The following is a 190,342-nucleotide window of genomic DNA, read 5'->3' as shown; positions in this document are numbered from 1 at the left end:
CCCCCCCCCCCCCCCCACTTCCGGAGCGCAGGAGCGCCGGGGTCAGGCGAGCTTCTCCTCGAGGACGTAACCCTCCTCGCCGTGCTCGGCGAGGTCGACACCCGCGATCTCGTCCTCGCTCGTAACGCGGAAGCCCAGCGTCTTCTCGATGGCGAAGCCGATCACGAGGGTGAGGACGAGCGAGTAGGCCAGCACCGAGAAGGCCGCGATCGCCTGAACGATCAGCTGCGTGCCGTCTCCACCCATGAAGAGGCCGGTTCCGTTGGCGAAGAAGCCGAGATAGAGGGTGCCGATGAGTCCGCCGACGAGGTGGATGCCCACGACGTCGAGGGAATCGTCGAAGCCCAGCTTGAACTTGAGCTCGATCGCCAGAGCGCAGAGGGATCCGGCGACGGCTCCGAGAACGATCGCCCAGATCGGATCCAGGGCGGCACAGGCAGGAGTGATCGCAACCAGGCCTGCGACGGCTCCGGACGCTGCGCCGACCGAGGTCGGCTTGCCGTCCTTCAGCTTCTCCACGACGAGCCAGGCGAGCAGAGCGGCGGCAGTGGCAGCGATCGTGTTGACGTAGACGAGAGCGGCCGTACCGTCTGCGGCAAGCTCCGACCCTCCGTTGAACCCGAACCAGCCGAACCACAGCAGGCCTGCACCAAGGAGCACGAACGGCGGGTTGTGCGGGACGTGCGCGCCCTTGCGGAATCCGACGCGGCGTCCGACGACGAGGGCGAGCGCGAGGGCTGCGGCGCCCGCGTTGATGTGCACGGCAGTTCCGCCGGCGAAGTCGATCACGCCGACCCCGAAGGTCTCCTGCAGGCCGTAGGTGATCCATCCGCCGTATGCGTACGAGCCGTCGTCGGCCAGCCCGAAGTTGAATACCCAGCTCGCGACCGGGAAGTACACGATCGTCGCCCAGACGCCGGCGAACAGCATCCAGGACCCGAACTTCGCCCGGTCGGCGATGGCGCCCGAGATGAGGGCAACGGTGATGATCGCGAACGTCGCCTGGAAGGCGACGAAGGCGAGTGGTGGATATGCCGCGCCTTCCGGCACTTCGAGGAGGCTCTCGAGCCCGATCGCCGACCAGTCGATCGCCCACGGCGCGAGGAGGCCGTCAGAGCCGGGGAACGCTATGGCATAGCCGTACAGCACCCAGAGCACGCCGATGAGTCCGGCCGCGCCGAAGGTCATCATCATCATGCTGATGACGCTCTTCGCCTTGACGAGGCCTCCGTAGAAGAAGGCCAGACCGGGCGCCATCAGCAGCACCAGTGCAGCCGAGATGAGAATGAAAGTGGTGTTTCCCTGATCCATGAGGTGAGCCCTTCTGCAGGCACACCTGACGACCGCCGGGTTGCGATGCACTTCAGGGTTCGCCTGCCGGCAGATCACTGCCGTGCAACTCATCTTCCTGACGCGCAACTTCCTCCGCGTTTCACCGACGTGAATGTTGGATTTCCCGCCGGCCGTGCGGTTTTACCTTTCGGAAACATCCGCGATATCTGTCCGACGTGTTTCGGTTGGTACTGTCAATCAACTCGCTCCACTGTCAGTCAACCCTCAGGAGATCCGCAATGACCCTACCCGCATTCACCGGCGGCGACGTGGTGACGCTCCCCACCGCTGTGCAGTCACTGCGCGATCGTGCGCTGGCCGACGGTGTCCGCTTCATCCTCGCCGTGTTCGTCGACCTGAACGGGAAGCCGTGCGCCAAGCTCGTGCCGGTCTCTGCCGCCGACGATCTGGAGGACGGCAAGCTCGGATTCGCGGGATTCGCCGCAGGGCTGATCGGTCAACAGCCGCATGACCCCGACCTCATAGCGATCCCCGATCTCGACTCGTACGCGCCGATCCCCTTCGTGCGCGAAGGTCTGGCCATCGTCCACTGCGACCCCTACGTCAACGGCGAAGCCTGGCCGTTCGCGCCTCGAGTCATCCTCAAGAGGGCCCTCGCCCGGCTGGCAGCACGCGGTCTGACCGCGAAGGTCGGCGCGGAGGTGGAGTACTTCCTGGTCGATCGCGATGCCGACGGCCGGCTGTCTGCCTCGGACGCGAAGGACGAAGGTCTGCGGTCCTGTTACGACGCTCGCGGGGTGACGCGCATGTATGACCACCTGGCAGCCGTCAGCGAGGCCATGAACGCCCTGGGATGGGGCAACTATGCGAACGACCACGAGGATGCCCCGGGTCAGTTCGAGCAGAACTTCGCCTACGACGAGGCACTCGTGACGGCGGATCGCGTGATGACGCTGCGCTACCTCATCGGGATGCTCGCCGAACAGCGCGGGATGATCGCGACGTTCATGCCCAAGCCGTTCAGCGACCGCGCAGGCAACGGGCTGCACTTTCACCTGTCGCTGTGGGACGGCCGTGCGCCGGTCTTCCCGGACCCTGCAGACCGACGCGGCCTCGGCCTCTCCGAAACCGCATACTCCTTCCTCGCGGGGATGCTCGAGCATGCGCCGGGACTGCAGCTCTTCCTGGCGCCGAGCGTCAATTCGTACAAGCGCCGAGGGGCGACGACGAGCGCATCCGGCGCCACCTGGTCACCCAAGCACGCCACCTACGGCGGCAATGACCGCACGCACTTCATCCGGGTGCCCGACTCGGACCGCCTCGAGCTGCGCGCCGCCGATGGTTCCGCGAACCCGTACCTCGCACTCGCCGCCGTCGTCCATGCCGGCCTCGACGGCATCGAGCGCCGGGCCGATCCCGGCGATCCCTGCGGCCCCGGCGAGTTCCGGGAGACTTCGGCAGTCCTCCCCCGCACACTGCTGCACGCCGTGCAGTCGCTGCGCGAGGATCCCGTGCTGCGGGAAGCGCTGGATGCCGGCCACGGCGTCGCGGACTACTTCGCCGACGCCAAGGAGGACGAGTTCCTCGGCTGGCACAACACCGTCACCGAGTGGGAGCTCGACCGGTACCTCACGGCGTACTGACCATCCGGCATCCCGAATCGACGAAAGGAACCACAGATGTGCGGAATCGCTGCACTGCAGATTCGCAACCCCGCCCTGCGCGGAAGTCTCGGCGAGCTCATGCATGGCATGCTCTGCGAGATCGTGGAGCGCGGACCGGACTCGGCCGGCCTCGCCGTCTACGGCTCCGAGCGGCTCACGCCGGAGGGGTCATCGACGATCACGGTGATCTCGGATGCCGACACCGCCGCTCTCGCCGACGATCTTCGGGCGGCGCTCCCTGAGGGAAGCGAACCACAGGTGGTGGCCTATGCGGAATCGGTTCTCGTCTCGGCGAGCGTCAGCACAGGGATCCTGGAGGCCGCGGTGCGCACGGCGCTTCCCGGCGCCAGCATCATCGGCCGCGGGTCGAACGTCGCCGTGCTGAAGGGCGTCGGCCACCCCGTCGACCTCGCCGAGATCTATGGTCTTGCCGAGATCCGGGGCAGCCAGGCGCTCTCGCACACCCGCATGGCGACGGAATCGGCAGTGACCGCCGTGGGTGCCCACCCGTTCACCGTCGCAGAGGACCTCTGCCTCGTGCACAACGGCTCGTTCAGCAACCATGCCTCGATCCGCCGCCGCCTGCGCGCAGAGGGCGTCGAGTTCGACAGCGAGAACGACTCCGAGGTCGCCGCGCGCTTCATCGCGTGGCGAATGGCGCACGGTGACGACCTGACGACAGCGCTCGAAGCCCTGCAGGGCGTCTTCGACGGCTTCTACACGCTCGTGGTGACCACGGCCGACAGCATGGCGGTCGTCCGTGACCCCATCGCCTGCAAGCCGGCGATCATCGCCGAGACCCGCGACTGGATCGCAATGGCCTCGGAGTACCGCGCCCTGGCAGGGCTCCCCGGCATCGAGCACGCCCGGATCTTCGAGCCGTCGCCCGGCGTCGTCTACACCTGGGCTCTTGACGCCCCCGTTCTGGAAGGAGCAACCCGATGACCCTCACCGCTACCCCCGCGCCCGCGTCCGCGGCCACGTCCGTCGACCTCGCCCACTCGAGTGTGCGCGACCTCAACCAGTTGCTGCACGACGCGGTCGACGGAACGGTCTGGACCGTGGAGTCGCCCGTGGGAAGCCACAACATCGCGGTGGGCATCACCGCCGACATCGAGGTCGTCGTCGAGGGTGATGTCGGCTACTACTTCGCCGGGATGCACCAGCGCGGCACCGCTGTCGTGCACGGCAGTGCGGGGGTCGGCCTTGCCGAGAACATCATGTCGGGCGTGGTGCATGTCACCGGAGATGCCTCTCAGTCCACAGGGGCGACGGGGCACGGTGGGCTCGTGGTCGTCGAGGGCAACACCGGCGCGCGGTGCGGGATCTCAATGAAGGGCGTGGACATCGTGGTCGGAGGAAGCATCGGCCACGCGTCCGCCTTCATGGCCCAGGCCGGCCGGCTGGTCGTCTGCGGCGACGCGGGCGAGGCGCTCGGCGATTCGATCTACGAGGCGCGCATCTACGTGCGCGGCACGGTGGCGTCCCTCGGCGCCGACTGCGTCGAGAAGGAGATGCGCCGCGAGCACATCGAGGAACTCGCAGAGCTGCTCGGCCGCGCCGGACGCACCGAGCGACCCGAGGACTTCCGCCGCTTCGGATCAGCGCGCAATCTTTACCACTTCACCGTCGACAACGCCGCCTCATACTGACCCGCGGCACCAGGGAAGCGAAAATGACCAAAGACATCGCAGCGCTCGGACTCCGCGAATCCGCGACCTTCGACCGCGCCACCATCCACGACATCCAGCGAGCCGCCGCGACCGGCATCTACGACATCCGCGGCTGGGGCGCCAAGCGAGCACTCCCCCACTTCGACGACCTGCTCTTCCTCGGTGCGAGCATGTCGCGGTATCCGCTGGAGGGCTACCGCGAGCGATGCGCGACAGACGTCACCCTGGGCGCTCGCAACGCCCTCGAGCCGATCCATCTCGACATCCCGGTGACGATCGCAGGGATGAGCTTCGGGGCTCTTTCCGCCAACGCCAAGGAGGCTCTGGGACGCGGGGCGACCGAGGCCGGAACCTCGACCACGACCGGCGATGGCGGCATGACCCCCGAGGAGCGCGGCCAGTCCAAGACGCTGGTCTACCAGTACCTGCCTTCGCGGTATGGGATGAACCCCGACGACCTGCGAAAGGCTGACGCGATAGAGATCGTTCTCGGTCAGGGTGCGAAGCCCGGCGGCGGCGGCATGCTGCTCGGCCAGAAGATCACCGAGCGTGTGGCGGGGATGAGGACGCTGCCGGTGGGCATCGATCAGCGCTCGGCGAGCCGGCATCCGGATTGGACCGGTCCGGATGACCTGACCATCAAGATCGCCGAGATCCGCGAGATCACGGACTGGCGAAAGCCGATCTACGTCAAGATCGGGGCGTCCCGGCCCTACTACGACACGGCGCTCGCCGTGAAGGCCGGCGCTGATGTCGTGGTGCTCGACGGCATGCAGGGCGGCACGGCCGCCACGCAGCAGGTCTTCATCGAGCACGTCGGCATCCCCACGCTCGCGGCCATCGGTCCCGCGGTCGCCGCCCTTCAAGAGCTCGGCGTCCATCGCACGGGCGTTCAGCTGATCGTGTCGGGCGGCATCCGGACCGGCGCGGATGTGGCCAAGGCGCTCGCCTTGGGCGCGGATGCTGTCGCGATCGGCACCGCAGCGCTCATCGCCCTCGGCGACAATGACCCGCGCTACAGCGACGAATACGAGAAGATCGGATCCGCCGCCGGCTTCTACGACGATTTCCAGGACGGGCGCGATCCCGCCGGCATCTCGACGCAGGACCCGGAGCTCTCTGCACGTCTCGACCCGGTCGCCGCCGGTCGCCGGCTCGCGAACTACCTCCGCGTCCTCACTCTCGAGGCGCAGACGATCGCGCGCGCGTGCGGCAAGTCGCATGTGCGCAACCTCGAGCCGGAGGACCTCGTCGCGCTGACTGTCGAGTCCGCCGCGATGGCGGGGGTGCCTCTGGCCGGCACGACGTGGATCCCGGGACGCAGCTGACTCATGACGGTCGACCTCGGCGCCCCGGTGGGCCTGGATGTCGTCACGCCGAGAGACGCCCGGTCGGAATCGTGGGCGAATGGCCTCGGCGTGACGCGGGTGCTCGTGAAGACCCTCGCGTGGCGACTGAGCGTCGCCGAGCTGCGGGGACGGATGCCGTTCTCCGTGCTGCCCGGAACTGAGCGCATCCTCATCCCGCTCAGTCGTGAGGACGTGACCCTCACGATCGACGGGGTCGAGCATCGGGTCTCGCGCGAGGAAGGGATCCGGTTCGCGGGTGAGTCGCGGGTCGTCGCGTCGGTGGATCGCAACGGGGTCTCCGTGGTGAACCTGATGGTCAAACGGAGTCTCGCGGTTGCCACCTGCCGCATTCGCACCTATCACGAACGCGCGCCGGTGAGCCCCAACGCAACGCTCACCGTGCTCCTCGCGGGTGCCGCCACGATCGACGGCCTCCCGCTCCCACCGGGCAGCGCGCTGCTTCCGGCGGATCGCCCGCGCAGCATCATCTGCGCGACCTCATCGGTTGCCCGCTTCGACATCGCACCCGTCTCCCACTAGTCACGAGCCTTGAAAGGCCACCATGTCCGACCATCCGATCGCCATCATCGGGGCCGGCCTCGCGGGCGCAGCCGCAGCCCGGAGTCTCGCCCGCCGAGGCCGGGACGTCGTCCTGCTCGAGCGCACGACGCCGGCGAATGCGCTCGGCAGCTCCCACGGCTCCGCGCGCATCTTCCGGTACACGTATCCCGACCCGTTCTACACGAGCCTCGTCGGTGAGGCGCGTCGCGGGTGGGACGAGCTCGAGAGCGCCATCGGGCGGCAGCTCATCAGCGACGCGGGCGCGCTGGACTACGGCGCGCGGCGCGACCCCGCCATCCTGGCGGCGATCCTCACCGATCAGGGCATCGCCCACGAGCTTCTTCCGGAACACGCGGCGTCGCAGAGGTGGCCGGGCTTCGTGTTCGACGGACCGGTCCTGTGGCATGAGGCTGCGGGAGTGATCGATGCAGAAGAGTCCGTATCCGCACTGGTCACCCTCGCCGTTCAGGACGGCGCGAAGCTGCGCACCGACTGGGTCGCTGCAGGAGTGGTGCGCGACGGGGCCTCGTACGTCGTCGAATCGGAGTCGGGCGACACGATCTCGGCGTCCCAGGTCGTGGTCGCCGCGGGTGGATGGCTTCCGAGCCTGCTGGACCGACTGGCCCTTCCCGGAGACGCGGTGGATCGCTTTCCCGCTCTGCAGGTACGCCAGGAGCAGGCCCTCCATTTCGCCTACCGAGACCCGCACGCCGACTGGCCGACGTTCATCAACAAGCGCGAGGACATCCAGGTCTACGGGCTCCCCGGCGGACGGGATGCCCACTTCCGCGGCCAGAAGGTGGCCGAATACAACGGCGGACCGGTGATCGGCTCGGCGCTGGAGCACGAGCGCGTCATCGACGCTGCGCGTCGTGAGAGGGTCGTCGAGTATGTCGCTCGTTCCCTGCCGGGCCTCGTCCCCGAGCCGTACGCCGAGACGACATGCCTGTTCACCAACGCGCCGGACGACGAGTTCATCATCGACCGCATCGAGGGTGTCACGATCCTCTCGCCCTGTTCGGGACACGGCGCGAAGTTCGCCCCGCTGCTGGGTGAGCTCGCTGCGCGGCTGGTGATGGATGAGGACTCAGGCGTCCCACGATTCCGTCCGCTCGCGGCCTTGACCGGCGCATGACGGGCGTCGCGAAGATGATCGAGGAGATCTCCTCGATCGGACGGGACACCACCAGAGGCGGATACAGCCGCGCAGGCTTCTCGGCCGCGGACCGGGAGTTGCGTGAATGGTTCACCGCGCATGCCGAGCAGCGGGGTCTGGACGTCGAGCGCGACCGCAACGGCATCCTGTGGGCCTGGTGGAATCCGCCGGGCAGCACCGGCGGAGCCATCGTGACGGGCAGCCATCTCGACTCCGTACCGGGGGGCGGCGGGTATGACGGTCCGCTCGGCGTCGCGTCCGCCCTCGCGGCGATCGACATTCTCCGCTCTGCCGGCCTCAGGCCGCTGCGTCCCATCGCGATCGCGGTCTTCCCCGAAGAAGAGGGTTCCAGATTCGGCGTCGCCTGCCTCGGATCCCGGCTCATGACCGGCGCGATCAGCCCGCAGCGCGCGCTCGCACTCACAGATCGAGACGGTGACACCTTCGCCGACGTCGCTCGCCGAGACGGAATCGATCCGTCCCGCACCGGGACGGATCCCGAGGCGCTGGCGCGCATCGCCGCCTTCGTGGAACTGCACGTCGAGCAGGGCCGCGGGCTGATCGACTCCGGCGAGCCCATCGCGATCGCGTCATCGATTCTCGGGCACGGGCGCTGGAGGGTGACCGTCGACGGACAGGGCAACCATGCCGGCACCACGCTGATGTCCGACCGCAGCGATCCGCTCGTCGCGGCGGCACGGATGGTGCTCGAGATCCGCGATCTGGCCAGGCGCACACCCGATGCCCGGGCCACGGTGGGGCGGCTGGAGCCGATTCCCGGCGGCACGAATGTGATCGCCTCCCGGGTGCGCTTCTGGATCGACATCCGTCATCCGGAGGACCGCGTGACAGCCTGGCTCGTGTCTGAAGTCCGCGACATCGTCTCCGGCGCCGCGCAGTCGGAGGGATGCGCCGGGGAGGTCCGGGAGGAGTCGTTGAGCACGACAGTGGACTTCGACCTCGCTCTCCGCGAAGACCTCCGGCGTGCACTTCCGACGGCGCCGGAACTGGGGACCGGCGCCGGCCACGACGCCGGAATCCTCGCCTCGTCGGTCCCGACAGCCATGCTGTTCGTGCGGAACCCGACCGGCATCTCGCACTCGCCGGACGAGCTCGTGGAAGACTCAGACGCCGAGATGGGCGCATCTGGGCTCGCTGCTGTGCTGGGGCAGCTGGCGTCGGCCGAATCAATCGGAGGCCCCGACCTATGATGGCGAAGTGACGTCTGGTCGGCCCGTGGCAGAGAACGATCCTCCTGGTGGCGTGCTCGAGCCGATCATCGCTCAGCAGGTGCGCAGGTATCGCAGCGAGCAGGGCATCTCCGCCGCAGACCTGGCCGCCCGCACGGGGCTCTCCAAGGCGATGATCTCGAAGATCGAGTCGGCGACCACGTCATGCTCGCTCACGACTCTCCAGCGACTTGCGGCCGGATTCGGCATCCCGGTCACCGCACTCTTCCGCGGGTCGGCGAGTGACCGCGAGGCCTCGTTCACGAAGTCGGGCGCCGGGAGCGTGAGCGTCCGCAGCGGCACACAGCACGGACACATCTACCAGATGCTCGGTGTTCTCAAGGACACGCCCGACGCTCTCGAGCCCACACTGGTGACGCTCACCGACGCGTCCAATGTGTTCCCGCTGTTCCAGCATCCCGGAACGGAGTTCCTCTACATGCTCGAAGGGCGCATGACCTACGGTCATGGCGGCTACGAGTACGAGATGAGCCCCGGCGACGCGCTTCTCCTCGACGGCGAGGCCTCGCACGGTCCGCTCGAACTGCACGAGGTGCCGATCCGGTTCTTGGCCGTGCGCTCGCGCTAGCGGGCCTTCGTACCGAGCCGGCTCGCGGCAGGCTGTGCAGCCGAGCGAGCGGGCTGCTCTCGGGTCGTCCCAGAACCACGGCCATGTCGCTGGTGCGTGCGACCATCTGCAGAACAGACGAATGCAGGGAGCGCGGATGCGAGGCGAGGCGACCGTCCTGCACGCCGATCTCGACGCCTTCTATGCATCGGTCGAGCAGCGCGACGCGCCCGCTCTGCGAGGCCGGCCTGTGATCGTCGGCGGCGGAGTGGTGCTGGCGGCGAGTTACGAAGCGAAGGCCCGCGGAGTGCGCACGGCGATGGGCGGCCGTCAGGCCCGCGACCTGTGCCCGGAAGCCGTCATCGTCCCTCCCCGCATGGATGCCTACTCGGCGGCCAGCCGAGACGTGTTCGCGATCTTCCGCGACACCACACCACTGGTGGAGGGGCTCTCGATCGACGAGGCGTTCCTCGAGGTCGGCGGTCTGCGACGGCTTGTGGGCACCCCCGAGCAGGTCGCGGTCGGATTGCGCGCGCGGGTCCGTTCCGAGGTGGGCCTCGCGATCTCGGTCGGAGTGGCTCGAACCAAGTTCCTCGCCAAGGTCGCCAGTGCCGTGAGCAAGCCGGACGGTCTGCTCGTCGTCGAGCCCGACCGGGAGCAGGCGTTCCTTCTCCCACTTCCCGTGGAACGGCTGTGGGGCGTCGGCGCGGTGACAGCGGAGAAGCTGCACCGCCTGGGCATCACCACCGTCGGGCAGCTGGCCGAGCTCGAGGAGGCGACCGCTGAGCGACTGCTGGGCAAGGCGACCGGAGCCCACCTGCACGCGCTGGCGCGGCTGCGGGATCCGCGTCCGGTCGACACCACTCGACGACGGGGATCCATCGGATCTCAGCGAGCCCTGGGCAGCCGTCCGCGCTCGCCGGAAGAACTCGATCTGATCCTGACCCAGATCGTCGATCGGCTCGCCCGCCGGCTGCGCGAGCACGACCGGGTGTGCCGGACGGTCGTGCTGCGCCTGCGCTTCGCGGATTATGCGAAGGCGACCCGATCACACACCGTCCGCTCCCCCACCGAACGCACGGGCGTGATCCTCATGGTCGCGCGCGCGCTGCTCGTTGCCGCGCACCCCGAGATCGAGGAGCGTGGCATCACCCTCATCGGCGTCTCGCTCACGCAGCTCGGTCGCGCCGACAGCGTCCAGCCGGAGCTGCCCATCGACTGGGACGACGGAGACCGTCTCGACATCGTGCTGGACGCGGTCCGAGGTCGCTTCGGCGCGGCATCCGTCGCCCGCGCGGCACAGCTGGGTCGTGACCCCGGCTGGTCCACGCCCGTGCTGCCCGAGCACGAGTGAAGCCCGATCAGGTGGGGTCGTTGTTCATCTCCCATTGCTTCGGGGAGCGCCAGAGCGCGCTGGTGGTGAGGGATCGGATCATCTCCATCTCCTTCGGCAGTCGGTTGTAGAGCTTCATGAAGAGCTCTTCGACATCCAGCAGCTCCGAGGTCCAGTCTCGGCGGTTGATCGCCATGCAGGCGAAGAAGTCCTCCTCGGAGAAGTCGAGGCCGCCCCAGGTGAGGTCTTCGTAGCGCGGCATCCAGCCCAGTGGGCTTTCGATCGCGAGCGCCCTCCCCCGTGAGCGGGCGACGATCCACTCGAGGACCCGCATGTTCTCACCGAACCCAGGCCAGAGGAAGTTTCCGTCCTGGTCGCGGCGGAACCAGTTGACCTGGAAGATGCGCGGGGCGTTGCGGACCTTGCGGCCCAGTGCGAGCCAATGGTTGATGTAGTCGCCCATGTGATAGCCGGCGAACGGCAGCATGGCGAAGGGATCGCGGCGCACCACACCCTGCTCGCCGAAGGCTGCCGCGGTGGTCTCGGAGCCCATGGTCGCCGCCATGTAGACGCCGAACGCCCAGTTGAAGCTCTGGGTCACGAGCGGGATGGTGCCGGCTCGCCGGCCCCCGACGATGAACGCCCGGATCGGAACACCCTGCGGGTCATCCCACGCCTCGTCCAGCGCCGGATTCAGTGTGGCGGGGGCGGTGAAGCGTGAGTTCGGGTGCGCCGCCTTCGTGCCGGACTCGGGAGTCCAGTCGTTTCCCTGCCAGTCGATCGCGTGCGCGGGCTTCTCACCGTCCATCCCCTCCCACCAGACATCGCCGTCATCGGTCAGCGCGACGTTCGTGAAGATCGTGTCGGAGCGGATCGACTCCATCGCGTTCGGGTTGGTCGTGTACGACGTGCCGGGCGCCACACCGAAGTAGCCGGCTTCGGGGTTGATCGCGAACAGCGTGCCGTCCTCGCCGGGCTTGATCCACGCGATGTCGTCACCGACCGTGGTCACCCGCCACCCCTGGTCGGTGAAGTTCGGCGGCGGCACGAGCATCGCGAAGTTCGTCTTGCCGCACGCGCTCGGGAACGCCGCAGCGACGTACGTCTTCTCCCCCTCGGGGTCGGTGACGCCCAGGATCAGCATGTGCTCCGCGAGCCAGCCGTCATCGCGGGCCATGGTCGAGGCGATCCGAAGAGCGAGGCACTTCTTGCCGAGCAGCGCATTGCCTCCATAGCCCGAGCCGTACGACCAGATCTCGCGGGTCTCGGGGAAATGCACGATGTACTTCTCGGTGGGGTTGCAGGGCCACGCGACATCCGCGTCGCCCTCGTTCAACGGTGCGCCGATGCTGTGCATGCACGGCACGAAGTATCCTTTCGCTCCGAGCACCTCCGCCGCCGCGCGGCCCATCCGCGTCATGATCTTCATGCTGACCACCGCGTACGGCGAGTCCGTGATCTGCACCCCCAACTGGGCGATCGGCGAGCCGAGCGGACCCATGCTGAACGGCACGACATACATGGTTCGCCCCGTCATCGACCCCGCGAACAGGCCGCGGAGGATCGGCATCATCTCCCTCGGGTCCATCCAGTTGTTGGTCGGTCCGGCATCCTCCTCGCTGCGCGCGCAGATGAAGGTGCGCTCCTCCACGCGGGCCACGTCGCTGGCATCACTGCGGGCGAGATAGCTGCGGGGTCTCTTCTCCGGATTCAGCCGGATGAAGGTGCCCGCGTCGACGAGCTGCTCGCACAAGGCGTCGTACTCGGCATCCGAGCCGTCGCACCAATGGACGTCCGTCGGCGTGCAGAGTTCGGCCATCTCTTCCACCCAGGCGACGAGCCCGCGGTGCTGGATCCAGTCCGGTGAGTTCATGCTCCGAGCATGTCCCGCGGGCGCCCTCCGCACCAGATGGGTGCCGGCTTACGCGGGGGCGCTAACGCTGCGCTCGAGGACGATCCCTCACCATCCGTCGATGTGCAGCACGTCGTCGAGCGGTGCGCGGTGCGCGGGTCGGAAGTCCGTTCCCACGGTGTACGCGACGGGCAGGAGCACGCCTTGGTGCACGGTGGGCGGGATGCCGAGAAGCTCTGCGATGTCGCGCTCGTAGGCGAGATGCAGAGTCGTCCACGCGCTGCCGAGTCCGCGCGCCCGCAGCGCGAGCTGCAGACTCCAGGCCGCAGGGAGAAGCGACCCCCAGGGTGCATCCAAATGGGCCCATGGGCGGGAATGCATTAGCAGGAGATCACGCAATCACCGTGCTCCACACAAGGTCGGATCGTCGGAGGGGATCGTGGGCAAGAACTACGTCGACATCGAGAACGACAGCGGTGAGCTGCTGCGCTACCGCAAGCACTCGAACGGGCGCGGGCTCGTCGCCCATGGCGCGAAGGTCCACCCGACCGCAATCGTGGAAGCTGGTGCCTATGTCGAGCCCGGAGTCCAGATCGCCGCCGGCGCGCACGTCGGACGCGGAGCGTGGGTCGAGGCGAATGCCGTCATCGGCCCTGAGGCCGACATTGCGCCGCAAGCCCACATCGGCTCCGGCGCCGCGATCGGCGCCGGCGCGAAGATCGGCGTGCGCACGCACGTCGGCACGGGTGCTCGGGTAGCGGTCGGATCACTCATCGGCGACGATGAGACGATCGGTGACAGCGAGCGCGTCGCGACCGACCGGCGCGGGCTGCGTCTCGCCGCCTGACCGCGCCCACGAGCTGCCGGTGCTATGAGGGCGGGCGGTGGTGGTCGGGGACGAATGCGCACCGGCGCGCGGGCGCACCCTGCTCAGGTGCGGGTAGCCTCGATCACGGGCCAGTGCGACCGAGGGAGCAACCATGACCAGCATTCCGACCAACCTCCTCGAGGACCTCGAGCCTGTCGTGGCACAGAACCTCGACCGGCACCTCTCGATGGCGCAGGAGTGGCATCCCCACGACTACATCCCGTGGAGCCAGGGCCGCGACTTCGCGTTCCTCGGCGGCGAGGACTGGGCGCCGGAGCAGTCACAGCTCTCCGAGACGGCCAAGGCCGCAATGTTCACCAATCTGCTCACCGAGGACAACCTGCCGTCCTACCACCGCGAGATCGCGACCCGCTTCGGCCGCGACGGCGCGTGGGGCACCTGGGTGGGCCGGTGGACCGCGGAGGAGAACCGGCACGGCATCGCGATGCGCGACTATCTCGTCGTCACCCGCGGCGTCGACCCGGTCGAGCTCGAGCGGGCCCGGATGGACTACATGACCTCGGGCTACGACTCCGGCGAAAAGTCCGTGCTCGAGGCGGTGACCTATGTGTCCTTCCAGGAGCTCGCGACCCGGGTCTCGCACCGCAACACCGGCAAGGTCACCGGAGACCCCATCGCGGACCGGATGCTCGCCCGGATCTCGAAGGACGAGAACCTCCACATGATCTTCTACCGCAACATCGTCTCTGCGGCGCTGGAGATCGCGCCCGACGCGACGATGCAGGCGATCGCCAAGGAGGTCATCGGGTTCGAGATGCCGGGAGCCACGATGGCGGGCTTCCGGCGCAGCTCGATGATGATCGCGAAGGCGGGGATCTACGACCTGCGCCTCCACTACGACGACGTGATCATGCCCGTACTCCGGCACTGGAACGTCCTGGACCGCACGGATCTCGGACCGGAGGGCGAGCAGGCTCGGGAGCAGCTGGCGGCATTCCTGGAGGGGCTCGACGAACGGGCGACGAAGTTCGTCGACCGCCGCGAGGAGAGCCGGGCCCGGGAGGCCGCGCGCGACGACTGGGTGCAGCAGGACATCGTCACGTGAGCCGGGCGAGCGCGACCTCACTTCTCCGAGTGGCGCGCCGCCGCGGGGAAGCTCGGGCTAATACCAGTAGGGCGATTGGGGAACGTACGGTGCTTCCAGCGCCGCCACCTCCTCGTCGCTGAGCACGACGTCAAGCGCCGCAACGGCGTCAGCGAGGTGCTTCTGCTTGGTCGCGCCGACAATCGGTGCCGCCACGACCGGGTTGCGCAGCACCCACGCCAACGCGATCTGCGCCATCGGCAACCCACGATGCTGCGCTATCCGCTCGACAACATCGACGATCGGCTCATCTGCCGGGGAATCGAATGTCCTCGCGACGGCATCGCGCGCCGCCCGCTGCGTCTGCTCGCCCCACGGTCTGGTCAATCGACCCTTGCCCAGTGGCGAGTAGGGAGTCAGTCCGACGCCCATGTCGAGACACATGGGGATCATCTCCCGCTCCTCTTCGCGCTTGAGGAGGTTGTACTGGTCCTCCATCGCGACGAACGGCGTCCATCCGCCGACCGCGGCGGCGGTCTGCAGCTTCGCGAACTGCCAGGCGAACATCGACGACGCGCCCAGATAGCGGACCTTGCCGGCCTGGACGATATCGTGCAGCGCCTCCATGGTCTCCTCCACGGGGACTTGCGGATCGAATCGGTGGATGTAGTACACGTCGATGTAGTCGGTCCCGAGCCGGTCGAGCGACGCGTCGACCTGCTCGAGGATCGCGCCGCGCGACAAACCGTGGCCGGTGGGCCCGTCGTGCATCCGTCCGAACACTTTGGTGGCGAGGACGATGTCCTCGCGCCGGGAGTACTTGCGAATGGCGCGGCCGACGAACTCCTCGCTGGTGCCCGCCTGGTACGCGTTCGCGGTGTCCCAGAAGGTGACGCCGAGTTCCACCGCCTGCCGGAAGAACGGCTGGGATGCCTCCTCGTCGAGGGTCCAATCGTGCAGGCCGGTGACCGGATTGCCGTAGCTCATGCAGCCCAGCCCGACGCGGCTGACCTGCAGATCCGTACGCCCGAGACGCGCGGTGACAGTCATGGGCTGCTCCATCCCTGGTGTTGATCATGAAGGGTCACTCCGGTCAACACGGCGCCGGCGCACAACCCGGAGGTCACGCTGTCGATGTCGGACGCGATGCTGAACGCGTCGGGGGCCGACCTTCAGAGTGCGCCGCCGCTGTGGTGCCGGATGCCTGCGTCCCCGGTCCACGGCGGCGCAGCCTCGATTGTTTCACGACCGGTTCGTCGCGCGGCCAGGACTACGGAGAAGCCGATGACGGCAGCGGCAGTCACACCCACGATGACGCCCAGCATCGGATCGTGAGCGAGAAGTCCGGCACCTGCGCCGACCGCAGCGCCGATGAGGAGGGCGACAGTCCACGCCGTGGCGACGTAGCCGCGGGTGGGGTGCGGGATCCGGTGCTCCTCCATACGCCGCACATTACAGGCCGGCCGGTGGGAAGCACCATGCGCGGGTGGAGCAGGAGGGCATACAACGTGGAGCAGGAACAGAAAAACCCCCGCTGAGCGGGGGTTTTCTAAAGCTGGGGTACCTGGACTCGAACCAAGAACAAAGGTACCAGAAACCTCCGTGTTGCCAATTACACCATACCCCAAGGCGTTCGACCGAAGTCGTGCCGAAGATCGAGTTTACCCGATCCGGCGGCCTCCGCCAAACCGAGACGTCAGCCGCGGGCCTCCACGAGACCCGCCAGACGGCGAAGCGTCTCGGTCTTGCCGAGCAGTTCCATCGACTCGAACAGGGGCGGCGAGATGCGGCGCCCACTGACGGCGACGCGCAGCGGGCCATACGCGACCCGGGGCTTGAGCCCCAGTCCCTCGATCAGCGCCGACGACAGGGCCTCCTGCAGGGCGGCGGTCCGGAATTCGGACTCCGGAACAAGCTCCAGCGCGGCCACCGAGGCGATGAGCACCTCATTGGCGTTGGCCGGGAGCGTCGCGAGAGCATCCGCCTCATGCACGACCTGGTCGACGAACAGGAACCCGAGGAGTCCGGGCGCCTCGCCGAGGAGCTGCATGCGCTCCTGCACCAAGGGAGCCGCGGCGGTGATGATCGCCTGATCCTTCTCGCTCGGCGGCTCGGTCACGAATCCCTGGGCAGCGAGATACGGGACGAGTCGGGCCGCGAAGTCGGCGGGCTCCAGCATCCGGATGTGGTCTCCGTTGATGGATTCCGCCTTCTTCTGATCGAAGCGTGCGGGGTTGGGATTCACGTCGGCGATGTCGAACGCGGCGGTGAACTCAGCGAGCGAGAAGACATCGCGGTCGGGTCCTATCGACCACCCGAGAAGCGCCAGGTAGTTCAGCAGACCCTCATGGATGAACCCGCGGTCGCGGTGCAGGAAGAGATCGGCCTGCGGGTCGCGCTTGGAGAGCTTCTTGGTTCCCGTCTCGCCGAGCACGAGGGGCATGTGCCCGAAGCGAGGCACGAACGACGTCACTCCGGCATCGATGAGCGCGGTGTAGAGCGAGAGCTGTCGGGCGGTCGACGGCATGAGGTCCTCGCCCCGGATGACGTGAGTGATGCCCATCAGCGCGTCGTCCACCGGATTCGTGAACGTGTAGAGAGGCTGTCCGCCTGCCCGCACGACGACGAAGTCGGGGAACGAGCCGGCGGGAAAGGTGACCTCGCCCCGGATGAGGTCGACGAATGTCACATCGGCGTCCGCCACACGAAGACGCCACGCGGGCTCCCGGCCTTCGGCGCGGAACGCCGCCTTCTGCTCGTCGGTGAGCTGGCGATCGAAGTTGTCGTAGCCGAGCTGCTTCGCGCGGCCGTTGGCTTCGTTGCGCGCATCGATCTCTTCCGCCGTCGAGTAGCTCTCGTACACCGCACCGGAGTCGATCAGCTTCTGCAGCACATCGGCATAGATGTCCAGACGCTCGGACTGCCGGTAGGGCGCGTGCGGACCGCCGGTCTCGACACCCTCGTCCCAGTCGATCTTGAGCCAGGTCAGCGCGTCGACGAGCTGGCGGTAGCTCTCCTCGCTGTCGCGGGCGGCATCCGTGTCCTCGACGCGGAAGATCATCTTGCCACCCGTGTGGCGCGCGTAGGCCCAGTTGTACAGGGCGGTGCGGATCATTCCGACGTGCGGAAGACCGGTCGGCGAAGGGCAGAAGCGGACGCGCACATCGGCGCCGGACGCGCTCGTGGTGCGGGGATCGGGTGCGGCAGACATCCTGCCCATTCTAGGTGCGCGATGCCGCGGGCCCCGGTGGAGGAAGCACCCGGGCGATCGCCGCCAGCGTCGCACGCACGGGCGGGACGCGCTCGGCCCGGTGCGCCGTCACCACGTGCAGCGTACGCCGCTCCCCCGCCGGCAGGGGACGGACGACGACCCCGGGGAGCTGCGGGAACGACTCGACCGCCAGCCGGGGCAGCGTCGCCACGCCGATCCCCTGGGCCACGAGACCCTCCACAGCCACGAAGTTGTCGGTTTCGAACGCGATGCGCGGCTCGAACCCCGCGCGGCCGCAGAGCTCCAGCAGATGACCGCGGCAGCGGGGACAGCCGGCGATCCAGTTCTCGTCGGCCAGCCGGGCGACATCCAGCTGGTCCTCTCCCGCAGCCGCGTGCCCCACCGGAAGAACCGCGAGCAGGTCGTCAGTGCCCACCGCGTGCACCGAGAGGCCCCGCGCGCTCGAGCCGTGCGGGTCCTCGCGGTCGCCAGGATAGCTGAACGTCAACGCAATGTCGGCGCGGTCTTCCCGCACCGCCTGCACCGCCTCGGGAGGCTCTCCCTCGACGTACGTCACCGTGATTCCGGGATGCCTCTCCGCCACGTCGGCGAGCAGTCTCGGCACGATCGTGGGAGACGCCGAGGGGAAGGCCACGAGCCGCACGCGCCCCGACCGCAGGCCCTGGAGCTCCGCCAGCTCGCCGGCCGCGGCATCCAGGGCGGAAGTGACCGAGGGAGCATGTCGCGCAAGCACGCGGCCGGCTTCGGTGAGCCGCACCCCGCGGCCGACCCGCTCGATCAGCGCGAGCCCGAGCCGCACCTCGGCGCGCTTGAGCTGCTGGCTGACCGCAGGCTGGCTGTACCCCAAGGCGTCGGCCGCCGCCGTGATCGAGCCTTCGTCGGCGATCGCCTTGACGAGCCGCAGCAGCTGCGGGTCAAGGTCGGGATCATCATCGCGTTCTGCAGAGGCCACACGTCAAGCATAAGCGCGACGCATAGATGGCATGCAATACCTGCCGTAGACGAATGGATGACCGGGGACGGATGCTGGATGCATGAGCACCGCCCTCGATCACTCGTCCCTCGCCGTCGCGCATGACTCGTTCGACGGCGGACGCGGTTATCTGGCGGCCTGCACCACCGGCCTCCCCTCACGGGCGACCCGGGCCGCGGTCATCGCCGACGTCGAGGCAGCCTCACGGGGAATGGTCGATATCTCCGCGTACAGCAGGACGGTGGAACGATCGCGCGGCCTCTTCGCGGAACTGGTCCACACGACGGCTGACCGGGTCGCCATCGGGTCGCAGATCTCGGTGTTCGCGGCGCTCCTCGCGACCGCCGTGCCGGACGGCGGCGAGGTGGTGGTGCCCGCGTGCGACTTCTCCTCGATGATCATGCCGTTCGTGCAGGCCGGGCGCGGCATCCGGGTCCGGTCGGTCCCCCTGCACGTCCTCGCCGACGCGATCGGCGGGGAGACGTCGCTCGTGGCGTTCTCGCTGGTGCAGTCAGCGACGGGTGAGCGGGCGGATGCCGACAGCATCGTCGAGGCCGCGCGTCGTCACGGCGCGCGCACCTTCTGCGACGCGACTCAGGCGGTCGGGTGGCTGCCGGTGGACGCATCCCGGTTCGACGCCCTCGTGTGCCACGCCTACAAGTGGCTGTGCGCACCGCGCGGGGTCGCGTTCCTCGCGCTCGGCGAAGAGCTGCAGCGGTCGGTGGCGCCTCTCTTCGCCGGCTGGTATGCGGGAGCCGATCCCTGGTCGTCCTGCTACGGCGGGGATTTCGGGCTGGCGGCTGACGCGCGCCGCTTCGACGTGTCGCCCGCCTGGCAGGCCTTCGTCGGCGCGGAGCCGGCGCTCGAGCACTTCACCACGCTCGACGCCGAGGCCGTCGCCGCTTACACGACGGGGCTCGCGACGCGGTTCCGGCAGGCGATGGACCTCGAGCTGCCCGACCGCCCGAGTGCGATCGTCACCTGGGCCGATCCGGACGGGTCCGACCTCGCGCGGCTCCGCGCCGCCGGAATCACCGCGTCGGGTCGCTTCGGACGCGCGCGCGTGGCCTTCCACGTCTTCAACGACGCTGAGGACGTCGACCTCGCCCTTCGGGCGCTGGGGCGCTGACACGGCGCGCGCCTCCACTCCCCCGGTCTGATTCAGGAGGACGCCGGCGGCGCGGCCGCAGTACGCGACATCCTCAACGCCATCGGCGAAAGCGCACACACCACCACCACCGCGACGCCCACGCTCAGCGCGAGACCGCCGTACCCGATCCAGCCCAGCACGACACCCGAGAGGATTGCGCCGGAGGCGGCGACGATGCTCATCACGAAGTCGCTGAAACCCTGACGCCTCGTGCGCATCTTCTCCGACGATGCTTCGGTGAGCAGCGCAGACCCTGCCACGGTGGAGGCGCTCCAGCCGAGGCCGAGCAGAATCAGGGCGACGGTGACGGCGGTCGTCGACTCCTGTCCGAAGGAGGCCGTGAGCAGAGCAGCGACGAGAAGCCCCTGCCCGATCATGATGGTCGGGATCCTCCCGAACTTGTCGGAGAGGATGCCGAAGACAGGCGCGAGCGCGTACATGCCGGCGATATGCAGGCTCAGGGTGAACCCGATGACGCTCAGCTCGGCGCCATGGTGGAGAAGGTGCACGGGCGTCATCGCCATCACGGAGACCATCACCCCATGTGAGGCGGCGACGGTCAGGATGGCGTACTTGGCGGCCCGTGGGCGGTCGGGCTTGAGGATCGCGTCGATGCCCTGCGCGCGCTCCCTGCTCAATGCCGCACGCTGCGCGACGAGCAGCGGGTCGGGCCTCAGCGCGGACAGATAGAGGGCGATGGCGAGCAGCTGCGCGATCACGGTGAAGAGATACGGGCCCGTGAGCGGCGGCATCCCCACAGCGCGACCGATCGCTTCGCCCGGCCCGGCGAGATTGGGGCCGAGCACGGCACCGATGGTGGTCGCCCACACGACGATCGACAGAGCGCGTCCGCGCGAAGCATCCGTGGCGAGATCGGTGGCGGCGAAGCGCGACTGGAGGTTGGCCGTCTGCCCTGCGCCGATGAGGAGGAACGCGACGAGCAGGAGCGGGAACACGCGCGTGGCCCCGGCCGCCACGACGAGCGTGACTCCCCCGAGCGCGATCGCCATGCCGGTCGTCAGAGACCACCTGCGGCCTGCCCGGCGAGCGAGTGCCGCGAGCGGCACCGCGAAGAGGGCCGTGCCGAACGTCACGGACGCCGCCGCGAGTCCCGAGAGCGAATCGTCGCCTGAGATGTCGGCCGCCAGGACGGCGCCCAGAGACAGCGTCGCCCCGAACGCGACTCCGCCCAGAACCTGCCCGGCCGAAAGGACCCGGACGGTTCGCCGCTGTACCGCGGCGACCATGGCGAGGGTCGGGACTTCGCCGTCTCCGCCCCGCACCGCGCTTCCTATGCTTTTCGCGCGGTGTTGCGAAGGATGCCGAGTCCGGTCACCTCGACCTCGACCGTGTCACCGGCCACGAAGGGTCCAACGCCTGCGGGCGTGCCGGTCAGGATGACGTCGCCCGGCAGGAGCGTGAACGCGGCCGACGCGTACGCGATGACGTCCGCGAGGGAGAAGATCATGTCGCTGATCGGGCCCTGCTGGCGGACTTCGCCGTTCACGCGCGTGGTCACCACCGCGTCGCCTGTCGGATCGAAGTCGGTCTCGATCGCGGGTCCGAGCGGGCAGAAGGTGTCGAACCCCTTCGCGCGCGCCCATTGGCCGTCCGTCTTCTGCAAGTCGCGCGCGGTCACGTCGTTGCCGATCGTGTAGCCGAAGACGTAATCCAGCGCGCTCTCTGCCGGCACGTTCTTCGCGACGCGACCGATGACCGCTGCAAGCTCCCCTTCGAAGTCGATCCGCTCCGACTGCGGGGGCAGCACGATGGCGTCACCCGGTCCGATGACGGAAGTGTTCGGCTTGAAGAAGAGCATCGGCGCCGTCGGCACATCGTTGCCGAGTTCCGCCGCGTGGTCCCGGTAGTTGCGCCCGACGCAGACGACCTTCGAGCGCGGGATGACGGGCGCCAGCAGTGCGATGTCGCGAACGGACACCCGCTCGCCGGTCGTGTCGAACCCGGCGAACAGCGGATCCCCCGCGAGGACAACGAGTTCGTCCTCATCGATGATGCCGAACTTGATCGCGTCCTGATGGCTGAAGCGCACGATTCTCACCCGGTCAGCCTACCGAGCCCACCGTCTCACCGTCCGGCGGCGCGGGGCGGGAGAGGTCGGAGCGAGCAGGTGAAGAGACCGCACCCGCACATCACTCGAAGCGGCTCCGGGATCAGGCGGCAGCCACGGGCGGCGCCGGACTCAGCGACGCCGCGAGAAGACCCGCCGCCTCGGTCGCCTGCGCGATGCTGGCGGCCCGCACAGCCGGGCCGCTGTCGACCCCGTGTGCGCGGACGAACGTCATGTCGTAGATCCCGACGAAGCCGAAGATCGTGCGCAGGTACGGCTCGAAGAAGTCGTATGGCTGCGCGGGGCTCCCGTCGGTGTAGTCGCTCCCCGACGACGATATGACGATCATCTTCTTGCCCTCGAGCAGGGGATGCACGACCCCCAGCTCGTCGAACTTGAACAGGTATCCCGGCTGCACGATGCAGTCGATGTAGTACTTCAGTGCGTACGGGACGCCGAAGTTCCACATCGGGGAGGAGAGGACGTAGACGTCGGCCGCCCGGAACCGCTCGATCTCGTTCTCGATGGTGTGCCACGACTCCACATGCTCGCGGCCGATGGGCATCCCCGAGAGCAGGGTGTACTTCGCCTCGATGTTGTCGCCGGCGATGGAAGGAAGGTCGGCTTGGAAGAGGTCGAGCGTATCGATCGACAGGTCTGGGTGACTCTCGCTGAGGAGGCGGAGGAAATGCTCGGAGATGCCGAGCGTCGTTGAGCCCGCGAGTCGAGGACTCGCGATGATGTGCAGCAGTTTCATGATGCTTCCCCAGGAGACAGAGCGAATGGTGACGATTCGAGCTGGCCGACGCGGTCGCGTCCGGAGTGCTGGGGAAACCGCGATGTTCCGACCGATGGTGCTCATCGCGTTCGATGAGGCATCTGCTGTGCACGTTAGTGGAATCGGCGATGTTGCGCGACGGGACATCGACGGCCGGCATGGCGAAGAAAGGCCACGCCCGGAATGCAGAACCGCCTCCTGCCGGCGGGCAGGAGGCGGTTCAGACTCGATGTCGTCGAGGAAGGGTCAGGCGTCGAGACGCACGAGCCAGTTGTGCTTGTCTTCGGCGCGCCCGTACTGGATGTCGGTCAGCTCCTGACGAAGCGACAGCGCCAGCGACCCGGTGGGCTGCTCGTCGAGGAAGTCCTTGCCCTTGAGCACGCCGATGGGTGTCACGACCGCGGCGGTACCGCACGCGAACACCTCGACGATGTCACCGGACGCCACGCCCTGACGCCACTCATCCAGCGAGATGTTTCGACCCTCCACCTTGTGGCCCCGGTCGATGGCGAGCTGCAGGATCGAGTCGCGCGTGATGCCCTCGAGGATCGAGTCCGACTGAGGGGTGACGATCGTGCCGTCTTTGAAGACGAACACGACGTTCATGCCGCCGAGTTCTTCGACGTTGCGGTCCTGGTCGAGGAAGACCACCTGGTCGCATTCGTTCTCGTACGCCTGGGACTGCGGCAGCAGGCTCGCGGCGTAGTTGCCGCCGGTCTTGGCCGCACCCGTTCCGCCCTTGCCTGCGCGCGAGTACTCCTCGCTCAGCCAGATCGAGACCGGCCGGGCGCCGCCCTTGAAGTAGGCGCCCGCGGGGCTCGCGATCAGGTAGTACGCGACCTTCTGTGCGGGACGCACTCCGAGGAACGCCTCTTTGGCGAACATGAACGGGCGGAGGTACAGGCTCTGGTCCTCGCCCGAAGGCACCCAGTCGCCGTCGACGGCGATCAGCTCGCGCAGCGACTGCAGGAAATACGAGACCGGCAGCTCGGGCAGAGCGAGGCGACGGGCGGAGCGCTGCAGCCGGCGGCCGTTCTGGTCGGGCCGGAAGGTGTGGATCGAGCCGTCTGCGTGCCGGTAGGCCTTGATGCCCTCGAAGATCTCCTGGCCGTAGTGCAGCACCGCGGCGGCGGGGTCGAGGGTGATCGGGCCATAGGGCTGGACGCGTGGGCGGTGCCAGCCGCCGCGGACCGACCAGCAGACATCGACCATGTGGTCGGTGAAGCTCGTGCCGAAGCCGGGATCGACGAGGATCGCCTCGCGCTGGGCGGGGCTCTTCGCGGCGAGATTTCGTGTGACGGCGAACTCGAGGGGGGCGAGTCCGGTGTCGGGGTCGGAATCGATGAGGGTCATGTCGTGTCCTGACTGTGTCGTCTGCGGCGACGTGGGCGCGCTACCAGGTTACGCCTGGAGGGCCGCGGCGATGGCGTCGCCGATCTGCGCTGTGGTCCGTGCGGAGGCTCCGCGTTGGGCGATGTCATCCTCGACCGTGCGGGTGACACGGTGTGCTTCGTCCCGCAGCCCGAGGTGGTCGAGCAGCAGGGCGATGGACAGGATCGCGGCGGTGGGATCAGCCTTCTGCTGTCCTGCGATGTCAGGCGCCGAACCGTGGACGGGCTCGAACATCGAGGGGAACGTGCCGTCGGGATTGATGTTGCCCGAAGCGGCGAGGCCGATGCCACCGGTGACGGCGCCTGCCAGATCCGTGAGGATGTCCCCGAAGAGGTTGTCGGTGACGATCACATCGAAGCGACCGGGGTTCGTGACCAGGTAGATGGTGGCCGCGTCGACGTGCACGTAGTCTACGGTCACCTCGGGGTGCTCCTCGGCGATCTGATCGACCAGCCGCTTCCAGATGCCCCCCGCGTGCACCAGGACGTTGGTCTTGTGCACGAGGGTGAGCCTCTTGCCACGGCGCTCAGCGAGGTCGAACGCGTAGCGGACGACGCGCTCCACGCCGAACGCCGTGTTGACGGATGTCTCGTTGGCCACCTCGTGGGGAGTCCCTCGCCGGATCGACCCGCCGTTGCCGACGTAGGGACCTTCGGTGCCCTCGCGCACCACGACGAAGTCGATCTCGCCCGGATCCGCGAGCGGGCCCGGGGCTCCCGGGTACAGCTTCGACGGGCGCAGGTTGACGTAGTGGTCGAGCTCGAACCGCAGCGTGAGCAGCAGCCCTCGCTCGATGTTCGCGTTCTTCAGTCGCGGATCGCCGGGCACTCCCCCGACGGCTCCGAGCAGGATCGCATCGTGCCCCTTGATGGACTCGAGATCGCCATCGGTCAGCGTGTCGCCGGTCTCGAGGAATCGCGCCGCACCGAGTGAGAAATGCGTCTTCTCGAAACGGATGCCGCTCCCCGCCGTGGCGGCGTCGAGCACCTTCTCGGCCTCGGTGATGACCTCGGGGCCGATGCCGTCACCCGGGATGACAGCGAGCTTCACGACACGCGACATTGCTCTCCTTGCTGGGGGATGCGCCGCGGGTCAGTGATCGGCCGGCGCGGTGCGGGACCTTCCCAGCGTAACCGCCGCAATGACGGCAGCGAGAGCGACCAGGACCGCGCCGATGAGCGCCGTGACCGTGACACCCGCGTCGAAGGCGTGGGCCGCGGCATCCCGAACCGCCTCTCCGAGTGCGCCGCCCAGGGAGTCGGCCGTGTGCATCGCGCCCGCGAGCGTTTCGCGTGCCGCATCGGCAGCGTCTGCCGTCAGGCCGTCGGGAAGCACAAGTCCCTCTCGATAGCGCGAGGTGAGGAGGCCGCCGAGCACGGCAGTTCCGAGGACCGCGCCCAGCTCGTAGGCCGTCTCAGACACGGCGCTCGCCGCGCCGGCCTTCTCGGGCGGCGCGCTCGAGAGGATGAGTTCATTGGAGACGGTCTCGGCCATGCCGATCCCGATGCCCAGCGCGACGAACGCGGCCGTGATCGCCGCGGTCGTGCCTTCGCCGGCGGTCACGGCGACGATGACGTACCCGACGACAGACAGAGTGAGGGCGGCCGGCACGATGATCCGGGGCGACCAGCGCTTCGAGATCGGCACCACGATGAGGCCGGCCACGATCATGGCCGCGAGTCCTGGCACGAGCGCCAAGCCCGCCTCGAGCGGGGTGAGGCCCATGATCAGCTGCAGGTGCTGCGCGACGAAGAAGAGGAACCCCACGAGCGCGACGACGCTCAGGAGGTTGACGAGGAGCGCGCCGGTGAACGACCCGCGGCCGAAGAGGCGCATGTCGAGCATCGGCGTGTCCGCGCGCAGCTGGCGACGGACGAACAGGATGCCGAACCCGACGCCGACGGCGAAGAGGACCGCGATCGTCACGGTGAACCCGTGCACAGCCAGCTCCTTGATCGCGTAGACGATGGGAACCATCGTGCCGAGCGACATCAGGATGCTGAGGGGATCGATGCGGCCGGGGTGGGGATCCCGGCTCTCGGGTACGAGGAGCGGTGCGAGCACGAGGAGCGGCACGAGCACGGGCACGGCCATCAGGAACACGGATCCCCACGCGAAGTGCGCCAGGAGGAACCCGCCGACGATCGGGCCGAGTGCCGACCCTGCCGAGAACATGGAGGCCCAGATCGCGATGGCGAGGCGACGCTGGTCGCGGTCCGTGAAGATGCTCCGCAGAAGCGAGAGGGTCGAGGGCATGAGCATCGCGCCGAACACGCCCATGAGCGCGCGCGCCGCGATGAGCACGGCCGCGGTCGGCGCGAAAGCGGCGAGAGCGGAGACAGTGGCGAAGCCGGTGGCGCCGATGAGCAGCATCCGTCGCCGTCCGAACCGGTCGCCGAGCGTGCCCATCGTCACCAGCAGGCTGGCGAGGACCAGCGGATAGGCGTCGATGATCCAGAGCTGCTGCACGCCCGTGGGCTCGAGATCGAGGGCGATCTGCGGCAGTGCGAAGCTCAGGACCGTGTTGTCGACCGACACGAGCAGCACCGGGAGCATGAGCACGACGAGCGCCGCCCAGCCGCGCCACCCGACTTTGGTGGCGTTGGCGTCGGCGATGCGAAGTTCTTGAGTGAGAGTCATCATTAGTAAACCGTCCAGCCGGTATAGTAACACCTCAGGTGTGCAAGGCGCCAGCGCGCACCCTCGCTACGATCGAGCCATGAGCCGCCCTCCCCGCGCCCGCGAAAGCGTGCTGGACGCCTTCGAGGCGACCCTCATCGAGAACGGCGAGCGGGGCGCGACGATCGAGGCCACCGCCCGCGAGGCCGGCGTGTCGAAGGGCGGTCTGCTCTACCACTTCGCCTCGAAGGACGCGCTCGAGGCCGGACTCATCGCGCGTCTCGGCGGCCTCGTCACCGACGACATCGACCAGATGGCGGCCGCCTCCGAGGGCCCGGTCGCCTACTTCCTGCGCACGTCGGTCATGGACGACGACCCGCTCGACCGCGCGATCATCGCGGTGTCACGGCTCGCGCAGGGCGGCAGCAGCGCCGCAAGTGCGGCTCTGCACGAGATGCGTCACCGGTGGCAGGACGCGCTTCGCCCGTTCACGAAGGATGCCGCGGCTCTTGACCTCGTGATGCTCGTGAGCGACGGGCTGTACTTCAACAATGCGCTCGGCGGTGAGTCGGTCGCCGGCGTCGTGCCGAAGGGTGCCGCGCTCGATCGGCTCGTGGCACTCGTCGAGGCCGCCGCGCGGCCCTGATCAGCGCCCGTGGCCGCTCAGGCCTCGGAGATCTCGATCTGGCGGAACAGGTCGGCCCCGACCGCCTTGCGCATCTCGTCGAGGATCTCGTCAGGCACCGGCGAGTCCACCGTGAGGACCGAGAGGGCGCGCCCGCTCGCATCGGGGTGGGCGACCTGGAGTCCGGCGATGTTGATCTCGGCGTCGCCCAGCTCCTTGCCGTAGATCGCGACGATCCCGGGGCGATCCTGGTAGCGCATGACCACGTGGTACCGCTCGAAGGGCACCTCGATCTCATACCCGTTGATGCCGACGACCTTGGGAACCATGCGGGTGCCGGCGAGGGTGCCCTCGACCGTGAGGACGGTGCCGTCCGACAGGGTTCCGCGAAGGATCGTGATGTTGCGGTAGAGCGGGCTCTCGGCCTCGACGATGAGTCGGGTCTCGATGCCGCGCTGCTCGGCGAACAGCGGCGCGTTCACGTACGAGACGTTCTCGCTGACGATGTTGGTGAAGATGCCCTTGAGCGCCGCGAGGCGGTAGACGCTGACGTCGTACGCCGCAAGCTCGCCGCGCACTTCGATGTCGAGGCTCGTGAGCGCACCCGAGGCGAGACCGGTGAAGAACTGGCCGAGCTTCTCGACGAGCGCGATCCCCGGGCGCACGAACGGGTCGATGACACCGCCCGCGACGTTGACGGCATCCGGAACCAGGTCGCCCTCGAGGGCGAGCTTGACGGAGCGGGCGACCGAGACACCCGCCTTCTCCTGCGCCTCTTCGGTGCTGGCGCCGAGGTGCGGAGTGACGACGACGTTGGGCAGGTCGAGCAGCCGTGCGGCGCTCGAGTCGGCCTTGGGCGGTTCGCTCGTGAAGACGTCGAGGCCGGCGCCCGCGATCTCGCCGGTCGTGAGCGCCGTGTGGAGCGCCTCTTCGTCGATGAGGCCGCCGCGCGCGACGTTCACGACGTACGCCGTGGGCTTCATGATGGCGAACTGCGCCTCGCCGATCATCCCGGTGGTCTCGGGCGTCTTGGGCATGTGCACCGTGACGAAGTCGCTCTGGGCGAGCACCTCGTCGAACGACAGCAGCTCGACCTGAAGCTGCTGTGCGCGGGTGGGCGTCACATAGGGGTCGTAGCCTACGACCCGCACCCCGAAGGCGCGGAGACGCTCGGCGACCAGGGCTCCGATGCGGCCGAGACCGAAGATGCCAACCGTCTTCTCGAACAGCTCGGTACCGGTGAACGAGCTGCGCTTCCACTGGCCGGCGGCGAGCGAGGCGTGGGCGGCCGGCACGTGGCGGGCAAGGCTGAGGATGTGCCCCACGGTGAGTTCGGCCGCCGAGATGACGTTGGAGGTGGGCGCGTTCACGACCATCACGCCGGCGCTCGTGGCCGCTTTGATGTCGACGTTGTCGAGCCCCACGCCCGCACGGGCGACGACCTTCAGCGACGGGGCGGCCGCCAGTGCCTCGGCATCGATGCGGGTCGCCGAGCGGATGAGCACCGCGTCGGCGTCGGCAAGCGATGCGAGCAGTGCGGGGCGGTCGGTGCCATCGACGTTGCGCACGTCGAAGTCGGGCCCGAGGGCATCGATCGTGGCGGGTGAGAGTTCTTCGGCGATCAGGACAACAGGCTTGGACACAGCGGAAGACTTTCGGAGCGGTGCACGACGGCAGAGGCGGTGGGATGCCGTGCCGCACAGCGCCGGGGCCGGCCGTGTCAGCCTACCGTGGGCGCGGCCCGCGCCCGAACCGTGTGACGACGTTCAGGTGCCGAGAACGGTCAGGCGCTCAGCCGTCGAGCGGGCTGAACCGCTCAGCCGTAGAGAGCCGTCGACGCCGCCGCGTAGGCGAAGACGTTGAGCCAGAACGCCGCCACGACGGCGAGTCCGGTCAGAAGGACGAGCGAGAACTGCCCCGCGCCCCGGCGCCAGCCGATGGCGAACGCCAGCCCGAAGACGACCAGAGGCACGACGACGGGCAGGATCAGGACGAACCAGCCGTAGCCGCTGAGCCCCTCGACACCGCTCGCCTGCTGGACCAGGAAGCCGAGTGCGGTCCAGACGACATACGCGTAGAGCAGGGCGAAGACTCCGGCGATGGCGACGATCAGCCACACCGGAAGGCGGGGAGTGCGCCTCGAGAGATCAGCGGCGGTCACAGCGCAGCTCCTGCGAGGACGAACGGCCAGGGAATCAGGAGGACGCCTCCTGCCGCGAGCAAGGAGAATCGCAGCCACGTCGCACTGGTCCGGGTGAACCACAGAACCGTGACGAACCACAGCGGGAGCGCGGCCACAGCGAGCCAGAAGGCGAACTGGAAGGCCACGGCGTCGAGGAAGAGCCCGGCGACCAGCTGCAGCCGGGCGACACCCAGCAGCCATCCGATGGTGAGCAGCAGGTAGACACCGCCGAAGATGCCGAGGCCGATGAGCGCCGCATTGCTCAAGGGTGCGCGGCTCTCCCCCGCAGCTTCGCCGTCACCGTCGGTGGTCGGAGCCGTCCGGAGGCCCTCGCTGCCCTTTCCGACAGCGGTGAACCCGTCCGGAAGTGGATTCGCGGCGCCTGGGCCTGAGTCGGGGTCAGCATCCGTCGAAGCGGTGAAATCGTCGGCCGGCACGGTCGCTCGCGAACCTGCATCCAGGGTGGGATCGTCGTCGCCGTCCCATGTCAGGGCATCCTCGTCACGTCCGGCTGGCACCTCAACAGCGTAGCGGGGCCCGTCGGGGGTATGACGAAGAGGCCCTCACGACTAGCGTCGCCTTGGACGGCGCCGCCGCTGACGCCGCCAGACGGAGGTGTCGCATGTGCCGTTGGCTCGCTTACGCGGGAGAGCCGCTCCAGCCGTCCACACTGATCCTCGAGACGAGGCACTCCCTCGTCGCGCAGTCGCTCAACTCGCCGCTCGGGTTCGAGACCGTGAACGGCGACGGGTTCGGAATCGGCTGGTACGGCAAGGATGCCCCCGCCGGCACCCCGCCCGCGCTGTTCCACAGCATCGAGCCCGCCTGGCACGACGAGAATCTGCGTGAGCTCACGCGCTCGATAGAGAGTCCGCTCTTCCTCGCCCATGTGCGGGCGGCGGCGGGGCCACCCATCCAGCAGACGAACTGCCATCCGTTCCGGTACGGGCGCTGGCTCTTCATGCACAACGGGGGCCTGGCGCACTTCTCGCGGCTCCGCCGTGACCTCCTGCTGGCGGTGGATCCCGAGCTCTTCCCGCTCGTCCGCGGCACGACGGATTCCGAGGTGATCTTCCATCTGGCGCTGACCTTCGGCCTGCAGGAGGACCCCGTCGCCGGACTCGGCCGGGCGATCCGCCTGGTCGAGCGCACGGCCGAGGAGCACGGCATCCGCGATTCTGTCCAGGGCACGTTCGCGGTGAGCGACGGCCGCACGCTGTGGGCATTCCGCTATTCGACGGCCGGACGCTCCCGCACGCTGTTCCACTCCGTCGACATGACGACTCTTCAGGAGACCTACCCCGACAACGAGCGGCTGCGGGCGTTCGGCGCAAAAGCGCGCGTCGTGGTGTCGGAGCCGCTCAGCGACCTGCCCGGCGCCTTCGTCGAGGTCGCGGAGTCCACCGTCACGATCCTCGACGCCGAGGACTTCCGCACGGAACCTTTCCTCGCGACCGCCTGATTCCGATCAGTCGAAAAGCCGCACCACGAGAGCGTGCCAGGTCTTGGGCCCGACGATTCCATCGTCCGGTGGGAGGAACACCTTCTGGAAATCGCGCACGGCGGCATCGGTCTGCGCACCGAACACCCCGTCGACCGCGAGGTCGCCGGGCAGGAGGGTCTGCAGCGCCTGCACAGCCTCACCGTGAGCGCCGGCCTTCACGGTCACGATGAGCGACGGCCAGTCGAGCTGCCCGATCGTCGAGGAGATCTCGACGGCGCGCAGCGTCTGCTGGAAGGCGTTCACTGCCGCGCCGCTCGCGGGACCGAACACCCCGTCCGCGACGATCGAGGCGCCGTGCGCTCGCAGCAGGTGCTGTGCCGCCAGGACGCGCCAGTTGGTCGCCTGGGTGGCACCGGGCTTGACGAGCGGCCAGGGACGCGCGCCGGGGACCTGCGTGCTGAGGAACGACCACGTCTCGCGTCCCGCAACCCCGTCCAGGGCAAGACCCCACGATTCCTGGAAGAACTCGATCCGCTCCTTGGTCTGGGGGCCGAAGTGGCCGTCGATACTCAGGAGGGTGTCACCCGGCGATCGCAGCAGCCCGAACTGCTGCACGGCGCGCACTTCGTCGCCGATGGCTCCCATGCCCGACGCCACGACCACATACGGCCAGGTCGCTGGACCCACGACGCCATCGGCCGGCAGGCCCTTCGCCGTCTGCAAGGCGCTCACCGCCGCCTTCGTGATCGGTCCGTATGCCCCATCCGCCGCCAGCGGGTGCCCTTGCGCCCTCAGCAGATACTGAATGCCCTTCACGACGGCGCCTGAGGCGCCTTGTGCGACGGTGCTCCACGGTTCGACGTTCATAGATGCTCCTCGTCCGTCTCCCCCGGATCGGAGCGATCCTCCTGATCCGAGGCTATCGGCGCCGTGACCTGCTCCGCCAGACGATGTGCCGGCGAGGGGAGTCGACGAAGAAGGGCCGCCCCTTCGTAGGGGGCGGCCCTGACGCACCGCGAGATGATGCGCGCGGTGCGCGGAAATCGGGAGCCGGACACGATTCGGTCAGAAGTCGCCGCCGGTCCCCGAAGATGGGGATGTCAGCGCGCCGCGCTGCCCTCCACGTAATCCTCGTCCTGCTGCTTCCACGCGAAGAGGCCGCGCAGCTCCTTGCCGACCTCTTCGATCGGGTGCTGGGCGCCCTTCTCGCGGAGTGCGAGGAACTCGGGGGCACCGGCATCCTGGTCTGCGATGAAGCGCTCGGCGAAGGCGCCCGACTGGATGTCACCGAGAACGGCCTGCATGTTCTCCTTGACGTGCGGGTCGATGACGCGGGGGCCCGAGACGTAGTCGCCGTACTCGGCGGTGTCCGAGACCGACCAGCGCTGCTTGGCGATGCCGCCCTCCCACATCAGGTCGACGATGAGCTTGAGCTCGTGGAGCACCTCGAAGTACGCGATCTGCGGCTGGTAGCCCGCCTCGGTCAGCGTCTCGAAGCCGTACTGGACCAGCTGCGACACACCGCCGCAGAGGACAGCCTGCTCACCGAACAGGTCGGTCTCGGTCTCTTCGGTGAAGGTCGTCTTGATGACACCGGCGCGCGTGCCGCCGATGGCCTTGGCGTACGACTTCGCGAGCTCCCAGGCCTGACCCGAGGCATCCTGCTCCACAGCGATGATGTCCGGGATGCCCCGCCCAGCCACGTACTCGCGACGCACCGTGTGGCCGGGAGCCTTCGGCGCGACGAGGATCACATCGACGCCCTCCGGCGCCTGGATGTAGCCGAAGCGGATGTTGAAGCCGTGCGCGAACGCGAGGGTCTTGCCGGGGGTCAGCTTGTCCTTGATGCTCTCGGTGAAGATCGAGCGCTGGTGCTGGTCCGGCGCGAGGATCATGATGACGTCCGCCCACTCGGCGGCGTCGGCGACCGACTTGACCTCGAAGCCCTCATCCTGGGCCTTCTCGGTCGAGCGCGAGCCGTCCTTCAGCGCGATGACGACCTCGACGCCGGAGTCGCGCAGGTTCTGCGCGTGGGCGTGGCCCTGCGAGCCGTACCCGACGATCGCGACCTTCTTGCTCTGGATGAGCGACAGGTCGGCGTCCTTGTCGTAGAAGAGTTCAGCCATGGTGTTTCTCCTTGCTTGACATCGGTCCTCGAGCTTGTCGAGGCGTCGTGTTCCCGGCCCTTGGACGTGCTCAGGACCGGAGAGGTGGGTGAATGGTTCTAGCCGCGCAGCACGCGCTCGGTGATGCTCTTGCCGCCTCGGCCGATGGCGACGAGGCCCGACTGGGCCAGCTCTTTGACCCCGAAGGGCTCGACGGCCCGCAGGAAGGCTTCGACCTTGCCCTTGTCGCCGGTGATCTCGGCCACGAGCGCGTCCGGCGCGTAGTCGATGACCTGCGCGCGGAAGAGGCTGATGACTTCGAGCACGTTGGAGCGCGTCTGGTTGTCGGCGCGCACCTTCACGAGCATGTGCTCTCGCTGAACGGATGCTGCGGCATCCAGTTCGACGATCTTGATGACGTTGACCAGCTTGTTCAGCTGCTTAGTCACCTGCTCCAGAGGAAGCTCGTCGACGTCGACGACGACGGTGATGCGCGAGAGTCCGGGCACCTCGGTGACACCCACCGCGAGTGACTCGATGTTGAATCCGCGCCGGGCGAAGAGCCCTGCGACACGGGTCAGCAGACCCGGCTTGTCCTCCACGAGGAGGCTCAGCACGTGGCTCGACATGGCTCAGTCCTCCTGATCGAACGCCGGAGCGTGGTCGCGGGCGTACTGGACGAAGCTGTTGCTGACACCCTGCGGCACCATCGGCCACACCATCGCGTCGGCGCTCACCACGAAGTCGATCACGACAGGACGATCGTTCGTCTCGAGCGCCGTCTGGATGGCGGCATCGACGTCCTCTTCCTTCTCGACGCGGATCGCGAGGCAGCCGTAGGCCTCGGCCAGCTTCACGAAGTCGGGGATCCGCACGGTGCCGTGGCCGGTGTTGAGGTTGGTGTGCGAATAGCGGCCGTCATAGAAGAGCGTCTGCCACTGCCGCACCATGCCGAGCGACGAGTTGTTGATGATCGCGACCTTGATCGGAATGTTGTTGATCGCGCAGGTGGCGAGCTCCTGATTGGTCATCTGGAAGCATCCGTCGCCGTCGATCGCCCACACCACACGGTCGGGCTCCGCGACCTTCGCTCCCATCGCGGCGGGGACGGAGTAGCCCATCGTCCCGGCTCCGCCGGAGTTCAGCCACGAGTTCGGCCGCTCGTACTTGATGAACTGCGCCGACCACATCTGGTGCTGTCCGACGCCGGCGGCGTAGACGCCCTCAGGCCCGGTCAGCTCGCCGATCCGCTGGATGACGTACTGGGGCGACATCAGCCCGTCCGACGGCTGCGTGTAGCCCAGGGGGAACTCGTTGCGGAGCCCGTCGAGGAAGGCCCACCACTCGTCCGTGTCGGGAGCAGCTGCGGCTGCCGCGGTGCGGAACGCGCTCTCGAGGTCGACGAGCACGTCCTTCAGGTCGCCCACGATCGGGACGTCGGCGGTGCGGATCTTGGAGATCTCGGCGGGGTCGATGTCGACGTGCACGACCTGGGCATGGGGCGCGAACAGCGCCGCCTTGCCCGTGACGCGGTCGTCGAAGCGGGCTCCGAGCGACACGAGGAGGTCTGCCTCCTGCAGCGCCAGCACCGCCGGCACCGTGCCGTGCATGCCCGGCATGCCGAGGTGCTGCTGGTGCGAGTCGGGGAACGCGCCACGCGCCATGAGGGTGGTGACGACCGGCGCGCCCGTCGTCTCGGCCAGCTTCAGCAGCTCTTCGGAAGCCTGCGCGCGGATCACGCCGCCGCCGACGTACAGAACGGGCTTCTTGGCCGAGGCGAGCAGCTGAGCCGCCGCCTGGATCTGCTTGCCGTGCGCCTTGGTGACCGGCCGGTACCCGGGCAGGTCGATCTTCGGCGGCCAGATGAAGGGAGCCTCCGCCTGCTGCGCGTCCTTCGTGATGTCGACGAGCACCGGGCCCGGGCGACCGGTTCCCGCGATCTCGAACGCCGCGGCGATCGCGCCCGGGATCTCGGCGGGATCCTTGACCAGGAAGGAGTGCTTGGTGATCGGCATCGTGATGCCGACGATGTCGGCCTCCTGGAAGGCATCCGTCCCCATGAGGTTCGAGAAGACCTGGCCCGTGATGCAGACGATCGGAACAGAGTCCATGTACGCATCGGCGATGGCGGTCACGAGGTTCGTCGCACCCGGACCCGACGTGGCGATCGCGACGCCGATCTTGTTTGATGCGGCGGCATAGCCCTCGGCGGCGTGACCGGCGCCCTGCTCGTGACGCACGAGGATGTGCCGCAGCTCGGTCGAGTCCATGAGCGGGTCGTAGACGGGCAGGATGGCCCCGCCCGGCAGTCCGAAGACGTCGGTGACGCCCAGCAGCTCCAGCGATCGGACGACCGCCTGGGCCCCCGTGAGCACGGGTGCGGGGGCGGTCGCTGTGGCAGCGCGAGCGGGTGGCCGTGGAATGGCCGCAGTGGTTTCGGCGGGCATGGTGAGAATCCTCGATCAGTCGGAGTTTCGATACGCGGCTGCGCCGCTACTCAACCACCGGTCAACGGTGGATCAGCCGGTCGTCGCGCCCTCTGCAGCGGAGCGCACGAGTCGGGAGTACTTGGCCAGGACGCCACGGGTATAGCGCGGGGGAAGCGGCTCCCAGCCTTCGCGGCGGGAGCTCAGCTCGGTCTCATCGACGAGTAGGTCGAGAGTGCGAGCCGCGATATCGACCCGTATCAGATCACCATCGCGCACGAAGGCGATAGGACCAGCGTCCACCGCTTCGGGTGCTATGTGGCCGATGCACAGTCCGGTTGTGCCGCCTGAGAATCGACCGTCCGTCAAGAGTAGTACATCTTTTCCGAGGCCGGCGCCCTTGATGGCGGCCGTGATGGCGAGCATCTCGCGCATTCCCGGACCGCCCTTCGGGCCCTCGTAGCGGATGACCACGACGTCGCCGGCGCTGATGTCGCCGGCCTCGAGCGCGTCCATCGCGCTGCGCTCCCGCTCGAAGACCCGGGCGGGGCCCTCGAACACGTCGGCGTCGAAGCCGGCGGACTTGACGACCGCGCCCTCCGGGGCGATGGATCCGTGGAGGATCGTGATGCCGCCCTTGGCGTGGATCGGGTCGTCGAACGTGTGGATGACGGTGCCGTCGACCGGGTCGGGGTTCAGGTCGGCGAGGTTCTCCGCAAGGGTCCTGCCCGTGACCGTCAGCGCGTCACCGTGGAGCAGACCCTCGTCGAGCATCGCCTTCATGATGACGGGGATGCCGCCGTGGCGGTCGACGTCGTTCATCACGTACTTGCCGAAGGGCTTCATGTCGGCCACGTGCGGCACCTTGTCGCCGATGCGGTTGAAGTCGTGCAGGCTGAGCTCGACATCCGCCTCGCGGGCGATGGCGAGGAGGTGGAGCACGACGTTGGTCGAGCCGCCCAGTGCCATCGCCAGCGCGATGGCGTTCTCGAACGCCTCCTTCGTCAGGATGTCGCGCGTGGTGATCCCGAGGCGCAGCAGGTTGACGACGGCCTCACCCGAACGGTGCGCGAAGTAGTCGCGGCGGCGGTCCGCCGACGGCGGAGCGGCCGATCCCGGCAGCGAGAGTCCGAGCGCCTCGGCGACCGACGCCATCGTGTTGGCCGTGTACATCCCGCCGCACGCACCCTCGCCGGGTGCGATGGCGCACTCGATGCGCTTGAGGTCGGCTTCGCTCATCTTGCCCGCCAGGCACGCGCCGACCGCCTCGAACGAGTCGATGATGGTGACGTCCTTCTCGGTGCCGTCGCTGAGCTTCACCCAGCCCGGTGCGATCGAGCCGGCGTAGAGGAAGACGCTCGACAGGTCGAGCCGCGCCGAGGCCATCAGCATCCCGGGGATGGACTTGTCACACCCGGCGAGCAGGACGGAGCCGTCAAGGCGCTCGGCCATCATCACCGTCTCGACGGAGTCGGCGATGACCTCGCGTGAGACCAGCGAGAAGTGCATGCCCTCGTGGCCCATCGAGATGCCGTCCGACACCGAGATCGTCCCGAACTGCAGCGGGTATCCCCCGCCCGCGTGCACGCCTTCCTTGGCTCCTTGAGCGAGCCGGTCGAGGCTCAGGTTGCACGGAGTGATCTCGTTCCAGCTCGACGCGATGCCGATCTGGGGCTTGTCCCAGTCCGCGTCGCCCATGCCGACCGCGCGCAGCATTCCTCGAGAGGTCGTCGCCTCGATTCCGTCAGTGACGACGCGGCTGCGGGGCTTGATATCGATGCGGCTTTCGGGCGAAGACATGATTGACATCCTATTCCGCGCCGCGGGCCCTCCCCCGTGCGACGGCTACTCCCGGCGCTCGGCTCGCATCCGCGCCAGCAGGTTCAGAGCGGCCGCCAGTTCCTGGATGCCGCGCACCCGCACCGACGCGACCGTCGCACCCTCTCCGACCCGGATGCCGAGGTCGTCCGGGCCGAGACTCGCCATGGCATCCTCGTCGGTCACGTCGTCGCCCGCGAACAGCACCGCGGTCGCGCCCGTCCGCTCGCGGAGAGCTGCCAGCGCGGAGTCCTTCCCCTCGTGGCGGAAGGAGTACTCCACGATGTGGTGTCCCGTGCGGCGGCGCCAGTGCGGAGCCCGCTCCTGCACCAGCCGATCGGCGGCATTGCGGGCCGTCTGGGCGTCCTCGGGACTCGCCACGCGGGTGTGGATGCCGAAGCCGTAGGTCTTCGGCTCGACCCACACGCCCTCGAGTCCGCCGACCTCCGCGTCCATCTGATCACGCAGCTCGTCTCGCAGCGCCGGCGCCTCCGCTTCGTCATCAGTCTCGAGCAGGCCCTGACCTGGCACCCAGAACTCGGCGCCGTGAGACCCTGCGAGGAAGATCTGCGCGTCGTCGGCGTGCTCGGCGATCTCGCGCAGGTCGTGCATGCTCCGGCCCGAGACGAATGCCACCGGCGTGTCGGGGAGCGCAGCCAGCGCCGCGACCGCCGCGGAGGCGGAAGGAAGCGCGCGCGCCTTCATCGGCTCGTCCTCCAGCGGCGCGAGCGTGCCGTCGAAGTCGAGGGCGACCAGCAGGCGATCGGATGCCGCGACCCGCGCCAGCGCCGACTTCAGGGCCTCGTCGTCGATCTGGATGTGATGGGTGGTGTCGGTCACGCTTCTCCTCTGGTGGAATCGCGCGAGCGCCTCCAGGAACTCGCGAGACCAGTCTTCGACCGTGTGCTCGAGTACCCGCCTGCGCGCCGTGCGCATGCGCCGGCCCTGCTCTCCGGGCGTCATGGCGACCGCGCGCATCATTGCTTCCTTCAGGCCCTCGATGTCGTGAGGGTTGACCCGCACGGCGGTGCCCAGTTCGTCCGCCGCGCCGGCGAATTCGCTCAGGAGCAGCACGCCGCGGTTGTCGACCCGCGAGGCCACGTACTCCTTCGCGACCAGATTCATGCCGTCGCGCAGGGCGGTGACGAGCATGACGTCGGCGGCGAGGAACAGGGCGACCATCTCCTCGCGGGGATACGCCTGATGCAGGTAGCGGATGGCGGTGTGGCCCATCGTGTCGAAGTCGCCGTTGATGCGTCCGACGGTGAGTTCTATCTCGTCCCGCAGCTGCACGTACGCTTCCACGCGCTCTCTGCTCGGACTCGCCACCTGAACCAGCGTGACGTCGTCCACGCTCAGCTTGTTCTCGTTGAGCAGCTCCCCGTACGCCTCCAGCCGGTGCCGGATGCCCTTGGTGTAGTCCAGGCGGTCGACGCCGAGGAAGATGCGCTTCGGGTTTCCGAGGCTCTCGCGGATCTGACGGGCGCGCTCCTGCACGTCCGGGCGCTGGGCCAGCTCGATGTACGAGGACGCGTCGATGGAGATCGGAAAGGCGCGCGCGAGCGCAAGCCGCGTCGTGCCATCGGCCTCGGGCACCCGGATGCCGGATGCTTTGGTCTCGTAGCGGAGCTGCCGCCTTACGGCGCGCGCGAAGTTGCCGGCGTCCGCGACGCGCTGGAACCCGATGACGTCGGCTCCGAGCAGTCCCTCGAGCACCTGCCGTCGCCAGGGCAGCTGGGAATACAGTCCGTATGCCGGGAAGGGTATGTGGTGGAAATAGCCGATCACGAGGTCGGGGCGGAGGTCCCGCAGCATGCGCGGCACGAGCTGCAGCTGATAGTCCTGAACCCACACCGTCGCCTCGTCTGCGGCCGCGGCGGCCGCCGCCTCAGCGAAACGGCGATTGACCCTGACGTACGCGTCCCACCAGTGCCGGCTGTACCGCGGCTGGGCGATGACGTCGTGGTACAGCGGCCAGATGGTGTCGTTCGAGAAGCCCTCGTAGTAGTTCGCGACCTCATCGGCGGTGAGTGTGACGGGAATGAGGTGGGTGCCCTCGAAATCGAACGGCTCGACGTCCACGTCGGCCTGCCCGGGCCAGCCGACCCATGCACCCTCCGCCTGCCGCATGACCGGTTCGAGAGCCGTGACGAGCCCTCCGGGGGATCGTCGCCAGGTTTCGGGACCGTCGTCATCCGCGCTGGGCACGCGGTCCACGGGCAGTCGATTCGCGACGACGACGAGTTCAGCCAGTGACACAGGGCGCTCCGGTTCCGTATGGGTTCGTCCAGGCTAACAGCGGGCCTCTCGAGCCGACGGGGCGTGCGGTGTGCGGCGGCGCATGGTACGCGTCAGACGGCCATCGGTGAAGTCCGCGCCACCCCTTCGCAGCGGATGCGCGCGGGCGCTAGCGTAAAGCGCATGCGAAAGTACCTCTTCGGCACGGGCCTCCTCGGGGCGATCACGGGTGGTGTGACGCTCCTGCGCGGTCTCCGCAACGACGCTCCGTTCACATGGCGGGAAGCGCTCGCATGGCTGAGCTGGGCCATCTCGCTCGTCCTCGCGATCGGCGCCATCGTCGACCTCCGCAATGCGAAGCAGGGCAAGCTCGCACCGAAGGACTCCCCCGTGTCAGGACACGAAGGCAAGATCCTGGCGAACCAGCTGAAGAGCTGACCCGCCGCGATAGTCAGCGAGTGAGGATGAGCGCGTCGCCCTGACCGCCGCCGCCGCACAGCGCCACGGCGGCCGTTCCGCCTCCACGCCGGACGAGCTCGTGCACCGCGTGCACGACCAGCCGGTTGCCGGACGCGCCGATGGGATGGCCGATGGCGATCCCGCCGCCCTGACGGTTCACGATCTCGTCCGAGAGGCCGAGCTCCGCCTGCGAGCGCGCGACGACAGCCCCGAACGCCTCGTTGATCTCGACGAGATCGAGGTCCTGCGCAGTGATGCCCTGACGGGCGCATGCCTGCTCGATGGCACGAGCAGGCTGCGCGTGCAAAGAGTTGTCGGGCCCGGCCACCTGGCCTGCGGCGCCCACGACCGCGAGGACAGGCCAGCCGTTCTCATCGGCATGCGAGCGGGTCGTGAGGACGACCGCCGAGGCGCCATCCGAGATCTGCGACGAATTGCCCGCCGTGATCGAGCCGCCCTCGGCGAAGGCAGGCCTCAGCGCGGCCAGCGTGTCCACCGTCGTGTCGGGCCGGATTCCCTCGTCCTTCGTCACCACGACGGGTGAGCCCTTCCGCTGCGGGATCTCGACCGGCACGATCTCCGCGTCGAACGCTCCGTCGGCCTGCGCCGCAGCTGCCCGCTGATGCGAGCGGGCCGCGACAGCATCCTGCGCCTCTCGGGTGATCTCGAATCGGTCGTTGTGGCGCTCGGTGGAGGCGCCCATGCTCTCGCGGTCGTAGGCGTCGGTCAGTCCGTCGTAGGCCATGTGGTCGAGCACCTCGATCGAGCCGTACGCCCAGCCGTCGCGGGAGCCCGCGAGGAGGTGCGGGGACCGGGTCATCGATTCCATGCCGGCGGCCACGACAACCGTCGCGTCGCCGAGGCGCAGCATCCGGGATCCGTCGATGATCGCGGTGAGACCCGACAGGCAGACCTTGTTGACGGAGCTCGCGTGGACGTCCCACCCGATCCCCGCCCCGATGGCGGCCTGACGGGCAGGGTTCTGGCCGGCCCCCGCCGGGAGGACCTGACCCACGAGCACCGCGTCCACGGCGCCGGCGGGAATGCCTCCCTGCTCGAGGGCGCCCTTGATGGCGATCGAGCCGAGCTGGACCGACGTCAGCGGTGCGAGCTGACCCTTGAGCCGTCCCTGCGGTGTGCGCGCCGCGGCGACGATCACGACGTCGTCGTTGTTCATGCCTTCTCCTTCAGTGCCTCGGCCACGATGAGTTCGGGCTCGGTCGCGGCGATGACCTCATCCACGGTGACGCCGGGCGCGAGCTCGACCAGCACAAGACCATTCTCGGTGACGTCGATGACGGCGAGGTCGGTGATGATCCGGTCGACGACGCCCTTGCCGGTGAGCGGCAGCGAGCATTCGTCGACGATCTTCGCGGTGCCGTCCTTGGCGACGTGCTCCATCAGCACGATGACCCGCGATGCGCCGTGGACGAGGTCCATGGCACCGCCGGGGCCCTTCACCATCTTTCCGGGGATCATCCAGTTCGCGAGGTCGCCGGACTGGGAGACCTGCATCGCTCCCAGGATGGCGGCGTCGATCTTGCCGCCCCGGATCATGCCGAAACTGGTCGCCGAATCGAAGAAGGCCGCGCCCGCCAGAGTCGTCACGGTCTCTTTGCCCGCGTTGATCAGGTCGGGGTCGACGTTCTCCTCCGTCGGATACGGGCCGACGCCGAGGATGCCGTTCTCGGACTGCAGCACTACCGTGATGCCGGCGGGAACGTAGTTCGGAACGAGGGTCGGCAGGCCGATCCCGAGGTTGACGTACGATCCGTCGCCCAGCTCGCGTGCGGCGCGGGCCGCCATCTCTGTGCGGGTGAGGGTCATGCTCCTGCTCCTTCGCTGACGGTGCGGCGCTCGATGCGCTTCTCGATGCTCGTGCCGACCTCGACGATGCGGTGGACATAGATGCCCGGGAGGTGGACAGCGTCCGGATCGAGCTCCCCGGGCTCGACGAGCTCCTCGACCTGAGCGATGCACACGCGTCCGGCCATCGCCGCCAGCGGGTTGAAGTTGCGGGCAGCCTTGTTGAAGACGAGGTTGCCGTGCCGGTCGCCCTTGGCGGCGTGCACGAGCGCGAAGTCGGTGACGATCGCCTCTTCGAGGACGAACTCGCGGGACTCGCCGGCGACCTCGAACGTGCGGACGTCCTTCTTCGGAGAGGCGACGGCAACGCCGCCCTGCCCGTCGTACCTGCGCGGCAGTCCGCCCTCGGATACCTGCGTGCCCACACCGGTCTGGGTGAAGAACGCCGCGATCCCCGAACCGCCGGCGCGGAGCTTCTCGGCGAGCGTGCCCTGGGGCGTCAGCTCGAGCTCGAGCTCGCCCGAGAGGAACTGCCGCTCGAACTCCTTGTTCTCGCCGACGTACGAAGAGGTCATCTTGCGGATGCGCTTGGCGTTCAGCAGCACGCCGAGTCCCCAGTCATCCACTCCGCAGTTGTTGCTCACGATGCTGAGGTCGCTGGTCCCCTGCGCCAGCAGAGCTTCGATGAGCGCGATGGGATTGCCGGAGAGTCCGAACCCGCCGACCGCGAGGCTGGCTCCACTCGGGACGTCGGCGATGGCCTCGGCCGCCGATGCGTACGTTTTGTCGATCACGTGATTCCCACTCCTTCGTCGGGCCGGCTGACCACAATCCGGTGCGCGTGCGAACCGGACCCCCTGCCGCTTCCACTCTGCGCCTGATGGGTCAGGGTCCTCAAGCCGCGGCTTGCCATGTGGATCCGAGGCGACATAGTGTCCACATTATGGAACGACGGACGAGCGTGCCCGGAGCACAGGCGATCGCCCGCGCGGCGAGGCTCCTGCGGCTCGTGACAGCGGCCGGCGATGCGGGCGCAGGTGTGCAGGAGCTCGCGCGTCAGGCCGGCCTGTCGAGGTCGACCGCTCATCGGCTGCTGTCGGCTCTGCGCGCCGAAGGGCTGGTCGACCAGGACGAGGACACCTCGAAGTGGATGCCGGGACCCGAACTGTTCCTGATGGGCACCGTGGCGGCGGCGCGATACGACGTCACGGGTCTCGGCAGGGACATCGTGCGCTCCCTGGCCGTGAAGACGGAGGAGAGCGCTTTTCTCTCCGTGCGCCGCGCGGACGAGACGGTGTGCCTCCTTCGCGAGGAGGGCAGCTTCCCGATCCGGTCCTTCGTGCTCAGCGAAGGGGTCCGCTTCCCTCTCGGCGTGGCCTCGGCGGGTCTCGCGATCCTCGCCTTCCTCCCCGAACCGGAGGTCGAGGCCTATCTCGAGCGGCATCCGGAACTGCCTGAGCGCTTCGGGCGAGCGCATGCTCCTCAGCCGATGCGCGCGCGCATCGCCGACACGCGAGACCGCGGATACGCCGTGAACCCGGGGCTGATCGTGAACGGCAGCTGGGGGCTCGGGGCCGCCGTGTTCAACCGGTCGGGCCAGCCCGAGTGGGCCTTGAGCCTGACCGGCGTGGAGTTCCGGTTCGGTGCCGACCGGCTCCCCGCCCTCGGCCGCACGCTGCTCGCGCACGCGCACCAGCTCACGACCCGCATCTCCGCGGCCGGCCGCTGAGCCGCCGTCGCCTCAGTGCAGGCGGGCAGGGCGGCGAACGGCCCGGACCGTCACCCCGAGACGAGCGCGAGTTCCGCCGTGATGCGCTCGGCCACGGCTCGCCCCCCGGCCTCCGACATGACGATCGTGTAGTGGTTGAACCCCTGGAGCCGCTCATGCGTCACCGCAGGATAGGTCGGGAGCAGGCGAGCGAGATACTCCTCTGCGTACAGTCCAGGCGGCTCGTCCTGCAGTCCCCGCGGGGCGGTGACGAACCGCGTCGGGTGCCCCAGGCCCGCCAGGGCCTCGGGCAGTGTCGAGCCCGTGTTCATGTCGATCGTGTCGTCCACGGTGACGGCGTAGCTGGTGGCGGGACGCAGCGCGCCGGCAGCGTCGTCCACGAGGTCGTACTCCAGGTACTGCTCCAACTCGGGCGACCAGTCGCGCTGGAAGGCGGGATGCTCGCGCCAGAACTGGCGGTACTCCTCCAGGTCTGCGAACCGTCGTGACAGGCGGGCAGCGGTCGGCCCGAGGATCAGGGAGACGAGCGTGTCGGGATCGAGCCCGGCCGGCACATCCAGCGGCAGCCCGCCGTCGACGAGCACGAGCCGCGACACCCGCTCCGGGTGCAGGTGGGCGAACACGACCGACACGAACGCGCCCATCGAGTGCCCCACGACGAGGGTCTGCTCGACGCCCAGCGCGTCGAGCGTCGCGGCGAGGTCCGCCGCGTGCGCTCGGAGCCCCGCGGGCCCCTCGATCGCGTTGCTCGCGCCGCGCCCGCGCAGATCCGGTGCGACGAGCCGCACACCGGGCAGCGCCTCGACGACGAACGGCCAGGCCAGGTGCGACGACGTGACGCCGTGCACGAGCAGGGCGGTCGGCGCGGCATCCGGATCCTCAGCGTCCGACGGGTCCCAGACGCCGACACGGAGATTCCCGCCTTCGACCGGGACGTCGATGGTCCGGTACGTGTGTCCGATCATCGGGAGGTCCACCCGCCGTCCATCGTGTACGAGGCGCCGGTGACCATGCCCGCGCTGTCGGAGACGAGCCATCCGGCCAGCGACGCCACCTCGGATGCCTCGACCAGACGCTTGATCGCGCTCTCGGTCAACATCACCTTCTCCACGACCTCGCTCTCCGGGATGCCGTGGAGCCGCGCCTGATCGGCGATCTGCTTCTCGACGAGCGGCGTGCGGACGTAGCCGGGATTGATGCAGTTGCTCGTGACCGCGTGAGGTCCGCCCTCGAGCGCCGTGACCTTCGAGAGGCCCTCCAGCCCGTGCTTGGCCGCGACGTAGGCCGACTTGAAGGGGCTGGCCCGCAGGCCGTGCACGCTCGAGATGTTCACGATGCGGCCCCACCCCCGGTCGTACATTCCGGGCAGAGCCGCGCGAATGAGCAGGAAGGGCGACTCGACCATGAGTCGCTGGATGAGACGGAATGCCTCGGGATCGAAGTCCTCGATCGGGCTCACGCGCTGGATGCCCGCATTGTTGACCAGGATGTCGGTGTCGAGCGTGAGGTCGTCGAGTGCCTTCGTGTCAGCGAGGTCCACCGCCCACGCCTCGCCGCCGAGTTCGGATGCCGCCGCTTCGGCCGCTGAGCCGTCCAGGTCGGCGATCACGACGTGCGCACCCCGCCCGGCGAACTCCCGTGCGCACGCGAGACCGATCCCGCTCGCCCCGCCCGTGATCAGGGCGCGCTTGCCGCTGAGGTCGTGGTCCGTCATGCTTCTCCTCCCCCGCGAGGTGCCAGTGCGTTGTCGATGAACCGCATCATGTCGTCGAAGATCGCGGGCGGAAGCTCCGCGGGCGGCCTGCCCTGGGCATCCCGCTCCCACAGCAGGAACCGCATCCCGATGAGCTCGCCCATGCCCATCAGCGCCCAGGCCGTGACGCCGGGATCCAGGGCAGGGTCGACGTCGCCGACGTCCTGAGCCGCCCGCAGGCCGGACTCGTAGCCCTCCACGATCCGCGTGTAGTGCAGGCGGAGGGTCTCGGGTGACACGAACTCGGCCTCGCGCACCACCCGGTAGAGCGCGGGATGCTCGGCCGTGAAGCGGAAGAAGCCGGCGAACCCGGCGCGCTCCGCCTCGAGCCGGGAGGACGCTCCCTCCATCGCCTCAGCCATCGAGCGTCGCACCCGGCGGTTGAGGTCGATGACGAGCGCCTCGAAGATCACCTGCTTGCCGTCGAAGTACAGGTAGAACGTGCCGAGCCCGACGCCCGCGCGCTCGGTGATCTTGACGATCGACGCCTCGTGGTACCCGGATTCGGCGAACACGTGCTCGGCCGCCTCCAGCAGCCGGCGCCGGGTGGCTTCACCGCGCTTGGTGAGCGGGCGACCGGTGGCCTGCGAGATGCCGGCGGCCTCGTCGTCGAGTGTCAGCGGGTCAGGAACGCTCACGGCGCACCTCTTCCTGGGCGAGGGTCTCCGCGAGGTCGCGGAGGCGGGATCGGGCGAGCTTGTCGATCGTGGAGCGGGGAAGTGCGTCGACGAAGGCCACACGGACGGGGACCTTGAACGCGGCGAGCACCGACCGGGCGTGCGTCAGCACCTCCGCCTCCTGGAGGGGCTGCGTGGCCACCACGAAGGCGACGCCGCGCTCACCCCAGACGCGGTCGGGCACCCCCACCACCGCTGCGGCCTGGATCGCGGGATGCAGTGTCAGCGCATGCTCGACTTCGGCCGGTGCCACGTTCTCGCCGCCCGAGATGAAGATGTCCTTGAGCCGGTCGACGATCCGGTACACGCCGTCCGCATCACGGGATGCGAGATCGCCGGTGCGCAGCCACTCCCCCGTGCGTGCACCGGCCGTCGCCTCAGGATCGCCCAGATAGCCGGCGAAGACACTGGGGCCGCGCACCCACAGCTCACCCTCGGCGACACCCTCCCGGATGAGGCCGCTCGCCGGATCGGCGAGGCAGACGTCGACGTGCGGGTAGGGGCGACCGACGGCGCCCGGATGACGCGCAGCGTCGCCCGGTGTGAGGCACAGCACGTTCGGAGCCGCCTCGGTCAGGCCGTAGCCCTGGGTCAGCGTCACGCCGCGATCGAACCAGGTCTGGAACAGCGTCGAGGGCATCGTCGCACCCCCGACCAATGCGGTGCCCAGGTGCGAGAGATCGGATGCCGAGAACCGCGGGTCGTCGGCCAGCAGCTGGTACTGCGTGGGCACGCCCATCATCGTGGTGACCCGGCGCTCTTGCAGCAGCTGGAGCACGCGGGACGGCTGGAAGGAGCGTTCGAGCACGACGGTGGCGCCCACCCACCAGGCGAGGAGTGGCTGGCAGTTCCAGGCGGCCACATGGAACTGCGGCAGCACGGCGAGCACGACGTCGTCGGCGGTCAGCTGGATGGCGCCGGCGAGCGCGAGGTTGTTCCAGAAGCAGTTGGCGTGGGTCAGCACCACGCCCTTCGGCGTCGCCTCGCTTCCCGACGTGAAGATGACGAGCAGAGGGTCCTCGTCGAGCACCGGGCGGGTTTCTCGCGGAATGCCGAAGCGAGCGTCGCGCGTCGGCACCCCCGCTTCCACCCCGGTGGTGCCGAGCGTCGCGATCGGCGGCGCCTCGGCATCCGGACTTGTGCGCAGGTGGCGCAGAGCGTCAGCCGCCACCGCCTGATACTCGTCGTCGACCAGCACGAGCTGGGCCGCCGTGCGCTCGAGCACCTCCGCGAGCTCACGAGCGGTGAGCCGCCACGACAGCGGCACGAAGGCGACGCCCGCCTTGGCGCACGCGAAGAAGGCCACGACGTGGTCGATCGAGTTGCCCGACACGGTGGCGATCCGATCGCCGGGACCGTAGCCCGCATGGCGAAGGGACACGGACAGCGTGTGGGCGCGCAGCTCCAGGTCGCGGTAGTCGATCGTCACTCCACGGTCGTCGATCGCGATGCGCTCGGGCGACGCGGTGGCCCGATCGGTGAGCCAGCGGCCGATGGTGTGCGGACCGTCGGAGGATGCCCGCTCCGCGAACTGCCAGTCCCAGGTCATGCGCGCACCTCCTCCGGCGCCTGCTCGACCGCATCCGCATCTTCGAGACGACCGGCGGACGACCGCGTGCGCTCGCCTCTGCGGCGCCGCATCCACGCGTCGGCCGTGCCGGCGATGCCGCCGGGCAGGAACATCACCACGAGGATGAACAGCACCCCGAGGATGAAGAGCGGCTCCGACAGCGGCACCCGCAGCACGTCAGGGAGCGAGGCGATCGCATCGGATCCGGCCAGCACCGTGAGCCGCTGATCGAGCAGCGTGTAGAGCACGCCCCCCACAATGGCACCCCATCGGAACCCGACCCCACCGAGCACGACCATCACAAGCACCGTGATGGTCAGATCCGCCGACACCGAGCGCGGCACCGTCCCCGACTGCAGCAGCATGTAGGCCATACCCGCCAGGCTGGCGAGCAGCGCGGCGATCACGAAGACGATGAGCTTGACCGTGTAGGGCCGGAGGCCCAGCACCCGCACGCGCAGCTCGTTCTCTCGGGTGGCCTCGGCGAGGCGCCCGAGCTGAGATGTGTCGACCCACAGCACGACGAGGTAGACGATGACGAGCACGACCAGAGTGAACCAGTACAGATTGCGGGTGTCTGCGACGCCGACGAGCCAGTCGGGGACGTTGTCGGTGTTGAGCCCGAGTCCCTCCTCGCCCCCCGTGACCTGCGGGTTGCGCCGCACGAGCACCGAACCGGCCTGCGCGAAGGCGAGGGTGACCATCGCGAACGGGATGCCCGCCACCCGCATGCTGACGGCGCCGGTCACGAGCGCGATGACAAGCCCGCCGACGAGCGCGATCAGGATGCCGGGGAACAGCGGGATCCCCGTGTTCTCGAGCACGATCCCCAGGCCGTACGCTCCCGCGCCGAAGTAGAGCGCGTGGCCGAAGGACAGCATCCCCGCCGTCCCGAGCAGCAGGTTGTACGACAGCGCGAGCGCGGCGAACACCATGCAGAGCGAGAGGAGCGCCAGGCTTCCCGGCATGTAGGTCGGAGTCGGCAGGATGCCGGGAATGGAGATGTTCAGCAGAGGAAGGATCGCCATCAGGACGACCAGCGCGATCCCTATGAGCGCCGGCATGAGGCTGGTCCACCGTCGCACGCCACTCGGTCGACCGGCAGAGGTGTCGGCGCGAACCGCGGATGGAGGCGTCGACGGGCCGGTGTGCAGGGTCATGCCTTCCTCCCCAGGATCCCGGACGGCCGCGCGAGCAGCACGACGGCGAGCAGGATGACCACGATGAAGTCGCCCGTCCCGCCGAGGTACGTGTTCGCGAACTGCTGCAGCACGGCGACGAGCACCGAGGCGATCGCCGCCCCGGTCAGGGACCCGAGTCCCCCGATCACCGTGACGATGAAGGCGAAGATGAGCAGCGTCGCGCCGAGGTGCGCCGAGACGAACGTCGTGTAGTGCATCGCCAGCACCCCGCCGATGCCGGCCGCCGCGCCGCCGATGGCGAAGACGAGGGTGAAGGAGCGACGCACGTCGATGCCGAGAGCGGTGACCATCGATCTGTTCTCGACGCCCGCCCGGATGATCATGCCGTACCGCGTCTTCTGCAGGAACAGCACGAGCCCCCCGAGCACGAGCGCCGCGGCGATCATCAGCACCCAGTAGGTGTTGGGGATGCGTGCGCCGAGCACCTCGGTGGTCTGCTTGAGCCACGGGGGCCCTGCGATGTTGATGGCATCGGTGCCCCAGATTCCCTCGAACAGGGCGACCGAGGCGAACGACAGGCCCACTGTCACGAGCACCTGCTCGATGTGACGCTCGTAAAGGGGACGGATGAGCACGAGCTCCGTGAGGGTCGCGAACACCGCACCGACGGCTGCCCCCACGACGATGGAAGCGAGGAACGAGCCCCACGACTGCGTGCCGAGCGCTTGGGCGACCTGCCATCCGATGAATGCGCTCAGCGTGAGGAACGCGCCGTGGGCGAAGTTGAGGACGTGCATGAGCCCGTAGATGAGGCTCAGCCCCGATGCGACCAGGAAGTAGAGCGCGCCGAGACCGACGCCGGTGATGAGGATGAGGACGAGCGTGCTCACGGGGCGCCCTCCCCATCCGGCGCGGCGACGACCTCGGCGTGCACGCCGAGCAGCCGCGTCGTGAGCTCCTCGTCATCGAGGATCTCCATCGCCTTGCCGGTATGCACGACGCGTCCGCCGGCGATCACGACGGCGCCGTCGGCGAGCCGCCGGACGACCTCGAGATTCTGCTCGACGAGCAGGATCGGCACGACCTTCGACGCCTCCAGCAAGGCGTCGGCGACCTGCGTGACGATCTTGGGGGCGAGGCCCTTCGTCGGCTCGTCGACCAGGAGCAGCTTGTTGTCGTTGAGGAGCGCCCGGGCGACCGAGACCATCTGCTGCTGGCCGCCTGAGAGCGTCCCGGCCAGCTGATCCCGCCGTTGCACGAGGTCGGGAAAGAGGTCGGCGACGAAGTCGCGCCGGGGATGGCGCTGCCGCTCCGCGAGCGCGAGGTTCTCCGCGACCGTCAGCTTGGCGAAAACCTCGCGATCCTCGGGAACGTAGCCGACTCCGCGCTGCACGATCCTGTGGGTGGGCAGACCATCGATCCGCTCGCCCGCCAGCATCACCTCGCCCTTGCGCTGGATGAGACCCAGGATGCCGCGAAGCGTCGAGGTCTTGCCGACGCCGTTGCGTCCGAGCACCGCCGTGATGCCGGTGGCGGGGACCTCGAACGTGACGTCCTCCACCACCTGCTGGCCGGCGATCGAGGCCCGCATCCCGCGCACGCTCAGGATCGGGTCGTTCATGCGGCCGTCCCGAGGTAGGCGCTCTGCACGAGCGGATTCGCCATGACGTTCTGCGGAGTGTCGAACGCGATGATCGTGCCGAAGTACATGACCGCGACCTTGTCGACGAGCCCCATCAGCACGTCGATGTGATGCTCGACCATCAGGACGGTGCATTCCTTCTCGGCCTGCATGCGGCGGATGTTCTCGACGAGCCCCGGCACGTCGCCCGAGGCCACGCCCGCCATGGGCTCGTCGAGCAGCACGATGGCAGCATCCGTTGCCAGCAGCACGGCGATCTCGACCTTGCGCTTGTCGCCGTGCGAGATGTCGCCCGCCGGGGTCTCGAGCTTGTGTCCGAGGCCGACCTCTTCGAGCTTGGCCCTCGCGAGCTCGGTCGCCGGGTCGGATCTCCGCGGAAACCGCAGCAGCGAGTAGCTGCCCCCCTGCGCCACCTGCGCCGCGAGCCGCACGTTCTCGAGCACGCTCAGCCTCGGAAAGAGGCTGGATGTCTGGAATGTGCGCCCCAGTCCCGCCCGCGCCCTCTTCGGCACCGACATGCCGGTGATGTCGGCGCCGTCCATCAGGATCCGACCGGCTGTGGCCTTCATGACGCCGGAGATCACGTTGAACAGCGTGGTCTTTCCGGCGCCGTTGGGCCCGATGACGCCGACCAGCGAACCCGCCGGGACGTCGAGGTCGACATCCTTCAGGATGGTCGCGCCGCCGATCTGCAGGCCGAGGCCCTCGATCTTCAGCGCGGACGGGACAGGGGTGCTCATGGTGCCTTTCAGGGATGCGTTCCGCAGGGAGCGCTCGATGCCGGGATGCTACTTCGCCTCGGGCGGTGCCACCTCGTCGGCCGCAGCGGTGTCGACCAGCTCGGGTACGAAGGTGCCACCCTCGGCGACGAGCTTGGCCTGGTACATCTCCTGAATGAGGGCGTGGTCGCTCTCGCGCACCGTCATGTCGCCCTTCGGCCCCTCGAACTCGAAGCCCTCGAGTGCGTCGATCATGGCATCCACGTCGCCGTTTCCCTCTTTGATGGCCTGCACGATCATGAGTGCCGCGTTGAAGCCGTCCGGGCTGAAGAGGTCGGGGGTTCCGCCGTTCTTCTCGATCGCCTCGATCATCGCGGTGTTCACGTCGTTGTCGTTGGCGCCCGGGAAGTAGTGATTGAGGAAGCTGATCTTCTCGGACGCTTCACCGTAGGCGCCGAACGTCGGCGAGTCCCCGAGCCCCGTGACCACGGGGATCGCGTCGAGCACGCCCTGCTGGCTCATCGCCTGCCACATGGCACCCGAGGTGGCGCCTGCCCACGCCACGAAGACGAGGTCGGGGTTGGCCGCCAGCACCTGCTGGGCGAACGGCGTGAACTCCGTGACGTCCTCGGCGACGAGCACCGAGTTCACCGTCGCACCCTTGGCTCCGAGGATCGCCTTGACGGCCGCCTCGTTGCCCTGGCCGAACGCGCTGTTCTGGGCGAACACCGTGATCGTCTTGCCCTCGAGGTCGTCGAGGAACGTGCCGGCGGTCGCGACATCCTGTGCGCTCTGGCGACCCGAGCGGAAGGTGTACTCGTTGATGCCGGTGATGGCATCCGCCGCAGCGGGGCCCGACACGAAGAGCACCTCGTTCTGCGCGGCCTGCTCGGCCACAGCGAGCGCCACACCGGAGGAGGCGCTGCCCGCGATGATGTTCACGCCGGCTCCGATGAGCTCTTTGACGGCTGTGACCGCCTTGTCGGGGTCGCCCGCGTCGTCGGCGTTCTCGATGACGATCTTCGTGCCGTCGACCTCACCGGTCCCGTCCGTGGCGTAGTCGAGGCCCGCCGTGAAGCCGTCGAGGTACTGCTTGCCATAGCCGGCGAGGGGGCCGGTCTCGCTCGTGACGATGCCGACCGTCACTTCTTCAGGAGCCGCCGAGGCTTCGGCGCCATCGTCGGTCCCCGTCGCCTGCGGCGCGCACGCCGCCAGGACGAGAGCGGCCGTGGCGACCACGGAGCCCAAGAGCAACTTCTTCGTAACGCGCATGTGCGTGCCTTTCACCATTGGAAGGTTCGTGCCTCAGGGTCCGCAGACCTGAGATGTGATTCAGGTATGGGCAAGCGTACGAATCGGGCCGTCTGACGTCAAGCCGAACGGTGTCGTGCGCATCCTTCGTTATCAATTCGCGACTCGTGCCGGGAATCGCCACGTTGATACCTGTGATATATACCGGTGGTATACTTATGGCGTGACGCATGACCGCACCATCGAGACCCTGATCGTCGCCGCACACGCCCTCACGCGGGTCGCGGCCTTGGAAACCCGCAGCGAGACCCCTGCAGCGCAGTGGCGAACGCTCACGCTGCTGCGCGACCGGGGCCCTCTTCGCGTCGGCGAACTGGCTCACCTGAGCCGCGTGACACAGCCCGGCATGACACGGCTCGTCCGGCAGATGGCCGATCAGGGCCTGATCGCGCGAACAGCGGATGCCGCAGACTCACGGGTCACGATCGTCTCGGCGACCTCGCTCGGCCTCGAGGCGCTCGACGTGTGGCTCCTGCAACTGATCTCCGCGGTCGCACCCCACTTCGATGACCTGACCGACGAAGAGTGGAGCGCACTGCGCACGACGGCGGACGTGCTCTCGCGCAAGACAGCGGCCGTGGAGGTCGCCCCGTGAGCGCCGAGGCAGGGGTTTCCGTCTGGCGCCAGCCCGGGCAGGTGTGGGCCGTCGCGTTCGCGTGCGTCGTGGCCTTCATGGGGATCGGCCTCGTCGACCCGATCCTTCCGGCGATCGCCGACTCGCTGTCGGCGAGCCCCGTGCAGACCGAGCTCCTCTTCACGAGCTATCTGCTGGTGACGGGGCTCGCGATGCTCGTGACCAGCTGGATCTCGAGCCGCATCGGAGCAAAGGCGACGCTGCTCATCGGCCTCGGCCTGATCGTGATCTTCGCCCTCCTCTGCGCCCTCAGCGGCAGCGTGGACTCGATCATCGCGTTCCGCGCGGGGTGGGGCCTCGGGAACGCCCTGTTCATCTCCACCGCCCTCGCGACGATCGTGGGAGCCGCAGCCGGAGGCACCGGCGCGGCGATCATCCTCTACGAGGCGGCGCTCGGTCTCGGCATCGCGATCGGACCGCTGCTGGGCGGCATCCTCGGCGAAGTCAGCTGGCGCGGGCCCTTCTTCGGTGTGGTGGTGCTCATGGCCATCGCCTTCGTCGCGGTGCTGACACTGCTTCGCGGACCCTTCGAGAAGCGACAGCCGGTGCCGCTGTCCGCACCCTTCCGCGCGCTCGGTCGTCCGGCTCTCGCGATCCTCGCGGTCGCGGCGCTCTTCTACAACATCGGGTTCTTCGTGCTGCTGGCCTTCTCGCCGTTCCCGCTGGGCTTCGGCGCCCTCGGCATCGGCCTGACGTTCTTCGGCTGGGGTGTGGGCCTCGCGATCACGAGCGTGTGGGTGGCGCCGCTGCTCCTGCGCCGGTTCGCCCGGACGACCGTCATGCTCGGGATGCTGCCGCTCCTCGCCCTCGATCTCATCGCCGCCGGCGTCTTCGTCGCCAGTCCCGCAGCTCTCGTCGTCTGCATCGTGATCGGCGGGATGCTGCTCGGTGTCATCAACACGGTGCTGACGGAATCCGTCATGGAGGCGACCGACCTCCCGCGCTCCGTCGCCTCGTCCGCGTATTCGGCGGTCCGCTTCCTCGGAGGTGCAGCCGCTCCCCCGATCGCAGCTCTCCTCTGGCACGCCTACGGCGCGAGCGTGCCGTACCTGTTCGCCGCGGCATCGGTGCTCATCGCCGCTCTGACGGTTGCGATCGGCCGCCCTGCCCTGCGGGCCGTCGACGTGCGAGAAGCGGATGCCGCCGAGGAGGCGGTTGCGGTCCTCGTCGGCGACTCTGCCTGATCCGACTGACACCTCGAGACGACGAAAGGGCTCCGCGTCCGCGGAGCCCTTTCGTGTGCTGTGCACCCCCTGGGACTTGAACCCAGAACCCACTGATTAAGAGTCAGTTGCTCTGCCGATTGAGCTAGAGGTGCGTGGTGGCCGACGAGGCAACCGAGGGTCAACGTTACCATCACAATCGCGTCACCTGAAATCGAGGCATCCTTCGCACACCTATCCTGGAAGGGTGACCCCTCCCCTCGAATCCGCTGGTTTCAGCGTGCGATTCGACGGCGACCTCGGTGGCGATCTCGCGCTGGCCCTTCGACTCGCGGATGCCGCGGACGCGGCCTCCATGGCGCGGTTCGATGCTCCCGACCTCGACGTGCGCACCAAGGCGGATGCCTCCCCGGTGACCGAGGCCGATCTCGCCACCGAGCAGGCCATCCGCGCGATGCTCGACGCCGAGCGGCCCGCCGACGGGGTCTTCGGCGAGGAGTTCGGAGTGTCCGGCGACTCGTCTCGCCAGTGGATCATCGATCCCATCGACGGCACCGCGAACTACCTCAAGGGCATCCCGATGTGGTCGACGCTGATCGCGCTGAGCATCGACGGAGTGCCGCGCGTCGGCGTCGTCAGCCAGCCGGCCATCGGGCGGCGCTGGTGGGCGGCATCCGGTCTGGGTGCGTGGACCAACACTGTCGACGGCGCGGCGCGGCGCATCTCGGTGTCGGCGGTCGACGACGTCGCCGAGGCCAGCGTCAGTTTCCAGAGCATCGGGCAGTGGCGGGATGCGGGAGAGCTGGACGCGCTCGAGCGCCTCACCAGCGCGGTCTGGCGCGACCGCGGATATGGCGACGCGTGGCCCTACATGCTGCTCGCCGAGGGCCGGCTCGAGCTCGTCGCCGAGTTCGATGTCAAGGAGTATGACCTCGCAGCCCACGTGCCGATCATCACGGAGGCCGGCGGCCGGTTCACGTCGTATGCCGGGACGGACTCCCTCGCGGAGCGCTCGTCACTGGCGACGAACGGCATCCTTCATCAGTCCTTTCTCGACCTCCTGCACTCCCCCGCCGCCCCCACGGAGCCACCTCGATGACCCCACCCCTCACGCGCCTCGCCGCGATGCTCGCCATCGCCTCGACCGCGATGCTCGCGAGCGCCTGCACGTCGACCGCGCCCGAGCCGACTCCGCGTCCGAGCGAGACCGCCGGCGCCGCAGCACCCGGTTCGCCGGCACCCGAGCCTGAAGCGAGTCCGTCATCGGACGCCGTCTCGAGCGACGAGCCCAGTTGCGACACCATCATCTCGCCGGCCACCGCCGCCGACTTCGACTCCCTGGGCTGGACGGCTCTGGCTGACAGCTTCGTCGTCGGGAGCGTCGCTCTCCCGGAGGGCATCCAATGCGTCTGGGGCGACTTCAGCACGGCCACCGATCACGTGCAGATCTTCGGCTGGGCGCCGATCACCGAGACCCAGGCCGAGACAGCCGAGTCCGACCTGATGGCCGAAGGCTGGACCCGGGAAGAGTCCGATCATGGCGTCTACCTCACCGAGAACCCCGACACCGCGATCGCCCTCGACGAGGACGGATACGGCCTCACGTATCTTTTCGGCGACGGCTGGGTGAAGTACGCCGACACCAAGCAGGGCATCCTCCTGGTGGAATGGCCGCCGAGCTGACCGCGCAGGACGCGTAGGCTCGAGCGTCATGGCCATCGGCGCGACGATCTACACCTTCACCGTGAACCTCGCCGACGTCGACCGGGGTGTGTACGAGGAGCTCTCGGTGCGCGTGGCACGGCATCAGTCCGAGACCGACGCCTTCATGCTGACTCGCGTCATCGCGTACAGCCTCGAGTTCGAAGAGGGCATCGCGTTCAGCGAGGGGATCTCGGCCACTGACGAGCCTGCGATCCTCGTGCGCGATCTGACGGGCGCGCTGACCGCCTGGATCGAGGTGGGAGCTCCGGATGCCGCGCGCTTGCACTCCGGGAGCATGCAGGCGGCCCGCACCGCGGTGTACACCCATCGCGATCCGGCCAAGGTGGCGGCGCCGTGGGCTGGCAAGCGAATCCACCGCGGCGACGAGATCCCGCTCTACAGCTTCGATCCGGGCTTCATCGACGCGGCCGTCCGCGTGGTCGAGCGCCGCAACACCATGACGCTCTCGATCACCGAGCGCCGGATGTATCTCGATCTGAACGGCCTGTCGCTGGAGTCCGAGGTGCACGAGCAGCGGGTCGCGTAGCGTCCGATGAGCCAAGAGCCGCCCGTGGGCACCCTTCGGCCATTCGCCGGCCCCGGGTCGCGCGCACGATGAGTCTCCCGCCCCCGGGTCGGCGCGTCGTGGTGCGCTACCTGCTGCCGTCGGGACAGGCCACTGATGCTCTCGGCGAGCTGTTGAGCGCGGATGCCGAGATCCTCGTCGTCGACGGCAAGCGCGGGATCGAGCGCATCCCGCGGGGGGCGGTCATCGCCGCGAAGGAGGTGCCTCCGCCGCCCGCCCCTCGGGCACCCCGCCGTCCGCTGCCGCCGGAAGGGTAGGGAAGGACCACCGGCGCGCCCGAGCCAGGGACCGCCGATCCCCGGATGAGAACGCCCTGAATCTCGTGCTGCGACGCAGCCAGCATGGAAGCAGCACACCGAGACGAGGAGCACCATCATGCCGAAGACCGACGACATCCCCGTTCCCGACCTCACTGGGAAGCTCGCCCTCGTGACCGGTGCGAGCGACGGGATCGGGCATGAGATCGCCGCTCGTCTCGCGCGCGCCGGCGCCGAGGTCATCATGCCGGTGCGCAACGAGCAGAAGGGCCGGGCTGCGGCCACGAGGATCCACGAGCGGATACCGGATGCCGGCATCCGCGTCCTCCCGCTGGATCTGTCTTCGCTCGAGTCGGTGTCGGCTCTCACCGATCAGCTGCTCGCCGATGGTCGCCCCATCGACCTCCTCATCGGGAACGCCGGCGTGATGAGCCCGCCGACCAGGCAGCTCAGCCCGGACGGGTTCGAGCTTCAGTTCGCGACGAACCACCTCGGGCATTTCGCGCTCATCGTGCGACTGCTGCCGCTCCTCCGCGAGGCACGTGCGCATGTGACCAGCCAGGTGAGCATCTCCGCGAATCAGGGTGCGGTGAACTGGGGCGACCTGAGCTGGGAAAGCGGCTACGAACCGATGCGCGCCTACAGCTCGTCGAAGATCGCCCTCGGCCTGTTCGCGATGGAGCTGCAGCGGCGGTCGGATGCGGGCGGCTGGAGCATCCGAAGCAACCTCTCGCACCCCGGCATCACGCCGACGAACCTCCTCGCAGCGCAGCCCGGAATGGGCCGGCCCGACGACACAGCTGCCGTGCGGCTCATCCGCGCCCTGTCGCGCCGCGGCATCCTGGTCGGCACTCCGCACTCGGCGGCACTGTCGGCCGTCTACGCCGCGACCAGTCCAGCGGCGCGGGGCGGCCGTCTGTATGGACCGTCCGGCCTCGGCCATCTGAAGGGACTGCCTGCAGAGCAGGCTCTGTACTCACGACTGCGGAGCGAGACCGACGGGCGTCGCATCTGGGAGGTCTCCGAGAACCTCACCGGTCTGCCGGTGGGAGCGTGAGCGCAGACCTCATGGAGGGATCTGCACTCCCTGGCTGAGCATCGACGGATGCCGCACACTCGGATGATGGACAGAGCCCAACTGGCAGACTTCCTGCGTCGCCGCCGTGAGGCGCTGCAGCCCGAGGATGTCGGCCTGCGTCGCGGATCTCGACGTCGCACCGCCGGTCTTCGCCGTGAGGAGGTCGCCGCGCTGTGCGATATGTCGGCCGACTACTACAGCCGACTCGAGCAGGCGAGGGGTCCACAGCCATCCGAGCACATGCTGGCCGCGATCGCCCGCGGCCTGCGGCTCACGCTCGACGAGCGAGACCACTTGTTCCGGCTCGCCGGCCACACCGCCCCCACGCGGGCGCTGCGCGGCGAGCACGTCTCCCCCGGCCTCATGCGGGTGCTGGATCGGCTCGCCGACACACCGGCGCAGGTGATGACCGAGATGGGCGACACACTCGCGCAGACTCCGACCGCGCGGGCGCTGTTCGGCGATGAGACGCGCTTCGAGGGACACATGCGCAGCATCGGCTATCGCTGGTTCATGGACCCCGCCGCTCGAGACGTGTACCCGAGCGAGGACCACGGAATGCTGTCGCGGGCCTTCACCGCCGACGTCCGGGCGGCCTATGCGAAGTTCGGCGCACGAACGCGCGCCGGAGAGATCGTGAAAGCCCTCCTCGCCGAGAGCCCCGAGTTCGCCCAGCTCTGGGAGGCCCACGAGGTGCGCTCGTCCCATCCCATGGAGAAGCGCCTTCAGCACCCCGAGGTGGGCGCGATGGACGTGCAGTGTCAGTTCCTCATCGACCCCGACCAGGGTCAGACGCTCCTGGTGCTCACCGCGGCACCGGGCACCGAGAGCTATCAGCGGCTTCAACTGCTGTCGGTGATCGGCACGCAAGCGATCGCTTCCAGCCGCTGATCAGTGGGCCCGCGGCATCCCGGCCCATCCCCTGGTGCGAATCGGCGCGCGGGGCTGTCACCCCGCGGGTTGCACGACCAGTCCGGTTCCGCCGCCGCGCCGCACCGGCTCGGCGGCAGCAGTGAGCAGCCCGCCGTCGCCCACTTCGATCGCCGCCACGGCGCCGATCTCCGCCGTAGAGGTGAAGGTATGGCCGAACGGAGTGAGCACTCCCTGGTAGGCCGCCAGGAACGCCGGCTCCGCAGCGACGGCGGCAGTGTTCCGCTGCGACGCTCGTGGTGCGGCGACCGCCTCGGGCAGCGTCATCCCGAGATCGATCCGGTTGATCAGCACCTGGGTCACCGTCGTGATGATCATCGAGCCACCGGGCGAACCCACGACGAAGCGCACCGCGCCATCGTCGAGCACGATCGTCGGAGACATCGACGACCGCGGGCGCTTGCCCGGCTCGATGGTGTTGGGGTCGATGTCGGAATCCGGATCGGCGTCCTTGGGGGTGAAGCTGAAGTCGGTCAGTTCGTTGTTGAGCAGGAAGCCGCGGCCGGGCACGGTCATGCCCGAGCCGCCGGTCTGCTCGATCGTGAGCGTGTACGCGACCGCGTTGCCCCACTTGTCGACGACGGAGAGATGGGTCGTCGAGAGATTCTCGGTGTCGCCCACCGTCGCGGGCACGAGCGCATCGCACCTCGCGGCAGTCAGAGGGGCAGCCGCTACCGGCTTCGCGGATGCGACACTCGGATCGATCTCGCACGCGCGCGCATCGGCGAACTCCTGGCTGAGGAGGGTCTCGGTCGGAACGTCGACGAAAGCAGGGTCCCCGACATACGCGTTGCGGTCGGCGAACGCGTGCGCGGTCGCCTCGAGATACAGGTGCAGACTCTGCGGGGTGTTCGCGTTCGAGAGGGCGAAGTTCTCGAGGATGTTCAGCGACTCGCCGACAGTCGTGCCGCCTGAGGAAGAGGGTGCCATGCCGTAGATGTCGAGGCCGCGGTAGGCGATATGCGTCGGGGCCTGCTCGACCACTCGGTAGCCCGCGATGTCGGCCGCCGTCATAGTCCCCGGGTAGGCGGGCAGTTTGTGCGGCTCGCTCGTCTCCGGCGCGCGCACGAGGGCTGCGATCTCGTCGGCGATTGCGCCCCGGTAGAAGACGTCGGTGCCGCGCAGCGAGATCTCTCGCAGAGTCCTGGCGAGGTCGGGATTCTTGAACGTCGCCCCGACCACCGGCAGCGCGCCGTGCGGCAGGAACACCTCGGCCGTGTCAGGGAACTGCCTGAAGCGCTCCTCGTTCCCGGCGGTCTGCTCGCGGAAGGTCTCGTCGACGCGGAAGCCGCGGGTGGCGAGCAGGATCGCCGGTTTGAGCGCGTCCCTCAGGGATGTGGTGCCGAACCTGTCGAGTGCCGCCTGCCACGTGGCAAGTGTGCCGGGAACGCCGACCGACAGCCCCGAGGAGACGACATCCGAGAACGGATACGCCGTTCCCGTCGCGGGATCGATGAAGGACGTCTCCGTCATGGCGGCAGGGGCGGTCTCGCGCCCGTCGATCGTGGTGACCTCGCCGCTCGCGGCGTCGAAGTACACGAAGTATCCCCCGCCGCCGATGCCCGCGCTGTACGGCTCGGTCACTCCGAGCGCGGCGGCTGTCGCGACGGCGGCATCGGCGGCGTTGCCGCCCTTGCGGAGAACCTCGAGCCCCGCAGCGCTCGCCTCGGCGTCGACGGAGGCGACCGCACCGCCGTAGCCCATCGACGTCGACGGGCTCGGGGGCGCCGGTCGCCCTGCCTCAACCACTGTCTGCGCAGCGGCTGCCGGCGACGCTGCGACTGCGGCCGCCATCGCCAGCACACCGGCGAGCGAGAACGCGATGCTCGTGCGTGCAGATCGGTGCGTGAAGGTGACCATGACAAACCCCCCGTATATGGGTGGCGAGGGTCGACTCCCTCACGGTAACGCGAGTCGCGATCGGCGGCAACGACCGTCCGGGAACGCTGCCGGTGCCGAGACGAAAAGAGGGCCCGGCCCCGCGATCGTGCGCGGGTCCGGGCCCTCTTTCCGTGACAACGGCGTGGTGGAGATGGGGGGAATCGAACCCCCGTCCATCGCTGAGATACTGCGTCTTCTCCGGGCGCAGTCTGTGCAGACGTTCTACTCGGCTCCGACCTTTGTCACAGACACCTAAGTCGACGAGCCCAGCCTGGGAAGAGTCCCGCGTGACGTCCAGACGCCGTCACACAGCAAGATCCCTAGATGACGCCAGGAACCGTGTCGGGATCACCCACGGTCTGACGGACTATCGAGCTCGCTTACGCAGCGAGGGCGAAGTCATTGCGATTTGCATCGGCAATTATGTTTTTGCAGAGATCGTTTTCGAGATAACCCTGCATCCTCGGCCCGCTTCTCGCAGATTCGCAGGCGATGTCGAAACCGATCATCCCCGTGCCCTCGATATCGAGGTGTCCTCCTTGCGAAGGGCCGTTGTCACGCTGTTGAGTTTTCCGCAACGGATGCCGTGACATCCGAGCACATCAGAATACAACGGATCCTCGACATCCTGAATTCCCGTCCGACTGGCTCGCTCCCGATACCGTGTGAGGGTGAGTAGGAGAGGCTGGGCGATCATCGGCGCCGTCATCGGCGTAGGCGTCGTCGTCGGGCTTCTCGTCTGGCTCTTCGCCAGCACACAGGGCGATCCGGCGGCAAGCCCGGCGCCCTCCGCCCCGCCCGCATCGAGCGTCCCGGCCGACACCTCCCCTGCTCCGACGCCTCCGACCGCGTCCCCGAGCCCGACACCCTCGATGGTGACGGCGACCTGCGAGACGACGTCCACGGCAGAGTTCCGCGCGCTGGCGGCGCAGAACGGGTGGGTCTCGTGGGAGACGCAGGACCAGACCATCGGTGCCCGCCCCTTCGACCGGTTCCCCGGCGGGGCCCCGGTCGGTCAGCTCCTCTGCCGGTGGGGCGAGTCGCCTGACATTCCGACGGACAACCTGATCGACCTCGCATGGTCGCCCATCGCATCGAGTGCCGCCGCAGCGCAGGAGTCCCTCATCGGCGAGGGGTACGAACGCATCGACGCCCCTGAGGGCATGTACCTTGCCATGCCGAGCGCGGACGGATGGGCGGATGATGAGGGCTACGGAGACAGTTACCTCTTCACGGACGATGACGTGCGGTGGGCGATGACGAAGGCCGATCTCGCCTCTGTGAAGGCGCCCGATGAGCCCGAGTGACGGCGCCCTCGCGTAGAGTCCCCGCATGAGTGAAGTCGTCATCGCCGTGCGCGGCGAGCACGAAGCCCGCGTCGCCCCCGAGGAGGGGGTGGTGCGTCTGTCCGTGCGAGCCGAAGGCCCAGACCGCGGCGGAGTGGTCGAGCGCATCTCGACGCTGGCCGAGCCGCTCCGGGCCGACCTCGCGGCGCGCAAGGAGCAGGGCGGGGTTCGGGAGTGGTCCAGCCAGCGGGTCGCCGTGTGGGCCAACCGCCCCTGGAATGCGGAGGGCAAGCAGCTCTCGCTCGTGCACTACGCCTCGGTCGAGTTCTCCGCGGTGTTCACCGACTTCGCCGCGCTGTCGTGGTGGGTCACGGATGTCTCGGAGCGGGACGGGCTCCAGATCGATGCCATCGAGTGGCGCCTGACCCGTGAAACCGCCAAGCAGGCAGAAGCGGATGTCGCCACCGAGGCGGTGCGCGTGGCGGTGGAGCGTGCGAGCGCCTACGCCCGAGCGATCGGGCTGTCGTCGGTGACCCCCGTGGAGGTCGCGGATGTGGGTCTGCTGGGCCGGGACGAACCAGGCCCCGCGCCCATGGCGCGCATGCTGAAGTCGGCGTCGTTCGCGGCCGATGTGGGCGGCGGCCCGGCGGTGGAGTTCCAGCCCGAAGACATCATCGTGGCGGCCGCCGTCGAGGCGCGGTTCGCCGCTCGCTGAGGCACCTGGCCACTCGCTGCACACGCGACGGGCAGGTTTCGCGCACTGATCCGCGCGCTGTGGCCCAGCGGCGATGTCGTAGGTTTGTTCTAGAGTCGGATCATGACCGGCGATCCCTTCGACACCTCCCCCGTGGAGTGGGACGACGAGCGGCCGCCGGTGCCCGACGCGGTTGACCTCGTTGTCGAAGCGGCGGCGATGGAGTCGGTGTTCGCCGCTGAGCGGCTGATCCGCGTCGATGCGATGCGACGAGAACTGCTCGAGGATGCCGAGGGCCGAGGATCCGCGACCACCGAGATCATCGAAAGGTCGATACGGCTCGAACTCGCCGCGGCGATGCGCATCACCGAATACTCCGCGGGCCGGATGATCGTGCACGCCGAGGCACTCGTGCGGCGTTATCCGCGCGTGCTGGATTCCCTCCACCGGGCCGACATCACACCGAAGCACGCCGAGATCCTGGTCGACGACCTCGGTCAGCTGATGCCCGAGCTGAGCAAGCAGGTCGCCGACCGAGCACTCGAACTGGCCGAGGCCGAGCCGGTCGGCACCTTCCGGCGGGCGCTGCGCACCCTGATCGCAACCGTCCAGGCCTCGACGCTCGAGGAGCGCTATCAGGCCGCCCTCCAGACGCGTCGCGTCGCCATCGAGCGCGGCTACGACGGAGTGGGCGAGCTCCTGCTTCGCGCGCCCGACGTCGCGCTCCAGGCGATCTTCGATCGCGCAACCGCGTTCGCCAAAGCGATCGTCGGCGGCGATGGCGAGACGCGGACCCTCGATCAGGTGCGCGCCGACGTGCTCTGCGACCTCCTCATCGATGGGGTGACCGATGCCATCCCCTCCGAGGCTCGCGGCATTCGCGCGCAGGTCGTCGTCACCGTGCCGGTCCTGTCACTGCTCGAGCACGAGCCGGGCGGCACCGCTGATCCCGCCCTGGTCGAGGGAGTCGGCCCGATCCCGCTCTCTGTGGCGAAGGACCTCTGCGGCGGTGAGAGCCTGTGGATGCGGGTCCTGACTCACCCCGAGACGGGGATGGTGCTGTCGGTAGGGCGCGACCAGTATCGTCCGCCCGCGATGCTTCGCCGGCTGGTCAAGTGGCGCGCTGACAGATGCATGGCTCCCGGATGCGGAATGCCCGCCTCGCGATGCGAAATCGACCATCAGATCGACTGGCAATTCGGCGGTGAGACCTCGCTCGAGAACAATGCGCCATTCTGCAAGGGCCACCACACCGTCAAACATCACGGCGACTGGGCCGTCAGGCAGATAGAAGACAGTGGTGGAGCGGTGGAGTGGATCTCCCCCACCGGGCGACGATACGTCGTGCAACCCGAACGGCGGGTCCCGGTGTTCCGGATGAGCTCACCAGTGCCCGACGACTCGGTCCCACCGTTCTGAACGCCTGCGTCCGCGCTGCTCCGAACGTCGGCCACGCCCGGGTCCGGCGCCGAGGGCCCAGCATCCGCTCTCGAGAACTACTCGCCCAGGCGGTTCTTCGAGCGCATCGCCCGCTCGGCCTCGCGCTTGTCTTCGCGCTCCCGGATCGTCTGACGCTTCTCGAACTCCCGCTTGCCCTTCGCGACACCGATCTCGACCTTCGCCCGACCATCGGAGAAGTAGAGCTTCAGCGGCACCAGGGTGTAACCGCCCGCAGAGATCGCGTGCGAGAGCTTGATGATCTCCTCCTTGTGCAGCAGGAGCTTGCGGGTGCGCTTCGACGCATGGTTGGTCCAGTGCCCCTGGGAGTACTCGGGAATGTGCACCGAGTCGAGGAAGGCCTCTCCTCCATCGATGTAGGCGTAGCCGTCCGACAGATTGGCACGACCCTCGCGGAGCGATTTCACCTCGGTGCCTGTCAGGACCAGACCCGCCTCGTAGGTCTTCTCGATCGTGTACTCATGGCGCGCCCGACGATTGGTCGCGACGACCTTCTCCCCGCGCTCCTTGGGCATGACGACTTCTCTCCTGCTTCGACGGATGCCGCGCAGTGCGTGCGGCAGCCCATCAGTCTATCTCGCGGACCAGGTCACGCGCGAAGCCAGCGGCGAATCGCGAACCCGGCGGAGACCGCGGCGAGAGCGATCCCGATGACGATGAGGATCGGCACCACGGTCCAGGCCTCCTCGAGTCCCACCCACGTGGTCACGAAGTCGACACGGCTGCGCAGGTACTGATTGATTCCGAACTGGACGCCCACCAGCACGGCGCCGCTCGCGAGCAGAGAACCGATGAGCGCCGCGAAGACACCCTCGAGGATGAAGGGCGTCTGGATGAACCGGTTCGACGCCCCGACCAGCCGCATGATGCCGAGCTCTCGCCGCCGCGCGTAGGCAGACAGCCTGATCGTCGTGGCGATGAGCAGCACGGCCGCGACGAGCATGAGCGCGGCTATGCCGACGGCGATGTACGTCGCCACGGTGAGAGCTGAGAAGAGCGGTTCCAGATACTGGAGCTGGTCCTTCACCTCTTCGACGCCCTGCATGCCTCGGAAGGCCTCGATGATCACGTCCGCCTGCGTCTGGTCGATCAGGTTGACGCGGAAGGTCTGATTGACCTGCTCCGGGGTGACGACGCTCGCCGCCTCCTCGCCGACCAGGTCGAGCAGCTCCTGATACGCCTGGTCGTGGTCGACGTACTCGACGGTCCGGATCAGCGGGGCCAGGGCGTCGCCGTCGAGCTTGGCCTGGACGGCGTCGATCTGCTCCTGTGTCGCGGCACCGTCGGTGCACGTGGCCGTCTGCGAGACCGTCGTGCACATGTAGATCGCGACTTGAGCTCGGTCGGCCCAGAAGTCCCGCATCGTGCCGATCTGCATCTGCATGAGGATCGCCGCGCCCACGAACGTCAGCGACACGAATGTCACCAGCACGACGGACACGACCATCGAGGCATTCCGTCTCAGGCCGGTCAGAGCCTCGGACAGGATGAGGCCAGCTCTCACGACGTCGGCCCCACTTCGTCGTCCGGGTCGACCTCGCCCAGGCCCAGCCTGTCGGCCAGCCCGAGTTCCGCCACGTCAAGTTCGAGCTCCTCGACGACCTGGATCGGGGCGGTGCGGGGGCGGACGGGGGCAACGTCCACCGTCTTCGGAGAGGCAGGCGCCGCCGGTGTCTCGCTGGCATCGGGTGCTTCGATGGCCTGACTCTCGGCTTCGCGCGCCGCCTCGGATTCTGCGGACGCGAGGAGCGCAACCGGCGCTGGGGCTGGCGGCTCGCCCTCGGACTCGCCATCCGTCGATGTGTCGTCCCTCTCGGCAGAGGCCGCCGCGACGGCCATCGCCGCATCCACCGACGCCGAGTCGACTGTGCCGCCTTCGACGATCTCGCGGTGCAGCTCCAGCACCGCCGTGAGCGCAGCGACGGCCGCTGCACCGCGGGCGGGCTCGGGCGCGAGGCTCGGGAGCCCGGACGTGTCGCCATAGCCGCCGTGGCGCTCGTCGCGCACCATCTCGCCGTTGCTCAGCTCGATCACGCGGCGCTGCATCTGATCGACGAAGCCCGCCTCGTGCGTCGCCATCACGACGGTGGTTCCGCCCGCGTTGATGCGGGCGAGCAGCTGCATGATGTCAGCGGATGTCGCGGGGTCGAGGTTTCCCGTGGGCTCGTCTGCGAGCAGCACCTGAGGCCTGTTCACCAGCGCGCGTGCGATCGCGACGCGCTGCTGCTCGCCACCCGACAGCTCATGCGGGAAGCGACGCTCTTTTCCCTTGAGGCCCACGAGAGCGAGCACCTCGGGCACCGCCTGCTGGATGAACGCATTCGATGAGCCGATGACCTGGAGCGTGAAGGCCACGTTCTGGAAGACCGTCTTGGCCGGCAGGAGGCGGAAGTCCTGGAAGACCGAGCCGATGTGCCGGCGGAAATACGGCACCTTCCGACTGGCGAGCGTCTTGAGGTCGCGACCGAGCACCACCACACGGCCGTCGGACGGCGTCTCCTCGCGGAGGATGAGCCGCAGGCACGACGACTTGCCCGAACCCGACGCGCCCACGAGGAACAGGAATTCGCCGCGGGTCACCTCGAAGTCGATCTCGTGCAGAGCGGGCTTCGCCGTGCCGCGATAGCGCTTCGTGACGTTTTCGAACCGGATCATGGCTCCACGAGCCTATGCGTGGCAGCCCATGACCGTCCCAGCGACACCCGCCGGGATCGACGGAACTCAGTCGTCGTCTTTACGCTTGCGCCAGCGGATACCCGCGGCGATGAAGCCGTCGATGTCCCCGTCGAAGACGGGAGTGGGGTTTCCCACTTCGTAGCCGGTGCGCAGGTCCTTCACGAGCTGCTGGCCGTAGAGGAAGTAGGAGCGCATCTGGTCGCCCCAGCTCGCGGTGATCGTGCCCGCGAGCTCCTTCTTCTTCGCCGCCTCCTCCTCGCGCTGCAGCAGCATCAGGCGCGTCTGGAGGACGCGCATGGCCGCGGCGCGGTTCTGGATCTGCGACTTCTCGTTCTGCATCGAGACGACGATGCCCGTCGGGAGGTGCGTGATGCGCACGGCGGAGTCGGTCGTGTTGACCGACTGTCCGCCCGGGCCGGAGGAGCGGAAGACGTCCACGCGGATGTCGCCCTCGGGCACCTCGACCTCGACGGCCTCCTCCATGACGGGGATGACCTCGACGGCGGCGAAGCTCGTCTGGCGCTTGTCGGCGGAGCCGAACGGGCTGATGCGTGCAAGACGATGCGTTCCCGCTTCTACCGAGAGCGTGCCGTACGCGTAGGGAGCCGTGATCTCGAACGTCGCGGACTTGATTCCTGCGCCTTCGGCGTAGGACGTGTCCATGACCTTCACGGGGTACTTGTGACGCTCGGCCCAGCGGAGGTACATACGCATGAGCATCTCGGCGAAGTCGGTGGCGTCGTCGCCGCCGGCGCCTGAGCGGATCGTGACGACCGCCGAACGGTCGTCGTACTCGCCGTCGAGGAGGGTCTGCACCTCGAGCTCGCCCACGATGTCTTCCAGCTCGGCCAGCTCGCGGCGCGCCTCTTCGGCGGAATCCTCGTCGTCCATCTCGACGGCGAGCTCGATGAGCACGTCCAGGTCATCGAGGCGCTGCTCGATGTCGGTGATCCGCTTGAGCTGGGACTGCCGGTGGCTCAGCGAGCTCGTGACCTTCTGCGCCTTGTCGACGTCGTCCCAGAGGTCGGGAGCCCCCGCCTCCTCGCTCAGCCGGGCGATGTCGGCGGCGAGAGCCTCGACGTCCACGACGGACTTGATGTCGGCGAAGGTGGAACGGAGCGCCTCGATATCGGCGGCTAGATCGAGTTCGAGCATGACAGTCCAGACTAGCGCGGATGCCGGCAACCCCAGCATCCTCGATCCTGTTCACCCCGGGTCCGACCAGTAGCGTTGGATCGGTGAGTTCCAGCCCTCCCCCTCCGCGCGCGAGCGACGTGCTGTGGCGGTTCGGACCGATGATCTACGGACCTACCGTTCTCTTCGCATTGGGCGAGGGTGCGGTGATCCCCCTGATCCCCGTCATCGCCTCACAGCTCGGGGCGGATGTGGCGACCGCGGCCCTCGTCGCGTCGGCACTCGTCGTGGGCCAGCTGTGCGGCAACATCCCCGCGGGATGGGCGGTCGCACGCATCGGAGAGCGCCTCACCATGGCGATTGCCGGATGCGTCGCCCTTGCGGGTGCCGTCGCCCTCGCCTTCGCTCCTGTCCTCGGAGTGTTCGCGGCATCCGTGTTCCTGATCGGAGTGTGCGCGGCCGCTTTCGGGCTGGCGCGTCACTCGTTCATGGCGACGCGGGTTCCACTCGCGTTCCGCGCGCGAGCCTTGTCTCTGCTGGGCGGCACCTTCCGGCTCGGCATGTTCATCGGGCCGTTCATCGCGGTGGGACTGCTGACTCTCTTCGGCGACGAGCGAGCGACGGTGTGGTTCTTCGCAGGATGCCTGATCGCCTGCGTGCTGCTCGTGCTGCTGGGTCCCGATCCGGAGAAGCTGCCTCTCCCCGCGTCCGAACCCGTTCTCGCCGAGGACACGGGCGAGTCGGTCACCGGATCGATCCCGACAGGCGCGCTCGGCGGCGACACAGGACGCGAAGGCGTCTTCCGTACGATGTGGCGTTTCCGCCGTGTTCTCTCGCGCCTCGGCGTGGCCGCCGCATCCCTTTCGGCTGTCAGATCCGCGAGGCAAGTCGTCCTGCCGCTCTGGGGCGTCTCGATCGGGCTCGACGCACAGACGATCGCGCTCGTCGTCGGCATCTCCGGGGCCATCGACTTCGCACTGTTCTACGCGAGCGGGCAGGTCATGGACCGCTTCGGCAGGCTGTGGGCGGCGCTTCCCGCGATGATCCTGATGGGCGCCGGCTTTCTCGCTCTGGCGTTCACGCGCGACCTCGATTCCGCCGCCATGTGGTTCGCGATGTTCGCCGCCGTCCTCGGCGTCGGCAACGGCCTGTCGAGCGGCATCCTGCTGACTCTCGGTGCGGATGTGGCACCGAAGGCCGACCCTGCGCCGTTCCTCGGCTCCTGGCGCACGCTGTCGGATGCCGGGGGCGCGGTGGCACCGCTGCTCGTGTCCGCGATCGCAGCGGCAACCACTCTCGCCGCGGCAACGGGAGCGATCGGAATCCTGGGCCTGCTCGGCGCCGTCGCGTTCGTGCGATGGGTGCCGCGCTTCGTGCCGCGCGGGGGCATGCCTGAGGATGCCGCGTCGGAGTAGAGGCGCAGCCGCGCGATCAGCGCAGCGCGGTCCGGCTCGTCGCGGTCGCCCGGAGGGCGACACCCTCGGGGACGAAGAGCGTCAGGACGGGCGGACGCCACGACCCCGCGACGGTGACCCGCGCCGATACGCCATCGGGGGTGCCCGCAGAGACCAGGACCGCATCTCCCCCGACGCCGAGCAGCAGCGCCTCGGCCTGGGCGCGAACACCGGCCGAGTCGAGCTCAGCCCGGGCGTCGCCTTCGACCACCGAGAGCGTGAAGCCGTCCGCGCCGGCGAGCGCGGCGGCATCCGCCAGTCCGTCCAGGCGCTTCTGCGCGAGGTACAGGCTCGTCGCATCGACGCAGATCAGCACGGCGACGATCGCGAGGATCGCGTACCCGAGGGTCAACAGCAGAACGCTTCCCTCGTCGTCGGGCCCGCGGCCGGGCGCTCGCGTGCGCATCCGGGTCACTGCGCACCCCAGAAGCGCGAAACCTTCTGCCCCGACGACGCCTCGACGGGAATGCTCGCGATGCTGTCGAGCCCGAGGATCGGCGGGATCAGCGGGAGTGGCGCCCGCGTGCGCAGCGTCACGACGAGGGTGGCACCGGCATCCGGGCAGGTCGTGCCCGCGGGCACGCAGCTCAGCGAGAGCTGGACGGATGCCGCATCCATCCCGTACTCCTCCACCACGGCCTGCAGAACCCGATCCGCGCGCTCGCGCGCCTCGACGACGCCCGAGGAGGTCGACACGGTGCGTGCGATGTGCCTCGCACCGGCCTCGGCGCCGAGAGCCTGCTCTTGAATCAGTCCGAGCGCGACGACGAGATAGACGAGAGGCACCAGGAGAACCAGTCCCACGAGAATGAACTCGAGTGCCGCCGACCCGCGCTCGGAATCGTCGGTGCGCAGTCCCAGCCGGGGCGCCCGCCGATCAGTCGAAGGACTCGAGCGGTGCATGGGCTGTCACCTCCAGCATCCGCGGAATGCCGAGAAGTCCCACGAGTGGGAAGGGCGCACGCACGGTCAGCTCGACGGTGGGATCGCCGCGGTGCGCGACCTCGACCGCCCGCACATCCCCCGCGTACTCACCTCCGACGGTCCGGCTCACGATCTCGGTCGTACGCCGCACACCGTCCGCGAGCGAGGTATCGGCGAGCGCCGCGTGATACGCGCCTTCGACGGCGGCATCGTGCAGCACGTTGCGCACGTAGATCGCCAGGCCGAGCTGCAGCACAGCGAGCGTCAGCACGGTGAGGAGGGTTCCCACCAGGACGAACTCGACCGGGCTGGCGCCGCTCTCGTCGTCGAGGACGGCACCGAGCCGTCGGCGAAGACGGGCGGCGAAGGTCATCCGTTCAGAACCCCGACACTCGCTGGATCGCCTGCTCGAACAGTCCCGAGAGGGCGGGGCCCGCCATGGCCCAGATCAGCACGACGAGCCCTGCCGTCATGAGCGTGATCAGCACCCAGCCGGGCACGTCACCGCGTTCGTCCTCCACCGTGCGCGCGAGACGCGCTCCGATCCGGGAGATGAGGGTGTGCAGCATGATTTCTCCTTCCGACCCAAAGGGGTCAGCCGATTCCGAGGCGAAGCATGAAGATTCCCGGGAACACCGCGAAGAGGATGCTCAGGGGAAGGATGAGGAAGACGAGTGGGATGAGCATGTAGATCTCCTTGCGTCCGGCCCGTTCGATGAGCCGGCGCTTGGCGTCCTCCCGAGCGTCGAGAGCCTGCGAGTGGAGGACGTGGGCGAGCGGCGCGCCTCGGTCGATCGCGGCGACCAGCTGGTCGATCGCCCGGGAGAGCGCGGGGATCTGCAGCCGCGTCGACACCGTCGTGAGCGACTCCGAGAGCGAGGAGCCCGTTCCCACCGCCAGCACGACCCCGCGCAGTTCGGCGGTCAGCTCGCCCGCCCCTACCTGAGACACCCGCCGCAGCGAGTCGAGGATCCCCTCTCCTGCCGAAAGGCAGAGGGCGAGAAACTCGAGCACCGTGGGCAGCTCCTCTTCGATGCGGGCGATCCGTGCCGCTGCGGCGCGAGTCAGCGCGTAGTCGTACAGCGCAGCGGCCGCGAAGGCCATCAGCGGTGGCAGGAGCACGAGAGCCCCGGATGCCCGGCCCGCGAGGATGAGCAGGACGACGGCCACCCCACCCGCGCCGACACCGACCACGGCGCACCCGAGCTGGCGGGCACGGAAGGATGAGGCATCCGTCACCCGACCCGCCTGGCGCAGGCGACGCTCGATGGACAGAGAACCTCCGAGCGCGTGTCCGAGCCGTTCCGCGGCGCTGTTCCACAAGGAGCGGGGGTCGACCATGCGCGCCGCGTGGGCTGGCGTCACGCCCCGAGGGTCGGTGATGTCGCGGAGATAGGGGGCGATCCGGCGGGCGAGCGTGGGCGCACCCCACCGCGGAGCGAGCGACAGGAGCAGGCAGACCCCGAACCCGAGCGCGCCGCCGAGAACGACCGCGAGAGCTGCGTCCGTCATCGCGAACGGGGTCACCCGAACCACCTGCGGGGCTCGGGCAGACGTCCGAGTCGAAGCATGATGCGATACGCGACGAAGGAGAGCGCCGCACCGGCGACGATGAGCGTGATCCCCTCGGGGCTTCCGTAGGCAGCCGCCCCTTCCGGTCGCATCGCGAGGAGCGCGAGCACGATCCACGGTGCCGCCACACCGAGCACGGCGGCACCCCTGATCCAGGACTGGCGCGCCTCGACCTCGGCGCGGAGCGAGGCATCTGCGCGCACCGACGCAGCCAGCGCTCGCAGCACCGGAGTGAGTTCCGTGCCGCCCACCTGGCGAGCCATCCGGAGCGTCTCGATGATGCGGTCAGCCACAGGATCGCCCAGCATCGCCTTGAGCCCCTGCACGCTCGAGTCGAAATGCCCTGATGCGGCGAGGTCGCGAGCGAACCCGGCGAACGACGGGCGCAGCGGAGCGGGCGCGGAGTCGCCGAGGCCGGACACCGCGTCGGGGAGCGACATCCCCGCCCTCACAGAGGCGATGAGGAGATCGCACACGTCGGGCCAGAGTGCGCGGCGCGTGCGCAGAAGACGGCCGCGTCGTGCGCGCAGCCAGCCCAGTGGCGCGAGCGAGCCCGCAACCGCGGCGACCCCGGCCAGGACGGGGACGGGCACCATCAGCCACGCGACCGCGGCGAGCACGACCGCCGAGGCAGCTGAGGCGGCGATGAAGAAGCCGGGTGCCACATGAGCGAGACCGGCCTCTTCGAGAAGCCTCGCGATGGCGCCATCCGCTCGCGAGGGGGTCCGTTCGGCGCGTGCCGGCCACACCCAGGGCGAGACGGTCAGCAGCAGACCGGCCGCGAGGACCGCGCCCCAGAAGACGGTCACTCAGACCCACCGCGGTACGCAGTGCGCGCTTCGACGCCCGAGGTCCCGAGGCCCGTCGGCTCGACGATCTCGACGATCCGGCGCCGCCCCGACTCGTCACGCTCGCAGTGTGCGACGAGGTGGACGGATGCGGCGACCGCCGGCTGCACGAACCCCGCGTCGATGTTGCGCCCGGCGAGCAGAGGCAGCGCGCAGAGCTTCCCGAGGGCCTCCCGCGCGGAGTTCGCGTGGATCGTCGCCGCACAGGGGACGCCGGTGTTGAGTGCGAGGACGAGGTCGAGCGCCTCGGCGTCCCGGACCTCCCCCACCACGAGCCGGTCGGGCCGCATGCGGAGCGCTTCTTTGACAAGGCGGCGGAGCGAGACCTCACCCGTGCCCTCCAGGCTCGGCTGACGGCCCTGCAGCGCCACGATGTCGGCCGCGTCGACAGCCAGCTCGAACGTCTCCTCGACGGTCACGATGCGGTGGTGGCTGGGTGCGGCCGCGATCAGCGCGCTCAGCAGGGTGGTCTTGCCTGCATGAGTGGCGCCAGAGACCAGGATGCTGCGTCCGTCGGACATCGCCGCCCGCAGGATGGCGGCACCGTCCTCGGCGATGGAGCCCGCGCTGACCAGTCGGTCGAGATCGCGATACGCGGGCAGGAACTTGCGGACATTGACCGCCCAGTGGCGCCGGGTGATATCCGGAATGACGACGTGAAGGCGGCTGCCGTCGGGCAGCGAGGCGTCCACGAACGGCTGCGACAGGTCGACTCGTCGTCCGGTGGCGTGCAGCATGCGTTCGACGAGGTCGCGGACCTGGGCATCGGTCAGCGTGAGCGGCAGTCTCTGCGAGACTCCGCCGCGAGCCACGAAGACACGGTCCGGAGCGTTGATCCACACTTCTTCGATGGTCGGATCGTCGAGGTACGGCTGCAGCGGACCGTAGCCCGCCACCGCGGCGAGAACTTCCCGAACACACGCCGCCTCGTCGTCGACCGGCCTGAGGCCCCGGGCGAGGGCGAAATCGTTGTGCCGCTGCACCTCCGCCCGGGCGACCTGGGCCGCGAACTCCGGATCACGCGCAGGGTCGGAGCGCTCCGCACGCAGGCGCTCGCGCACGCGCTCGGCAACTGCCGTGGCGGTGGCGGTCGGTCCGGAAGCGAGATGCACCCGAGCATCCTCGCCCGCCGCGTGATTGACACCCGGAAGTTATCCACAATCCCGGTCTCGACCCCACAGGATGACGCGCCCCCGCGGAGCCGCGGAGCGAGACAAACGCGAGGGAATCCCCGCTCTGAACGCCGACGGGATGCTCTCTAGGTTTCCCGGCAGGGACGACGATGGCCGGGGAGGCCCCGGCCATCGTGCGCCATGCTGTGCCTATCTCACTGGCTGCTGACCGACGGTCCGTTTCCGATCGTCAGGGCGGTGGTCTCGTTGCAGCTGGCCTGAATACTCCGCTGCGCCGGGTTGGTGCTCGTATAGCTCACCTTCCACCAGTACGACCCGGTGGCCGTCACCACCGCCGTGGTGGTGTTGGCCGTCGACACCGTCTGTGGCGAGGCACCCGTCACAGCCGCATTCGTGAGGCTGTACAGCGCGGTACCCGTGCAGGTGTTGTTCGCGAAGAGCTCGAACGACACCGTGCCTGCGAGGTTGCCAGTTCCGGCCGGAGCCGTGATGGTCACCGAATCGTTCGGCACCCAGCGCTGGGCGCTGGTCAGCGTCGAGGGCACCGAGGTCATCGTCACATCCTCGTTGGAGTCCGTGCACGCGGCATTGTGGGTCTTGGCGTTGGTGTTCGGCAGGTTCCCGCTGTACTCGGCCACCCAGTGGTACGTTCCGGCCAGCGTGGGCTGGAACTGCGGCGCGGGTGTGTTGTAGGTGCTGTTCCCGCTCACCGCCACTGTCGGCGACGTGTACGCCAGCGTGGTGCAGTTGTTCGGCCCGTACAGCTTGAAGGTGATCGTCCCTCCGGCTGCAGCACCGCCTGTACCGGTGAGGTTGATGACGGGGCTCGCCGGCTGCGTCGCGGTGCCGCCGAGCGTGGCGGAGTCGGACACCGTGCCGCCGAGGTTGCCCCCGGCACCCGCGGTGGTAGACAGAGTGGGTGTCACCGGATTGACGGTGAAGCACTCTCCGATGCTCGAGTCACTCGAATTGCCGATGCCGTTGTTCGCGTTGCCGTCGTCATACACCGCGCGCCAGCAGTACCGGCCGGCTGAGGTGACGTACGCGGTCGGCGAGACGACAGTGAACGGATACGCCGTGGCCGTGACAGCCGTCGAGCCGACGGGCGTACCTCCCGTCGTACACGAACCGGTGTCCTGCTTGCAGAGCGAGAACGCGACGGTCCCCCCCGGGGTACCTGATGTGGCCCCCACCAGGGTGACGTAGGCGGAGTCCTTCACCGACGCGACGCCGGTACCGATCGAGATGCCGTCCGCCGGCACGATGTCAACGCCCGCGCCCGTCTGGGGCGTGGTCGTCGTCGTCGTCGAACAGTTGCTGATCGGCGGAATCGTCTGCAGGATCGTGTCCTTGTAGTCCGCGGTGTCCGAGTTGCCGGTGACCGTGCTCGGAATGGTGTTGGCGAACGACAGGCACTGGAGTGCGCCGCCGAAGATCGTGTCCGTCAGGTTGACGGCCGCCTCACCACGGAACCCGTCTGCACTGATCGCGGCTTGTGATGTCGCGGCGTTGAGCGCGATCGGCGCGCCCAGGACCAGGTTCGGTGCCGTACCGCTCCATATCCGGAGATACAGGTCGAGCCCGCTTCCCTGCTGATCCCAGAGGATCATGAAGTCGCCCGGCACGGCGGGATTCACTCCCGAGGCGGGCGCCCCGCCCTGCCGATTCGCCCAGGGATTGCAGCTTGCGATCAACTGGTCGGTGAGCGCCTGGGTGGTGGTGTCGTAGGTGCCGCACGCAACGGGAGCGGCGTTCCGCATGAACTCGTAGGCGATGAAACCACTGCCGGTGTTGTTGTCACGCTCCCACGCGAAGTAGAGCCAGTCCTTGCCGCCCTCCCGCTTGATGTCGAGCCATGCCTGACGCAGGTCGACCTGAGCGTTCGGATTGGTGAATCCGAGAGTGGGCGCGGCATCGTTGTGGATGACGCCGATCTTCGTCGTGTTCGAGTTGAGCGGGCCGAGCTCCTTCACGTTGCCCTCAGCATCGTCCAGGTTATTGGCGACTCCGGCGTCCGGGATCGTCCCGGTGCCTGCCGTGCCTGTGACATCCCACGGGCCGTCCGCGGCTGTCGCCGCACTGGCTCCGCCCATGACTATTGCTACGACGAGACATCCCGCCGCTCCTGCGGCGAGCGCGCGCCGCCGCGTCCATGTGGACATAGTGAGTCCCCTTTCGTACCCCCAGCGGGTTCGGCTCCACGCTATGAGCGCTGTCGGGGGCCGACCATCGGGCGAATCCTGAGGAGAACCGGGGAGAACTCCCTAGGGCATGCCCTGTTCTGGGACGTGTGCCGGTCCTAAGATGTGAGTGCTGCGGGGAGGCGACATCCGGGTGTGGGCAAGACACCCAGCGAAGATGTCGCGAGGGCGGGCAGCCCATGCAACGCGGCGCTGGGGACCAGACGTGAGCATCGAGGGCGATGACGCGTACGCGTTGGTCGTGACAGGCGAGCCTGTGCGACCCGACTACGTTGCGCTTCTGAAGCGTCTGGGCCTGGATGCCGACTCGTTCAGCCGCGCGGCGGATGCCTCCGCGGCCCTTCGCCTGCGGCCCCCCGCGGTCGCAATCCTCGAGGTGGAGGATGGCGGGTGCGAGCTGCTGCGCGAACTGCGAGACCGGTTCGGTGCGGATCTGCCGGTCGTGCTCGTCTCGGCCGACCGCACATCGCCGGCTGATGTGGTGGCCGGTCTGCTCGTGGGCGCCGACGACTACGCAGCGGAATCGATGGATGCCGATGAGTTCGTCGCGCGCGTGCGCCGCCTCGTCGACCGCACACGGGGCACTGGCAATGGCAGTCGCAGCAGGAGCGCGACCGTGGACTTTCGCAGGATGTCAGCGCTGACGGAGCGGGAACGCCAGGTGCTCACTCTCATCGCCGAGGGTCAATCCCAGAAGCAGGTTGCGACGAGCCTGGGCATCAGCGTCAAGACCGTGGGAGCGCATGTGCAGAACCTGCTGCAGAAGCTGGGCGTGCATTCACGCGTCGAGGCGGTCGCCCTGGCGGTACGGGCGAACGCGGCACTGGCCTGACATCTGGCCCCCAGCCACGGGGAATGGCACGATGGTCAGAACGGCCGGAGGGAGAGTCATGACGCACATGGATCGCCGATTGAGTGGTGGCGCTCGAGCGGGGGTGACGATCCTCGGCATCCTGCAGGCGGCCTTCGCCTTCCTGGCGGCGTGGGATCTCTGGCACCGCAGCGACGAGGAGGTCAAGGGCAGCAAGTGGATGTGGGTGCCGGCACTCTTCATCAACTGGCTCGGCCCTGCCGCGTACTTCCTCTTCGGCGTCAAGCACGAGAGCCGCTGACCACCACGGGTTTCGGGGGTTACCCCCTCAGCCGACCGTCAGGTCGCTCAGTAGACTGATCCCACCTCGCGGGAGTGGTGAAATCGGCAGACACGCAGGATTTAGGTTCCTGTGCCTTCGGGCGTGTGGGTTCAAGTCCCACCTTCCGCACGGTGTCTCCGGCATCACCACGAGCACCAACATCACGCACTCGCATCCTGACCGCCGACCGATCCGACCGACGGGACCCCCTCGTGCAGCACATCGCCCTCATCCCCTGGCTGGATCCGGCCGCCATCATCGGCTGGGCCGGCCCCTGGGCACTCCTCGTCGTGTGCTTCATCGTCTTCGCCGAGACGGGGCTCCTCATCGGCTTCCTCCTCCCCGGTGACACGCTGCTCGTGATCTCGGGGCTGCTCTCGCACCCGACCGAGCAGTACCCGAACGGAGTGTTCGGCGTCAGCGTCTGGTGGGTGGCGCTCCTGATCGCCCTCGCCGCGTTCATCGGCGGTGAAGTGGGATACGTCATCGGCTACAAGGGCGGCCCCTCCATCTTCGAGCGCAAGGAATCCGGGGTCTTCAGCGTCAAGAACGTCGAGCGCACCAACTCGTTCTTCCAGCGATACGGGGGCCTGACCGTCATCGTGGCCCGCTTCGTGCCCGTCGTTCGCACGTTCACGCCGGTCGCCGCGGGCGTCGGCCGCATGCATAAGGGCAAGTACACGCTCTACAACTTCATCGGCGCGATGCTGTGGGGCTTCGGTCTCACGATGTTCGGATACCTTCTCGGCTTCATCCCCTTCATCGGCAACCTGGTCGCCGAGTACATCGACCTCATCCTGCTCGCCGCCGTCGGCGGCACCGCGATCGTGACCGTGTGGCACTACCTGCGCGAACGCTCGAAGGCGAAGAAGGAAGCGGCCGCGGGCGAGGACGTGGTCGTGGACGCAGACGAGGCGCGCCACCTCGTGCTCGACCCGGAGGTCTTCGACCGGGGCCCGGAGCACCGTCACGAGGGCGGCACCGAGCACGACGCCGGAGCGCCCCCCAAGCCCTGAATCAGGACGCCTTCGAGGCCTTCTTCTTCGGAGCAGCCTTCGGAGCGGCCTTCGCCCCGGACGCCGGCTTCGTCGACGCCGAGCGCTTGGCCGCGGCCGGAGCAGCATCCGTCGCCTTGTCCGTGGAAGCGCCGCCACCGCGGGCCGCGCGCGACCGCTCGACCGACGCACGCAGCGCCTCCATGAGGTCGATGACCTCGCCGCCGGCCGCCTCTTCCTGCTCCCCGAAGGTCTCGGCCGTGTCGAGCGCATCGCCCTGTTCGAGCTTGGCGCGGATGAGGGTGCGCAGCTCCTCCTGGTACTCGTCGGTGAACTCTGCGGGATCGAACTCACTCGAGAAGCTCTCGACGAGGGATGCCGAGAGCTCGAGCTCCTTCGCCGAGATCCGCACGGACTCCCCCAGCGACGGGAAGGCGGCTTCACGGACCTCGTCCGCCCAGAGCAGCGTCTGGAGCACGAGCACATCACCGCGCACGCGGAGGGCCGCCAGCCGGGTCTTCTGCCGCAGCGAGAAGCGGACGATCGCCGTGCGGTCGGTCTGCTCGAGCGTCTTGCGCAGCAGCACGTACGCCTTGGGAGACGCAGAGTCCGGCTCGAGGTAGTACGCGCGGTCGAACGTGAGTGGATCCACCTGCTCACTGGGCACGAACTCCACCACGTCGATCTCGCGACTGCGCTCTGCAGGAAGCGACGCCAGGTCGTCTTTGGTGAGGACGACGGTCTTGTCACCGTCGTCATAGGCCTTGTCGATGTCCTGGAAGGGGACGACCTCGCCATCGATCTCGCAGATCCGCTGGTACCTGATCCGACCGCCGTCCTTGTTGTGCACCTGGTGCAGCGAGACATCGTGGTCTTCGGTCGCCGAGTACACCTTCACCGGCACGTTCACCAGGCCGAAGGTCAGTGCACCCTTCCAGATCGATCTCATCCCACCAGTACACACCGGTCGCGCCCGTCACGGCTAGGCCTGGACGGGGCAGGATGGTGCCATGCCCGGGAACGATCAGCTTGTCCGCATCGGCGGGCGACGCCTGCGGCTGACGAATCTCGAGAAGGTGCTCTACCCCGAGGCGGGCACGACCAAGGCCGAGGTGATCGACTACTACTCGCGCATCGCCACCACGATGATCCCGCACGTCATCGGTCGACCGGTGACGCGCAAGCGCTGGCCCGACGGCGTCGGCACAGCGGAGCATCCCGAGCAGTCGTTCTTCGCGAAGGATCTCGAACGCGGTGCGCCCGAGTGGGTGCGGCGACTGCCGATCCCCCACTCAGGCGGCCCCAAGGACTATCCCATCGCCGGGGACGTGCCGACGATCGTCTACCTCGCGCAGGTGGCGAGCCTCGAGCTCCACGTGCCGCAGTGGCGATTCACGCCGTCGGGCGAGCGAGGGGATGCCGACCGGCTCGTACTCGACCTGGACCCCGGTCCCGGAGCCGGGCTTGCCGAATGCGCCCAGGTCGCCCGCTGGGCGCGCGAGATCCTCCTCGACATGAGCCTCGAGCCCTTTCCCGTGACCAGCGGAAGCAAGGGCATCCAGCTCTACACCGCACTCCCGCCCGGTCAGTCGAGCGAGCAGGCGTCGGCGATCGCGCACGAACTCGCCCGCGCGATCGAGGCGGACCATCCCGAGCTCGTGGTGAGCAGCATGAAGAAGTCGATCCGCGATGAGCGCGTGCTCATCGACTGGAGCCAGAACAACGGCTCCAAGACGACGATCGCCCCGTACTCGCTGCGGGGCCGCATGCAGCCCACGGTGGCGGTGCCTCGCACATGGGACGAGATCGACGACCCCGACCTTCGTCAGCTGCGGTTCGACGAGGTGCTGGACCGCGTCGAGGAACTGGGCGACCCCATGTCACCGCTGGGATTCCACGCGGGCGGTCGGGCCGCCGAGGAGGGCCCGCTCAGCACCTATATCGCGAAGCGCTCGGCATCCCGCACACCCGAGCCGGTCCCCGCGAACCCGTCCGGCGCCGCCACCGCACCCGGCGAGCTTCCGACGTTCGTCATTCAGGAGCACCACGCCTCGCGGCTGCACTGGGACTTCCGCCTCGAGCGCGACGGTGTGCTCGTGAGCTGGGCGGTCCCCCGGGGGGTGCCGCACTCGTATCGTCGCAACAGCCTCGCCGTCCAGACCGAGGACCACCCGATGGAGTACGCGACCTTCGAGGGGACGATCCCGCGCGGCGAGTACGGCGGTGGCACCGTCACGATCTGGGACGACGGACGCTACGAGCTCGAGAAGTGGCGCGACGACGAGATCATCTTCACCGCCGAGGGCCGTCCGGGCGGACCGCTCGGCCGGGTGCGGCTGGCCCTGATCCGCACCGAGGGCGAGGGCGAGAAGTCGAGCTGGCTCCTGCACCGCATGAAGACGGATGCCGCAGGCCGGCCGCAGCCGGACGGCACGCCCGTCGAGCCCTCACCGCAGGCGGACGAGCCCCGAGGCGCCGCAGCCTCGAGGGCACCGTCAGCGCGGCCGGATTCCCCGGCGCGGCCGGATCCGCCGGTACGGCCGAGCGAGCCGACCGCATCAGGAGACGTGGCGGATGTGCTGGCATCCTGTCCCCCCGCGGCGTGGCCGCCCCCCGCCGTCGACCTGCGCACGATGCAATCCACCATCGCGACCCCCGAGCGCGCGCGGTCGGACGCCCGATCGTGGGGCGACCCCGTGTGGGCCGAGGCGAAATGGGACGGCATCCGCGCGATCGGCGTGTGGGACGGGCACCGCCTTCGCCTTGTCGCCCGCAGCGGCAACGACGTGACCGCCAAGTATCCCGAGATCACGGACGTCGATGCCGATCTCGGCGACGAGCCCGCGGTGATCGACGGTGAGATCGTCGCGCTCGACGGGGGGCGTCCGAGCTTCGCCCTGCTGCAGACCCGCATGAACCTGGTGAGAGCCGGCGACGTGGCCCGCGAGGCGAAGCGGGCGCCCGTCCTCTACTACCTCTTCGATGTCCTCGTCGCCCGCGGCCATGATGTCACCGCACTGCCCCTGGTCGAGCGGCGCAGGGTGCTCGAGGAGGTGGCCGGGAACAGCATCCCGAGCATCGTCGTCCCGCCGATCTTCGACGACGTGGATGCTGCGCTCGACGCGAGCCGTCGGTTCGCGCTCGAGGGGGTTGTGGTGAAAGACCCGCGCTCTCCCTACCGCCGAGGCGTCCGGACGGACGCGTGGCTGAAAGTGAAGCTCACCCAGAGCCAGGAGGTCGTCCTGGCGGGGATCCGCCCGGGGCAGGGCGGCCGCTCGTCGACCTTCGGATCGCTCCTGCTGGGCATCCCGGGACCCCGCGGGCTGGAGTACGCAGGCAAGGTGGGCACGGGTTTCAGCGACGCGGCGCTTCGGTCTCTGCAGAAGCAGCTGGAGGAGCTGCACACCGACGAGAACCCGCTGGTGGGCGTGCCACCGCTCGACGCACGAGACGTGCAGTGGCTGCGTCCGGAGCTGGTCGCGGAGGTCGAGTTCGGCGAGTTCACGCCGGGGGGAATCCTGCGGCACTCCCGGTGGCGAGGACTGCGTCCCGACAAGCGGCCCGAGGAGGTCGTGCGCGAATCCGCGGTGCGCGGCTAGCCACCCCCAGGGCGGGTCAGGCGTGCGAGTCGTGCTCGACGTGGCCCGCGGGCTCGAGCTGGAAGGTCGAGTGATCGACATCGAAGTGCTGAGCCAGGCACCCCTGCAGCTGCTCGAGGATCTCACCGGAACGGCCCCCGCTCAGCGAGTCCGCCTCGACCACGACGTGCGCGCTCAACACCGGAGCGCCCCGAGTGAGCTGCCAGACGTGCAGATCATGCACGTCGACCACTCCGGGAGTGGACAGGATGTGCTCGCGGATCGTCTGCACCTGCACGTCCCGGGGCGATGACTCGCTGAGGACGGAGACGACCTCGCGCAGCAGGCCGACGGCGCGCGGCACGATCATCGCCGCGATCACCAGCGACGCCACCGCGTCGGCCTGCATCCACCCGGTCGTGAGCACGAGGACCGCCGCGATGATGACGGCCGCCGACCCGAGAAGGTCGCCCAGCACCTCGACGTACGCGCCACGGACGTTGATGCTCGTCTTCTGGGCCGCGCTCAGCAGCCAGAGCGCACACGCGTTCCCCACGAGACCCACCACCGCCACGAGCAGCATGAGGCCTCCGGACACCTCCAGCTGAGCGGGGTCCATGAGCCGCTGGACCGCCTCGACGCCGATCCACACGGCGAGCACGACGAGAATGGCCCCGTTGACGAGCGCGCCGAGCACCTCCGCGCGCTGATACCCGAAGGTGCGGCGGTCGTCGGCGGGACGCGCGGCGACAGAGCTCGCGATCAAGGCGATCACGAGAGCCGCGGCGTCTGCGAACATGTGTCCCGCGTCGGCGAGCAGAGCAAGCGAACCGGACAGCGCCGATCCCGCGATCTGCACCACCATGACCAGCGCGGTGATCGCGAGCGAGATCGCAAGCAGGCGCCGATTGCTGAGCGAGCGGATGCCTCCGCCCGCCCCGTGCGCATGATCGTGCATGCCGTCAGGCTATGCCCGCAGCATCCACGGGTCGCCCGGTTCGCCGGTGTCGGGAATGAGAGTGATTCTCAGGCTCAGCGGCGATGCGCTGAGGCGGGTTCAGAGACGTGCGATGAGGGGAACGAGGGCACGGAACGCGCGGGCGCGGTGCGAAGCCTCATTCTTCTCCGACGCGGCCCACTCACCCACGGTGCGCTCGGCTCCGGTCTGGTCGTCGGGGATGAAGATCGGGTCGTAGCCGAAACCGCCGGACCCGGATGCCTCGGCTGCCAGCCTGCCGGGCCAGATCCCCTCGACCACGTGCTCGTCCCCGCCGGGCACGACGAGGGCGATCGTTGAGACGAACTGGGCGGTGCGATGCGGATCGCGGATGTCGAGCAGCTGGTCGAGCAGCAGGTTCAGGTTGGCGGCGGCATCCTTCGCATGCCCGGCCCAGTAGGCGGAGAAGACCCCGGGAGCACCGCCGAGCACATCGACCGAGATGCCCGAGTCGTCGGCCAGCGCGGGAAGGCCGGTGTGTGCAGCCGCCGCGCGGGCCTTGATGAGGGCGTTGGCCGCGAAGGTCGTGCCGTCCTCGACGGGCTCGGGACCGTCGTAGCCGATCACCTCGAGATCGGGACGCGTCGCCGCGATGATCGCCTGGAACTCCTGGACCTTGTGGGCGTTGTGCGTCGCGAGGACCACCCGCTGAAGGGCCGACGTGGTGGACATTCTCGGGATGCCGGACTATTCGGCAGCGGGAGCGAGAGCCGCAGCCTGGATGTCGCGCAGCTCGGCGCAGCCGTTGACCGCCAGCTCGAGGAGCGCATCCAGCTCGCGCTTGTCGAACGGCGCGCCCTCTGCCGTCCCCTGAACCTCGACGAAAAGGCCCCGACCGGTCACGACGACGTTCATGTCGGTCTCGGCCCTCACGTCTTCGACATAGGGCAGATCCAGCATGGGCTCGCCGTCGATGATGCCCACCGACACCGCCGCGACCGAGTCGATCAGCACCTGGGCCTTCTGGCCGACGAACTTCTTGCCCCGAGCCCACTCGATGGCATCGGCGAGGGCGACATACGCGCCGGTGATGGCGGCCGTGCGGGTGCCGCCGTCGGCCTGCAGCACGTCGCAGTCGATCACGATCGTGTTCTCGCCGAGCGCCTTGGTGTCGACGACCGAGCGCAGCGCGCGGCCGATGAGCCGGGAGATCTCATGCGTCCGTCCGCCGATGCGCCCCTTGACCGATTCGCGGTCGTTGCGGTCGTTCGTGGCTCGCGGGAGCATCGCGTACTCGGCGGTGATCCACCCCTTGCCCTTGCCGTTCAGCCAGCGCGGCACGCCGTTCGTGAACGACGCGGTGCACAGCACCTTGGTGTTCCCGAATGAGATGAGTGCAGACCCTTCGGCCTGGCTGCTCCAGCCTCGCTCGATGACGATGGGGCGGAGCTGGTCGGTGGCGCGGCCGTCGGCGCGAACGATGTCGGTCATGCGGATCCTCTCAAGGGGATGGATGCCTCAGCGGGCCGACGGCAGGTCGATGGCGCCCGTCTGCACGAGGCGGACGTCGGTCACCTCGCGACCCATCAGCCGGTGCGCCAGGCGCAGGAACTCATCGGCGGAGTCGCCGGTGGCTTCATAGACGTGGCGGGGAGCGGCATCCGGACCCGCAAGGAGGTCGCGGGAGACCAGCTGACGGTAGACGTCCTTGGCCGTCTCGGTGTCGCTCGAGACCAGCGACACATCGGGGCCCATCACGTAGCTGATCGCGCCCTCCAGGAAGGGGTAGTGGGTGCAGCCGAGCACCAGGGTGTCGACGGCGGCGTCACGCATGGGCGCGAGGTACTCCTCGGCGACGGCGAGCACCTCCGGCGAGTCTGTGATACCCGCCTCGACGAACTCGACGAAGCGCGGGCAGGGCTGCGCGAAGACGGTGAGCAGCTCGTTGACCTCGAGCATGTCCTGGTAGGCCCGCGAGCCGATCGTGCCCGCTGTGCCGATCACCCCGATCCGCCCGTTGCGGGTCGTCGACATCGCGGTGCGCACGGCCGGGCCGATGACCTCCACCACCGGGATGTCGTAGCGCTCCCGGGCATCGCGCAGCATGGCGGCGGACGCCGTGTTGCACGCGATCACGAGCATCTTGACGCCCTCATCGACCAGGGTGTCGAGCACTTCGAGCGAATAGCGTCTGACGTCGGCGATGGGCTTCGGTCCGTACGGCGAGTGTGCGGTGTCGCCGATGTACAGCATCGACTCGCGCGGGAGCTGCGCGGAGATCGCCCGGGCGACGGTGAGTCCGCCGACCCCGGAGTCGAAGATGCCGATCGGCGCGTCGTTCACGATCGTCCAGCCTACGCCAGGCTCTGTTTGCTTGATCGCGGGGAGGTCCCCGCGAGGACTCGCTGCGCTCGTCAGCGGCTTCGCCGCGCGCGCCTTCAATTGATCGCGGGGAGATCCCCGCGAGGACTCGCTTCGCTCGTCGGCGGCTTCGCCGCGCCCCCTCCTGACTAGGCTGACCGCATGACCGCCCCGGCGAGCACCGCCCTGCACACCGACCGGTACGAGCTCACGATGCTCGGCGCAGCACTTCGCGATGGCACCGCCGACCGCCGCTGCGTGTTCGAGCTGTTCGGACGGCGCCTGCCAGGGGCCCGTCGCTTCGGAGTCGTCGCGGGGACAGGCCGGCTCCTCGGACTGCTTCGGGACTTCCGCTTCGGCGACGACGAGCTGCGGTACCTGCGCGATGAGAAGGTGGTGGATGCCGGCACCCTCGCGTACCTCGAGGGCTACCGGTTCACCGGCTCGATGACGGGGTACCGGGAGGGCGAGCTCTACTTCCCGGGGTCGCCCATCCTCACGGTGGAGGGCACCTTCGCCGAAGCGGTCCTGCTCGAGACCCTCGCGCTGAGCGTCCTCAACCACGACTCCGCCATCGCGACCGCTGCCGCCCGCATGACGATCGCGGCCGGCGACCGGCCGCTCGCCGAGATGGGGTCTCGCCGCGCCGGTGAGCAGTCCGCCGTCGCCGCGGCGCGGGCGGCCTACATCGCGGGGTTCGGCGCGACCTCGAACCTCGAGGCCGGCCGGCGCTGGGGCATCCCGACCATGGGCACCGCCGCGCACGCCTGGACCCTCCTTCATGACAACGAAGAAGATGCCTTCCGTGCGCAGGTCGCCGCGGTCGGGGCCGACACGACCCTGCTCATCGACACCTATGACATCCGCACGGGCGTCGAGACGGCCGTTCGTGTGGCCGGCACACAGCTCGGCGGCGTGCGCATCGACTCGGGCGACCTCCCGATCGTGGCGGCGGCGGTGCGTGCGCAGCTCGACGAGCTCGGCGCCACCGGGACGCGGATCACTGTGACGAGCGACCTCGACGAGTACGCGATCGCCGCCCTCGCGGCATCCCCCGTGGATGCGTACGGCGTCGGGACCTCGGTAGTGACGGGGTCGGGCACGCCGACCGCGGGCATGGTCTACAAGCTCGTCGCACGTCAGTCGTCCGACGGCTCCTGGGTCGGGGTGGCCAAGGCCTCCGCCGACAAGGCCTCCAGGGGCGGCCGCAAGGCTGCCTTCCGCACCCTCGAGGATGGAACGGCGACAAGCGAGCTGATCGCCGTATCGGACGGCTACGAACCGGTCGAGACCGGGGCCGAGCATCCCGGCGCCCGCGCCCTGCACGTTCCGCTCATCGTGGCAGGGGAGATCGACCCGTCATTCGAGGGGACCGCCGGAGTCCAGGCGGCACGCGACCACCACGCGAGGGCGCGTCAGGAGCTGCCGGTGCACGGCCTGGGACTCAGCCGATCGGATCCGGCGATCCCGACTGTCTTCGTCGAGGCCCGCTGACCACCGTCTCGCGCGTCAGCTGATCAGAGACTCGTAGATCTCTTTGCAGGTCGGGCAGACGGGGAACTTCTCGGGGTCGCGCCCCGGAGTCCACTTCTTGCCGCACAGCGCCCGCACGGGCTTGCCGGTGATCGCGGACTCGAGGATCTTGTCCTTCTTCACGTAGTGCGAGAAGCGCTCATGGTCGCCGGGCTCGATCGATTCCTCGCGGATGAGCTCTTCGAGCTCTCGGTCGAGGGTGGCCGTGCCGCCCTGATCGGGGCGGCCTGCGGGGGTGCTCATAGACCGCCAGTGTAGTCCGGGTGAGCGGTGGGAGGGGCGCGGGAATCGGATGCGGACGCCTCCGTCGAGAGCTCAGTTGGACTCGGCGAACTCCATGAGCCGGCCACCCCGGCGCTGGAATGCGATCGATCCGACGCCGACGCCGATCACCAGGACGGTGAGTCCGATCGCGATGCCGCCCCACAGCGCCAGCGAGGCCGCCTCGATGTCGGTCGTCAGTGCGACCCATCCCCACCAGAGCGCTGGCGCGCTGAGCACGAGGGCTCCGAGCATCACGAACGACTGGGTGAGCGCGCTCCCCGACCCGACACGCGGCGGCTGCTGGAAGGGGCTCTCCCCCGGTCTGCTCGCGGGGTACGGCCAGACGACCGACGAGATGCTCGAGAGCCCGAGCCCCGTGAGGAACAGCGCGGTGCACACGCCCGCCATCGCGGGCAGCAGCGCCCATCGCCCGTGGAGCGAGATGGCGAACGGAATCGCGATCGCGAGCGTGGGAATGCCGATCAGGAGGATCGGCACGAGGCGCCCGATGCGATCGGAAGACCCCCGGATGCCTGCGGCGAAGTGCATCCAGACCGCCGTCGAATCGTACGCGAGGTCATTGTGCGGAAGCCAGCCGAGGAACAGCGCCGCGAGTGGCACGGGTACCAGGGCGAGGAGCTCGGGCGGGACGCCGGCGATGGCGAGGGGGACGACGGTGAGGGCTGCCGCGATGGGGACAACGATGAGATTCGCGAGGTGGCGGCGGTCGCCGAACCAGTAGATGAGGCTCCGAGCGGCGATGGCGCCGCCCGGCGTGCCCGGGGCGACAGCGAACCAGCCCAAGCCGCCGCGCTCACGACTCGAGACCGGCCGCTCGGTGCTGCTGAGGATGCGGCGCACGAGCCACACCCACACCGCCGCGAGGACGACGATCGTCCCGAGGGCGATGAGCAGGCTCAGCCATGCGTCCGCCGAGCCCGGCGTGTGAAGACCCGGGAACGCGACCGCGGCCCCGAGGGGTGTGATCGCCAGCACCTCGGCAGCCTCCGTGAGCTGAGTCGGGACCACGCCGTTCCATTCGAGGGAGGCGAGGAAGACGGCCACCGGAACCACGACCACGAGGATCGTCAAAGCGAAGAGCCCGGAGAGCTCGCGAGAGCGCCGGTCCGCCAGGAACATCGACGTGAGCGCCAGGAAGACACGGGCGATGAGCACGCATGTGGTCACCTGGAGGATGGCGCCGGCCACGGCCGCGCCCCACGACGTCCCGTGAGCTACCCACACGACCGCGGCGCAGCCCGAGAAGGCCGCGAGGACGAAGATCGGCACGCTCACGTACCCCACAACCCCGAGCACGCCGGCAAGTCGCACCGGTGGAAGCCCGAAGACCGTGAACCGACGGGGATCCAGCGGATCGGTCACCCCGGCGATGAGCGGCGCGAGGACGAACCCGAGCGTGACCGCCGAGCCGCCGAGCACCGTGACGGCGAACATGACCGGCTCTGCGGCATCCGCAAGGGTGAGAAGCGCCCGGCATCCTGCGACGGTCGCGACCCCGAGGATGACGAGGCCGACGACGACCCGCGTCATATGCCGGCGGTCGCCCCGCAGACTTCCGATGAGAAGCGAGAGCCTCAGTCGGAGAAGGTGTGCAGCCACTCGAGGCCCTCCACGTCGCTGAGGCCCCCTGCGAGCTCGACGAAGCGCTGTTCGAGCGTGAGCTCGCCGCGCACTTCGTCCACGGTGCCCTCCGCGAGCACCTGACCCGCGACCATGACGGCGACGCGTGTGCAGACCCGCTCGACCAGCTCCATGCCGTGACTCGAGAGGATGACGGTGCCGCCGTGGGCGACGTAGGCCGAGAGGATATCCAGGATCACGGCGCCGGAGACCGGATCGACGGACTCGAACGGCTCATCGAGTACGAGCAGTCGTGGCGAATGGATCAGCGCGCCCGCGAGCATCACCTTCTTCACCATGCCCGCGGAGTAGTCGGAGGTCGTCCGTCCGAGTGCATCGGCGAGATCGAACGCGCGCGCCAGGTCGGCGATCCGGCTCTCGACCGTGGCTGAGGGCAGTCCGCGAAGGACGCCGTAATAGTAGAGCAGCTGGCGGCCGGTCAGCCGGTCGAACGTGCGCAGGCGATCCGGCAGCACGCCCATGAGCCGTTTCGCCTGTGTCGCGTGGGTACGCGCGTCGATTCCGCCGACATGGATGGAGCCGCTGTCCGGACGCAGCAGCCCCGAGATGAGCGAGAGCGTCGTGGTCTTTCCCGCGCCGTTCGGGCCCACGAGTCCGTAGAACGTCCCCGCGGGCACGGTGAGGTCGATCCCGTCGACTGCGCGGGTGTCGCCGAAGCGCTTGCTCACGCCGCGGAGCATGAGCGCCGCGGGCGCCGTCGACACCGCCTCCTCCAGGACGACGGATGCCGCGAAAGGGTCCGTGATCTCGTTGGCCTCCGGTTCATCGAGGGCGACCACGTCGAGAACGGGCTCGGGAGATGTCTGGGTGGCGGTCAGCGCGGCAGCCGTCGCCGCTGCCGTCGGTCCGCGGTCCCACTCGGTGTCCGGTTCGATCGCCGCCTCGTCCTCGTCGTCCTCCCCGGGGCTCACGAAGGGCTCACTGACCTCGACGTGCGCCTCCAACTCGGGGGCGGTATCGGTCTGCTGCGTCTGATCGGCGGTCGTCGCCGGCGGCACGGGCAGGGGCGGGCGAGGCGGGATCACGATATCTGCGGGGTACCCCTCTGGAGCGGGCGAGACGAGGTCCGGCGGAAGCGGCGGAGGAGGGCCCGGGTTCGGCGCTGCGTCGACCGCCGCGGGCAGCCCCGGGCTTTTCGCCCCGGCACCGGCGCGAGGCGAGCGAGGCGATCGAGGCGCGTTGCCGCTCTTGGGAGATAGGGGAACGATCTGGGCTTCCTCGACCTCGGCGACAGTCCCGTCCGGGTCATCCGGAAAGGTGTCGCTCGGCATCGGCAAGGAGGCTGTCACCGGTCAAACCTACCAACTCGGCTTTGAGATGCACGGGGGTGGACATCATGTTTTCCCACGTCTAGCAGACGTGGTCATGTCACAATCCGACAACGGAGGGCAGGCATTATCCACCCTCACAGGTGGTTTCGCTACCATGTACCAGGCACGAAGGAGTGTCGGTTCGGTTAATCGACCGTGCACTTCCACACTCCAGGAGCAGATCTTGACTCTTCAGACCGTCATCCTCGCGGCCGGCATGGGCTCACGCCTCGGCCGCAGCCTGCCCAAACCGCTGACCGAGCTCAACGACGGCCGCAGCATCATGCAGCAGCAGCACGACAACATCCGTGCTGCGTTCGGGTCCACCGCCCGGATCACGACGGTGGTCGGCTACCGCGCTGAGACGATCGTCGAGGCATTCCCCGAGGTCGACTACGTCTACAACGACCGGTATGACCAGACGAACACGTCCAAGAGCCTCCTTCGCGCGCTCAACGCGACGGGACGCAGCGGTGTCCTGTGGATGAACGGCGACGTCGTCTTCGATCCCCGCATCCTCGGTCGTGCGATTGCTCTCATCGAGCGCGACCGGTCCTTCGTCACCGTCAACACCTCGAAGGTGAGCGACGAGGAGGTCAAGTACACGACAGCGGCCGACGGCTCCATCAAGGAGCTCTCCAAGACGGTCGTGGGCGGCATCGGCGAGGCAGTCGGCATCAACTACATCTCGAGCGCAGACAAGAAGGCGTTCGTCCGCCAGCTCAGCAGAGTCGATGACCAGGACTACTTCGAGCGCGGCCTGGAGCTCGCAATCGCCGAGGACGGCGTGCGGCTCGAGCCGCTCGACATCTCGGACCTGTACGCCGTGGAGGTCGACTTCGCAGAAGACCTCGAGCGGGCGAACCTCTTCGTCTGACGTCGTCAAGCCCCCGCGCACTCCCCGCGGTCGCTCCTAGGATCGGGCTGATGTCCGAACAGGTGCACCGCATTCACTCACTCCCCGACGGCTCCCCCTGGGTGGGCGGGCTGCCGCCGGTCGGCTCCGACGAGCATCCGACGACGGTCCGGGCGCTCGACCGGGTGCTCGCGATCCAGCGGCCGGTCGTCCTCGCGCATCTGCGCAGCATCCGGCTCCGGCATCCCACTGCCTCCCCCACCGAGATCGTCCGCATCCTCGAGCGCCGCTACCTCACGGCGGTGACGACAGGCGGTGCCGCGGTCGGGGCGACGGCCGTCGTCCCGGGTATCGGCACGGGCGTCACGCTCGCGCTGAGCGGTGTCGAGACGCTCGGGTTCCTCGAGGCGACCGCGCTCTTCGCTCAGTCCGTCGCCGAGGTCCACGGCATCCCCATAGACAATCCCGATCGCGCCCGAGCGCTGGTCCTGGCCCTCATGCTGGGTCAGGAGGGAGTCGCGCTGGTCTCACAGCTCGCGGGTCAGGCGACCGGCAAGGGCTCCTCCCGCGACAAGTACTGGGGCGAACTCGTCACCAAGACGATTCCGCGCGCCGCGGTGGGTCCGCTGGTCGATCAGCTCAAACGGTCGTTCATGCGGAGCTTCGCCGTGCGGGGCGGGGCCTCCTGGATCGGCAAGGCGCTCCCCTTCGGCATCGGCGCTGCCGTGGGCGGAGCGGGCAACAACATCCTCGGGAGGCGGGTGCTGGTGAGCTCGCGTCGGGCCTTCGGCATCGCTCCCGCGGATCTGCCCCTCGAACTCGAGCCGCGCCCCGGTGCCGCAAGGCTCGAGTACGCGGCAGAGCGAGGCATCCGGCGAGCAGGCGGCGCCGTCGTCGGCGGCCTCACGCGCGGCGCGCACGTGATCGGGTCGGCCGGCCGCCGCGGGCCGAAGAGGAACGATGACGCCGGGGTCGCGGCGCTCGATCCCTCGCTCGACCCCGACGACCTCGGCGACGACTGAAGCCGCTCTGCCGACACGGCGGATCGATCCGGCCTCGCCCGTGCCGGGTGGGCCGGTGCGGCAGGCTAGCCGTCATCTCGCGGCCCGGAATAGTCTCGAACCATGGACAGCACTCTGGCGTGCCTTGGGGCGTGGATGCCGCGGCAGCGGTGGTATGCCGCAAAGGGAAGACTGCCGAGCCTTCGTCTCGTCGCATGGTGGGACCTGCCCTCCGCCGACGCGACGGTGCGCACGTTCCTGATCGCGGACGAAGGCGCTCTGCCCGTCGTTCTGTACCAGATCCCGGTCGTCGCCCGGTCGACGGCCGAGGTGGACGCCCACCCCGACCACATCATCGGCAGCCCCGAGCCCGGGACGACCTTCATCGACGGGCCCTTCGACCCCGCGTACACGACGGCGCTGCTGCAGCTCATCATGGAGGGCCGCGAAGCGACGGGTCCCGGCACGGTCGTCGTCGGGCGCCCCGCCGGGCCGAAGCCCGCCGCGATTCCCCACCGCGCGACCGTGCTGGCCGGCGAGCAGTCGAACACCTCCCTCATCTACAGCGCCGACGAGGGGGGCACCCCGGTCATCTGCAAGGTGTTCCGCCAGCTGCATCCCGGTCTGAACCCCGATATCGAACTCGGCACGGCGCTCTCAGGTGCGGGATCCCCGCACATCGCCCCGGCGATCGGGTCGATCGAGGGCCGCTGGCCGGACGATGCGACAGCACAGGGCAGCCGCGAGGGCTCGCTCGCCTTCGCCCAGGAATTCCTCCCCGGGGTCGAGGATGCCTGGCGGGTGGCTCTGCGCTCAGCGGCAGCAGGCGAGGACTTCGGTGGACCCGCGCGGGCCCTCGGCGCCGCCACCGCCGAGGTGCACACGCTGCTCGCCAAGCTCTTTCCGACCCGGGCGACCCTTCGCGAGGACCGGGACGGCGTAGCGGAGTCCTGGCGTCGGCGGCTCGCGATCGCGATCGCCGAGGTGCCCGCGATCGCCGAATGGCAGGAGTCGATCGAGGCGGTCTACGCGCGAGCTCTCGAATCGGAATGGCCGCCCGTGCAGCGCATCCACGGCGACTACCACCTGGGCCAGGTGCTGCAGCATCCCACCCGCGGCTGGGTCCTGCTGGACTTCGAAGGCGAGCCGCTGCGGCCGATGTCGGAGCGCAGGAGGCCCGACCTCCCCCTTCGCGACCTCGCCGGCATGCTGCGATCGTTCGACTACGTGGGCGGCTCCATCCGGCTCGACCACCCGGCCAGCTCCCGAGAGTCCGTACGGGAATGGGTCAGGACCGCTCGGCGCGGATTCCTCCAGGGGTACGCCGAGGTGTCGGAGGTCTCCATCGACGCACAGCTCGAGCTCCTGCGCGCCCTCGAGCTCGACAAGGCCGTGTACGAGGCGATCTATGAGACACGCAACCGGCCCACCTGGGTGTCGATACCGCTGCGGGCGGTGACGCTCCTGGTGGAGCGTCCTGCCGCCGTGAGCTGAACGGCGCCGGCGGCGGTCAGTCGTCGAAGTCCGCCTCGTCCTCGACATCCTCCTCGGAGTCGTCGTCCTCGGATGAGGCGTGCCACTCGTCCCAGGCTGCCATGAGGCGGGCGATCGCCTCGTGGAAGCGACGGGTCGAGGTGCCGTGGGTGGTGTCGCCGAAGTAGCGCGCCACCCATTCGCTCAACCGCCCGACCGCATCCGGGTCGCGGAGAACGCGCTCCGTCTCTTCGACCACGCCCGGCGCCGCGTCGGCATCCAGCCACTCGCAGTCCGAGAGGTACCCGTGCATGTCGACGACCGCTGCAGGGTCGACAGGGCGGGTGATGAGCAATGGCCGCCCTGCTGCCAGCCTGTCGTAGACCATCGCCGAGATGTCGACGATGGCAACGTCTGCGGCGGCCAGCTGCCAGCCCAGCTCCGGTCCGTCGTCGTAGATGTGCTCGGCGCCGGGATCGGACCTGTTGCCCGCGGCCAGTGCCGCGATGATGCGCTGGTTGGCCGCTCCGTACGAGTGGTGCACCACCCCCGAGCGGGGGTGCGGCCGATAGATGACGCGGTGGCGGCCGGTGGCGAGAAGCGCCGTCACCAGCGCCTCCCCGTGCGTCTCTATCGACCCGTAGTGCGCTGAGGGGCGATCGCCTTCCCAGGTCGGCGCGTAGAGCACGACCGTGCGCTCGTCGGGGGCATAGGGCAGTGCGCCCGAATAGTGGTCAGCCTGAGGGCGGCCGATCTGGATGGCCCGCTTGTCGAGCTCGTAGTCCCACAGCACCCGGGAGAGGCGCTCCCGGGCGGCATCCCCCGCGATCAGGGCGTAGTCGTACGCCTTGAACTGATTGGTCGTCATGTACGACTTGTCGGACTCGCCGTGGTTGATGAAGACATGCCAGCGGCGCCCGTAACGGAACATCTGGAAGTTGCGGGTGTTCTGATTCACATACAGGACCACCCGGATGTCCTGCTTCGCGATGAAGCGTTCCAGGTCGCGCACGGTCGGCACGAATGCGACAGGGGGCGCGTCCTCGGCCAGCAGCGCCTGCGCACCGGTCGCCGAGCGGCTCAGCACGACAACGGGCCAGAGCTTCGACAGCTCCGCCAGAGGCTTGTACCACTGACGCATCTGGTACATGTTGACGGCGCCATCGGCGAAATAGACCGCCACCTGGTAGTGGCCGACCGGATGCTCGGGCCGCACCGCGAGAGTCCGGCGGACGTCCTGCACCGCCGTGCGATTGGCCAATGCCTTGCCGAGGAGCTTGGTCGCTCGACGTCCATCCTCAACCACGCCCACCCCGTCAGCCTACCCGGGGGCCCGCATGCCATGATCGACGGATGCAGTCGTCAGAGTCCGTGCGCAAAGACGCGCCCGCCGTCCCCGACGACGCCGGCGTCACCTTCGTCATGCCGGTGCTCAATGAGCGCGGCTACCTGCGGCGCGCCGTTGAGACAGTCCTCGCCCAGGAGGTCGACGGTCCCTTCGAGCTGATCCTCGCACTGGGTCCGTCGACCGACGGAACCACCGACCTGGCACGGCGGATCGCCGCGGAAGACGAGCGCGTCGTGCTCGTCGACAACCCCGCCGCCGACATCCCCATCGGCCTCAACACCGCGATCCGCGCCGGTCGCTACCCGACCGTCGTCCGGGTGGACGCGCACTCGGAACTGCAGCCCGATTACACCCGCAATGCCCTGGCCACGCTCACGCGCGTCCGGGCCGCCAACATCGGCGGCGTGATGCGCGCCGACGGCCGCACGCCCTTCCAGCGGGCGGTCGCGCGCGCCTACAACTCCCCCGTGGGACTCGGCGGCGGCGCCTACCACGGCGGCAGCAGCGAAGGCGAGGCCGAGTCGGCCTACCTCGGGGTGATGAGACGCGCGGTGCTCGATGAGGTGGGACTCTTCGACGAGTCGATCCGCCGCGGGGAGGACTGGGAGCTCAACCTGCGGATCCGCCGCGCCGGCTATCGCGTCTGGTTCGACCCCGCCCTCTCGGTGACCTACTGGCCGCGCGAGAGCTGGACCCGCCTCGCGCGGCAGTTCCATGCCACAGGCCGTTGGCGCGGGGAGCTCGTGCGCCGCTTCGGCCGCGGGAACTCGCTCCGCTTCTTCGCGCCGCCCGCGCTCGTGATCGACATCGCGCTCAGCATCCTCGTCGGCGTCCTCCAGCTGACGGGAGTTCTGACAGGGTGGTGGTCGGCTGCCGCATCCATCGTCCATCTTCCGGTCCTCGCGTACGTCGCCCTCATCGCCGTGTGGTCGATCGGACCCGGAGGCGGGCGCGGATGGCGCGACAAGCTGTGGACGGCCGGCGTCCTGCCCACCATGCACCTGACCTGGGGCACCGGCTTCCTCGCCGGTGTCGCGCGCGGCGCGCACGACACCGTGGACACCTCGCGGCTCGGCGACCGCAACACGCCGCTGCCGTAGCCCTCTTGAGCCCGGCCCTCGCCTCAGCGCGGGTCAGCGCCGGCCCTCGCCTCAGCGCTGGTCGCGGTCGATGTACCCCTGGTCGAGGATCCGATCGACCACTCGCTCGGCGGCACGGCCGTCGTCGCGCGAATTGAACTTCTCCCGCCACGCCGCGTACTTGCCGGCGAAGCGCCCGGTGTCGCCGTCAGCGATCGCCGCGATCAGCTCGTCCTGGGTCTGCACGACCGAGCCCGGCGCGTGCGCGACGAGATCGAAGTAGAACCCGCGCAGTTCGCCGCGATAGTGCTCGATGTCGGGCACGAGGAAGTACATGGGCTTGCCGGTCACGCTGAAGTCGAACATGACCGAGGAATAGTCGGTGATGAGCGCGTCGGCGGCCAGCAGCAGGAGCGACGTATCGGGGAAGCCCGTCACGTCGACGACCCGGGGACCGGACACATCGCGTCCCTCGGGCAGGGTGCGGGAATGACCCCGCACGAGCACCACGGAATCCGTGGCCTCGGCGAGCACCGCCGGATCGATGAAGTCGACCATCTCGGATCGATCGTCCCGCCACGTGGGCGCGTAGAGGAGCACGCGATCGGCTGGACGGATGCCGAGTGCCTGGCGCGTCTCGGACGCGTCGCCTGTCGTCAGCACATCGTTGCGCGGGTAACCCTCGACCCAGACTGGCCGGGTGAGGAACGCGTAGGCCTTGGCGAGGATGCGGGCGCCGTACGGGTTCTGGGCCAGGAGCACGTTCCATCGCCGGGACTCCCGTGCGACCGCGGCCATACGTCGCGGGTCGAACCCCGGGCGGTGCAGCGCCAGTCGCTTGAGGGGCGTCCCGTGCCACGTCTGCAGGACGACCTGGCCCTTGCGACGCTCGAAGCGGCGACGCAGCCAGTCATTGACGATGAGCAGACGGGCAGACCCCCGGGCGCGCCACCACTCGGGACTGCCTTCCACCACAGGTACAGCCCCCTCGGGCACGCGCACCGAGAGATCGACGACGCTCCAATAGCGCGTGATGCCGGGCACTCGCCGGGCGAGTTCACGGTCGATCGCGAGCGGGTTGCAGCTCGCGTTCCGGCCGTAGAAGCTCTCGAAGAACACCGCGTTCTCGAGCCCCTTGGGCCTTGTGGCATAGCGGCGCTCGAGCGCCGCCTGCGCCTCACCCGAGTCATAGGCGGGGTCGACCGGAGGGCCGATGCGAACCGTGCGACCGTCGAACGAGGCGCGGAGGGTTCCGAGCTGTGCGATCGGCACCGCCGGGGGCGGCTCGGCATTCCCACCGTCGGCGTGCTCCACGACGAGGGCATAGTCGCCTGTGGGCAGGGGCAGCTCCGGCCCGCCCCACCGCGCGGCGCGCAACGGCAGGACAGCCTCCCACTTCACGCCATCGCCGCTGATCTGGGCTCCTGCCCGTGCTCGCGCACCCCGCAGCTCGATCGAGGCGGGCTGCGGTCCGTCGCCGGTCAGCATCAGCGCGGCGCCCGCGTCGCTGGAGAAGCGCGCGTCGGTCATCGGTTTCCTTCCTGAGGGCCTGCGACAGCGAGCCGGGGGCTTGGGGCGGAGCCCCATTGGGGATCTGCGACAGCGAGCCGGGGGTTTGGGGCGGAGCCCCGTGGGGCCCCGAGGCCGGCCAGAATCGCACGGTACACCCGAGTGGTGCTGCCGCCGTCACGATAGGCGTGCACCCGCCTGTCGAGCCGGCGCGCGCGGTCGAGCGCGGCATCCCGCACCGCATCATCGCCGAGGAGGGCGTCCAGCCGCTCGGCTGCGCTCCCCCAGTCGCGGACCAATTCGTCACCCGCGACCTCGGCGTACGTGCCGTAGAACCCGCGACGCCGCGCGTAGGCCTCGACGTCGGGTGCGAGGAACACGACGGGAAGCGGCACGAGCGACGAGTCGAAGATCAGGGACGAGTAGTCCGTCACGAGCGCGTCGAGCGCCGGCAGGAGCGGTGTGACGTCGGCCACGAGGTCGCTTCCCAGCGAACGCACCCGCTCGGTCGGGACGGGTGGGCGGTACTCGCCGGCCCCGAGCGGATGAGACCTCACGAGGAGGACCGCATCGTGGCGCTCGAGGATCTCGAGGAGGGCGCGCCACTCTGCCGCCGAGGGGACGGCCGGATCGGGCTCGCCATCACGCCAGGTCGGTGCGTACAGCAGGAGCCGTGAGGCGGGGTGGAGCGGTCCCGCGGCAGCGTCGATCAGCTCCCGCGCCTGCGATCGGCGGGCCGCGCTCGTTCCGCGCGACAGGACATCGACCCGCGGCTCGCCCGTGACCGGAACCCGCTGATCCGGCAAGCCGAAAGCCGACTCGAGCCGGCCTCGCACGACGTGCGACGCCGCCGGAAGCACCCGTATCCGACGCGCTGCGCGGCGGTACGCGATCGCGAGCATCCCGCGTGCGATGAGCGACAGGATGCCGCGCCCCAGTGCCGCGGGCGGCCGCAGCGTCTCGGCCGAGTCGAGCCCGATCCGCTTGAGGGGGATGCCGTGCCACAGCTGGACGACGAACGCGCCGGTGACGGCGTAGCGATTCACATCGCCGAAGCCATGGGTCACGACCACCACGCGCGCACGCGCCGTGCGCCAGAACCCCCGCAGGGAGTGCTTCGGGATGGACGGGATGCCGCGAGCTGCAGCATCCCGAGCCTGCTGAGGAGTGGCCACAAGCCACACCGCTCGCTGACCCTCGTCCCGAGCGACCTGCCAGAGCTCGAGCGCGCCATCGGCGATGCCCACGGCACAGCCGAAGACCCATTCGCCGTCGCGGCGGCGAGGGATGAGGAGTGTCGCGAGGCGCCCGCCTGCATACAGCGGAAGTCGGGCCAGCTTCGCCGCGTTGCCCGCGCCGAAAGAGAAGGACGCCACCCCGCGAGCCTATCGCGGGGTGGCGTCCTGCCTGAGATCGGCGGCTACTCGCCGAGCGTCCCCAGCGTCACATCGGTGGTCTTCTCGACATCGCCGCGCACATAGGTGAGGGATGTCTTGCTTCCCCCGGCCTGGGCGCGCACCTGAGCCGTGAGGTCGGTCGCATCGGTGATGGGCACGCCGTTGAACTCGACGACCACATCGCCCTCCTGCAGGCCGGCCTCGGCGGCGGCGCCGCCGGCGACAGCCTCCTTGATGTAGGCACCGGTCGTCGTGGAGCCTTCGATGGAGGCCGCCGGGAGGACGTTGGCACCCAGCAGGCCATGCGTCGCCACGCCGTTGTCGATGAGCTCACCCGTGATGCGCTTGACGATGTCGGACGGGATCGAGAATCCGACGCCGATCGACCCCGACTGACCCGCAGAGCCCGCCGTCGCGATCGCCACGTTGACCCCGATGAGCTTTCCCTCGCCGTCGACGAGCGCGCCGCCGGAGTTGCCGGGGTTGATCGCCGCATCGGTCTGGACGACCGCGATCGAGATGGTCTCGTTCGACTGCGGAGTCTGGTTGCCCTGACCGAAATCGAACTGGAACGGACCCTGGTCGCCGTTGTCCGGGGGCGTCTGGTCCTCGGAGTCGCCCGTGTCGGGTGCCGCTGAGGACGCGATCTGGATGGATCGGTTGATCGCGCTCACGATGCCGGTGGTCACGGTGTTCGAGAGGCCCAGCGGCGCTCCCACGGCCATCGTCGCATCGCCGACATTGAGATCGGACGACGAGGCGAAGTCGATCGTCGGCAGGTTCTTGGCGTCCTTGAGCTTGATGACGGCAAGGTCGTAGGTCGGGTCGAGACCGACGACCTCGGCGTCGTAGACGCTACCGTCGGCGGCAGTGACGCGGAGCGTCGCGCTGGAGGTCGCACCGTCGAGGGTCACGACGTGCGTGTTGGTCACGACGTAGCCGTCCTGGGTGAGGATCACGCCGGATCCGGTGCCGCCTCCGGAGTCGCCGGTGGCGGAGATGGTGACCACCGCGGGCACGACCTTCGCGGCGATCGCGTTCGTCTGGGTCACTGAGTCGGTGTCGTTGACGACGACGGTCTGGGGCCCTGCGGCCGGCCGATCCACCGTGTCGCCGAACAGATCGATGCCCGCGACAGCACCGCCGAGGCCGGCTGCCCCGCCGACGATCGCCGCGGCGACGATGAGCCCGACGACCTTGCCTGCGCCGGACTTCTTCTTCGGCGCCGGCGCGGGAGCGGGACCGCCCGAAGGCGCCGATCCTGACGGGGGCTGGCCGCCCCCGAGCGGAAGCGTGGGCTGAGTCTGGCCTGCAGCGGGCCCGAACGACGAGGCGTAGGGCTGACCGGGGTGAGGAGCGTACCCGGGGTGCCCGCCCTGCCCGGGCTGGGGCGCCTGGCCCGCGTACTGAGGCTGCTGCTGGCCATACGGCTGCTGCTGGCCATAGGGCTGCTGCGGCGGCCCCGGGTAGGTGCCGGCGGGGCGAGCCTGCGACGGGGGCTGCCAGCCTGCGGGAGGCTGGGTGGGCACCCCGCCCTGCGGCTGACCGGTGCCCGCCGGGGCCTGAGGCGGTGCGGCCGGAGCCGGCGGCGTCGCGGGGAGGCCGTTCCGGTCGGCGGGGTCTGCGGGACGTTCGCCCGTTGTGTCAGTCATGGGGTGCTCCTTCTCGACAAGCGCTCTCACTGTGACGCCGCTTGCTGTGCGTTTCTTATGGGCCCGTTGGGACTCGTCTATGCGAGTAGCCTGAACCGGATGCGAGACATTCCGGGCGCCTGGCGGCGCACCGCCGCAGGTGCTGGGCTCATCGGTGCGGACGGCAGAGCCCGCCCCACCATCTTCGCGGAGATGAGCGCACTCTCGGTCCACACCGGCGCACTGAATCTCGGCCAGGGCTTTCCCGATGAGGACGGCCCTGCCGCCGTGCTCGATGCTGCACGTGCGGCTATCGCACACGGTGCCAACCAGTACCCGCCGGGTCGCGGCATCCCGGATCTGCTCGCGGCGATCGCCGAGCACCAGAGCCGCTTCTACGGACTGTCGCTGGATCCGGCGCGCGAGGTGCTGGTGACAGCGGGCGCCACAGAGGCGCTCGCCGCCTCGCTGCTGGCCCTCATCGACGGCCCCGATGACGAAGTGGTGGTGTTCGAGCCCTTCTATGACTCGTACGCGGCAGTGGTTGCGCTCGCCGGCGCTCGGCTCGTGACGGTTCCGCTGCGCTGGCCGGACTTCCAGCCCGATCTCGAGCGCATGCGGGATGCCGTGACCGATCGCACGCGCGTCATCCTCGTGAACGATCCGCACAATCCGACGGGCGCGGTCTTCACCGGCGAGGTGCGCGCTGAGATCGTGGCGCTCGCGCACCGGCACGACGCGATCATCATCACCGACGAGGTGTACGAGCATCTCGTCTTCGACGGTCCGCACGTGCCGATCGCCTCTCTTCCCGGCGCCTGGGATCGGACGATCTCCATTTCGTCGGGCGGCAAGACGTTCTCGACCACGGGCTGGAAGATCGGCTGGGCGACGGGACCGGCGGACCTGGTGGATGCGGTCCTCGCTGTCAAGCAGTGGCTCACCTACGTGAGCGGAGCCCCTTTCCAGCCCGCGACAGCGGTGGGGCTGCGCCTCCCCGACTCGTTCTTCGAGGGCATCGCGGCAGCGCTCCGAGTGAAGCGCGACGTTCTCGGCTCAGGCCTGGTCGCCGCCGGCTTCGAGGTGTCAGTACCGGCCGGCTCGTATTTCACGGTCGCGGATGCCGGTCCTCTCGGGGCGACGGATGCCGGTGACTTCTGCCGAGAGCTCCCCCACCGCGCGGGCGTGGTCGCGATCCCGCTCACCGCCTTCACCAGCGAGCGGCATCGGAACGACTACGCCACCCTCGTGCGGTTCGCCGCGTGCAAGCGGCTCGATGTGCTCGACGAGGCCGCCGAACGGCTGCGCACACTCGCGGGCTGACTCAATCGCCGGGTACGACCTTGAGCCTCCGCAGAACCAGCGACGGGTTCACCCGTCGGACGCGGTCGATGGCGGAGAGATCGAGGTGCGCCACGGTGACCCCGGTCCCCGTTCCCAGAGCAGCGATCTGCACGCCCTGCGGGTCGATGATCATCGAATGCCCCACGCCGAGCGGCGGCGGGTGGTCCGCGGCGGCGACGAAGACGGTGTTCTCGATAGCGCGCGCGTGGAGCAGGGTCGACCAGTGGTGCTCCTTGAGCGGACCCCGCACCCACTCCGCCGGCACGAGGAAGACATCCGCCCCGGCATCCGCCAGCAGACGCCCGACCTCGGGGAAGCGCAGGTCGTAGCAGGTCATCAGGCCGAACCGCAGTCCGCCGACCTCGAACGTCTCGGGGGTCCCGATGGCGCCGGGCTGGATCCAGTCGGACTCCCGCTGGCCGAACGCGTCGTACAGGTGCAGCTTCCGGTAGGTCGCGATGACGCCGGAGGCGGCCACGGCGACCAGCGTGTTGCGCACGCGCCGGTCATCGTCCGCTCGTTCGAGCAGGCCCGCCACCACGACAACATCGTGCGTGGCCGCCACCGTCGCGAGACCGCGTGTGAACGGACCGACGAGGTCTTCGGCGTTGGCGCGGAGCGACTCGTCGAACGGGTCCACGAAGTAGCTCGAGTACTCCGGGAAGACGACGACCCGGGCACCCCGCGCGGATGCCGTCGCGGCGAGGTCCGCGATGAGCGCCAGGTTGGCTGGGGCGTCGGCAGTGGGTGAGAACTGTGCGACGGCGATCGGGAGAGTGCTGCTCATCGGGCGCTTCCGTCCGCGCTCTGACGGCGCATGAGGATGGGTGAAACGATCCACAGCATCGCGATGAGGAGGCCCAGCACCCCTCCGACGACAAGGGCGGCATCCGTGCTGAGGACGACGTCGAAGACGAACGCGACGACGCCCACGACGAGCGCCGCAACCGTCGCCATGGCGATCATCAGCGCGAAGTGACCGTAGGCGACGACACCCGGCTTCATCAGACGCCGGAAGACACCGCGGTGAAGCGCGACCGGCGCGAGGGCGATGATCGTGCTCAGGGCTGCCAGCACGACCAGGACGAGGTAGAAGGCACGCTGCCCGTCGGACAGATCGGCGAAGGTCGGCTGGAACGCGAGGGCGAGCAGAAATCCGCTCAGGATCTGCGACCCGGTCTGCAGCACGCGCAACTCCTGGAGGACGTCGATCCAGTTGCGGTCTGCCCGCTCCGCCGGACTCTCATCGCGTCCGTCGTGGGCCGCGTCGCGCGCGGGATTCCGACGGGGAGAAGTCATGTCCTCATCCTTGCCCGCCAGCGGTGCGGCGAGCAAGGATCCCGACCCCGTGGCGACAACCACTCAAAACCCGTGATAGAGTTTCTTCTTGTGCCGCGGGGTGGAGCAGCTCGGTAGCTCGCTGGGCTCATAACCCAGAGGTCGCAGGTTCAAATCCTGTCCCCGCAACGAAAAGAAGAAGGCGTCCCGAAGGGGCGCCTTCTTTTTTCGTTGCGTGACCGGCCCTTTGCACCGCACTTCAGGCGGTCCCGCGCCGCAGAGGCTCCGCGAATCGCGCCAGCGATTCGTGGAGGAGCGGCGTGGCCAAATCCTGTCCCCGCAACAGAATGAAGAAGGCGTCCCGCAAGGGGCGCCTTCTTCTTTTGCCGTTCGACCGGGGCTTTCCGGGGGGCGCTGCATTGCCCGGCAACGTCTACTCGGGCGGATCGAGGGCCTGGCCGAGCTCGCCCATGAAGCGGGCCACGACCTTCAGCTCCGCTTCGTCGTATCGCTCGGCGACATCCCGCATGGCTCGAAGGCGAATACTGAAATGCTTGTAGAAGTCATCACGCGATGCCTGGGTCAGCACGACGATGCGCGCACGACCGTCGTGCGGATGGCGTCTGCGCTCCAGGTGCCCCGAGAGCGTCAGTCGGTCGAGCAGCTTCGTCGTCGAAGCGGTGGAGATCCGGAGGTGATCAGCGAGGTCATGCGGACTCACGGTCTCGCCCCGCCGCTCGCGCAGGATGAGCATGCGCAGGGCGGCGATGTCGGTGGCGTTCATGTCCATATCGCCCTTCATGCCGCTGTGCATGCGGTCCATGGCGTCGCTGAGGGCCTGGATGGCCCTCAGGACGCCCATGACCGCGTGGTCACGGGGCGTCAGCGGTTCCCAACGCTGAGACATGTAGACACTTCCTCCTGTTCACTTGTATCATCGACCACACCAGATTGCTAGATAAACTAGTGAAAACCTCAGGAGGGCACCACAGTGACCGATACCGATCATGTCGTCCTCTTGGACGATGACGGCCGCGAGATCGGCACCGCGCTGAAGAGCAGCGTGCACGGCACCGACACTGCGCTGCACCTTGCATTCTCATGCCACGTCGTCAACAGCGACGGTCACGTGCTCGTGACACGCCGCGCTCTCGGCAAGACCACGTGGCCGGGCGTCTGGAGCAACTCGTTCTGCGGTCACCCCCGCCCCGCTGAGCCGGTGCTTTCAGCGGTCCATCGTCGCGCAGACTACGAGCTGGGCATCAGCCTCACCGACATCGAGCTCGCACTTCCGCTCTTCCGCTATCGCGCCACGGATGCCAACGGCTACGTGGAGCACGAGCTGTGCCCGGTCTACACCGCGCTGACTTATGACGACCCGACGCCGAACCCGAGCGAGGTCGTCGACACGATGTGGGTCGAGCCCGCCGACCTCGCCGCATCCCTCGAGGCGACACCCTGGGCGTTCAGTCCGTGGCTCGTCCTGCAGGCCGAGCAGCTTCACCTGTTCGACCGGACCTCGCCGCACGAGCGACGACGAGCATCGTGATCTCACTTCCACCGGCACCCTCCGCGGCGATCGACGACGCGATCGATGAGGCGATCGGCCGTATCCAGGCCCGTTCCTCGGCGCAGGGAGGCTCGCTCCGCGCTCTCGGAGGCGCGATTGCCCGGGCAGCGGGCGGCGGCAAGCGATTCCGCCCGGCTCTGGTCGCCGCCGCTTTCGAGGCGTGCGGGGGTGACGGCGCCGCGCAGCCTGCGCTCTACTCCGTGGCCGCGGCATTCGAGCTTCTGCACACCGCGTTCGTCGTCCACGACGATGTGATCGACCACGACACCGTGCGGCGGGGCATTCCGAACGTCGGCGGTGAATTCCGGCTGCGCGCGCGATCGCAAGGTGCTGACGCCGCCGGAGAGGCGCTCCTCGGCGATGCGGCCGCGATCCTGGCCGGCGATCTCCTGCTGCACGAAGCTGTTCGGCTGGTCGCCCTGGCCGAGATCAGCGCCGCCCAGCGAGAGGCGCTCCTGGACCTCTTCGACGACGCCGTCCTCATCTCGGCCGCCGGCGAGCTCGCCGATGTCGAGCACGCCGTCGCGCAGGACTGCGCGGATCCGGATGCTCTGCTCGCTGCTGCCCACAACAAGACCGCCGTCTACTCGTTCACCGCGCCCCTCTGCGCGGGGGCTGTCCTGGCCGGTTCGCCGGTGGAGGTCGTCGCGGCCCTCGAGCGCGCAGGCGGCCACCTGGGACTGGCCTTCCAGCTGGCCGACGACCTGATCGGAGCCTTCGGCTCCCCCGCACAGGCGGGTCGGGCGGCCGGTGGAGATCTGCGCGAAGCGAAGCGCACGCCGCTGATCGCTCTGGCCCGCGAGTCCGGCATGTGGAATCGCGTCAGCGACGCGCTCGCCGTCGCACACACGGGTCCCATCGCCGTCCGCGAGGCGCAGCAGGCGCTCGACGACAGCGGCGCACGCACGCGGCTGCTCGCGCTCGTCGACCGGACACTGGCAGAGGCACGGGACGCGGCATCCGACCCGGCCCTGCCCGCAGCCGCTAGCACCCTCGTGGCCCAGCTCGCGCACGCCATCGCGGAGCGTGTGCCGTGAGCGCCAAGCCGAGCCCAAGCAGGGGCCAGCAAGCCGGGGGTGTGGGGCGGAACCCCGTGACTGCGGCGACCGGGCTGGAGCTCTACGATCGGACGGCACAGGATGCCGCAGCCGCTGTGATCGCCGCGTACTCCACCTCTTTCGCACTGGCGTGCCGGATGCTCGGGCATCGGGTGCGCCCGCACGTGCGGAATGTCTACGCCCTGGTGAGGGTCGCCGATGAGATCGTGGACGGACCCGCTGCGGCTGCCGGCCTCGACGCCGACGCCGAGCGAAGGGTGCTGGACGAGCTCGAGGCCGAGACGCTCGCGGCCATCGATCGCGGCTTCAGTGCGAACCTCGTCGTCCACGCGTTCGCCCGCACGGCGAGGGAGTGCGGGATCGGAGAGGACCTCATCCAGCCCTTCTTCGCCTCGATGCGCACCGACATCACGACGGCGGACCACGACACCAGGTCGCACGACGAGTACGTCTACGGATCGGCGGAGGTCGTCGGCCTGATGTGCCTTCAGGCATTCGTGAACGCCGGCGAATCCGAGCCTCGGCAGCCCCCGCCGGATCTCGTGGAAGGCGCACGGCGCCTCGGCGCCGCGTTCCAGGACGTCAACTTCCTGCGCGACCTCGACCACGACGCCGGCGAGCTCGGCCGCGACTATCTCGGCGCCTCGTCGCGATCCGAAGTGCTCGCACGGATCGATGCCGACCTCGCCTGTGCGGCCGCCGTCATTCCCCGCCTCCCCAAGGACTGCCGTCGGGCGGTGACCGCGGCCCACGATCTCTTCGCAGAGCTCGCGGTCCGACTCCGCCGCGATGACCGTCAGACGTCCCGCGTGCGCGTCCCCGACCCGGTCAAGGCGATTCTCGCCGCGCGCGCCTGGATGGGGTTCTCGCCGAGGAGTGCGCGCGCATGACCCGAACAAGAACCTCCCGTCAGGCGGGACGCGCCGTCATCGTGGGCGGCGGCATCGCCGGCCTCGCCACCGCGGCCCTGCTCGGGTCCGAGGGGTGGGACGTCTCGCTGTTCGAGGGCCGCGACGAGGTGGGTGGACGCGCCGGCTCGTGGGAAGCCGACGGCTTCCGCTTCGACACAGGGCCGAGCTGGTACCTGATGCCCGAGGTCTTCGACCACTTCTTCCGGCTGCTCGGAACGTCGGCGGCTGAGGAGCTCGATCTCGCTCCCCTGACCCCCGCGTACCGGGTGTACACCCAGGGCGAGGAGGCTCCTGTCGACGTCGTCTCGGGTCGGGCCGCGGCGACCGGCCTGTTCGAGAGCATCGAACCGGGAGCCGGGGCCAAGCTGAACGCCTACCTCGACTCGGCGGGCGACGCGTACGACCTCTCGATCTCGCGCTTCCTCTACGACTCCTACGAGACGACGGCTGCCCTCCGCGACCCCCAGATGCTGCGCAGGCTCCCCCAGCTCGCTCCGCTGCTGACCCGGCCGCTCGCCTCGCACATCGAGCAGCGCTTCACCGACCTCCGGCTGCGGCAGATCCTCGGCTACCCGGCCGTCTTCCTCGGCGGGTCGCCCTATGGCGTCCCGAGTCTCTACCACCTCATGAGCCACCTCGACCTCGACGAGGGCGTGCTCTACCCGCGCGGGGGGTTCACCGAGATCATCCGTGCGATCGAGCGGCTCGCTCGTGCGCGCGGCGTTGTGATCGAAACCGGTGCGGAGGTGCTCAGCATCGAGACGCAGGATGCTGTCGCCACGGGCATCCGGGTGGCTGATGGCCGCGTGATCGAGGCCGACCTGGTGGTCTCGACGGCCGACCTGCACCACACCGAGACACGGCTGCTGCCGCCCGAGCTGCGCTCCTACCCGCAGCAGTGGTGGGATAAGCGCACCCCGAGCCCGGGGGCGCTCCTGCTGCTGCTGGGAGTCGAGGGAGAGCTGCCCCAGCTCGCCCATCACACGCTCCTTTTCACGCGTGACTGGCGCGAGAATTTCGAGCGCATCTTCGGGCGGGCGAGCGGCATCCCTGATCCCGCCTCGCTGTATGTCTGCAAACCGAGCGCGACCGACTCGGGCGTCGCACCCGCCGGCCACGAGAACATCTTCGTACTCGTACCCGTCCCCGCTGATCCGCGCCTCGGCCACGGCGGCGAGGACGGCGACGGCGACGCGAGCATCGAGACGGCGGCCGACGCCGTCATCGCCCAGCTGTCGGAGTGGTGCGGCATCCCCGATCTGGCCGAGCGCATCGTGGTGAGAAGGACCATCGCGCCGGGTGATTTCGAGGCCGACCTGCACGCATGGCGAGGGAACGCCCTCGGTCTTGCCCACACGCTGAACCAGAGCGCCGTGTTCCGCCCTCGCAACGTCTCGAAGCGGGTGGACGGCCTGATGTATGCCGGCGCCTCCACGCTCCCCGGGATCGGCCTGCCGATGTGCCTCATCTCGGCGGAGCTCGTCGTGAAGCGGCTGCGCGGCGACCGCTCCCCCGGACCGCTGCCCGAGCCCGCGGCGGCGAAGGTCTGACGGTGCCGGGGCTCTACCTCGTCGCACTCCTCGTTTCGTTCGCAGGCATCGCCATGCTCGACCTGAGGTGGCGCCTGGCATTCCCCGTGGCACCCGGACGCACCTCGGCGGCGGTGGCGATCGGCACGGGCTTCTTCCTGCTCTGGGATGCGGTGGGGATCGCGTCGGGCGTCTTCGTGAAGGGCGACAGTCCCCTGCTCGTCGGCCTCGACCTCGCCCCGCATCTTCCTGTGGAGGAGCCGGTCTTCCTCGCCTTCCTCAGCTATCTCGCGCTGGTCGTGTGGGCGGCCGCGCTCCGCGTGGCCGCACGTAGGGCGCGGCGCCAGGAGGCGGAGCCGGCAGCATGACCTATGCGCTCCTCATCGTCCCTTTCGCAGTGGCGACGCTCGCGGTGACGCTCGCGACGATCCGACGCCCGGATTTCGGCAGGAGAATGGCGGCGTGCGCCGTCGCAGCCGTGGTGCTCGTGCTGCTCACTGCCGTCTTCGACAACCTCATGATCGCGGCCGACCTCTTCACGTACCCGGTCGAGAACATCAGCGGCCTTCGCATCGGGCTCGCGCCACTCGAGGACTTCTCGTACCCTGTGTGCGCGGCGTTCCTGGTGCCCGCGGTCTTCACCCTTCTGCCCTCCCGGAGGCCTGCGTGACAACTGCCGAACCGCTTCGGGCGCGATCGGTCGTCCGCGAGCTGTTCGTGGCCTCGCGCCCCGTCAGCTGGATCAACACGGCATACCCGTTCGCCGCCGCCTACCTCATGACGACGCGGGAGATCGATACGCCGCTCGTCATCGGCACCCTCTTCTTCCTCGTGCCCTACAACCTCGCGATGTACGGCATCAACGACGTGTTCGACTACGAATCCGATCTCCGCAACCCTCGCAAGGGCGGCGCGCACGGGGCCGTGCTCGATCGCCGGATGCATCCGATCACCCTGTGGGCGGCGGGCCTCGGCTGCCTTCCGTTCGTGGTCTATCTCGTCGCGATCGGCTCACCCCTGTCGTGGCTGGTCCTGGCGATCAGCCTCTTCTTCGTCGTGTTCTACAGCGCGCCGCCCCTCAGGCTCAAGGAGCGTCCCTTCGCGGACTCGGTCACGAGCAGCATCCACTTCTTCTCACCCGCCGTGTACGGGCTGGTCCTGGCCGGAGCGGTCTGGACCTGGCAGCTCGCCGCGGTGATCGTGGCCTTCGCCCTCTGGGGCGTCGCATCGCATGCGTTCGGTGCGGTTCAGGATGTCGCAGCCGACCGCGAGGCGGGCATCTCGTCGATCGCCACCGCTCGGGGACCGCGATGGACCGTCTGGTTCGCGCTCGCCTGCTACGCCGCGGCCGGGCTCGTCATGCTGCTGACCACGTGGCCCGGCCCGCTCGCGGCCCTCCTCGCCCTCCCTTACCTTGCGACCGTGTGGCCGTTCCGCTCGGTCACCGACGAGACCGCGGATGCCGCCACCAGAGGCTGGAGCCGGTTCCTCTGGCTCAACCAGCTCACGGGGTTCGGTGTCACGCTGCTGCTGATCTGGTACTGGTTCCTGACGGCATGAGCGGTGACGACGTCACATCCTGACCGCCGGTCGCGAACGGACGAAGGCCCGGGATTCGCATCCCGGGCCTTCGTCGTCGCGATGTGCAGTCGATCAGCCGCCCAGCTGGATGAGCTGCTCGACCGCCGCGGTCAGGCGGGCGTCCGCCTCACCGTAGGCGGTCCAGTTGCCTGCCTTCAGTGCCGTGTCGCGGTCGATCATGGCCTGCTGCGCTTCCTGCAGCGCGGCCTGATAGGCGTCGGCGGGGGGCGTCGGCTGGGTGGACGGCGTCGGGTTCGGCTCGGTGGGCGACGGTGTCGGTGTCGGCTCGGTCGGAGCCGGGCTCGGCGTCACGTCGCCGTCTCCGGCATCCGCCCCCGCATCACCCCCGAACAGCGAATCCAGCGCCTGGTTCAGGGTGTCCTCGAAGGCCACCTTGTTGCCGAACGAGACGAGCACCTTCTGCAGCGTCGGCAGCTTTGTGGCACCGGAGGACTGCACGAAGACGGGCTGGACATAGAGCAGGCCGCCGCCGACGGGAAGGGTCAGCAGGTTGCCGTTCAGGACATCCGACTGGCCCTGCCGCAGGATGTTGATGAAGGCCGAGACCTGAGGGTCCGCGTCGAAGGTGTTCTGCACCTGACCTGGACCAGGCACACTCGTGTCAGCGTCGATGACCAGCATCCGGAGCTTTCCGTAGTCAGCGGACTTGACGCCCGCCTGCTCGCCCGCGTTGGAGTCGACGGCGAGGTAGCCCATGAGGACGTTCCGCGTGTTGTCTCCGGCCGGGATGAAGCTCGTGAACATCGAGTAGGACGGGATCTCCTGACCGGGCATCTGCATGGTCAGGTAGTACGGCGGCTGCAGGAAGTTGGGGTTCTGCGGGTCGTCGGGGGTCTTCCAGGCGTTGTCGCGCTGGTAGAAGGACTGCGCGTCGTTGACGTGGTACACGCCGAGCATCGCGCGCTGCGCCTTGAAGAGATCGGTCGGGTAGCGGACATGGCTGATGAGGTCGGACGACATCTTCGAGATCGGCTCGATCGTCGACGGATAGACCTTCTGCCAGGCCTGCAGGATCGGATCCTTGTCGTCCCACGCGTAGAGCTTCACCGATCCGTCGTACGCGTCGACGGTCGCCTTCACCGAGTTGCGGATGTAGTTGATGTTGTCGAGGGCGACGCGCGGCGCCTCGTTGTTGGCGTCGGCGATCGCCTGCGAAAGGCTCACGATCGTCGAGTAGGGGTAGCTGTCACTGGTCGTGTAGCCGTCGATGACCCAGACGATCCGGCCGTCGACGATGCTCGGGTAAGGATCCTTGTCGAGTTCCAGATACGGGGCGACCTTCTGGACGCGCTCCAGCGGATTGCGGTCGTAGAGGATCTGCGACTTCTCATTGAGGTAGTCCGAGAAGAGGATCTGCTCCGACTGGAACTTCAGGGCGTAGATCAGCCGGTTGAAGACGCTGCCGACGCTCGGTCCGCCGTCGCCCTCGAACGTGGTCTTCGTCTCGGTGGCGCCGTCGTCACCCGCGGGGTAGTCCAGCTCGATGGGCGCCGTCGAGGCCGGGGCTCCCACGATGGAGTACAGCGGCGAGTCCTCGCCGAAGTAGACGCGCGGCTCGAAGTCCTCCTGGTTGGTCAGTTCGCCGGTGGCGGGGATGCCCCGCTCGATGAACACCGGATTGCCGTCGGAGGTGCGGTCGTTGCCCTTGGCTGCCACCAGGCCGTAGCCGTGGGTGTAGACGAGGCTCGTGTTCTGCCACGACGCGGCGTTCCCCAGCTGGCTGACATCGAGTTCGCGGACCGAGACGACGGTGTCCTGCGAGACGCCGTCGAGCTCGTAGCGGTCGACGTCGAGCGGGTCCGAGAACTGGTAGTAGGACCGGAACTGCTCGAGCTGGCGCACCGTCGGCGAGATGATCGCCGGATCCATGATGCGGATCTGGGTCGTCGTGGCGGCATCGGCGCGCAGCTGACCGGCCTCCGCATCGGTCGTCGCGGTGTACTCGGTCTTCTCGAGCCCATCGATGCCGTACGCCGTCTGCGTCATGTCGATGCTGCGCTGGTAGTAGGGCTGTTCGAGCGCCAGCTGGTTCGGGCGCACCTGGAAGGTGTTGAGCACCCAGGGGTACGCGACGCCGAGGACGATCGCCGAGACGAGGAGCAGTGCAGTCGCGATCAGGGGGTAGCGCCAGCGGCCGATGATGGCCGTGACGAAGAAGAGCACGCCCACGAGGATCGCCACGAGCGAGAGGATCGTGAGGCCCGGGATCACCGCGTGGGTGCCGACATAGCCCGGTCCGACGATGCGGTCTCCCGGCTCGATCAGCGTCTTGTAGCGGTCGAGCCAGAGGCTGGCTGCCTGCACCAGCAGGTAGAGGCCGGCGAGCACCGCCAGCTGGATGCGGGCGGACTTCGAGATGCTGAGCTCGCGCTGTCCGACGCGCACCGATCCGTAGAGGTACGACACCAGCGCGGTGACGAGCAGGCACACCAGCAGGACCCCCGAGACGAAGCCGAGCAGAGTGCTGTAGAAGGGCATCGCGAACAGGTAGAAGCCCGTGTCGAGGCCGAACTGCGGATCGGTGGTCGAGGTCGCCACGCCGTTGATCCACAGCCACGTGGTCTCCCACTGAGCGGAGGCCGCGAACCCGGCGAAGAAGCCGAAGAAGATGGGAATGCCCCACATCGCCAGTCGTCGGAGCGGCTCCACGACCTCCTGGTAGCGGTCGAGTTGCGAGCTCAGGCGCGCGTATACGGGTCTCAGCCGATAGGCCAGCTGGATCGCCAGCCACACCGGCACGGCCATGCCGAGGAATCCCACCGCGAACATGACGAGCCGCGCCAGCCACTGCGTCACGAGGACGGACTGGAAGTCGAGCTGCTCGTACCAGAGCCAGTCGGCGTAGAGGTTCGCGAAGATGAAGAAGGCCACCACGATGGCCGCGATGATCGCGAACGTGATGGCGAGGATGCGTCGGCTGCGAGAGGGCGTGGCCTGGCTCGGCGCAGGGGTCGTGGTCACCGTCTCATCCTAGGCGCGCGGATCTGGACGAGTCCGCGCACGGCCGACTCTCGGGATATCCACGGACAGTGCGCGACGCCTCGCCACCGCCTCAGCGGGTGCAGGTGGGCAGAGCGTCCAGATCGCCGTCGCCGCTGATCGCCTCGAGCGCGGTGAGCGCGTCGTCGAGATCCTCCACCGAGTACACGCGGAGCCCTGCCGGGATGTGGCCGACGACCTCATCGCAGTTCGAAGCGGGCGCCAGGAACCAGTCGGCGCCGGCTCCGAGCGCGCCCCACATCTTCTGCTGGATGCCGCCGATGGGCCCGACCTGACCGTCGGCGGTGATCGTGCCGGTCCCCGCGACGTTGTCGCCGCCGTTGAGCTCGCCGGCGGTCAGGGTGTCGATGATTCCGAGCGCGAACATCATGCCGGCGCTCGGGCCTCCCACGTTGTTGAGCTGGATGGTGACGTCGATCGGGAAGTCGTAGTCGCTCAGCAGGCTGACGCCCAGCAGCCACACCTTCTCGCCGTCGATCTCGGACTCGGCCGGCGTCACCGCGACAGTCTGCTGCTCTCCGTCGCGCTCGATCACGAGGTCGACCGGGGCGCCGTCGCCCTCATTCACGATCTCGCGCAGCTCAGCCGCGCTGGTGACCACGGTCCCGTTCGCCGAGACGATCACGTCACCCACCTCGATGAGGCCCTCGGCAGCGGATCCGGCCTGGACCGAGTGCACGGAAAGGTGCGCGCCGATGTCGTACCCGAGCTCCGAGAGGGCCGCAGCGGTCGCCTCCTTCTGCGAGTCGGTCATGAGGACGGCGCTCTCCTCGCTGCGCTCCTCGCTGGTCTGGCCCTCCGGGAAGATGGCATCGATCGGGAGCACGGCCTTCGTGGGGTCGAACCAGGCGGTCGCGAGCTCGAGCCACGACGGCGTCCGCTCCCGGTTGCCGACGACCTGGACGGTGAGGAGGTCGAGGGTCCCGTCGGTCGGGTACGTCTTCGCGCCCTCGACGGAGATGAGCGGCACTTCGTCGCCGTTCTCGGCCGTCGCCGTACCGAGGGTGTTGTACACGGGCCCCGGCTGCTGGATCACGTACGCCGTCGGGAGGAAGGTGAGGGCCAGGAGGATCAGCATCGAGATCGCCAGAGCCCACACGCCCACCGTCACCGACCTGCTCATGCGCTGCCGTGGGGCGGGCGTGATGGTGACGTTCTCGTCGAACAGCGCCACGGAGGACCTCTCTTGCGGAAACTCGCCTGTCGTTCGCGACCGGCGTACAGTGTGCGGGTTCCGGGCGGGGATTGGGGGGATGCGTGCCACTAGCGTAGAACGCGAGCTCATGATCCGGCTGAAAGGCGGCTGAAGTGCCAGATGACGAGAACACTCCTGAAGAAGAATTCCAGGAGCTCATCCGGCAGCTGTTCGGCGGAGGTGCTGAAGGCATCGATCCGGAGCAGCTTTCGCGGCTGACGGGCATGGGAATCGACCCCGCCATGATGCAGACCCTGATGCAGCAGCTTCAGGGTGCCTTCGAGGGGGGTGGCGAGATCTCCTGGGACCTCGCGCAGCGCCAGGCCCTGCACATCGCCAACCAGGACGGACTCGGCGTCACGTCCGGCCAGCGCACGGATTTCGATCAGGCCTTCGCCCTCGCGGCGTTGTGGCTCAGCGAGGCGACGACGATCTCCGACCTCGCCCACGCGCCCCAGGCGCTCACCCGCGGCGGGTGGGTGGAGGCGACCCTCCCGGTGTGGCAGGAGCTCGCCGAGCCCGTGGCGACGAGCATCGCCGATGCGCTCACGGCCGCACTCAGCGACCAGGCGCCCGAAGACATGCAGAGCCTCGTGCAGGGTGCCGGCCGCCTGATGCGGAGCGTCGGCGGCTCGCTGTTCGCGACGCAGCTCGGCCAGGTGGTGGGGCGACTGTCGCTCGAGGTCGTCAGCGGCGGAGATGTCGGCATCCCGCTCATGCCGGATGGCGAGGCCGCGATCCTTCCGCAGAACTTTGCGGACTTCGGGCGTGACCTCGAGATCCCGGACGATCAGCTGGGCCTCTACATCGCCACGCGCGAGCTCGCGCATGCGCGGCTCTTCCGGCATGCCCGCTGGCTTCGACTGCACGTCCTCTCGCAGATCACCGATTTCGCGCGCGGGGTCCACGTGGACACCAGCGCGCTCGAGGACCTCGCGACGCGCTTCAACCCGTCCGAGCCGGAAGAGCTTCGCAAGGCGCTCGAGAGCGGCGCACTGCTCCCCGAGCGCTCCGAGGCGCAGACAGCCGCTCTCACCAGGCTCGAGAACCTCCTCGCGACGATCGAGGGGTGGGTGGACGTCGTGACGACCGATGCGACCGCGCGGCTTCCCTCCGCCGATCGCATCGCGGAGGCCGTCCGGCGGCGCCGGGCGGTCGGCGGACCGGCCGAGCAGGCGCTCGGCTCGCTCGTCGGGCTCGAACTGCGTCCCCGTCGCATGCGCGAGGCGGCCGCCATGTGGCGCGCGGTGACGGATGCTGTGGGTGTCGCCGGCCGAGATGCACTGTGGGACTACCCCGACCTGATGCCGACGTCGGAAGACATCGACGACCCCGCCTCACTCGTCGCCCGCCTGCAGGCGCACGCGCGCGGAGACGAGCCGGTGCGCGACGCGTTCGACGACGCCCTCGAGGCGCTCCTCGCGGGCGAGTCCCCGGATGACGCATCACCCGGAGCTCCGGACGAGCCGACGGACGACGCGGGCGACTCCAGCGGCGAACGTCCGGTCTGACCGGGACCGCCCTTTCCTCCCCAGGATCGCGCCACGCTCCGTCGCCTCTCCGGGACCTGTGGAAACGCCGTTCGCGGTGCGACGGGCCCGCATGATCAAGGGATGCTCCGTATCGATCCCGGTCATCCTCCGCTGTGGCGAGACCCGACGACCCTGCAGTTCGGGCTCGATCCGGTGGCGGTCATCGAGGTGTCCGATGCCTGGCAGGAGCGCCTCCTGCGCGAGCTGGAGCACGGGGTCCCGCCCGCCGCTCTCGATGCGGTCGGCCGCGCGGTCGGCGCTCCCGCCGGCGCCTCCGAGGAGTTCGTGCGAAGCATCCGGCGCGCACTCGCTTCTCCCGCGCCGTCGATCTCCCGGCGCATCGGCCTTCAGACGAGCGACGGCGTCGAGCCGGCACTGCTGTCGGACGTGCGCGCAGCGCTGACGGCGGCGGGATTCGAGCCCGTGAACGGTGCGCCGGGACCGGACCCCATCCCGGTCGTCATGCTCGCCAACCACGTCGTGCATCCCCGCAGCGCGTCGCTGCTCCTCGGCCGCGACATCCCCCATCTGCCGCTCGTCTTCAGCGGCGGGGCCGTCGAAGTCGGTCCCTTCGTGCGGCCGGGTGCCACGCCGTGCCTGTCGTGTGTGGCCGAGCATCGGCGCGACGCAGACGAGGCATGGCCCCGCATGGCGGCGCAGCTCCTCGGGCGGCGCGGACCGATCGTCTCCACGGCACTCGTCTGGGAGGCAGCGCTCGCCGCCTCGCACATGCTCACGGACGCCGTGCGCCACCCCGGCCGGCAGACGGCGTCGTCTCTGCGGATCCACGTCGGGAGCGGGGCCCGGACGACGAAGACCCACCGCCCGCACGCAGCATGTCGCTGCCGATCTCTCGCAGGAATCGTGACGGAGCGCGTCCGCGAGGCCCCGGCGACCACGAGAGCGACAGGGTACGCGCAGCCCGCGTGATGCCCACGTACGCCAGCCGGCGCTCTTCGTCGATCTGCTCGAACGTGGTGGCGTAGCCGATCGGCAGCTGACCCTCGGCGAGCCCGACCAGGTGGACGTGGTCCCATTCGAGGCCTTTGGCGGAATGGAGGGTCGCCAGCGTCACCGTTCGCAGTGCCGGCTCGTCGTTGGCCTTCGCCCGCGCGAGCAGATCGTCTGTGAATGCCCGCAGGCTCATCCCGTCGGGCGCCTCCTCCGCGAGGCGCAGGATCGCCGCCCGCGCCTCCCACGCGTCGCGCAGAGCGCCTCCCGCCTGAGGGGCCTCGTCGGTGAGCCCGAGCGATCTGAGCACATCCCGGACGGCGACGATGAACCCGCCCTCGACGGGCGCGACCGACGCACCGCGCAACGCCATGAGCGCCTGGCGCACCTCGGCGATCTCGAAGAACCGGCGGCCGCCGAGCACGGATGCCGCGATGCCGTCGTCAGCGAGCGCCCGGACGATCTCTGCCGACTGCGCGTGCGCGCGGTACAGGACGGCAATGCGACGGGGGTCGATTCCGGCGTCGAGCTGTGCGCGGATGCGCGCGGCCACCCCGCGCGCCTCGGCCTCATCGTCCTCGTAACCCGTGACAGTCGGGCGATCGTCCCGGGCGGGTGCGTCCTCACGGTGTGCACGCGCGGCGGTCAGGACGAGCGCACCCGGTCGGTCGCGCATGAGGGCGTTGGCGACGCCGAGGATCGGGGCATCCGAGCGGTGATTCCTCTCGAGCCTGACGACCTTGGCGCCCTCGTGCCGCTGCCCGAACTCGAGGAGGAAGCGGGCGTCGGCGCCCGCGAAGGAGTACACTGTCTGGCTCGCATCGCCGACGACGCAGATGTCGCGGCGATCGCCGAGCCACAGGTCGAGCAGTCGATGCTGCAGAGGCGAGACATCCTGGAACTCGTCCACGGTGAAATGGCGGTACTGCTCGCGCACCGCCCGAACGACCTGGGGTTCGGCTTCCAGCATCCCCGCGCACGCGAGGAGGACATCCTCGAAGTCGAGCTGGCGTCGCTCGTCCTTGAGCTTCTCGTAGGCCCGGTGCAGCTCCGCGACCCGCCCCACCTCGAGCCGTCCGACACCCTGCGGCCGCTCCGCGGCATACGCTTCGATGCTGCGGAGCGTCACCTTGCGCCACTCGATGCCGCTCGCCACGTCACGGAGGGTGGGGGTGTCCGGCTCGATGCCCATGCTGTCGGCCGCATGCGCGAGGAGCCGCACCTTGTTGTCGACGATGCCCGGCATCGAATCGCCCGCGAGGGTCGGCCAGAAGTAGTTCAGCTGCGCGAGCGCCGCCGCATGGAACGTGCGGGCCGCCACGCCCTGCACGCCGAGCGAATGGAGGCGGGAGCGCATCTCGCCGGCCGCCTTCGCCGTGAACGTGACCGCCATGACGCGTCCGGGCGAGTAGGCGCCGGTGTCGACGCCATGGGCGATCCGCCGCGTGATGACTCGAGTCTTGCCGGTGCCCGCGCCCGCGAGCACGACGACAGGACCGCGGAGTGTGGTCGCGGCTTCACGCTGCTGTTCGTCGAGGCCCTCGAGCGCACTCACGGCGCACCTGACTGCCAGTCCGAGATCAGGCGATGGGCGATCGACGCGCGGCCCGGCAGCAGAAGGTCGCCTTCGCCCGCGAGCGCCGCCGCGATCTCGGTGCGGGTGAACCACCGCACTGCGGCGATCTCATCGCCATCCGCTTCGGCCTCGGCATCGTCCACGGCGGTCGCATGAAAGCCGACCATGAGCGATCGCGGATACGGCCAGGCCTGCGACCCCCGATAGCGGAGGTCGCGCACCTCGACACCGGCTTCCTCGCGCACCTCGCGCACAACGGTCGACTCGAGGGACTCCCCCGCCTCCGCGAAGCCGGCGAAGCAGGAGAACCGGTCCCCGCCCCACGCCGCGTTCGAGCCGAGCAGAAGGAGATCCGGGTCCAGGGCGCTCGTCACCGCGACGATGACGGCGGGATCGGTACGAGGGAAGTGCTCGCGCCCGCACCCGGGGCAACGGCGCGACCAGCCGGCGTTGCGGACTTCGGTGCGCGTGCCGCAGGCGGGACAGTAGGGAGCATCGAGCAGCCAGCGCCCGAGGCTCAGTGCCTCGACGAACAGCGCCGCCTCCGTGGATGGCAGAACGCCCCCCACCGTGCGGAGGCTCCCCCATCCGCCGGGCGCCGCAACAGGTGCCGAGGCATCCTGCGCGAACAAGGCGGAGACGACGGCCGCCCCCTGTGGGTCGCGGCCGAGAAATGCCCATTCCGCGGCGTCGGGAACGTCACCGGGCGCCACGAGATGAAGAGCGCGATGCGCTGCCGTGCCACGGGTGCCGCCCCAGCCGCTCCCGCCGGCACCGCTCCGGGGTTCTGCGGCGCCCTCCGGCGCCAGCGGGACGGCGTCACCGTGAACGACGAGCACCCGGGTCGCGGCATCGGCCTGAAGACTCTCGAGAAGACCGACCGTGGAGCGTTCGTGGGCGGATCGATCAAGACCAGGTCCCGCAAGAGCGGGGCGCCGGGGGGCGGGCGTGGACATCCAGCACCTCTCTGCGTGGTCGGCGGACGTGTGCGAGGGATGAGACCCGCGGCCTCGGCGTGTGCGGGCGTGGCGCGAGGATGAAGGGGCGAAGCCCGACCTACCCTGGGCACATGGCACGCTCTCCCTTCACTCTAGCCGCGTCCGTGACGTCGGCTCTGCCCCGGGTCGGCGTCGTCGGGGCGGGTGCTCTGACCGAGGGCGCGGCTGGACGGTTCGACACGGCGGTGGCGGAGCTCGACGACGGTCGCCGAGTCGTCGTCCGTGCGCCTGCCGACCCGGATGCCGCGACCGAGCTGGCCGCCGAAGTGAGGGCGCTGCGCGCGCTCACGCCAGGAGTTCGCGGTCTCCTCCCCTTCCGCGCACCCGAACTCCTGGGCGAAGCGGGTCTCGCAGATGGCCGCGTCGTCGTGGTGGATTTCCTGCCGGGGTATCGCGTCGATGCCGCTCACCTGCCGCCCGGGCGCGGCGCGGCCACCTCGGTCGGCGAGGCGCTGGCCGCGCTCCACGCGCTCCCCCTCTCGATCGTCAAGACCGAGGGACTTCCCATTCGCACGCCCGGGCAGATCCGGGATGACCTCCGCCGGCTCATCGATCGTGCCCGCGCGACGCAGAAGACTCCCCGCGCGCTCCTCGACCGCTGGACGCGAGCCGTCGACGCGGATGTCGTGTGGCGCTTCGAGTCGGCCGTGGTGCTGGGCGGTGCCGGGGCAGCATCCTTCCTGTTCGAGGATGTCGACGGGGTGCCCCGTGTGACCGGCCTCCTCGAGTGGCACGGTCTGCAGGTGGGAGACCCGGCGACGGATCTGCAGTGGCTCGCCGCGGCCCCGTCCGCCGCCGGCGATGTCTATCGCGCGTACACGGCGCACATGACGCGGGCTCCCGATGCGCTGCTGCGCGAGCGGGCTCGACTGTATGCGGAGCTCGAGTTCGCGAAGTGGCTCGTGCACGGCGTCGAGACCGGTCGGGACGACATCGTGGAGGACGCCCTCAGCCTGCTGACATCGCTCGATGAGGGGGTTCGCGGCGACGACCTCGTGCCCGATGGCGACCTCGACGTGGACGGGGCGATCGCGCTGCTCGGGCGCGTCCCGGAGCCTTCCGCGTCGAGCGTCGACACCTCCATGCAGACCGATGCCTACGATCCCGAAGAGCTCTCGCTCTGGCTCGCGACGGAGGAACCGGCTGACGCGGAGGAGGCCGACACCTCGCCGAGGGAAGCCACCGGCGAAGACGTCGGCCTGTTCGATGACGTATCGACGGCCCCGATCGCGGTGGTCGACTTCTCGCGTCACTCAGCGGGTGATGGCGACCCGCTGCCGACGCTCCCCGTCGTTCCCATCGTGGACGAGGATCTCGAGGCCGAACGCGCGTCCCGCGCTGCGTTCCAGCGCTGGACCAGTTCGTCCTCCGAGTAGACGCGGTCCGAGCGGATCACCAGGTCGTCGGCCACGTAGTAGAGCGCCACGTCGATCTGGTCGAGTGGGACGCCGTGCCGCTTGTGATAGGCCAGGCGGTAGAGGGCGAGCTGCAGCATCCGCTCCTCCCGCTCGGCAGCGGAAGCGGGCGGCCGCCCGGTCTTCCAGTCGACGATCTCGATCCGATCGCCGCGATCTGCGCGCTGATACACGGCGTCGAGCTTGCAGATGATGTGTCCGAGCTGCTCCGCGCCGCGGAGCGTGATGTCGATCTCGGTCTCGACCTCGATCGGCTGCAGCGGGGCCCATTCCGACGCCTCGAAAGTCGCCATGAGGTTCGCGAGAGCGTGCTCCTCTTCGACCGAGACCTCGGTGTCGGGCGCCTCGTCGTCGAGCTCCCAGAGTGCGTCGTCCAGCGAGCCGCTCGGTCCTGCGCGGCCGGAACGCTGCTCCACCCACGCGTGGAAGAGGGTGCCGCGCAGCGTCTCGCCATATGGTCGCTCGGGCAGCGGACGCGCGATGGCTCGCACGGTGGCGCCATAGTCGCCGACGAAGTCCTTGAAGCGCGACGCTCCGATGCGCGCAGGAGCCTCGGCCACCTGCCGCTGGCGGCGCCGCTCGGCCTCGGCCAGGAGCGAGCGCAGGACCTCATCCGGCTCGGGCTCGGCGTCCGCAGCCGCGATGACTTCCGCAGCAGCACGTTCCACGAGACCTCGACGGTCGCCCAGTGGATCGAGCGGCCAGCTCAGGATGCGCCCGCCCTTGTCGAGGTAGGGATTCTCGCCGGGCTCGGAGACATCGATCGCGTCCTCTCCCACGGCGCTCAGCATCTCCTGGAGGTACCGGCTCGGCCGCCGGGAATCGCGCTGCCCCGCCCAGTGCGATCCCGTCAGCAGGAGGTCGGAGCGAGCCCGCGTGACGGCGACATAGGCGAGGCGGCGTTCCTCGCGCTCCTGGTGCTCGCGGTCGGCCTCACGGAACGCCTCGATGGCGGGAGCCAGATCGGCGTCGTCGTCCGCCAATCCCCACGCGAGTCGGGGCAGGGCATCCCGGTCGCCGCGGAGCGCGTAGGGCAGGACGCCGAAGCCGAGCCAGCCCGCCACCGTCCGCGGCGCTTTGGGCAGCTCGCTCTCGACAAGTCGGACCACGGCGACGGCATCCCACTCGAGGCCTTTCGACCCGTGGATGGTGAGGAGCTGCACGACACCCGGCTCCGGCGGCTCCGGCCGGGGCATCAGCTCGTCGGTCTCTTCCGCGTGGTCGAGCCAGGCGAGCAGGCTCCCGATGGATCCGCGGTCGTCGGCCAGCAGAAAGGACCGGACCTCGTCGAGGAACGACCGCAGCCGGGACGAGGCGATGCGGGCGGGCCCGCGTGTCTCATTCGCCGCGAGCTCGATGTCGAGCCGGAGCTCGAGCTCGATCATGCGGATGAGGTCGGGAATCGGCTGTCCGACCGCACGACGCAGGCGCTCGAACAGCTCACCCGCCTCCCGAAGCCGTGCGCGGCCGACGGGGCTGATGGCCGCCAGCAGTCGATAGTCGTCGGGTGAGCGACGGACGAACTCCAGGGCGTCGATGATCGACACCTGCTCGTCGGCGCCCGCGGACCCCCGGATGCGCTGGGCGAGCTCGGCGTCGAACGGGGTGAGAGTGGCGTCGCGACGGGCGAGCGTCTCGGCCAGATCGTGAAGCGCCGCCAGGTCGGCGACCCCCAGCGCGAACCGTGGTCCGGACAGGATGCGCAGCAGCGCCGACCCCTGGGAGGGATCGTGGACGACGCGCAGCGCCGACATGACATCGACCACTTCGGGCGCTGAGAGCAGACCTCCGAGTCCCAGGATGCGATTGGGCACCCCCGCATGGTTCAGCGCGTCGGAGAAGAGCCGCATGTGACGCTTCGTGCGGAACAGGATCGCTCCGGAGTGCGCCCGCCGCTCGACCGGGAGCCCCGCGCCCGTACGCTCGGCGGCGACGCGGTCCTGCTCGGCCTCGTGCTCCTGACGGACGGAGGAGAACCACTCGGCCACTTCTCGCGCCTCTTCGTCCACGCTGGAGGCGAAACGATGGCCGACGCGTCCGGCCTGCGCTCCCGGCCGCGGTGCGAGGGCCTCCACCGCGACCGACGGCGCTCCGCTCGCCTTCAGGAGGGCGTTTGCGGCTGCAAGCACTCCGAGGTCGTTGCGCCAGCTGATCATCAGCGTGTGCTGATGAGCCGTCGTGGTGCGCGCGAACGCGCGTGGGAACGCTGCGAGATTATCGGCGGACGCGCCGCGCCAGCCGTAGATGGACTGCTGCGGGTCTCCGACGGCCATGACGGCGGTGTCATGGAAGATCGCGGCGAGGAGGTCGGTCTGGATGACGGAGGTGTCCTGGTACTCGTCCAGGAGGACCACTCGGAACTGGTCGCGAAGGTCGGCAGCGACATCCGGGGCGGCCTCCACGATCCGAAGCGCACCAGCCACCTGATCGGCGAAGTCCAGGGTGTCGTCGGCGCGCTTGCGCTCCGCGTAGTCCGCGATGAGTCCAGCGAGGACCGGCAGTCCGCTCATGCTCCGTCGCGCCGCGTCCACCAGGCCCTGGTCCTTCTTCAGGCGGCAGACGACACTGCTGAGACGTGCGTCCCAGGATTCGCCGAAGGCGATGAGGTCACCGAGATCGGTCCGATTGTCGAGCACCTCGCCCGCGAGCCGGTGCACGGCGTCGACGACGGTCGAGAACGCCTCGTCGCGCTGAGCCAGCCGTTCGTCGCCCGACCCGACGACGACACGGCGCGCGAGAAGCCATGACCCGGACTGGCTGAGCAGGGCGGAGTCCGGGTCACGCCCGATGCGCGCTCCGTGCTCGCGCACGATGCCATCCGCGAAGGAGTTGTACGTGGCGACACGGGCTCTTTGGAGGAGGGCATCGGCGGCGGCCGAGCCCGGGGAGCGCACCGCGCCGAACTCGACGGCGAACCGGTCCAGGGCAGCCGCGAGGGCCGTCTGACGGTCGCGCGGCGTGGAATGCGCGTGGGCCGCCCAGAACGCAGCGAGATCACCGCGCTCGACGAGCGATTCGAGGTGGGGAAGAAGTGCGCGCCGCTCGTACTCTCCGATCGTGTCGAGCCGTCGCTGGATGCGCTCGGCGAGCTCGCCGGCGGCCTTGCGCGTGAAGGTCAGGCCGAGCACCTCCTCGGCACGGACATGACCATTCGCGACCAGCCACACGACCCGACCGGCCATGGTCTCGGTCTTTCCGCTGCCCGCGCCGGCGATCACGATCGCGGGCGCCGGTGCTGACTCGATCACGGCTGTCTGCTCCGGGGTCGGTCGCGGCAGGCCGAGCGCGACGGCGATCGTCGCCGCCGAGATCTGAAGCGAACCCGTCCAGCGCTCTTCTGCGACGTCGGGGAGGGTGAGGCTGCTCACGAAGCCGACACCGCCTTGACCGTGTGCAGTGCGCACACGCCGAAGCGCGCCGTGGAGCAGTGCGCGTCGATCGGCGCGTCGAAGCGATCCGAGGCCATCGCCCGCGCCGTCACCGCGATCTGGCCGAGGAATGCGGCGCGAGCGATCTCGTCCATCGGCGCCTGCCGTGCGAGGCGATAGTCGGGCTCCTTCTGGGTCGTCCGGGACAGCACGATGAGACGCGCGCCCGCATTCGCAGCCGTCTCGGCACCCGGAACGAGCCCTTCGAGAAGGGCGAGCTGATATGCGGCGAGCTGCGGGTCGTCGGCCACCTTGTCGTCGCTGACCCGCGCTTCTGAGCGACCGGTCTTGAGGTCCACGATCACGACGCGCTCGCCCTCGGGTGCCCCGTCGCCCGAAGGGAGCGCCTCGCCTCGTCCGGGCGGGTAGACCTCGACCCGGTCGATCGAGCCGCTGAGGACGGCCCACCGGCCCTCTGCCTGACTCTCTGCGTGACTCTCTGCGTCGCCGGCGCCGTGAGCCAGGACTCTGACGAGCGGGGTCTCACCGGAGACGGCATCCAGGCCCACTGCCAGACGGAATCGCGCCTCTGCTCCGATCGTGCGTCCTGTGTGCGTGTGGAACGAGTGCAGATACCGGTGGAGCCGCTGTGCCAGCACATCGGCCCATGCCCTCTCTTTGACCGAGATCCACTCGGCCTCGAACTCCAGCTCGCCCCAGCGCTCGTCGACGATCGCGCGAATCTGCTCGAGATCCCCTGACGGCACGTCCTCCATCGCCGCGTGCAGAATCGTGCCCGCACCGGCAGACCAGGTGCGCGTGTCGCCGCCGAGAGCCCGGATCGCCCAGTCCAATCCGCACTCCGAGAAGGTCTTGAGCTTAGACGGCGAGACGGGCACCGGTGCACGAGCCGGATCACGCAGGGGTGCGTCCGACGTCGGCGGTGAGACTCCGAACCAGTCGGCGGGCGAGGCACCGGGAACTCCCTCCCGTGCGAGAACCGCCAGCTGCTCTGCGGAATGCCGCCGCAGCGGTGCCGATGCAACCGTCGTGAGAATGCGCCGGTGCTGCGCGGCGAGCCCCCGGAGTGTGAGGGGATGCTGCGTCTCGACACGCTCCAGCGCGGTCTCATCGGGTTCGGGGAGGAAGGAGAGGAGTGGGCTCGGACCGAGGTCGTCGTCGTCGACCGCGGTGACGGCCAGGCGCATCCGAGCACGCGACACCGCTCGGACGAACAGGCGCAGCTCGTCATGCAGCGCATCCCGGCGCCGATCGAGGGCGGCCGGCGCGTCGGGCGCAGGCGCGCCTGCTCGCCAGGCGGCTATGTCGTCCGCGAGACGCCAGGCGCCGAGGGTGCCGCCGCGTGGCCGGAGATTCGGCCACACGCCTTCCTGCAGGCCCGCGATCACCACGCCGTCGAACTCTGCCCCCAGCGCGGAGGCCGGCGTCAAGATCGACACCGCCTCGGTGCGGTCAGGTGCGGTGAGGATGTCTTCGGGGACGGCGCTGTCGAGGATCCGGCGAAGGAACACCGCCGGGTCTTCGCGCGGCGCCCGCTCGACGAATCGCTTGGCCGCGTCGAACAGGGCGACGAGTGCGTCGAGGGCACGGTTCGCCTCGGCCGAGAACACCCCCGGCGATGACGCGACCTCGCTCCACACGGTCGACAGCCGGCGCCCCGAGATGTCGCGCGAGCGATCCCACACCGTCCACAGCAGCTGGTGCACGTTGGCTCCGCGAGCCGCTTCGTCATGGACGAGCGCCAGCGTCGCCGCGACCCGCTCGCCTGCGCGGGCCTCGGGGGCGTCCACCGCGATGAGGCCGGCGGGATGCGCCATCGCATCGCACAGCAGTTCCCGCGCCACGCGGGCCGGCGCTGCCTCTGGTCCCCGCGCCAGCTGGAGTTCGGCGTGGCGCAGTCGCGCGCGCAACCGCCGCAGGCTCACGGCATCCAGGCCCCCGAAGGGGGACAGCAGGGCGGCTGTGAGCTGCTCGTAGGTCCTGTCGTCAGGAGGGGTCATGGCGAGGGACACGAACTCCACGAGGTCACGCACGACGCTCTCGCCGCCGAGAGGTCGAGAGAGCGCGGCGGCGCGTGTCGGCACCTCGCGGGCGGCGAGCTCGATCTCGAGATCGGCGACCTGGCGCGTGTCGTGGGCGATGACCGCGATGCGTCCCCACGGAAGTCCGTGCAGGATGTGCCACTCGCGCACGGTGCGCGCGATGCGGTCGATCTCTTCGAAGCGCGATGGGACGACATGGCACACCACCGAGCCGTCGTCGGGAAGCTGGGGTCCGGGCGGCCGTCGATGCACCACCGTGCCCGAGGCGCCGATCGCCTCGGTCACGGTCCTCGTGAGACGGGTGAGTGGCGGGGTCGAGCGGTGCGGCGCGTCCAGAACCCACGTCTCGCCGAGCAGCTCGCCCAGCTCCCGGAAGAGACCCGCGCTCGCACCGCGGAAGGCGCCCGAGCCGATGTCGGGGTCGCCGAGCGCGATCACGGCGACGCCGCGCGCCCGGAGCGCGCGGACCAGCATCACTCCCCCGGGCGTGAGCTCCTGGGCGTCGTCTATGAGCACGGCGCGCAACCGGGCGGCCGGCCCCAGACGGAGCTCTCCCTCCTGTCCGCGCGGAGCGGCGGCGAGCAGCTCAGCTGCCTCCTGCACGAGCTCGGCGGGATCGCGGTGCGCCGCCCGCATCGTCCCGAGCACATCCCGGTACTCGCGGAGGAACGACGCTGCGGCCACCCACGCCGGTCGCTCGTATGAAGCCCCGGCGCCGGCGAGCTCGATCGGCGAGATGGACCGTTCGCTGCACTCGGCCGCGAGAGCGCGAAGCTCTGCGCGGAACTGGCGCGACTCGCGCAGAGCCGGTCCGAGAGACTCCGGCCAGCGGTCACGGCCGCTCGCCGCATCTTCGGCATCCCCCGCAAGGAGCTCAGCGATGATACGGTCCTGGTCGCCCGCGGTCAGCAGCTGCGGCGGCGCTGCGCTGGCGGCCACTGCGGCCGCCCGCACCAGGCCATACGCGAAGGAGGCGACCGAGCGCGCGAGCGGCCCGGGCGTCGCAAGGTCGAGATCGGCGCCGAGTCGATCGCGCAGCGCCGTCGCCGTCTGGCGTGTCGGCGTCAGGACCAGAACCTCGTCAGCACTCAGCACTCCCTCGCCGAGCAGTCGGTCGAGCCGAGCCATGAGCGTCGCCGTCTTCCCCGTGCCGGGAGCCCCGACCACTGTTCCGGATGCTCCGACCGCCAGTCGCACGACGGCGAGCTGAGCAGGGTCGAGAGCGGTGCGGGGCGTCACATCCAGCACGGTAGCGCGAGCCGCCGACACTGCTTCACCCGCCCCGCGGGTCGTTCGCCGAGAGCGTGCCACCCGTCGCGCTGAGCCTTCCCGTGCGTGTCGTAGAGTTGCCATGCGCCCGGCAGTCCGGGCCGCATCCGAGGGCAGGAAGGCATCACGTGGAGATCCGAATCGGCATCGCGAACACCGGCCGCGAGCTCAACTTCGAGACCAACCAGCCGGCGGAGGCCGTCAAGTCGTCCATCGCCACGGCGCTCGACGGCGGCGCGACGCACATCACCTTCGCCGACGCCAAGGGCAACTCCTACATCGTCCCCACCGCGGGCCTGGCCTACATCGAGCTCGGCAGCGAAGAGTCCCGCCGCATCGGATTCGTGGCGTAGCAGGCCATGCAGATCGTCCTCGCGCTCATCATCGGAGCTGTGGTCGGTGTCGCCGTCCACTTCCTCGCCGGTGGTCGCCCCACCCGTGGTGCCGCCCTCGCTCCGTTCCTCGGCGCGGGCCTGGCAGGACTGGTCTGGCTCATCCTGACGTGGGCGGGTCTCGGCATCGACAGCGTCTGGCTGTGGCTGTCGCCGCTGGTCGTCTCGTGGCTCGCCTGGCCGATCGTCGCGCTCCTGGCTCGTCGGCGGCGCGCACACGACCAGCGCGAGCGCGCGCGGCTGCGCATCGCCTGAATCGGACGGATGCCGAGCGGCGACCTCCGGGCCGCTAGGCGGCCAGTCCCATCGCATCCATGCGGCGGGAGTGCGCCCCCATGAGCTCCGTGAAGACGGGCTCCACCTTCTCCTCGTCGGCGATCCGAAGCGTGGTGGGCCGCAGCGCCGCCCGCGCGATGAGAAGCGTGTCGCCGACCAGCCGGCGTCCCCACAGCGCCAGGAGCGACTTCCACTCGTCGTCGCTCGCGATGGTCTCGGCCACGATCTCGACGATCGCCTGCCTGTCGTCGTCAGCCCGAAGAATCCGGGCCACGCGGCGACCGGTCTCGCCATAGCTGGCCGAGAGCGTGAGGTAGAAGTCGTCGAGCATCCCCGCGATGATGTGCACCGAGAGCATCGTCTCCTGTGGCCGCACGCCGTGGGTCGCCTGGCGGAACGCGTCCAGCGGCTCCCGGAAGGGCAGCATGAGGGTCGTCGGGTCATCGCCCCGCTCGCGGATGAGGGCGACCAGCGCTTCGTGCTTGGTGAGGGCCGCACCTGCCGCACGCGACAGCGCCTCCTTCTTCTGGAGCTCGGGAGTCTCGGCGATGAGCTCGCTCAGCGTCTCGAAGAATCCGAGCTGCAGGTAGGCCGCCTGGCCGAGGAACGTGTCGACATCCGGGGCGAGCTCCTCGAAGTCCACTCGAGTCGTCGTGCTCGGCTCGTCGCGTGAGCGCAGGCGCAGCGAACGCGATTCACGCCGCGGACCACGCAGCAACCAGTCGAACACGGGGTACAGCCTAGGCCCCGGTGCCCCGCGCCGGAGGCTCCGCGCAGCGGGAAGCGGGGCGCGGCGGGGCGAATCGGGGATACCTCTGACGAGGCGTTCCACGGCCCGACAGCGCCGCTCGGGTATTCTGGACCCGTCCCCGGCGCCGGATCGGGGCCCCCGCGCCTGCGGATGAGTGAAAGGCGTGGATCTTTCCTCTTACAGGCGGTCACCTCACCGCCGGACAGGCTCATATCGTGACGACCTTCGCCGATCTCGGCGTCGACCAGGACATCGTCGACGTCCTCGCCTCCAAGGGCATCGTCGACGCCTTCCCCATCCAGGAGCAGACGATCCCGCTCGGCCTCCCGGGCCAGGACATCATCGGCCAGGCCAAGACCGGCACCGGCAAGACCTTCGGCTTCGGCATCCCGGTCGTCCAGCGCCTCGGATTCGACCCCGGGCACGGAGTCAAGGCGCTGATCGTCGTCCCCACCCGCGAGCTGTGCGTCCAGGTCTACGAAGACATCGACATGCTGACCCGCAACCGCCCGACGAGCGTCGTGGCCATCTACGGCGGCAAGGCCTATGAGGGCCAGATCGAGCAGCTCAAGGCCGGCGCCCAGATCGTCGTCGGAACCCCCGGCCGCCTGATCGACCTCAACAATCAGCGCCTGCTCGACCTGTCGAATGCAACCGAGGTCGTGCTCGACGAGGCCGACAAGATGCTCGATCTCGGGTTCCTCCCCGACATCGAGAAGATCTTCCAGAAGGTGCCGGCGGTTCGTCACACGCAGCTCTTCTCGGCGACGATGCCCGGCCCGATCGTCGCGCTCGCGCGCCGGTTCATGTCGAACCCGATCCACATCCGCGCGACCGATCCTGATGAGGGCCTGACGCAGGCGAACATCAAGCACCTGGTGTACCGCGCGCACAACCTCGACAAGGACGAGGTGATCGCCCGGATGCTGCAGTCCGAAGGCCGCGGCAAGACCGTCATCTTCACGCGCACGAAGCGCGCCGCCCAGAGGCTCGTCGATGAGCTGAGCGACCGTGGGTTCAACGCGGCGGCCGTTCACGGCGACATGAGCCAGGAGTCCCGTGAGCGCTCGATGGCCGCCTTCAAGGCAGGCAAGCGCGACGTGCTCATCGCGACCGATGTCGCCGCCCGCGGCATCGACGTCGATGACGTCACCCACGTCATCAACCACACGATCCCCGACGACGACAAGACGTACCTCCACCGCGTGGGCCGCACGGGCCGCGCCGGCAAGACCGGCATCGCCGTGACCTTCGTCGACTGGGAGGACCTGCACAAGTGGGCCCTCATCAACCGCGCCCTCGAGTTCGGCCAGCCGGAACCGGTGGAGACCTACTCCTCGAGCCCGCACCTGTACAGCGACCTCGACATCCCGGCCGGGACCAAGGGCCGCATCGCGACCGCCCCGAAAACGCAGACCGTCAAGACCCAGCCGGCGGCCCGCGCCGTGGATGTCGCCGCCGACGACACTGCCGAGGGAGGCACGCGCCGACGCCGGCGTCGCTCCCGAGGATCGGGCGCCGACCGCGTCGGTTCGACGTTCGAGGCCGATGGTCAGCCTGGCGCGACCGACGGCTCCGGCGACGCAGCATCCCCCGAGCGACCCGCTGAAGGCGCGGGCACGCACGACGGCCAGGGCAGGGAGCACCACGACGGCAAGCCGGCCCCGGCGCGCCGCCGCCGTCGCCGCCGCCCGAGCACCCCGGCCGCCGGCGCCGGGGCCTGATCGTCCCGCGCGACGGCTCACGCCTCGGCGGACGGGGCCGGAAGGGGCGCTAATCTGTGCCCAGTGGCACTCGCGCCGCGCTCCTTCCGAAAGAGGCACTCATGAGTTTTCTGGAAACCGCGGAGAACACAGGTGTGATGGGGTCCACGTGGGACTTCCTCGTCTGGTTCTTCATGCTGTTCGTCTTCGTCGCCTACGTGTTCGTGCTGTTCTCGATCATCGCCGACCTGTTTCGCGATCACGAGCTCAACGGCTTCCTGAAGGCCATCTGGGTCATCTTCCTGATCTTCGTGCCGTTCCTCGCCGCGATCGTCTATCTGATCGCGCGGGGGTCCGGCATGAGCAAGCGATCGCTCAGGGCGATCACGAAGACCCGTGCCGTGCAGGCGGACTACATCCCGTCCGTCGCCGGCGTCGGGGCGAGCCCCGCAGAAGAGATCGCCAAGGCGAAGGAACTCCTCGACGGCGGCTCGATCTCCGAGGCCGAGTACCAGGCCATCAAGGCGAAGGTCCTCTCCTGACCGTCCGCTCCACGTGACAGCAGCGCCCTCACCGACCCTGGTGGGGGCGCTGCTTTCATCATCGGGCCGAAGATCATCGAGGGTGGAGAAACCGACCCTCAGGGATAGACGGGGCGGCTCCCGCGGCCGAGCGCGATGATCCGCTCGACCATGGCATCTGTCGTCGTGTTCTCGCCCGGCAGATTCGGCTTCCCGAGCCCGTGATAGTCGCTCGACCCGGTGACGATCAGGTCGTGGCGATCGACGACCCTGCGGAGGGTCCGCTTGCCCGCCTCCGTGTTCTCCCGGTGCTCGAGTTCGAATCCGGCCAGTCCCCTGCCGATGAGCTCTTCGAGGAAGTCCACCGGCATCATCCGCGCGCGCCCCGAGGGCGTCGGATGGGCGACGACCGGCACTCCGCCCGCCGCGACGACGAGTCCCACCGCCGTGTCGACGGAGGGTGCATAGTGCCCTTCGTAGTAGCCGGCACGGGGGTGGAGGATCGTGTCGAAGGCCTCGCCCCGCGTCGCCACGATCCCGCGCGCCATGAGCGCGTCCGCGATGTGGGGCCGACCCACCGTCGCACCGTCGCCCGTCTGCGCGAGGACGTCGTCCCAGGTGAGCGGATGGTCACGTCCGATGCGCCGGACGATGCGCTCGGCGCGTCCGACGCGGTCGGAGCGGATGCGCTCCATCTCGGCACGGAGGCCCTCATCGTCCGGATCGAACAGATACGCCAGCAGGTGCACCGATCGCCATTCGTGGTGTGCCGACAGCTCCATGCCCGGGATGAACGTCATGTCGAGCGATCCGGCAGCCTCGGCCGCCTCCGACCATCCCGACGTCGTGTCATGGTCGGTGAGCGATACCGTTCGCACGCCCTGGCGGTGCGCTGCCGCCATCACTCCCGCAGCCGATTCGGTGCCGTCGGAGTGCACGGAATGCAGGTGCAGATCGCTCGGCCCCTCGAAGCGCCGATCCCCTGCCATTCTTCGAGCGTAGCGCGCGTCTGACCGGCGGTGCGGGCAGGCTCCTCCCAGGGTGCTGACATAGAGTCGCGGGCGTGCTGCGACTGCTCGGGATCCTCGTCACAGTGCTGTCCGCGATCGTGGCGGCCGTCCTCACCTGGCCGTCGTTCTTCCGGGTCCAGGACATCTTCCCGATCGCTCAGATCATCGCTTTCCGCACGCTCGTCCTCGGGGGATTCGCGGCCGCCGCCGCGCTCCTGCTTCTCCTCGCGCTCATCCGCCCGATCCGCACGATCGCCCTCGCGCTCGCAGCGATCGCCATCCTGGCGACGGCGGCCAACGGGTATGTCGTCGTCTCGCGTGGCCTCGGCACCGAGACGCTGCCGGAGAAGACAGGCGACAGCATCCGGGTCATGACCTGGAACACCGCGGGCGAGGCGACATCCCCGGAATCCGTCGCGCAGATCGCCGTCGCGATGGACGTCGACATCGTGACGCTCCCCGAGACGACGATCGAGACGGGTGAGCAGGTGGCGATCGCCATGCGCGATCTGGATCACCGCATGTGGGCCCACCATGCCGAGTTCGGGGAGAACGGCTGGGATGCCCGTTCCACGACGCTCCTGATCTCCCCCGACCTCGGCGACTACGCCGTGATCGAATCATCGGTCGAGGGCACGACCAACACCTCGACCGTTCCGAGCGCCGTCGCGATGCCTGTGGACGGTGATGGGCCGACGGTCGTCGCCGCCCACGCCGTCGCCCCACGGATGTCGTACATGCAGCACTGGCGCGATGACCTCCAATGGCTCGCCGACCAGTGCGCGGACGGAAACGTCATCATGGCCGGGGACTTCAACGCGACCGTCGACCACATGGGGCGCCTGGGCGTGGACGGGGGCACCCTCGGTCGCTGCCACGATGCCGCGGCAGAGACCGGCAACGGGTCGGTGGGCACGTGGTCGACCGACACCCCCGCACTGCTGGGCTCACCGATCGATCACGTTCTGGCATCGGCCGAATGGAAGGCGACCGGGTCCATCGTGCTCCGTTCGCTGGACGGGTCGGGGAGCGACCACCGCCCGCTCATCGTGCAGCTCGAGCCCGTCGGCTGACAGGCCGTCGAGCCCCGGTCCACCCGTTGCAGGCCGGCCGAGGCGTGGGAGACTGGAGGAATGAGCACCTCTGGCGAGAGCGACACGATCGCGACCGAGACCGAGACCGCCGCCGACACGACCCCGCGCCCGTCGACATCGACCAACCGCCGTCAGCCCTTCGGCGCGGGGTTCCTCGAGAGCATCTCCGAGGGATGGGCGGAGCGCCCTGAGCTCGCCCCGCCGCTTCGCGAGCAGGCCCCGTTCGCCGCGGCGCGGCGCGAGGCCGTGTCGGCCGCGTTCCCCGGCAAGCGTCTGGTCGTGCCCGCCGGAGGCCTGAAGGAGCGCAGCAACGACACCGACTACCCCTTCCGTGCTCACTCCGCCTTCGCTCACCTCACGGGCTGGGCGTCGGACTCCCAGCCCGACTCCGTGCTCGTCTTCGACCCGCGCCAGGACGGCGGGCACGACGTCACCCTCTTCTTCCGCGAGCGCGCCGACCGTACGACGAGCGAGTTCTACGCGGATGCCTCGATCGGCGAATTCTGGATCGGCCCCCGCCCGGCCCTCGCAGGGGTGGCAGGAGAGCTCGGCATCGAGACGTCGCATGTCGCCGACTTCGAGCCGGATGACGACGACCTGGTGGTCGGCGAGGACGAAGACCTCACCCGCTTCGTCTCCGAGCTGCGGCTGGTGAAGGACGAGTACGAGCTCGCCGAGCTGCGGCTCGCGGTGGAGGTCACCGCGCGAGGCTTCGAGGACGTCATCCGCGAGCTCCCCCGCGTCATCGAGCACCCGCGCGGAGAGCGCATCGTCGAGGGCGTGTTCCATCAGCGAGCCCGCAGCGACGGCAACACCGTGGGCTACGACACGATCGCGGCGTCCGGTCCTCACGCCTGCTACCTGCACTGGACCCGCAACGACGGCGCGGTCGTTCCCGGCGACCTGATCCTCATCGACGCCGGCGTCGAGGTCGACAGCCTGTACACGGCCGACATCACGCGCACCCTCCCCGTGAGCGGCCGGTTCACCGAAGTGCAGCGTCGCGTCTACGAGACGGTCCGCGAGGCCGCCGACGCCGGATTCGCCGTCGCGAAGCCGGGCGTGCGGTTCCGCGCCGTCCACGAAGCCGCCATGAAGGTCATCGCGGCCCGGGTGGCGGAGTGGGGCCTGATCCCCGTCACGGCGGAAGAGGCCCTGGATGCCGATCACGGCGGCCAGCACCGGCGCTACATGGTGCACGGCACGAGCCACCATCTCGGCATCGACGTGCACGACTGCGCGCAGGCCCGCCGCGAGATGTACTACGACGGCGTGCTGGAGCCCGGCATGGTGTTCACGATCGAGCCCGGACTGTACTTCCAGATCGACGATGTCACCGTGCCCGAGGAGTATCGCGGGATCGGCGTGCGCATCGAGGATGACGTCCTGGTGACCGCCGACGGGGTGGAGAACCTCTCGGGCGCCATCCCGCGGTCTGCGGATGAGATCGAAGACTGGATGCTTCGTCTCGGACTGCGCTGACTCTCAGCCGCGGGCGCGCATCCACTCCGCAGCGAGCGGGGCGATATCCGCGCCGATCTCGTCGGCGGGACGCTTTCGCCCTTTGACCTCGAACGAGTGTCCGCCGCCCTCCACCCAGTGGAGGTCGGCGTCGCGGCACGACAGCACCGCCTCTTCGAGTTGGCTGTGCGGATCCACGAAGGGGTCTTTCGTGCCCTCGAGGAACAGCTGAGGCTGAGGGACGTCGGGAAGATGGGCGACGCGCGCCTTGCCGGAATCGCCGGGCGGGTGCAGCGGATATCCCAGATACACCAGCCCTCGGGGTGCGATTGCGCCCTCTGCGGCCGCCATCGAGGCCATCCGGCCGCCATACGACTTGCCGGTCGCCCAGAGCGGAGCCGAGGACCGGTCGGCCGCCCACGTCTCGACCGCCGACCACGCCGACACGGCATGACCGGCAGGGCCCGGCATCCGTCGTCCAGCCTCGGCATAGGGAAAGTTGAACCTCAGCGTCGCGACGCCCCGCTCATTGAGGGCGCGGGCGAAGCCGACGAGGAACGGATGGCCGTAGCCCGTGCCTGCCCCGTGTGCGATCGCCGCGACCGCCCACGCGCCGTCGACCGGGGTCCACGCCGCCGAGACCTCCACCGTGCCCGTCGGAAGTTCGACGGAGATGCGCTCGTCTCGCTCGGCGTCGCTCACGAGCGGTCGGGCTCCCCCGTGTCAGCACCTTCCGGCGCCTCGCCTGTCGGCGCTTCTGCCGGTGGCTCGACGCGCTCGCCGTAGCGCGGGGGCTCATGGTGGACGGGCGACGGAACGGAGGGCGGGAGGATCGTGGTCGTCGGGGGTGCGGGAGCGCCGATCACCTCGCGGGCGCGGTGGATGCTCTTGTCCGACACCGTGACCTCGTACCGTTCGGCCACCACCTGCATGACCGAGGCGAAATCGCGTCGGCGGCGGACGAGGGAATAGGCGACGATGCTCATGAGCATTCCGATCGCGACGCCCACGAAGAGCACGCCGACGAACCCCTGGATGGGAACCGACGGCGAGCCGAGCACCAGGATCGCGGAGAAGAGCAGCCCGAGCAGAAGCCCGTTGATCGCGCCCGTGCGCGCCGCCGCGGCATAGCCGAGACGGCCGGTCACGCGCTCGATCGAGCGCAGTCCGTGACCCACGATCGCGATGTCCCTGGCGGGGATGTCGGCCGCGATGAGCCGCGAGACCGCCTTCTGCGCGGCTTCGTACGTCGGAAAGCTGGCCACGGTCGGACCCACCTCGGCGGCTGCCTGACCCGCCCTGCCGCCCATCATGCTCACCTCCTCATCCTCCCATGCGTGCGGGTCTACGCTGGACGAGTGAGCCAGCAGAGGGTATTCGTCGCGCGCCTTTCCGGGTGCTCGGTCTTCGACCCCGCCGGCGACCGTCTCGGCAAGGTGCGGGACGTCGTCGTGATCTACCGCAAGGACGATCCGCCGCGCGTCATCGGCCTCATCGTCGAGATCCCGGGGCGGCGCCACGTCTTCGTGTCCATCGGGCGCGTGACCTCGATCGGCACCGGTCAGGTCATCACCACCGGGCTCATCAATGTCCGTCGGTTCCAGCAGCGCGGCGGCGAGGTGCGCGTCATGGCGGAGATGCTCGGTCGCAAGGTCTACCTCACGGACAGCTCCGGCGTGGCGGTCATCGAGGACGTCGCCATCGAGCGCAACCGGCTCGGCGAGTGGGACATCGGACAGCTGTTCCTGCGCCGTCCCAAGACGAGCGCCTCCCCCTTCGCGAAGGGCCCGACCACGTTCGCGGAGTGGAACGAGGTGCGAGAGACCCAGGTTCCCGGCGAAGCGCAGTCCGCCGAGCAGCTGGTGGCTACCTACTCAGAGCTGAAGGCGGCGGACCTCGCGAACACGCTGCTCGATCTCCCCGAGGACCGCCTGATCGAGGTCGCCGAGGAGCTCCCGGACGATCGGCTCGCGGACGCCCTCGAAGAGATGCCCGAAGAGGACCAGGTGCACATCCTGGAGGCGCTCGGCGACGAGCGCGCGGCCGACATCCTCGATGCGATGGAGCCGGATGACGCGGCCGACGTGCTCGGCCAGCTCTCCGAGGACCGGCTCGAAGAGCTCCTCGACCTCATGGAACCCGAAGAGGCCGAGGACGTCCGCGCCCTCCTGAAGTACGGGGCCGACACCGCGGGCGGCCTCATGACCCCGGAGCCGATCGTGCTGTCGGCCGATGCCACGGTCGCCGAGGCCCTCGCCCTCATCCGCCGCCACGAGCTGCACCCCGCTCTCGCCGCAGCCGTCTTCGTCACCCTTCCGCCGTATGAGACGCCGACCGGCCGACTGCTCGGAACAGTGCATTTCCAGCGGATGCTGCGCTACCCGCCGCATGAGCGGTTGGGCGCCATCATCGACGACACGCTCGACCCGGTGCCCGCGTCGGCGTCCGCGGCCGAGGTGGCCCGCCTCCTCGCGAGTTACAACCTCGTGTCGCTGCCTGTCGTCGATCAGGCCCGTCGCCTGGTCGGCGCCGTGAGCGTCGACGACGTCCTGGACTACCTCCTGCCGGAGGACTGGCGTTCGCATGACGCCGACGACGATCGCCCCGCACCCATCCCGACCACGACCGCGAGCACGCTGCACATCGGCAACGCCCGAGGCGGCGGGAGGAGGCGCTGATGGCCCGGCAGACCCGGCAGACCCCGCTCGACGCACCTCGCGGCCGTTCGGGCATGCTCACGCGCGCACCCCAGCCCTCGCGGGATCGCTTCGGCCAGTTCTCGGAGTCGTTCGCCCGCGCGATGGGCACCTCGAGCTTCCTCATCGGGATGACGATCTTCGTGGTGGTGTGGCTCGCGTGGAACACGTTCGCCCCCGTGCCGCTGCAGTTCGACCCGCGCTCGTCGAACTTCACGCTGCTGACGCTGATCCTCTCGCTCCAGGCGTCCTATGCCGCACCCCTGATCCTTCTGGCGCAGAACCGTCAGGACGACCGCGACAGAGTGCAGATCGAGCAGGATCGCCAGCGCGCCGAGCGCAACCTCGCCGACACCGAGTACCTCGCGCGGGAGGTCGTCGCCCTTCGCATGGCCGTCACCGACTTCTCGGACGAGGTCGTCTCCCGCGACGTCCTGCGCGCTGAGCTCAAGGTGCTCCTCGAGCAGCTCGATGTGCGGAGCAAGGCGGACGAGACGGTGGAGTCGGAATCACGATGACGGATGCCGCGGCTGCCGTCCGCGCCGCGGTCGGGGCGGTGGTCGATCCTGAACTGCGCCGGCCCCTGGCCGATCTCGGAATGCTGCGCGAGATCTCCGTGTCAGCCGGAATCGCTTCCGTGGGGGTCGCCCTGACCATCGCCGGGTGCCCCGCGGCCGAGCGGATCGCCCGCGAGGTGACGGATGCCGCGGCCTCCGTCCCCGGCATCAGCCGTGTCGATCTCGACGTCGGGGTGATGACGCCCGACGAGCGGCGCGAGCTGACAGAGCTCCTCCGCGACGGGCGGGCAGCGCGGGTCATGCCGTTCGGTCCTGACTCGCTCACGCGTGTGATCGCGGTGACCAGCGGCAAAGGTGGCGTCGGCAAGTCCACCCTGACGGCGAACCTCGCCGTCGCGCTCGCTGCACGCGGCCTCAGCGTCGGCCTCATCGACGTCGATGTGCACGGCTTCTCGATCCCCGGACTGCTCGGCCTCGTCGATTCCGAGGGGCGCACCCAGCGACCGACCCGCATCGACGAGCTCATCGTGCCTCCCATCGCCTATGACGTGAAGACCGTCTCGATCGGAATGTTCCTGCGCGAAGGCGAAGAGGGCTCCGCGGTCGCGTGGCGCGGGCCCATGCTGCACCGCACCGTCCAGCAGTTCCTGACCGACGTCTTCTTCGGCGACCTCGACGTGCTGCTCCTGGACATGCCGCCCGGAACGGGCGACGTGGCCATCTCGGTGGGCCAGCTGCTCCCCCATGCCGAAGTCCTCGTCGTGACCACTCCGCAGTCGGCGGCATCCGATGTCGCGATCCGCAGCGGGCTCGTCGCGCGGCAGACGGGGCAGCGGGTTGTGGGTGTCATCGAGAACATGGCGGCCATGACCCTTCCCGACGGCACAGTGCTCGACCTGTTCGGGTCCGGAGGCGGAGAGGCCGTCGCGGGCGCGCTGTCGAACGCAGGGGAAACCGTGCCGCTGCTCGCCTCGATCCCGCTCAGCCCGGCCCTTCGTGCGGACGCCGATGCCGGCATCCCGGTCGTGGCGGCGCATCCCGGCGATCCGGCCGCGGTCGCGATCGCACAGCTCGCCGCGACAATCGGCGCGCAGCCGCGCGGTCTCGCCGGGCGATCGCTGTCTGTGCGTCCGAGCCGCTGAGCGCGGCTACGTCGCCTCGGAGTCGAACGGCGGGGCCTCACCGGGAGTGAAACCAGTGCGCATCGGCTCCGACACCGTCGAGGCAACGGCGGCCCCTGCCGCGGCCGCTCGCACTGTCGGGACGGGAACGTCATCGAGAAGTGCCTCGCGAATGATGCGCCGGGGATCGTACTGCCTGGGGTCGAGAGTCCGCCAGTCGACGTCTTCGAAGTCCTCGCCCATCTCCTCTTTCACGCGCGTCTTCGCCGTACGCAGGTACTCGCGAGCGCGTGTCGTCCAGTGGGCGAGGGCCTCGGCGTAGCGAGGAAGCCGCTCAGGACCGACGAGCAGGGCAGCGATCACACCCAGCACGAGAAGCTTCTCGATCGTCACTCCGAAGAACACGCTCCCAGGCTACCGCCGCGTGGCTGGCTTCCGATCCGGCTGCCACGCTTAGGCTGAGCGCGGAGGATGCGCATGAGCGAGCAGGACGCGAACCATCGTTTCGCGAACGAGGCCGTCGTCGAGCCGGAGCACATCGCGCGCGCACGCGCTCATGCTCTCGAGCTCGGCGCCGCGCCGATCAGCCCGGCCGTCGGAGCCCAGTGCGCGCTCCTGGCCGCGGCATCCCAGGCCCTCAACATCGTGGAGATCGGCACGGGCGCAGGCGTCTCCGGTCTCTGGATGCTGCGCGGAGCGCCGCGAGCCACCCTCACCACCATCGACAGCGAGCCCGAGCACCTGGCCATCGCGCGGCAGTCGTTCGGCGAGGCGCGCGTACCACCCGCCAGAGCTCGGTTCATCACCGGGCGGGCATCCGATGTCCTGCCGCGCATGAATGAGGCCTCGTATGACATCGTCCTCGTCGACGCGGACCCCGAGGGCGTCATCGAGTACGTCGAGCACGGTCTGCGACTCGTGCGCGCGGGGGGCACCGTGCTCGTGCCCCGCGTCCTCGGCGGTGGCGGCGTGTCAGATCCCGTGCGGCGTGACCCGGTGACGACCGCGTACCGGTCCCTCATCCAGGAGACGCAGGCATCCGCCGCCGTCATCGGCGCACTGTCGATCGTCGGCGAAGGACTGCTGCAACTCACCACCATCCCCGCGGACTGACGTCCCACATGCCCCTGGACGCGGAAACGGCCGGTCCGAAGACCAGCCGTTTCTCGTGTGAGGCGACTCAGGCGGGGTTGACGACTCCGCTGAGCACGTCGTAGAGCTCCTTGGCCTCAGCGTCGTTCACCGAGACGACGAGGCGCCCGCCACCCTCGAGCGGTACCCGCACGATGATCAGACGACCCTCCTTCACGGCCTCCATCGGCCCGTCTCCGGTTCTCGGCTTCATGGCTGCCATCGTGGCTCCCTTTCGTCGTAGGTCTGCCCCTCAAGTCTATCCCGCGCCTCCGACCCCGGATGGCGCGCATCGCCTGGATCAGGGGATGGTCCACAGGGCCGTACCCGCCAGGGCATACATCGTGTAGATCCAGGTCCATTGCCCGAGCAGGCAGGCACCCAGTACGCCGATGCGCCAGACGGACGACTTCGGCATCGCAACCGCACCCCAGAGGGGTGACAGCGGGACGAGCAGTCTGAAGATGCTCGACTGGGGGAAGAACACCGCCAGCAGGTACAGGAGATAGCTCGCGGACCACAGCCGGAGGTCCGCTCCCAGGCGCTTCACGTGCGGCTCGAAGATCAGCAGAGAGATCACGGCCAGGATCAGTGCGGCCAGCAGCAGGTACCCCGCAGCCTCGGGCATGCCCCACTGGCCCGCCCAGAAGCGCGCGCCGAGGAGGAAGCCGTCGAACGGCACGAACTCCTCGGGAGGATCGACGATCCAGTTGCGGCGCCAGGCGAGTTCCGTCGACAGATAGGCGCCGGGGTCGCCCGTCCGAAGATCGGCGAAGGCCTGCCAGGCGAATCCCGAGATCGTCGCCAGCGCCCCGAGCGCCACGATATGGATGACGTCCCGGCCAGGCAGTGGCTCCCGGCGCCGCGTGAACCAGCGGTGGAAGCCGTGCAGCCCGAGGAAGAGCGCGAACGCAAGCACCCCGGGCCGGGTGAGCGCCATGAGCGGGATGAGGACGTACAGCCAGCCGTACGAGCGGCGCATGACACACCAGAGCGCCAGGAACAGCCACAGCAGGAACAGGGACTCCGCATAGCCCACCTGGAACAGTGCGGCCAGCGGTCCGGCGGCGAAGAACACGACAGCACAGGTCGCCACGCCGTCGCTCGCGCGCATGCGGGTCATCCGGTGCAGCACGAGGCACGCGAGGTACCCCGCGACCATCGAGACGACGACCGCGCCCGCCGTCCAGGATCCGAGGGCGAGACCCACGCCGGCAGAGAGGTATGCGTAGACGGGCATGAAGGCCCAGGCGTTCTCGGCGACATCACCGGCATCCGTGAGCGGCAGCACGTCCGGGTAGCCGTAGGAGGCGACGAACCAGTACCACCAGGCATCCCACCCCGCTGCGAAGGAGCCCGGCGACGGGTCGGCGCCGAACCTCGACTCCAGGGGGGCCATCTGACCCGCGATCATGAAGAACACCGCGGTGACGGCGCGGGCGAGGAGGTACAGGATGCCGATCCGCACCGGGATGGGCAGGCTCGCCGCCCGCTCCCACAGCGCGGGACGGGTCCCGGGTGTCAGGAGCTCGTCAGCCACGCCCGCAGTCCGCGCTCGACATCCTCGATCTGGGAAATCGGCACGCGCTCCTCGTCGTGGTGCGCGAGATGCGGGTCGCCGGGACCGTAGTTGACTGCGGGAACGCCGAGAGCGGAGAACCGGGCGACGTCCGTCCACCCGTACTTGGGGCGGGGTGCCGCGCCCACCGCGGCCACGAACTCCTGGGCGAGCGGAGCATCCAGGCCGGGCCGGGCTCCGGCGGCGAGGTCGATGACCTCCACCTCGAAGCCGTCGAACGCGTCCCGCACGTGACGGGTCGCATCCTCCGCCGACCTGCTGGGCGCAAACCGATAGTTGACCTCGACCTCGCAGAGATCGGGGATGACGTTGCCCGCGACGCCCCCGTTGATGCGAACCGCATTCAGGCCCTCACGGTACACCAGGCCTTCCACCTCGATCTCACGCGGGCGATACTCCGCCAGGCGGCGCAGGATCGGTGCCGCCTTGTGGATGGCGTTCTCGCCGATCCACGAGCGTGCGCTGTGCGATCGCACGCCGTGCGTGCGCACCACCGCGCGGAGGTTGCCGTTGCATCCCCCCTCGACAGCGCCGTCGGACGGTTCGCCGAGGATCGCGAAGTCTGCCGCGAAAAAGTCGGGACGCTCGGCGGACAGTCGCGTGAGTCCGTTGAGGTCGGCATCCACCTCCTCATGGTCGTACCACATCCAGGTGATGTCGACACGTGGCTCGGTCAGCTCCGCGGCGAGCTTCAGCTGCACCGCCACACCCGCCTTCATGTCGACGGTGCCGCGGCCCCAGATGTGCTCGATGCCGTCGATCGTGACGTCGCGGGTGGGGACATTCCCGTTGATGGGGACGGTGTCGATGTGGCCCGCGATGACGACCCGCTGGGCACGTCCGAGGTTGGTCCGTGCGACGATCGTGTCGCCGTTTCGATACAGCTCGAGGTGCGGCAGCGCACGCAGCGAGGCCTCGATCGCGTCGGCCAGAGTGGTCTCGTCACCCGACACGCTCGGGATGTCGCAGATTGTCCGGGTGAGCGAGACGGAGGACGCGGACAGATCGAGCGCGGGCATCCACAGAGTCTACCGATGGCGCTCTCGCGCGAGCCGTCTGCCCCGGAGCGCTACCGTGGAGGGCATGAGCGATGAGCGGTGGGTCTGGGGCATCGGCCTCGCGACGGTGGCGGGCGACGGAACGATCCTGGACACCTGGTATCCCGAACCCCGGTCCGGCCGCATCCCGCTCGGACTCGATCCCGCGATGCCGCCCGAGCACCTCGAGCAGCTTGCGGTGGCTGACGCCCGGCGCGCCGTGGCCGTCGAGGTGGTCACCATCGAGATCGATCTGGATGCACCGCCCGCCTCCACGCCGGACGCCTATCTGCGGCTGCACGCGCTCTCGCACCGTCTCGTCCTCCCGAACGCCGTCGATCTGACCGGCATCTTCGCGCACCTCCCCAACGTCGCCTGGACGACAGCCGGGCCGATCCACCCCGACGACCTCACGCGTCTGCGCCCGTACCTGCAGCGCGACGGCATCCAGGTGCAGGGTCTCGACAAGTTCCCTCGCCTCCTCGACTACGTCACGCCGCCCGGAGTGCGCATCGCAGACGCCTCGCGCGTCCGCCTCGGCGCGTATCTGTCACCCGGCACCACCGTCATGCACGAGGGCTTCGTCAACTTCAACGCCGGGACCGTGGGCACCTCGATGATCGAGGGGCGCATCTCGCAGGGCGTGGTGATCGGCGACGGAAGCGACATCGGCGGCGGTGCGTCGATCATGGGCACCCTGTCGGGCGGCGGGGCGCACCGCGTGTCGATCGGCGCCCGCAGCCTGCTCGGGGCGAACGCCGGTGTCGGCATCTCGCTCGGTGACGACTGCGTGGTCGAGGCGGGCCTCTACGTGACGGCCGGCTCCAAGATCGTGCTGGCCGATGAGCCGCGGCGCGCCGACGGCGCGCTCCCGGTCGTGAAGGGCGCCGAGCTGTCGGGGCGCGACGGCATCCTCTTCCGCCGAAACTCCCTGACAGGGGCGATCGAGGCCGTCCGGCGCGCCGGTGTCGGCGTCACGCTGAACGAGGCACTGCACGCCTGAAGGCTCGGGCACGCATGGAGCGCCGCGAGACGCGGCCGGCCCCTAAGCTCGTGCTGATCCCGGAGGTCGCATGAGCACCCAGCTGCCGAAGAAGTTCTACGAGACCGAGCTGCGCCGCCTTCAGGCGCAGCTCGTCGACATGCAGGCCTGGGTGCAGGCGTCGCACGCGCGGGTCGTGGTGATCTTCGAGGGCCGGGATGCCGCAGGCAAGGGCTCGACCATCAAACGTGTCACGGAGTTCCTCAATCCTCGCGTGACCCGGGTGGTGGCCCTTCCCGCGCCGACCGAGCGCGAGCGCACCCAGTGGTACTTCCAGCGGTACATTCCGCACCTTCCCGCCGCCGGCGAGATCGTGCTGATGGACCGCTCCTGGTACAACAGGGCCGGTGTCGAGCACGTGATGGGCTACTGCACGAACGCCGAGTACCACCGCTTCCTGCACCAGGCGCCGATCTTCGAGCGGATGCTGGTCGAGGACGGCGTGCTGCTCCTCAAGTACTGGTTCAGCGTCTCTCCGGACGAGCAGGAGCGCCGATTCCGCTCGCGCAGCGAGGACCCGATGCGCCGCTGGAAGCTCAGCCCCAACGACGTGCTGTCGATCACGCGCTGGGAGGACTACTCGCGGGCGAAGGACACGATGTTCGTGCACACCGACATCCCCGAGGCGCCCTGGTTCGAGGTGCCGTCGATCGACAAGCGCCGCAGCCGAATCAACATGATGGCGCACCTCCTGTCGCGGATCCCCTACGAGATGGTCAAGCGCCCGGAGGTCGAGATCCCCCCGCGGCCCGAGTCGAAGGGATATGAGCGACCGCCGCGCAACCTGGAGAACTATGTCCCCGACTACGCGGCTGAACGGCTGCGAGATGCGGCCAAGGGTCAATAGCGCTTGAACCGACCGGTATCCGGTTCGGCTCGGCGGACGTCCTCGCGAGCGCCTTCGCTCAGCCGGGCAGCAGCTGAGCGAGCCCGAAGGTCCACAGGCAGATGAAGGCCAGCATCCCGAGGCTGTACCCGATGGCCGCACGCAGGATCTCCGATTCGCGGCCGGACAGTCCTACGGCACCTGCAGCGATGGCGATCGACTGCGGTGAGATGACCTTGCCGGTGGCGCCGCCCGCCGTGTTGGCGGCGAGCAGGAGCGTCGGCGAGACGCCGATGTGCTTCGCCGTCGTCACCTGAAGCTGCGCGAAGAGGGTGTTGTTGTTCACCACCGATCCCGTGATGAACACCCCGAACCAGCCGATGATCGGCGCGAGCAGCGGGAACAGCGGCCCGACAGCGGCGAGTGCGGCCCCGATCGTCGCCGAGCCGCCGGAGTAGTTCGCGATGTTGGCCAGCACGAGGATCAGGACGATCAGCACGATGGCCTGCCAGAGCGCCTTGATCGTCTCGGCCAGTTCATGCCAGAGGTCACGGGCCGTCAGCTTCGGCATCGAGAAGAAGGCGACGATCACGGCAAGGAAGATCGCCGTGCCCGTGGCGTTGAGTGGGGTGAAGTCCCACGTCTGGGTCACGACCGCGCCCTCCGACGTCTCGACGACTCCGGTCACTCCCGGGATGGGGAACTTGAACACCGCCCACGCGAGCGGTCCGTCTTCGGCGAAGAGATCCTTGAACCACGGGATGCTCCACACGAGGATGAACGCCGTCAGGATGTAGAACGGACTCCACGCCTGCGCCACCTCGCGCACGGGGTAGCGAGTGATCTCGGGTGCCTCTCCCCCGCCTTCGCGGAAGACGCGACGAGGCTTCCAGAAGCGGCCGAGCACGACGATCGCCGCCATCGTCGCAAGGCCGGCGCCGAGATCGGCCAGCTCCGGCCCGAGCACCCAGAGGACGCCGCCCTGCACCCCGCTGAACACCAGGCTCGCGACGAGCGCGGCGGGCCACGTCTCGCGCAGTCCGCGCCAGCCGTCGAGGATCAGGATGAGCAGGAACGGGACGAGGAACGTGAGAGGCTGCAGCAGCAGCACCAGCGCACGGGAGAGGTCCATCACGTCGATCCCGCCGACATTGGCGCCGACGATCACGGGGATGCCGATCGCGCCGTACGCGCCGGCGGCCACGTTGGCGACCAGGCAGATCATGGCCGCCTTCACCGGGCGGAAGCCGAGCTGCACCAGCAGCGCCGCGCAGATCGCGATGGGCACCCCGAACCCGGCGGCGCCCTCGAGGAAGGCGCCGAACGCGAAGGCGATGAGCAGCACCTGGATGCGCTGGTCCGGCGAGATGCCGCTGATGGACGCCTGGACGACCTCGAAATGGCCGCTCGCCACCGCGAGCCGGTAGAGCCAGACCGCCATCACGATGATGTAGGCGATCGGCCACAGCGCGTTCAGCACGCCGTATAGACCCGCTCCCGCGACGGCGGATGCCGGCATCCCGAACGCCCACAGGGCGACGATGATCTCGACGACGACCGAGATGGCCGCCGCGACGATGCCCTGCATCTTGAAGACGACCAGCAGCACCAGGAAGGTCGCAACCGGAAGCACCGCGACCAGCGCCGAAAGCCACAGGATGCCGAGCGGGTCTTCAGGCTGGGTCCACACGAGCTGCACCGTCCCTCAATCGGAGACGGCGCTGCTGCCGTCGACAGCGCTCACGCTAGCGAGAGAACAGGGCGCGCGAAAGCATCCGACACGTCACGCGGTGACGGATGCCGCAGAGCCGCGTCAGGAGATGCCGGGGTAGTCGCGCTCGCCCGCGCCGATGTACAGCTGCTGGGGTCGTCCGATCTTGGTCTGCGTGTCGGACTGCATCTCGCGCCAGTGGGCGAGCCAGCCGGGCAGACGGCCGATGGCGAAGAGCACCGTGAACATGCGCGTGGGGAAGCCCATCGCCTTGTAGATCACGCCCGTGTAGAAGTCCACGTTCGGGTACAGGCGGCGCTCACGGAAGTAGTCGTCGTCCAGCGCCAGCTCTTCGAGCTCCTTCGCGAGATCGAGCAGCGGATCGTGCACGCCGAGTTCGCGGAGCACCTCGTCGGCTGACTCCTTGACGAGCTTGGCGCGCGGGTCGTAGTTCTTGTAGACCCGGTGGCCGAAGCCCATGAGCTTGACGCCGTCCTCTTTGTTCTTGACGCGCTCGACGAAGCGCTGCACGCTCTCGCCGGAGTCGCGGATCTGCGCCAGCATGTTGAGCACGGCCTCGTTGGCACCACCGTGAAGCGGCCCGTACAGGGCGTTGATGCCCGCCGAAATGGAGGAGAACTGGTTCGCGCCCGTCGAGCCGACGAGCCGGACCGTCGAGGTGGAGGCGTTCTGCTCGTGGTCCTCGTGGAGCAGGAGCAGCCGCTCGAGCGCGCGCGACATGACGGGGTTGATCTCGTACAGCTCGCTCAGCACCCCGAAGTTGAGCTTCAGGAAGTTGTCGACATAGCTGAGGGTGTTGTCGGGGTACAGGAATGCCTGGCCGATGCTCCGCTTGTGCGCGTACGCGGCGATGACCGGGAGCTTCGCGAGCAGGCGAATCGTGTTGAGCTCGACGTGCTCCGGGTTGTTGGGGTCGGACTCGTCCTCGTAGTAGGTCGAGAGAGCAGCGGTTGCCGACGACAGCACCGACATGGGGTGCGCCGTGTGCGGAAGCGAGGAGAAGAAGCGCTTCAGGTCTTCGTGCAGGAGCGTGTGGTGCCGGATCTTCTCGTCGAACTCGCCGAGCTCGTCGGGGGTGGGCAGCTCACCGTAGATGAGGAGCCACGCCGCTTCGAGGTACGTGCTGTGCGCTGCGAGCTGCTCGATCGGGTAGCCGCGGTAGCGCAGGATGCCCTTGTCGCCATCGATGAAGGTGATCGCCGACTTGGTCGCCGACGTGTTGACGAAGCCGTAGTCCAGGGTCGTGTGCCCCAGCTGCCGGCTCAGCGTCGAGATGTCGATGCTCGGAACGCCGTCTGTCGCCGGAAGCAGCGGGAGTTGCGCGCTGCGATCGCCGATCGTCAGGATTGCCTTCTCCTGCTGCGTGCTCGCGTCCGTCACTGCGCCTCCTCGCGATTGCGATTGGATCGAGGGATTTGGCTCGAAATTCGAAGCTGATGCTGCCCCGATGTGCCGCCGGGCGCAGGGACGGGTCGGTCTCCGCGCGCTTTTACAGCCTACTGGCCGCCAGAACCTATCGCGGACACCGCCAAAGCCTTGAGGCATTCGATGGAGGAATGCGACGGATGCTTCGTGTTTATGGCTCAGAGCGCAGTGAGCCGTGCGGCGGCCGACGAGACGCGCTCGTCGCTCGCGGTCAGCGACAGCCGGATGTGCTCGGGATGATGCGCCCCATAGAAGTGACCCGGGCCGGCCAGGATGCCGAGATCTGCCAGGCGCGAGAGGCTGTCCCACCCGTCGCGCCCCTCGGTGGCCCACAGGTAGAGTCCCGCTTCGCTGCGATCTATCCGGAATCCGGCGGCCTCGAGGGCGGGCTTCAGGATGCTGCGACGTGACCGGTAGCGCTCCTTCTGCAGGGCGACATGCGCGTCGTCGCCGAGTGCTGCCGTCATCGCGGCCTGGACGGGTCCGGGAAGCATAAGCCCGAGGTGCTTGCGAGGCGTCAGCAGCCGCTCCACGAGTGCAGGGTCGCCCGCCAGGAACGCCGCGCGGTACCCCGCCAGGTTCGACTGCTTGCTCAGCGAGTACACCGACAGGATGCCGCTGACGTCGGCCCCGACGACCCGAGGGTCGAGCACCGACGGGATGGGCTCGGCATCCCACGGCGCTTCCCACCCCAGTTCGGCGTAGCACTCATCGGAAGCGAGGACCGCCCCGATTTCGCGCGCGCGGTCCACGGCGACGCGCAGGGACGCGGCATCCCACACCCGTCCGTCGGGGTTGCCGGGCGAGTTGATCCAGACGAGACGCGCTTCCGCCGGCCACTCCCCTGGGTCGTCGGAGGCGAGAGGCGTCGCTCCCACCAGCCGGGCGCCGACCTCGTACGTCGGATAAGCCGCTCTCGGGTGCACCACGACGTCGCCGGGGCCGAGGCCGAGAAGGAGGGGCAGCAGCGCCACGAGCTCCTTCGAGCCGATCGTCGGCAGCACGTGGGCGGGCGTCAGCCCCGGCACGCCGCGGCGCCGGGCGTACCACTCGACGACCGCGTCGCGGAGAGCAGGCGTGCCGATCGTCTGCGGGTAGGCATGCGCATCGGTCGCCCGGGAGATGGCCTCGGTCACGACCGCCGGAGTGGGATCGACCGGCGAGCCGATCGACAGATCGACCATGCCGTCGGGGTGGGCCCTGGCCTTCGCGGCGTACGGTGCGACGGCGTCCCACGGGTAGTCGGCGAGGTCAGCGACCCCCACGATCAGTGGTCCTGCGGAGGGAGGGCGACGATGACGGGGTGGTCCTTGTGGATCACACCGACCTTGGCCGCGCCGCCGGGAGAGCCGATGTCGTCGAAGAACTCGACGTTGGCCTTGTAGTAGTCCTGCCACTCGTCGGGCAGGTCGTCCTCGTAGTAGATCGCCTCGACGGGACAGACGGGCTCGCAGGCGCCGCAGTCCACGCATTCGTCGGGGTGGATGTACAGCGAGCGGTCACCCTCGTAGATGCAGTCGACGGGACACTCGTCGATGCATGCACGGTCCTTGACGTCGACACAGGGAAGGGCGATCACATACGTCACCCCTTCAGTCTAGTTCGACCGTCGGAGCCTCGAGACGTCCGGCCAGGCCACGGCGAGCGTGACCATCAGCGGTACCGCGATCGTCCACACGATGCCTGGATCGAACTGCCCTTCGGGCGCCTGCGGGACGATCACCGAGCCGCCGGGTCCGCGGCCCGAGAAGACCAGCGTCGCGATCATCATGCCGAGGCCTGTCGCCAGAGCCGCCCAGCGGTCGGACGTCAGAAGGCGAACGGCGAGCAGCAGCGCGCCGGATCCGGCGATCGCAAGGACGAGTCCCACAGGGAACCAGCCGAACGTATAGGTGTGCGCGATCGTCCCCGCGAGACCGTAGACGACGCCGACCGCGAACGCGACGACCCAGGTCGCGACACGAGCGAGAACCGAGGTGCGCACCCGTCGACTCTACCCGCGGGCTCAGGTCAGGCCGCCCAGCCCCAGAGCCTCAGGAGCGCCGCGACGAGGGCCGCGGCCGCCACGACCACGAGGAACGGCGCCCGCAGCATCAGCAGCCCTCCGGCCACGATGACCGCGGGCACGCGGGCGTCGACCACGATGGACTGGCCGAAGCCGAGTGTCTGGACGGCCACGAGCGCCGCCAGCAGTGCCACCGTGAGGAGGTCGGCGATCCGCGCCGGCCGCGGCGCCTCCAGGACCTTCGGCGGCACAAGGTAGCCGAGAGCCTTCCACCCGGCGCAGATGAGAGCTGCCACGAGGATCGCGGTCCAGAGGGTCACGGGAGCCCCTCTCGCTCGGGCAGGTCAGCGGGCTCGCCCTGGAGCGATCCGCCTTCGCCGAGCCAGTTGAACCAGCCGACCACGATCGCCACCACCGCGGCGATGAGCACGGGAAGTCCGGGCATGAGCAGCGGGGTGAGCATCGTCGCCACCACCGCCGCCGCGACACCCACGGCGATCGGCTGCCGCCCGCGCAGGCGCGGCCAGAGCAGTGCGAGGAAGGCTGCCGCGGCGGCGGCATCCAGTCCGTACGCCTTCGGGTCTCCGAGCACGTCGCCGAGGAGCGCCCCGGCAAGAGTGGAGAGGCCCCAGCCGACGTAGATCGCGATGCCGGTGACCCAGAAGCCCACCAGCCGGGCGCGGCGGGTGTGCTGCGCCAGCGAGACGGCCGTGGACTCGTCGATGGTGAACTGAGCCGCGGCTGCCCGCTTCCACGCACCTCGGCCGATCACAGGTGACATCCGCATTCCGTAGGCGGCGTTGCGCACGCCGAGGAGTGCCGCGGAGGCGATCGCGGCGGGCGCGGCTGCCAGGCCGCCCGCACCGATCACGCCCACGAAGGCGAACTGCGATCCGCCGGTGAACATCAGCAGGCTCAGTGCGCACGTCTGCCAGACGTCGAGCCCCGCCGCAACCGAGAGCGCCCCGAACGAGATGCCGTACGCACTGGTCGCGAGTGCGACGCCGAGTCCCTGGCGTGCGGCCCTGCGTCCCTCGCCCGCGGCGTGCGCGTCGTCGAACCGGGGCGTGAGGGTCACTCGATCGAGATTACCGAGAGTCCTCCGCAGGCCGCGCGGTCCGCGCCGCCATTCGTGGCCCGATCACCGCCAATCGGCGGTGACTCGCTTGCCCGCGATCAGGCGTTCGCGTCCTGGCGCTTGAGGCGCGAGGTGGCACGGGCGCGCTCGGTGGCGTCCAGGTTCACCTTGCGGATGCGGACGAGCTCGGGCGTGACCTCGACGCATTCGTCGTCGCGCGCGAACTCGAGGCTCTCCTCGAGGGTCAGCTGGCGAGGAGGCGTCATCGACTCGAACGTGTCGGAGGTCGACTGGCGCATGTTCGTGAGCTTCTTCTCTTTCGTGATGTTCACGTCCATGTCGTCGGCGCGCGAGTTCTCGCCGACCACCATGCCCTCGTACACCTCCTGGGTGGGCTGCACGAAGAACGACATGCGCTCCTGCAGTGCGATGATCGCGAACGGCGTGACGACGCCGGTGCGGTCCGCGACGATCGAGCCGTTCTGACGCGTCACGATGTGACCGGCCCACGGCTCGTAGCCGTGGGAGATCGCGTTCGCGATACCCGTGCCACGGGTCGTGGTGAGGAACTCGGTGCGGAACCCGATGAGGCCTCGCGAGGGGACGATGAACTCCATGCGCACCCAGCCGGTGCCGTGGTTGGTCATGTTGTCCATGCGGCCCTTGCGGGTCGCGAGAAGCTGCGTGATGGCGCCGAGGTACTCCTCGGGAGCGTCGATCGTCAGGTGCTCGAAGGGCTCGTAGGTCTTGCCGTCGACCTTCTTCGTGACCACCTGCGGCTTGCCCACTGTCAGCTCGAAGCCCTCGCGGCGCATGTTCTCGACCAGGATCGCGAGTGCGAGTTCGCCTCGGCCCTGCACCTCCCACGCGTCCGGACGCCCGATGTCGACGACCTTGAGCGAGACGTTGCCGACGAGCTCGCGGTCGAGGCGGTCCTTGACCATGCGGGCCGTGAGCTTGTGACCCTTGACCTTGCCCACCAGGGGCGAGGTGTTGGTGCCGATGGTCATCGAGATGGCCGGGTCGTCCACGTGGATCTGCGGCAGCGGGCGGACGTCATCCAGGTCGGCGATGGTCTCGCCGATCGTGATGTCGGGGAAGCCGGCGATCGCCACGATGTCACCGGGGCCGGCGTCGTCTGCGGGGTAGCGCTCCAGTGCGCGCGTCTTGAGGAGCTCCGTGATGCGGGCGTTGCTCACCGTGCCGTCCGCGCGGACCCACGCCACCGTCTGGCCCTTCTTCAGCGTGCCGTTGAACACGCGCAGCAGCGCGAGACGGCCGAGGAACGGACTTGAGTCGAGGTTGGTCACCCACGCCTGGAGGGGCGCCTCATCGTCGTACTCAGGGGCCGGCACGTGCTGGAGGATCGCCTCGAACAGCGGCTCGAGGTCGTCGTTGTCAGGAAGCTCGCCGTTGGCGGGGCGGTTGCGGGATGCTGCTCCCGCTCGTCCACTCGCATACACGACGGGCACATCGAGGAGAGCGTCCACATCGAGGTCGGGCACGTCGTCGACGAGGTCGGACGCGAGGCCGAGCAGCAGGTCGTGCGCCTCTTCTTCGACCTCGGCGATGCGGGCGTCCGGGCGGTCGGTCTTGTTCACGAGCAGGATGACCGGAAGCTTCGCCTCGAGAGCCTTGCGCAGCACGAAGCGGGTCTGCGGCAGCGGACCCTCGCTCGCGTCGACCAGCAGCACGACGCCGTCGACCATCGACAGACCGCGCTCGACCTCGCCGCCGAAGTCGGCGTGACCCGGGGTGTCGATGACGTTGATCGTCACCGGCGTCTCTGTGTGCAGGCCCTTGTACGTGATCGCCGTGTTCTTGGCGAGGATCGTGATGCCCTTCTCACGCTCGAGGTCGTTCGAGTCCATCGCGCGCTCTTCCATGTGCTCGTGCGAGCCGAAGGAGCCGGTCTGACGCAGCATGGCGTCGACGAGGGTGGTCTTTCCGTGGTCGACGTGCGCAACGATTGCGACGTTACGGAGGTCCTGACGAAGGGCGCGCGCCATGAGGGTGATCCTTGCAAAGAGGGAGGAATGTGGGCATCGGGCCTGAAAGGACCGGCGCGTCCACTTTACCCGCCCTGCCTGGGGATCCGCTTTCATTGACCCAGACGGCGTGGATGCCCCTCGCTCCGGGTGCGGTGCCGACGGATCGGCGGACCGACGCGGGGCTCAACCCCACGGGGCGACGATCACCAGGCTCGCGACCGTCCAGGCCACGATGATCGCGAGCGCGACGAGCGCCGGGAGGTCGGGCGTCCGCCGAACGGGGCGGCTCTCGCCGCTCCCGCCCTCCCCCGCGCCGATCCAGGTCTCCTGGATGAGGGTGAGATCACGGGTCGACGGCTCGACAGCATCCGCCGCCGGTTCCTCGGGCTTCTTCCGTGGCCGCCGCAGAGAGGGCCCGCCGAAAGCGCGCAGGACACGCCCGTCGTGGAGCGTGACTTCGAGCTGCCAGCGAAGGCGTATCGCGGATACCCGCTCCCACGGGATGTCGACGATGCTCAGCACATTGTGCAGGCGGATGCCCTCGGCATCCGTCCGCACATGCGGTGCGTAGCTGAAGACGTAGATGCCCCAGAGCACGAGCAGCACCCACGGGGTGATCAGCAGGCCCTGCTCGACGCCCCCGCGCAGGAAGGCGTCGATGAGCAGAAGACCCGCGATCCCGGCGGACGCGAACATGCCGATCGTGGCCGACACCGACCGGAAGATCCGCCTGTGCGCGCCGCCGGGGATCGAGGTCATCGGCCGCCGAGGGGAATCGATGCGCCGGGGATGGCATCGAGCAGTCGCTGGGTGTAGCCCTCGCTCGGATTGCTGAAGATCTCGTCGACCGTTCCCTGCTCGACGAGCTTGCCGCGCTCCATGACGCAGACGTGGTCAGCTACGACGCGCACGACGGCGAGGTCATGCGTGATGAACAGGTAGGTCAGGCCGAGTTCTCCCTGCAGGTCGGCGAGGAGCTTGAGGATCTGGTCCTGCACCAGCACGTCGAGCGCCGACACCGCTTCGTCGAGGACGACGATGTCGGGCTTGAGCGCCAGCGCGCGGGCGATGGCGACACGCTGACGCTGGCCGCCGGAGAGCTCGTTCGCGTAGCGCGTCGCGATCTCCTGCGGCAGCGCGACCTGATCGAGGAGCTCGCTCACGCGCGCGCGCCGAGAAGCGCGGTCGCCGACCTTGTGGATCACGAGCGGCTCGGCGATCGTGTTGGCGATGTTGCGGAGCGGGTCGAGCGAGCCGTAGGGGTCCTGGAAGACGGGCTGCATGCGGCTGCGCATCTTGAACGTCTCGCGGCTCGAGAGCTTCGAGGTGTCTTTTCCGTCGATCTCGATCGTGCCGGAGGTGACATCCTCGAGCTTCAGGACCATCTTCGCGATCGTCGACTTGCCCGATCCCGACTCGCCGACGATGGCGAGGGTCTTTCCGCGAGGGACGTCGAAGGACACCGAGTCCACAGCCCGGAACGGCTCGCTGCGGAACCCGCCGAGACGGATCGTGTAGTCCTTGACCAGATCGCGAACCCGCAGCGTCGGCGCGACGTCGGCGACGTCTTCGCTCGTCTGGATCCCGCGATCCTCGACCACGGCTTGGATGCGCTGCGATGCGATGCTGGGCGCCGCCGCGACGAGACGCTTCGTGTAGGGGTGGATCGGGTTCTCGAGAATCGTCCGGCTCGGACCCGCCTCGACGATCTCGCCGTCCTTCATCACGATGATGCGCTCGGCACGCTCAGCCGCGAGACCGAGATCGTGCGTGATGAGGAGCACCGAAGTGCCCTTCTCCTTCGTGAGCTTGGCCATGTGGTCGAGGATGACCCGCTGGACCGTGACGTCGAGCGCCGAGGTGGGCTCGTCGGCGATCAGCAGCTTCGGGTCAGCCGCAAGGCCCATGCTGATCAGCGCGCGCTGGCGCATGCCGCCGGAGAACTGGTGCGGATACTGGTTCATCCGCTTCTCGGCGTCGGCGAGGCCGGCCTGCTTGAGCACCTCGACCGCACGGGCTTCGACATCGCGCTTGCTCGAGGCCATGCCGTTCGCGCGCACGGTCTCTTTGACCTGGAAGCCGATGCTCCACACCGGATTCAGGTTCGACATCGGGTCCTGCGGGACGTAGCCGATCTCGCGTCCGCGCACGGGCTCCATCTGCCGGGAGGTGAGCGCGGTGAGGTCGCGTCCATCCAGCGTGATGGTTCCTCCGGTCACGTGCCCGGTCCCAGGGAGGAGTCCGATGATCGCCGAGGCGGTGGTCGACTTGCCGGATCCCGACTCGCCGACGATCGCGACGGTCTCACCCGGGAAGATGTCGAAGTCGATGCCGTGGATGACTTCGCGCTGCCCTGACTGCGATTCGAAGGCGATCCGCAGATCCCGCACCGTGACAAGCGGGGTGGGCGTGGTGGCTGTGCCGCTCATCGGTTTGCCCTCGCTCTCGGGTCGAGGGCATCTCGAATGAGCTCCCCCAGCATGATGAACGCGAGGACCGTGACGGTCAGCGCGATCGACGGGTAGATGAGCGCCTGCGGAGCCACGCGCAGCGAGGACTGCGCCTGGCTGATGTCGTTACCCCACGACATGACGTTGCTCCCGAGACCCACGCCGAGGAACGAGAGCGTCGCTTCGGCCACGATGGCGGCCGCGAGGCTCAGCGTCGAAATCACGATGAGGGGCCCGATCGAGTTGGGCACGACGTGCGACAGGAGCGTCTGGAAGCGCGTGAGTCCCAGTGCGCGGGAGGCCGTCACGAAGTCCGACTGCCGCACCCTGAGCACCTCGGCGCGCACGACGCGCGCGGTCGACGCCCACGCGAAGCCGCCGATTGCGAAGGCAAGGGTCAGCGGGGTGCGGTTCTGCGAGAAGACCGTCATGACGACGACCGCAGCGAGGATGTACGGGATCGCGAAGAAGATGTCGCCGACGCGCGAGAGCAGTCCGTCGAGCCATCCGCCGTAGAACCCCGCGAGTGCACCCATGATGAGGCCGAGGGTGGACCCGATGATGGTCGCGAGGATGCCCACCACCAGCGATGTGCGCGCACCCCACACGATTCGCGCCCAGATGTCACACCCCTGGAACGTGAACCCGAGGGGGTGGCCCTCGGTCGGGCCGGCATTGCTGTTGGACAGGAAGCACTCGTCGTTCGGCGGCGTCTGGGTGAACAGCGTCGGCCACAGCGCCATGAGGATCACGACGAACATGATCAGCAGCGCGAGCCAGAACGTGGGTCGCTTCCGCAAATCATGCCAGGCCTCGGACCACAGGCTCCGGGGCTTGGCGCTCGTCACCTTGACGGCATCGACCGCGACAACGGCGTCTTTGATGGGCGCCACGAAATGGCCGGCGGCACGCGGTTGATCAGACATAGCGGATCCTCGGGTCGAGCAGTCCATACAAGAGATCGACGAACAGGTTGACCATGACGTAGATGATGACGAAGACAGTCACGAAAGAGACGATGGTCGGTCCTTCATGCGCCTGAGTCGCCCGGAACAGCGTGTTGCCGACGCCGGGCACATTGAAGATGGCCTCGGTCACGGTGGCACCGACCAGCAGCACCCCGAAGTTGGTGGCGCTGTTGGTGATGACCGGGATGAGCGAGTTGCGCAGCGTGTGCACGGGGATGACGCGATTGCGCGACAGCCCCTTGCTGTACGCCGTGCGCACCCAGTCCTGGTTGAGCGTGTCGATGACCGAGCCTCGCATGAGTCTCATACTCGTGGCGTAGAGACTGACGCCGAGCACGAGCGCCGGCAGCCACAGGTCGTTCCAGTCGTTCTGCGCACCGACGGTGGGCTTGAACCAGCCCAGCTGGATCGCCAGGAAGTACTGCGCCACGAAGGCCAGGACGAAGATCGGGATGGCGACGAAGATCAGCGCGACGACGAGCGCCGTGTTGTCGAACAGCTTTCCCTTGCGCAGCGCCGAGACGGTGCCGATGATGATCGCCAGGGTGAACTCGATCGCGATCGCCATGATCGCCAGGCGTGCCGTCACGGGGAGCGTCCGGGCGAGGACGTCATTGACCGATTGCCCGGAGTAGGTGACTCCCATGTTTCCCTGGAAGATGCCCACGATGTAGTAGAAGTACTGGACGATGAACGGGTCATCGAGGTGGTACTGCGCGCGGAGTTCCGCAAGCAGCGCCGGACTCGGCGGCTTGTCGCCGAACAGTGCGGCGATGGGGTCTCCCGGCATCGCGAACACCATGAAGTAGATGAGCAGGGTGGCCCCGAAGAACACGGGGATCACCTGCAGCAGGCGTTTGAGGATGTATGAGAACATCCACGCTCCCTCTGACTGAAGGATGCCGCTCGCACGCGGTCTGCGGGCTGTGCGGCATCGTCGTAGGGCGTCGAGCGCGTGCGTGACGCGCTGCAACGCCCGGGCGGCAGACCGCGAGGCGGTGACTTATCGTCACCGCCTCGCGGGTTCGATCATCCGAGCTTATTCGCTCTTGGTGATCTCGTAGTAGAGCGGGACCGAGTTCCAGCCGAAGGTGACATTGTCGACCGTCTCGGCGTAGCCGCCGGTGACGTTCGAGTACCACAGCGGGATGGCCGGGAGGTCCTGGAAGAGGATCTCCTGCGCCTGCACGTACTTCTCGTTGGCAGCCTCGAGGCTGTCCGCGGACGCACCTTCAGCAGCCAGCTTGTCGACCTCGGGGTTCGAGTAGTCGCCGTCGTTCGATCCGGCGCCGGTGACGTACAGCGGGGCGATGAAGTTGTACAGACCGGGGTAGTCGGCCTGCCAGCCCGAGCGGAACGCAGTGGTGATCGTGCGGTCGTTCACCTGCTGGCGCAGCGAGGCGAAGTCGACGAACGGGGCGCCCGACGCGTCGATGCCCAGCGTGTTCTTGATCGAGTTCGTCGCAGCGTCGACCCACGGCTGGTGGCCGCCGTCCGAGTTGTACGCGATCTGGAACGAGCCGCTCCACGGCGAGATGGCGTCGGCCTGGGCCCACAGATCCTTCGCCTTGTCGGCGTCGAACTCGAGGACATCCGAGCCCTCGATCGAGTCCGACCAGCCGTCGATGACCGGGGACGTGAAGTCCGAGGCCGGCGTGCGGGTGCCGCTGAAGATCGTGTCGGTGATCTCCTTGCGGTTGATCGAGTGCGAGATCGCCTGACGACGCAGCTTGCCCTCGTCGCCGCTGAAGTGCGGGAGGTTCTGCGGGATCGTGAACGACTGGAAGATCGCGGCCGCCTGGTTGACGGCGCGGTCGCCGAGGTCGCTCTCGAAGGTCGCGAGGGCGGTCGGGGGAACGCCGTCGATGACGTCGACGTTGCCGGCGAGGAGGTCGGCGTACGCCGCATCCTGCGTGGCGTAGAAGACGATCGTCAGACCGCCGTTCTGCGCGACGCGGCCACCGTCGTAGTCCTCGTTCTTGACGAGGTCGATCTGGACGTCGTGCTGCCACGCGTCGTCGGACGCGAGCTTGTAGGGTCCGTTGCCGATCGGGGACTCGCCGAACGCCTCGGGGTCGTCGAACGCGACATCGGGGAGCGGGTAGTACGCCGAGTAGCCGAGACGGAGAGCGAAGTCAGCCGCGACCGGCGAGGTCAGGTCGATGGTGAACGTGTAGTCGTCCACCACCTTGAGACCGGTGAGCTCGGAGTCTGCGTCGGCGCTGAAGCCCACGATGTCCGAGAACCAGGACTGGTTCTGCTGGGCGTTCGAGAGCTGCGCGCCGTAGTTCCACGCCTCGGTGAAGTTGTCGGCGGTGACCTCTTCACCGTCGGTGAAGGTCTGCCCCTCCTTCAGCTTGACCGTGAGGGTGTCCTCGTCGTCGACGGTGATCGAGTCCGCCATGTCGTTGACGCTCTTGCCGTCGCCGTCGTAGTAGACGAGACCGGCAAAGATCGAGTCGAGGATCTTGCCACCGCCGACCTCGTTCGTGTCGGCGGGCAGAAGCGGGTTCTCCGGCTCCGAGCCGTTGGTCGTGATGATCGCGGTGCTGGCGCCCGATGTGGGCTCGTCCGTCGCGTCGTCGGTGCCGCCGCTGCTGGAGCAGCCGGCGAGCACGAGCCCGCCGACGCCGACCAGCGCCAGGCCCGAAAGGGCGATCTTGTTGCGCTTCACAGTTCCTCCGTTGAGAAATGGGGTGTCGCTCGGACGCCACCGCGGCGGCTCCGGAGCGGTTAGAACGACCCTAGGCATACTGATGCATGTGCTCCAAACCTGAGGCAAAACTGTTACATACCCTTTACTCAATTGAGTCCGAATATGGCAACGTGACGGCATGACACCGTTCCCGGAGCCCTCGCCAGCACCTTCGCGCCCTCGCCTCCGCTGGGAGGTGGGGCTCGTGCTGGCGGTCACGGTGGGCCAGTCGGCGCTCTACTCGGTGCTCAGTCTGGTGCGCCGGCTGCTGGCGCCCGTGCCGCTGGGAGATCAGCAGGCGCAGGTGAATCCTGACCGAGACGTCGAGGTGCTCTGGAACGTCCTCTACCAGCTGCTCGCCATCTTCTTCGCGCTGGCGCTGGTGGGACTGGTCGTCTACCTGCTGTGGGAGCCGGGTGAGAATGCGCTCCGGAGGATCGGGCTCGATTTCACCCGATTCGGCGGGGACCTCGGCCGCGGCATCCTTCTCGCCGCCGTCATCGGGATCCCCGGCCTGGCGCTGTACGTCGTCGGCCGCGCGCTCGGCGTCACGGTCGCGGTCGTCGCCTCTCCACTGGGTGCCGCATGGTGGACGATCCCGCTGCTCGTGCTGTCGGCCCTCCGCGCGGGGCTCACCGAAGAGATCATCTTCATCGCCTACCTCTTCGACCGACTGCGCCGCCTCGGCTGGAACTGGTGGGCGATCATCCTGTCGACCGCGGCGCTGCGAGGCGCGTACCACGCCTATCAGGGCATCGGTGCGATCGTCGGGAACTTCGTGATGGGAGTCGTCTTCGGCTGGTGCTACAAGCGCTGGGGCCGAGTGATGCCCCTGGTCATCGCGCACACGCTCCTCGACATCGTGGCGTTCGTCGGCTACCCGCTCGCCGCGGCGCTGTGGCCGGACGTGTTCGCTCCCCCGGCATCCCCGGCCCCCACTCCCACCCCGTCCTCGACCCCCTGACCCGTCCCCTCACCCGTCCCCCTCACCCGTCCCCTGACCCGTGAGCCTCCACTGGACCGACGAGCACGTGGGGGACGCCCGCGCTCTCGTCGGTCAGATGAAGGCTCACCGACCACGGCGTGGGCTACTTCACAGGGCGCGGTGCGGGGCCGCGTGTCCACCGCCGGATGCGGTCGAGCGCAGGGGAAAGGGCCCTTCTTCGATAGTGAGCGGATGCCTCACGCCATCGCCTCGATATCACCTCCTCCACTTCCGCTGTTCCGGTATGCCGATGTCCCCCATCCTGAGCGGGCGGTCAGACGATCGGAGCTCGTGCGGGTGCGACCGGGGGTGTACGCGCCGTCGACGGCCTGGAACGACTTGCCTCCTTGGGAGCGCTATCTGGCGCGAGTGCACGCCGTGGCATCCCTTCGGCCTGACGCGATCTTCAGCCATGAGTCGGCCGCGGCCCTCCTGGGCCTGCCGATCTTCGGCGACCCGCTGACCGTCCATGTCCTTGCGCTGCCGGGAACGACAGCCAGGCTGGTCTCGGGTGTGCGAGTGCACAACTGGGTCGGGGATCGAGAGGTCGTGGACGTCGGAAGTGTGATCCTCACGAGCGCGGCCGACACGGCGGTGGACCTCGCTCGTTCCCGTCACGCCGCGATCGGGCTGGCCGCGGCAGACGGAGCGCTCCGAAACGACGTCGATCTGAGCCGAGAGCGACTCGTCGCGGTCAATGAGGCGCGCGTCAGCAAGCGGGGCCGCGCGCTTGCCCGATGGCCGCTTCAGAATGCAACCGCCCTCGCAGCCACCGCGGCAGAATCCGTCAGTCGAGCAGTCATCGAGTGGCTGGGGTTTCCTCCGCCGGTCCTGCAGATGACATTCCGCTCCCGGGCCGAAAAGGAGGATCGTCCCGACTTCGTCTGGCCCGAGTTCGGGCTGGCAGGCGAGGCGGACGGCGATCTCAAATACGACGGCCGCTACGGGAGCCCCATCACGCTCCTTCGGCGCCAGAGCGAGCGGGACGCACGCCTCCGCGCCCATGTCACATCGGTAGCGCACTGGGGCTGGCGGGAGGCGACCACGGTGGACCCTCTCCGCAGCCTGCTGCTCGGGCATGGGCTTCGCTCGGTTGCTCCGGAGGCATCCGCGCACCTCTTCTCGCTCCGGCGGGCCCTCCACGCGGCACCGCCGCACCGCACCGAGTCGCCGCGTGAGGACGGTGAGCCTCCAACCGACCGACGAGCACGTGGGTGATACCCGCGTGCTCGTCGGTCAGATGGAGGCTCACGGCCCAGCGGGTCTTGGTACCCCGCGGCCGGGCCCCGGCGGACGGACCAGGGCCTAGGCGAAGGCCTCGATGGGCGGGCAGGCGCAGACCAGATTGCGGTCGCCGTAGGCCTGATCGATCCGGCGAACCGGCGGCCAGTACTTCGTGCGGACGATCGAGGAGAGCGGGTACACCGCCTGCTCCCGGGAGTAGGAGTGCGTCCACTCCCCCATCACGACCGCCTCGGCAGTGTGCGGCGCGTTGACGAGTGGATTGTCGTCGGTCGGCCACGTCCCCGAGGCGACGGCCTGCGCCTCCGCCTTGATCGCGATCATCGCCTCGATGAAGCGCTCGATCTCAGGAAGGTCCTCCGACTCCGTCGGCTCGACCATGAGGGTGCCCGCGACGGGGAACGACATGGTCGGCGCGTGGAAGCCGTAGTCGATGAGCCGCTTGGCGACGTCGTCGACCGTGATCCCGGTTTCCTCACGGAGCGGACGAAGGTCCAGGATGCACTCGTGTGCGACGAGGCCCCCCTCCCCCGCATACAGCACGGGATAGTGGTCCTCCAGGCGCTTCGCGATGTAGTTGGCGGCGAGCACCGCCGCCGCGGTGGCGCTGCGAAGACCCTCGGATCCCAGCATCCGGATGTATGCCCATGAGATCGGGAGGATGCCGGCCGAGCCGTGCGGTGCGGCCGAGACGGGTCCGCCCTCGAACACGCCACCCGGATGATCCGCACGCTGCGCGAACGGGTGCCCGGGCAGGTAGGGGGCGAGGTGGGCTTTCGCGGCCACCGGCCCGACGCCCGGGCCGCCCCCGCCGTGCGGGATCGCGAACGTCTTGTGGAGGTTCAGGTGCGACACGTCGCCGCCGAGGTCGCCGAAGCGGGCGAAGCCGAGGAGCGCGTTGAGGTTCGCCCCGTCGACGTACACCTGACCGCCCGCGTCGTGCACGGCCTGCGTGATGGCGAGCACCTCGTGCTCGTACACGCCGTGCGTCGACGGGTACGTGATCATGAGTGCCGATAGGTTGTCGGCGTGCGCCTCGATCTTGGCGCGCAGATCGTCCAGGTCGACGTTGCCGGCCTCGTCGCACGCAACGACGACGACCTTCATCCCGGCCAGCACCGCCGACGCCGCGTTGGTTCCATGCGCCGACGACGGGATGAGGCACACCGTGCGCTCGAGATCCCCGTTGGCGTGGTGATAGCCGCGGATGGCGAGCAGCCCGGCGAGCTCACCCTGAGAGCCCGCGTTCGGCTGCAGCGAGACGGCGTCGTACCCGGTCACCTCGGCCAGCCACACCTCGAGCTGCTCGATCATCGCGAGGTATCCGCGCACGTCCGCTTCCGGCGCGAACGGGTGCACGCGGGAGAACTCGGGCCACGAGACGGCCGCCATCTCCGTCGCCGCGTTGAGCTTCATCGTGCACGATCCGAGCGGGATCATGCCGCGGTCCAGCGCGTAGTCGCGGTCGGCGAGCTGCTTGAGGTAGCGCATCATCGCCGTCTCGGAGCGGTGGGTGTTGAAGACCGGATGCGTCAGGAAGTCGTCGTCGCGACGGAGCCCGGACGGCACGCCTGCGATCGCCGTGGCGTCCGCGAAGGGCAGATCCCGGATGTCGTGCTCGTCCGCGGCCGGAAGGCCGAAGGCCCACGCCACCGTCGCCAGATCATGCGCGGTGGTCGTCTCGTCGACCGAGACTCCCACTGTCGCGTCGTCCACGCCGTGCAGCTGGTAGCCCTTCGACCGCGCGCGCTCCACCACCCGGCTCGACGGACCAGGGGTCACCACGCGGATCGTGTCGAAGAACGACTCCGACACGAGATGCAGGTCATCTTCGCGCAGACGCTGCGCGAGGGCCTCCGCCTTCTGAGCGACCTCGGTCGCGATCCCGGTGAGCCCGGACGGGCCGTGGTACACGGCGTACATCGATGCCATCACCGCGAGGAGGACCTGTGCGGTGCAGATGTTCGACGTGGCCTTCTCGCGGCGGATGTGCTGTTCGCGCGTCTGCAGCGACAGCCGGTACGCCGGCTTGCCCGCCGCATCCATCGACACGCCCACGAGTCGCCCCGGAAGCTGGCGCTCGAGGCCCGAGCGCACCGCCATGTAGCCGGCGTGGGGGCCTCCGAACCCGAGCGGAACCCCGAAGCGCTGAGTCGTCCCGACCGCCACATCCGCGCCGAGCGACCCGGGCGAGCGCAGGAGCGTGAGGGCGAGCAGATCCGCCGCGGCGACGACGAGTCCGCCGGCGACGTGCGCGGCGTCGATGACACCGCTCGGATCCCACACCCGGCCGGACGCACCGGGGTACTGGACCAGCACGCCGAAGAGCGCCTCGGGCAGTGTGGCACCGCCGGCGAGGTCGAGCTCGACCAGCTCGATGCCGACAGCGGCGGCGCGCGCCTGGAGCAGCGCGCGCGTCTGGGGGAACGCGTCGGCGTCGACCACGAAGACGTTCGACGACGACTTCGAGGCGCGCCGGGCCACCAGCATCCCCTCGACGACCGCCGTGGACTCGTCGAGCATCGAGGCGTTCGCCGTCGTGAGCCCGGTGAGATCGGTGACCATCGTCTGGAAGTTGATGAGGGCCTCGAGCCGACCCTGAGAGATCTCGGGCTGGTAGGGCGTGTAGGCGGTGTACCACGACGGGTTCTCGAGGACGTTCCGCGCGATGACGGACGGCGTGAACGTGTCGTAGTAGCCGAGACCGATCATCGGGCGCGCCACGCGATTCTGCGATGCGAGCGCGCGCAGCTCTTCGAGCGCCTCGGCTTCGGTCGCGGCGGGCGGGAGGTCGGCCGTGCCGCGAGCGGTGACATGGATGGATGCCGGCACCGCCGTCTTCACGAGCGCGTCGACCGAGTCGTAGCCGAGCGCGTCGAGCATGACGCGCTGGGCCGCGGCATCCGTTCCGATATGGCGCTCCTGGAAGGTGCCCGCCATCACGCCCCCTCGGTCAGCGCCACGTAGGCGTCGCGATCGAGGAGGTCGGCGACCGCGGTCGCGTCCACCCGAAGTTTGACGAGCCAGCCTTCGCCGAACGGGGCGGAGTTGACCAGAGACGGGTCACCGACGACCTCGTCGTTGACCTCGACGACCTCTCCGGTGAGCGGCGCGTAGAGCTCGCCCACCGACTTGGTGGATTCGATCTCACCGCAGACATCGCCCGCGGTCACACTGCTGCCGGCTCCGGGCAGCTCGACGAAGACGACGTCGCCCAGCTTGTCGGCGGCGAAGTCGGTGATGCCGACGGTGGCGACATCGCCATCGAGCGACACCCACTCGTGCTCGGCGGTGTACTTGAGAGCGTGGAGATCGGTCATTTGGTCCTCCTGTAGAAGGGAAGGGCGGTCACGGTGGCGGGAATGCGCGTGCCGCGCACGTCGATGGTCAGTGCTGTTCCGGGCGCGCTCACGTCAGGCGACACGAAGGCCATGGCGATGGGATGCCCGAGGGTGGGACTGAGGGCTCCGCTGGTGATCTCTCCGACCGCCGTATCGCCGTCGAAGACCTGATAGCCGGCGCGACCCGCCCGCTTGCCCTCGGCGACCAGGCCGACGAGGACGGGGGCCCCTGCGGCATCGCGCCCGGCGAGGCCCGCCTTGCCGACGAAGTCCTCCTTGTCGCCGACGACGACGCGGCCGAGGCCCGCCTGTGCGGGGACGATGTCCAGCGACAGTTCGTGCCCATAGAGCGGCATCCCGGCTTCGAGGCGAAGCGTGTCGCGGGCGGCGAGCCCGGCCGGTACCAGGCCGTGCGGCTCGCCCGCGGCGAGCAGGGCATCCCACAGCACGCCGGCGTCCGACGTGCGGATGTAGAGCTCGAAGCCGTCCTCACCGGTATAGCCCGTGCGCGCGATGAGCAGGGAGGCGCCGAGGAATGAGGCGTCCGTCGCCGCGTAGTAGGGAAGGTCGGCCAGGGGGCGGCCGATGTCGGTGATGCCATCGACGTCGGCGAGGATGGCGAGGGCGGCGGGTCCCTGCACGGCGATCAGCGCGTAGTCGTCGGTGACGTCGTCGACGGCCGCCTCGCCGTCGGACCGGCTGAGGAACCGCGCCATCCGCTCGGCCAGGGCGGCGGCGACAGGCTCGCGGTTGCCGGCGTTCGCGACGACGAAGAATCGCTCATCGGCGAGGCGGTAGACGATGATGTCGTCCACGATGCCGCCGCTCGCGTCGAGCACGAGGCTGTACTTCGCCTTCCAGAGCGGAAGCGTCGAGAGGCGACCGGCGAGGGCATAGTCGAGGAACGCGCCTGCACCAGGCCCTTCGACGAGGAACTCGGCCATGTGCGAGATGTCGAACAGTCCCGCAGCGGTGCGCACAGCGTGATGCTCGGCCAGGTCGGAGGTGTACCGCACGGGCATCGCCCATCCGCCGAAGTCGGTGAACGAGGCTCCGAGCGCCTCGTGGCGATCTCGCAGCGGGGTGTAGCGGGGGTCTGGCATGAGTTCTCCCGGTTCGCGGGCTGGCGGACGCCGGGCTCGGCGCCGTGAACTCCCCCTCTGTCTTGGACCTGAGAGTTTCGCTGCGGCCCGTCGGAAGACGGAGGCCGCGGCTTTCACCGTCGGTGGAGAGCGCGGCGAGCGCCCTCCGTTTCCAGAGCGGCCGGACGAGTACGGTACGCGGACCTGAGAGATTGGCGGGGAGGCTTGCTCCTTCGGTGCCCGGCGCGAAGACCGGGGCTCTCCCGCACACGTCATGCGGCCTGTATTCAGTTGCGTTGACAGCATATCGGCAGGCCCCCGATCTCGGCCGTACGGAGGCCGGATGCCGGCGGTTTGACGTTCGTGTCGGAATGACTATAAGATGAGAGCGTTAGTTAGGGTCACCATGACAAGAACAGCCACCGAATCTCAGCGCTCCGCGGCAGACACTGCGGACGATGTCACGCGCGTCGCCGTGTCGACCGTGATCTTCAGCCTGCGGCGCGATTCCCACGGTTCGCCCGCCCTCGTCCTGCCTCTCGTGCGGCGCACGCGTGATCCGCACGAGGGCCGATGGGCACTGCCGGGAGGTTGGCTCGACATCGCGGAGAGTCTGGATGCTGCGGCATCCCGCACTCTCGCGGAGACGACGGGACTCGCGCCGAGCTACCTCGAGCAGCTCTACGCCTTCGGCGCGGTCGATCGGTCCACCTCGCGGGTGGTCTCGATCGTGTACTGGGCGCTGCTCCGGCCGGATGACGCTTCCACTGAACTGATCGACCTGGGACTCGACGCTCCGGAGAATGTCGCCTGGTTCGATGCGGCATCCCTCCCCCTGCTCGCCTTCGATCACAACGCGATCGTCGACTACGCCCTGTGGCGATTGCGCAACAAGGTCGGCTACAGCCGCATCGCGCACGGCCTGCTGGCGGACGAGTTCACCCTCGCCGAGCTGCGCGAGGTGTACGAGTCGATCCTCGGCCGCCGCCTCGACCCCGCCAACTTCCGCCGCCAGGTCGAGAACTCCGGAACCCTCATCCCGACCGACCGCTTCCGCACGGGGAGCCACCGGCCCGCTCGTCTCTATCGCTACAACCAGGACGTGGAGCTCGCCGATCGCGGCCCGCTCTCCGCCCGCCACTGAAGGAGCATGATCATGCCCGCCGTGAACCTGACCCTCGAGCCCCGACCCGTAGACCCCTCCGTCGACCGTGAGATCCAGGCGATCGTGGCAGGCGCGTCGACCGCCGAGACCTGCAACACCGACCTCGCCGCAGGTCCCTGGGACTTCGACATCCGGCCGGGCTACGGACCTGGCGCCTCGATGGGCGACGTGATCCCGACCGGGTCGCCCCGCCAGGGCGAGCTGCCGCAGGCCTACCGCGACGCGACGCCGGAGCAGCTCGATGCGCGCGTCCGAGCGGCGAAAGCGACGCTCGGCGACCGGGTCGTGATCCTGGGCCACTTCTACCAGCGTGAAGAGGTGGTGCAGCACGCCGACTACGTGGGCGACTCGTTCCAGCTCGCGAACGCCGCGAAAGCGCACCCCGAGGCGGAGGCGATCGTCTTCTGCGGCGTGCACTTCATGGCCGAGACGGCCGATCTGCTGTCGCAGCCCGAGCAGGCCGTCATCCTCCCCAACCTCGCGGCCGGCTGCTCGATGGCCGACATGGCCGACATCGACCAGGTCGAAGAGTGCTGGGAGCAGCTCGAAGACATCTACGGCGACATGGACGCGACGGATGCCGAGGGCCTCGTGCCGGTCATCCCCGTGACGTACATGAACTCCTCGGCGGCCATCAAGGGCTTCGTCGGCCGGCACGGCGGCATCGTCTGCACGTCGTCCAACGCCCGCACGGTGCTCGAGTGGGCCTTCGAGCGCGGCCGGCGGGTGCTGTTCTTTCCCGACCAGCACCTCGGCCGCAACACGGCGAAGGCGATGGGCGTGCCGCTCGAGCAGATGCCGATGTGGAATCCGAACAAGCCGCTGGGCGGCGCATCCGCGTCCGAGCTGCTCGACTCCCGCGTGATCCTGTGGCACGGGTTCTGCTCGGTGCACCGGCGCTTCACCGTCGACCAGATCGAGAAGGCCCGGGCCGAGCACCCGGGCGTCCGGGTCATCGTGCACCCGGAATGCCCGATGGCCGTCGTCGACGCCGCCGACGAGTCCGGCTCGACCGACTACATCCGCCGCGCGATCGAAGGCGCGACCGAGCCCACCACCTTCGCGATCGGCACGGAGGTGAACCTGGTGCAGCGCCTGGCGGCCGACAACCCGCAGCACACGATCTTCTGCCTCGACCCGGTGGTCTGCCCGTGCTCGACGATGTACCGCATCCACCCGGGCTACCTCGCCTGGGTCCTCGACGGACTCGTCGAGGGCGAGGTGCGCAATCGCATCACCGTACCGGAAGACGTCGCAGAGCCGGCTCGTCTCGCACTCGAGCGGATGCTGGCCGCCAAGCCTCCGGAGGCCTCGCCGGCGGTCGCCGCAGGATGGGAGCACGCGTCATGACCGGGCCCGAGGTCATCGTCGTCGGCAGCGGGATCGCGGGGCTGGTCACCGCGCTGCACGCCGTCGACCATGGATGCCGCGTCACGCTGGTGACCAAGGACGTGCTCGAGCACGCCAATACGCGGTACGCCCAGGGCGGCATCGCCGGGGTGATGTTCGAGGACGATCGCATCGAGGACCACATCCGCGACACGCTCACCGCGGGAGCAGGGCTCAGCGATCCGGTGGCAGTGCGCGTGCTCGCGGAAGAGGGGCCCGCGCGCATCCGCGAGCTGGTCGATCTCGGCGTGGCCTTCGATCGCGATGCCCGCGGCGAGTTCGTCAAAGGGCTCGAGGCGGCGCACTCCTACCCCCGCATCCTGCATTCCGGTGGAGATGCCACGGGCACTGCGATCGAGAAGGCGCTGGTCGCCCGGCTCCGCGCGAGCGTCGTGCGCGTCGTCGAGCATGCCTTCCTGGTCGACCTCGTCGTGCGGGATGAGCGAGTCCGCGGCGTGGAGCTGCTCATCGGCGACGGGCCGGATCAGCTCGGCCGCCGCGAGACGATCGAGGCGGAGGTCGTCGTCCTCGCGACCGGCGGTGCGGGCGAACTCTACGCTCACACCACCAACCCGCCCGTCGCGACCGGCGACGGGATCGCGGCCGCCCTGCGCGCCGGCGCCGCCGTGTCGGACCTGGAGTTCTTCCAGTTCCACCCGACGATCCTGGGCGTCGGCGAGGCATTCCTGGTGTCCGAAGCCGTCCGCGGCGAAGGAGCGACCCTGATCGACGAGACGGGGCGGCGCTTCGCCTTCGACGCGCACCCCGACGGCGAACTTGCGCCGAGGGACATCGTCGCCCGCGCGATCGCCCGCCAGATGGAGCTGCAGGACGGTCGTCCGGTGTTCCTCGATGCGACGATGCTGCGACCGACGTACGACGAGCGCCGTGATTTCCTCGCGCGCCGGTTTCCCACCATCGACCGCGCCGTCCGCGACCGGGGCCTGGACTGGGCCCGCGATCCCATTCCCGTCACGCCCGCCGCGCACTATCTGATGGGCGGCGTCACCACCGACCTCTTCGGGCGGACCTCGCTGCCCGGACTGTACGCCGTGGGTGAGGCTGCGCGCACCGGCGTGCACGGCGCGAACCGCCTGGCCTCCAACTCGCTCCTCGAGGGTGCGGTGTTCGGCGCCCGCGCGGGCGATGCCATCGCGTCGGATCTCGCGTCCGGGCGATGGCCGGCTGCGGTGGCTGCGCGCCTGGCCTCAGCACCCCAGCTCGTCGACGGTTCGTCGCCGGCCTTCACGCGGAAGGCGCTTCAGGAGCTGATGTGGGAGGACGCCGGACTCGTGCGCGATGAGACGGGGCTGCGGCACGCCGCATCCGTCCTCGCCGCGTGGCGGAGCATCCCGCGAACCCCTCTCACCGAAGCGGAGTTCGAGGACGAGAACCTGCTCCTCGTCGCCCAGCAGGCAGTGACGGCAGCCCTCGCACGTCGCGAATCGGTGGGCGCCCATTTCCGTCGCGACAGTGCGAGCGCCCCGGAGACTGCACGCGCCTCCTCCGCGGCACGCGTCGAGGCGAGCGTCGCCTGATGCTCACCCGCGCCACGATCGACCGAGTGGTCGCCGCCGCCCTCGAGGAGGACGCGCCCTGGGGCGATCTCACGAGCGAGTACCTGATCACCGAGACGGCGACCGCACGCGCCGACCTCGTCGCACGCGAGAGCGGGGTGTTCAGTGGAGGCGAGGTGTTCGCTACGGCCTTCCGGCTCACCGACCCGCGAGTGGAGGTGCAGCTCATCGTCGAGGACGGTGAGTGGTTCGAGCCGGGCGCGGTGCTCGCGGTGGTCTGGGGGCCCGCTCGCTCCGTGCTGACCGCCGAGCGCATCGGCCTCAACTTCGTGCAGCGGATGGCAGGCATCGCCACGCTGACAGGTCGCTACGTCGCCGAGGTAGCTCACACGAAGGCGCGCATCGCCGACACGCGCAAGACGACTCCCGGGCTGCGGGCGTTCGAGCGCCACGCGGTGCGCAATGGCGGCGGCCACAACCACCGCTACTCGCTCTCGGACGCCGTCATGGCCAAGGACAACCACCTCGCTGTGCTGACCCAGAAGGGCGCGTCGGTGACCGAGGCGCTCCGCGGCGCGATCTCGCAGCTGCCGCACACGACGCACGTCGAGGTGGAGGTCGACCGGCTCGAGCAGATCGAGCCCGTGCTGGCGGCGGGGATCGGCACCATCATGCTCGACAACTTCTCGCTCGACGACCTGCGGCTGGGCGTGCAGGCGGTCGCCGGCCGCGCCACCGTCGAGGCCTCCGGCGGCGTGAGTCTCGAGACGGTTCGCGCGATCGCCGAGACCGGGGTCGACGTCATCTCGGTCGGTGCGCTGACCCATTCCGCTCGCGCTCTCGACCTGGGCCTGGACGTGCGCGTCGACGCGCAGGATTCGCCGGGGACCTGATCGCGGTGTCGATGCTCTACTTCGACAACGCCGCGACCACGCCGGTGCGGCCCGAGGTGCTCGACGCCATGATGCCGTACCTCACGCGGTGGTTCGGCAACCCATCCAGCCACCACACGGTGGGGGAGGCGGCCGCGGAGGCGCTGACGGATGCCCGCAGGCGGGTGGCGAAGGTACTCGACATGCGCGCGACTGACGTCGTGTTCACGTCGGGGGGAACCGAGGCCAACAACCTCGCCGTGAAGGGCATCGCGATCGCCGCACTGCAGAGCCGGGATGCCCGTCACTTCGTGACGACGCCGATCGAGCACGAATCGATCCTGGAGTCGGGCGACTATCTCGCCCGGGTGCACGGGTTCGACGTCTCGCACACACCGGTCGATCCCCAGGGGCGGGTGTCGGCGGCGGAGGTCGCGGCCTCCCTTCGCGCTGACACGGCGCTCGTCAGCGTCGGGTACGCCAACAACGAGGTCGGCACCGTGCAGGACGTCAAGGCGATCGCCGCCGCGACGCGGGAGCGGAGCATCCCGCTGCACGTCGACGCCGTCCAGGCAGCCGGCTGGCTCCCGCTGTCGGTGGCCGACCTCGGCGCGGATGCGATCTCGATCGCTGGTCACAAGCTCGGCGCCCCGAAGGGAACCGGCGTGCTCGCCGTGCGCGGCCGCATCCCGATCGAACCGCTGCTGCACGGGGGCGGCCAGGAGCGAGGGCGGCGGAGTGGCACGGAAGACGTCGCCGGGGCCGTCGGCCTCGCGACGGCGCTCGAGTTGGCTGAGACGGAGCGGGTCGAGGCATTCGCGCGCGTCTCGGCCTTGCGCGATGCGTTCATCCGGCGCGTCCTCGCGCTGGTTCCGACTGCCGCGCTCACCGGCGACCCCGTGCACCGGCTGCCGGGAACGGCGAGCTTCACCTTCGCCGGCACCAGCGGTGAAGCAGTCCTCCTCGAGCTCGAGCGACGCGGGGTGGTGTCGTCCAGCGGATCCGCGTGCGCGGCGGGCAGCGACGAGCCTTCACACGTCCTCGTGGCGATGGGCATCCTGCCAGAGGTCGCGCAGACAGCCGTCAGATTCACGTTCTCGCACGAGCTGAGCGGCTCGTTGGATGCTGTCGCCGACGCGGTCGCGGCATCCGTCGTCGCTGTACGATCGGGCGGGTGACCCTGCCCAGCGAGCGCGCCGCGGTGACGATCATCGTCCCCGGCTACCAGGTCGCAGGCTATGCCGGCGAAGCGCTCCAGTCGCTGCTGGCGCAGACCCGCGACGACTGGGCGGCGATCCTCGTCGACGACGGCTCGACGGACGGCACAGCGGAGATCTTCGCGGACGCGGCGGCCTCCGACCCTCGGTTCCGCCTGATCGGCCACGGGCACCAGCGGGGCCTGGGCGCCGCCCGGAACACGGGCCTCGAGCTGGTGGAGACGCCCTACGTCGGCTTCCTCGACGGGGACGACGCCTTCACCCCGATCGCGCTCGAGCGTCTCTTGGGCATCCTCGAGGAGACGGGGAGCGACTTCGCGCTCGGCGCGTACGTCAGGCTGCGTCCAGAAGCCGACGGCACGTACTCCACGGGAGTGGTGCAGCCGTGGGTCGCCGCGGCGACCGACCCTGAGCGCCGAGCCACGACGATCGACGAGCATCCCGCAGCTTCGGCCAACATCGTGGCGTGGTCGAAGGTGAGCCGCACGGACTTCTGGCGGCGCACCGGACTCCGCTTCCCGGTGGACAGACTGTACGAAGACCAGGTGGTGGCGCAGCGGATGTACGCGTCAGCCCACGCCTTCGACGTGGTGCCCGACGTCATCGCGCTGTGGCGGGAGCGAGCCGACGGTTCGTCGATCACGCAGCGCAAGGCCTCGATCGACGTTCTGCAGGATTACCTCGACGGAATGTCCGGCGGCATCGCCGCTCTCGAGGCTGCCGGGCACGCTGCGGCCGTGCACGAGCGCGTACGCCTGATCCTCGGGATGGATCTGCCCCCGCTGGTGCGGATCGCACAGGAGCATCCGGATGATGCCTACGGCCGGGCGATCGGCGCATTCACCCGGGATCTCTGGACCCGCGGCGGATCATCCGTGCTGCTTGCCGAAGACTCCGCCCCGCTCATCACCGCGGCCCGGAGCTGGTAAGACGGCGGACGCGCGGCCGCTGACCTCACCATCCGCGATCCCGTTCAGGGTCGGGCAGGGTCGAGGGTTCCGGAAGGGTCGAGCGCCACGGAGGATTCCGCTTCCTCGGTCGCGCCGGTGCCTTCACCAGGCAGACCCAGCGAGGCAGCCGGGCCCGAGAGGACCGCAGGGCCGGCGGCCGCGCCGATCTCACCCGGTGCGCGATCGGCGCGTCGATCGGGATGATCGGCGGCGGGCTGACTCGCTTCGAGCTCATCCTCGGTCGTGAGCACCCGGGATGCCGCGAGCTGCTGCGCGGCGAGCTCGGCATACAGACCGTCGCGCGCGATGAGCTCGGCGTGCGTCCCGGACTCGACGATGCGTCCCGCGTCCACGACGTGGATGACGTCCGCACCGATCACCGTGGAGAGCCGATGCGCGATCGAGAGGGTCGTGCGCCCTCGGGCGGCGGCATCCAGCGCCTCTTGGACGACGCGCTCCGAGACGGTGTCGAGAGCGGATGTCGCCTCGTCGAGAAGGAGCACGGCAGGATCCTTGAGCAGCACGCGCGCGATCGCGATGCGCTGCTTCTCGCCGCCCGACAGGCGGTATCCGCGCTCCCCCACCACCGTGTCATATCCGTGCTCGAAGCCTTCGATGATGTGGTGGATGTTCGCGGCGCGGCACGCCTCCTCGAGCTGCGCATCCGTCGCTTCGGGTTTTGCATATCGGAGGTTGTCGCGGATCGTCGCATGGAACAGATACGTCTCCTGCGAGACGATCCCGACGTTGTCGATGATCGATTCCTGCGTGAGTCGCCGGACGTCCTCACCGGCGAAGAGCACCTGCCCGGCGGATGCCTCGTACATGCGAGGCGTCAGGTAGAGCACCGTCGTCTTGCCCGCCCCTGAGGGACCGACGAACGCCACATGGCGACCGGGTTCGACGGCGAACGACACGCCATCCAGGGTCGGGCGGGCAGCGGGAGCGGCATCCGGATACCGGAAGACCACGTCGCGGAATTCGACTCGTCCGACAGGGCCTGGGGCGTCCGAGACAGCGATCGCTCCGGGCGCGTCCTGGATCGCAGGCACGAGGTCGAGGTACTCGAAGATCCGGGCGAAGAGCGCCGCGGAGGTCTGCAGGTCGAGCGCCACCCGCATGAGGCCCATGAGCGGCATGAGCAGTCGGGCCTGGACGGTGGTGAAGGCGACGATCGTGCCTGCCGTGAGCGTGTCGGCGCTGCCCGTGACGATGTACCCCGCGACGAGATAGATGACGGCAGGGACCGACGCCATCAGCACCTGGACGACGGCGAAGAACCCCTGCCCGCTCATCGCTCGGCGCACCTGGAGGCGCACCTGGTTGCGGTTCTCGTCCTGATACCGGGCGGACTCGGTGCGCTGACGGTTGAAGGACTTGGACAGGAGGATGCCCGAGACGCTCAGGGTCTCCTGCGTGATCGCGGAGAGCTCGGAGAGCGACTCCTGCGTTTCGCCGGCGATCCGGGCGCGGACCTGCCCGACGCGACGCTGGATCGAGACGAGGAAGGGCATGAGGACGACCGCGATGAGCGTCAGTCGCCAGTCGATCAGGATCATCGCGATCAGCGAGGCCACGACCGTCACGAGATTGCCGAGGATGCTGGTCACGGTGTTGGTCAGCACGCCGGAGACGCCGCCGACGTCGTTCTGCAGCCGGGATTGGATCACGCCGGTCTTGGTGCGCGTGAAGAAGGCGAGCTCCATCGCCTGGAGGTGCTCGAACAGCTTGACCCGGAGGTCTCCGGTGACGCTGTTGCCGACCGTCGCCGTGAGGTAGGTCTGAACGACCCCCACGCCTGCCGAGACGAGGAAGAGGGCGATCATGGCGGAGACGAGCCGGATGAGGAGCGGGATGTCGGGCTGGCCGCCGTCGACCGGGAACAGCGCGTCGTCGAAGATGCGCTGGACGAGCAGCGGCGGGATGACGGCGATCGCTGCGCCGATCACCACGAGCAGTCCCGTCAGGAGAAGTCGGCCCCGGTAGGGCTGGAAGAGAGCGACGACGCGACGCCCCAGATCAGGGATGCGGGGGGCCTGCGCATTCTGGCGCTTCTGGGCCTCACGATCGACGCCGCGGAAGCCGGGCGGGCCGCCGGTACCGCCCCCTCCGCCGCCTCCCCCGTGTCCCATCGCCATGCTCGCAAGCCTAATCAGCACCTCGGACACGAAGGCTATTCTTGACAGATGACCTCCATCCCCGAGCAGCCTCACGGTCCCGACCTCGACGCGCTGCGCAAGGACATCGACGATCTCCAGGAGACGCCCACCGAGGAGCTCATCGAGCCGACGCCGGCCTCCATCCGCGACGATGAGCCGGAGCCGGAGCGCACCGATGCCCCGGGCTCCGAGGACTGGGACGATCCCGGCACTCAGGAGCGCACCGAGGTCTGATCGGATCGGTCCCACCGGACCGCACGTCTGAGGAGACGTCCTCTCTCCCGATCGGGAATGGGATGTCCGACGTCGCGGTTATCGTTCATCGTGCGCCACCTCGGTGGTTGCTCGCCGCGCCAATTTCCCCGAGGAGACGACCTATGGCCGCCACAGACATCTCTCGGAGCACGAGATCCAGCCCGACTGCCGGCCAGGGAGCAGTGCTCGGCCGCGAAGAGAACAGGGTCATCTGGCTGCTCCTCGGCGCAGCGTTCGTCGCGATCCTCAACGAGACGACGATGGGCGTGGCGATCCCGCACCTCATCGACGACCTCGGCATCACCGCGCTCCAGGCGCAGTGGCTCACCACCGCCTTCATGCTCACCATGGCGGTCGTCATCCCGATCAGCGGCTTCCTGCTGCGCCGGTTCACGACGCGCCAGGTCTACATCGCGGCGATGAGCCTGTTCTCGCTCGGCACGCTCATCGCCCTGCTCTCGCCCGGGTTCCCGCTGCTGGTCGTCGCCCGCGTCGTGCAGGCGTCGGGCACGGCGATCATGATGCCGCTCCTCATGACGACCATCATGACGCTCGTGCCGCCGCACGCCCGCGGACGCATGATGGGCCGCGTGAGCGTCGTCATCTCGCTCGCCCCGGCGATCGGCCCCACTGTCGCGGGCCTCGTCCTCGACACCCTCAGCTGGCGGTGGATCTTCGCGATCGTGCTGCCGATCGCGCTCGTCGCCCTCGGCGTCGGCGCCCGGTGGGTGCACAATCTCGGCGACACCACCGATGCGCCCATCGACGTTCCGTCGGTCATCCTGTCGGCTCTCGGCTTCGGCGGCCTCGTCTTCGGCCTCAGCCAGGTCGGCGGCAGCGCCTCGCACGGGTCGACATCGGCCGAGCTCGCGGCGGAGGCGACATCGAGGATCACCCTCATCGTGTCGCTCGCCGTAGGCGTCATCGCCCTCGGCCTGTTCATCTGGCGCCAGCTGCGTCTGCAGAAGACCGACGATGCGCTGCTCGATCTGCGTGTGTTCCGCTCGGCGAACTTCTCGCTCTCGATCGGGCAGATGGGGGTGCTGTCCGCGGCGTTCTTCGGGGTCATCACGGTCATCCCTCTGTACCTCCAGGGCGTCCTCGAAGTCAGCGCGCTCCAGACGGGACTCATCGGCCTCCCCGGGGCTCTCGTCATGGGGTTCACCGGGCCCTTCATCGGCCGGATCTACGACCGTTGGGGCACGCGTGTGCTGCTGGTCCCTGGCACCGTGATCGCCAGCTCGATGATGTGGTTCTTCACCACCTTCGACGAGACGACCGCGATCTGGACGGTTGCGCTGGGCCAGACGATCCTGTCGCTCGGCCTGGCCATGTCGTTCACGCCGCTGTTCACGGCGTCGCTCGGGTCGCTGCAGCCCAAGTTCTACTCCTACGGCTCGGCAGTCGTGGGAACCGTCCAGCAGGTCGCCGGCGCGGCGGGGATCGCGCTGATGATCGCGATCATGTCCGCCGTCCAGGCGGCCTCGCTCGACGGTGGCGCCTCCGCGGTGGAGGCCGGCGCGGACGGCGCGCAGGCCGCGTTCCGCATCGCGGCGATCATCTCGCTCCCGCTGCTGGTGGGCGCGTTCCTGATTCGAAAGCCCGCTGATTCTCCCGAGGGCGCGCCCCCCGCACACTGATCGGCGTCGGACGCGACCCGCGGCTCACCGCGCATACAACCACGAAGAGGCGGCCTCAAGAGGCCGCCTCTTCTGCATGTCACCGGCCCTCGGCCGGCGCGATGAGATCGACTCGTGTCAGTCGACGCTGCAGGCGCCTCCGCCGCAGCACGAGGAGGATTCCGCGTCGATGAGGGTGAGCAGCGGCTTCTGCTCGGCGACCGGAAGAAGGGTGGGAGCGGAAAGGTTCGACGTCGACATACCTCGATCCTATGCCTGGCGGAAGAGTGCCGGCCGTAGTGGATGCCCTGGGGCGAAGCAACCCCCGTACTCGATTCCGATGCCCTCCCTAACGTGGGGTTCGGGGTTCCGCGCCCCATGGAAGGAGAACCCATGTCTCATCTCACAGGCAAGCGCGTCGCGTTCCTGCTCACCGATGGCTTCGAGGACAGCGAGCTCACCTCACCGTGGCAAGCCGTCACCGAGGCAGGTGCGACGGCGACCCTCGTCGCCCCGGCCGACTTCACGGTCAAGGGCAAGAACGGTCATGAACAGGGCGTCGACCGCTCCGTATCGGATGCGGACCCGGACGATTTCGACGCTCTCGTCCTTCCCGGCGGTGTGGTGAACGCCGATCACCTCCGCATGGACGACCAAGCCGTCGCCTTCGCGCGCTCCTTCTTCGCGCAGCACAAGCCCGTCGGGGTCATCTGCCATGGTGCCTGGATCCTGATCGAGGCGGGCGTGGTGGACGGCCGGACGCTCACCAGCTACCCGAGCCTCAAGACCGATCTGCGCAATGCCGGCGCGAACTGGGTCGACGAAGAGGTGGTCGTGGACGAGGGTCTGGTGTCGAGCCGCACGCCGGACGACCTGCCGGCCTTCAATGCCAAGGTGGTCGAGGAGATCGCCGAGGGTGCCCACGTGGGACAGACCAGCTGACCCGCGACCGTCGAACGGGTGATTGGCGCAGCCTTTCCCGCCCGCTCCGGTGAGTGAACCACCCATGTCGCACCGTCATCTCCCATCTCCCGGCGAGGGGATGGGTCGGCGTGCCGCCTTGCCGACGTCGCTCGTACACTCGACGCGTGACAGACTTCCCCACTGCGCGCTGGTGCCGCAGCCGCAGAGCAGGGGCTGTGTGCACCCGGCCCGCCGGCCACGCCGGCCTGCACAACCGCATGGGGACAGGTCAGATGTGGTCGGATCTCCAGGCAGATGCACCGCGGTGCGAGGGCTCGGGCGCTCCCGCCACTCCGAGCAGGCGGCTTGCCGACGGCTTTCCGGGCGGGCGGGCGCTCTGCGCCGCATGCTGGGGCTTCTTCCCCCTGGATCACACGGGTTCCCTCGAGGAGCACGATGCGTTCAGGGGGTCCCGCTCAGCCGAAGAGTCAGCGCGTCGAGCGGAGTGGTTCAACGCCTTCGGCTGGACGCGCTGAGCACGGCCTCAGAGCGCGATCCCACCCGTCTGGCACGTGGGACAGTACTGTGCGGTCGTGCTCCCGAAGGCGAAGTCGCGAATCGTGTCACCGCACACCGGGCACGGCTCCCCGGCTCGACCGTGAACGCGCATGGCCTCGACTTTCGCAGCCTTGAGATGCGCGATCGGGATGCCTCGACGGGCAGTGATCGCGCTCGTGACGACACCGACCGTCTCGGTGTAGACGCGGTCCAAGGCTTCCGGCTCGAGGGCGGCGCCGTGCACGACCGGAGAGACCTTCGCAGCATGCAGGATCTCGTCGGAGTACGCGTTGCCGATGCCCGCGAGGGACTCCTGCTCCTGCAGGATCGCCTTGATCTGCTTTCGACGGCCGACCGCCACACGGTCGAAGTCTGCGCGCGTGAAGGATGGGACAGCAGGATCGGGGCCGAGCTTGCCGATGGCCGGCACCTCGGCGGGTGCGTCGACGACCCAGAGCCCGAGGCTGACCCAGCCACCGGCATCCGTCGCCTCGAGCACACCGCCGTCGTCGAACGAGATGAGCGCGGGAGCGGGGGGAGCATCGATGTCCTCCGTGGCGCGCGGGCCGTCGTCACCCCACCGGATCCAGCCGTGCCTGCCGAGCGACACGACCAGATGCGCGCCATTCAGGCGGATGTCGAGGTGCTTGCCGATGCGCTCGACTCCCGCGACGGTCTGCCCGACCAGCCCTCCCAGGGGACGAGCGCGGGTCTTGAGCGCACGGAACTCGATGAGATCGACATCCTGCACCGCGCGGCCGCTGATCCGCCCATCGAGGAACTCGGCCAGCACCTGCACTTCCGGGGACTCGGGCATGTGCCCATTGTGCACCGTCCGCTCGGCCGGTCACCGGTTCGGCCGACGTCGAGAGTTGCGATCCGTGACGAGCGGTGAACCGCCTGTCGGACGCTCGCCGTAGCGTCGGAAAGCAGACGACAGACCGCACGAGCGACGGGGGTGCTCCGGCCGGGGACCGCCTTTTGGGAGAGATGTATCGGGAGGAAATCATGTCTTGGACACACAGCTATTCACCGGAAGAGGCGATCCAGCCACCACTGGAAGACGACCTCCTTCGCGCGCGTGAGGCATTCAAGAACGCCAAGCGCGACCTTGAGGAGGCGCATCGCGAGCTGATCCGCATCCACAGCCGCGCGATGCGCAGTGCGCGCAGATCGCGCTGAGCCCCGCCGGCAGCCGGCGGTGCGGCCGGTGCCACGAGACGGGCCGCGTCAGATCTGACCCGCCGGCGGCGCCTCGGCCGAGGGGACGGGCGCCACGGTTGCGAGCGTCTGCCCGCGCGCCACCTGGTCTCCCAGCGCAACATGCAGCGATACGGTCCCGGCGATCGCGGCTCTCACGACGTGCTCCATCTTCATGGCCTCGACCACGACGATCGGCGCACCCTGTTCCACGACGGCCCCATCGAGAGCCGGCACCATGACGATGGTGCCCGGCATCGGCGAGGCGAGGTGCGGCTGCTCTTGCCCGCTCTCCCGGACGGCGTGATCGGCATCCGCGATCCCGATCCGGAAGGCCGCCCCGCCACGGGTGAACTCGACCTCACCTGCGGAGACGAGGGCCGCGAAGGACCGGGCACGGCCGTCGACCGTGACCTGTACGTCCTCGCTCTCGCTTTCGCGAACGATCGCCGGCTGCCGCCCGGAGCCGTCCACGGCGATCTCCAGGGCATCGCCTGAACCCCATACCCGTACGACCGCCCGGTCACCGCGATCGCTGCGCAGCGCATACACCCGTGGCGCCGGTGGGCCCAGACGCCAGCCGTCTCGGCGGCGCCACGGATCGGACGACCGCGGCTCGTGTGCGTCGAGCAGCAGCGCGGCTTCAGCCCAGGTGCCCCCGTCCGGCACGGCGAAGGCGAGCCCGTCGAGCTCGCGACCGATCAGGCCCGTGTCGAGGTCGCCGTCGACGACGGCGGGCAGTTCGAGCAGCAGCCGGAGGAACTCGATGTTCGTCACCACACCGAAGACCGCCGTCTCGTCGAGCGCCCGCACGAGCCGGCGGCGGGCAGCCTCGCGGTCGGGGCCCCAGGCGATCACCTTTGCGAGCATCGGGTCGTAGTCGCTCGAGACTTCGAGTCCGTCCTCGAGCGCGGAGTCGACGCGCACCCCCTCTCCCGAAGGATGGCGGACATGCTCCACGCGCCCGCCGGTCGGCAGGAATCCCTCGCGCGGATCCTCGGCATACACCCGCGCCTCGATGCTGTGCCCGGCCACCCGGATGTCGTCCTGCGTGAACCCCAGGGGCAGGCCCGCCGCGATGAGCAGCTGCTGCTCGACCAGATCGATCCCGGTCACCTCCTCGGTGACGGGATGCTCGACCTGGAGCCGAGTGTTCATCTCCATGAAGAAGAACTCGTCGGGCTGGTCCGCCGAGACGATGAACTCGACCGTCCCCGCACCTCGGTAGTCGACGCTGCGTGCTGTCTCGCAGGCCGCCGCCCCGATGCGGGCCCGGGTCGCGGCGTCGAGCAGCGGAGACGGAGCCTCTTCGATGACCTTCTGATGCCGCCGCTGCAGCGAGCATTCGCGCTCGCCGAGGTGCACGACCTGGCCGTGGGCATCCGCGAGGATCTGCACCTCGATGTGCCGTGGGTTCTGGACGTAGCGCTCGAGGAAGACCGTGTCGTCGCCGAAGCTGGCGGCCGCCTCTCGCCGGGCGGCGGCGAGAGCACCGGTGAGCTCGTCCGCCGACTCGACGACGTGCATCCCCTTCCCGCCTCCGCCGGCTGACGGCTTGATGAGCAGCGGATAGCCGACACCGACCGATGCCTCGATGAGATCCTCATCCCGAAGTCCGGGCCGGGCGATCCCGGGCACGGTCTGCACCCCGCGTTCTGCCACGGCCAGCTTCGCCGTGATCTTGTCGCCCATTGTGGCGATCGCGTCGGGGCCCGGGCCGATGAAGACGATGCCCGCCTCGGCACACGCCTCGGCGAACGCGGCGTTCTCCGCGAGGAATCCGTAGCCCGGATGGATCGCCTGCGCGCCGGTGCGTCGAGCCGCACCGATGATGGCGTCGATGTCGAGATAGCTGCGCGACACGGCTGCGGGCCCGAGACGGACGGCCTCGTCGGCGAGGTGCACGTGCCGGGCTGAGGCATCCGGATCCGAATATACGGCCACCGAGCGGATGCCCAGCCGCCGCAGTGTCGAAATGATGCGGCATGCGATCTCGCCGCGGTTGGCGATCAGGACCGTGTCGAAGGCAGGGGTCGAGGTGAGCGAGGGCATAGGGGTCACATCCGGAAGACGCCGTAGCCCGGCGTATCGAAGGGGGCGCGCATGCAGACGTCGAGAGCGAGGCCGAGCACGTCGCGCGTCTGCGCGGGCTCGATGATCCCGTCGTCCCAGAGTCGCGCGGTCGAGTAGTAGGGACTGCCCTGGGCGTCGTATTGGGCCCGGATCGGCGCCTGGAAGTCTGCTTCGTCCTCGGGGCTCCACGTGCCGCCCGATGCCTCGATCTGGTCGCGCCGAACGGTGGAGAGCACCGAGGCCGCCTGGGGTCCGCCCATCACCGAAACCCGGGCGCCGGGCCACAGCCACAGGAATCGCGGGGAGTATGCCCGGCCGCACATCGAATACGTCCCGGCCCCGAACGAGCCGCCCACGACGACGGTGAGCTTGGGGACGGACGCGCACGCGACGGCGTTGACCATCTTCGCGCCGTGCTTGGCGATGCCGCCCGACTCGTACTCGCGCCCGACCATGAACCCGGTGATGTTCTGCAAGAAGATCAGCGGGATGCGCCGCTGGTCGCAGAGCTCGATGAAGTGCGCGCCCTTGAGTGCGGACTCCGCGAACAGCACGCCGTTGTTCGCCAGGATTCCGACCCGGTGGCCGTGCAGCCGCGCGAAGCCGGTCACGAGGGTCTCGCCCCACTCGCGCTTGAACTCGTGGAATGAACCGGCATCGATCACCCGCTCGATGATCGCCCGCGCATCGTAGGGCGCCGTGAGTTCAACCGGAACCACGTCGACGAGTTCGTCGGGCGAGCGCTCGGGCGCGGCCGCGGCCGTCGGCTCGTAGGGCAGCCGCGTCGATTCCGGGAGGGTGGCGACGATGTCGCGGACGATCTGGAGCGCGTGCTGGTCGTTCTCGGCGAGGTGATCCGTCACCCCTGAGACCCGCGTGTGCACGACGCCGCCGCCGAGGTCCTCGGCGGTGACGACCTCGCCGGTCGCGGCCTTCACGAGCGGCGGACCGCCCAGGAAGATCGTCCCCTGGTTGCGGACGATCACTGTCTCGTCGCTCATCGCCGGGACGTACGCGCCCCCCGCGGTGCTGGAGCCGAGTACGGCGGCGATCTGTGGGATGCCGTCACGCGACATCCGCGCCTGGTTGTAGAAGATGCGGCCGAAGTGGTCGCGGTCGGGGAACACCTCGTCCTGCATCGGGAGGAAGGCGCCGCCCGAGTCGACGAGATAGATGCACGGCAGCCGGTTCTCGGCAGCGATCTCCTGCGCCCGGAGGTGCTTCTTCACGGTGATCGGGTAGTACGTGCCGCCCTTGACCGTCGCATCGTTCGCGACGACCATGACGTGCCGCCCGTGGATCAGGCCGATCCCCGCCACGACGCCGCCCGAGGGGCAGTCCCCTCCATAGAGGTCCCACCCGGCCAGCGGCGCGACTTCGAGGAAGGGGCTGCCCGCATCGAGCAGCAGGTCGACCCGGTCCCGCACGAGAAGCTTGCCGCGCTCGGCATGCCGCACCCGGGCCTTCTCCGGTCCGCCGAGCGCGACCTCGGCTCGACGTGCCCGCAGCTCGTCGATCAGACTCCGGTACGTCACTGCGGTGTCCGTCGTCGTCGACATGGCCGCCCTTTCCGCGAGCGCGCTCCGCTGGCGCGCGCCTGCGCATCTCAGTTATTGCTCACTAACCGAAATCAGGCTACCGGCCCGCGCTCGGAAAGTCGAGGGTGAGGGATGCAGGAAGCACCACCCCAGAGCCCACATCCTGGCGACCTGGCGCCCAGTGACTCCGGACGGGATACTGAGGCGGTGTCAGAACCCAAGACCCAGCCCACCACGGCCGATGTGACGGCGTTCCTCGAGTCCGCCACGCCGGCGAAGCGCCGCGAGGACGGCCTGGCTCTGGCCGAGATCTTCCGAAAGGTGACGGGGGCGGCACCCGTGCTGTGGGGTCCATCCATGGTGGGCTATGGCAGCTATCGGTATGTCTCGCCTTCGGACCCGAAGCGGCACGGCGACTGGCCCAAGGTCGCGTTCTCGCCGCGCAAGGCGCAGCTGTCGCTGTACGGACTCAAGGATCGAGCGGAAGGCATTGCGCTCCTTCCCCGGCTCGGCCGCTACACCGAGGGCGCGGGGTGCGTCTACGTCAAGAAGCTCGAAGACATCGACCTGGGTGTGCTGCGCCGGCTGATCGCCATCGCCTGGGCGCGCGAGGACGATCGGCTCCCCTGATCTCGCCGCCGCACCCGACGAGCGGCGATCAAGAGGGCGCGACCAGCGGTGCGTCGGGCGCGTCCTTGGCAGGTCCGACCCCCGTGGGCAGGCCCGCCTCGGGGTGGTTGACATCGAAGGCCGGCCGCTCGCTGCGGATTCGGGGGATCGACGTGAAGTTGTGCCGCGGCGGCGGGCAGGACGTGGCCCACTCCAGCGACCCGCCATAGCCCCAGGGATCGTTGATCGTGATCCGCGGCGCCTTGCGCGCGGTGACCCAGACGTTGAACAGGAACGGGATCATCGACGCGCCCAGCAGAAGGGCTCCGACTGTCGACACCTGGTTCTGCCAGGTGAAGCCGTCTGCGTCGGCGTAGTCCGCGTAGCGGCGTGGCATCCCGTCTACCCCCAGCCAGTGCTGCACGAGGAACGTCAGGTGGAAGCCGATGAACAGCATCCAGAAGTGGATGTAGCCGAGCCTTTCGTTCAGCATCCGACCCGTCCACTTGGGCCACCAGAAGTAGAAGCCGGCGAACATCGCGAAGACGACCGTGCCGAACACGACGTAGTGGAAGTGCGCGACCACGAAGTAGGTGTCGGAGATGTGGAAGTCGAGGGGCGGGGAGGCGAGGATCACGCCCGTCAGACCTCCGAAGACGAAGGTGACGAGAAAGCCCAGCGCCCACACCATCGGAGTCTCGAAGGTGACGGACCCACGCCACATCGTGCCGATCCAGTTGAAGATCTTCACCCCGGTGGGCACCGCGATGAGCATCGTCATGATCGCGAAGAACGGCAGCAGGACCGCACCCGTGACGTACATGTGGTGCGCCCACACCGCCACAGAGTACGCCGCGATCGCGATGGTGGCGTAGACCAGCGTCTTGTAGCCGAAGATCGGCTTGCGGCTGAAGACCGGGAAGACCTCCGACACGATGCCGAAGAACGGCAGCGCGATGATGTACACCTCGGGGTGCCCGAAGAACCAGAACAGGTGCTGCCACAGCAGCACTCCCCCGTTGTGCGGATCGTAGATGTGCGCTCCGAGCACGCGGTCGGCAGCGGCAGCCAGGAGGGCGGCGGCCAGCACCGGGAAGGCCAGGAGGACCAGGATGCTGGTGATCAGCGTGTTCCAGGTGAAGATCGGCATCCGCCACATCGTCATCCCCGGCGCACGCAGCGTGACGATCGTCGTGATGAAGTTGACAGCCCCCAGAATCGTGCCGAATCCGCTCATCGCGAGGCCGAGGAACCAGAGATCGCCTCCGACACCGGGATGGAACGTCTCGTTCGCGAGTGGCTGATAGGCCGTCCAGCCGAAGGCGGCCGAGCCCTCGGGTGTCAGGAAGCCGGCGACGGCGATCGTCGAGCCGAACAGGAACAGCCAGAACGAGAACGCGTTCAGCCGCGGGAACGCGACATCCGGCGCTCCGATCTGCAAGGGCATGATCGCGTTGGCGAAGCCGGCGAAGAGCGGCGTCGCGAACATGAGCAGCATGATCGTGCCGTGCATGGTGAAGAGCTGGTTGTACTGCTGCTTCGTCGGGACGATCTGCATGCCGGGCTGGAACAGCTCCGCGCGGATGATGAGCGCCATCACTCCGCCCAGCATGAAGAAGAGCACGGCGGCGATCAGGTAGAGGTATCCGATCGTCTTGTGGTCCGTGGAGGTGATCCAGCGGACGACGATGTTGCCCTTCTGGTCCACGCGCGTCCGGTGCAGCAGGGCAGCCTGGCGCGGCGGCATCGTCCTCGGACGTTCAGGATCCGAGACAGGGGGCGGCGCGCCGGTGTCGGCAGTCGACGTCACGGTCACGCTCCCGGGAAGTGATGGAACTCGGCTCTGCGCACGCCGGCGAGCGTCGCCCTCCAGGTGGTCCGTCGCCGGGGGTGCGCGACGAATCGGGTCCAGAATCGGTAGATCGCTGCGACCCTGACATCGGTGGGTGACATGCTCATCTGCGCTGCCCGCTTTCGACTCGTGACGAGTGGATGCCGGTATCGCATCGCGCGGGAGGATTTCGGTCACGGGGCTTGACGCCGGCCGATCGGGTGTGTTCGGGACGACGGTTCACCGCCTTGCACCGGGCGTGACGTTATCGTGTCGATATCCCCTCTCTCAGCGGCGCCCCGGCACCGCTTCGCCATCACAAGGAGCCACCCCGTCATGACCTACGTCGTGGATTTCACCACCGTCTCGACCGTCGGACTGGAGTCCTCCCCCGTGGCCGAGGCGCTCGCCGGCCTCCGCGCGAACGAGGCGCGCTACTTCAAGAACAAGTACGACCACGTCTTCACGGTCGAGTCTGCGGCGGACGCCCAGCCCACGATCGCGTGGGTGCACCGGATCCTCGAGGAGGAGCGCGGCCTCGTCATCTCCTCTCCCCCGCTCGAGGCGACGGCCTTCGAAGTGGACGGCATCCGCATGGCCTATGTGTTCTACGAGAGCGGCCTGTCGATCAACGTGATGTACACGATCGAAGACGGCGGCAAGCGTGCGGTCGGCTTCAAGCTCTCCGACGGGATGGAGGTGCCGGACGAGCTCTCCTCCTTCAAGTTCGCCCGCCAGAAGTCCAAGCTGGCCGGCACGATCCGCGGCTCCTACTTCGTGATCAAGGGCGAGCACTGACCGCAGCTCCCCCGCACGCGAAGCGGCCCCGACCCGGAGTCTCCACTCCGGATCGGGGCCGCTGTCGTGTTCTCAGTGGTTGGTGGCCTTCTCAGCGCCGAACCCGGTGAGCGAGCGCACGTCCATCTCGGCCGCACGCCGGGCGTTCTCCGAACCCGGGCGGGTGAGGACCGATCCGAGCCAGCCCAGGAAGAACCCGAGCGGGATCGACACGATGCCCGGGTTGTTGAGCGGCCAGATCGCGACGCCGACGTTCTTGAACACGCTCGTCTCGGTGCCCCAGAACACGGGCGAGAGCAGGATCAGGATGATCGCCGCGGCGAGTCCTCCGTACATGCTCCAGACCGCGCCGCGGGTCGTGAACCGGCGCCAGAACAGCGAATACAGGATCGTCGGCAGGTTCGCCGACGCCGCGACGGCGAAGGCGAGAGCGACGAGGAACGCGATGTTCTGACCCTGCACCGCGATTCCGCCGAGGATCGCGAGGATTCCGATCACGATGACCGTGCGGCGGGCCACCTTGACCTCGCCGTCCGGCGGCACGTTGCCCTTCTTCACGACGTTCGCGTAGATGTCGTGCGCGAACGAGGCCGCAGCGGTGATCGTGAGCCCGGCTACGACCGCGAGGATGGTGGCGAACGCGACGGCCGAGATGAAGCCGAGCAGGAGCGGCCCCCCGAGGGCGAGTGCGAGCAGCGGTGCGGCCGAGTTGACGCCACCGGGCGCCGCCTTGATGACATCGGGACCCACGAGGGCAGCTGCTCCGTAGCCGAGGACGAGCGTGAGCAGGTAGAAGAGCCCGATCAGCCAGATGGCCCAGACCACCGAGCGACGCGCCTCCTTGGCGGTGGGCACGGTGTAGAAGCGCATGAGCACGTGCGGGAGACCCGCGGTGCCGAGGACCAGGGCGATCGCCAGCGAGATGAAGTCCCACGGGTTCTTTCCGTACTGGAGGCCCGGGCCGAGGATGGCGTCCTTCGGGTCCGTCGTCGATGCCGCAACAGCACTCTCGAGCAGCGCGTTGAGGCTGAAGCCGTTGATGGCGAGCACCCACACCGTCATCACGATGGCACCGCCGATGAGCAGGAAGGCCTTGACGATCTGCACCCAGGTCGTGCCCTTCATCCCGCCCACGAGCACGTAGATGATCATGAGGATGCCGACGACCGCCACGACGAGGGTCTGACCCAGGCGGTCGTTGATGCCGAGCAGCAGCGACACCAGACCGCCGGCGCCTGCCATCTGCGCGAGCAGGTAGAAGAGGCAGACCGCGAGGGTCGTGATGGCGGCCGCCATCCGTACCGGCCCCTGCTTGAGACGGAACGAGAGCACGTCGGCCATCGTGAACTTGCCCGTGTTGCGCATGAGCTCGGCCACGAGCAGCAGTGCGACCAGCCACGCGACGAGGAATCCGATCGAGTAGAGGAAGCCGTCGTAGCCGTTGATGGCGATCGCGCCCGTGATGCCGAGGAAGGACGCCGCCGACAGATAGTCGCCCGAGATCGCGAACCCATTCTGGGGCCCGGTGAACGAGCGCCCCGCCGCGTAGTAGTCGGCGGCGGTCTTGTTGTTCCTGCTCGCCCGGATCACGATCAAGAGCGTCACGGCCACGAACGCCGCGAAGATCGAGATGTTCAGGACCGGATTGTTCTCGACCGTGGTCACCGTGCTGTGCACGACACCGAGGAATTCATTCACTTGCCGGCCTCCTTGCGCTCGAGGTCATCGCGGATCGCGGACGAGATCGGGTCGAGGCGATGATTGGCGTACCAGACGTACCACATGGTGATTCCGAAGGTCGTGACGAACTGTCCGAGACCCAGCAGCAGGCCGACGGTGATGTGGCCCCACACCGGCTGCGCCATGAACGCGGGGGCGAACGACGAGAGGAGCACATAGGCGAAGTACCAGAGGAGGAAGGCCACGGACAGTGGAAACACGAAGCGCCGGTGCTTCCGCTTGAGCTCGACGAACTGCGGGTCGCGCTCCTCGGCGATGTAGTCGATCCCGCCCGGTGGGACGGTCTCAGTGGATGAGTCGGTCATTCTTGTGGGCCTCCTTGCCTGTGAAGGGTGTCGCTCGCGGAGGGTGTCTCAGCGAGCCTGATGCCGTTTCGCGGTCGAGGTCCGGGGAGGCCTCGACAGCGTCCGAGCAGGATGCGGTCCTCGACGCTCCCGGTTTGGGAGCGGTGCCACGTGGGAGGCGACTTCTGTGTCAGCCCACGTACGGAAGACCCTAGGAAGGGAGGCCGGAGCGCGTTACCCCCGGAAGTAGGTAGTCGGCCATGACGCCTCTCGGCACCGCTCACTCATGCCGGGCATGGACCGCACCTATTCTGGAGACCGGTCCCCATCGGTCTGACCTGAAAGGCGCCGAGTGAACATCACCCAGTTGCAGCGGTTCGTCGCAGTTGCCGAGGAGCTGCACTTCCCGCGGGCGGCGGAGGCACTCGGCATCCCACTCGCCTCCCTCTACACGACCATCGACAAGCTCGAGGCCGAGATCGGGCATCCGCTGATCAGTCGTGGCGAGGGTCCGACTCGACTGACCAAGGCCGGATCCCTCCTGCTCGCCGATGCCAAGGAGGAGATCGCGGCAGCTCCGGCACCGGCCGAGAAGCCGAAGGCGCCCGGAGGGGGCAAGGCGAAGGCCTCGAAGGGCAAGGGGCGGGCACCCGTCGTCAAGGGGCAGCCGAAGCCCTACAAGAAGCGCCAGGGACGGTGAGCCGCCCTACAGCTCGCTGACCTGGCCTCCCTCAACGCGCCAGTGCCGGTCGGTCTGCACTGTGGCGAGCATCCGCCGATCGTGCGTCACCAGCAGCAGGGTGCCTTCGTAGGACTCGAGAGCCTGCTCGAGCTGCTCGATGGCCGGCAGGTCGAGGTGGTTGGTCGGCTCGTCGAGCACCAGCACGTTGACGCCGCGAGCCTGGAGCAGTGCCAGCCCGGCGCGCGTGCGCTCACCCGGCGAGAGCTCATCGACGGGACGGCTCACATGATCCGCCTTCAGCCCGAACTTCGCGAGCAGGGTGCGGACTTCACCGGAAGCCATCGACGGAACGAGTTCCTCGAAAGCCGCAGCGAGCGGCAGCGCTCCCGAGAGCAGAGAACGCGCCTGGTCGATCTCGCCGATCTGCACGCTGGTACCCAGGCTCGCCGTCCCCTCATCGGGAGACTGACGGCCGAGCACCGCACGCAGCAGGGTCGACTTTCCCGCGCCGTTGGGGCCGGTGATGCCGATGCGGTCGCCCGCGCTCACCTGCAGCGACACGGGCCCCAGAGTGAAGGATCCCTGCCGGAACACCGCGCGACTGAGGGTCGAGACCACCGAGCTCGAGCGAGGCGCCGTTCCGATCGTGAATTCGAGCTGCCACTCCTTGCGGGGCTCCTCCACCTCGTCGAGCCGAGCGATCCGGCTCTCCATCTGGCGCACCTTCTGGGCCTGCTTCTCGCTCGACTCCGCCGATGCCTTGCGCTTGATCTTGTCGTTGTCGGGCGCCTTCTTCATCGCGTTGCGCACGCCCTGGCTCGACCACTCACGCTGCACGCGCGCCCGCGACACGAGATCGGCCTTCTTGTCGGCGAACTCGTCGTACTTCTCCCGGGCGTGCCGGCGCAGAGTCGCCCGCTCCTCGAGGTAAGAGTCGTACCCGCCGCCGAAGACGCGGTTCGAGTTCTGTGCGAGGTCGAGTTCGAGCACGCGGGTCACGCAGCGCGCGAGGAACTCGCGATCGTGGCTGACCAGCACCACTCCGCCCCGGATGCCGCGCACGAAGCCCTCCAGCCGCTCCAACCCGTCGAGATCGAGGTCGTTCGTCGGCTCGTCGAGCAGCACGATGTCGAACCGTGACAGCAGCAGAGCGGCAAGCCCGACGCGGGCTGCCTGGCCGCCGGAGAGTGCGGTCATCAGGGCGTCCTCGACCGGCGCGCCGCCGAGGTCGAAGCCGAGGTCGGCGAGCACCACCGGCAGTCGCTCGTCGAGGTCGGCTGCTCCGCACGCCAGCCACCGGTCGAGCGCGGTGGAGTACACGTCGGCGGGGTCGGGGCCGTCGCTCGGCGGGGGGTCGCCGAGAGCGGATGCCGCGGCATCCATCTCCCTCGTCGCCTGGGCGCAGCCGGTCCGGCGCGCGATGTACTCGGCGACCGTCTCACCGGTGATGCGCTCGTGCTCTTGCGGAAGCCACCCGACGAACGCGTCGCTCGGCGCGAGCGTGATGGTGCCCCCCTGCGGCTCCTCCACTCCGGCGAGGAGCTTCAGCAGCGTGGACTTTCCCGCGCCGTTCGCTCCGACGACTCCGACCACATCGCCGGGGGCGACGGTGAGATCGAGCGAGTCGAAGAGGGTGCGATGGCCGTACCCGCCTGCCAGCCCCTGGGCCACGAGTGTTGCGGTCATCAGACAATCCTTTCACCGGCGTGGAGGCTTTCGCGCCGCGCGCGGCCTGCGGCATATGGACATCTCTCCCCCGCTCGCCGCCGCACCGCAAGCGGTTCTGACCACATCTGCTGGGGGGACTCCCGAAATACCTGGTGGCGATGTGGAAAACGGCAGCCGCATTTCGCGGAATCCCGATAGCGTTGCTCCACAGGGTCCGCGTGTCCCCGCACGCCCTGCCCCCGCCCGATCTGTCTTGCTCGCAGACCCGACCCGATCTTTCCCGACCGGAGCGCGTCGCCGAATCGACCGTCGTTTCGCGCGCTGATGCGCCCATCTCGACCCGCGAGTCGGTGTGCTCCGCACATTTTCAGCGCC

173 protein-coding genes, 4 tRNA genes, 1 other RNA gene, 2 pseudogenes and 2 riboswitches are annotated in these 190,342 nt (G+C 68.9%); of the genes and pseudogenes, 76 read left to right on the top strand and 104 right to left on the bottom strand.

Features of this window, described 5'->3' with window-relative positions; all coding sequences use genetic code 11:
* Positions 1-42 precede the first annotated feature (42 nt).
* On the bottom strand, positions 43-1,311 hold the full coding sequence (locus AC1DP3_RS03685; protein ID WP_477291392.1) for an ammonium transporter: 1,269 nt from the start codon (positions 1,309-1,311) through the stop codon (positions 43-45).
* A 260-nt stretch (positions 1,312-1,571) separates the two neighbouring features.
* On the opposite strand from AC1DP3_RS03685, the gene glnT reads away from it, so the two are divergent.
* The 9 genes from glnT to dinB all read left to right on the top strand — a co-directional run bounded on the left by glnT (position 1,572) and on the right by dinB (position 10,847).
* Positions 1,572-2,936 (top strand): type III glutamate--ammonia ligase, encoded by a 1,365-nt coding sequence (gene glnT, locus AC1DP3_RS03680; protein ID WP_477291390.1) that lies wholly within the window; start codon positions 1,572-1,574, stop codon positions 2,934-2,936.
* A 36-nt stretch (positions 2,937-2,972) separates the two neighbouring features.
* Positions 2,973-3,902 carry a class II glutamine amidotransferase domain-containing protein gene (locus AC1DP3_RS03675; protein WP_477291388.1) on the top strand — a complete coding sequence of 310 codons (930 nt, stop codon included), beginning with the start codon at positions 2,973-2,975 and terminating at the stop codon, positions 3,900-3,902.
* Positions 3,899-4,609: a protein glxC gene (locus tag AC1DP3_RS03670; RefSeq protein ID WP_477291386.1), complete on the top strand. Its 711-nt coding sequence runs from the start codon at positions 3,899-3,901 to the stop codon at positions 4,607-4,609. Before AC1DP3_RS03675 ends, AC1DP3_RS03670 begins: the two co-directional genes overlap by 4 nt.
* 23 nt (positions 4,610-4,632) lie before the next feature.
* On the top strand, positions 4,633-5,958 hold the full coding sequence (locus tag AC1DP3_RS03665; protein WP_477291384.1) for an FMN-binding glutamate synthase family protein: 1,326 nt from the start codon (positions 4,633-4,635) through the stop codon (positions 5,956-5,958).
* Between the two features lie 3 nt (positions 5,959-5,961).
* Positions 5,962-6,519 (top strand): HutD family protein, encoded by a 558-nt coding sequence (locus AC1DP3_RS03660; protein ID WP_477291383.1) that lies wholly within the window; start codon positions 5,962-5,964, stop codon positions 6,517-6,519.
* A gap of 22 nt (positions 6,520-6,541) precedes the next feature.
* Positions 6,542-7,675: an FAD-dependent oxidoreductase gene (locus AC1DP3_RS03655; RefSeq protein WP_477291381.1), complete on the top strand. Its 1,134-nt coding sequence runs from the start codon at positions 6,542-6,544 to the stop codon at positions 7,673-7,675.
* On the top strand, positions 7,672-8,907 hold the full coding sequence (locus tag AC1DP3_RS03650) for an allantoate amidohydrolase (protein ID WP_477291380.1): 1,236 nt from the start codon (positions 7,672-7,674) through the stop codon (positions 8,905-8,907). Before AC1DP3_RS03655 ends, AC1DP3_RS03650 begins: the two co-directional genes overlap by 4 nt.
* A gap of 7 nt (positions 8,908-8,914) precedes the next feature.
* Positions 8,915-9,514, top strand: coding sequence for a helix-turn-helix domain-containing protein (locus AC1DP3_RS03645; protein WP_477291378.1), 600 nt, complete (start codon positions 8,915-8,917; stop codon positions 9,512-9,514).
* Between the two features lie 136 nt (positions 9,515-9,650).
* Positions 9,651-10,847, top strand: a complete 1,197-nt coding sequence (dinB, locus tag AC1DP3_RS03640; RefSeq protein ID WP_477291376.1) for a DNA polymerase IV — start codon at positions 9,651-9,653, stop codon at positions 10,845-10,847.
* Between the two features lie 7 nt (positions 10,848-10,854).
* Here the strand turns inward: dinB and AC1DP3_RS03635 are convergent, their stop codons facing one another.
* On the bottom strand, positions 10,855-12,699 hold the full coding sequence (locus tag AC1DP3_RS03635) for a phosphoenolpyruvate carboxykinase (GTP) (RefSeq protein ID WP_477291374.1): 1,845 nt from the start codon (positions 12,697-12,699) through the stop codon (positions 10,855-10,857).
* A gap of 87 nt (positions 12,700-12,786) precedes the next feature.
* Positions 12,787-13,035, bottom strand: coding sequence for a nitroreductase family protein (locus AC1DP3_RS03630; protein ID WP_477291372.1), 249 nt, complete (start codon positions 13,033-13,035; stop codon positions 12,787-12,789).
* Positions 13,036-13,117: 82 nt separating this feature from the next.
* Between AC1DP3_RS03630 and AC1DP3_RS03625 the strand changes: the two genes are divergently transcribed.
* Both AC1DP3_RS03625 and AC1DP3_RS03620 read left to right on the top strand, forming a co-directional pair.
* Positions 13,118-13,525 (top strand): transferase, encoded by a 408-nt coding sequence (locus AC1DP3_RS03625; protein ID WP_477291370.1) that lies wholly within the window; start codon positions 13,118-13,120, stop codon positions 13,523-13,525.
* Between the two features lie 133 nt (positions 13,526-13,658).
* Positions 13,659-14,612 (top strand): acyl-ACP desaturase, encoded by a 954-nt coding sequence (locus AC1DP3_RS03620; RefSeq protein ID WP_477291368.1) that lies wholly within the window; start codon positions 13,659-13,661, stop codon positions 14,610-14,612.
* Between the two features lie 57 nt (positions 14,613-14,669).
* Here the strand turns inward: AC1DP3_RS03620 and AC1DP3_RS03615 are convergent, their stop codons facing one another.
* The 5 genes from AC1DP3_RS03615 to AC1DP3_RS03595 all read right to left on the bottom strand — a co-directional run bounded on the left by AC1DP3_RS03615 (position 14,670) and on the right by AC1DP3_RS03595 (position 18,775).
* Positions 14,670-15,641, bottom strand: a complete 972-nt coding sequence (locus AC1DP3_RS03615; RefSeq protein WP_477291366.1) for an aldo/keto reductase — start codon at positions 15,639-15,641, stop codon at positions 14,670-14,672.
* Positions 15,642-15,763: 122 nt separating this feature from the next.
* Positions 15,764-16,033 (bottom strand): hypothetical protein, encoded by a 270-nt coding sequence (locus tag AC1DP3_RS03610; protein ID WP_477291364.1) that lies wholly within the window; start codon positions 16,031-16,033, stop codon positions 15,764-15,766.
* 113 nt (positions 16,034-16,146) lie between these two features.
* A tRNA-Gln gene (locus AC1DP3_RS03605) sits at positions 16,147-16,218 on the bottom strand.
* A 69-nt stretch (positions 16,219-16,287) separates the two neighbouring features.
* Positions 16,288-17,802: a glutamate--tRNA ligase gene (gene gltX, locus AC1DP3_RS03600; protein WP_477291362.1), complete on the bottom strand. Its 1,515-nt coding sequence runs from the start codon at positions 17,800-17,802 to the stop codon at positions 16,288-16,290.
* A gap of 10 nt (positions 17,803-17,812) precedes the next feature.
* The gene (locus tag AC1DP3_RS03595) at positions 17,813-18,775 is read right to left on the bottom strand and encodes a LysR family transcriptional regulator (protein WP_477291360.1); all 963 of its coding nucleotides are present in this window, start codon (positions 18,773-18,775) and stop codon (positions 17,813-17,815) included.
* An 82-nt stretch (positions 18,776-18,857) separates the two neighbouring features.
* On the opposite strand from AC1DP3_RS03595, the gene AC1DP3_RS03590 reads away from it, so the two are divergent.
* Positions 18,858-19,925, top strand: a complete 1,068-nt coding sequence (locus tag AC1DP3_RS03590) for an aminotransferase class V-fold PLP-dependent enzyme (protein WP_477291358.1) — start codon at positions 18,858-18,860, stop codon at positions 19,923-19,925.
* Positions 19,926-19,957: 32 nt separating this feature from the next.
* On the opposite strand, the gene AC1DP3_RS03585 is transcribed toward AC1DP3_RS03590, so the two are convergent.
* From AC1DP3_RS03585 to AC1DP3_RS03560, 6 genes are all read right to left on the bottom strand, one after another.
* The gene (locus AC1DP3_RS03585; protein WP_477291869.1) at positions 19,958-21,193 is read right to left on the bottom strand and encodes an MFS transporter; all 1,236 of its coding nucleotides are present in this window, start codon (positions 21,191-21,193) and stop codon (positions 19,958-19,960) included.
* Positions 21,194-21,237: 44 nt separating this feature from the next.
* Entirely contained in the window at positions 21,238-22,005 is a 768-nt protein-coding gene (locus AC1DP3_RS03580) for a fumarylacetoacetate hydrolase family protein (RefSeq protein WP_477291356.1), read from the bottom strand.
* A gap of 112 nt (positions 22,006-22,117) precedes the next feature.
* Positions 22,118-22,771, bottom strand: coding sequence for an FMN-dependent NADH-azoreductase (locus tag AC1DP3_RS03575; protein WP_477291354.1), 654 nt, complete (start codon positions 22,769-22,771; stop codon positions 22,118-22,120).
* Between the two features lie 267 nt (positions 22,772-23,038).
* Positions 23,039-24,145: a branched-chain amino acid aminotransferase gene (locus tag AC1DP3_RS03570; protein WP_477291352.1), complete on the bottom strand. Its 1,107-nt coding sequence runs from the start codon at positions 24,143-24,145 to the stop codon at positions 23,039-23,041.
* Between the two features lie 48 nt (positions 24,146-24,193).
* A complete protein-coding gene (locus AC1DP3_RS03565; protein ID WP_477291350.1) occupies positions 24,194-25,246 on the bottom strand; it encodes a 3-isopropylmalate dehydrogenase in 1,053 nt (350 codons plus the stop codon).
* A 30-nt stretch (positions 25,247-25,276) separates the two neighbouring features.
* Positions 25,277-26,824: an MFS transporter gene (locus AC1DP3_RS03560; protein WP_477291348.1), complete on the bottom strand. Its 1,548-nt coding sequence runs from the start codon at positions 26,822-26,824 to the stop codon at positions 25,277-25,279.
* A gap of 79 nt (positions 26,825-26,903) precedes the next feature.
* Here AC1DP3_RS03560 and AC1DP3_RS03555 point away from each other — a divergent pair, with 79 nt between their 5' ends.
* Positions 26,904-27,449 carry a TetR/AcrR family transcriptional regulator gene (locus AC1DP3_RS03555; RefSeq protein WP_477291346.1) on the top strand — a complete coding sequence of 182 codons (546 nt, stop codon included), beginning with the start codon at positions 26,904-26,906 and terminating at the stop codon, positions 27,447-27,449.
* A 17-nt stretch (positions 27,450-27,466) separates the two neighbouring features.
* On the opposite strand, the gene serA is transcribed toward AC1DP3_RS03555, so the two are convergent.
* The 3 genes from serA to AC1DP3_RS03540 all read right to left on the bottom strand — a co-directional run bounded on the left by serA (position 27,467) and on the right by AC1DP3_RS03540 (position 30,128).
* Positions 27,467-29,071 carry a phosphoglycerate dehydrogenase gene (gene serA / locus AC1DP3_RS03550; protein ID WP_477291344.1) on the bottom strand — a complete coding sequence of 535 codons (1,605 nt, stop codon included), beginning with the start codon at positions 29,069-29,071 and terminating at the stop codon, positions 27,467-27,469.
* 173 nt (positions 29,072-29,244) lie between these two features.
* Positions 29,245-29,589 (bottom strand): bacitracin resistance protein, encoded by a 345-nt coding sequence (locus AC1DP3_RS03545; protein ID WP_477291342.1) that lies wholly within the window; start codon positions 29,587-29,589, stop codon positions 29,245-29,247.
* Positions 29,586-30,128, bottom strand: coding sequence for a DNA polymerase III subunit gamma/tau (locus tag AC1DP3_RS03540; RefSeq protein WP_477291340.1), 543 nt, complete (start codon positions 30,126-30,128; stop codon positions 29,586-29,588). The genes AC1DP3_RS03545 and AC1DP3_RS03540 overlap by 4 nt, the downstream gene beginning before the upstream one ends.
* A 104-nt stretch (positions 30,129-30,232) precedes the next feature.
* On the opposite strand from AC1DP3_RS03540, the gene AC1DP3_RS03535 reads away from it, so the two are divergent.
* On the top strand, positions 30,233-31,072 hold the full coding sequence (locus AC1DP3_RS03535) for a class II glutamine amidotransferase (RefSeq protein ID WP_477291338.1): 840 nt from the start codon (positions 30,233-30,235) through the stop codon (positions 31,070-31,072).
* 6 nt (positions 31,073-31,078) lie between these two features.
* On the opposite strand, the gene AC1DP3_RS03530 is transcribed toward AC1DP3_RS03535, so the two are convergent.
* The 6 genes and pseudogenes from AC1DP3_RS03530 to AC1DP3_RS03505 all read right to left on the bottom strand — a co-directional run bounded on the left by AC1DP3_RS03530 (position 31,079) and on the right by AC1DP3_RS03505 (position 39,662).
* The gene (locus tag AC1DP3_RS03530) at positions 31,079-31,921 is read right to left on the bottom strand and encodes a peptidoglycan-binding domain-containing protein (protein WP_477291336.1); all 843 of its coding nucleotides are present in this window, start codon (positions 31,919-31,921) and stop codon (positions 31,079-31,081) included.
* Positions 31,922-32,154: 233 nt separating this feature from the next.
* Positions 32,155-33,213 (bottom strand): annotated as a pseudogene (gene ilvC / locus AC1DP3_RS03525) (ketol-acid reductoisomerase); the annotation flags it as partial.
* Between the two features lie 65 nt (positions 33,214-33,278).
* Positions 33,279-33,788, bottom strand: a complete 510-nt coding sequence (ilvN, locus tag AC1DP3_RS03520) for an acetolactate synthase small subunit (RefSeq protein ID WP_477291334.1) — start codon at positions 33,786-33,788, stop codon at positions 33,279-33,281.
* 3 nt (positions 33,789-33,791) lie between these two features.
* Positions 33,792-35,606, bottom strand: a complete 1,815-nt coding sequence (locus AC1DP3_RS03515; RefSeq protein WP_477291332.1) for an acetolactate synthase large subunit — start codon at positions 35,604-35,606, stop codon at positions 33,792-33,794.
* A 72-nt stretch (positions 35,607-35,678) separates the two neighbouring features.
* The gene (gene ilvD, locus AC1DP3_RS03510) at positions 35,679-37,385 is read right to left on the bottom strand and encodes a dihydroxy-acid dehydratase (protein WP_477291330.1); all 1,707 of its coding nucleotides are present in this window, start codon (positions 37,383-37,385) and stop codon (positions 35,679-35,681) included.
* 45 nt (positions 37,386-37,430) lie between these two features.
* Positions 37,431-39,662: a bifunctional alpha,alpha-trehalose-phosphate synthase (UDP-forming)/trehalose-phosphatase gene (locus tag AC1DP3_RS03505; protein WP_477291328.1), complete on the bottom strand. Its 2,232-nt coding sequence runs from the start codon at positions 39,660-39,662 to the stop codon at positions 37,431-37,433.
* Between the two features lie 162 nt (positions 39,663-39,824).
* On the opposite strand from AC1DP3_RS03505, the gene AC1DP3_RS03500 reads away from it, so the two are divergent.
* Complete coding sequence (locus tag AC1DP3_RS03500) at positions 39,825-40,079, top strand: hypothetical protein (protein ID WP_477291326.1); 255 nt, start codon at positions 39,825-39,827, stop codon at positions 40,077-40,079.
* 13 nt (positions 40,080-40,092) lie between these two features.
* Here the strand turns inward: AC1DP3_RS03500 and AC1DP3_RS03495 are convergent, their stop codons facing one another.
* The 3 genes from AC1DP3_RS03495 to AC1DP3_RS03485 are packed head-to-tail and all read right to left on the bottom strand — an operon-like array spanning position 40,093 to position 42,700.
* A complete protein-coding gene (locus AC1DP3_RS03495; RefSeq protein WP_477291324.1) occupies positions 40,093-41,277 on the bottom strand; it encodes an acetyl-CoA C-acetyltransferase in 1,185 nt (394 codons plus the stop codon).
* Positions 41,274-41,927, bottom strand: a complete 654-nt coding sequence (locus AC1DP3_RS03490) for a CoA transferase subunit B (protein WP_477291322.1) — start codon at positions 41,925-41,927, stop codon at positions 41,274-41,276. The genes AC1DP3_RS03495 and AC1DP3_RS03490 overlap by 4 nt, the downstream gene beginning before the upstream one ends.
* Complete coding sequence (locus AC1DP3_RS03485; RefSeq protein ID WP_477291319.1) at positions 41,924-42,700, bottom strand: CoA transferase subunit A; 777 nt, start codon at positions 42,698-42,700, stop codon at positions 41,924-41,926. The genes AC1DP3_RS03490 and AC1DP3_RS03485 overlap by 4 nt, the downstream gene beginning before the upstream one ends.
* A 149-nt stretch (positions 42,701-42,849) precedes the next feature.
* Here AC1DP3_RS03485 and AC1DP3_RS03480 point away from each other — a divergent pair, with 149 nt between their 5' ends.
* On the top strand, positions 42,850-43,635 hold the full coding sequence (locus tag AC1DP3_RS03480) for an IclR family transcriptional regulator (protein WP_477291317.1): 786 nt from the start codon (positions 42,850-42,852) through the stop codon (positions 43,633-43,635).
* 50 nt (positions 43,636-43,685) lie between these two features.
* Here AC1DP3_RS03480 and AC1DP3_RS03475 read toward each other — a convergent pair whose 3' ends face one another.
* From AC1DP3_RS03475 to AC1DP3_RS03435, 9 genes are all read right to left on the bottom strand, one after another.
* Positions 43,686-44,600 carry an alpha/beta fold hydrolase gene (locus tag AC1DP3_RS03475; RefSeq protein ID WP_477291315.1) on the bottom strand — a complete coding sequence of 305 codons (915 nt, stop codon included), beginning with the start codon at positions 44,598-44,600 and terminating at the stop codon, positions 43,686-43,688.
* Entirely contained in the window at positions 44,597-45,349 is a 753-nt protein-coding gene (locus tag AC1DP3_RS03470) for a 3-hydroxybutyrate dehydrogenase (protein ID WP_477291313.1), read from the bottom strand. Before AC1DP3_RS03470 ends, AC1DP3_RS03475 begins: the two co-directional genes overlap by 4 nt.
* Positions 45,346-46,026, bottom strand: coding sequence for a TetR/AcrR family transcriptional regulator (locus AC1DP3_RS03465; RefSeq protein WP_477291311.1), 681 nt, complete (start codon positions 46,024-46,026; stop codon positions 45,346-45,348). The genes AC1DP3_RS03470 and AC1DP3_RS03465 overlap by 4 nt, the downstream gene beginning before the upstream one ends.
* On the bottom strand, positions 46,013-47,614 hold the full coding sequence (locus AC1DP3_RS03460) for a class I adenylate-forming enzyme family protein (protein WP_477291309.1): 1,602 nt from the start codon (positions 47,612-47,614) through the stop codon (positions 46,013-46,015). The genes AC1DP3_RS03465 and AC1DP3_RS03460 overlap by 14 nt, the downstream gene beginning before the upstream one ends.
* The gene (locus AC1DP3_RS03455) at positions 47,611-48,699 is read right to left on the bottom strand and encodes a branched-chain amino acid ABC transporter permease (protein WP_477291867.1); all 1,089 of its coding nucleotides are present in this window, start codon (positions 48,697-48,699) and stop codon (positions 47,611-47,613) included. The genes AC1DP3_RS03460 and AC1DP3_RS03455 overlap by 4 nt, the downstream gene beginning before the upstream one ends.
* Positions 48,700-48,791: 92 nt before the next feature.
* The gene (locus tag AC1DP3_RS03450; protein WP_477291307.1) at positions 48,792-49,667 is read right to left on the bottom strand and encodes a branched-chain amino acid ABC transporter permease; all 876 of its coding nucleotides are present in this window, start codon (positions 49,665-49,667) and stop codon (positions 48,792-48,794) included.
* Positions 49,664-50,398 carry an ABC transporter ATP-binding protein gene (locus AC1DP3_RS03445; protein ID WP_477291305.1) on the bottom strand — a complete coding sequence of 245 codons (735 nt, stop codon included), beginning with the start codon at positions 50,396-50,398 and terminating at the stop codon, positions 49,664-49,666. The genes AC1DP3_RS03450 and AC1DP3_RS03445 overlap by 4 nt, the downstream gene beginning before the upstream one ends.
* Complete coding sequence (locus AC1DP3_RS03440; RefSeq protein WP_477291303.1) at positions 50,395-51,159, bottom strand: ABC transporter ATP-binding protein; 765 nt, start codon at positions 51,157-51,159, stop codon at positions 50,395-50,397. The genes AC1DP3_RS03445 and AC1DP3_RS03440 overlap by 4 nt, the downstream gene beginning before the upstream one ends.
* A gap of 48 nt (positions 51,160-51,207) precedes the next feature.
* A complete protein-coding gene (locus AC1DP3_RS03435) occupies positions 51,208-52,410 on the bottom strand; it encodes a substrate-binding domain-containing protein (protein ID WP_477291301.1) in 1,203 nt (400 codons plus the stop codon).
* A gap of 202 nt (positions 52,411-52,612) precedes the next feature.
* Between AC1DP3_RS03435 and AC1DP3_RS03430 the strand changes: the two genes are divergently transcribed.
* Together AC1DP3_RS03430 and AC1DP3_RS03425 are read left to right on the top strand one after the other, a co-directional pair.
* The gene (locus tag AC1DP3_RS03430; protein WP_477291299.1) at positions 52,613-53,044 is read left to right on the top strand and encodes a MarR family winged helix-turn-helix transcriptional regulator; all 432 of its coding nucleotides are present in this window, start codon (positions 52,613-52,615) and stop codon (positions 53,042-53,044) included.
* Positions 53,041-54,267 carry an MFS transporter gene (locus AC1DP3_RS03425; RefSeq protein WP_477291297.1) on the top strand — a complete coding sequence of 409 codons (1,227 nt, stop codon included), beginning with the start codon at positions 53,041-53,043 and terminating at the stop codon, positions 54,265-54,267. The genes AC1DP3_RS03430 and AC1DP3_RS03425 overlap by 4 nt, the downstream gene beginning before the upstream one ends.
* Before the next feature lie 61 nt (positions 54,268-54,328).
* On the opposite strand, the gene AC1DP3_RS03420 is transcribed toward AC1DP3_RS03425, so the two are convergent.
* Positions 54,329-54,401: transfer RNA gene (locus tag AC1DP3_RS03420), tRNA-Lys, on the bottom strand.
* 92 nt (positions 54,402-54,493) lie between these two features.
* Here AC1DP3_RS03420 and AC1DP3_RS03415 point away from each other — a divergent pair.
* The 6 genes from AC1DP3_RS03415 to AC1DP3_RS03390 all read left to right on the top strand — a co-directional run bounded on the left by AC1DP3_RS03415 (position 54,494) and on the right by AC1DP3_RS03390 (position 58,762).
* The gene (locus AC1DP3_RS03415) at positions 54,494-55,345 is read left to right on the top strand and encodes an inositol monophosphatase family protein (RefSeq protein ID WP_477291295.1); all 852 of its coding nucleotides are present in this window, start codon (positions 54,494-54,496) and stop codon (positions 55,343-55,345) included.
* Positions 55,342-55,929: a hypothetical protein gene (locus AC1DP3_RS03410; RefSeq protein WP_477291293.1), complete on the top strand. Its 588-nt coding sequence runs from the start codon at positions 55,342-55,344 to the stop codon at positions 55,927-55,929. Before AC1DP3_RS03415 ends, AC1DP3_RS03410 begins: the two co-directional genes overlap by 4 nt.
* A gap of 28 nt (positions 55,930-55,957) precedes the next feature.
* Complete coding sequence (locus AC1DP3_RS03405; protein ID WP_477291291.1) at positions 55,958-56,497, top strand: YaeQ family protein; 540 nt, start codon at positions 55,958-55,960, stop codon at positions 56,495-56,497.
* Between the two features lie 68 nt (positions 56,498-56,565).
* A complete protein-coding gene (locus AC1DP3_RS03400; protein ID WP_477291289.1) occupies positions 56,566-56,793 on the top strand; it encodes a putative acetyltransferase in 228 nt (75 codons plus the stop codon).
* Between the two features lie 118 nt (positions 56,794-56,911).
* The gene (locus AC1DP3_RS03395) at positions 56,912-57,850 is read left to right on the top strand and encodes an SDR family oxidoreductase (protein WP_477291287.1); all 939 of its coding nucleotides are present in this window, start codon (positions 56,912-56,914) and stop codon (positions 57,848-57,850) included.
* A 66-nt stretch (positions 57,851-57,916) separates the two neighbouring features.
* The gene (locus tag AC1DP3_RS03390) at positions 57,917-58,762 is read left to right on the top strand and encodes a helix-turn-helix transcriptional regulator (RefSeq protein WP_477291285.1); all 846 of its coding nucleotides are present in this window, start codon (positions 57,917-57,919) and stop codon (positions 58,760-58,762) included.
* 57 nt (positions 58,763-58,819) lie between these two features.
* Here AC1DP3_RS03390 and ggt read toward each other — a convergent pair whose 3' ends face one another.
* Together ggt and ssrA are read right to left on the bottom strand one after the other, a co-directional pair.
* The gene (gene ggt, locus AC1DP3_RS03385) at positions 58,820-60,661 is read right to left on the bottom strand and encodes a gamma-glutamyltransferase (protein WP_477291283.1); all 1,842 of its coding nucleotides are present in this window, start codon (positions 60,659-60,661) and stop codon (positions 58,820-58,822) included.
* Between the two features lie 164 nt (positions 60,662-60,825).
* Positions 60,826-61,195: a transfer-messenger RNA gene (ssrA, locus tag AC1DP3_RS03380) on the bottom strand.
* A 158-nt stretch (positions 61,196-61,353) separates the two neighbouring features.
* Here ssrA and AC1DP3_RS03375 point away from each other — a divergent pair.
* The 3 genes from AC1DP3_RS03375 to AC1DP3_RS03365 all read left to right on the top strand — a co-directional run bounded on the left by AC1DP3_RS03375 (position 61,354) and on the right by AC1DP3_RS03365 (position 64,081).
* Complete coding sequence (locus AC1DP3_RS03375; protein WP_477291281.1) at positions 61,354-61,989, top strand: hypothetical protein; 636 nt, start codon at positions 61,354-61,356, stop codon at positions 61,987-61,989.
* Positions 61,990-62,014: 25 nt separating this feature from the next.
* Positions 62,015-62,683, top strand: a complete 669-nt coding sequence (locus AC1DP3_RS03370; RefSeq protein ID WP_477291279.1) for an SIMPL domain-containing protein — start codon at positions 62,015-62,017, stop codon at positions 62,681-62,683.
* A gap of 102 nt (positions 62,684-62,785) precedes the next feature.
* Positions 62,786-64,081, top strand: coding sequence for an HNH endonuclease signature motif containing protein (locus tag AC1DP3_RS03365; protein ID WP_477291277.1), 1,296 nt, complete (start codon positions 62,786-62,788; stop codon positions 64,079-64,081).
* A gap of 77 nt (positions 64,082-64,158) precedes the next feature.
* On the opposite strand, the gene smpB is transcribed toward AC1DP3_RS03365, so the two are convergent.
* The 4 genes from smpB to prfB form a co-directional block, all read right to left on the bottom strand.
* On the bottom strand, positions 64,159-64,635 hold the full coding sequence (gene smpB, locus AC1DP3_RS03360) for an SsrA-binding protein SmpB (protein ID WP_477291275.1): 477 nt from the start codon (positions 64,633-64,635) through the stop codon (positions 64,159-64,161).
* A 74-nt stretch (positions 64,636-64,709) separates the two neighbouring features.
* A complete protein-coding gene (gene ftsX, locus AC1DP3_RS03355; protein ID WP_477291273.1) occupies positions 64,710-65,624 on the bottom strand; it encodes a permease-like cell division protein FtsX in 915 nt (304 codons plus the stop codon).
* Positions 65,621-66,775, bottom strand: a complete 1,155-nt coding sequence (ftsE, locus tag AC1DP3_RS03350; protein WP_477291271.1) for a cell division ATP-binding protein FtsE — start codon at positions 66,773-66,775, stop codon at positions 65,621-65,623. Before ftsE ends, ftsX begins: the two co-directional genes overlap by 4 nt.
* A gap of 66 nt (positions 66,776-66,841) precedes the next feature.
* Positions 66,842-67,951: a peptide chain release factor 2 gene (gene prfB / locus AC1DP3_RS03345; protein WP_477291269.1), complete on the bottom strand. Its 1,110-nt coding sequence runs from the start codon at positions 67,949-67,951 to the stop codon at positions 66,842-66,844.
* A gap of 140 nt (positions 67,952-68,091) precedes the next feature.
* Here prfB and AC1DP3_RS03340 point away from each other — a divergent pair, with 140 nt between their 5' ends.
* Positions 68,092-69,345, top strand: a complete 1,254-nt coding sequence (locus AC1DP3_RS03340; RefSeq protein ID WP_477291865.1) for an MFS transporter — start codon at positions 68,092-68,094, stop codon at positions 69,343-69,345.
* Between the two features lie 16 nt (positions 69,346-69,361).
* Here the strand turns inward: AC1DP3_RS03340 and AC1DP3_RS03335 are convergent, their stop codons facing one another.
* The 8 genes from AC1DP3_RS03335 to AC1DP3_RS03300 all read right to left on the bottom strand — a co-directional run bounded on the left by AC1DP3_RS03335 (position 69,362) and on the right by AC1DP3_RS03300 (position 76,023).
* Positions 69,362-69,790, bottom strand: coding sequence for a pilus assembly protein TadG-related protein (locus AC1DP3_RS03335; protein ID WP_477291267.1), 429 nt, complete (start codon positions 69,788-69,790; stop codon positions 69,362-69,364).
* 5 nt (positions 69,791-69,795) lie between these two features.
* On the bottom strand, positions 69,796-70,287 hold the full coding sequence (locus AC1DP3_RS03330) for a TadE family protein (RefSeq protein WP_477291265.1): 492 nt from the start codon (positions 70,285-70,287) through the stop codon (positions 69,796-69,798).
* Positions 70,262-70,681, bottom strand: coding sequence for a TadE/TadG family type IV pilus assembly protein (locus AC1DP3_RS03325; protein WP_477291263.1), 420 nt, complete (start codon positions 70,679-70,681; stop codon positions 70,262-70,264). The genes AC1DP3_RS03330 and AC1DP3_RS03325 overlap by 26 nt, the downstream gene beginning before the upstream one ends.
* Before the next feature lie 4 nt (positions 70,682-70,685).
* Complete coding sequence (locus AC1DP3_RS03320; protein WP_477291261.1) at positions 70,686-70,877, bottom strand: hypothetical protein; 192 nt, start codon at positions 70,875-70,877, stop codon at positions 70,686-70,688.
* Positions 70,878-70,902: 25 nt separating this feature from the next.
* Entirely contained in the window at positions 70,903-71,835 is a 933-nt protein-coding gene (locus AC1DP3_RS03315; RefSeq protein ID WP_477291259.1) for a type II secretion system F family protein, read from the bottom strand.
* Positions 71,832-72,689 carry a type II secretion system F family protein gene (locus AC1DP3_RS03310; RefSeq protein ID WP_477291257.1) on the bottom strand — a complete coding sequence of 286 codons (858 nt, stop codon included), beginning with the start codon at positions 72,687-72,689 and terminating at the stop codon, positions 71,832-71,834. Before AC1DP3_RS03310 ends, AC1DP3_RS03315 begins: the two co-directional genes overlap by 4 nt.
* A complete protein-coding gene (locus tag AC1DP3_RS03305) occupies positions 72,686-73,840 on the bottom strand; it encodes a CpaF family protein (protein WP_477291255.1) in 1,155 nt (384 codons plus the stop codon). The genes AC1DP3_RS03310 and AC1DP3_RS03305 overlap by 4 nt, the downstream gene beginning before the upstream one ends.
* 215 nt (positions 73,841-74,055) lie before the next feature.
* Positions 74,056-76,023 carry a hemagglutinin gene (locus tag AC1DP3_RS03300; RefSeq protein WP_477291253.1) on the bottom strand — a complete coding sequence of 656 codons (1,968 nt, stop codon included), beginning with the start codon at positions 76,021-76,023 and terminating at the stop codon, positions 74,056-74,058.
* Positions 76,024-76,267: 244 nt separating this feature from the next.
* On the opposite strand from AC1DP3_RS03300, the gene AC1DP3_RS03295 reads away from it, so the two are divergent.
* The 4 genes from AC1DP3_RS03295 (at position 76,268) to AC1DP3_RS03280 (ending at position 78,211) form a co-directional block, all read left to right on the top strand.
* A complete protein-coding gene (locus AC1DP3_RS03295; protein ID WP_477291251.1) occupies positions 76,268-76,894 on the top strand; it encodes a response regulator transcription factor in 627 nt (208 codons plus the stop codon).
* A gap of 58 nt (positions 76,895-76,952) precedes the next feature.
* Positions 76,953-77,174, top strand: coding sequence for a PLDc N-terminal domain-containing protein (locus AC1DP3_RS03290; RefSeq protein WP_477291249.1), 222 nt, complete (start codon positions 76,953-76,955; stop codon positions 77,172-77,174).
* A 68-nt stretch (positions 77,175-77,242) separates the two neighbouring features.
* A tRNA-Leu gene (locus AC1DP3_RS03285) sits at positions 77,243-77,324 on the top strand.
* 83 nt (positions 77,325-77,407) lie between these two features.
* Positions 77,408-78,211 carry a DedA family protein gene (locus tag AC1DP3_RS03280; protein ID WP_477291247.1) on the top strand — a complete coding sequence of 268 codons (804 nt, stop codon included), beginning with the start codon at positions 77,408-77,410 and terminating at the stop codon, positions 78,209-78,211.
* Between the two features lies 1 nt (position 78,212).
* Here AC1DP3_RS03280 and ku read toward each other — a convergent pair whose 3' ends face one another.
* Complete coding sequence (gene ku / locus AC1DP3_RS03275; protein ID WP_477291245.1) at positions 78,213-79,139, bottom strand: non-homologous end joining protein Ku; 927 nt, start codon at positions 79,137-79,139, stop codon at positions 78,213-78,215.
* Positions 79,140-79,200: 61 nt separating this feature from the next.
* On the opposite strand from ku, the gene AC1DP3_RS03270 reads away from it, so the two are divergent.
* The gene (locus tag AC1DP3_RS03270) at positions 79,201-81,789 is read left to right on the top strand and encodes an ATP-dependent DNA ligase (RefSeq protein ID WP_477291243.1); all 2,589 of its coding nucleotides are present in this window, start codon (positions 79,201-79,203) and stop codon (positions 81,787-81,789) included.
* 16 nt (positions 81,790-81,805) lie between these two features.
* Here the strand turns inward: AC1DP3_RS03270 and AC1DP3_RS03265 are convergent, their stop codons facing one another.
* From AC1DP3_RS03265 to murI, 4 genes are all read right to left on the bottom strand, one after another.
* Positions 81,806-82,726, bottom strand: coding sequence for a cation diffusion facilitator family transporter (locus AC1DP3_RS03265; RefSeq protein WP_477291241.1), 921 nt, complete (start codon positions 82,724-82,726; stop codon positions 81,806-81,808).
* A gap of 99 nt (positions 82,727-82,825) precedes the next feature.
* Positions 82,826-83,437 (bottom strand): RdgB/HAM1 family non-canonical purine NTP pyrophosphatase, encoded by a 612-nt coding sequence (gene rdgB / locus AC1DP3_RS03260; protein WP_477291239.1) that lies wholly within the window; start codon positions 83,435-83,437, stop codon positions 82,826-82,828.
* Between the two features lie 15 nt (positions 83,438-83,452).
* The gene (rph, locus tag AC1DP3_RS03255; protein ID WP_477291237.1) at positions 83,453-84,196 is read right to left on the bottom strand and encodes a ribonuclease PH; all 744 of its coding nucleotides are present in this window, start codon (positions 84,194-84,196) and stop codon (positions 83,453-83,455) included.
* A 27-nt stretch (positions 84,197-84,223) separates the two neighbouring features.
* A complete protein-coding gene (gene murI, locus AC1DP3_RS03250; RefSeq protein ID WP_477291235.1) occupies positions 84,224-85,048 on the bottom strand; it encodes a glutamate racemase in 825 nt (274 codons plus the stop codon).
* A gap of 180 nt (positions 85,049-85,228) precedes the next feature.
* Here murI and AC1DP3_RS03245 point away from each other — a divergent pair, with 180 nt between their 5' ends.
* Positions 85,229-86,560: a nicotinate phosphoribosyltransferase gene (locus tag AC1DP3_RS03245; protein ID WP_477291233.1), complete on the top strand. Its 1,332-nt coding sequence runs from the start codon at positions 85,229-85,231 to the stop codon at positions 86,558-86,560.
* Between the two features lie 15 nt (positions 86,561-86,575).
* Here AC1DP3_RS03245 and AC1DP3_RS03240 read toward each other — a convergent pair whose 3' ends face one another.
* The 3 genes from AC1DP3_RS03240 to AC1DP3_RS03230 all read right to left on the bottom strand — a co-directional run bounded on the left by AC1DP3_RS03240 (position 86,576) and on the right by AC1DP3_RS03230 (position 89,814).
* On the bottom strand, positions 86,576-86,842 hold the full coding sequence (locus AC1DP3_RS03240; RefSeq protein ID WP_477291231.1) for a DUF3039 domain-containing protein: 267 nt from the start codon (positions 86,840-86,842) through the stop codon (positions 86,576-86,578).
* Positions 86,843-86,914: 72 nt separating this feature from the next.
* A complete protein-coding gene (locus AC1DP3_RS03235) occupies positions 86,915-88,483 on the bottom strand; it encodes a hypothetical protein (protein ID WP_477291229.1) in 1,569 nt (522 codons plus the stop codon).
* On the bottom strand, positions 88,459-89,814 hold the full coding sequence (locus tag AC1DP3_RS03230; protein WP_477291227.1) for an ABC transporter ATP-binding protein: 1,356 nt from the start codon (positions 89,812-89,814) through the stop codon (positions 88,459-88,461). The genes AC1DP3_RS03235 and AC1DP3_RS03230 overlap by 25 nt, the downstream gene beginning before the upstream one ends.
* Positions 89,815-90,019: 205 nt before the next feature.
* On the opposite strand from AC1DP3_RS03230, the gene AC1DP3_RS03225 reads away from it, so the two are divergent.
* From AC1DP3_RS03225 to AC1DP3_RS03215, 3 genes are all read left to right on the top strand, one after another.
* Entirely contained in the window at positions 90,020-90,712 is a 693-nt protein-coding gene (locus AC1DP3_RS03225) for a phosphocholine cytidylyltransferase family protein (protein WP_477291225.1), read from the top strand.
* 50 nt (positions 90,713-90,762) lie between these two features.
* Entirely contained in the window at positions 90,763-91,713 is a 951-nt protein-coding gene (locus tag AC1DP3_RS03220; RefSeq protein WP_477291223.1) for a hypothetical protein, read from the top strand.
* 102 nt (positions 91,714-91,815) lie between these two features.
* On the top strand, positions 91,816-93,186 hold the full coding sequence (locus tag AC1DP3_RS03215) for a maltokinase N-terminal cap-like domain-containing protein (protein ID WP_477291221.1): 1,371 nt from the start codon (positions 91,816-91,818) through the stop codon (positions 93,184-93,186).
* A gap of 16 nt (positions 93,187-93,202) precedes the next feature.
* On the opposite strand, the gene AC1DP3_RS03210 is transcribed toward AC1DP3_RS03215, so the two are convergent.
* Positions 93,203-94,477, bottom strand: a complete 1,275-nt coding sequence (locus AC1DP3_RS03210) for a CDP-glycerol glycerophosphotransferase family protein (protein WP_477291219.1) — start codon at positions 94,475-94,477, stop codon at positions 93,203-93,205.
* Positions 94,478-94,518: 41 nt separating this feature from the next.
* Between AC1DP3_RS03210 and AC1DP3_RS03205 the strand changes: the two genes are divergently transcribed.
* On the top strand, positions 94,519-95,613 hold the full coding sequence (locus AC1DP3_RS03205; RefSeq protein WP_477291217.1) for a glycosyltransferase family 2 protein: 1,095 nt from the start codon (positions 94,519-94,521) through the stop codon (positions 95,611-95,613).
* 51 nt (positions 95,614-95,664) lie between these two features.
* Here AC1DP3_RS03205 and AC1DP3_RS03200 read toward each other — a convergent pair whose 3' ends face one another.
* From AC1DP3_RS03200 to AC1DP3_RS03190, 3 genes are read right to left on the bottom strand one after another with little or no spacing between them, the layout of a single operon-like run.
* Positions 95,665-97,122 (bottom strand): CDP-glycerol glycerophosphotransferase family protein, encoded by a 1,458-nt coding sequence (locus tag AC1DP3_RS03200; RefSeq protein WP_477291215.1) that lies wholly within the window; start codon positions 97,120-97,122, stop codon positions 95,665-95,667.
* Positions 97,119-98,477: a CDP-glycerol glycerophosphotransferase family protein gene (locus tag AC1DP3_RS03195; protein ID WP_477291213.1), complete on the bottom strand. Its 1,359-nt coding sequence runs from the start codon at positions 98,475-98,477 to the stop codon at positions 97,119-97,121. Before AC1DP3_RS03195 ends, AC1DP3_RS03200 begins: the two co-directional genes overlap by 4 nt.
* Positions 98,478-98,521: 44 nt before the next feature.
* Positions 98,522-100,150: a S1C family serine protease gene (locus tag AC1DP3_RS03190; protein ID WP_477291211.1), complete on the bottom strand. Its 1,629-nt coding sequence runs from the start codon at positions 100,148-100,150 to the stop codon at positions 98,522-98,524.
* Between the two features lie 99 nt (positions 100,151-100,249).
* On the opposite strand from AC1DP3_RS03190, the gene AC1DP3_RS03185 reads away from it, so the two are divergent.
* Positions 100,250-101,452 carry an aminotransferase class I/II-fold pyridoxal phosphate-dependent enzyme gene (locus AC1DP3_RS03185; RefSeq protein ID WP_477291209.1) on the top strand — a complete coding sequence of 401 codons (1,203 nt, stop codon included), beginning with the start codon at positions 100,250-100,252 and terminating at the stop codon, positions 101,450-101,452.
* 1 nt (position 101,453) lies between these two features.
* Here the strand turns inward: AC1DP3_RS03185 and AC1DP3_RS03180 are convergent, their stop codons facing one another.
* Together AC1DP3_RS03180 and AC1DP3_RS03175 are read right to left on the bottom strand one after the other, a co-directional pair.
* Positions 101,454-102,260: a carbon-nitrogen hydrolase family protein gene (locus tag AC1DP3_RS03180; protein WP_477291207.1), complete on the bottom strand. Its 807-nt coding sequence runs from the start codon at positions 102,258-102,260 to the stop codon at positions 101,454-101,456.
* Positions 102,257-102,772: a DUF6328 family protein gene (locus tag AC1DP3_RS03175; RefSeq protein WP_477291205.1), complete on the bottom strand. Its 516-nt coding sequence runs from the start codon at positions 102,770-102,772 to the stop codon at positions 102,257-102,259. Before AC1DP3_RS03175 ends, AC1DP3_RS03180 begins: the two co-directional genes overlap by 4 nt.
* Positions 102,773-102,866: 94 nt before the next feature.
* On the opposite strand from AC1DP3_RS03175, the gene AC1DP3_RS03170 reads away from it, so the two are divergent.
* Positions 102,867-102,940 (top strand) — tRNA-Met (locus tag AC1DP3_RS03170).
* A 244-nt stretch (positions 102,941-103,184) separates the two neighbouring features.
* Here the strand turns inward: AC1DP3_RS03170 and AC1DP3_RS03165 are convergent.
* Positions 103,185-103,658, bottom strand: a complete 474-nt coding sequence (locus AC1DP3_RS03165; RefSeq protein WP_477291203.1) for a MarR family winged helix-turn-helix transcriptional regulator — start codon at positions 103,656-103,658, stop codon at positions 103,185-103,187.
* Positions 103,659-103,742: 84 nt separating this feature from the next.
* On the opposite strand from AC1DP3_RS03165, the gene idi reads away from it, so the two are divergent.
* From idi to AC1DP3_RS03130, 7 genes are read left to right on the top strand one after another with little or no spacing between them, the layout of a single operon-like run.
* Positions 103,743-104,300: an isopentenyl-diphosphate Delta-isomerase gene (gene idi, locus AC1DP3_RS03160; protein WP_477291201.1), complete on the top strand. Its 558-nt coding sequence runs from the start codon at positions 103,743-103,745 to the stop codon at positions 104,298-104,300.
* Positions 104,297-105,358: a polyprenyl synthetase family protein gene (locus tag AC1DP3_RS03155; RefSeq protein ID WP_477291199.1), complete on the top strand. Its 1,062-nt coding sequence runs from the start codon at positions 104,297-104,299 to the stop codon at positions 105,356-105,358. The genes idi and AC1DP3_RS03155 overlap by 4 nt, the downstream gene beginning before the upstream one ends.
* Before the next feature lie 56 nt (positions 105,359-105,414).
* On the top strand, positions 105,415-106,269 hold the full coding sequence (locus AC1DP3_RS03150; RefSeq protein WP_477291197.1) for a phytoene/squalene synthase family protein: 855 nt from the start codon (positions 105,415-105,417) through the stop codon (positions 106,267-106,269).
* On the top strand, positions 106,266-107,840 hold the full coding sequence (gene crtI / locus AC1DP3_RS03145; protein ID WP_477291195.1) for a phytoene desaturase family protein: 1,575 nt from the start codon (positions 106,266-106,268) through the stop codon (positions 107,838-107,840). The genes AC1DP3_RS03150 and crtI overlap by 4 nt, the downstream gene beginning before the upstream one ends.
* A 2-nt stretch (positions 107,841-107,842) precedes the next feature.
* A complete protein-coding gene (locus tag AC1DP3_RS03140; protein ID WP_477291193.1) occupies positions 107,843-108,187 on the top strand; it encodes a lycopene cyclase domain-containing protein in 345 nt (114 codons plus the stop codon).
* Entirely contained in the window at positions 108,184-108,489 is a 306-nt protein-coding gene (locus tag AC1DP3_RS03135) for a lycopene cyclase domain-containing protein (protein WP_477291191.1), read from the top strand. The genes AC1DP3_RS03140 and AC1DP3_RS03135 overlap by 4 nt, the downstream gene beginning before the upstream one ends.
* Positions 108,486-109,379 (top strand): prenyltransferase, encoded by an 894-nt coding sequence (locus AC1DP3_RS03130; RefSeq protein WP_477291189.1) that lies wholly within the window; start codon positions 108,486-108,488, stop codon positions 109,377-109,379. Before AC1DP3_RS03135 ends, AC1DP3_RS03130 begins: the two co-directional genes overlap by 4 nt.
* A gap of 93 nt (positions 109,380-109,472) precedes the next feature.
* Here the strand turns inward: AC1DP3_RS03130 and AC1DP3_RS03125 are convergent, their stop codons facing one another.
* Complete coding sequence (locus AC1DP3_RS03125) at positions 109,473-112,382, bottom strand: UPF0182 family membrane protein (protein WP_477291187.1); 2,910 nt, start codon at positions 112,380-112,382, stop codon at positions 109,473-109,475.
* A 91-nt stretch (positions 112,383-112,473) separates the two neighbouring features.
* A complete protein-coding gene (locus AC1DP3_RS03120; RefSeq protein WP_477291185.1) occupies positions 112,474-113,595 on the bottom strand; it encodes a YlbL family protein in 1,122 nt (373 codons plus the stop codon).
* Positions 113,596-113,729: 134 nt separating this feature from the next.
* On the opposite strand from AC1DP3_RS03120, the gene AC1DP3_RS03115 reads away from it, so the two are divergent.
* Positions 113,730-115,127: a zinc-dependent metalloprotease gene (locus AC1DP3_RS03115; protein WP_477291183.1), complete on the top strand. Its 1,398-nt coding sequence runs from the start codon at positions 113,730-113,732 to the stop codon at positions 115,125-115,127.
* Between the two features lie 754 nt (positions 115,128-115,881).
* Here AC1DP3_RS03115 and AC1DP3_RS03110 read toward each other — a convergent pair.
* Positions 115,882-117,654: an ATP-dependent helicase gene (locus AC1DP3_RS03110; protein ID WP_477291181.1), complete on the bottom strand. Its 1,773-nt coding sequence runs from the start codon at positions 117,652-117,654 to the stop codon at positions 115,882-115,884.
* Positions 117,651-118,631: an NAD(+) diphosphatase gene (gene nudC / locus AC1DP3_RS03105; protein WP_477291179.1), complete on the bottom strand. Its 981-nt coding sequence runs from the start codon at positions 118,629-118,631 to the stop codon at positions 117,651-117,653. The genes AC1DP3_RS03110 and nudC overlap by 4 nt, the downstream gene beginning before the upstream one ends.
* An 80-nt stretch (positions 118,632-118,711) precedes the next feature.
* Between nudC and AC1DP3_RS03100 the strand changes: the two are divergent.
* A pseudogene (locus AC1DP3_RS03100) lies at positions 118,712-119,497 on the top strand (phosphotransferase); the annotation flags it as partial.
* 425 nt (positions 119,498-119,922) lie between these two features.
* Here AC1DP3_RS03100 and AC1DP3_RS03095 read toward each other — a convergent pair.
* Positions 119,923-123,456: a UvrD-helicase domain-containing protein gene (locus tag AC1DP3_RS03095; RefSeq protein WP_477291177.1), complete on the bottom strand. Its 3,534-nt coding sequence runs from the start codon at positions 123,454-123,456 to the stop codon at positions 119,923-119,925.
* Positions 123,453-126,758 (bottom strand): PD-(D/E)XK nuclease family protein, encoded by a 3,306-nt coding sequence (locus AC1DP3_RS03090; protein ID WP_477291175.1) that lies wholly within the window; start codon positions 126,756-126,758, stop codon positions 123,453-123,455. Before AC1DP3_RS03090 ends, AC1DP3_RS03095 begins: the two co-directional genes overlap by 4 nt.
* 158 nt (positions 126,759-126,916) lie before the next feature.
* Here AC1DP3_RS03090 and AC1DP3_RS03085 point away from each other — a divergent pair, with 158 nt between their 5' ends.
* Positions 126,917-127,141 carry a DUF3107 domain-containing protein gene (locus AC1DP3_RS03085; protein WP_477291173.1) on the top strand — a complete coding sequence of 75 codons (225 nt, stop codon included), beginning with the start codon at positions 126,917-126,919 and terminating at the stop codon, positions 127,139-127,141.
* A 6-nt stretch (positions 127,142-127,147) separates the two neighbouring features.
* The gene (locus AC1DP3_RS03080; RefSeq protein WP_477291171.1) at positions 127,148-127,435 is read left to right on the top strand and encodes a hypothetical protein; all 288 of its coding nucleotides are present in this window, start codon (positions 127,148-127,150) and stop codon (positions 127,433-127,435) included.
* Between the two features lie 34 nt (positions 127,436-127,469).
* On the opposite strand, the gene AC1DP3_RS03075 is transcribed toward AC1DP3_RS03080, so the two are convergent.
* Positions 127,470-128,186, bottom strand: a complete 717-nt coding sequence (locus tag AC1DP3_RS03075; protein WP_477291169.1) for a ferritin-like fold-containing protein — start codon at positions 128,184-128,186, stop codon at positions 127,470-127,472.
* 236 nt (positions 128,187-128,422) lie between these two features.
* Here AC1DP3_RS03075 and AC1DP3_RS03070 point away from each other — a divergent pair, with 236 nt between their 5' ends.
* Complete coding sequence (locus AC1DP3_RS03070) at positions 128,423-129,931, top strand: DEAD/DEAH box helicase (protein WP_477291167.1); 1,509 nt, start codon at positions 128,423-128,425, stop codon at positions 129,929-129,931.
* A 101-nt stretch (positions 129,932-130,032) separates the two neighbouring features.
* Positions 130,033-130,452, top strand: coding sequence for an SHOCT domain-containing protein (locus tag AC1DP3_RS03065; RefSeq protein ID WP_477291165.1), 420 nt, complete (start codon positions 130,033-130,035; stop codon positions 130,450-130,452).
* A gap of 98 nt (positions 130,453-130,550) precedes the next feature.
* Here AC1DP3_RS03065 and AC1DP3_RS03060 read toward each other — a convergent pair whose 3' ends face one another.
* Positions 130,551-131,420 (bottom strand): PHP domain-containing protein, encoded by an 870-nt coding sequence (locus AC1DP3_RS03060; RefSeq protein WP_477291163.1) that lies wholly within the window; start codon positions 131,418-131,420, stop codon positions 130,551-130,553.
* 74 nt (positions 131,421-131,494) lie between these two features.
* Here AC1DP3_RS03060 and AC1DP3_RS03055 point away from each other — a divergent pair, with 74 nt between their 5' ends.
* Both AC1DP3_RS03055 and AC1DP3_RS03050 read left to right on the top strand, forming a co-directional pair.
* Entirely contained in the window at positions 131,495-132,514 is a 1,020-nt protein-coding gene (locus AC1DP3_RS03055) for an endonuclease/exonuclease/phosphatase family protein (RefSeq protein WP_477291161.1), read from the top strand.
* Positions 132,515-132,574: 60 nt separating this feature from the next.
* Positions 132,575-134,017 (top strand): aminopeptidase P family protein, encoded by a 1,443-nt coding sequence (locus AC1DP3_RS03050; protein ID WP_477291159.1) that lies wholly within the window; start codon positions 132,575-132,577, stop codon positions 134,015-134,017.
* 3 nt (positions 134,018-134,020) lie between these two features.
* Here the strand turns inward: AC1DP3_RS03050 and AC1DP3_RS03045 are convergent, their stop codons facing one another.
* Together AC1DP3_RS03045 and AC1DP3_RS03040 are read right to left on the bottom strand one after the other, a co-directional pair.
* Positions 134,021-134,698: an alpha/beta hydrolase family protein gene (locus AC1DP3_RS03045; RefSeq protein ID WP_477291157.1), complete on the bottom strand. Its 678-nt coding sequence runs from the start codon at positions 134,696-134,698 to the stop codon at positions 134,021-134,023.
* Complete coding sequence (locus tag AC1DP3_RS03040) at positions 134,695-135,309, bottom strand: general stress protein (protein ID WP_477291155.1); 615 nt, start codon at positions 135,307-135,309, stop codon at positions 134,695-134,697. Before AC1DP3_RS03040 ends, AC1DP3_RS03045 begins: the two co-directional genes overlap by 4 nt.
* Positions 135,310-135,354: 45 nt before the next feature.
* On the opposite strand from AC1DP3_RS03040, the gene AC1DP3_RS03035 reads away from it, so the two are divergent.
* Genes AC1DP3_RS03035 through AC1DP3_RS03025 form a run of 3 tightly spaced genes read left to right on the top strand, consistent with a single transcriptional unit; the run spans position 135,355 to position 138,352 of the window.
* Positions 135,355-136,674, top strand: coding sequence for a magnesium transporter MgtE N-terminal domain-containing protein (locus AC1DP3_RS03035; RefSeq protein WP_477291153.1), 1,320 nt, complete (start codon positions 135,355-135,357; stop codon positions 136,672-136,674).
* Positions 136,674-137,210, top strand: coding sequence for a DUF1003 domain-containing protein (locus tag AC1DP3_RS03030; protein ID WP_477291152.1), 537 nt, complete (start codon positions 136,674-136,676; stop codon positions 137,208-137,210). Before AC1DP3_RS03035 ends, AC1DP3_RS03030 begins: the two co-directional genes overlap by 1 nt.
* On the top strand, positions 137,207-138,352 hold the full coding sequence (locus AC1DP3_RS03025; RefSeq protein ID WP_477291150.1) for an Mrp/NBP35 family ATP-binding protein: 1,146 nt from the start codon (positions 137,207-137,209) through the stop codon (positions 138,350-138,352). Before AC1DP3_RS03030 ends, AC1DP3_RS03025 begins: the two co-directional genes overlap by 4 nt.
* Before the next feature lie 6 nt (positions 138,353-138,358).
* On the opposite strand, the gene AC1DP3_RS03020 is transcribed toward AC1DP3_RS03025, so the two are convergent.
* The gene (locus AC1DP3_RS03020) at positions 138,359-138,736 is read right to left on the bottom strand and encodes a twin-arginine translocase TatA/TatE family subunit (RefSeq protein WP_477291148.1); all 378 of its coding nucleotides are present in this window, start codon (positions 138,734-138,736) and stop codon (positions 138,359-138,361) included.
* Positions 138,737-138,808: 72 nt separating this feature from the next.
* On the opposite strand from AC1DP3_RS03020, the gene AC1DP3_RS03015 reads away from it, so the two are divergent.
* On the top strand, positions 138,809-139,444 hold the full coding sequence (locus AC1DP3_RS03015; protein WP_477291145.1) for an O-methyltransferase: 636 nt from the start codon (positions 138,809-138,811) through the stop codon (positions 139,442-139,444).
* A 67-nt stretch (positions 139,445-139,511) separates the two neighbouring features.
* Here the strand turns inward: AC1DP3_RS03015 and AC1DP3_RS03010 are convergent, their stop codons facing one another.
* The 3 genes from AC1DP3_RS03010 to dapE form a co-directional block, all read right to left on the bottom strand.
* A complete protein-coding gene (locus tag AC1DP3_RS03010) occupies positions 139,512-139,685 on the bottom strand; it encodes a DUF3117 domain-containing protein (protein WP_108594776.1) in 174 nt (57 codons plus the stop codon).
* Between the two features lie 78 nt (positions 139,686-139,763).
* The gene (locus AC1DP3_RS03005; RefSeq protein WP_477291143.1) at positions 139,764-141,002 is read right to left on the bottom strand and encodes a hypothetical protein; all 1,239 of its coding nucleotides are present in this window, start codon (positions 141,000-141,002) and stop codon (positions 139,764-139,766) included.
* Positions 140,984-142,060: a succinyl-diaminopimelate desuccinylase gene (gene dapE / locus AC1DP3_RS03000; protein ID WP_477291141.1), complete on the bottom strand. Its 1,077-nt coding sequence runs from the start codon at positions 142,058-142,060 to the stop codon at positions 140,984-140,986. The genes AC1DP3_RS03005 and dapE overlap by 19 nt, the downstream gene beginning before the upstream one ends.
* A 64-nt stretch (positions 142,061-142,124) precedes the next feature.
* Between dapE and dapD the strand changes: the two genes are divergently transcribed.
* Together dapD and ppk2 are read left to right on the top strand one after the other, a co-directional pair.
* Positions 142,125-143,081 (top strand): 2,3,4,5-tetrahydropyridine-2,6-dicarboxylate N-succinyltransferase, encoded by a 957-nt coding sequence (dapD, locus tag AC1DP3_RS02995; protein ID WP_477291139.1) that lies wholly within the window; start codon positions 142,125-142,127, stop codon positions 143,079-143,081.
* A 70-nt stretch (positions 143,082-143,151) separates the two neighbouring features.
* A complete protein-coding gene (gene ppk2 / locus AC1DP3_RS02990) occupies positions 143,152-143,967 on the top strand; it encodes a polyphosphate kinase 2 (RefSeq protein ID WP_477291137.1) in 816 nt (271 codons plus the stop codon).
* 58 nt (positions 143,968-144,025) lie between these two features.
* Here ppk2 and AC1DP3_RS02985 read toward each other — a convergent pair whose 3' ends face one another.
* The 13 genes from AC1DP3_RS02985 to AC1DP3_RS02925 form a co-directional block, all read right to left on the bottom strand.
* Positions 144,026-145,645: an L-lactate permease gene (locus tag AC1DP3_RS02985; protein WP_477291135.1), complete on the bottom strand. Its 1,620-nt coding sequence runs from the start codon at positions 145,643-145,645 to the stop codon at positions 144,026-144,028.
* Positions 145,646-145,759: 114 nt separating this feature from the next.
* Positions 145,760-147,058, bottom strand: a complete 1,299-nt coding sequence (locus AC1DP3_RS02980) for a citrate synthase (protein ID WP_477291133.1) — start codon at positions 147,056-147,058, stop codon at positions 145,760-145,762.
* A gap of 203 nt (positions 147,059-147,261) precedes the next feature.
* The gene (gene dapC, locus AC1DP3_RS02975) at positions 147,262-148,368 is read right to left on the bottom strand and encodes a succinyldiaminopimelate transaminase (protein ID WP_477291131.1); all 1,107 of its coding nucleotides are present in this window, start codon (positions 148,366-148,368) and stop codon (positions 147,262-147,264) included.
* A 2-nt stretch (positions 148,369-148,370) separates the two neighbouring features.
* The gene (gene fdxA / locus AC1DP3_RS02970; RefSeq protein WP_477290602.1) at positions 148,371-148,691 is read right to left on the bottom strand and encodes a ferredoxin; all 321 of its coding nucleotides are present in this window, start codon (positions 148,689-148,691) and stop codon (positions 148,371-148,373) included.
* 9 nt (positions 148,692-148,700) lie between these two features.
* Complete coding sequence (locus AC1DP3_RS02965) at positions 148,701-149,087, bottom strand: DUF6113 family protein (RefSeq protein ID WP_477291129.1); 387 nt, start codon at positions 149,085-149,087, stop codon at positions 148,701-148,703.
* A gap of 26 nt (positions 149,088-149,113) precedes the next feature.
* Positions 149,114-149,428: an AzlD domain-containing protein gene (locus AC1DP3_RS02960; protein ID WP_477291127.1), complete on the bottom strand. Its 315-nt coding sequence runs from the start codon at positions 149,426-149,428 to the stop codon at positions 149,114-149,116.
* Positions 149,425-150,186 carry an AzlC family ABC transporter permease gene (locus AC1DP3_RS02955; RefSeq protein ID WP_477291125.1) on the bottom strand — a complete coding sequence of 254 codons (762 nt, stop codon included), beginning with the start codon at positions 150,184-150,186 and terminating at the stop codon, positions 149,425-149,427. Before AC1DP3_RS02955 ends, AC1DP3_RS02960 begins: the two co-directional genes overlap by 4 nt.
* Positions 150,187-150,284: 98 nt before the next feature.
* Complete coding sequence (typA, locus tag AC1DP3_RS02950) at positions 150,285-152,195, bottom strand: translational GTPase TypA (RefSeq protein ID WP_477291123.1); 1,911 nt, start codon at positions 152,193-152,195, stop codon at positions 150,285-150,287.
* A 165-nt stretch (positions 152,196-152,360) separates the two neighbouring features.
* A complete protein-coding gene (locus AC1DP3_RS02945) occupies positions 152,361-152,936 on the bottom strand; it encodes a hypothetical protein (RefSeq protein ID WP_477291121.1) in 576 nt (191 codons plus the stop codon).
* Positions 152,933-154,606, bottom strand: coding sequence for a dipeptide ABC transporter ATP-binding protein (locus tag AC1DP3_RS02940; RefSeq protein ID WP_477291119.1), 1,674 nt, complete (start codon positions 154,604-154,606; stop codon positions 152,933-152,935). The genes AC1DP3_RS02945 and AC1DP3_RS02940 overlap by 4 nt, the downstream gene beginning before the upstream one ends.
* Positions 154,603-155,553: an ABC transporter permease gene (locus tag AC1DP3_RS02935; RefSeq protein WP_477291117.1), complete on the bottom strand. Its 951-nt coding sequence runs from the start codon at positions 155,551-155,553 to the stop codon at positions 154,603-154,605. Before AC1DP3_RS02935 ends, AC1DP3_RS02940 begins: the two co-directional genes overlap by 4 nt.
* Positions 155,546-156,472, bottom strand: coding sequence for an ABC transporter permease (locus AC1DP3_RS02930; RefSeq protein WP_477291115.1), 927 nt, complete (start codon positions 156,470-156,472; stop codon positions 155,546-155,548). The genes AC1DP3_RS02935 and AC1DP3_RS02930 overlap by 8 nt, the downstream gene beginning before the upstream one ends.
* A gap of 162 nt (positions 156,473-156,634) precedes the next feature.
* A complete protein-coding gene (locus AC1DP3_RS02925) occupies positions 156,635-158,269 on the bottom strand; it encodes a peptide ABC transporter substrate-binding protein (RefSeq protein WP_477291113.1) in 1,635 nt (544 codons plus the stop codon).
* 160 nt (positions 158,270-158,429) lie between these two features.
* Between AC1DP3_RS02925 and AC1DP3_RS02920 the strand changes: the two genes are divergently transcribed.
* Together AC1DP3_RS02920 and AC1DP3_RS02915 are read left to right on the top strand one after the other, a co-directional pair.
* Positions 158,430-159,254, top strand: a complete 825-nt coding sequence (locus tag AC1DP3_RS02920) for a CPBP family intramembrane glutamic endopeptidase (protein ID WP_477291111.1) — start codon at positions 158,430-158,432, stop codon at positions 159,252-159,254.
* Between the two features lie 213 nt (positions 159,255-159,467).
* Positions 159,468-160,493 (top strand): type IV toxin-antitoxin system AbiEi family antitoxin domain-containing protein, encoded by a 1,026-nt coding sequence (locus AC1DP3_RS02915; RefSeq protein WP_477291109.1) that lies wholly within the window; start codon positions 159,468-159,470, stop codon positions 160,491-160,493.
* Positions 160,494-160,580: 87 nt separating this feature from the next.
* Here AC1DP3_RS02915 and gcvP read toward each other — a convergent pair whose 3' ends face one another.
* From gcvP to gcvT, 3 genes are read right to left on the bottom strand one after another with little or no spacing between them, the layout of a single operon-like run.
* On the bottom strand, positions 160,581-163,457 hold the full coding sequence (gene gcvP, locus AC1DP3_RS02910; RefSeq protein WP_477291107.1) for an aminomethyl-transferring glycine dehydrogenase: 2,877 nt from the start codon (positions 163,455-163,457) through the stop codon (positions 160,581-160,583).
* The gene (gene gcvH / locus AC1DP3_RS02905; RefSeq protein WP_477291105.1) at positions 163,457-163,837 is read right to left on the bottom strand and encodes a glycine cleavage system protein GcvH; all 381 of its coding nucleotides are present in this window, start codon (positions 163,835-163,837) and stop codon (positions 163,457-163,459) included. The genes gcvP and gcvH overlap by 1 nt, the downstream gene beginning before the upstream one ends.
* A complete protein-coding gene (gene gcvT, locus AC1DP3_RS02900) occupies positions 163,834-164,961 on the bottom strand; it encodes a glycine cleavage system aminomethyltransferase GcvT (RefSeq protein ID WP_477291103.1) in 1,128 nt (375 codons plus the stop codon). The genes gcvH and gcvT overlap by 4 nt, the downstream gene beginning before the upstream one ends.
* A gap of 50 nt (positions 164,962-165,011) precedes the next feature.
* A riboswitch (glycine riboswitch) is annotated at positions 165,012-165,121 on the bottom strand.
* 1 nt (position 165,122) lies between these two features.
* A riboswitch (glycine riboswitch) is annotated at positions 165,123-165,216 on the bottom strand.
* A gap of 130 nt (positions 165,217-165,346) precedes the next feature.
* Between gcvT and AC1DP3_RS02895 the strand changes: the two genes are divergently transcribed.
* The 6 genes from AC1DP3_RS02895 to AC1DP3_RS02870 are packed head-to-tail and all read left to right on the top strand — an operon-like array spanning position 165,347 to position 172,029.
* Positions 165,347-166,084, top strand: a complete 738-nt coding sequence (locus AC1DP3_RS02895) for an NUDIX hydrolase (protein ID WP_477291101.1) — start codon at positions 165,347-165,349, stop codon at positions 166,082-166,084.
* 12 nt (positions 166,085-166,096) lie between these two features.
* Positions 166,097-167,455 (top strand): quinolinate synthase NadA, encoded by a 1,359-nt coding sequence (gene nadA / locus AC1DP3_RS02890; protein WP_477291099.1) that lies wholly within the window; start codon positions 166,097-166,099, stop codon positions 167,453-167,455.
* Entirely contained in the window at positions 167,452-169,032 is a 1,581-nt protein-coding gene (nadB, locus tag AC1DP3_RS02885; RefSeq protein ID WP_477291097.1) for an L-aspartate oxidase, read from the top strand. Before nadA ends, nadB begins: the two co-directional genes overlap by 4 nt.
* Positions 169,032-169,904 carry a carboxylating nicotinate-nucleotide diphosphorylase gene (nadC, locus tag AC1DP3_RS02880; RefSeq protein WP_477291095.1) on the top strand — a complete coding sequence of 291 codons (873 nt, stop codon included), beginning with the start codon at positions 169,032-169,034 and terminating at the stop codon, positions 169,902-169,904. Before nadB ends, nadC begins: the two co-directional genes overlap by 1 nt.
* 11 nt (positions 169,905-169,915) lie before the next feature.
* Entirely contained in the window at positions 169,916-171,061 is a 1,146-nt protein-coding gene (locus AC1DP3_RS02875) for a cysteine desulfurase family protein (RefSeq protein ID WP_477291093.1), read from the top strand.
* On the top strand, positions 171,058-172,029 hold the full coding sequence (locus AC1DP3_RS02870) for a glycosyltransferase family 2 protein (protein WP_477291091.1): 972 nt from the start codon (positions 171,058-171,060) through the stop codon (positions 172,027-172,029). Before AC1DP3_RS02875 ends, AC1DP3_RS02870 begins: the two co-directional genes overlap by 4 nt.
* Positions 172,030-172,073: 44 nt before the next feature.
* On the opposite strand, the gene AC1DP3_RS02865 is transcribed toward AC1DP3_RS02870, so the two are convergent.
* Positions 172,074-174,182 (bottom strand): ABC transporter ATP-binding protein, encoded by a 2,109-nt coding sequence (locus tag AC1DP3_RS02865; protein ID WP_477291863.1) that lies wholly within the window; start codon positions 174,180-174,182, stop codon positions 172,074-172,076.
* A gap of 54 nt (positions 174,183-174,236) precedes the next feature.
* On the opposite strand from AC1DP3_RS02865, the gene AC1DP3_RS02860 reads away from it, so the two are divergent.
* Positions 174,237-174,443 (top strand): hypothetical protein, encoded by a 207-nt coding sequence (locus AC1DP3_RS02860; RefSeq protein ID WP_477291089.1) that lies wholly within the window; start codon positions 174,237-174,239, stop codon positions 174,441-174,443.
* Between the two features lie 143 nt (positions 174,444-174,586).
* A complete protein-coding gene (locus AC1DP3_RS02855; protein ID WP_477291087.1) occupies positions 174,587-176,104 on the top strand; it encodes a DHA2 family efflux MFS transporter permease subunit in 1,518 nt (505 codons plus the stop codon).
* Positions 176,105-176,221: 117 nt separating this feature from the next.
* Here AC1DP3_RS02855 and AC1DP3_RS02850 read toward each other — a convergent pair whose 3' ends face one another.
* On the bottom strand, positions 176,222-176,344 hold the full coding sequence (locus AC1DP3_RS02850; RefSeq protein ID WP_477291085.1) for a hypothetical protein: 123 nt from the start codon (positions 176,342-176,344) through the stop codon (positions 176,222-176,224).
* Positions 176,345-176,476: 132 nt separating this feature from the next.
* On the opposite strand from AC1DP3_RS02850, the gene AC1DP3_RS02845 reads away from it, so the two are divergent.
* Positions 176,477-177,025, top strand: coding sequence for a type 1 glutamine amidotransferase domain-containing protein (locus AC1DP3_RS02845; RefSeq protein ID WP_477291083.1), 549 nt, complete (start codon positions 176,477-176,479; stop codon positions 177,023-177,025).
* Positions 177,026-177,530: 505 nt separating this feature from the next.
* On the opposite strand, the gene AC1DP3_RS02840 is transcribed toward AC1DP3_RS02845, so the two are convergent.
* On the bottom strand, positions 177,531-178,361 hold the full coding sequence (locus tag AC1DP3_RS02840; RefSeq protein ID WP_477291081.1) for a DNA-formamidopyrimidine glycosylase family protein: 831 nt from the start codon (positions 178,359-178,361) through the stop codon (positions 177,531-177,533).
* A gap of 191 nt (positions 178,362-178,552) precedes the next feature.
* Here AC1DP3_RS02840 and AC1DP3_RS02835 point away from each other — a divergent pair, with 191 nt between their 5' ends.
* The gene (locus AC1DP3_RS02835; protein WP_477291079.1) at positions 178,553-178,726 is read left to right on the top strand and encodes a hypothetical protein; all 174 of its coding nucleotides are present in this window, start codon (positions 178,553-178,555) and stop codon (positions 178,724-178,726) included.
* A gap of 48 nt (positions 178,727-178,774) precedes the next feature.
* Here the strand turns inward: AC1DP3_RS02835 and AC1DP3_RS02830 are convergent, their stop codons facing one another.
* On the bottom strand, positions 178,775-180,796 hold the full coding sequence (locus AC1DP3_RS02830) for an acetyl/propionyl/methylcrotonyl-CoA carboxylase subunit alpha (RefSeq protein ID WP_477291078.1): 2,022 nt from the start codon (positions 180,794-180,796) through the stop codon (positions 178,775-178,777).
* A gap of 5 nt (positions 180,797-180,801) precedes the next feature.
* Complete coding sequence (locus tag AC1DP3_RS02825) at positions 180,802-182,376, bottom strand: carboxyl transferase domain-containing protein (RefSeq protein WP_477291076.1); 1,575 nt, start codon at positions 182,374-182,376, stop codon at positions 180,802-180,804.
* Between the two features lie 186 nt (positions 182,377-182,562).
* Here AC1DP3_RS02825 and AC1DP3_RS02820 point away from each other — a divergent pair, with 186 nt between their 5' ends.
* Entirely contained in the window at positions 182,563-182,985 is a 423-nt protein-coding gene (locus AC1DP3_RS02820) for a DUF1801 domain-containing protein (protein WP_477291074.1), read from the top strand.
* Between the two features lie 28 nt (positions 182,986-183,013).
* On the opposite strand, the gene ctaD is transcribed toward AC1DP3_RS02820, so the two are convergent.
* Positions 183,014-184,711, bottom strand: coding sequence for an aa3-type cytochrome oxidase subunit I (gene ctaD, locus AC1DP3_RS02815; protein WP_477291072.1), 1,698 nt, complete (start codon positions 184,709-184,711; stop codon positions 183,014-183,016).
* Positions 184,712-185,131: 420 nt separating this feature from the next.
* Here ctaD and AC1DP3_RS02810 point away from each other — a divergent pair, with 420 nt between their 5' ends.
* The gene (locus tag AC1DP3_RS02810) at positions 185,132-185,593 is read left to right on the top strand and encodes a phage tail protein (protein ID WP_477291070.1); all 462 of its coding nucleotides are present in this window, start codon (positions 185,132-185,134) and stop codon (positions 185,591-185,593) included.
* A gap of 72 nt (positions 185,594-185,665) precedes the next feature.
* On the opposite strand, the gene AC1DP3_RS02805 is transcribed toward AC1DP3_RS02810, so the two are convergent.
* Both AC1DP3_RS02805 and AC1DP3_RS02800 read right to left on the bottom strand, forming a co-directional pair.
* The gene (locus AC1DP3_RS02805; protein WP_477291068.1) at positions 185,666-187,291 is read right to left on the bottom strand and encodes a solute symporter family protein; all 1,626 of its coding nucleotides are present in this window, start codon (positions 187,289-187,291) and stop codon (positions 185,666-185,668) included.
* Entirely contained in the window at positions 187,288-187,638 is a 351-nt protein-coding gene (locus AC1DP3_RS02800; RefSeq protein WP_477291066.1) for a DUF485 domain-containing protein, read from the bottom strand. The genes AC1DP3_RS02805 and AC1DP3_RS02800 overlap by 4 nt, the downstream gene beginning before the upstream one ends.
* Before the next feature lie 331 nt (positions 187,639-187,969).
* Here AC1DP3_RS02800 and AC1DP3_RS02795 point away from each other — a divergent pair, with 331 nt between their 5' ends.
* Entirely contained in the window at positions 187,970-188,317 is a 348-nt protein-coding gene (locus AC1DP3_RS02795; RefSeq protein WP_477291065.1) for a LysR family transcriptional regulator, read from the top strand.
* Between the two features lie 6 nt (positions 188,318-188,323).
* Here the strand turns inward: AC1DP3_RS02795 and AC1DP3_RS02790 are convergent, their stop codons facing one another.
* Positions 188,324-189,985: an ABC-F family ATP-binding cassette domain-containing protein gene (locus AC1DP3_RS02790; protein ID WP_477291063.1), complete on the bottom strand. Its 1,662-nt coding sequence runs from the start codon at positions 189,983-189,985 to the stop codon at positions 188,324-188,326.
* Positions 189,986-190,342: the final 357 nt, after the last annotated feature.

This window comes from Microbacterium sp. P5_B6 (genome assembly GCF_056400345.1).
The sequence above is the reverse complement of the archived record's forward strand: the minus strand, read 5'-3'. Positions and strand labels throughout refer to the sequence as shown.

What these genes read in the sequence shown, in the direction of transcription:
- AC1DP3_RS03685 (WP_477291392.1), bottom strand. Translation starts at nt 1,311, where the DNA reads ATGGATCAGGGAAACACCACTTTCATTCTCATCTCGGCTGCACTGGTG.
- glnT (WP_477291390.1), top strand. Translation starts at nt 1,572, where the DNA reads ATGACCCTACCCGCATTCACCGGCGGCGACGTGGTGACGCTCCCCACC.
- AC1DP3_RS03675 (WP_477291388.1), top strand. Translation starts at nt 2,973, where the DNA reads ATGTGCGGAATCGCTGCACTGCAGATTCGCAACCCCGCCCTGCGCGGA.
- AC1DP3_RS03670 (WP_477291386.1), top strand. Translation starts at nt 3,899, where the DNA reads ATGACCCTCACCGCTACCCCCGCGCCCGCGTCCGCGGCCACGTCCGTC.
- AC1DP3_RS03665 (WP_477291384.1), top strand. Translation starts at nt 4,633, where the DNA reads ATGACCAAAGACATCGCAGCGCTCGGACTCCGCGAATCCGCGACCTTC.
- AC1DP3_RS03660 (WP_477291383.1), top strand. Translation starts at nt 5,962, where the DNA reads ATGACGGTCGACCTCGGCGCCCCGGTGGGCCTGGATGTCGTCACGCCG.
- AC1DP3_RS03655 (WP_477291381.1), top strand. Translation starts at nt 6,542, where the DNA reads ATGTCCGACCATCCGATCGCCATCATCGGGGCCGGCCTCGCGGGCGCA.
- AC1DP3_RS03650 (WP_477291380.1), top strand. Translation starts at nt 7,672, where the DNA reads ATGACGGGCGTCGCGAAGATGATCGAGGAGATCTCCTCGATCGGACGG.
- dinB (WP_477291376.1), top strand. Translation starts at nt 9,651, where the DNA reads ATGCGAGGCGAGGCGACCGTCCTGCACGCCGATCTCGACGCCTTCTAT.
- AC1DP3_RS03635 (WP_477291374.1), bottom strand. Translation starts at nt 12,699, where the DNA reads ATGAACTCACCGGACTGGATCCAGCACCGCGGGCTCGTCGCCTGGGTG.
- AC1DP3_RS03620 (WP_477291368.1), top strand. Translation starts at nt 13,659, where the DNA reads ATGACCAGCATTCCGACCAACCTCCTCGAGGACCTCGAGCCTGTCGTG.
- AC1DP3_RS03615 (WP_477291366.1), bottom strand. Translation starts at nt 15,641, where the DNA reads ATGACTGTCACCGCGCGTCTCGGGCGTACGGATCTGCAGGTCAGCCGC.
- AC1DP3_RS03610 (WP_477291364.1), bottom strand. Translation starts at nt 16,033, where the DNA reads ATGGAGGAGCACCGGATCCCGCACCCCACCCGCGGCTACGTCGCCACG.
- gltX (WP_477291362.1), bottom strand. Translation starts at nt 17,802, where the DNA reads ATGTCTGCCGCACCCGATCCCCGCACCACGAGCGCGTCCGGCGCCGAT.
- AC1DP3_RS03590 (WP_477291358.1), top strand. Translation starts at nt 18,858, where the DNA reads ATGAGCACCGCCCTCGATCACTCGTCCCTCGCCGTCGCGCATGACTCG.
- AC1DP3_RS03585 (WP_477291869.1), bottom strand. Translation starts at nt 21,193, where the DNA reads ATGGTCGCCGCGGTACAGCGGCGAACCGTCCGGGTCCTTTCGGCCGGG.
- AC1DP3_RS03575 (WP_477291354.1), bottom strand. Translation starts at nt 22,771, where the DNA reads ATGAAACTGCTGCACATCATCGCGAGTCCTCGACTCGCGGGCTCAACG.
- AC1DP3_RS03570 (WP_477291352.1), bottom strand. Translation starts at nt 24,145, where the DNA reads ATGACCCTCATCGATTCCGACCCCGACACCGGACTCGCCCCCCTCGAG.
- AC1DP3_RS03565 (WP_477291350.1), bottom strand. Translation starts at nt 25,246, where the DNA reads ATGTCGCGTGTCGTGAAGCTCGCTGTCATCCCGGGTGACGGCATCGGC.
- AC1DP3_RS03560 (WP_477291348.1), bottom strand. Translation starts at nt 26,824, where the DNA reads ATGACTCTCACTCAAGAACTTCGCATCGCCGACGCCAACGCCACCAAA.
- AC1DP3_RS03555 (WP_477291346.1), top strand. Translation starts at nt 26,904, where the DNA reads ATGAGCCGCCCTCCCCGCGCCCGCGAAAGCGTGCTGGACGCCTTCGAG.
- AC1DP3_RS03535 (WP_477291338.1), top strand. Translation starts at nt 30,233, where the DNA reads ATGTGCCGTTGGCTCGCTTACGCGGGAGAGCCGCTCCAGCCGTCCACA.
- AC1DP3_RS03530 (WP_477291336.1), bottom strand. Translation starts at nt 31,921, where the DNA reads ATGAACGTCGAACCGTGGAGCACCGTCGCACAAGGCGCCTCAGGCGCC.
- ilvN (WP_477291334.1), bottom strand. Translation starts at nt 33,788, where the DNA reads ATGTCGAGCCACGTGCTGAGCCTCCTCGTGGAGGACAAGCCGGGTCTG.
- AC1DP3_RS03515 (WP_477291332.1), bottom strand. Translation starts at nt 35,606, where the DNA reads ATGCCCGCCGAAACCACTGCGGCCATTCCACGGCCACCCGCTCGCGCT.
- ilvD (WP_477291330.1), bottom strand. Translation starts at nt 37,385, where the DNA reads ATGTCTTCGCCCGAAAGCCGCATCGATATCAAGCCCCGCAGCCGCGTC.
- AC1DP3_RS03500 (WP_477291326.1), top strand. Translation starts at nt 39,825, where the DNA reads ATGCGAAAGTACCTCTTCGGCACGGGCCTCCTCGGGGCGATCACGGGT.
- AC1DP3_RS03495 (WP_477291324.1), bottom strand. Translation starts at nt 41,277, where the DNA reads ATGAACAACGACGACGTCGTGATCGTCGCCGCGGCGCGCACACCGCAG.
- AC1DP3_RS03490 (WP_477291322.1), bottom strand. Translation starts at nt 41,927, where the DNA reads ATGACCCTCACCCGCACAGAGATGGCGGCCCGCGCCGCACGCGAGCTG.
- AC1DP3_RS03480 (WP_477291317.1), top strand. Translation starts at nt 42,850, where the DNA reads ATGGAACGACGGACGAGCGTGCCCGGAGCACAGGCGATCGCCCGCGCG.
- AC1DP3_RS03475 (WP_477291315.1), bottom strand. Translation starts at nt 44,600, where the DNA reads ATGATCGGACACACGTACCGGACCATCGACGTCCCGGTCGAAGGCGGG.
- AC1DP3_RS03470 (WP_477291313.1), bottom strand. Translation starts at nt 45,349, where the DNA reads ATGACGGACCACGACCTCAGCGGCAAGCGCGCCCTGATCACGGGCGGG.
- AC1DP3_RS03460 (WP_477291309.1), bottom strand. Translation starts at nt 47,614, where the DNA reads ATGACCTGGGACTGGCAGTTCGCGGAGCGGGCATCCTCCGACGGTCCG.
- AC1DP3_RS03455 (WP_477291867.1), bottom strand. Translation starts at nt 48,699, where the DNA reads ATGCCGGCGCTCATAGGGATCGCGCTGGTCGTCCTGATGGCGATCCTT.
- AC1DP3_RS03445 (WP_477291305.1), bottom strand. Translation starts at nt 50,398, where the DNA reads ATGAACGACCCGATCCTGAGCGTGCGCGGGATGCGGGCCTCGATCGCC.
- AC1DP3_RS03440 (WP_477291303.1), bottom strand. Translation starts at nt 51,159, where the DNA reads ATGAGCACCCCTGTCCCGTCCGCGCTGAAGATCGAGGGCCTCGGCCTG.
- AC1DP3_RS03435 (WP_477291301.1), bottom strand. Translation starts at nt 52,410, where the DNA reads ATGCGCGTTACGAAGAAGTTGCTCTTGGGCTCCGTGGTCGCCACGGCC.
- AC1DP3_RS03410 (WP_477291293.1), top strand. Translation starts at nt 55,342, where the DNA reads ATGACCCCACCCCTCACGCGCCTCGCCGCGATGCTCGCCATCGCCTCG.
- AC1DP3_RS03405 (WP_477291291.1), top strand. Translation starts at nt 55,958, where the DNA reads ATGGCCATCGGCGCGACGATCTACACCTTCACCGTGAACCTCGCCGAC.
- AC1DP3_RS03400 (WP_477291289.1), top strand. Translation starts at nt 56,566, where the DNA reads ATGAGTCTCCCGCCCCCGGGTCGGCGCGTCGTGGTGCGCTACCTGCTG.
- AC1DP3_RS03395 (WP_477291287.1), top strand. Translation starts at nt 56,912, where the DNA reads ATGCCGAAGACCGACGACATCCCCGTTCCCGACCTCACTGGGAAGCTC.
- AC1DP3_RS03390 (WP_477291285.1), top strand. Translation starts at nt 57,917, where the DNA reads ATGGACAGAGCCCAACTGGCAGACTTCCTGCGTCGCCGCCGTGAGGCG.
- ggt (WP_477291283.1), bottom strand. Translation starts at nt 60,661, where the DNA reads ATGGTCACCTTCACGCACCGATCTGCACGCACGAGCATCGCGTTCTCG.
- AC1DP3_RS03370 (WP_477291279.1), top strand. Translation starts at nt 62,015, where the DNA reads ATGAGTGAAGTCGTCATCGCCGTGCGCGGCGAGCACGAAGCCCGCGTC.
- AC1DP3_RS03365 (WP_477291277.1), top strand. Translation starts at nt 62,786, where the DNA reads ATGACCGGCGATCCCTTCGACACCTCCCCCGTGGAGTGGGACGACGAG.
- smpB (WP_477291275.1), bottom strand. Translation starts at nt 64,635, where the DNA reads ATGCCCAAGGAGCGCGGGGAGAAGGTCGTCGCGACCAATCGTCGGGCG.
- ftsE (WP_477291271.1), bottom strand. Translation starts at nt 66,775, where the DNA reads ATGATCCGGTTCGAAAACGTCACGAAGCGCTATCGCGGCACGGCGAAG.
- prfB (WP_477291269.1), bottom strand. Translation starts at nt 67,951, where the DNA reads ATGCTCGAACTCGATCTAGCCGCCGATATCGAGGCGCTCCGTTCCACC.
- AC1DP3_RS03340 (WP_477291865.1), top strand. Translation starts at nt 68,092, where the DNA reads ATGATCTACGGACCTACCGTTCTCTTCGCATTGGGCGAGGGTGCGGTG.
- AC1DP3_RS03335 (WP_477291267.1), bottom strand. Translation starts at nt 69,790, where the DNA reads ATGCGCACGCGAGCGCCCGGCCGCGGGCCCGACGACGAGGGAAGCGTT.
- AC1DP3_RS03330 (WP_477291265.1), bottom strand. Translation starts at nt 70,287, where the DNA reads ATGCACCGCTCGAGTCCTTCGACTGATCGGCGGGCGCCCCGGCTGGGA.
- AC1DP3_RS03325 (WP_477291263.1), bottom strand. Translation starts at nt 70,681, where the DNA reads ATGACCTTCGCCGCCCGTCTTCGCCGACGGCTCGGTGCCGTCCTCGAC.
- AC1DP3_RS03320 (WP_477291261.1), bottom strand. Translation starts at nt 70,877, where the DNA reads ATGCTGCACACCCTCATCTCCCGGATCGGAGCGCGTCTCGCGCGCACG.
- AC1DP3_RS03300 (WP_477291253.1), bottom strand. Translation starts at nt 76,023, where the DNA reads ATGTCCACATGGACGCGGCGGCGCGCGCTCGCCGCAGGAGCGGCGGGA.
- AC1DP3_RS03290 (WP_477291249.1), top strand. Translation starts at nt 76,953, where the DNA reads ATGACGCACATGGATCGCCGATTGAGTGGTGGCGCTCGAGCGGGGGTG.
- ku (WP_477291245.1), bottom strand. Translation starts at nt 79,139, where the DNA reads ATGAGATCGATCTGGAAGGGTGCACTGACCTTCGGCCTGGTGAACGTG.
- AC1DP3_RS03270 (WP_477291243.1), top strand. Translation starts at nt 79,201, where the DNA reads ATGCCCGGGAACGATCAGCTTGTCCGCATCGGCGGGCGACGCCTGCGG.
- AC1DP3_RS03265 (WP_477291241.1), bottom strand. Translation starts at nt 82,726, where the DNA reads ATGCACGATCATGCGCACGGGGCGGGCGGAGGCATCCGCTCGCTCAGC.
- rdgB (WP_477291239.1), bottom strand. Translation starts at nt 83,437, where the DNA reads ATGTCCACCACGTCGGCCCTTCAGCGGGTGGTCCTCGCGACGCACAAC.
- rph (WP_477291237.1), bottom strand. Translation starts at nt 84,196, where the DNA reads ATGACCGACATCGTTCGCGCCGACGGCCGCGCCACCGACCAGCTCCGC.
- AC1DP3_RS03245 (WP_477291233.1), top strand. Translation starts at nt 85,229, where the DNA reads ATGACCGCCCCGGCGAGCACCGCCCTGCACACCGACCGGTACGAGCTC.
- AC1DP3_RS03240 (WP_477291231.1), bottom strand. Translation starts at nt 86,842, where the DNA reads ATGAGCACCCCCGCAGGCCGCCCCGATCAGGGCGGCACGGCCACCCTC.
- AC1DP3_RS03220 (WP_477291223.1), top strand. Translation starts at nt 90,763, where the DNA reads ATGTCCGAACAGGTGCACCGCATTCACTCACTCCCCGACGGCTCCCCC.
- AC1DP3_RS03215 (WP_477291221.1), top strand. Translation starts at nt 91,816, where the DNA reads ATGGACAGCACTCTGGCGTGCCTTGGGGCGTGGATGCCGCGGCAGCGG.
- AC1DP3_RS03205 (WP_477291217.1), top strand. Translation starts at nt 94,519, where the DNA reads ATGCAGTCGTCAGAGTCCGTGCGCAAAGACGCGCCCGCCGTCCCCGAC.
- AC1DP3_RS03200 (WP_477291215.1), bottom strand. Translation starts at nt 97,122, where the DNA reads ATGACCGACGCGCGCTTCTCCAGCGACGCGGGCGCCGCGCTGATGCTG.
- AC1DP3_RS03190 (WP_477291211.1), bottom strand. Translation starts at nt 100,150, where the DNA reads ATGACTGACACAACGGGCGAACGTCCCGCAGACCCCGCCGACCGGAAC.
- AC1DP3_RS03185 (WP_477291209.1), top strand. Translation starts at nt 100,250, where the DNA reads ATGCGAGACATTCCGGGCGCCTGGCGGCGCACCGCCGCAGGTGCTGGG.
- AC1DP3_RS03180 (WP_477291207.1), bottom strand. Translation starts at nt 102,260, where the DNA reads ATGAGCAGCACTCTCCCGATCGCCGTCGCACAGTTCTCACCCACTGCC.
- AC1DP3_RS03175 (WP_477291205.1), bottom strand. Translation starts at nt 102,772, where the DNA reads ATGACTTCTCCCCGTCGGAATCCCGCGCGCGACGCGGCCCACGACGGA.
- AC1DP3_RS03165 (WP_477291203.1), bottom strand. Translation starts at nt 103,658, where the DNA reads ATGTCTCAGCGTTGGGAACCGCTGACGCCCCGTGACCACGCGGTCATG.
- crtI (WP_477291195.1), top strand. Translation starts at nt 106,266, where the DNA reads ATGACCCGAACAAGAACCTCCCGTCAGGCGGGACGCGCCGTCATCGTG.
- AC1DP3_RS03135 (WP_477291191.1), top strand. Translation starts at nt 108,184, where the DNA reads ATGACCTATGCGCTCCTCATCGTCCCTTTCGCAGTGGCGACGCTCGCG.
- nudC (WP_477291179.1), bottom strand. Translation starts at nt 118,631, where the DNA reads ATGTCCACGCCCGCCCCCCGGCGCCCCGCTCTTGCGGGACCTGGTCTT.
- AC1DP3_RS03080 (WP_477291171.1), top strand. Translation starts at nt 127,148, where the DNA reads ATGCAGATCGTCCTCGCGCTCATCATCGGAGCTGTGGTCGGTGTCGCC.
- AC1DP3_RS03065 (WP_477291165.1), top strand. Translation starts at nt 130,033, where the DNA reads ATGAGTTTTCTGGAAACCGCGGAGAACACAGGTGTGATGGGGTCCACG.
- AC1DP3_RS03060 (WP_477291163.1), bottom strand. Translation starts at nt 131,420, where the DNA reads ATGGCAGGGGATCGGCGCTTCGAGGGGCCGAGCGATCTGCACCTGCAT.
- AC1DP3_RS03050 (WP_477291159.1), top strand. Translation starts at nt 132,575, where the DNA reads ATGAGCACCTCTGGCGAGAGCGACACGATCGCGACCGAGACCGAGACC.
- AC1DP3_RS03040 (WP_477291155.1), bottom strand. Translation starts at nt 135,309, where the DNA reads ATGATGGGCGGCAGGGCGGGTCAGGCAGCCGCCGAGGTGGGTCCGACC.
- AC1DP3_RS03030 (WP_477291152.1), top strand. Translation starts at nt 136,674, where the DNA reads ATGGCCCGGCAGACCCGGCAGACCCCGCTCGACGCACCTCGCGGCCGT.
- AC1DP3_RS03025 (WP_477291150.1), top strand. Translation starts at nt 137,207, where the DNA reads ATGACGGATGCCGCGGCTGCCGTCCGCGCCGCGGTCGGGGCGGTGGTC.
- AC1DP3_RS03015 (WP_477291145.1), top strand. Translation starts at nt 138,809, where the DNA reads ATGAGCGAGCAGGACGCGAACCATCGTTTCGCGAACGAGGCCGTCGTC.
- AC1DP3_RS03010 (WP_108594776.1), bottom strand. Translation starts at nt 139,685, where the DNA reads ATGGCAGCCATGAAGCCGAGAACCGGAGACGGGCCGATGGAGGCCGTG.
- dapE (WP_477291141.1), bottom strand. Translation starts at nt 142,060, where the DNA reads ATGCCCGCGCTCGATCTGTCCGCGTCCTCCGTCTCGCTCACCCGGACA.
- dapD (WP_477291139.1), top strand. Translation starts at nt 142,125, where the DNA reads ATGAGCGATGAGCGGTGGGTCTGGGGCATCGGCCTCGCGACGGTGGCG.
- ppk2 (WP_477291137.1), top strand. Translation starts at nt 143,152, where the DNA reads ATGAGCACCCAGCTGCCGAAGAAGTTCTACGAGACCGAGCTGCGCCGC.
- typA (WP_477291123.1), bottom strand. Translation starts at nt 152,195, where the DNA reads ATGGCGCGCGCCCTTCGTCAGGACCTCCGTAACGTCGCAATCGTTGCG.
- AC1DP3_RS02945 (WP_477291121.1), bottom strand. Translation starts at nt 152,936, where the DNA reads ATGACCTCGATCCCCGGCGGCGCGCACAGGCGGATCTTCCGGTCGGTG.
- AC1DP3_RS02940 (WP_477291119.1), bottom strand. Translation starts at nt 154,606, where the DNA reads ATGAGCGGCACAGCCACCACGCCCACCCCGCTTGTCACGGTGCGGGAT.
- AC1DP3_RS02935 (WP_477291117.1), bottom strand. Translation starts at nt 155,553, where the DNA reads ATGTCTGATCAACCGCGTGCCGCCGGCCATTTCGTGGCGCCCATCAAA.
- AC1DP3_RS02930 (WP_477291115.1), bottom strand. Translation starts at nt 156,472, where the DNA reads ATGTTCTCATACATCCTCAAACGCCTGCTGCAGGTGATCCCCGTGTTC.
- AC1DP3_RS02920 (WP_477291111.1), top strand. Translation starts at nt 158,430, where the DNA reads ATGACACCGTTCCCGGAGCCCTCGCCAGCACCTTCGCGCCCTCGCCTC.
- AC1DP3_RS02915 (WP_477291109.1), top strand. Translation starts at nt 159,468, where the DNA reads ATGCCTCACGCCATCGCCTCGATATCACCTCCTCCACTTCCGCTGTTC.
- gcvP (WP_477291107.1), bottom strand. Translation starts at nt 163,457, where the DNA reads ATGGCGGGCACCTTCCAGGAGCGCCATATCGGAACGGATGCCGCGGCC.
- gcvH (WP_477291105.1), bottom strand. Translation starts at nt 163,837, where the DNA reads ATGACCGATCTCCACGCTCTCAAGTACACCGCCGAGCACGAGTGGGTG.
- gcvT (WP_477291103.1), bottom strand. Translation starts at nt 164,961, where the DNA reads ATGCCAGACCCCCGCTACACCCCGCTGCGAGATCGCCACGAGGCGCTC.
- AC1DP3_RS02895 (WP_477291101.1), top strand. Translation starts at nt 165,347, where the DNA reads ATGACAAGAACAGCCACCGAATCTCAGCGCTCCGCGGCAGACACTGCG.
- nadA (WP_477291099.1), top strand. Translation starts at nt 166,097, where the DNA reads ATGCCCGCCGTGAACCTGACCCTCGAGCCCCGACCCGTAGACCCCTCC.
- nadB (WP_477291097.1), top strand. Translation starts at nt 167,452, where the DNA reads ATGACCGGGCCCGAGGTCATCGTCGTCGGCAGCGGGATCGCGGGGCTG.
- nadC (WP_477291095.1), top strand. Translation starts at nt 169,032, where the DNA reads ATGCTCACCCGCGCCACGATCGACCGAGTGGTCGCCGCCGCCCTCGAG.
- AC1DP3_RS02875 (WP_477291093.1), top strand. Translation starts at nt 169,916, where the DNA reads ATGCTCTACTTCGACAACGCCGCGACCACGCCGGTGCGGCCCGAGGTG.
- AC1DP3_RS02865 (WP_477291863.1), bottom strand. Translation starts at nt 174,182, where the DNA reads ATGGGACACGGGGGAGGCGGCGGAGGGGGCGGTACCGGCGGCCCGCCC.
- AC1DP3_RS02860 (WP_477291089.1), top strand. Translation starts at nt 174,237, where the DNA reads ATGACCTCCATCCCCGAGCAGCCTCACGGTCCCGACCTCGACGCGCTG.
- AC1DP3_RS02855 (WP_477291087.1), top strand. Translation starts at nt 174,587, where the DNA reads ATGGCCGCCACAGACATCTCTCGGAGCACGAGATCCAGCCCGACTGCC.
- AC1DP3_RS02850 (WP_477291085.1), bottom strand. Translation starts at nt 176,344, where the DNA reads ATGTCGACGTCGAACCTTTCCGCTCCCACCCTTCTTCCGGTCGCCGAG.
- AC1DP3_RS02845 (WP_477291083.1), top strand. Translation starts at nt 176,477, where the DNA reads ATGTCTCATCTCACAGGCAAGCGCGTCGCGTTCCTGCTCACCGATGGC.
- AC1DP3_RS02840 (WP_477291081.1), bottom strand. Translation starts at nt 178,361, where the DNA reads ATGCCCGAGTCCCCGGAAGTGCAGGTGCTGGCCGAGTTCCTCGATGGG.
- AC1DP3_RS02835 (WP_477291079.1), top strand. Translation starts at nt 178,553, where the DNA reads ATGTCTTGGACACACAGCTATTCACCGGAAGAGGCGATCCAGCCACCA.
- AC1DP3_RS02830 (WP_477291078.1), bottom strand. Translation starts at nt 180,796, where the DNA reads ATGCCCTCGCTCACCTCGACCCCTGCCTTCGACACGGTCCTGATCGCC.
- AC1DP3_RS02825 (WP_477291076.1), bottom strand. Translation starts at nt 182,376, where the DNA reads ATGTCGACGACGACGGACACCGCAGTGACGTACCGGAGTCTGATCGAC.
- ctaD (WP_477291072.1), bottom strand. Translation starts at nt 184,711, where the DNA reads ATGCCGCCGCGCCAGGCTGCCCTGCTGCACCGGACGCGCGTGGACCAG.
- AC1DP3_RS02810 (WP_477291070.1), top strand. Translation starts at nt 185,132, where the DNA reads ATGACCTACGTCGTGGATTTCACCACCGTCTCGACCGTCGGACTGGAG.
- AC1DP3_RS02800 (WP_477291066.1), bottom strand. Translation starts at nt 187,638, where the DNA reads ATGACCGACTCATCCACTGAGACCGTCCCACCGGGCGGGATCGACTAC.
- AC1DP3_RS02790 (WP_477291063.1), bottom strand. Translation starts at nt 189,985, where the DNA reads ATGACCGCAACACTCGTGGCCCAGGGGCTGGCAGGCGGGTACGGCCAT.